Annotated in this window: 213 protein-coding genes, 9 tRNA genes, 1 pseudogene and 1 riboswitch (2 of these 224 only partly in view); of the genes and pseudogenes, 104 read left to right on the plus strand and 119 right to left on the minus strand. The window is 68.4% G+C overall.

Annotation, left to right across the window (positions count from 1 at the left end; all coding sequences use genetic code 11):
* Positions 1-470 carry the 3' portion of a bile acid:sodium symporter family protein gene (locus ACGFIF_RS20015; protein WP_393156257.1) on the plus strand. Its footprint begins 415 nt before the window's first position, so the window shows 470 of its 885 coding nt (coding positions 416-885); the start codon falls outside the window, past its left edge; it ends in the stop codon at positions 468-470.
* Here ACGFIF_RS20015 and ACGFIF_RS20020 read toward each other — a convergent pair.
* A complete protein-coding gene (locus ACGFIF_RS20020) occupies positions 446-1,291 on the minus strand; it encodes a helix-turn-helix transcriptional regulator (protein ID WP_393156259.1) in 846 nt (281 codons plus the stop codon). The genes ACGFIF_RS20015 and ACGFIF_RS20020 overlap by 25 nt on opposite strands.
* Positions 1,292-1,390: 99 nt before the next feature.
* Between ACGFIF_RS20020 and ACGFIF_RS20025 the strand changes: the two genes are divergently transcribed.
* On the plus strand, positions 1,391-2,134 hold the full coding sequence (locus ACGFIF_RS20025; protein ID WP_393156261.1) for an SDR family oxidoreductase: 744 nt from the start codon (positions 1,391-1,393) through the stop codon (positions 2,132-2,134).
* On the opposite strand, the gene ACGFIF_RS20030 is transcribed toward ACGFIF_RS20025, so the two are convergent.
* Genes ACGFIF_RS20030 through ACGFIF_RS20040 form a run of 3 tightly spaced genes read right to left on the minus strand, consistent with a single transcriptional unit; the run spans position 2,131 to position 4,639 of the window.
* Positions 2,131-2,430, minus strand: a complete 300-nt coding sequence (locus ACGFIF_RS20030; protein WP_393156262.1) for an MTH1187 family thiamine-binding protein — start codon at positions 2,428-2,430, stop codon at positions 2,131-2,133. The two genes, ACGFIF_RS20025 and ACGFIF_RS20030, sit on opposite strands and share 4 nt — an antisense overlap.
* Positions 2,427-4,022 carry an MFS transporter gene (locus tag ACGFIF_RS20035; protein WP_393156264.1) on the minus strand — a complete coding sequence of 532 codons (1,596 nt, stop codon included), beginning with the start codon at positions 4,020-4,022 and terminating at the stop codon, positions 2,427-2,429. Before ACGFIF_RS20035 ends, ACGFIF_RS20030 begins: the two co-directional genes overlap by 4 nt.
* Positions 4,019-4,639 (minus strand): TetR family transcriptional regulator, encoded by a 621-nt coding sequence (locus ACGFIF_RS20040; RefSeq protein WP_393156265.1) that lies wholly within the window; start codon positions 4,637-4,639, stop codon positions 4,019-4,021. The genes ACGFIF_RS20035 and ACGFIF_RS20040 overlap by 4 nt, the downstream gene beginning before the upstream one ends.
* A 150-nt stretch (positions 4,640-4,789) precedes the next feature.
* On the opposite strand from ACGFIF_RS20040, the gene ACGFIF_RS20045 reads away from it, so the two are divergent.
* Positions 4,790-5,335, plus strand: a complete 546-nt coding sequence (locus ACGFIF_RS20045) for a hypothetical protein (protein ID WP_393156266.1) — start codon at positions 4,790-4,792, stop codon at positions 5,333-5,335.
* Here the strand turns inward: ACGFIF_RS20045 and ACGFIF_RS20050 are convergent.
* Together ACGFIF_RS20050 and ACGFIF_RS20055 are read right to left on the minus strand one after the other, a co-directional pair.
* Positions 5,325-5,786: a methyltransferase family protein gene (locus ACGFIF_RS20050; RefSeq protein WP_393156268.1), complete on the minus strand. Its 462-nt coding sequence runs from the start codon at positions 5,784-5,786 to the stop codon at positions 5,325-5,327. The two genes, ACGFIF_RS20045 and ACGFIF_RS20050, sit on opposite strands and share 11 nt — an antisense overlap.
* Entirely contained in the window at positions 5,779-6,258 is a 480-nt protein-coding gene (locus ACGFIF_RS20055; RefSeq protein WP_393156269.1) for a MarR family winged helix-turn-helix transcriptional regulator, read from the minus strand. Before ACGFIF_RS20055 ends, ACGFIF_RS20050 begins: the two co-directional genes overlap by 8 nt.
* A gap of 41 nt (positions 6,259-6,299) precedes the next feature.
* Between ACGFIF_RS20055 and ACGFIF_RS20060 the strand changes: the two genes are divergently transcribed.
* The 6 genes from ACGFIF_RS20060 to ACGFIF_RS20085 all read left to right on the plus strand — a co-directional run bounded on the left by ACGFIF_RS20060 (position 6,300) and on the right by ACGFIF_RS20085 (position 11,032).
* Positions 6,300-7,547 carry a nucleotide disphospho-sugar-binding domain-containing protein gene (locus ACGFIF_RS20060; protein WP_393156270.1) on the plus strand — a complete coding sequence of 416 codons (1,248 nt, stop codon included), beginning with the start codon at positions 6,300-6,302 and terminating at the stop codon, positions 7,545-7,547.
* Positions 7,548-7,618: 71 nt separating this feature from the next.
* Positions 7,619-8,239 (plus strand): DUF998 domain-containing protein, encoded by a 621-nt coding sequence (locus tag ACGFIF_RS20065; RefSeq protein ID WP_393156273.1) that lies wholly within the window; start codon positions 7,619-7,621, stop codon positions 8,237-8,239.
* A gap of 24 nt (positions 8,240-8,263) precedes the next feature.
* Complete coding sequence (locus ACGFIF_RS20070; protein ID WP_393156274.1) at positions 8,264-8,710, plus strand: MarR family winged helix-turn-helix transcriptional regulator; 447 nt, start codon at positions 8,264-8,266, stop codon at positions 8,708-8,710.
* Positions 8,707-9,918, plus strand: coding sequence for an MFS transporter (locus ACGFIF_RS20075; protein ID WP_393156276.1), 1,212 nt, complete (start codon positions 8,707-8,709; stop codon positions 9,916-9,918). Before ACGFIF_RS20070 ends, ACGFIF_RS20075 begins: the two co-directional genes overlap by 4 nt.
* 46 nt (positions 9,919-9,964) lie before the next feature.
* Positions 9,965-10,516 carry a TetR/AcrR family transcriptional regulator gene (locus ACGFIF_RS20080; RefSeq protein ID WP_393156278.1) on the plus strand — a complete coding sequence of 184 codons (552 nt, stop codon included), beginning with the start codon at positions 9,965-9,967 and terminating at the stop codon, positions 10,514-10,516.
* A 9-nt stretch (positions 10,517-10,525) separates the two neighbouring features.
* Positions 10,526-11,032 (plus strand): DUF2867 domain-containing protein, encoded by a 507-nt coding sequence (locus tag ACGFIF_RS20085; RefSeq protein WP_393156279.1) that lies wholly within the window; start codon positions 10,526-10,528, stop codon positions 11,030-11,032.
* On the opposite strand, the gene ACGFIF_RS20090 is transcribed toward ACGFIF_RS20085, so the two are convergent.
* Together ACGFIF_RS20090 and ACGFIF_RS20095 are read right to left on the minus strand one after the other, a co-directional pair.
* On the minus strand, positions 11,015-12,775 hold the full coding sequence (locus ACGFIF_RS20090; protein ID WP_393156280.1) for an FtsX-like permease family protein: 1,761 nt from the start codon (positions 12,773-12,775) through the stop codon (positions 11,015-11,017). The genes ACGFIF_RS20085 and ACGFIF_RS20090 overlap by 18 nt on opposite strands.
* 199 nt (positions 12,776-12,974) lie before the next feature.
* A complete protein-coding gene (locus tag ACGFIF_RS20095; RefSeq protein WP_393156281.1) occupies positions 12,975-13,529 on the minus strand; it encodes a TetR/AcrR family transcriptional regulator in 555 nt (184 codons plus the stop codon).
* Between the two features lie 91 nt (positions 13,530-13,620).
* On the opposite strand from ACGFIF_RS20095, the gene ACGFIF_RS20100 reads away from it, so the two are divergent.
* On the plus strand, positions 13,621-16,176 hold the full coding sequence (locus tag ACGFIF_RS20100; RefSeq protein WP_393156283.1) for a bifunctional FO biosynthesis protein CofGH: 2,556 nt from the start codon (positions 13,621-13,623) through the stop codon (positions 16,174-16,176).
* A gap of 709 nt (positions 16,177-16,885) precedes the next feature.
* Here the strand turns inward: ACGFIF_RS20100 and ACGFIF_RS20105 are convergent.
* On the minus strand, positions 16,886-17,512 hold the full coding sequence (locus ACGFIF_RS20105) for a hypothetical protein (RefSeq protein WP_393156284.1): 627 nt from the start codon (positions 17,510-17,512) through the stop codon (positions 16,886-16,888).
* Positions 17,505-19,427, minus strand: a complete 1,923-nt coding sequence (locus ACGFIF_RS20110; RefSeq protein WP_393156286.1) for an acyl-CoA dehydrogenase — start codon at positions 19,425-19,427, stop codon at positions 17,505-17,507. Before ACGFIF_RS20110 ends, ACGFIF_RS20105 begins: the two co-directional genes overlap by 8 nt.
* Positions 19,428-19,476: 49 nt before the next feature.
* Here ACGFIF_RS20110 and ACGFIF_RS20115 point away from each other — a divergent pair, with 49 nt between their 5' ends.
* Genes ACGFIF_RS20115 through ACGFIF_RS20130 form a run of 4 tightly spaced genes read left to right on the plus strand, consistent with a single transcriptional unit; the run spans position 19,477 to position 22,560 of the window.
* Positions 19,477-19,923 (plus strand): molybdopterin-binding protein, encoded by a 447-nt coding sequence (locus ACGFIF_RS20115; RefSeq protein WP_393156808.1) that lies wholly within the window; start codon positions 19,477-19,479, stop codon positions 19,921-19,923.
* Positions 19,923-20,699: a molybdate ABC transporter substrate-binding protein gene (gene modA, locus ACGFIF_RS20120; protein WP_393156287.1), complete on the plus strand. Its 777-nt coding sequence runs from the start codon at positions 19,923-19,925 to the stop codon at positions 20,697-20,699. Before ACGFIF_RS20115 ends, modA begins: the two co-directional genes overlap by 1 nt.
* Positions 20,696-21,502 (plus strand): molybdate ABC transporter permease subunit, encoded by an 807-nt coding sequence (gene modB / locus ACGFIF_RS20125; RefSeq protein WP_393156289.1) that lies wholly within the window; start codon positions 20,696-20,698, stop codon positions 21,500-21,502. The genes modA and modB overlap by 4 nt, the downstream gene beginning before the upstream one ends.
* Positions 21,499-22,560, plus strand: a complete 1,062-nt coding sequence (locus ACGFIF_RS20130; protein ID WP_393156290.1) for an ABC transporter ATP-binding protein — start codon at positions 21,499-21,501, stop codon at positions 22,558-22,560. Before modB ends, ACGFIF_RS20130 begins: the two co-directional genes overlap by 4 nt.
* Before the next feature lie 45 nt (positions 22,561-22,605).
* Here the strand turns inward: ACGFIF_RS20130 and ACGFIF_RS20135 are convergent, their stop codons facing one another.
* Positions 22,606-23,778 carry an epoxide hydrolase family protein gene (locus tag ACGFIF_RS20135; protein ID WP_393156293.1) on the minus strand — a complete coding sequence of 391 codons (1,173 nt, stop codon included), beginning with the start codon at positions 23,776-23,778 and terminating at the stop codon, positions 22,606-22,608.
* A 103-nt stretch (positions 23,779-23,881) separates the two neighbouring features.
* On the opposite strand from ACGFIF_RS20135, the gene ACGFIF_RS20140 reads away from it, so the two are divergent.
* Positions 23,882-24,457, plus strand: a complete 576-nt coding sequence (locus tag ACGFIF_RS20140; RefSeq protein ID WP_393156294.1) for a CGNR zinc finger domain-containing protein — start codon at positions 23,882-23,884, stop codon at positions 24,455-24,457.
* A 257-nt stretch (positions 24,458-24,714) separates the two neighbouring features.
* Here the strand turns inward: ACGFIF_RS20140 and ACGFIF_RS20145 are convergent, their stop codons facing one another.
* Together ACGFIF_RS20145 and ACGFIF_RS20150 are read right to left on the minus strand one after the other, a co-directional pair.
* Positions 24,715-25,584, minus strand: coding sequence for a hypothetical protein (locus ACGFIF_RS20145; RefSeq protein WP_393156296.1), 870 nt, complete (start codon positions 25,582-25,584; stop codon positions 24,715-24,717).
* A gap of 154 nt (positions 25,585-25,738) precedes the next feature.
* Positions 25,739-26,269 (minus strand): NUDIX hydrolase, encoded by a 531-nt coding sequence (locus ACGFIF_RS20150; RefSeq protein WP_393156298.1) that lies wholly within the window; start codon positions 26,267-26,269, stop codon positions 25,739-25,741.
* 251 nt (positions 26,270-26,520) lie between these two features.
* Between ACGFIF_RS20150 and lanKC the strand changes: the two genes are divergently transcribed.
* From lanKC to ACGFIF_RS20175, 5 genes are all read left to right on the plus strand, one after another.
* Positions 26,521-29,100: a class III lanthionine synthetase LanKC gene (lanKC, locus tag ACGFIF_RS20155; RefSeq protein ID WP_393156299.1), complete on the plus strand. Its 2,580-nt coding sequence runs from the start codon at positions 26,521-26,523 to the stop codon at positions 29,098-29,100.
* Positions 29,101-29,105: 5 nt separating this feature from the next.
* A complete protein-coding gene (locus ACGFIF_RS20160) occupies positions 29,106-29,240 on the plus strand; it encodes a SapB/AmfS family lanthipeptide (protein WP_132210032.1) in 135 nt (44 codons plus the stop codon).
* 191 nt (positions 29,241-29,431) lie between these two features.
* Positions 29,432-31,360, plus strand: a complete 1,929-nt coding sequence (locus tag ACGFIF_RS20165; protein WP_393156300.1) for a prolyl oligopeptidase family protein — start codon at positions 29,432-29,434, stop codon at positions 31,358-31,360.
* A complete protein-coding gene (locus tag ACGFIF_RS20170) occupies positions 31,357-33,009 on the plus strand; it encodes an ABC transporter ATP-binding protein (RefSeq protein WP_393156302.1) in 1,653 nt (550 codons plus the stop codon). The genes ACGFIF_RS20165 and ACGFIF_RS20170 overlap by 4 nt, the downstream gene beginning before the upstream one ends.
* Positions 33,006-34,703 carry an ABC transporter ATP-binding protein gene (locus ACGFIF_RS20175; RefSeq protein WP_393156303.1) on the plus strand — a complete coding sequence of 566 codons (1,698 nt, stop codon included), beginning with the start codon at positions 33,006-33,008 and terminating at the stop codon, positions 34,701-34,703. Before ACGFIF_RS20170 ends, ACGFIF_RS20175 begins: the two co-directional genes overlap by 4 nt.
* On the opposite strand, the gene ACGFIF_RS20180 is transcribed toward ACGFIF_RS20175, so the two are convergent.
* Entirely contained in the window at positions 34,682-35,287 is a 606-nt protein-coding gene (locus tag ACGFIF_RS20180) for a DNA-binding response regulator (protein WP_393156305.1), read from the minus strand. The genes ACGFIF_RS20175 and ACGFIF_RS20180 overlap by 22 nt on opposite strands.
* Here ACGFIF_RS20180 and ACGFIF_RS20185 point away from each other — a divergent pair.
* Complete coding sequence (locus ACGFIF_RS20185) at positions 35,286-35,549, plus strand: hypothetical protein (RefSeq protein ID WP_393156306.1); 264 nt, start codon at positions 35,286-35,288, stop codon at positions 35,547-35,549. The two genes, ACGFIF_RS20180 and ACGFIF_RS20185, sit on opposite strands and share 2 nt — an antisense overlap.
* Positions 35,550-35,715: 166 nt before the next feature.
* Complete coding sequence (locus ACGFIF_RS20190) at positions 35,716-36,330, plus strand: transglycosylase family protein (protein WP_393156307.1); 615 nt, start codon at positions 35,716-35,718, stop codon at positions 36,328-36,330.
* 184 nt (positions 36,331-36,514) lie between these two features.
* Here the strand turns inward: ACGFIF_RS20190 and ACGFIF_RS20195 are convergent, their stop codons facing one another.
* Genes ACGFIF_RS20195 through ACGFIF_RS20205 form a run of 3 tightly spaced genes read right to left on the minus strand, consistent with a single transcriptional unit; the run spans position 36,515 to position 38,401 of the window.
* Positions 36,515-37,165 carry a hypothetical protein gene (locus ACGFIF_RS20195; RefSeq protein WP_393156309.1) on the minus strand — a complete coding sequence of 217 codons (651 nt, stop codon included), beginning with the start codon at positions 37,163-37,165 and terminating at the stop codon, positions 36,515-36,517.
* Between the two features lie 5 nt (positions 37,166-37,170).
* Complete coding sequence (locus tag ACGFIF_RS20200) at positions 37,171-37,812, minus strand: Pr6Pr family membrane protein (RefSeq protein ID WP_393156310.1); 642 nt, start codon at positions 37,810-37,812, stop codon at positions 37,171-37,173.
* A 40-nt stretch (positions 37,813-37,852) separates the two neighbouring features.
* Positions 37,853-38,401: a 2TM domain-containing protein gene (locus ACGFIF_RS20205; RefSeq protein ID WP_393156312.1), complete on the minus strand. Its 549-nt coding sequence runs from the start codon at positions 38,399-38,401 to the stop codon at positions 37,853-37,855.
* A gap of 78 nt (positions 38,402-38,479) precedes the next feature.
* On the opposite strand from ACGFIF_RS20205, the gene ACGFIF_RS20210 reads away from it, so the two are divergent.
* From ACGFIF_RS20210 to ACGFIF_RS20220, 3 genes are all read left to right on the plus strand, one after another.
* The gene (locus ACGFIF_RS20210) at positions 38,480-39,079 is read left to right on the plus strand and encodes a TetR/AcrR family transcriptional regulator (RefSeq protein ID WP_393156314.1); all 600 of its coding nucleotides are present in this window, start codon (positions 38,480-38,482) and stop codon (positions 39,077-39,079) included.
* Between the two features lie 92 nt (positions 39,080-39,171).
* Positions 39,172-39,684 (plus strand): AAA family ATPase, encoded by a 513-nt coding sequence (locus tag ACGFIF_RS20215; RefSeq protein ID WP_393156315.1) that lies wholly within the window; start codon positions 39,172-39,174, stop codon positions 39,682-39,684.
* Between the two features lie 35 nt (positions 39,685-39,719).
* On the plus strand, positions 39,720-41,813 hold the full coding sequence (locus ACGFIF_RS20220; protein WP_393156317.1) for a molybdopterin-dependent oxidoreductase: 2,094 nt from the start codon (positions 39,720-39,722) through the stop codon (positions 41,811-41,813).
* Here the strand turns inward: ACGFIF_RS20220 and ACGFIF_RS20225 are convergent.
* Positions 41,810-42,823, minus strand: a complete 1,014-nt coding sequence (locus ACGFIF_RS20225) for a LacI family DNA-binding transcriptional regulator (RefSeq protein ID WP_393156319.1) — start codon at positions 42,821-42,823, stop codon at positions 41,810-41,812. The genes ACGFIF_RS20220 and ACGFIF_RS20225 overlap by 4 nt on opposite strands.
* Before the next feature lie 272 nt (positions 42,824-43,095).
* On the opposite strand from ACGFIF_RS20225, the gene ACGFIF_RS20230 reads away from it, so the two are divergent.
* The 7 genes from ACGFIF_RS20230 to ACGFIF_RS20260 all read left to right on the plus strand — a co-directional run bounded on the left by ACGFIF_RS20230 (position 43,096) and on the right by ACGFIF_RS20260 (position 51,096).
* Positions 43,096-43,845, plus strand: a complete 750-nt coding sequence (locus ACGFIF_RS20230) for a sugar phosphate isomerase/epimerase family protein (RefSeq protein WP_393156320.1) — start codon at positions 43,096-43,098, stop codon at positions 43,843-43,845.
* Positions 43,842-44,939, plus strand: a complete 1,098-nt coding sequence (locus ACGFIF_RS20235) for a Gfo/Idh/MocA family protein (protein WP_393156321.1) — start codon at positions 43,842-43,844, stop codon at positions 44,937-44,939. Before ACGFIF_RS20230 ends, ACGFIF_RS20235 begins: the two co-directional genes overlap by 4 nt.
* A 10-nt stretch (positions 44,940-44,949) precedes the next feature.
* Entirely contained in the window at positions 44,950-45,558 is a 609-nt protein-coding gene (locus ACGFIF_RS20240) for an SGNH/GDSL hydrolase family protein (RefSeq protein WP_393156323.1), read from the plus strand.
* Between the two features lie 74 nt (positions 45,559-45,632).
* Complete coding sequence (locus ACGFIF_RS20245) at positions 45,633-48,050, plus strand: glycoside hydrolase family 2 protein (RefSeq protein ID WP_393156324.1); 2,418 nt, start codon at positions 45,633-45,635, stop codon at positions 48,048-48,050.
* A gap of 66 nt (positions 48,051-48,116) precedes the next feature.
* Positions 48,117-49,475, plus strand: a complete 1,359-nt coding sequence (locus tag ACGFIF_RS20250; protein WP_393156325.1) for an APC family permease — start codon at positions 48,117-48,119, stop codon at positions 49,473-49,475.
* Entirely contained in the window at positions 49,472-49,870 is a 399-nt protein-coding gene (locus tag ACGFIF_RS20255; protein ID WP_393156326.1) for a hypothetical protein, read from the plus strand. The genes ACGFIF_RS20250 and ACGFIF_RS20255 overlap by 4 nt, the downstream gene beginning before the upstream one ends.
* Entirely contained in the window at positions 49,870-51,096 is a 1,227-nt protein-coding gene (locus ACGFIF_RS20260; protein WP_393156328.1) for a glutathionylspermidine synthase family protein, read from the plus strand. The genes ACGFIF_RS20255 and ACGFIF_RS20260 overlap by 1 nt, the downstream gene beginning before the upstream one ends.
* Here ACGFIF_RS20260 and ACGFIF_RS20265 read toward each other — a convergent pair whose 3' ends face one another.
* Entirely contained in the window at positions 51,097-52,551 is a 1,455-nt protein-coding gene (locus ACGFIF_RS20265; protein WP_393156330.1) for an NAD-dependent succinate-semialdehyde dehydrogenase, read from the minus strand.
* 49 nt (positions 52,552-52,600) lie between these two features.
* Complete coding sequence (locus tag ACGFIF_RS20270; protein WP_393156331.1) at positions 52,601-53,710, minus strand: MsnO8 family LLM class oxidoreductase; 1,110 nt, start codon at positions 53,708-53,710, stop codon at positions 52,601-52,603.
* A gap of 377 nt (positions 53,711-54,087) precedes the next feature.
* Between ACGFIF_RS20270 and ACGFIF_RS20275 the strand changes: the two genes are divergently transcribed.
* The 4 genes from ACGFIF_RS20275 to ACGFIF_RS20290 all read left to right on the plus strand — a co-directional run bounded on the left by ACGFIF_RS20275 (position 54,088) and on the right by ACGFIF_RS20290 (position 61,704).
* Positions 54,088-57,033 carry a type 2 lanthipeptide synthetase LanM family protein gene (locus ACGFIF_RS20275; protein WP_393156333.1) on the plus strand — a complete coding sequence of 982 codons (2,946 nt, stop codon included), beginning with the start codon at positions 54,088-54,090 and terminating at the stop codon, positions 57,031-57,033.
* A 27-nt stretch (positions 57,034-57,060) separates the two neighbouring features.
* Positions 57,061-57,264: a hypothetical protein gene (locus ACGFIF_RS20280; protein WP_393156335.1), complete on the plus strand. Its 204-nt coding sequence runs from the start codon at positions 57,061-57,063 to the stop codon at positions 57,262-57,264.
* A gap of 103 nt (positions 57,265-57,367) precedes the next feature.
* Positions 57,368-60,292 (plus strand): ATP-binding protein, encoded by a 2,925-nt coding sequence (locus ACGFIF_RS20285; protein WP_393156336.1) that lies wholly within the window; start codon positions 57,368-57,370, stop codon positions 60,290-60,292.
* A gap of 182 nt (positions 60,293-60,474) precedes the next feature.
* Entirely contained in the window at positions 60,475-61,704 is a 1,230-nt protein-coding gene (locus tag ACGFIF_RS20290; protein ID WP_393156338.1) for an ROK family protein, read from the plus strand.
* 21 nt (positions 61,705-61,725) lie between these two features.
* On the opposite strand, the gene ACGFIF_RS20295 is transcribed toward ACGFIF_RS20290, so the two are convergent.
* Positions 61,726-62,475, minus strand: coding sequence for an alpha/beta fold hydrolase (locus ACGFIF_RS20295; protein ID WP_393156339.1), 750 nt, complete (start codon positions 62,473-62,475; stop codon positions 61,726-61,728).
* The gene (locus ACGFIF_RS20300; protein WP_393156340.1) at positions 62,472-63,146 is read right to left on the minus strand and encodes a DUF998 domain-containing protein; all 675 of its coding nucleotides are present in this window, start codon (positions 63,144-63,146) and stop codon (positions 62,472-62,474) included. The genes ACGFIF_RS20295 and ACGFIF_RS20300 overlap by 4 nt, the downstream gene beginning before the upstream one ends.
* Positions 63,147-63,256: 110 nt before the next feature.
* On the opposite strand from ACGFIF_RS20300, the gene lysX reads away from it, so the two are divergent.
* The gene (gene lysX, locus ACGFIF_RS20305; RefSeq protein WP_393156341.1) at positions 63,257-66,616 is read left to right on the plus strand and encodes a bifunctional lysylphosphatidylglycerol synthetase/lysine--tRNA ligase LysX; all 3,360 of its coding nucleotides are present in this window, start codon (positions 63,257-63,259) and stop codon (positions 66,614-66,616) included.
* On the opposite strand, the gene ACGFIF_RS20310 is transcribed toward lysX, so the two are convergent.
* Genes ACGFIF_RS20310 through ACGFIF_RS20325 form a run of 4 tightly spaced genes read right to left on the minus strand, consistent with a single transcriptional unit; the run spans position 66,613 to position 73,131 of the window.
* On the minus strand, positions 66,613-68,247 hold the full coding sequence (locus tag ACGFIF_RS20310) for a (2,3-dihydroxybenzoyl)adenylate synthase (RefSeq protein WP_393156343.1): 1,635 nt from the start codon (positions 68,245-68,247) through the stop codon (positions 66,613-66,615). The two genes, lysX and ACGFIF_RS20310, sit on opposite strands and share 4 nt — an antisense overlap.
* Positions 68,247-70,253, minus strand: a complete 2,007-nt coding sequence (locus tag ACGFIF_RS20315; RefSeq protein WP_393156345.1) for an acetate--CoA ligase family protein — start codon at positions 70,251-70,253, stop codon at positions 68,247-68,249. The genes ACGFIF_RS20310 and ACGFIF_RS20315 overlap by 1 nt, the downstream gene beginning before the upstream one ends.
* The gene (locus tag ACGFIF_RS20320) at positions 70,250-71,794 is read right to left on the minus strand and encodes an FAD-dependent monooxygenase (protein ID WP_393156347.1); all 1,545 of its coding nucleotides are present in this window, start codon (positions 71,792-71,794) and stop codon (positions 70,250-70,252) included. Before ACGFIF_RS20320 ends, ACGFIF_RS20315 begins: the two co-directional genes overlap by 4 nt.
* An 11-nt stretch (positions 71,795-71,805) precedes the next feature.
* The gene (locus ACGFIF_RS20325) at positions 71,806-73,131 is read right to left on the minus strand and encodes an MFS transporter (RefSeq protein WP_393156348.1); all 1,326 of its coding nucleotides are present in this window, start codon (positions 73,129-73,131) and stop codon (positions 71,806-71,808) included.
* 148 nt (positions 73,132-73,279) lie between these two features.
* Between ACGFIF_RS20325 and ACGFIF_RS20330 the strand changes: the two genes are divergently transcribed.
* The 3 genes from ACGFIF_RS20330 (at position 73,280) to ACGFIF_RS20340 (ending at position 77,554) form a co-directional block, all read left to right on the plus strand.
* Entirely contained in the window at positions 73,280-74,089 is an 810-nt protein-coding gene (locus ACGFIF_RS20330) for a PaaX family transcriptional regulator C-terminal domain-containing protein (protein WP_393156350.1), read from the plus strand.
* 161 nt (positions 74,090-74,250) lie between these two features.
* Complete coding sequence (locus ACGFIF_RS20335; protein ID WP_393156351.1) at positions 74,251-76,548, plus strand: hypothetical protein; 2,298 nt, start codon at positions 74,251-74,253, stop codon at positions 76,546-76,548.
* Positions 76,549-76,621: 73 nt separating this feature from the next.
* The gene (locus ACGFIF_RS20340) at positions 76,622-77,554 is read left to right on the plus strand and encodes a hypothetical protein (protein ID WP_393156352.1); all 933 of its coding nucleotides are present in this window, start codon (positions 76,622-76,624) and stop codon (positions 77,552-77,554) included.
* A 68-nt stretch (positions 77,555-77,622) separates the two neighbouring features.
* Here the strand turns inward: ACGFIF_RS20340 and ACGFIF_RS20345 are convergent, their stop codons facing one another.
* Genes ACGFIF_RS20345 through ACGFIF_RS20355 form a run of 3 tightly spaced genes read right to left on the minus strand, consistent with a single transcriptional unit; the run spans position 77,623 to position 78,982 of the window.
* Positions 77,623-78,057: a type II toxin-antitoxin system VapC family toxin gene (locus tag ACGFIF_RS20345; protein WP_393156354.1), complete on the minus strand. Its 435-nt coding sequence runs from the start codon at positions 78,055-78,057 to the stop codon at positions 77,623-77,625.
* Positions 78,054-78,290, minus strand: coding sequence for a CopG family transcriptional regulator (locus tag ACGFIF_RS20350; protein WP_393156355.1), 237 nt, complete (start codon positions 78,288-78,290; stop codon positions 78,054-78,056). Before ACGFIF_RS20350 ends, ACGFIF_RS20345 begins: the two co-directional genes overlap by 4 nt.
* A 44-nt stretch (positions 78,291-78,334) precedes the next feature.
* Positions 78,335-78,982, minus strand: a complete 648-nt coding sequence (locus ACGFIF_RS20355; RefSeq protein WP_393156357.1) for a hypothetical protein — start codon at positions 78,980-78,982, stop codon at positions 78,335-78,337.
* A 179-nt stretch (positions 78,983-79,161) separates the two neighbouring features.
* On the opposite strand from ACGFIF_RS20355, the gene ACGFIF_RS20360 reads away from it, so the two are divergent.
* Positions 79,162-79,836 carry an alpha/beta fold hydrolase gene (locus ACGFIF_RS20360; RefSeq protein WP_393156359.1) on the plus strand — a complete coding sequence of 225 codons (675 nt, stop codon included), beginning with the start codon at positions 79,162-79,164 and terminating at the stop codon, positions 79,834-79,836.
* Here ACGFIF_RS20360 and ACGFIF_RS20365 read toward each other — a convergent pair.
* The gene (locus tag ACGFIF_RS20365) at positions 79,823-81,196 is read right to left on the minus strand and encodes an L-serine ammonia-lyase (protein ID WP_393156361.1); all 1,374 of its coding nucleotides are present in this window, start codon (positions 81,194-81,196) and stop codon (positions 79,823-79,825) included. The two genes, ACGFIF_RS20360 and ACGFIF_RS20365, sit on opposite strands and share 14 nt — an antisense overlap.
* Before the next feature lie 79 nt (positions 81,197-81,275).
* Positions 81,276-81,368: riboswitch (glycine riboswitch) on the minus strand.
* On the minus strand, positions 81,366-81,719 hold the full coding sequence (locus ACGFIF_RS20370; RefSeq protein ID WP_393156363.1) for a DUF3817 domain-containing protein: 354 nt from the start codon (positions 81,717-81,719) through the stop codon (positions 81,366-81,368). (Overlaps the previous riboswitch by 3 nt.)
* 123 nt (positions 81,720-81,842) lie before the next feature.
* Here ACGFIF_RS20370 and ACGFIF_RS20375 point away from each other — a divergent pair, with 123 nt between their 5' ends.
* A complete protein-coding gene (locus ACGFIF_RS20375; protein WP_393156365.1) occupies positions 81,843-83,321 on the plus strand; it encodes an alpha/beta fold hydrolase in 1,479 nt (492 codons plus the stop codon).
* Between the two features lie 60 nt (positions 83,322-83,381).
* On the opposite strand, the gene ACGFIF_RS20380 is transcribed toward ACGFIF_RS20375, so the two are convergent.
* The 3 genes from ACGFIF_RS20380 to ACGFIF_RS20390 form a co-directional block, all read right to left on the minus strand.
* Entirely contained in the window at positions 83,382-83,609 is a 228-nt protein-coding gene (locus ACGFIF_RS20380; protein WP_393156366.1) for a hypothetical protein, read from the minus strand.
* A 193-nt stretch (positions 83,610-83,802) separates the two neighbouring features.
* The gene (locus ACGFIF_RS20385; protein WP_393156368.1) at positions 83,803-85,230 is read right to left on the minus strand and encodes an aminopeptidase P family protein; all 1,428 of its coding nucleotides are present in this window, start codon (positions 85,228-85,230) and stop codon (positions 83,803-83,805) included.
* An 88-nt stretch (positions 85,231-85,318) separates the two neighbouring features.
* Complete coding sequence (locus tag ACGFIF_RS20390) at positions 85,319-86,041, minus strand: GntR family transcriptional regulator (RefSeq protein ID WP_393156369.1); 723 nt, start codon at positions 86,039-86,041, stop codon at positions 85,319-85,321.
* A gap of 157 nt (positions 86,042-86,198) precedes the next feature.
* On the opposite strand from ACGFIF_RS20390, the gene ACGFIF_RS20395 reads away from it, so the two are divergent.
* From ACGFIF_RS20395 to ACGFIF_RS20410, 4 genes are read left to right on the plus strand one after another with little or no spacing between them, the layout of a single operon-like run.
* Positions 86,199-87,497 carry an NRAMP family divalent metal transporter gene (locus ACGFIF_RS20395; protein WP_393156370.1) on the plus strand — a complete coding sequence of 433 codons (1,299 nt, stop codon included), beginning with the start codon at positions 86,199-86,201 and terminating at the stop codon, positions 87,495-87,497.
* A gap of 15 nt (positions 87,498-87,512) precedes the next feature.
* Positions 87,513-88,265, plus strand: a complete 753-nt coding sequence (locus ACGFIF_RS20400) for a LamB/YcsF family protein (RefSeq protein WP_393156372.1) — start codon at positions 87,513-87,515, stop codon at positions 88,263-88,265.
* On the plus strand, positions 88,265-88,870 hold the full coding sequence (locus tag ACGFIF_RS20405; protein ID WP_393156373.1) for an allophanate hydrolase subunit 1: 606 nt from the start codon (positions 88,265-88,267) through the stop codon (positions 88,868-88,870). Before ACGFIF_RS20400 ends, ACGFIF_RS20405 begins: the two co-directional genes overlap by 1 nt.
* Positions 88,867-89,703: a biotin-dependent carboxyltransferase family protein gene (locus tag ACGFIF_RS20410; RefSeq protein WP_393156375.1), complete on the plus strand. Its 837-nt coding sequence runs from the start codon at positions 88,867-88,869 to the stop codon at positions 89,701-89,703. The genes ACGFIF_RS20405 and ACGFIF_RS20410 overlap by 4 nt, the downstream gene beginning before the upstream one ends.
* 109 nt (positions 89,704-89,812) lie before the next feature.
* Here ACGFIF_RS20410 and ACGFIF_RS20415 read toward each other — a convergent pair whose 3' ends face one another.
* Positions 89,813-90,205, minus strand: a complete 393-nt coding sequence (locus tag ACGFIF_RS20415; protein WP_393156376.1) for a hypothetical protein — start codon at positions 90,203-90,205, stop codon at positions 89,813-89,815.
* A 177-nt stretch (positions 90,206-90,382) separates the two neighbouring features.
* On the opposite strand from ACGFIF_RS20415, the gene ACGFIF_RS20420 reads away from it, so the two are divergent.
* Positions 90,383-93,370, plus strand: a complete 2,988-nt coding sequence (locus ACGFIF_RS20420) for an AAA family ATPase (protein ID WP_393156377.1) — start codon at positions 90,383-90,385, stop codon at positions 93,368-93,370.
* Between the two features lie 9 nt (positions 93,371-93,379).
* On the opposite strand, the gene ACGFIF_RS20425 is transcribed toward ACGFIF_RS20420, so the two are convergent.
* Positions 93,380-94,357 carry a GlxA family transcriptional regulator gene (locus ACGFIF_RS20425; RefSeq protein ID WP_393156379.1) on the minus strand — a complete coding sequence of 326 codons (978 nt, stop codon included), beginning with the start codon at positions 94,355-94,357 and terminating at the stop codon, positions 93,380-93,382.
* Positions 94,358-94,415: 58 nt separating this feature from the next.
* Here ACGFIF_RS20425 and ACGFIF_RS20430 point away from each other — a divergent pair, with 58 nt between their 5' ends.
* Together ACGFIF_RS20430 and ACGFIF_RS20435 are read left to right on the plus strand one after the other, a co-directional pair.
* On the plus strand, positions 94,416-95,054 hold the full coding sequence (locus ACGFIF_RS20430) for an HD domain-containing protein (RefSeq protein ID WP_393156381.1): 639 nt from the start codon (positions 94,416-94,418) through the stop codon (positions 95,052-95,054).
* Between the two features lie 333 nt (positions 95,055-95,387).
* The gene (locus tag ACGFIF_RS20435) at positions 95,388-95,732 is read left to right on the plus strand and encodes a UBP-type zinc finger domain-containing protein (protein ID WP_393156382.1); all 345 of its coding nucleotides are present in this window, start codon (positions 95,388-95,390) and stop codon (positions 95,730-95,732) included.
* Here ACGFIF_RS20435 and ACGFIF_RS20440 read toward each other — a convergent pair whose 3' ends face one another.
* The 6 genes from ACGFIF_RS20440 to ACGFIF_RS20465 all read right to left on the minus strand — a co-directional run bounded on the left by ACGFIF_RS20440 (position 95,733) and on the right by ACGFIF_RS20465 (position 102,346).
* Positions 95,733-96,734: a proline racemase family protein gene (locus tag ACGFIF_RS20440; RefSeq protein WP_393156383.1), complete on the minus strand. Its 1,002-nt coding sequence runs from the start codon at positions 96,732-96,734 to the stop codon at positions 95,733-95,735.
* The gene (locus tag ACGFIF_RS20445; RefSeq protein WP_393156385.1) at positions 96,731-97,633 is read right to left on the minus strand and encodes a dihydrodipicolinate synthase family protein; all 903 of its coding nucleotides are present in this window, start codon (positions 97,631-97,633) and stop codon (positions 96,731-96,733) included. The genes ACGFIF_RS20440 and ACGFIF_RS20445 overlap by 4 nt, the downstream gene beginning before the upstream one ends.
* A complete protein-coding gene (locus ACGFIF_RS20450; RefSeq protein ID WP_393156386.1) occupies positions 97,630-99,318 on the minus strand; it encodes an FAD-dependent oxidoreductase in 1,689 nt (562 codons plus the stop codon). The genes ACGFIF_RS20445 and ACGFIF_RS20450 overlap by 4 nt, the downstream gene beginning before the upstream one ends.
* Positions 99,315-100,475, minus strand: coding sequence for an NAD(P)/FAD-dependent oxidoreductase (locus tag ACGFIF_RS20455; protein WP_393156387.1), 1,161 nt, complete (start codon positions 100,473-100,475; stop codon positions 99,315-99,317). The genes ACGFIF_RS20450 and ACGFIF_RS20455 overlap by 4 nt, the downstream gene beginning before the upstream one ends.
* Before the next feature lie 75 nt (positions 100,476-100,550).
* Positions 100,551-101,153, minus strand: a complete 603-nt coding sequence (locus ACGFIF_RS20460) for a helix-turn-helix domain-containing protein (RefSeq protein ID WP_393156389.1) — start codon at positions 101,151-101,153, stop codon at positions 100,551-100,553.
* 140 nt (positions 101,154-101,293) lie between these two features.
* Positions 101,294-102,346 (minus strand): SDR family oxidoreductase, encoded by a 1,053-nt coding sequence (locus tag ACGFIF_RS20465; protein ID WP_393156390.1) that lies wholly within the window; start codon positions 102,344-102,346, stop codon positions 101,294-101,296.
* Between the two features lie 70 nt (positions 102,347-102,416).
* Between ACGFIF_RS20465 and ACGFIF_RS20470 the strand changes: the two genes are divergently transcribed.
* On the plus strand, positions 102,417-103,277 hold the full coding sequence (locus ACGFIF_RS20470) for a LysR family transcriptional regulator (RefSeq protein ID WP_393156391.1): 861 nt from the start codon (positions 102,417-102,419) through the stop codon (positions 103,275-103,277).
* On the opposite strand, the gene ACGFIF_RS20475 is transcribed toward ACGFIF_RS20470, so the two are convergent.
* The gene (locus ACGFIF_RS20475) at positions 103,268-103,450 is read right to left on the minus strand and encodes a DUF3099 domain-containing protein (protein ID WP_132210089.1); all 183 of its coding nucleotides are present in this window, start codon (positions 103,448-103,450) and stop codon (positions 103,268-103,270) included. The genes ACGFIF_RS20470 and ACGFIF_RS20475 overlap by 10 nt on opposite strands.
* 1 nt (position 103,451) lies before the next feature.
* Positions 103,452-103,901 carry a MarR family winged helix-turn-helix transcriptional regulator gene (locus tag ACGFIF_RS20480; protein WP_393156392.1) on the minus strand — a complete coding sequence of 150 codons (450 nt, stop codon included), beginning with the start codon at positions 103,899-103,901 and terminating at the stop codon, positions 103,452-103,454.
* Between the two features lie 123 nt (positions 103,902-104,024).
* On the opposite strand from ACGFIF_RS20480, the gene ACGFIF_RS20485 reads away from it, so the two are divergent.
* Positions 104,025-105,221, plus strand: coding sequence for an MFS transporter (locus ACGFIF_RS20485; protein WP_393156393.1), 1,197 nt, complete (start codon positions 104,025-104,027; stop codon positions 105,219-105,221).
* Positions 105,222-105,258: 37 nt separating this feature from the next.
* Here ACGFIF_RS20485 and ACGFIF_RS20490 read toward each other — a convergent pair whose 3' ends face one another.
* Together ACGFIF_RS20490 and ACGFIF_RS20495 are read right to left on the minus strand one after the other, a co-directional pair.
* Positions 105,259-106,011 (minus strand): class F sortase, encoded by a 753-nt coding sequence (locus ACGFIF_RS20490; RefSeq protein ID WP_393156394.1) that lies wholly within the window; start codon positions 106,009-106,011, stop codon positions 105,259-105,261.
* Position 106,012: 1 nt separating this feature from the next.
* A complete protein-coding gene (locus tag ACGFIF_RS20495) occupies positions 106,013-106,963 on the minus strand; it encodes a hypothetical protein (RefSeq protein WP_393156396.1) in 951 nt (316 codons plus the stop codon).
* Between the two features lie 363 nt (positions 106,964-107,326).
* Between ACGFIF_RS20495 and ACGFIF_RS20500 the strand changes: the two genes are divergently transcribed.
* Entirely contained in the window at positions 107,327-108,034 is a 708-nt protein-coding gene (locus ACGFIF_RS20500; RefSeq protein WP_393156397.1) for a TetR/AcrR family transcriptional regulator, read from the plus strand.
* A gap of 11 nt (positions 108,035-108,045) precedes the next feature.
* Here ACGFIF_RS20500 and ACGFIF_RS20505 read toward each other — a convergent pair whose 3' ends face one another.
* From ACGFIF_RS20505 to ACGFIF_RS20515, 3 genes are read right to left on the minus strand one after another with little or no spacing between them, the layout of a single operon-like run.
* On the minus strand, positions 108,046-109,314 hold the full coding sequence (locus tag ACGFIF_RS20505; RefSeq protein WP_393156398.1) for a dihydrolipoamide acetyltransferase family protein: 1,269 nt from the start codon (positions 109,312-109,314) through the stop codon (positions 108,046-108,048).
* Positions 109,311-110,297, minus strand: a complete 987-nt coding sequence (locus tag ACGFIF_RS20510; protein ID WP_393156400.1) for an alpha-ketoacid dehydrogenase subunit beta — start codon at positions 110,295-110,297, stop codon at positions 109,311-109,313. Before ACGFIF_RS20510 ends, ACGFIF_RS20505 begins: the two co-directional genes overlap by 4 nt.
* A 3-nt stretch (positions 110,298-110,300) precedes the next feature.
* Positions 110,301-111,389 (minus strand): thiamine pyrophosphate-dependent dehydrogenase E1 component subunit alpha, encoded by a 1,089-nt coding sequence (locus ACGFIF_RS20515; RefSeq protein WP_393156401.1) that lies wholly within the window; start codon positions 111,387-111,389, stop codon positions 110,301-110,303.
* Positions 111,390-111,507: 118 nt separating this feature from the next.
* Between ACGFIF_RS20515 and ACGFIF_RS20520 the strand changes: the two genes are divergently transcribed.
* The gene (locus tag ACGFIF_RS20520; protein WP_393156403.1) at positions 111,508-111,996 is read left to right on the plus strand and encodes an Lrp/AsnC family transcriptional regulator; all 489 of its coding nucleotides are present in this window, start codon (positions 111,508-111,510) and stop codon (positions 111,994-111,996) included.
* Here the strand turns inward: ACGFIF_RS20520 and ACGFIF_RS20525 are convergent.
* Positions 111,993-112,967 carry a LacI family DNA-binding transcriptional regulator gene (locus ACGFIF_RS20525; RefSeq protein ID WP_393156404.1) on the minus strand — a complete coding sequence of 325 codons (975 nt, stop codon included), beginning with the start codon at positions 112,965-112,967 and terminating at the stop codon, positions 111,993-111,995. The genes ACGFIF_RS20520 and ACGFIF_RS20525 overlap by 4 nt on opposite strands.
* Positions 112,968-113,046: 79 nt before the next feature.
* Between ACGFIF_RS20525 and ACGFIF_RS20530 the strand changes: the two genes are divergently transcribed.
* Positions 113,047-114,360 (plus strand): Gfo/Idh/MocA family protein, encoded by a 1,314-nt coding sequence (locus tag ACGFIF_RS20530; protein ID WP_393156405.1) that lies wholly within the window; start codon positions 113,047-113,049, stop codon positions 114,358-114,360.
* Here ACGFIF_RS20530 and ACGFIF_RS20535 read toward each other — a convergent pair.
* From ACGFIF_RS20535 to ACGFIF_RS20550, 4 genes are read right to left on the minus strand one after another with little or no spacing between them, the layout of a single operon-like run.
* A complete protein-coding gene (locus tag ACGFIF_RS20535) occupies positions 114,310-114,852 on the minus strand; it encodes an AAA family ATPase (protein WP_393156407.1) in 543 nt (180 codons plus the stop codon). The genes ACGFIF_RS20530 and ACGFIF_RS20535 overlap by 51 nt on opposite strands.
* Positions 114,853-114,877: 25 nt before the next feature.
* Positions 114,878-115,321, minus strand: a complete 444-nt coding sequence (locus tag ACGFIF_RS20540; protein WP_393156408.1) for a VOC family protein — start codon at positions 115,319-115,321, stop codon at positions 114,878-114,880.
* Between the two features lie 25 nt (positions 115,322-115,346).
* Entirely contained in the window at positions 115,347-115,775 is a 429-nt protein-coding gene (locus ACGFIF_RS20545; protein WP_393156409.1) for a hypothetical protein, read from the minus strand.
* A gap of 23 nt (positions 115,776-115,798) precedes the next feature.
* Positions 115,799-116,830: a magnesium and cobalt transport protein CorA gene (locus ACGFIF_RS20550; protein WP_393156410.1), complete on the minus strand. Its 1,032-nt coding sequence runs from the start codon at positions 116,828-116,830 to the stop codon at positions 115,799-115,801.
* 227 nt (positions 116,831-117,057) lie between these two features.
* Here ACGFIF_RS20550 and ACGFIF_RS20555 point away from each other — a divergent pair, with 227 nt between their 5' ends.
* The gene (locus ACGFIF_RS20555) at positions 117,058-118,029 is read left to right on the plus strand and encodes a 2-hydroxyacid dehydrogenase (RefSeq protein ID WP_393156412.1); all 972 of its coding nucleotides are present in this window, start codon (positions 117,058-117,060) and stop codon (positions 118,027-118,029) included.
* A 90-nt stretch (positions 118,030-118,119) separates the two neighbouring features.
* Here the strand turns inward: ACGFIF_RS20555 and ACGFIF_RS20560 are convergent, their stop codons facing one another.
* The 5 genes from ACGFIF_RS20560 to ACGFIF_RS20580 all read right to left on the minus strand — a co-directional run bounded on the left by ACGFIF_RS20560 (position 118,120) and on the right by ACGFIF_RS20580 (position 120,406).
* Positions 118,120-118,446, minus strand: a complete 327-nt coding sequence (locus tag ACGFIF_RS20560) for a DUF1048 domain-containing protein (protein ID WP_393156413.1) — start codon at positions 118,444-118,446, stop codon at positions 118,120-118,122.
* A gap of 1 nt (position 118,447) precedes the next feature.
* Positions 118,448-118,804 carry a DUF1048 domain-containing protein gene (locus ACGFIF_RS20565; protein WP_393156415.1) on the minus strand — a complete coding sequence of 119 codons (357 nt, stop codon included), beginning with the start codon at positions 118,802-118,804 and terminating at the stop codon, positions 118,448-118,450.
* Complete coding sequence (locus tag ACGFIF_RS20570) at positions 118,801-119,127, minus strand: PadR family transcriptional regulator (protein ID WP_393156416.1); 327 nt, start codon at positions 119,125-119,127, stop codon at positions 118,801-118,803. Before ACGFIF_RS20570 ends, ACGFIF_RS20565 begins: the two co-directional genes overlap by 4 nt.
* 208 nt (positions 119,128-119,335) lie before the next feature.
* Positions 119,336-119,860: a DinB family protein gene (locus tag ACGFIF_RS20575; protein WP_393156417.1), complete on the minus strand. Its 525-nt coding sequence runs from the start codon at positions 119,858-119,860 to the stop codon at positions 119,336-119,338.
* A gap of 135 nt (positions 119,861-119,995) precedes the next feature.
* Positions 119,996-120,406: a VOC family protein gene (locus ACGFIF_RS20580; RefSeq protein ID WP_393156418.1), complete on the minus strand. Its 411-nt coding sequence runs from the start codon at positions 120,404-120,406 to the stop codon at positions 119,996-119,998.
* A gap of 152 nt (positions 120,407-120,558) precedes the next feature.
* Here ACGFIF_RS20580 and ACGFIF_RS20585 point away from each other — a divergent pair, with 152 nt between their 5' ends.
* The gene (locus tag ACGFIF_RS20585) at positions 120,559-120,933 is read left to right on the plus strand and encodes a VOC family protein (protein ID WP_393156419.1); all 375 of its coding nucleotides are present in this window, start codon (positions 120,559-120,561) and stop codon (positions 120,931-120,933) included.
* 64 nt (positions 120,934-120,997) lie between these two features.
* Here ACGFIF_RS20585 and ACGFIF_RS20590 read toward each other — a convergent pair whose 3' ends face one another.
* Positions 120,998-121,135, minus strand: a complete 138-nt coding sequence (locus tag ACGFIF_RS20590; protein WP_393156420.1) for a hypothetical protein — start codon at positions 121,133-121,135, stop codon at positions 120,998-121,000.
* A 2-nt stretch (positions 121,136-121,137) separates the two neighbouring features.
* Positions 121,138-121,512 carry a nuclear transport factor 2 family protein gene (locus ACGFIF_RS20595; protein WP_393156421.1) on the minus strand — a complete coding sequence of 125 codons (375 nt, stop codon included), beginning with the start codon at positions 121,510-121,512 and terminating at the stop codon, positions 121,138-121,140.
* Positions 121,513-121,718: 206 nt separating this feature from the next.
* Here ACGFIF_RS20595 and ACGFIF_RS20600 point away from each other — a divergent pair, with 206 nt between their 5' ends.
* The 4 genes from ACGFIF_RS20600 to ACGFIF_RS20615 all read left to right on the plus strand — a co-directional run bounded on the left by ACGFIF_RS20600 (position 121,719) and on the right by ACGFIF_RS20615 (position 127,645).
* Positions 121,719-123,656, plus strand: coding sequence for a heparinase II/III family protein (locus ACGFIF_RS20600; protein ID WP_393156422.1), 1,938 nt, complete (start codon positions 121,719-121,721; stop codon positions 123,654-123,656).
* Between the two features lie 119 nt (positions 123,657-123,775).
* Positions 123,776-124,582 carry a hypothetical protein gene (locus ACGFIF_RS20605; protein ID WP_393156423.1) on the plus strand — a complete coding sequence of 269 codons (807 nt, stop codon included), beginning with the start codon at positions 123,776-123,778 and terminating at the stop codon, positions 124,580-124,582.
* 39 nt (positions 124,583-124,621) lie between these two features.
* Positions 124,622-125,398 carry a hypothetical protein gene (locus ACGFIF_RS20610; RefSeq protein WP_393156425.1) on the plus strand — a complete coding sequence of 259 codons (777 nt, stop codon included), beginning with the start codon at positions 124,622-124,624 and terminating at the stop codon, positions 125,396-125,398.
* Positions 125,399-125,746: 348 nt separating this feature from the next.
* On the plus strand, positions 125,747-127,645 hold the full coding sequence (locus ACGFIF_RS20615; RefSeq protein WP_393156426.1) for a heparinase II/III family protein: 1,899 nt from the start codon (positions 125,747-125,749) through the stop codon (positions 127,643-127,645).
* 74 nt (positions 127,646-127,719) lie between these two features.
* Here ACGFIF_RS20615 and ACGFIF_RS20620 read toward each other — a convergent pair whose 3' ends face one another.
* Positions 127,720-128,286 (minus strand): DUF664 domain-containing protein, encoded by a 567-nt coding sequence (locus tag ACGFIF_RS20620; RefSeq protein WP_393156428.1) that lies wholly within the window; start codon positions 128,284-128,286, stop codon positions 127,720-127,722.
* Between the two features lie 76 nt (positions 128,287-128,362).
* Here ACGFIF_RS20620 and ACGFIF_RS20625 point away from each other — a divergent pair, with 76 nt between their 5' ends.
* Positions 128,363-128,845 (plus strand): NUDIX hydrolase, encoded by a 483-nt coding sequence (locus ACGFIF_RS20625; RefSeq protein ID WP_393156429.1) that lies wholly within the window; start codon positions 128,363-128,365, stop codon positions 128,843-128,845.
* A 10-nt stretch (positions 128,846-128,855) separates the two neighbouring features.
* On the opposite strand, the gene ACGFIF_RS20630 is transcribed toward ACGFIF_RS20625, so the two are convergent.
* The 5 genes from ACGFIF_RS20630 to ACGFIF_RS20650 all read right to left on the minus strand — a co-directional run bounded on the left by ACGFIF_RS20630 (position 128,856) and on the right by ACGFIF_RS20650 (position 132,813).
* Complete coding sequence (locus ACGFIF_RS20630; RefSeq protein WP_393156431.1) at positions 128,856-129,860, minus strand: methyltransferase; 1,005 nt, start codon at positions 129,858-129,860, stop codon at positions 128,856-128,858.
* A 51-nt stretch (positions 129,861-129,911) separates the two neighbouring features.
* Positions 129,912-130,604, minus strand: a complete 693-nt coding sequence (locus ACGFIF_RS20635; RefSeq protein WP_393156433.1) for a hypothetical protein — start codon at positions 130,602-130,604, stop codon at positions 129,912-129,914.
* Positions 130,604-130,996, minus strand: a complete 393-nt coding sequence (locus tag ACGFIF_RS20640) for a hypothetical protein (protein ID WP_393156434.1) — start codon at positions 130,994-130,996, stop codon at positions 130,604-130,606. Before ACGFIF_RS20640 ends, ACGFIF_RS20635 begins: the two co-directional genes overlap by 1 nt.
* A 129-nt stretch (positions 130,997-131,125) precedes the next feature.
* Entirely contained in the window at positions 131,126-131,719 is a 594-nt protein-coding gene (locus ACGFIF_RS20645) for a GNAT family N-acetyltransferase (protein ID WP_393156435.1), read from the minus strand.
* Between the two features lie 296 nt (positions 131,720-132,015).
* Entirely contained in the window at positions 132,016-132,813 is a 798-nt protein-coding gene (locus ACGFIF_RS20650; RefSeq protein ID WP_393156436.1) for an alpha/beta fold hydrolase, read from the minus strand.
* 255 nt (positions 132,814-133,068) lie between these two features.
* Here ACGFIF_RS20650 and ACGFIF_RS20655 point away from each other — a divergent pair, with 255 nt between their 5' ends.
* From ACGFIF_RS20655 to ACGFIF_RS20675, 5 genes are all read left to right on the plus strand, one after another.
* Positions 133,069-133,542: a DUF6325 family protein gene (locus ACGFIF_RS20655; RefSeq protein ID WP_393156437.1), complete on the plus strand. Its 474-nt coding sequence runs from the start codon at positions 133,069-133,071 to the stop codon at positions 133,540-133,542.
* Positions 133,543-134,306: 764 nt separating this feature from the next.
* A complete protein-coding gene (locus ACGFIF_RS20660) occupies positions 134,307-136,493 on the plus strand; it encodes a carbon starvation CstA family protein (protein ID WP_393156439.1) in 2,187 nt (728 codons plus the stop codon).
* Positions 136,490-136,678 (plus strand): YbdD/YjiX family protein, encoded by a 189-nt coding sequence (locus tag ACGFIF_RS20665; protein ID WP_393156441.1) that lies wholly within the window; start codon positions 136,490-136,492, stop codon positions 136,676-136,678. The genes ACGFIF_RS20660 and ACGFIF_RS20665 overlap by 4 nt, the downstream gene beginning before the upstream one ends.
* A gap of 310 nt (positions 136,679-136,988) precedes the next feature.
* Positions 136,989-138,494, plus strand: a complete 1,506-nt coding sequence (locus ACGFIF_RS20670) for a CHAD domain-containing protein (RefSeq protein WP_393156443.1) — start codon at positions 136,989-136,991, stop codon at positions 138,492-138,494.
* Complete coding sequence (locus ACGFIF_RS20675; RefSeq protein ID WP_393156444.1) at positions 138,491-139,234, plus strand: ParA family protein; 744 nt, start codon at positions 138,491-138,493, stop codon at positions 139,232-139,234. The genes ACGFIF_RS20670 and ACGFIF_RS20675 overlap by 4 nt, the downstream gene beginning before the upstream one ends.
* Positions 139,235-139,346: 112 nt before the next feature.
* On the opposite strand, the gene ACGFIF_RS20680 is transcribed toward ACGFIF_RS20675, so the two are convergent.
* The 3 genes from ACGFIF_RS20680 to ACGFIF_RS20690 all read right to left on the minus strand — a co-directional run bounded on the left by ACGFIF_RS20680 (position 139,347) and on the right by ACGFIF_RS20690 (position 141,779).
* Positions 139,347-140,282 (minus strand): cyclase family protein, encoded by a 936-nt coding sequence (locus ACGFIF_RS20680; protein WP_393156446.1) that lies wholly within the window; start codon positions 140,280-140,282, stop codon positions 139,347-139,349.
* Between the two features lie 480 nt (positions 140,283-140,762).
* Positions 140,763-140,838: transfer RNA gene (locus tag ACGFIF_RS20685), tRNA-Thr, on the minus strand.
* Between the two features lie 122 nt (positions 140,839-140,960).
* On the minus strand, positions 140,961-141,779 hold the full coding sequence (locus ACGFIF_RS20690) for an NAD(P)H-binding protein (RefSeq protein ID WP_393156447.1): 819 nt from the start codon (positions 141,777-141,779) through the stop codon (positions 140,961-140,963).
* Between the two features lie 422 nt (positions 141,780-142,201).
* Between ACGFIF_RS20690 and ACGFIF_RS20695 the strand changes: the two genes are divergently transcribed.
* From ACGFIF_RS20695 to ACGFIF_RS20740, 10 genes are all read left to right on the plus strand, one after another.
* Positions 142,202-142,270 (plus strand) — tRNA-Trp (locus ACGFIF_RS20695).
* 179 nt (positions 142,271-142,449) lie between these two features.
* Positions 142,450-142,525, plus strand: a tRNA-Pro gene (locus ACGFIF_RS20700).
* A 92-nt stretch (positions 142,526-142,617) separates the two neighbouring features.
* A tRNA-Arg gene (locus ACGFIF_RS20705) sits at positions 142,618-142,691 on the plus strand.
* A gap of 161 nt (positions 142,692-142,852) precedes the next feature.
* Positions 142,853-143,299 carry an HNH endonuclease gene (locus tag ACGFIF_RS20710; RefSeq protein WP_393156449.1) on the plus strand — a complete coding sequence of 149 codons (447 nt, stop codon included), beginning with the start codon at positions 142,853-142,855 and terminating at the stop codon, positions 143,297-143,299.
* Positions 143,300-143,331: 32 nt separating this feature from the next.
* Positions 143,332-143,404: transfer RNA gene (locus ACGFIF_RS20715), tRNA-Gln, on the plus strand.
* Positions 143,405-143,410: 6 nt separating this feature from the next.
* A tRNA-Ser gene (locus ACGFIF_RS20720) sits at positions 143,411-143,502 on the plus strand.
* A gap of 28 nt (positions 143,503-143,530) precedes the next feature.
* Positions 143,531-144,724, plus strand: coding sequence for an RtcB family protein (locus ACGFIF_RS20725; RefSeq protein ID WP_393156810.1), 1,194 nt, complete (start codon positions 143,531-143,533; stop codon positions 144,722-144,724).
* A 48-nt stretch (positions 144,725-144,772) separates the two neighbouring features.
* Positions 144,773-144,859 (plus strand) — tRNA-Ser (locus ACGFIF_RS20730).
* Positions 144,860-144,862: 3 nt separating this feature from the next.
* A tRNA-Glu gene (locus tag ACGFIF_RS20735) sits at positions 144,863-144,936 on the plus strand.
* An 84-nt stretch (positions 144,937-145,020) separates the two neighbouring features.
* Positions 145,021-145,848, plus strand: coding sequence for an alpha/beta fold hydrolase (locus tag ACGFIF_RS20740; RefSeq protein ID WP_393156450.1), 828 nt, complete (start codon positions 145,021-145,023; stop codon positions 145,846-145,848).
* On the opposite strand, the gene ACGFIF_RS20745 is transcribed toward ACGFIF_RS20740, so the two are convergent.
* On the minus strand, positions 145,829-145,981 hold the full coding sequence (locus tag ACGFIF_RS20745) for a hypothetical protein (RefSeq protein ID WP_393156452.1): 153 nt from the start codon (positions 145,979-145,981) through the stop codon (positions 145,829-145,831). The genes ACGFIF_RS20740 and ACGFIF_RS20745 overlap by 20 nt on opposite strands.
* 10 nt (positions 145,982-145,991) lie before the next feature.
* Between ACGFIF_RS20745 and ACGFIF_RS20750 the strand changes: the two genes are divergently transcribed.
* The 3 genes from ACGFIF_RS20750 (at position 145,992) to ACGFIF_RS20760 (ending at position 146,602) form a co-directional block, all read left to right on the plus strand.
* Positions 145,992-146,270: a methyltransferase family protein gene (locus ACGFIF_RS20750; protein WP_393156453.1), complete on the plus strand. Its 279-nt coding sequence runs from the start codon at positions 145,992-145,994 to the stop codon at positions 146,268-146,270.
* A tRNA-Tyr gene (locus ACGFIF_RS20755) sits at positions 146,271-146,353 on the plus strand. It begins immediately after the preceding gene.
* A 108-nt stretch (positions 146,354-146,461) separates the two neighbouring features.
* The gene (locus ACGFIF_RS20760) at positions 146,462-146,602 is read left to right on the plus strand and encodes a hypothetical protein (protein WP_393156454.1); all 141 of its coding nucleotides are present in this window, start codon (positions 146,462-146,464) and stop codon (positions 146,600-146,602) included.
* 112 nt (positions 146,603-146,714) lie between these two features.
* On the opposite strand, the gene ACGFIF_RS20765 is transcribed toward ACGFIF_RS20760, so the two are convergent.
* From ACGFIF_RS20765 to ACGFIF_RS20795, 7 genes are read right to left on the minus strand one after another with little or no spacing between them, the layout of a single operon-like run.
* Entirely contained in the window at positions 146,715-148,094 is a 1,380-nt protein-coding gene (locus ACGFIF_RS20765) for an FAD-binding oxidoreductase (RefSeq protein ID WP_393156455.1), read from the minus strand.
* Positions 148,091-148,957 (minus strand): U32 family peptidase, encoded by an 867-nt coding sequence (locus tag ACGFIF_RS20770; protein WP_393156456.1) that lies wholly within the window; start codon positions 148,955-148,957, stop codon positions 148,091-148,093. Before ACGFIF_RS20770 ends, ACGFIF_RS20765 begins: the two co-directional genes overlap by 4 nt.
* Positions 148,954-150,309 (minus strand): DUF2088 domain-containing protein, encoded by a 1,356-nt coding sequence (locus tag ACGFIF_RS20775; protein ID WP_393156457.1) that lies wholly within the window; start codon positions 150,307-150,309, stop codon positions 148,954-148,956. Before ACGFIF_RS20775 ends, ACGFIF_RS20770 begins: the two co-directional genes overlap by 4 nt.
* On the minus strand, positions 150,309-152,147 hold the full coding sequence (locus tag ACGFIF_RS20780) for an IlvD/Edd family dehydratase (protein WP_393156458.1): 1,839 nt from the start codon (positions 152,145-152,147) through the stop codon (positions 150,309-150,311). The genes ACGFIF_RS20775 and ACGFIF_RS20780 overlap by 1 nt, the downstream gene beginning before the upstream one ends.
* A complete protein-coding gene (locus tag ACGFIF_RS20785; RefSeq protein ID WP_393156459.1) occupies positions 152,144-153,595 on the minus strand; it encodes an aldehyde dehydrogenase (NADP(+)) in 1,452 nt (483 codons plus the stop codon). The genes ACGFIF_RS20780 and ACGFIF_RS20785 overlap by 4 nt, the downstream gene beginning before the upstream one ends.
* Positions 153,592-154,482, minus strand: coding sequence for a fumarylacetoacetate hydrolase family protein (locus ACGFIF_RS20790; RefSeq protein ID WP_393156460.1), 891 nt, complete (start codon positions 154,480-154,482; stop codon positions 153,592-153,594). The genes ACGFIF_RS20785 and ACGFIF_RS20790 overlap by 4 nt, the downstream gene beginning before the upstream one ends.
* Before the next feature lie 11 nt (positions 154,483-154,493).
* On the minus strand, positions 154,494-157,208 hold the full coding sequence (locus tag ACGFIF_RS20795; protein ID WP_393156461.1) for a UxaA family hydrolase: 2,715 nt from the start codon (positions 157,206-157,208) through the stop codon (positions 154,494-154,496).
* 161 nt (positions 157,209-157,369) lie between these two features.
* Here ACGFIF_RS20795 and ACGFIF_RS20800 point away from each other — a divergent pair, with 161 nt between their 5' ends.
* The 3 genes from ACGFIF_RS20800 (at position 157,370) to ACGFIF_RS20810 (ending at position 159,518) form a co-directional block, all read left to right on the plus strand.
* Positions 157,370-158,050 (plus strand): GntR family transcriptional regulator, encoded by a 681-nt coding sequence (locus ACGFIF_RS20800; RefSeq protein WP_393156463.1) that lies wholly within the window; start codon positions 157,370-157,372, stop codon positions 158,048-158,050.
* Positions 158,051-158,087: 37 nt separating this feature from the next.
* Positions 158,088-158,735: a DAPG hydrolase family protein gene (locus tag ACGFIF_RS20805; protein ID WP_393156464.1), complete on the plus strand. Its 648-nt coding sequence runs from the start codon at positions 158,088-158,090 to the stop codon at positions 158,733-158,735.
* A gap of 408 nt (positions 158,736-159,143) precedes the next feature.
* Positions 159,144-159,518 carry an alpha-isopropylmalate synthase regulatory domain-containing protein gene (locus ACGFIF_RS20810; protein ID WP_393156465.1) on the plus strand — a complete coding sequence of 125 codons (375 nt, stop codon included), beginning with the start codon at positions 159,144-159,146 and terminating at the stop codon, positions 159,516-159,518.
* 210 nt (positions 159,519-159,728) lie between these two features.
* Here the strand turns inward: ACGFIF_RS20810 and ACGFIF_RS20815 are convergent, their stop codons facing one another.
* Entirely contained in the window at positions 159,729-160,451 is a 723-nt protein-coding gene (locus tag ACGFIF_RS20815; protein WP_393156466.1) for a VOC family protein, read from the minus strand.
* A 96-nt stretch (positions 160,452-160,547) separates the two neighbouring features.
* On the opposite strand from ACGFIF_RS20815, the gene ACGFIF_RS20820 reads away from it, so the two are divergent.
* Both ACGFIF_RS20820 and ACGFIF_RS20825 read left to right on the plus strand, forming a co-directional pair.
* Positions 160,548-161,246 (plus strand): class I SAM-dependent methyltransferase, encoded by a 699-nt coding sequence (locus ACGFIF_RS20820; RefSeq protein ID WP_393156468.1) that lies wholly within the window; start codon positions 160,548-160,550, stop codon positions 161,244-161,246.
* A gap of 805 nt (positions 161,247-162,051) precedes the next feature.
* Entirely contained in the window at positions 162,052-162,615 is a 564-nt protein-coding gene (locus tag ACGFIF_RS20825) for a dihydrofolate reductase family protein (RefSeq protein WP_132196421.1), read from the plus strand.
* 381 nt (positions 162,616-162,996) lie between these two features.
* Here ACGFIF_RS20825 and ACGFIF_RS20830 read toward each other — a convergent pair whose 3' ends face one another.
* The gene (locus ACGFIF_RS20830; protein WP_393156470.1) at positions 162,997-163,875 is read right to left on the minus strand and encodes a M48 family metalloprotease; all 879 of its coding nucleotides are present in this window, start codon (positions 163,873-163,875) and stop codon (positions 162,997-162,999) included.
* Positions 163,876-163,971: 96 nt separating this feature from the next.
* On the opposite strand from ACGFIF_RS20830, the gene ACGFIF_RS20835 reads away from it, so the two are divergent.
* Positions 163,972-164,316 carry a VOC family protein gene (locus ACGFIF_RS20835; RefSeq protein WP_393156471.1) on the plus strand — a complete coding sequence of 115 codons (345 nt, stop codon included), beginning with the start codon at positions 163,972-163,974 and terminating at the stop codon, positions 164,314-164,316.
* Positions 164,317-164,630: 314 nt separating this feature from the next.
* On the opposite strand, the gene ACGFIF_RS20840 is transcribed toward ACGFIF_RS20835, so the two are convergent.
* The 10 genes from ACGFIF_RS20840 to ACGFIF_RS20885 all read right to left on the minus strand — a co-directional run bounded on the left by ACGFIF_RS20840 (position 164,631) and on the right by ACGFIF_RS20885 (position 174,605).
* A complete protein-coding gene (locus ACGFIF_RS20840; RefSeq protein WP_393156473.1) occupies positions 164,631-165,827 on the minus strand; it encodes a Gfo/Idh/MocA family protein in 1,197 nt (398 codons plus the stop codon).
* A gap of 210 nt (positions 165,828-166,037) precedes the next feature.
* Complete coding sequence (locus ACGFIF_RS20845) at positions 166,038-166,934, minus strand: RNA polymerase sigma-70 factor (protein ID WP_393156475.1); 897 nt, start codon at positions 166,932-166,934, stop codon at positions 166,038-166,040.
* 14 nt (positions 166,935-166,948) lie between these two features.
* Positions 166,949-168,148 carry an NAD(P)/FAD-dependent oxidoreductase gene (locus ACGFIF_RS20850; protein WP_393156477.1) on the minus strand — a complete coding sequence of 400 codons (1,200 nt, stop codon included), beginning with the start codon at positions 168,146-168,148 and terminating at the stop codon, positions 166,949-166,951.
* 93 nt (positions 168,149-168,241) lie between these two features.
* Positions 168,242-168,922: a glycerophosphodiester phosphodiesterase gene (locus tag ACGFIF_RS20855; protein WP_393156478.1), complete on the minus strand. Its 681-nt coding sequence runs from the start codon at positions 168,920-168,922 to the stop codon at positions 168,242-168,244.
* Positions 168,919-170,244 carry an ABC transporter substrate-binding protein gene (locus tag ACGFIF_RS20860; protein ID WP_393156479.1) on the minus strand — a complete coding sequence of 442 codons (1,326 nt, stop codon included), beginning with the start codon at positions 170,242-170,244 and terminating at the stop codon, positions 168,919-168,921. Before ACGFIF_RS20860 ends, ACGFIF_RS20855 begins: the two co-directional genes overlap by 4 nt.
* Complete coding sequence (locus ACGFIF_RS20865; RefSeq protein WP_393156480.1) at positions 170,241-171,053, minus strand: carbohydrate ABC transporter permease; 813 nt, start codon at positions 171,051-171,053, stop codon at positions 170,241-170,243. Before ACGFIF_RS20865 ends, ACGFIF_RS20860 begins: the two co-directional genes overlap by 4 nt.
* A complete protein-coding gene (locus ACGFIF_RS20870; RefSeq protein ID WP_393156481.1) occupies positions 171,050-172,003 on the minus strand; it encodes a carbohydrate ABC transporter permease in 954 nt (317 codons plus the stop codon). Before ACGFIF_RS20870 ends, ACGFIF_RS20865 begins: the two co-directional genes overlap by 4 nt.
* Complete coding sequence (locus ACGFIF_RS20875) at positions 172,000-172,806, minus strand: inositol monophosphatase family protein (protein WP_393156483.1); 807 nt, start codon at positions 172,804-172,806, stop codon at positions 172,000-172,002. The genes ACGFIF_RS20870 and ACGFIF_RS20875 overlap by 4 nt, the downstream gene beginning before the upstream one ends.
* An 81-nt stretch (positions 172,807-172,887) precedes the next feature.
* The gene (locus ACGFIF_RS20880; RefSeq protein ID WP_393156484.1) at positions 172,888-173,583 is read right to left on the minus strand and encodes an MgtC/SapB family protein; all 696 of its coding nucleotides are present in this window, start codon (positions 173,581-173,583) and stop codon (positions 172,888-172,890) included.
* A 2-nt stretch (positions 173,584-173,585) separates the two neighbouring features.
* Positions 173,586-174,605 carry a 2-hydroxyacid dehydrogenase gene (locus ACGFIF_RS20885; RefSeq protein ID WP_393156485.1) on the minus strand — a complete coding sequence of 340 codons (1,020 nt, stop codon included), beginning with the start codon at positions 174,603-174,605 and terminating at the stop codon, positions 173,586-173,588.
* Between the two features lie 104 nt (positions 174,606-174,709).
* Between ACGFIF_RS20885 and ACGFIF_RS20890 the strand changes: the two genes are divergently transcribed.
* Positions 174,710-175,906, plus strand: a complete 1,197-nt coding sequence (locus tag ACGFIF_RS20890) for an RNA-guided endonuclease InsQ/TnpB family protein (RefSeq protein WP_393156487.1) — start codon at positions 174,710-174,712, stop codon at positions 175,904-175,906.
* Between the two features lie 36 nt (positions 175,907-175,942).
* Here ACGFIF_RS20890 and ACGFIF_RS20895 read toward each other — a convergent pair whose 3' ends face one another.
* From ACGFIF_RS20895 to ACGFIF_RS20925, 7 genes are all read right to left on the minus strand, one after another.
* The gene (locus ACGFIF_RS20895) at positions 175,943-177,406 is read right to left on the minus strand and encodes an FGGY family carbohydrate kinase (RefSeq protein WP_393156489.1); all 1,464 of its coding nucleotides are present in this window, start codon (positions 177,404-177,406) and stop codon (positions 175,943-175,945) included.
* A gap of 12 nt (positions 177,407-177,418) precedes the next feature.
* The gene (locus ACGFIF_RS20900) at positions 177,419-178,219 is read right to left on the minus strand and encodes a DeoR/GlpR family DNA-binding transcription regulator (protein WP_393156490.1); all 801 of its coding nucleotides are present in this window, start codon (positions 178,217-178,219) and stop codon (positions 177,419-177,421) included.
* The gene (locus tag ACGFIF_RS20905) at positions 178,216-178,833 is read right to left on the minus strand and encodes a histidine phosphatase family protein (RefSeq protein ID WP_393156491.1); all 618 of its coding nucleotides are present in this window, start codon (positions 178,831-178,833) and stop codon (positions 178,216-178,218) included. Before ACGFIF_RS20905 ends, ACGFIF_RS20900 begins: the two co-directional genes overlap by 4 nt.
* Positions 178,830-180,167 carry an FGGY-family carbohydrate kinase gene (locus tag ACGFIF_RS20910; protein ID WP_393156493.1) on the minus strand — a complete coding sequence of 446 codons (1,338 nt, stop codon included), beginning with the start codon at positions 180,165-180,167 and terminating at the stop codon, positions 178,830-178,832. Before ACGFIF_RS20910 ends, ACGFIF_RS20905 begins: the two co-directional genes overlap by 4 nt.
* 179 nt (positions 180,168-180,346) lie before the next feature.
* Positions 180,347-180,580: a hypothetical protein gene (locus tag ACGFIF_RS20915; RefSeq protein ID WP_199238228.1), complete on the minus strand. Its 234-nt coding sequence runs from the start codon at positions 180,578-180,580 to the stop codon at positions 180,347-180,349.
* A 304-nt stretch (positions 180,581-180,884) separates the two neighbouring features.
* On the minus strand, positions 180,885-183,542 hold the full coding sequence (locus ACGFIF_RS20920; RefSeq protein ID WP_393156495.1) for a hypothetical protein: 2,658 nt from the start codon (positions 183,540-183,542) through the stop codon (positions 180,885-180,887).
* Between the two features lie 25 nt (positions 183,543-183,567).
* Entirely contained in the window at positions 183,568-183,792 is a 225-nt protein-coding gene (locus ACGFIF_RS20925) for a hypothetical protein (protein WP_393156496.1), read from the minus strand.
* A 131-nt stretch (positions 183,793-183,923) separates the two neighbouring features.
* Between ACGFIF_RS20925 and ACGFIF_RS20930 the strand changes: the two genes are divergently transcribed.
* Positions 183,924-185,357, plus strand: coding sequence for a family 43 glycosylhydrolase (locus tag ACGFIF_RS20930; RefSeq protein WP_393156498.1), 1,434 nt, complete (start codon positions 183,924-183,926; stop codon positions 185,355-185,357).
* Here ACGFIF_RS20930 and ACGFIF_RS20935 read toward each other — a convergent pair.
* From ACGFIF_RS20935 to ACGFIF_RS20950, 4 genes are read right to left on the minus strand one after another with little or no spacing between them, the layout of a single operon-like run.
* Positions 185,354-189,091 carry a hypothetical protein gene (locus ACGFIF_RS20935; protein WP_393156500.1) on the minus strand — a complete coding sequence of 1,246 codons (3,738 nt, stop codon included), beginning with the start codon at positions 189,089-189,091 and terminating at the stop codon, positions 185,354-185,356. The two genes, ACGFIF_RS20930 and ACGFIF_RS20935, sit on opposite strands and share 4 nt — an antisense overlap.
* 2 nt (positions 189,092-189,093) lie before the next feature.
* Entirely contained in the window at positions 189,094-189,921 is an 828-nt protein-coding gene (locus ACGFIF_RS20940; protein WP_393156501.1) for a carbohydrate ABC transporter permease, read from the minus strand.
* On the minus strand, positions 189,918-190,850 hold the full coding sequence (locus tag ACGFIF_RS20945; RefSeq protein ID WP_393156503.1) for a carbohydrate ABC transporter permease: 933 nt from the start codon (positions 190,848-190,850) through the stop codon (positions 189,918-189,920). Before ACGFIF_RS20945 ends, ACGFIF_RS20940 begins: the two co-directional genes overlap by 4 nt.
* Positions 190,847-192,133: an ABC transporter substrate-binding protein gene (locus ACGFIF_RS20950; protein WP_393156505.1), complete on the minus strand. Its 1,287-nt coding sequence runs from the start codon at positions 192,131-192,133 to the stop codon at positions 190,847-190,849. Before ACGFIF_RS20950 ends, ACGFIF_RS20945 begins: the two co-directional genes overlap by 4 nt.
* Positions 192,134-192,449: 316 nt before the next feature.
* Here ACGFIF_RS20950 and ACGFIF_RS20955 point away from each other — a divergent pair, with 316 nt between their 5' ends.
* A complete protein-coding gene (locus tag ACGFIF_RS20955) occupies positions 192,450-193,151 on the plus strand; it encodes a hypothetical protein (RefSeq protein ID WP_393156507.1) in 702 nt (233 codons plus the stop codon).
* 160 nt (positions 193,152-193,311) lie between these two features.
* Positions 193,312-194,007 carry a hypothetical protein gene (locus ACGFIF_RS20960; protein WP_393156509.1) on the plus strand — a complete coding sequence of 232 codons (696 nt, stop codon included), beginning with the start codon at positions 193,312-193,314 and terminating at the stop codon, positions 194,005-194,007.
* 154 nt (positions 194,008-194,161) lie between these two features.
* On the opposite strand, the gene ACGFIF_RS20965 is transcribed toward ACGFIF_RS20960, so the two are convergent.
* Positions 194,162-195,724 (minus strand): serine/threonine-protein kinase, encoded by a 1,563-nt coding sequence (locus ACGFIF_RS20965; RefSeq protein ID WP_393156510.1) that lies wholly within the window; start codon positions 195,722-195,724, stop codon positions 194,162-194,164.
* 52 nt (positions 195,725-195,776) lie between these two features.
* Here ACGFIF_RS20965 and ACGFIF_RS20970 point away from each other — a divergent pair, with 52 nt between their 5' ends.
* The 5 genes and pseudogenes from ACGFIF_RS20970 to ACGFIF_RS20990 all read left to right on the plus strand — a co-directional run bounded on the left by ACGFIF_RS20970 (position 195,777) and on the right by ACGFIF_RS20990 (position 200,363).
* On the plus strand, positions 195,777-196,337 hold the full coding sequence (locus ACGFIF_RS20970) for an RNA polymerase sigma factor (RefSeq protein WP_393156511.1): 561 nt from the start codon (positions 195,777-195,779) through the stop codon (positions 196,335-196,337).
* Between the two features lie 71 nt (positions 196,338-196,408).
* Positions 196,409-197,413: a dihydroxyacetone kinase subunit DhaK gene (gene dhaK / locus ACGFIF_RS20975; RefSeq protein ID WP_393156512.1), complete on the plus strand. Its 1,005-nt coding sequence runs from the start codon at positions 196,409-196,411 to the stop codon at positions 197,411-197,413.
* On the plus strand, positions 197,401-198,039 hold the full coding sequence (gene dhaL, locus ACGFIF_RS20980) for a dihydroxyacetone kinase subunit DhaL (RefSeq protein WP_393156811.1): 639 nt from the start codon (positions 197,401-197,403) through the stop codon (positions 198,037-198,039). The genes dhaK and dhaL overlap by 13 nt, the downstream gene beginning before the upstream one ends.
* A pseudogene (dhaM, locus tag ACGFIF_RS20985) lies at positions 198,036-198,446 on the plus strand (dihydroxyacetone kinase phosphoryl donor subunit DhaM); the annotation flags it as partial. The gene dhaL and the pseudogene dhaM, both read left to right, overlap by 4 nt.
* Positions 198,447-198,452: 6 nt before the next feature.
* Positions 198,453-200,363: an HPr family phosphocarrier protein gene (locus ACGFIF_RS20990; RefSeq protein ID WP_393156813.1), complete on the plus strand. Its 1,911-nt coding sequence runs from the start codon at positions 198,453-198,455 to the stop codon at positions 200,361-200,363.
* Here the strand turns inward: ACGFIF_RS20990 and ACGFIF_RS20995 are convergent.
* Complete coding sequence (locus ACGFIF_RS20995; RefSeq protein WP_393156514.1) at positions 200,345-200,998, minus strand: hypothetical protein; 654 nt, start codon at positions 200,996-200,998, stop codon at positions 200,345-200,347. The two genes, ACGFIF_RS20990 and ACGFIF_RS20995, sit on opposite strands and share 19 nt — an antisense overlap.
* A 76-nt stretch (positions 200,999-201,074) precedes the next feature.
* Positions 201,075-201,632, minus strand: a complete 558-nt coding sequence (locus ACGFIF_RS21000) for a GNAT family N-acetyltransferase (protein ID WP_393156515.1) — start codon at positions 201,630-201,632, stop codon at positions 201,075-201,077.
* A gap of 37 nt (positions 201,633-201,669) precedes the next feature.
* On the opposite strand from ACGFIF_RS21000, the gene ACGFIF_RS21005 reads away from it, so the two are divergent.
* Positions 201,670-202,302: an RNA polymerase sigma factor gene (locus ACGFIF_RS21005; RefSeq protein ID WP_393156516.1), complete on the plus strand. Its 633-nt coding sequence runs from the start codon at positions 201,670-201,672 to the stop codon at positions 202,300-202,302.
* On the plus strand, positions 202,299-203,135 hold the full coding sequence (locus tag ACGFIF_RS21010) for a hypothetical protein (RefSeq protein ID WP_393156517.1): 837 nt from the start codon (positions 202,299-202,301) through the stop codon (positions 203,133-203,135). Before ACGFIF_RS21005 ends, ACGFIF_RS21010 begins: the two co-directional genes overlap by 4 nt.
* Before the next feature lie 22 nt (positions 203,136-203,157).
* Here ACGFIF_RS21010 and ACGFIF_RS21015 read toward each other — a convergent pair whose 3' ends face one another.
* From ACGFIF_RS21015 to purS, 5 genes are read right to left on the minus strand one after another with little or no spacing between them, the layout of a single operon-like run.
* Positions 203,158-203,649 (minus strand): DUF1707 domain-containing protein, encoded by a 492-nt coding sequence (locus ACGFIF_RS21015; protein ID WP_393156518.1) that lies wholly within the window; start codon positions 203,647-203,649, stop codon positions 203,158-203,160.
* 54 nt (positions 203,650-203,703) lie between these two features.
* Positions 203,704-205,965, minus strand: a complete 2,262-nt coding sequence (gene purL / locus ACGFIF_RS21020; protein WP_393156520.1) for a phosphoribosylformylglycinamidine synthase subunit PurL — start codon at positions 205,963-205,965, stop codon at positions 203,704-203,706.
* Position 205,966: 1 nt separating this feature from the next.
* Positions 205,967-208,057, minus strand: a complete 2,091-nt coding sequence (locus ACGFIF_RS21025) for a hypothetical protein (RefSeq protein WP_393156522.1) — start codon at positions 208,055-208,057, stop codon at positions 205,967-205,969.
* Positions 208,057-208,728 carry a phosphoribosylformylglycinamidine synthase subunit PurQ gene (purQ, locus tag ACGFIF_RS21030; RefSeq protein WP_393156523.1) on the minus strand — a complete coding sequence of 224 codons (672 nt, stop codon included), beginning with the start codon at positions 208,726-208,728 and terminating at the stop codon, positions 208,057-208,059. The genes ACGFIF_RS21025 and purQ overlap by 1 nt, the downstream gene beginning before the upstream one ends.
* Positions 208,725-208,976 carry a phosphoribosylformylglycinamidine synthase subunit PurS gene (purS, locus tag ACGFIF_RS21035; protein WP_141855837.1) on the minus strand — a complete coding sequence of 84 codons (252 nt, stop codon included), beginning with the start codon at positions 208,974-208,976 and terminating at the stop codon, positions 208,725-208,727. Before purS ends, purQ begins: the two co-directional genes overlap by 4 nt.
* A 124-nt stretch (positions 208,977-209,100) precedes the next feature.
* Here purS and ACGFIF_RS21040 point away from each other — a divergent pair, with 124 nt between their 5' ends.
* The 5 genes from ACGFIF_RS21040 (at position 209,101) to ACGFIF_RS21060 (ending at position 213,092) form a co-directional block, all read left to right on the plus strand.
* On the plus strand, positions 209,101-209,622 hold the full coding sequence (locus ACGFIF_RS21040) for a helix-turn-helix transcriptional regulator (protein ID WP_393156524.1): 522 nt from the start codon (positions 209,101-209,103) through the stop codon (positions 209,620-209,622).
* Entirely contained in the window at positions 209,619-210,299 is a 681-nt protein-coding gene (locus ACGFIF_RS21045; protein ID WP_393156525.1) for an ABC transporter ATP-binding protein, read from the plus strand. Before ACGFIF_RS21040 ends, ACGFIF_RS21045 begins: the two co-directional genes overlap by 4 nt.
* Positions 210,299-211,624, plus strand: a complete 1,326-nt coding sequence (locus ACGFIF_RS21050; protein WP_393156527.1) for a hypothetical protein — start codon at positions 210,299-210,301, stop codon at positions 211,622-211,624. The genes ACGFIF_RS21045 and ACGFIF_RS21050 overlap by 1 nt, the downstream gene beginning before the upstream one ends.
* A 240-nt stretch (positions 211,625-211,864) precedes the next feature.
* Positions 211,865-212,494: a CDP-alcohol phosphatidyltransferase family protein gene (locus ACGFIF_RS21055; RefSeq protein WP_393156528.1), complete on the plus strand. Its 630-nt coding sequence runs from the start codon at positions 211,865-211,867 to the stop codon at positions 212,492-212,494.
* Positions 212,495-212,603: 109 nt separating this feature from the next.
* Positions 212,604-213,092, plus strand: a complete 489-nt coding sequence (locus ACGFIF_RS21060) for a hypothetical protein (protein WP_393156530.1) — start codon at positions 212,604-212,606, stop codon at positions 213,090-213,092.
* Here the strand turns inward: ACGFIF_RS21060 and ACGFIF_RS21065 are convergent.
* A complete protein-coding gene (locus ACGFIF_RS21065) occupies positions 213,089-213,955 on the minus strand; it encodes a phosphoribosylaminoimidazolesuccinocarboxamide synthase (RefSeq protein ID WP_393156531.1) in 867 nt (288 codons plus the stop codon). The two genes, ACGFIF_RS21060 and ACGFIF_RS21065, sit on opposite strands and share 4 nt — an antisense overlap.
* Positions 213,956-213,986: 31 nt before the next feature.
* Positions 213,987-215,066, minus strand: coding sequence for an FAD-dependent monooxygenase (locus ACGFIF_RS21070; protein ID WP_393156532.1), 1,080 nt, complete (start codon positions 215,064-215,066; stop codon positions 213,987-213,989).
* A 53-nt stretch (positions 215,067-215,119) separates the two neighbouring features.
* Here ACGFIF_RS21070 and ACGFIF_RS21075 point away from each other — a divergent pair, with 53 nt between their 5' ends.
* Positions 215,120-215,701 carry a TetR/AcrR family transcriptional regulator gene (locus ACGFIF_RS21075; RefSeq protein ID WP_393156534.1) on the plus strand — a complete coding sequence of 194 codons (582 nt, stop codon included), beginning with the start codon at positions 215,120-215,122 and terminating at the stop codon, positions 215,699-215,701.
* Here ACGFIF_RS21075 and ACGFIF_RS21080 read toward each other — a convergent pair.
* The 8 genes from ACGFIF_RS21080 to purD all read right to left on the minus strand — a co-directional run bounded on the left by ACGFIF_RS21080 (position 215,685) and on the right by purD (position 223,821).
* Positions 215,685-216,107 (minus strand): hypothetical protein, encoded by a 423-nt coding sequence (locus ACGFIF_RS21080; RefSeq protein ID WP_393156536.1) that lies wholly within the window; start codon positions 216,105-216,107, stop codon positions 215,685-215,687. The genes ACGFIF_RS21075 and ACGFIF_RS21080 overlap by 17 nt on opposite strands.
* 238 nt (positions 216,108-216,345) lie before the next feature.
* Positions 216,346-216,750 carry a hypothetical protein gene (locus ACGFIF_RS21085; RefSeq protein WP_393156537.1) on the minus strand — a complete coding sequence of 135 codons (405 nt, stop codon included), beginning with the start codon at positions 216,748-216,750 and terminating at the stop codon, positions 216,346-216,348.
* 19 nt (positions 216,751-216,769) lie between these two features.
* Positions 216,770-218,869, minus strand: coding sequence for an ArnT family glycosyltransferase (locus tag ACGFIF_RS21090; protein ID WP_393156539.1), 2,100 nt, complete (start codon positions 218,867-218,869; stop codon positions 216,770-216,772).
* 1 nt (position 218,870) lies between these two features.
* Positions 218,871-220,103 (minus strand): glycosyltransferase, encoded by a 1,233-nt coding sequence (locus ACGFIF_RS21095; RefSeq protein WP_393156541.1) that lies wholly within the window; start codon positions 220,101-220,103, stop codon positions 218,871-218,873.
* A 69-nt stretch (positions 220,104-220,172) separates the two neighbouring features.
* Positions 220,173-220,565, minus strand: a complete 393-nt coding sequence (locus ACGFIF_RS21100) for a hypothetical protein (protein WP_393156543.1) — start codon at positions 220,563-220,565, stop codon at positions 220,173-220,175.
* A 1-nt stretch (position 220,566) separates the two neighbouring features.
* Complete coding sequence (locus ACGFIF_RS21105) at positions 220,567-220,923, minus strand: hypothetical protein (protein ID WP_393156544.1); 357 nt, start codon at positions 220,921-220,923, stop codon at positions 220,567-220,569.
* A gap of 3 nt (positions 220,924-220,926) precedes the next feature.
* Positions 220,927-222,372, minus strand: coding sequence for an adenylosuccinate lyase (purB, locus tag ACGFIF_RS21110; protein WP_393156545.1), 1,446 nt, complete (start codon positions 222,370-222,372; stop codon positions 220,927-220,929).
* A 171-nt stretch (positions 222,373-222,543) separates the two neighbouring features.
* Entirely contained in the window at positions 222,544-223,821 is a 1,278-nt protein-coding gene (gene purD / locus ACGFIF_RS21115; RefSeq protein WP_393156547.1) for a phosphoribosylamine--glycine ligase, read from the minus strand.
* 182 nt (positions 223,822-224,003) lie between these two features.
* Between purD and ACGFIF_RS21120 the strand changes: the two genes are divergently transcribed.
* Positions 224,004-224,579, plus strand: coding sequence for an HD family hydrolase (locus ACGFIF_RS21120; protein ID WP_393156548.1), 576 nt, complete (start codon positions 224,004-224,006; stop codon positions 224,577-224,579).
* 60 nt (positions 224,580-224,639) lie between these two features.
* A protein-coding gene (locus tag ACGFIF_RS21125) for an SMP-30/gluconolactonase/LRE family protein (protein ID WP_393156550.1) crosses the window boundary here: on the plus strand, positions 224,640-225,418 show its 5' portion. It continues 73 nt past the right edge of the window; only the first 779 of its 852 coding nucleotides appear in the window; its start codon is at positions 224,640-224,642; the stop codon falls past the right edge of the window.

Raw genomic sequence — 225,418 nt, forward strand, 5'->3', positions numbered from 1 at the left:
TGCAGGTGTTCGCGATCGTCCTGGTCCCGGTCGCCATCGGCATGCTGGTGCGGAACAAGCTGCCGGCGTTCGCGGAGCGGATGACGCGACCGGTGAAGCTCGGCTCGATCGTCGTGCTGGTGCTGGTGATCTTCGCCGCGATCTACACCGAGCGCGACAACGTCCTCGACTACATCGCGGCCGTCGGCGTGGTCGCCCTCCTGCTGAACGTCCTCAGCCTCGCTCTCGGGTACGCCGTACCGCGGCTGGCCAAGCTGGGTGAGCGGCAGTCGATCGCCTGCTCGATGGAGATCGGCATCCACAACGCGACGCTCGCCCTCACGATCGCACTCAGCCCGTCCCTGCTCGACAACAGCGAGATGTCCATCCCGGTGGCCGTCTACGGCATCATCATGTTCTTCCCGACCGGCCTCTTCGCCTACTACCTCAGCCGCCGGACGACGGCTCAGCGGGCCGGATCGAGTGTCTGACTGCCGAGCACCGACAGCAGTTGCAGCTTCTCCGCGCTCTCGCTCCCCGGGGTCGCCGTGAAGACCACGAGGACCTGCTGCTGATCGCGGTTGTCGATCACCTCGCAGTACAGCTCCAACTCGCCGACCACCGGATGATCGAACCGCTTGGTCTTGCTGTGATAGACCCCGACCTCGTGCGCATCCCAGATCTCGTCGAACTCCGGGCTCAGCTTCTGCAGGGTGCGGACCAGCGAGGCGGCGTACGACGTAGGTCCGTCGGCCGTGGCGACCGAGCGCAGCCACGAGACCAGCATCCGGCTGTGCGTCGACCGCTCCGGCTCGCGATACAGAGTGCGCGAGGCCGGGTCGGCGAACCAGCGGTAGAACTCGCTGCGCGCCATGCCGTCGAGGTTGGTCTGCTCGCCGGCGAACGCGATGTGGGCCGACGTCTGCGCCAGCGTCTCGCCGCATCGGTTGAGCAGCAGCGCGGGTGTGTCCTGCAGCCGGTCGAGGATCCGCAGCATCCCCGGGTCGACGTGACAGGCCCGCGTCGTCCGCGGCGGCGTACCGTGGCCGGCGAGCACGAACAGGTGGTCGCGCTCCTCCGTCGTCAGCCGGAGCGCACGGGCGATCGAGCCGAGCATGTCGACCGACGGCTGCGGACCACGGCCGCCCTCGAGCCGGCTGTAGTAGTCCGTCGACATCGACGCCAGTACGGCGACCTCCTCGCGCCGGAGACCGGGTGTGCGCCGGCGACGGCCGCGTGGCATCCCGACGTCCTCGGGTTGCAGGGCCTCGCGTCGTTTGCGCAGAAAATCGGACAGGTCGCCGTACTCCATGAGACCAGTCTCCCGGACGCGTCGGCGTTATCCAGGGCTTGCCGAACCGTGGATAAGCCGAGCCTGGTTACGCCGGCCCGGCCCGCGAAACCTGGAGACATGAAAACGACTGGCAACACGATCTTCATGACCGGCGGCACCTCCGGGATCGGCCTCGGCCTGGCCCGGAAGTTCCGCGACCTCGGCAACACCGTGATCATCAGCGGCCGCCGCAAGGACCTGCTCGACCGGATCGCCGCCGAGGACGGCATCGAGGGGATCGTCCTCGACGTCGCCGACCCGGAGTCCATCACCGTCGCCGTCGAGACCGTCACCACGACGCACCCCGACCTCAACGTGGTCGTCACGATGGCCGGCATCATGCGCGTCGAGGACCTGCACGACCCCGCGCACCTGGCGACGAGCGAGGAGATCATCGCCATCAACCTGCTCGACACGATCCGCACCATCACCGCGTTCACGCCGTACCTGCTGAAGCAGCCGGACCCCGCCATCCTCACGGTCTCGTCCGGACTGGCGTTCGTGCCGCTGGTGATCACCCCGACGTACAACGCCACCAAGGCCGCGGTGCACAGCTACACGCAGAGCCTGCGCCGACAGCTCGCGGACACCCCGCTCCAGGTGATCGAGGTGGTCCCGCCCGCCGTGCGGACCGCGTTGCTGAACCAGGAGAACGACGAGCGGGCGATGCCGCTGGACGACTACCTGACCGAGACGGTCGCCCTGCTCCAGCAGCAGCCGGACGCCGAGGAGATCCTGGTCGACCGGGTCCGCTTCCTGCGCGACGCGGAGCGGGAGAACCGGTACGACCAGGTGATCCAGGTGCTGAACTCAGCGCACTAGTCGCCGAGCGCTTCCTCGATCCGCTCGACCTTGGCGGTGAGCTGACCGGTGTACCCGGGCCGGATGTCCGCCTTCAGCACCAGGCCGACCCGAGGCGACACGGCAGCCACCACCTCGACAGCCTGCTTCACCACCGCCATCACCTCGTCCCACTCCCCTTCGATGTTGGTGAACATCGCGTTCGTCTCGTTCGGCAGCCCGGAGGCGCGCACCACGCGAACGGCCTCGGCCACCGCCTGGCTCACGCCTCCGGTCTCGTCCCCACCGGAAGGGCTGATGCTGAATGCAACGATCATGCGTCCAGCTTGCCAGCCTCTTCCTCTTCCGCCGCACGGCGCTCGGAGGCGGACGTGGTCAGCAAGGACTTCTCCTTGATGAAGACGATCGCGACCAGCGCCAGCACAGCGATCGGCACCGAGATCAGGAACAGGTCGGCGGTCGCGTTCCCGTACGCCTCCTGGACCGCGACCTTCACCTCCTCCGGCAAGGTGTTGATATCCGGTACGGCGCCGCCGCCCGGCGATCCGTCCATCCCGAGCGAGGTCGCGACCTTGTTCGCGAGGACGGCGCCCAGCGCGCTGACGCCGATCGTGCCGCCCATGCTGCGGAAGAAGCTCACCACCGAGGTCGCCGCACCGAGCTCCCGCGCCGGTACGTCGTTCTGCGCGGCGAGCACCAGGTTCTGCATCACCAGGCCGACACCGACACCGAGCACCACCATGAACACCGACATCCGGAACGTCCCGGTGTGCGCGTCGATCGTGCCGAGCAGCGCGAGCCCGATCGGCAGCAGCACACCACCGGTGACCAGGTAGATCTTCCACTTGCCGTACTTCGTGATCAGCCCACCGGCGATGGTCGACGACACGAGCATCCCGAGGATCATCGGCAGGCTCATCAGGCCGGCCGACGTCGGCGAGTGCCCCTGGGCGATCTGGAAGTACTGCGACAGGAACACCGAACCACCGAACAACGCCAGGCCGACCAGCATGCTGGCGACCACGGACAGCGCGACGGTGCGGTTGCGGAACAGGTCCAGCGGGATGATCGGCTCCGGGTGCCGCGCCTCGACCACGCCGGCGATCGCGAGCGCGACCACGGCGACGCCGACCAGCGCGAGGCTCCAGCCGGAGACCCAGTCGAACTTGTTACCGGCGAACGTCGACCAGACCAGGATGATGCTCACGCCGCTGGTGATCAGCAGGGCGCCCCACCAGTCGATCTTCACGTCCCGGCGGATCGTCGGCAGCTTCAAGGTCCGCTGCAGCAGGAAGATGGCGACCAGGCAGAACGGCACCCCGACCAGGAAGCAGGCCCGCCAGCCGAGCGGCGAGTCGACCAGGAAGCCGCCGAGCAGCGGCCCGCCGACGGTCGCGGAGGCGAAGATCGCCCCGAAGATGCCGGAGTACCGGCCGAGCTCGCGCGGCGGGATGATCGCCGCCATCACGATCTGCACCAGCGCGGTCAGACCGCCGGCGCCGATGCCCTGCACGACCCGGCTGGTCAGCAGCAGTTCGACGTTCGGGGTGAAGCCGGCCACCAGCGAGCCGACCACGAAGAACGCGAGCGACAGCTGAACCAGCAGCTTGTTGTTGTAGAGGTCGGCGAGCTTGCCCCACAACGGCACGGTGGCCGTCATCGCGAGCAGCTCGACGGTGACCACCCAGGTGTAGACGGACTGGCTGGCCTCCAGGTCCGCGATGATCCGCGGCAGCGCGGTCGACACGACGGTGCCGGCCAGGACGGCGACCAGCATGCCCATCATCAGGCCGGAGATGGCCTGGGTGGTCTGCCGCGGGGTGAGTGTCGTGGTGGTTGCGGTGACCTCACCCGCGGCGCCGTCGGAGAGGTTCTCCGGCGACGGGGAGGGTGACGAGGTCGTTGTCATGAGTCGCCTTTCCGTTGTGTGTCGAAGCCCGGATCGATGCCCTCGGCAAGTAGTTGGAAGCCTTCCTGGACGAGCTCGCGGACGGACCGGTCCGGAGCGGCCTTGTGCAGCTCCATCGCGACCCGGCAGGCGGCGCCGGCGGCACTGACGACGAGGGCCGGGCGCACCGAGGTGGCCGGCTCGCCCATCCGCTCGGCGAGTGCGGCGGTGAGCTGCCGTTCGTCGTCGAAGCTGGCCATCATCAGCTGGTAGACCAGGTTCGGCGAACTCATGATCAGCTCGCCGCGGCGGGACAACTCGCCCTCGCTCTCCAGCTCCGCCAGCACCTCGCGGACGATGTGCCACATCGTGGTCAGCGGCGACTCCTCGGCGGGCGCGGTCCGCATCCGCTCCAGGGCACGCTCCATGTGCTCGGGGTTGCGCCCGAGGATCGCGTGCTCCTTGTGCGGGAAGTAGTTGAAGAAGGTGCGCACCGACACGTCGGCCGCCTCGGCGATCTCCTCGACCGTGACGTTGTCCGGCCCCTTCTCCAGCGCCAGCCGCAACGCGGCCTCGGCCAGCGCCGCCCGCGTCTCCCGCTTCTTCCGCTCCCGCAACCCGCCCTCTGCCTGCTTCACCCGACCAGGCTAGGAACAAACTTGCACTCACTGCAAACTATTAACCCTGAAACTTTGCAGCCGCGCACGAATGCGCCGGCCGGCCCCCTCCGGCTGATAGAATGAAGACGGCGCCTCCGGTGCGGGTTCCCGCGTTCGGAGGCTTTTTGTATGCCGACATACCTGTACCGAGCCGCCATCCGCGACCTTCGCGGGACCGACATCCTGCCGCTGAACGAACTCCGGGAACGCCACCCCGACCTCTACGAACGTGAGGCCGCGAAGTACTCCTACCGGCCGCAGACGATGGACAACCCGGTCCACCCGCTTGCCTGCCGCTGGAGCGATGTGGTCTTCCTGTCCCCGGTCCATCCTGCGCCGATCTTCGACGCGCTCCGCGAGGCGGGCCGGGTCGGACCGGCCACCCTCGCCTACTGGACCATCGAGGCCGAGCTACTCGACCCCGACCGCACCTGCATCCTGCTCAAGCGCCACGATCCACAGTTCCGCCCACAACCCGCCTCCGACTACCTCCCCTACAGCGCGGAGACCGTCGCCACCCTGTCCACCCCATCGACCAAGGCGCTCGACCGGCTGCGGAACCTCAACGCCACCGAGCCACTGCTCCCCTGGGCCGACATCCCGCACATCCTCCATCGCGGCCCGCTCGCGGTGAACCTCTTCCGCGACGCCGACGGCCGACCCGTCAGCCCTTGAGTCGCGGCAGCCAGGCCGGGACCGTCCTGCGGTAGTCGTCGTACTTCGCGCCGTACTGCCGAAGCAGGGCGGGCTCCTCGTACCACCGGACGAAGGACGCCATCACGGCCCAGGCGAGGATGCCGTACCCGAGGATCCAGAGGTCGAGGAAGGTGAGGGCCTGGCCGAGGATCGCGGTGACGACTCCGACGTACATGGGATTGCGGACGTAGCGGTAGTCGCCGCCGACCACGAGCTCCTCGGTCGGCGCGACGGGCGCCGGCGTACCGCGTCCTTCCCGGACGAACCGCACGAAGGCACGCAGTACGACGTATGCCCCGGCGGCCACCAGCACGAGTCCTGGCCAGAAGCGCGGGCTGGCCCAGCCACTGATCCACCAGGGGATCACGCCACCCACCACGCACGGCGCGGCGAAGAAGAACACCGTGCTGCCCAGTACGGCCTTAAGCATCGTCGAGCCTCGCGATCACGCGATCCGACAGCTCACAGAAGGTCTCCAGCTCGGCCGGACTCAGGCCGCCGAACCAGTCGGCCAGCGCGGCGAAGTCACCGGCGTCACGCTCCCGCCAGTACGCCGCACTGTGATTCGTTGCCGATAGCAACTTGCGGCGCCGGTCGGCGGGATCGGGCTCGACCTGCAACAACTCCTTGCGGACCAGGGCCGCGACGATCTGCGCGACGTTCTGATGCGTGCTCCCCAAGGCCGCGGCCGCCTCGGCCAGCGACGGCTTGCCCATCGCCGTCACCGCCGTGATCAAGGCTGCCTGCTGCGTGGTCAGCCCATCGGTGCGCAGCCGCTCGTCCATCGCATAGCGAAGCTTCTGGGCCAGCATCAGCGTCGTCCGGAAGGCCCGGACCGACGGCGCCAGCTCCGAGCCCGCACCGATCCCGAACAACTCCTCGGTCTTGTTCCGTGGCGACATAGGCAATATATTACCTATCACAGTCGAAGGGGGCAACCACCGTGATCTGCCTGCTACCGCATTGCGCCTACCTGTCCGAGACGTCCCGGATGCTCGAGCTGCACCGCGCCCTCACCGAGCTCGGCCTCGAGGTCCGCGTCGCCACCCACGGCGGCCCGCACGAGCGCCTGCTGGCCGAGGCCGGCATCCGGTACGACGTCCTCGGGCCGGGCATGACGCCGGCCAGAGCGGCCCGCTTCGTCGGCTCGGCGGTCGGGCTCGGCGATCCCACGCAGAGCATGTACGACGACGCCGAGATCCAGACCTATGTCGCGGCGGAGGCGGAGTACTTCCGTGCCCACGGGATCACCGTCGCGGTCACCGGGTTCACCGTGACCACGTTGCTGTCCTCGCGACTGGCCGGCGTACGACTGATCACCGAACACGCGGGCAGCTTCGTGCCGCCCGTCTTCGAACACCGCCTGCTACCGGCCCCGACCCGGCCGGTGGATCCACGACTGAAGAACGCACCCGACTGGTTCACCCGATTCCTCATCAACAGGACCTGCAACCGGACCACGGCGTACACCGGCGGCTTCAACTGCGTGGCCGCATCGCTCGGTGTAGAAGGAATTCCGAGCCTGGCCGCGCTGCTGCTCGGCGATCTCTCGTTGGTCCCGGAGATCCCCGAGGTACTCGGAATCTCCTCCACCGAGATCGCCGCCTGGAGACCCGGCAAGGGCTACCGCGACAGCTCTCGGCTGACGACGGTCGGACCGCTGTACGCCCATCTGGACCTCCCGGTGCCCGCTGAGGTGCAGAGGTTTCTCGACCGGCCGGGCCCGACGATCTACCTCGCGATGACGTCGACCCCGCCCGCCCAGGTCCGTACGGCGATCGCCGAGCTCAGCCGGCTCGACGTACGGATCCTGGTCGCCGGCACGATCCACGATCTCGGCGACTTGTCCACCGACCAGATCATGATCGAGGGCGTACTGCCCAGCCATCTGGTCATGCCGCAGGTCGAGCTCGCGGTCACCACCGGCGGGCAGGGCAGTGTGCAGACGGCCATGGCCTGCGGTACGCCGCTCCTCGGCATCCCACTGCACATCGAGCAGGACCTCAACGTCGCCCTGGTCGAACGCCTCGGCGCAGCCCGTCGCCTCGGCCGCACCGACAACCTCGCCGACCTCGCCACCCGCATGCTCGACAATCCCACCCACCTGGAAGCCGCCGAGCGCATCCAGAAGCTGTACGCCGCCGTCGACGGACCGGCCGCGGCAGCCGCAGTCATCGCACAACAGGCCTGACCGCCGTGTCCGGTGCGGCCGGGATCCTTCGACGTCTCTGCTGAAGCTCCCCAGCAGAGAGGACAAGGATCATGGACGTCACCAAGCACCAGGGGCGCGCCTGCGGTATCGCCGCCGGACCCGTCTTTCTGACCGTCTGGGCCGCGCAGGCCTTCACCCGGGACGGATTCGACCCGGGCCGGCATCCGCTCAGCCTGCTCGCCCTCGGCAGCGCCGGATGGATCCAGATCGCGAACTTCGTCATCACCGGCGCATTGGTCGTCGCCGCGGCGGCGGGACTCCGGGACCAGGGCCGATGGCTGCCCCGCTACGTCGGAGCCCTCGGGATCGGCCTGATCCTGGCCGGCGTCTTCGTCACCGATCCGGGCGCCGGCTTCCCCGCGGGAGCACCCGAGGGTCGGGGAGACCTGAGTTGGCACGGCCTCCTGCATGAGGTCGGCTTCGGCGTCGTACAACTCGCGTGGATCGCGGCAGCCGTCACAGTGGCGAAGCGTGCGGCTGGCCTACCCCGGTGGTCGACCATCGCGACGATCGTGCTGGCCCTGGCCGTCGCGGGTTGGCCGGACCCCGACACCCTCAGCGTGCGCTTGGTGATCGCGACAGCCATCCAGTTCGCCTTCCTGGCCGTGCTCTGCGCCCAGCCGCAGACGTCCGTGACTCGGGTCACCACGGCGGCCAGTGGAGATGCATAGCATTCCTATGTATATTGGTTGAACGTGATCGGAACTGAGCTGACCCAGCTGGGTGTGGACCTGGTGGTCGCCTCCGCGCGGGTGACGCGGATGGCGAGCCGGGACGTGAGTGCCCTGCCGCACGCGGCGATGCGACTGCTCGGGCGGCTCGACGAGCTCGGCCCGACCCGGATCAGCGAGCTCGCCAAGGCCGACCGCTGTTCCCAGCCGACGATGTCGAACCTGGTGCAACGCCAGGAAGAGCAGGGCTGGGTACGCCGCGAGGCCGATCCGGCCGACTCGCGCGCCAGCCTGATCAGCCTCACCGACGCCGGGTACGCCGAACTGCAGCGCGCCCGCCAGGAAGCCGGCGCCGCGATCGCCACCCGGCTCCGCCAGCTCCCCGCGACCGACCTCACCACCCTCGAGGCCGCGGTCGCCGTCATGCACAAGATCCTCACCCTCGATGTTGTGGAGGACACGCCCCGGTGAGCAACTCGTTCCTGAAACAACCCAAGTCCGTCTGGGCGGTCGCGTTCGCCTGTGTGATCGCGTTCATGGGCATCGGCCTGGTCGACCCGATCCTGAAGCCGATCGCCGAGCAACTGGACGCCAGCCCGTCGCAGGTGTCGCTGCTGTTCACCAGCTACATGGCGGTGATCGGCGTCGCGATGCTGATCACCGGCGCGGTCTCCAGCCGGATCGGCGCCAAGCGCACCCTGCTCATCGGTCTGGCCATCATCGTCGTGTTCAGCGCCCTGGCCGGCCTGTCGAACTCCATCGGCGCGATCGTCGCCTTCCGCGCCGGCTGGGGTCTCGGCAACGCGCTGTTCATCGCGACCGCACTGGCCACCATCGTCAACTCCGCCAGCGGTTCGGTCGCCGAAGCGATCATCCTGTACGAGGCCGCGCTCGGCGTCGGCATCGCGGCCGGCCCGCTGGTCGGCGGTGAGCTCGGCACGATCTCGTGGCGCGGTCCGTTCTTCGGCGTCGCCGTACTGATGACGATCGCGCTCGCGGCGACGGCCTTCCTGCTTCCCGCGTCGCCACCGGCGGCACGTCGTACGTCGATCATCGAACCGCTGAAGGCGTTGCGGCACCGCTCGCTGGCGACCGTGGCGATCACGGCGTTGCTGTACAACTTCGGGTTCTTCACGCTGCTCGCGTTCACGCCGTTCCCGCTGGCGATGTCGGCGCGGCAGATCGGGCTGATCTTCTTCGGCTGGGGGATCGGGCTGGCGATCACGTCGGTATTCGTGGCGCCGCGGCTGCAGCGGTGGTTCGGCACGCTGCCGGTGGTGATGACGTCACTGCTGCTGTTCGGCGCGGACCTCGCGGTGATGGGTGTGTACGCACATCACAAGGAGGTCCTCGCGATCGGAGTGATCGTGGCCGGACTGTTCCTCGGCATCAACAACACCCTGATCACCGAGGCCGTGATGGCCGCCGCTCCGGTCGAGCGCGGTACGGCGTCGGCGGCGTACTCCTTCGTCCGATTCTCCGGCGGCGCGGTCGCACCGTGGCTGGCCGGCAAACTCGGCGAGGAGATCAACGTCCAGATCCCGTTCTACGTCGGCGCCTTCGCAGTACTCCTCGCGGTCGGCGTCCTTGCCACCGGCTGGAAGCCTCTGTCCCACCTGCGCACCCCAACCGCCCACTCCAAGGTCGAAGCCGAAGCCCTCACCGCCGCCGACGCCTGAGTCCCCGAAGCCGGGACCATACCAAACGGTTTGGTATGGTCCTGGCATGGTGACGCGCACCGAGTGGCTGGAGGCGGGGCTCGAGCTGCTGGCGGACGAGGGAGCGCCGGCTGTCACGATCGAGCGACTGACCGGGAAACTCGGGGTCACCAAAGGGTCGTACTACCACCACTTCAAGGGCGCCGCGGGTTTCCGTACGGCGCTCTTGGAGTCCTTCGAGGCGCAGTTCACCACACGTCTGATCGACACGGTCGAGCGTGAGCCGGATGCGGAGCCGGCGGCCAAGTTGCAGCGGCTGCTGCAGCTGGTGCTGTCCGATCCCGACAGCGCTCAGCTGGAGATCGCCGTGCGGGCGTGGGCTTTGCAGGATGCCGAAGTACGGGCTGCGCAGGAGCGGGTGGATCGCGCCCGGACGGCGTACCTTCGCGAGCTCTGCCGCGGAATGAAGGCCGACGCCGACCCGGACCGCTTCGCTCAACTCCTGTACCTGATCCTCATCGGCGCCGAGCAAGTGCTGCCCTCGGTGCCGAAGAGCGACCTGCGCGAGATCTACGCGATGACACTGCGTCTCGCGACCGGAGAGACGTTGATCGACTAGGAGGCCGCCATGCCGACCCGTACCGATCTGCCCGAGATCGACGACCTGCTCCCTGTGGTCGACGTCGTCGATGTGAAGACCGTGCGCGGTGCGGTGTCGCTGCGCGAGTTCACCGCGGGTGCTCTTGGCTATTCGCCGCTGTGGATCAAGGGATTGTTCGCTGTCCGGATGGCGGTGGCGCAGGTGCTCCGCCTCGAGACGACCGGGATCCCGGAGTCGCGACGGCTTCGGCCGGAGACCGTGAGCTTCACGCCAGGCGACCTGGCGTCGTTCTTCACCGTCGAACGTGGCGCGGAAGACCACTACCTGCTGCTCAAGGTCACCGACAACCACCTGATCGCGTACCTGGCGATCATCACTGACAACGCGCAACCTGTCAGTGAATTCAAGGTCGTCACACTGGTGCGGTACCTCCGATCCGCGGGACGGTTCTACTACAAACTGATCGAGCCGTTCCATCACCTCGTGGTGCGCAGCATGGCCAATGCCGGCGTCAGGTCATTCGCGTCCCGCTAGCAGGGAGATCGGTTGCGGGCTGGTCGCTCGATGCGCGGTGAACGCGGCCGCGGCACCGACGACGACCATGGCCGCGGCGAAGATCAGCCCCAGCAGTCGCCACGGAATCGCCAAAGCGGCAAGGCCGTAAGGGCCGGCAGCGATACCAGCCAGCGCAGCCGCGGCGACCAGGGCACCGAGCAGTACGCCGATGATCACGACAACGGTCGATTCGACCAGGGCGACCGCGACGACCTGGATTCTCGTCAGACCCGCCATCCGGGCCAGCGCGAACTCGCGGCGGCGGTCGGCCGTGGACATCACCACAGCGTTGACGACGGCAACAGCGGTGAAGATTCCGGCGAGTCCCATGAGCGCGGCGAAGAGGCCGGAATTGCTGCGCTGCTGGGCTTCACCTCTTGCTTCCGCCCACTCCTTGACGGTCTTTCCTGCTGGTGGACTGTTGCCTGGCGCAACTTTGATGAGCGTTTCGGTTCGGCCGCCGGCCGGGAGCAACGTGCGCGGGATGAAGAAGTTCTCGCTGACGTCGAGAGTTTCCGGCATGATCGCGACCACCTTGACCGGGATCTTCCTGTTGCCGAGCGCAATGGTGAGGGTCGATCCGAGTTTGTAGCCCTCGGCGGCCATTCCGGGGCCGATGGCAATCGTCCGGCCGGTCAGCCGGTCCAGTGATCCCTTGCGCGGGCGGAGCTTGTGCGTTTGCTGATAGGCCGCCGGGTCTATTCCGATCGCCTCGGAATACACGGTTCGCTTTCCACGGGTGATTGCGACAGGTACGGCGGTCTGCGGTGCGGCGACCGCGATCCCCGGGCCTTTGGGCACCTCGTCGCCGGTCACCACCAGGTCGGCGGTGATCAGCCTCTCCTGTTCGACGCCGACCGCTTTGGCGAGTGATCCGAACGTGCCCCACAACCCGACCACGAGTCCCACCAGCACGATCAACGGCGCCGCGGTGGCAGCACTTCGCCGTACTGCATGAAGAACGCCGGCTCGGGCGAGGTCGGCGATGAGGTTGCCGCGAAGCACCGCCGCGGGAAGGCGACCGGCCAGTGGTACGACGATCGGGCTGAGCTGGCTGAGCGCGATCGAACCGCTGATCATCACGATCAGGCCGATCATCAGACCGGCAACGAGATCGCGAGCTGCCTGTGCGGCGGTCACGAGCAATACCGTGCACGCGGCGGCCGAGAGTCCCCAGAACCAACGCCATGCGGTCATCACGCACATCGCCTTGGGCGACTCTGTGAGTGCTTCGAGTGCACTGACCCGGGATGCTCGCCAGGCTGCCGTGAGTACGCCGACCAAGGCGGTGCTCACCCCGACGATCATCGCGGCCCACATCGCAGCTTGATCCCAGGGCGCGTCGAACCACGAGGGCAACATGCCGAGCTTGATCAGCAACACCGACTGAGCCCAGGTGCCGAGTAGTCCGACCGGTACGCCGATCGCCGTACCCAAGACCCCGAGTAGGCCGGCCTCGCACAGCAGCATCAAGCAGACGTATCCCCGTTGCGCCCCCACCAACCGGAGTAGCCCGAGCTCACGCCGGCGCTGCGCGACCGTGAACCCAAAGGTCGTGCTGACGATGAACACGGTCAGAAACACCGCCAGCATCACCGACATCCCCAGCAACGTCGCAGCCCCGACATACCCCTCGCGACCCCTGGCCCGGTCGTAGGCGGACAGACCGGCCGGCAACACCGGCCGATCCGTCGCCGCCAGCACCTGCAGCCCCGACTGCACGAGCCCAACCCCGAGCGCGACAGCAACAACCGCCCCCGCGAACAGCTGCCACCGACTGCGCAAAGCCCCCACCGACAACCTCAACATCCTCCAACCCAACCGCGGCGAGGACGTGACGACCCGGGCCCACAAACCCCACCCGAGGTATCCCCCGCGCTACCCCACCGCCGGTTCTTTTCAGCCCAGCGCCGTACGCCCGCTACCTCAGGACCTCCAGAAGTGCGGCGAAGTCTTGGGTGTCTATTTCCCGGGCGCCGATCAGGGCCTGCATGAGCAGGCCGTCCAAGGCGGCGACCAGGAGGCCCGCCTTCTGGGGGTCGGCGGTGAACGCTCGGGCGATCTCGGTGAGGGGCTCGAGCCAGGCTCCGGCGACCGGGCGGAGGTCCGGGCGGCGGGCGGCGTACAGGTAGAGCTCGTAGAGGGCGAGCGTCCGGCCGCGTCGGCGGACCAGGCTGTGCTCGATCAGCCGGGCCAGCTCATCCGCCGGTCGCGCACCCAGCTCGCTCCCCCGCCCGTGGAGCTCGGCCGCGAGATCCTCCGCCGCCCAGGTCAGCGCCGCGACCAGCAGATCGTCCAGCGTCGGGAAGTGGTACGTGATCGAGGCGACCGACACATCCGCCGCCGTGGCCACCGCGCGATGGCTCACACCTGCGACTCCGTCGCGCTCGATCACCGTCAGCGTCGCCCGCAGCAGCTCGCTCCGCCGCTGCTCACCGCGCATCCGGCGCCCGTCGACACCCCGCCTGACCTGCACGAACAGCAAACTATCAGGACAGCTGTACGGATTGTTTTTCGTCCCGGAAATCGCGGGAACGACCGGTTTCCGGCGCCTAGGCTCGGATTCCGTGGCCACCAACGACATCAGTACGGCGATGCGTCGCGCCCTCAAGCGCGCCGACGACGGAAAGACACTCGACCCGGTCGAGGCGGAGGTTCTGCTCACCGCCACCGGTGATGCGCTGACCGCCTTGATGGCGACCGCGGCGCGGGTCCGCGACCAGGGTCTGGCGGACGCCGGCCGGGCCGGGATCGTCACCTTCTCGAAGAAGGTGTTCATCCCGCTGACCCGGTTGTGCCGCGATCGCTGCCACTACTGCACGTTCGCGACCACGCCCGGTCGCGTGCACGCGCCGTACCTTTCGCCCGACGAGGTGCTGGAGATCGCCCGGCAGGGTGCAGCGCTCGGCTGCAAGGAGGCGCTCTTCACGCTCGGCGACGCGCCCGAGGAGCGGTGGGACGCCGCGCGCACCTGGCTCGAAGAAGCCGGATACGACAGCACGCTCGACTACGTGCGGGCGATGTCGATCCGGGTGCTCGAGGAGACCGGGCTGCTGCCGCACCTGAACCCGGGCGTGATGAAGTGGCAGGACCTGCAGCGGTTGAAGCCCGTCGCGCCGAGCATGGGCATGATGCTGGAGACCACCTCACGGCGGCTGTTCGAGGAGAAGGGCCAACCGCACTTCGGCTCGCCCGACAAGGACCCGGCCGTCCGGCTGCGGGTGCTCGAGGACGCCGGCCGGTCGAACGTGCCGTTCACCACCGGCCTGCTGATCGGCATCGGCGAGACGCTGGCCGAGCGGGCCGACTCGATCTTCGCGCTGCGCAAGATCGCGCGGCAGTACAACGGGATCCAGGAAGTCATCATCCAGGGGTTCCGGGTGAAGCCCGACACGGCGATGCGCAACGACGACGACGTAGCGCTGGAGGAATGGCTGGCCGCGATCGCGGTCACCCGGATCGTCCTCGGGCCGCGGATGCGCGTGCAGGCGCCGCCGAACCTGGTCGACCTGACCGAGTGCCGCGCGCTGCTCGACGCCGGTATCGACGACTTCGGCGGAGTCTCGCCGCTGACGCCGGACCATGTGAACCCGGAGCGTCCGTGGCCGCAGATCGACGACCTGGCCAAGGTGACCGCGGACGCCGGATTCACCTTGCGGGAAAGGCTGACCGCGCATCCGGAGTACCTGCGTGAGCCGTGGCTCGACCCGCGACTGATCTCACACGTCGAGGCGCTGGTCGATCCCGCCACCGGGCTGGCCAACGAGGACGCGATGCCGGTCGGCCTGCCCTGGCAGGAGCCGGACGGCGGCTGGGACAGCGTGGGGCGGACCGATCTGCACACCGCGATCGACACCGAGGGACGGCGTACCGAGACTCGCTCGGACTTCGACGCGGCGTACGGCGACTGGGACGTACTGCGCGAGGACGTGGCCGCGCGTCGCGCCGCCGACTCGAGCGCCGCCGAGCAGGCACTCGACCGCACCGGCGCACCGGAGCGGATCGAGGCCGAGACGAAGGCCGCCCTCGCCGCGGCCGAGCGCGATCCGGCCGGCCTGTCCGACGCCCAGGCGCTGACGTTGATGACGGCAACAGGTCCGGCACTCGACGCGCTGGCGTCGTTGGCGGATGACTTGCGCAAGGCAACGGTCGGCGACGACGTGACGTACGTCGTCAACCGCAACATCAACTTCACCAACGTCTGCTACACCGGCTGCCGGTTCTGCGCCTTCGCCCAGCGGCGGACCGATGCGGATGCGTACTCGCTGTCGATGGACGAGGTCGGCCAACGCGCCGAGGAAGCCTGGGTGATCGGCGCCACCGAGGTCTGCATGCAGGGCGGCATCCACCCCGACCTTCCCGGTACGGCGTACGCCGACCTGGTCCGGGCGGTTAAGGACCGGGTGCCGGACATGCACGTCCACGCGTACTCGCCGATGGAGATCGTCAACGGCTCGGTCCGCACCGGGCTGTCGATCGAGGACTTCCTGATCTCGGTGAAGGAGGCCGGGCTGGACAGCATCCCCGGGACCGCGGCCGAGATCCTCGACGACGACGTCCGCTGGATCCTCACCAAGGGGAAGTTGCCGACGGCAACGTGGATCGAGGTGATCAGCACCGCGCACAAGGTCGGACTGCCGTCCAGCTCGACGATGATGTACGGCCACGTCGACGCGCCGCACCACTGGGTCCAGCACCTGCGCACGATCGCCGCCGTCCAGGACCAGACCGGTGGGTTCACCGAGTTCGTGCTGCTGCCGTTCATCCACCAGAACTCGCCGATCTACCTGGCCGGCGTGGCACGACCGGGTCCGACGTACGACGAGAACCGCGCGGTGCACGCGATGGCGCGGATCATGCTGCACGGCCGGATCGACAACATCCAGTGCTCGTGGGTGAAACTCGGTGTCGACGGCTGCGTCGCGGTCCTCAACGGCGGCGTCAACGACATCGGCGGCACCCTGATGGAGGAGACGATCAGCCGGATGGCCGGCTCGAAGCACGGCTCCCGCAAGTCGATCGCCGAACTCACCGCGATGGCCACGGCCGCCGGTCGCCCGGCCCGCCAACGCACCACGACGTACGGCGATGTCCCGTCGCGGCCGTCGGTCGAACTCGCCTGAGACGCTCGCCGGTTGGTGTCTGGTCCCCAGCAGCACCAGACACCAACCAGGCGGCATTCCCTTGCACTACAGGGAAACGCCGACCGCGCCTGATGTCGGTCGCCACCTCACTGGCGACCGGCACCGCTGTCGGCGCGGCCGGCGTCCTGCTGTTGCCCCGAGAGGGCAGTCGGCCCGAAGGAGGGTGGGCCCGGCAGCTCATTCCGTGACCGGCAGGGGAGGTACAGTCCGGTCGCGGACGGGAGCACATCGGAAACACCTGGAGCCTGTGTCAGCGACCCGTCCGTCGCCGACAGCAGAACGTTGTCACGCGGCCACAGTCGCGGACCATCCCCCGGATCAAACATTTGCATTGCCTTTGAACAAGACAACACTCTGTAGATAGATCCTCACTTTCCGTGCAGATGTTGCCTTCCGCAACAACAGAACCGCTGATCCGACAACCGCCCACCCGCAGCGAGCCCGATGAACCGTGCCCGAAAAGTGATCTACAGAGACAGAGCACTGCCAGCGCTCGCGACCAATCCGGCCTAGACCTCTCGACCACTCGAACCCACCACAGACCGCTGCCGAGCTGTTCCGCTGGACCTGCACCGAGCTGACCCGCTGAGCCGGAGTACCGAGCTGTTCCGCTGGGCCGGCACGTGGGACGCAAATGCAGCAGCGGCCTGCCTCCGAGCGTGCTCGGGGCGGGCCGCTGGGTTTCGGGCTAGTACGGGTAGGTGTCGTCGCGGCGGGTGGGGTCGAGGTCCCAGAGGGAGAACTCGACGACCTTGTGCGACTCTTCGCCGCCGGCCGGGGTGAGGCCGGCGTTGTCGTAGTCCTTGGAGCCGAGGCCGTCGAGGTAGCAGAGCAGCTCGAACGCCGACTGCGCGTCCTCGATGTCGTCGATCACCTCGTCGTTCTGCGCCTCGTCCGCCCGGCTCCGGACGTACTGCACGAACGCTTCCGGATCAGTCACCACGAAGTCGTACCGGGCCTGGTAGCTGAGCCGCACGCCGTTCTCCGGCAGCAGCGGCTCCTCCAGTTCGTCGAGCTCGTCCAGGCTGCTGCCCTCGACCATCTCCCGGTAGTCCTCGGGGTCGTCGAAGTCGTCCGGCCCGAGCGGCAGGTCGTCCAGCTCGTCGGGGTCGTAGGAGTCGATCCCGAGGAAGATGTCACCCCAGCCTCGTTCGTGGACGGCGTCCGCGAGCGCCCGGGCCTGGACCCGGACGTTCTCGATCGCGCCGGTGGCCCGCAGGTCGTGCAGGTCCAGAGCGTCGGCCTGCTCCAGCAGCACCCGGGCGAGTTCGCGGGCGGCCTCGGCGGCCGACGCGGGTTCGATCGGCTCACTCATGCTGCGACGGTACAACCATCGGCACATCGACCGCCGCGCCCGGTACGCCGAACGCGTCGACGAGGTCCACCGCGACCGGCCGGACCGCGGCACACAGCTCGTTCACCAGCGCCGTGATCCCCTTCGACCGCCCCGGCGACAACCGCCCGTGCTCGAGGTACCAGGCTCGCTCCGCCTCGATCGTCGCCAGCGCGTGCAGGTCGTAGACGTCCTTCAACTGTTCGCGAATCTCCTCCGGAGCATTCTGCACAGCGGTCTGGAACGCCTCGAGCACGATCCGGTCCACATGCGCCCGCCCGGCCGCGATGACGTGGTCCTGGCACCGGTTGAACACCTCGAACGGCTCGTCACCCGCATCGATCCCGCCCTTCAACCGCCGCGCGACCCCGGACAGCATGTGCTCCTCCCGGAACCGCAGCAGCCCCGAGTGGTACGCGTCGTCCCGCAACCCGGCATCAGGGTCGGCCGCATCGTTCCGATTCGGTACGACGTCCCGCAGCCGCTCGATCAACGGTCGCAGCGCCGCCTTCTCGACCGCGATCTCCACCGCTTGGGCCGCGATGAAGCGAGCCGTCCCGAGCGGGTCGAGCTTCCCGAACGACTCCCGATAGTCCGTCAGCAGACCCTTCGCGACCAGCTGCAGCAGGACGGTGTTGTCCCCCTCGAAGGTGGTGAACACCTCCGTGTCCGCCTTCAGCGTCGCCAGCCGGTTCTCCGCCAGATAGCCGGCCCCACCGCACGCCTCGCGACACGTCTGGATCGTCTCGGTCGCATGCCACGTCCCGAGCGCTTTCGTCCCGGCGGCCTGCGCCTCCAACGCGCGCCGGTCATGCTCGTTGCTGCTGTCATCGAAAATCCGCACGAACTCGTCCACCAACTCCGCCTGAGCGAAGTGCAGCGCGTAGGTCCGGGCGAGCAACGGCAGCAACCGCCGTTGATGCATCCGATAGTCGAGCAGCAACGCCTCGTCAGCACTCCCCGGAGCACCGAACTGCCGTCGCTGAGCGCCGTACCGGATCGCGATCGTGAGTGCGACCTTGCTCGCGTTGATCGCGGCCCCACCGACCGACACTCGGCCCTGCACCAATGTGCCGAGCATGGTGAAGAACCGGCGGTCCGGATTCTCGATCTCACTCGCGTAATTGCCCTCAGCATCAACCTGGGCATACCGGTCGAGCAGCGCCTCCCGTGGCACCCGGACCTGATCGAACACGATCCGCCCGTTGTCCACTCCGTTCAGCCCGAGCTTCGGTCCGCAGTCGGACAACGTGACGCCGGGCATCGGCGTACCGTCCTCCGATCGGATCGGAACCAGCAGACAGTGCACGCCGTGTGTCTCACCGCCGACCACGAGCTGCGCGAACACCGCCGCCATCCGCCCGTGCCGCGCCGCGTTGCCGATGTAGTCCTTGCGCGCGGCCGGGGTCGGTGTGTGGACGACGAACTCCCCGGTCGCGGCGTCGTACGTCGCTGTCGTGTCGAGAGCCTGGACGTTCGAGCCGTGCCCGGTCTCGGTCATCGCGAAGCACCCCAGCAGCCGGCCGCCGATCGCGTCCGCCAGGTATTGCTCGTGATGCCGCTCGGTCCCCAGGTGCAGGATCGCCCCGGCGAACAGGCCGAACTGCACCCCGGCCTTCACCATCAGCGAGAGATCCCCGAAGGCCATCGTCTCGAACCCGGCGATGAACCCGCCGAGGTCGCCCTCACCGCCGAACTCCTTCGGGAAGCCGCGGGCCGGATGGCCCTGCGCGGTGGCTCGCTGCAGCAACTCGAGCACCTTGTCGCGGTACTCGTCCCGCGGCAGCCTGACGGCCAGGTCGTACAGCTCCGTGTCGGCGGCCAGCTCTGCGCGCACGACGTCCCGCGCCGCCTTGTGCGGCCCGTCCAGGTAGTCCCGCAACCCCGATGTCCTCATACCCCTAACTTATGCGTCGCGGTGACCACTTTCCGTCACCATCGTGTGACTGTGGACAACTCGCGTCACGACCCGCATCTGCGGCATTAGAATGACGATCGTGCCGAATTTGCGGATCAGTGAGGCGGCCGCGCTGCTCGGGGTCAGTGACGACACCGTGCGACGCTGGGTCGAGCAGGGCCGGCTGCCGTCGGTCCACGACGGTGGACGGATGGCGATCGACGGGCGTGCGCTCGCCTCGTTCGCCCAGCAGCTCGCGGAGTCACCCGAGCCGGGCACCACGACCGCGGCCTCGGCCCGCAACCGGATGCGGGGGATCGTCACCCGCGTCCTCAAGGACGGTGTGATGGCTCAGGTCGAGATGCAGGCCGGGCCGTTCCGCGTCGTGTCGCTGATGAGTCGCGAGGCCGCCGACGAGCTCGGTCTGGAGCCAGGTGTGGTGGCCGTCGCCTCGATCAAGTCCACCCATGTCGTGGTCGAAATCCCGGAGGCCTGATGTTCCGTCGTACCGCGCTCGTCGCGCTGACCGCCGTCGCGGCGCTGACCCTGGCCGCCTGTGGTGACGACAGCCCGGCCGCCTCGTCGAGTGGCTCCAGTACGACGAACCTGTCGGGCACGGTCACTGTGTTCGCGGCGGCCTCGCTGACCGGGTCGTTCACTCAGCTGGGCAAGGACTTCGAGAAGGCCAATCCGGGTGTGAAGGTGGTCTTCAACTTCGCCGGCAGCTCGGCCCTGGCTCAGCAGATCAACCAGGGCGCGCCGGCCGACGTGTTCGCCTCGGCGGCACCGAAGAACATGGACCAGGTGACCGACAAGAACACCCCGACAACGTTCGTGCAGAACACGCTGGAGATCGCTGTACCGAAGGGGAATCCGGCCAAGATCACCGGGCTGAAGGACTTCGCGGACAAGAACAAGAAGATCGCGCTGTGCGCCGCGCAGGTCCCGTGCGGGGCCGCGGCGGACAAGGTGTTCAAGGCGGTCGGGATCACGCCGGAGCCGGACAGCCTGGAGCAGGACGTCAAGGCCGCGCTGACGAAGGTCAGCCTCGGTGAGGTCGACGCGGCGCTGGTTTACAAGACCGACGTACTCGCCGCCAAGGACAAGGTGGAGGGCATCGAGTTCCCCGAGGCCGACAAGGCGATCAACGAGTACCCGATCGCCACGCTGACCAAGGCCCCGAACGCGGCCGGCGCCAAGGCGTTCGTCGACTATGTCCTCTCCGACCAGGGCAAGGCCGTCCTCACCGCCGCTGGGTTCGACGCACCGTGAGTCGTAGGCGCAGGAGCACGAGCGGGCGACTGCCCCTCGTTCTCCTGCTGCCTGCGCTGCTCGGTCTGGCGTTCCTACTGATCCCACTGATCGGACTGCTGGCCAAAGCGCCTTGGTCAACGCTGCCGGGCCGGTTGTTCAGCGCTGACGTCTGGCAGGCGCTGCGGCTGTCTCTCGTGTGCGCAACGCTCGCGACTCTCATCTGCCTTGTGTTGGGCATTCCACTGGCGTGGCTGCTCGCTAGAGGGTCGGTGCCGGGCCGCGGGCTCATCCGGGCGCTTGTCACAGTCCCGTTGGTGCTGCCGCCGGTCGTGGGCGGTGTTGCCTTGCTCTTGGTGCTGGGACGGCGCGGACTGATCGGTGAACGCCTGGATCTCTGGTTTGGCTTCTCCCTGCCCTTCACAACAGCCGGAGTGGTCGTTGCAGAAGCGTTCGTCGCTATGCCGTTCCTGGTGATCTCGGTAGAGGGCGCACTACGTGCAGCCGATCCCCGGTACGAGGAGGCGGCCGCAACACTCGGTGCGGGCCGCTGGCTGACGTTCCGCCGCGTCACCCTGCCGTCTATCGCTCCAGGTGTCGTGGCGGGCGCCGTACTGTGCTGGGCTCGTGCACTTGGGGAGTTCGGCGCCACCATCACCTTTGCGGGCAATCTGCCCGGCCGTACGACGACGATGCCGCTAGCGGTGTATCTGGCGTTGGAGACCGACCCGGACGTGGCCGTCGTACTGAGTCTGGTGCTGCTGCTCGTGTCGGTCGTCGTACTGGCGTGTCTGCGCGAGCGCTGGATCAGTGGGTTGCGATGACTCTGTACGCCGATGTGCGAGTGAGCCGTGGAGCCTTTGAGCTCTCACTGGACCTGGTGGTCGAGCCTGGCGAGGTTGTCGCGTTGCTGGGACCTAACGGCGCCGGCAAGACCACAGCGCTCCGCGCGATCGCCGGTCTGCTGCCTGTTGGTGCTGGCCGCATCGCACTGGAAAACGAGGTGTGGGACGAGCCGCCGAGGGCCTTCCGTACGCCGGACCGGCGGCCGATCGGCGTGGTGTTCCAGGACTACCTACTCTTCAATCACCTGACCTGCTTGGAGAACGTTGCTTTCGGGCTGCGGGCTCGCGGTGTCGACAAGCACGCGGCCCGTGCGGAGGCGTTGCGATGGTTGGAGGCTGTTGGGCTCGCGGCGTTCGCCCGCACCCGGCCCCGCACGCTGTCCGGTGGCCAAGCGCAGCGGGTGGCGCTCGTGCGGGCGTTGGCGACCAGCCCGGAGGTGCTGCTTCTGGATGAGCCGCTGGCCGCGTTGGACGCCAGCACGACGCTTCATGTCCGGGCTGAACTTGGTCAGCACCTTCAACGGTTTCCCGGACGGACTCTGCTCGTCACGCACGACCCACTCGACGCCATGGTGCTCGCGGATCGTCTGGTGATCGTCGAGGACGGCCGGGTCGTCCAGGAGGGGCGTCCGACCGACATAGCCCGCCGGCCCCGCACCGACTACGTTGCCCAACTGGTGGGTCTGAACCTGTACCGCGGCACCGCCTCCGGCACCACAGTCCACCTCACCGACGGCGGCACCATCACCCTCGCCGAACCTGCGGACGGTCCGGTCCATGTTGCCTTCCCGCCCACTGCGGTCAGCTTGTACGTCGACCCGCCATCAGGCAGTCCCCGTAACACCTGGCCCGCCGTGGTCACCGGCATCGAACAACACGCCCACACCGTCCGAGTCCGACTGTCCGCCACCCCCACCGGACCCGACACCCTCCTGGCCGACATCACCCCAGCGGCGGTAGCTGACCTGCACCTCTCTCCCGGCCAACCCCTCCACGCCACCCTCAAAGCCACCGAGATCCACACCTACCCCAACTGACCCACCCACGCGTGCTACGCACCCGCTCCTGCGTCGCAGTCGCGTTCACCGGTTGGCGGCCAGGACTGCGGCGAGGCCCTCTTGTAGGTCTTTGACGAAATACTCGGGGACCTCCAGCGACGGGAAATGTCCCCCGCTTTCGGGTGACCTCCATCGGACGATCTGTCGGTACCGCTCTTGTGCCCAGGCGCGCGGATACTTCTCGATGTCGCCGGGATACATGGTGATTGCTGACGGGACGTCGACCCGAAGTTCGGGGTCCAGCGAGTTGTGGCTCTCGTAGTAGATGCGGGCCGCCGATGCGCCGGTCCGCGTCAGCCAATACAAGGTGACGTCGTCAAGAACGCGGTCTCTGGAAATCGTCTCGAACGGGCTGTCTTCGGTGTCTGACCACTCGGCGAACTTGTCGAGGATCCACGCAAGAAGCCCGACCGGTGAGTCGACGAGCGAGTAGCCGATGGTCTGCGGCCGGGTCGCCTGCTGCTTCGCGTACGCCGCGCGGTGGCGCCAGAAATCGTGGGTTTCCTCGGTCCACTCGCGCTCGACCGCCGTCAGCCCGTCCGTTGTCAACCCGGGCGGTCCCGCCGCGAACGTTGTGTGGATGCCGAGAACGTGCGCCGGGAACCTGCCGCCGAGAACCGTGGTGATATTGCCTCCCCAGTCGCCGCCGTGGGCTGCGAACTTGCTGTAGCCGAGCCTTCCCATCAGCTCCACCCATGCGGCCGCGATCTTTTCCGTTCCCCACCCGGTGGTGGCCGGCTTGTCGCTGTAACCAAAGCCCGGCAGCGACGGGACCACGACGTGGAACGCCGGCGCGTCCGCATCTTTCGGATCTGCCAGCTCGTCGACAACATCGATGAACTCGGCAATGCTGCCTGGCCAGCCGTGCGTCAAGATCAGAGGAGTGGCATCAGCGCGCGCGGATCGGCGGTGCAGGAAGTGGATTCCCAGATCATCGATGGTCGTGCGGAACTGGCCGATCCGGTCAAGGCGATCTTCGAACGACCGCCAGTTGTACCCGGTGCGCCAGTAGTTCACGACATCGACGAGGTCGGCGAGCGGAACGCCCTGTTCCCATCGGCGAGGGTCGGGCGCGGCGCGATAGACCGTCTCGGCCTCCGGTAGCCGCGCCGCGGCCAATCGCGCGCGCAGATCGTCGAGGTCGGCGTCAGTTGCGTGGGCTTCAAATGCTTGCACGTCGCTGGTTGGGCGGGGCATGGGACCTCCTGGCCATCGCGGAACCGGCTGCGAACCATTGCGAACCGTCTAAGACGGTTCTACCAGGTCTTCACGTCAGCGCGCAACCAGCTAAGGTGGTTCCATGCGTACTGAATTCCCTGACTTTCGCCTCGGTAGCGTGCTGGCGACCAGCTTCACGGGGACTCTGTCGGAGCGTCAGGGCGACGCTGTGGAGCGCATTCCCACACCGCAGCGACTCGTCGACTGGCTGGCAGTGAGCGGCCTCGCCGTGGACTCCTGCACCACCGCCCAGCTCGAACTCGCCCGGGACCTCAGGGAGTCGATTCACGCCGCCGCGACAGCGGCCGCGCTCCAGGACGCTCTCCCCGCATCTGCTGTCCAAGTCATCAATGACTGCAGCGCTCAGGGTCGGGCCGCGGCTGTTCTGACGCCCGAGGGTAAGCGGCGATGGCAGCTCAGCTCGGCTTCCTGCGTGGAGGATGCCCTCAGCGTGATCGCCGCCGACGCGATCAGCATCATCGCCGGCGAACGAGACGGAAAATTGGCCTTGTGCGCATCACCGACCTGCCAAGCCGCCTTCTTCGACACCAGCCAAAGTCGCACCCGCAGATGGTGTGACATGAACACGTGCGGGAATCGTCAGAAGAAGGCGCGCTTCAGGGCCAACCAGCGCAAGAACTCCACATCAGCGGAGTGATCGCGGATGCGGCGGGGGCCAGTGGGCAGCGTGTCAGGACGATGTGGTGAGTGAGGGGCGTGCGGCGTAGCGATTGGTGCTATGGGCAACTCACGTCGGCTGCTGTCGAGGAATGCGAGCTAATTGGTCTCGTCGACGAGTACGCCTGGGCTTGCGAGCGGCGCTTGACGAGCAATGCGTATCGCCAACCGCCCGGGGGTTGGGACGAGGATGAAGTCTGGCCGTTTCAGGACGTGGGACTCTGAAGCGGAGACTGGTCAGCCCAGTTGGTGGTCCCAGGCCAGCTGGAGGAGGGCGGCGCCGGCGGCTTGCATCGGTTCGTGGCGGGTGTAGGTGTTGATGAATTCGGCGGTGAACGGCTTGGGCGTCAGGAGTTGGCCCTCCTCGTTGCTTTTGGCAACCTTGGGGAAGAGAGTGTCGAAGAGCTCTGCGTCTATGGAGAGCACTGTCAGGAGGTCGGTGGCGAAGGTCAGGGGGTCTACGCCTAGGCCTACGCAGTACGCGCGGATGCTGCCGTTGGCCAACGCGTCTGTCAGGTCGGCGGCAAAGGGCCAGGTTTTGTAGTTGATGGAGTGGGTGTACGTCTCTGGTAGGCCTAGTAGTTCTTCGGAGAGTTCGCGGATGAGGTTTCGCCAGAGGGAGAAGTCGGTGTTTTCGTCTGCGGTTGGTTGGAAGATGCCGGACGGAACTACCTGGTAGAGGCCGCCGGCGTGGCCGACTTTGGCGGGGTCGCGCCAGTGGAGGTAGAAGGTTGAGCCGGCTGACGTGTCGCTGCGGATGGTCAGGGTGCTGATGGCGACGTTGACCGGGCGGCGGGTCGGGTCGCAGGGGTCGCCGATGGTACGGCGGAGTTCGTGGCGGTCGGCGGCGTACTCGTGGGCGGCGGCTTCGCCGGTGTTGATGCTGTCGAAGTATGTGCCGCGGCCGAAGCGCAGTACGGGACGCGCCGCGGCCAGGTCGGCGGTTAGTAGGCGGTAGGTGGGGCGGTTCTCGAAGACTGCTGGTCGCGCTAGGTCGGCGATGGTTTCGGCATACGACGCGTAGCGGGTGCCGTCGGGGCGGAGCGGAAGGGACGTCTCAAGGCCAGGTCCGTCAAAGGTCGCGTCGGGGTCGAACTCCAGGTGCACCGAGGTGAGGGGCAACGGGGCCGAAGGGATCCAGTGGGCCGGAGCTAGGAGCGGGGTCCCCGCGACCCGGCGATCGGCGGGATAGTCAGCAGCGGCCTCCACGCCTAGGCGGTAGCGGCTCTCGACCAAGTGGCGGCGCTCCGCCAGCCAGAGGTCAGAAGGCAAGAACATGAAGCAGTCCCACCAGCGAGGCCGCGCCAACTATCTCGCCGGCGGCTATCCGGTCACTGATGGAGTCGAGGCGGATCCACTCGACACGCGCTGCTTCGTTGATGTCGGTCGGCGGGCCGATGTGCTCGGCGCCGTGCGAGACGAAGAGCAGGTTCTCGGCGTCCGTCGTACCGACCGAAGGCTGGAGAGAGACCAGCGGCTCCACGTTCCTCGGCCGCCAGCCGGTCTCCTCCTCGACTTCACGAGCCGCAGTGATCGCCGGATCCTCGTCGGGGTCGACGTAGCCGCCGGGTAGTTCCCACACCCAGCGATCGATGATGAAGCGGTGCCGCCACATCATCAGGACGTGTTCGCGACTGTCGTCGAGCACGACCATCATCGCGGCCTTCGGCATCCGCAGGATGTATTGCTCGAAGCGTGCGCCGTCGGGTAGTTCGACGGAGGCGATGCTCAGGCGGAGCCGGCGGGTGTTGTCGACTACTCGCTCGCTGTGGATGGTCCACGTCGTTGTCACACGGCGACACTAGTCGGCCGGGCACGAGCGACAGATTCGGAAGTTACGGGTTGTGATGGCGTTGGGACGGATTGACATGTTGTCACGGGGGGATTTGCGCTCAGACGGCGCATCCGGGTTACGAAGAGTGTTTAGTTACTCACTCGTAGTGTGTGGGTTCTTCACACGAGAGTGATGACATCGTGCACTACGACGACCCCCGTCGGGGTGCCCAAGATGTGCGGGGCACCACGAAGGGGGGTCGGACAGTTATGCGTGACGGAGCGCAGGAGAGTTACGAGTTCTATTGCCTGGCGGATCGGACGTTCTACGAGACGCCGGCCAATCGTGGTGCCCAGCATCCTGACTTCGCGTTGTGTGCGCGGGAGGTGCCGGACGGCTGGCAGCATGCGCCCGGCGAAACGTGGATGCACTACGCGCCCAGCGACCTGAAGCTCCCGCAGCAGGGCTGGAAGATCCACATCTCGGCACGGCTCGCCGATGTCGAGCAGACGCTCGAGGCGGTCTGGGAGTACTGCGTCCCGCGCGGGATCGCGTTCAAGTTCCTCCGCAACGAGCCCGTACTGGTGATGGTCAACTCGAAGTCCGCGCCGCGTGGTTCGAGCGGCAAGCTGGTGACGATCTACCCGGCGGACGAGGCGCAACTGCACACCACCCTGACCGAGCTCGACGAGATCCTCCAGGGCGTCGAAGGCCCTTATATTCTGAGCGATCTTCGCTATTCCGAAGGCCCGCTCTTCGTGCGGTACGGCGCCTTCGTGAGCAGGTTCTGTCTGTCGCCCACCGGCGAGCGGGTGCTCGCCGTCGAGGACGACCAGGGCCGGCTCGTCCCGGACCACCGCAGTCCGACGTTCTCGGTGCCGCCGTGGGTCACGCTGCCTGCGTTCCTGCAGCCGCATCTCGACGCCCGCAACGCGGTCACCACGAACGAGCTCGCGTACACGATCGACGGCGTCATCCAGTTCTCCAACGGCGGCGGGGTGTACCTCGGCCACCACACCGAGACCGGCGAACGCGTAGTCCTCAAGGAGGGCCGCCCGCACGCCGGTCTCGACATGGCCGGGCGTGATGCGGTCGCCCGGGTCAGCCACGAACGCGACATCCTCGAGCAGCTCGACGGCCTGGACGTCGTACCGCGGACGCATGACTATCTGCAGCTCGGTGAGCACCACTTCCTCGTGCAGGAGCACATCGATTCGGTGTCCTTGCAGCGAGAGCTGGTACGGCGCTATCCCCTGACCCATCCGGATGCGACCGAAGCCGAGAAGGCCGAGTACGCCGCCTGGGCCACCGAGATGGTCAGCAAGGTCGAGGACGCGGTCGGGCAACTGCACGGTCGCGGAGTCGTGTTCTGCGACCTGCACCCGGACAACGTCCTGCTCGACGGCAACGGCCGGCTGACGCTGATCGACTTCGAGGTCGCGACCCGGGCCGAGGACAAGGCACGGTCGACGCTCGCCCACCCGGGCTACGCGGCACCGCCGGATCGCCAGGGCGTCGACGTGGACCGCTACGCACTCGCCTGCGTCGCGCTCGGTGTCTTCGCCCCGCAGGCCACAATCCTGCTCAATCTCAGTCCAGGCAAGGCGTTCCAGCTCGCCGACATGATCACCGAGACCTTCCCGGTGCCCAGGGCAACGATTGACGCCGCGGTCAGGACCATCTGTCCGCAGCAGACGGACGACTTCAAGAACGTCGCCCTTCCCGGCAAGGCCGAGTGGTCCGACGTACGCGACGCACTCACGAGAGCTATCGTCGCCAGCGCGACGCCGGAGCGGACCGACCGACTGTTCCCCGGTGACATCGCCCAGTTCCGAGACGGCGGCGGCATCGACATCGCTACCGGCGCCGCGGGCGTCCTGTACGCACTCGCGAAGACCGGTGCCGGCCGGTTCCCGGAGTACGACGACTGGCTGCGCAAGCGGACTCTGGACACCGAGACCGGCCCCGGCCTGTACGACGGCCTCGCCGGCGTAGCGCATGTCCTCGACGAGCTCGGCTACCGCCAGGACGCACTGGACCTGGTCGACCGTACCCTCGCCGACGACTGGAGCTCTCGCGAGCTGGGACTGCATTCCGGACTCGCCGGCATCGGCTTGAACCTCCTGCACTTCGACACCGAGCCGAACCTTCGGGCCAAGGCAGTGCGGGTGCTCGATCTGGTCGCCGACCGGCTCGGCGACGTCACCGACGTAACGGAGATCAGTGGCGGCCAGCACGCGCGAGCCGGGTTGATGTACGGCTCGTCGGGACCGGCGCTGCTGTTCCTGGCAGCGTTCGAGCAACTGGGCGACACCGGCCTGCTGGATCTGGCGGAGATCGCCATCAGGCAGGACCTCAAGAGATGCACGACAACGCCCGACGGCATGCTTCAGGTGAACCAGGGCTGGCGAACGCTGCCTTACCTCGAAGAAGGTTCGGCCGGGGTCGCGCTCGTCCTCGAGCGGTACCTGCGCCACCGTCCGTCCGAAGAGCTCGCGACCATCCTCGGTGAGCTGCAGCGAGTGACGCACTGCTCCTACTACGTCCAGCCCGGCCTGTTCATGGGTCGCGCCGGTCTGCTCCTGACCGCCGCCGCACTCGGCGAGGAGCAGGCAACGGTCGACGACCTGCTGTACGGGCTCGGTTGGCACGCGATGCCGTTCGAAGGCGGCCTCGCGTTCCCCGGCAACCAGTTGCTCCGTCTCTCGATGGACCTGGCGACCGGATCGGCCGGCGTCCTGCTGGCCCTGGGAGCCGCGCTGCACGACGCTCCGGTGTCCCTCCCGTTCCTCGGACCTCCCCAGTGGTCCGAGTCTCTGTCCCGACGATCTGCACCAAAGGGGGTGTAAAGAACATGGCACTTCTCGACCTTCAGGGTCTGGAGACCCCGGGCTACGGCGGCGGCCACCACCACGGTGGTTCCACGCTGACCGTGCTGGGCTGCGCTTCGCAGCGCCCGAGCAACCTGAGCCTTCTGCTCTGCCACTGATCGGTCCCTGGGCAACCAGGTTCTGAAGGCCCTGGGTGGGCGGCAATACCCACCCAGGGCCGAACCTGCATTCCGCCCCGGTTCACCGAACAGCTGAGCAGTCGGGCAACGGGCCGCAGCGCTCGCCCGCTCGGCCCGTGCGCGCCCCCAGCAACGGCTCGTGTTCTTCTCAGTCGGAAGGAGCACCGCACTTGTCCAACCCCGTGCAGTCCTATCCATGCGCCGAGCGGCTCCCGCTCGTGGAGCAGGTGCACGGCCACCCCGTCGCGGACCCGTACCGCTGGCTCGAGGACGCGACGTCCGCCGACACCCAGCAGTGGCAGGCGAGCCAGGACGAGCTCTGGCTGCACCACGCCGCCACACTGTCCGGCCGGTTCCGGTTCCGCACCCGGGTGAAGATCCTTTCGAACGTCGGCACCGTCTCGTCCCCGACCTGGCGCGGCAGCCGCTGCTTCACCGTCCGCCGCGACCCGGGGCAACAACATCCCGTCCTGTACGTCGACGAAACGATCCTCGTCGACCCGATTCAGCTCGACCCGTCCGGGCTCACCACCCTGGACAGCTGGCAACCGTCGCCCGACGGCGATCTCGTGGCGTTCCAGGTCTCCCGAGGTGGCGACGAGCAGTCCGTCCTCCACGTCCTCGACGTGACCACCGGCGACGTCGTGGACGGCCCGATTGACGGCTGCCGATACTCCCCCATCGCCTGGCTCCCGGACGGAAAATCCTTCTATTACGTACGTTTCCGCCAGGTACGACGCCATACGCTCGGCGAGCCGGACACCACGGTCCTCGCCGACGAAGCGTCGTACGGGCTGGAGATCAGCAACGACGGGCGCTGGCTCACGATCTCAGCCGTCCGCGGTACGGCGAACGACCTCTGGCTGGCCGACCTCAGCATCGACGAGCCGCCCACTCCGATCCAGCAAGGCGTCGACGCACTCACCGTGATGTCGGTCGGCCCGGACGGTCGCCTGTACGTCGTCACGACGAAGGACGCCCCGACCGGCCGGATCTGCATCGGGGATCCCGCCAGCCCACGTGTCTGGCACGAGTTCATCAGCCCCGGCGCACCACTGACCGGCCTCGCGGTCCTCGACGACGTACTGCTCGTCAGCACGACCAGCGAGATCGCCGTCCACGACCGCGCCACCGGCAACCGGATCGGCGACGTCGAACTACCCGGCGTCGGCTCGATCGGATCCTTGACCACCCGCCCGGACGGCGGACACCAAGCCTGGTTCAGCTACACCGACAGCGTCACGCCATCAGCCGTCTACTGCTACGACGACACAACCGGCCGTACGGCGCTGTGGTCCCAAGCGCCAGGCGCAACAGCAGAAGCCGTGTCACACCGAATCACCTGCACCGCCCCGGACGGCACCGAGCTCGAACTGCGGGCGATCGCCAAGCCGGGCCATCACGGTCCGCGGCCCACGATCCTCTACGGGTACGGCGGTTTCGGCCGGTCGCTCACTCCGACGTACTCGGCCTTCACCGTCGCGTGGGTCGAAGCCGGCGGTGTCTTCGTGACGGCCAACGTCCGGGGCGACGCAGCGTCCCACCGGGCCGGCATCCTCGACCAGAAGCAGCAGGTCTTCGACGACTTCATCGCCGCAGCCGAGCACCTGATCGCGGAGGGGTGGACCACTGCGGACCAGCTCGCGCTGTGCGGTGAGTCGAACGGCGGTCTCCTGGTCGCTGCCGCGCTGACCCAACGCCCGGAGTTGTTCGCCGCCGCCGTCTGCTCAGCGCCGTTGACGGACATGGTCCGCTACGAACTGTCCGGACTGGGCGAGCGCTGGGTGCCGGAGTTCGGATCCGCAACGGATCCCCAGCAGTTCGCGAACCTGCTGTCGTACTCGCCATACCACCGGGTGACAGACAGCGTGAGGTATCCGGCCGTTCTGTTCACTGTGTTCGGCAACGACACCCGCGTAGATCCCTTGCACGCGAGGAAACTCGCCGCCGCGCTGCAGCACGCCACTGCCAGTCAGCGGCCAGTCCTCCTCAGACTCGACCCAGACGCAGGTCACGCGACCGGAGCGGCCGGCAAGGGCATCAGCTTGGCGGCCGACATGCTGGCGTTCGTCGCCGAGCAGACCGGGCTGGACACATGATCACCTTCGGATCGGTGGTCAAGCACGGCCGGGGCTGGTTGCCGCTCATCGGGTTGAACGCGCTGATCGGCAGCAGCGTGACCCTGGCGCTGCCCACGATCCTCGGCCGTTCGGTCGACTCGATCGTCGCCGGCACCGGCTACACGCAATGGCTGATGGCAGCGGCAGGCTTCATCGCACTCGGGATCGCGGCCAGCCTGATCGACGCGTTCGCCGGCGCCGCCTGTGTCGCCGAGACCACTGCCTGGTTGCGGCACCGCCTGGTCAAGCAGATCGTCCACGGCGGCCCGGAAGGCACTCGCGACTTCGAGACCGGCGATCTCGTCACCCGCGTCTCCGCGAACGCCACCGACGCCGCTCAGGCCGGCCCGGCGGCCGTCACCGCGATCGCCGCCATCGCACCGCCCGCCGGAAGTCTCGTCCTGTTGGCCGTGATCGATCCTTGGCTGGCCGCGGCCTTCTTCGGCGGCGTGCTGCTGGTGATCGCGGTCCTCTGGACCTTCGCCCGACGGACAGCCGACGTCAGCCTCGCCTACCAGGAGACCCAGGGCCGGATCGCCTCACTCCTGTCCGAGTCGCTCACCGGCATCCGCACGATTGCAGCCGCCGGTACGACGGCCCGTGAGGAGCGACGCATCCTCAGTCGCCTCCCCGAGCTCCACAAGCACGGCGTCGTCACCTGGCGCATCCTGGCCCGCTCCGGCGCGCAGGCCGCGGTCGTCGGTCCGCTCGTGCTGGTCGCCGTACTGGCGGTCGGCGGTCTCCAACTCGTGGCCGGTCAGATCACCGCCGGCGAACTGTTCGCCGCGTCCCAGTACGCCGTCCTCGGCGCCGGCCTGGGCAACCTGACCGGCGTGATCGGGGAGATCGCCCGAGCGCGCGCCGGTGTGCACCGGACAGCCGAGGTGTTGTCGACGGAGACCATCGGGTACGGGACGTTGCCGATCCCGACCGGGCCCGGACAATTGACGTTCGACAGCGTCAGCGTGGTGGCGGGCGGGAATGTCCTGCTGGACAACGTGACGCTCGACCTGCCCGGTGGTGCGACCGTGGCCGTCGTCGGTCCGAGCGGAGCCGGGAAGTCGATCCTCGCCGCGGTTGCCGCGCGGCTGCGCGATCCGTCGAATGGTCAGGTGTCGCTGGACGGCGTACCGCTGCAAGCAGTCAGCCGGCGGGCGCTGCGCAGTGCGGTCGGGTGCGCGTTCGAGCGCCCGCAACTGGTCGGTCGCACCATCGGTGACGCGATCGAGCCGAGAGCCGTCAGCCCGGTCCGGACCCTGGCGGCCGCCCGCGCGACGCATGCGCACGACTTCGTCAGCCGCCTGCCGGACGGGTACTTCACGTCGTTGCGCAAGGCACCGATGTCCGGCGGTGAGCGGCAACGACTCGGGCTGGCGCGGGCCTGGTCGGCGAACCGGCTGCTGGTGCTCGACGACGCCACCTCGAGCCTCGACACCGCGACCGAGCTGCAGATCAGCCGCACCCTCACCGAGGACCGGCACCACCGCACCCGGCTCATCATCACCCACCGTCCCGCGACCGCGGCCCGCGCCGACCTCGTCGTCTGGCTCGACCACGGCCAGGTCCGCGCCGTCGCCCCGCACGCCGACCTCTGGCAGAACTCCTCGTACCGCGAGGTCTTCGGTTGAGACGAGAGCTCTCGTACGGCGCCCGCGCACTCCGGAACCGCTCGGCCCTGAAACTGGTCGCGTGGTCGGTCCCGGAGATCCTGCCGACCGCGGTGTACGGCATCGCGGTCGCGCGGGCGACGGACAACTTCCTCGCCGGGCACGCCTGGCAAGGGATCGCCTGGCTCGGCGGACTGATCGTGGCCGCGGGCCTGGGCTCGGCCGGCGCGAAGCAGGTCTACGGCCGGCTCGGCGATCTGGTCGAGCCGGTTCGGGACGATCTGGTCCGACGGGTGGTCGCCGGCGCACTGCGCACGGGTGACGACAGTGCCGTGGCCCGGCTGAACCGGCAGGTCGAGATCGTCCGGGACACGTTCGCCGGTCTCGTTCTGGTGATCCGCAGTTTCGCGGTCACGTTGTTCGGCGTACTGGCCGGCCTGTTGTCGTTGGCGCCGGTGGTCGCGGCGTTCGTCGTACCGCCGTTCCTGCTCGGGTTCGCGTTGTCCCTGGCGGTGCTGGGGATGGCGGCGGATCGGGTCCGGGCGTCGTTGAAGGCCGATGAGGATCTGGCCGCCTCGGCCGGGATGGTATTCGGCGGCGTACGGGACATCACGGCGAGCGGGACCGAGGAGTACGCCGAGCAACTGGTCGGCGAACCGATCGAGGCGCACGCGACAGCAGAGCGCGCCTTGGCCAAGGTGGCCGCGCTCCGCACCCTGTGTTTCGCGGTCGGTGGCTGGTTGCCGCTGCTGATCCTGCTGGCGATCGGGCCGTGGCTGGTCGGGCGCGGCGTGAGCACCGGCACGCTGCTCGGTGGGCTGACGTATGTACTGATCGGTTTGCAGCCCGCGCTCAACACGGTGCTGAGTGCGTTGGGCGACAGCGGGCTGCGGTACGTGATCACGCTCGGGCGGATCCTGGACTCGGCGGCGCCGGTCGAGCGGCCGCGGCGGGTCGACGTGGTGCAGGGGTATCAGGTGCGGATGCGTGGGTTGACCTTCGCGTACGGGCCCAACGCCGAGCCGGTGCTCGACCAGCTCGAGCTGACGGTGGCCGAGGGCGAGCATCTCGCGGTGGTCGGGCCGAGCGGGATCGGTAAGTCGACGTTGGCCGGGCTCGTCTGCGGGATGCTCAAACCGACCCGCGGCCGGTTGCTGCTGGGCGACGTACTGCCCGTTGAGCTCACGACGGAGGCGCTGGCGGCGACGCGGGTGCTGATCCCGCAGGAGGCGTACGTGTTCAGCGGGTCGGTGCTGGACAACCTGGTCTACTTGTTGCCTGATGCAACGGTGCCGGAAGTCGAGGAAGCCGTCGCGGCGATCGGGGCCGGCGCGCTGATCGAGCGGATCGGCGGGTTGGCCGCTGAGGTGAAGCCGGGTGAGCTGTCGGCCGGCGAGCGGCAGTTGATCGCACTCGTCCGTGCGTACCTGTCGCCGGCGCCTCTCGTCGTGCTCGATGAGGCGACCTGCTTCCTGGACCCGGAGGCCGAGCGGCGGGCCGAGGAAGCCTTCGCCCAGCGGGGCGGCACGCTGATCGTGATCGCGCACCGGATCAGCTCGGCCCTGCGCGCGCGACGCATCCTGGTCCTGGACGGCAACAAGGCGACCATCGGCACGCACGCCACGCTCATGCGCACGTCCCGCCAGTACCGCGAGCTCCACGGCCACTGGGCCCCGACGACCACCCAGCGGCGTCAGATCCAGCCGGCGTCCTGAGCCTTCCGGATCGCCTCGATACGACTGCGCGCTCCCGTCTTGGCGAGGATGCGGGACAGATAGTTGCGCACCGTGCCCGCGCTCAGGCTGAGGGTGCGGGCGATCTCCTGCGCGGTGGCACCGGTGGTGACCTGGCGCAGCACCTCGCACTCGCGATCGGTGAGCGGATTGTCGCCCGCCTTCAACGCGGCGACAGCAAGGCGTACGTCGACCACCGGCAAGCCCTTCGCCACATCGCGAACCGCCTGCACCAGTTGATCCGTCGTCGCATCCGTCGCGATCAGACCGATTCGCGGCGCCTGCTTCACCAGGGCCAGGCTGGTCGCGGCGATCGCCTCGTGATCGATCAGCACGAGTACGCCGGGGCCGGTGAGCTTCCGGCACAGGTCCTCGATCCGGATCCGCCCTGGGAGCTGTGGATCGAGCAGTACGACGTGCGGCCGTCGGCCGGCCACGTGCAGGACGTCCTCCGACCGGTCCAGCTCGGCCACCACGTCCAGATCGTTCTCCCTTGCCAGCATCGCGGCCAGTGCACCACGCACCAATGTGCCGCGATGGCCGAGAGCTACTCGGATCACCGCCATGCCCCCATCACGTCCGTCGCCTCATCCGCCGGCCGCCGCCCACGAATCCGACATCCGGACGGCGGTGCCCGTGTTTCATCAACGACTCAACCGCCGCGATGACACGCGCAACTGCGGGAAACCGATCGGTCCGCGGCGGAAACCGGGCTGTTTCGAGCGCTTGGATACCACCGAACGTCAACGCTCAAACACGGAGGAAACCGTTCTGTTGTTGGGATTTCGCTTCATCAAGGGCAAGAAAAAACCGGGGCAGATTCGGTGAATGGTCTTGCGCTCCCGGCCCAGGTCGCACAGGATGACTCAGGTCGCGTCGTTACCGTGGCGTGACCATTCGGACGCTGTCCTGTGACCTGCCCGGATGCCCCCTCCCCTGCACGGGGGGCCTGGTGAGTTCCACCATGCCCAAGCTCACGAGGAGCGCACTTCTGATGGCCAAAGCACGACATGCGCGCCCCCGGCGAAGTACCCGCCGGGTGGCCCGGACCCTCTCCATTGCCGGCCTCGGGGCCGGTATCACAGCCGCCGGCGCGGGCGCGGCGTTCGCGACCGACTACACGGTCAAGCCTGGCGACACCCTCTCCGAGATCGCTCAGGCCAACGGTGCCGACTGGAGGCAGCTGGCCGAGCTCAACAACCTGAAGGACCCCGATCTGATCCTGATCGGGCAGACCCTGTCGCTGGACGGTGTGAAGAAGGCCACCGCGCCGCGCAAGGTCACCACGAAGAAGGTCGAGACCAAGAAGGTCCGCAAGACCGAACGCAGGGTGCGCACCAGCCGCTCCGAGGACCGTCCCTCGAAGAGCGTCAGCATGAGTGCCGCCTGGCGGAAGGTCGCGGAATGTGAGTCCGGTGGCAACCCGCGCGCGGTGAACCCGGCCGGTTACTACGGGCTGTTCCAGTTCGACCTGCAGACCTGGCGCAGCGTCGGCGGCTCCGGCAACCCGGCGAAGGCGTCGGCGGCCGAGCAGCTGATGCGCGCGAAGAAGCTGTACTCCCAGCGCGGCGCCCAGCCGTGGCCGGTGTGCGGCCGCTATCTCCGCTGACACTCTCCATCCGGTCGGTGCGGCGGTAGACCGTCCTCCCGTCGTACCGACCGGTCTCAGCACACACAGCCACCGCGGTAGCCGCGGCGGCGCGTAGTCAGCTTGCGTTTGGCGCCTCCCACCCCTCGTGGCGGGTTAGTGCGCAACTCATCCGTGATCGCGAACGGGTGGGGGGCACCAGACGTCAGCTGCGGGTCAGCACCAACATCTCGTTGGCACCCACCTGGAACTCGTACGGCACCTTGCGGATCTCCCAGGTGACGCCGTCCAGCGCCTGCAGCAGGTCCGGGAGATACGGCACCGGATCACCGGCACCCTGCATCACCAACGGGAAGATGCGGACCTCGCGGTTGCTGACCCGGATCAGCTCGCGCAGCGACGCGAGATGCCAGTCCCGGTCGTACTTGTCGGCCCAGGTGAACAACAGGTGCGAGCAAAGCACCAGCTCGAAGCGCCTGTCCCCGAAGGGCAGTTCCGGCAGCCCGGCCGCGACATAACGCTCGGGCGCTACCGCCACGTCCTGCAGGAAGGCGTCGGCCGCCTCGATCCTGTACTGGTCCTTCCGCTCCGGCGACCCGTACCAGTGCCAGACGAAGCTCCCCGAGTGCTCGTCGACGATCCCGGCGGTCGCGGGCAGGCTCCGCCGGACCGTGTCCACGAGTTCGGCGGGCTCGAGCTCGTACGCCGGATCGGCGGCGATCGCGTCGACACCGCGGGCGGCGGCCTCGGCGGTGAAGCCCGCACCACCCGCACAGCAGTCGAGGATCGAGTCGGGGAGTTCGGTCAGGTCGAACATCGCTTCGTACTCGGCGTACGAGCGAGAGGTCACCAGCACGGGTCTTACCTTTCGACGGTTGTCTTCCGGTGCAACCGGCGATCGAGGGAGGTGGCCCCCGCCGCCAGAGCCAGGAACAGTACCGCGACCAGCAGACAGTTCAGCAGCACCCGCGGATAACCGTGCTCGGCGACGTCGACGAACGGGTACGGGTAGAACCCGACGAACTCGCCGCGGACCAGCGTGAACACCAGCCACAGCAGCGGGAACACGAGGGACCAGGCAACGATGCGCGGATCGGTCCGCCCGCGCGGTCCGAACAGCAGCCAGCCCAGTACGCCGACCACCGGCGCGGCCGTGTGCAGCAGGAAGTTCGCGACCGCGGCCCACCCGGACAGGTCGTCCAGCCCCGCGAGCGCCACGTGGTAGACGATCCCGGTCACTGCGATGCACAGGACGCCGTTCAGCCGCAGTGTCTTGAACAACGTGCTCTGCGGCCGGTCCGGCTGCAGCGCGAGCATCAGCGCCGTCCCACCGAGCAACAGGTTCGACTGGATCGTGAAGTACGCGAACACGTTGAACACCCGGTCCGGATTGTCCGGGAAGAACCCCTCGGTCCCGTTCGCCGTCACGATCAGCTGCACCACGATCCCGGCCGCCACGATCAGCGCGGTCAGCCCCGCCCAGCTACGCCCCGTCGTCGTCATGAACGCAATGTACGACGACGGGACGCCGGACTCCGGGACCTCAGACGGACTGCTTCTCCTTCTCGCGAGGCTCGGCGCCGTCGAAGCTATAGCTGAAGGAGACGATGGCGTCGATGACCAGGACGATCGTCCAGGTCCACGCCGGGCCGAGCAGGGCGTCGTACCCCTGGCCGGAGAGGACGCCGAGGCCGAGCATGATGCCGGAGCCGACGACGTACGCGAGCAGGTGACGGAACCAGCCGGCGCGCTCGCGGCGGGCCCGTTCCGCGCCACCCTTCGGCGGCTTCACCGGACGCGGCGCACCAGCCAGGTAGTGCGCGGCCCATCGGTCCGCCCACTTCAGCGTCTGATGCCCGAATCCGACGCTGACGCCGATGAAGATCGCGGCCAGTGAGTGCTTGAACGACGGCTCACCACCGCGCTGGATGTCGATCACGCCGGCGACCAGCATCACGACGTCGACCAGCGGTACGCCGGCCAGCAGCACCATCCCCGCCTTCGGCAGCCGGAGCAGGTACCGCGTCGCCAGGCCGGCAGCAAGCAGGACCCAGAAGCCGATCTCACACGCGGCGATCACAGCGATCAGCACAGCGGTTCACCCTCCCGAGATTTATTCAGTACGACCGTGTTACAACCGACTCTAACACGTTCGTGCTAAAAAGGGCGCATGCCGAAGATCGTCGACCACGAGGCCCGCCGCGAGGAGATCGCCGAAGCGCTCTGGCGGGTGGTCCGCCAGGACGGCATCCGGGCCGCCTCGGTCCGGACCATCGCCGCCGAGGCCGGCTGGTCCGCGGGCGCCGTCCGCTACTACTTCCCGGACCAGGCCGGTCTGCTCAGCTTCGCGATGGATCTGGTCTCCCGCCGGGTGACCGAGCGGATCAGCGCACTGCAGCCGACAGGCGACGCGCCCACCGCCGTACTGCGCTATCTCGAGGAGGTGATCCCGCTCGACGCCGAGCGGCGGGCCGAGTTCGATATCTGGATGTCGTTCATGGCTCAGGCCCAGGCCGAATCCGGCGCCGGCGACCTGCGCGAGCACGTCGACAAGGTGCACGACGACCTGCGCGGACTGTGCGAGATGTTGCTCGAGGCGCTGGCCAAGGACGGCGTGCTCCGCGACGGGACGGATCTGCGCCGCGAGGTCGAACGTTTGCATGCCCTGATCGACGGACTGGCACTGCATGCCTCGTTCCAGCCCGGCCGCACCACCCCGGCCCGGGTCCGGCAGATCCTGCGCCATCACCTCGACGGCCTGCTGGCCTGAAACCCCTTACAAACGGAGCTTTTCTGTCCGAGGACAGACAAGAATCGCCGGGACCGGACCAAAACCTTGTCCCGCGTGGCACGATCACCTCCATGGAGTCCGAGGGGGTGATCGTCGTCAGTGGAATCAGGGCGGCCGGGAAGTCGACGGTCTCGCAGTTACTGGCCGAAAGATTCCAGTACGGCGTCCATCTCCGCGGCGATGTGTTCCGCCGGATGATCGTCAGCGGGCAGGCCTCGATGGCCGACGACAGCGCCGCGGCCCAGCGGCAACTTCAGCTGCGCTACCGGCTCGCCTGTCAGGCCGCCGACGGGTACGCCGATGCAGGTTTCACCGTGGTTCTGCAGGACGTCGTGATCGGTGAGTTACTGCGTGAGTTCCTGGACGGAATCCGGACCAGACCGCGCTACCTCGTCGTACTGACGCCGCGGCCCGAGGTCATCTCGAGCCGGCTCGGTGGGGCACATCACCTGGTCGACGAACTCGACTACGAGCTGCACGCCTTCACCCCACGCCGCGGCCTCTGGCTCGACAACTCCGACCTGTCCGCCGGGGAAACCGTCGACGCGATCCTGGGCCGGCTCGACGAGGCGCGCTTCGAGTGATGACCGGACAGGCTACTCAGGGGTAGTTTGGCTGGATGGCGACCACGGTACGGCGGACCTCGTGCAATCTGTGTGAAGCGATCTGCGGTGTGCTCGTGACGGTCGAGGACGGCCGGGTGACCGACATCCGCGGCGACGAGTCGGATCCCCTCTCCCGCGGCCACATCTGCCCGAAGGCGGTGGCGCTCCGCGACCTCCAGGACGACCCGGACCGGTTGACCACGCCGGTCCGACGGACCGCGGACGGCTGGCAGGAGATCGGCTGGGACGCGGCGTACGACCTGGTCGTCGGCCGGTTGACCGAGGTCCAGCGCGACCACGGCAAGAACGCGGTCGGTGTCTATCTCGGCAACCCGAACGTGCACAGCCTCGGCGCACTGACCCACATGCCGACGATGGTGCGGCAGCTCAAGACGAGGAACCGGTTCAGCGCGACGTCGATCGACCAGCTTCCGCACATGCTCGCGTCGTACCTGTTGTACGGGCATCAGCTGATGATCGCGGTCCCGGACATCGACCGGACGTCGTACCTGTTGATGCTCGGCGCCAACCCGCTCGCCTCGAACGGCAGCATGATGACCGCGCCCGGTTTCGGCCGGCGCCTCAAGGAGCTCCAGAAGCGCGGCGGCAAGGTCGTCGTCATCGATCCCCGCCGGACCGAGACCGCCGCGATCGCCGACGAGCACCACTTCGTCCGGCCCGGCACCGACGCGACCTTCCTGCTCGCGCTCATCCACCAGGTGATCGCCAACGGTCACGCCAAGGCGGCGTCGTACGTCGACGGCCTCGAGGCGGTCGAGCAGGCAGTCGAGCCGTGGACCCCCGAACGGGCGGCCGGGATCACTGGGATCGACGCGGAGGTGATCCGGCGGATCGCGGACGAGTTCGTGGCGGCCGGCCGGGCCGCCTGTTACGGACGCGTCGGGGTGTCGACACAGCAGTTCGGCGCGGTCTGCCAGTGGGCGATCCAGGTGCTCAACATCATCACCGGCAACCTCGACCGGCCGGGCGGGACGATGTTCCCGCGGCCGGCACTGAACCCGCTGCTCGGTCTCGGCCGCGGGCATGTGGGCGTGTGGAAGAGCCGGGTCCGCGGGCTGCCCGAGTTCGGCGGAGAGCTGCCGGTGTCGACGATGGCCGAGGAGATCCTGACGCCGGGTGACGGCCGGATCCGGGCGATGGTGACGATCGCCGGCAACCCGGTCCTGTCCACGCCGAACGGCCGCAGACTCGACGAGGCTCTGGACACGCTCGACTTCATGGTCGCGGTCGACCCCTACATCAACGAGACCACCCGGCACGCCGACGTGATCCTGCCGCCCGCGCCGCCGCTCGAACGCGACCACTACGACGTGATCTTCCACCAGCTCGCCGTCCGCAACACAGCCCGCTGGAACGACGCCGTCCTGCCGAAACCCGAACAGGCACGGCACGACTGGGAGATCTTCCGCGATCTCGCCGTACGCCTGCTGAGTCGTACGCCGATGAGCCGCCGGAAGGTGATGGCCTCGGCGCGGCTGCGGATGTCGCCGCGGCGGATCGTCGACCTCGGACTGCGGATCGGGCCGTACCGGCTCTCGCTGCGCAAACTGCGGAACTCGCCGGGCGGAATCGACCTCGGACCGCTGCAACCCGCGCTCCCGGGGGCGCTGCACCACAAGACCAAGCGGATCGACCTCGCCCAGCGGATGATCCTGGACGACCTGCCCCGGCTGGAAGCGCTGGCGACCGGGAACGACGGCGAGCTGCTGCTGATCGGCCGCCGGCACCTGCGCAACAACAACTCGTGGATGCACAACTCGGCCCGGCTGGTGAAGGGCAAGCCGCGGCACCAGCTGCTGATGAACCCGGACGACCTGGCCAAACGCGACCTGGCGGACGGCCAGCTGGTCAACGTCAGCTCGGCGGCCGGCACCGTGGCGGTGGAGGTTGCCGCGAGCAACGACATGATGCCGGGTGTGGTCAGCCTGCCGCACGGTTTCGGTCATGGCCGGCCGGGCGCCCGGTTGTCGGTCGCGAACCAGGTCGCCGGGCCGAGCGCCAACGACGTCACCGACGCCGAGTTCACCGACACCGTGGCCGGCACCTCCGCGGTCAACGGCGTACCGGTCACGGTCACTGCCTGCTAGCCGGGCGGCGGACCGGAGCTGCCGCGGATGATCAGGAGCGGTGTCGAGTAGAGGTGGGCCTGCGGTCGCGCGCCGTCGAGGAGATCGAGTAGCCGGCAGGTGACCTCGGCGCCGTACCCGACAATGTTGTGGCTCATCGCGGTCAGGGTCGGATGCGTGTGCCGGCACAGGGTCGAGTCGTCCCAGGCGACCAGCGTGACGTCATCCGGCGACCGCAGTTCCAGCTCCTGGACGACGGCCAGACCGGCCACCGCCATCAGGTCGTTGTCGTAGATGATCGCGGTCGGCCGGGCGTCGGCGGTCATCAGCGCACGCGTCGCGGCGGCGCCTTCCTCGGCGGAGAAGTCGGTGTGCACCACCCGGACCTGGAGGCCGAGTCGCCGGCTCGCCGCCGTGAACGCCTGGTCCCGGATCCACACGTGGCCGTGCTCCGACGTACCGGCGACGCGGGCGATCGCGCGATGCCCGAGGGACGCGACATGCTCGACCGCGGCGTTCATCGCCGATGCCCCGTCGGTCCAGACGCAGGTCATACCGTCGGCCAGCGACGGGTCGCCGACCAGTACGGCCGGTACGCCGAGCCGGCGCAGCAACGGGATCCGCGGGTCGTCGACCCGCAGGTCCACCACGATCACGCCGTCGACCCGGCGCTCCGCGGCCCACTTCCGGTACGTCGCCAGCTCCGCGGGCAGATCGGCCACGACCTGGAGGGCGAGCGCGTACGACTTCTCGGCCAGCACCGACTCCACGCCACCGACGAAGCCCATGTAGAACGGCTCCTCACTCAGGGTCTTCGCGGTCCTGGCGAGGACGAGCCCGAACGTCTCGCTGCGTGCCGCGGACAACTGGCGGGCGGCCCGGTTCGGCACCCACTCCAGCTCCTCGGCGACCTTCAGGACCCGCGCCCGGGTGGCCTCGGAAACCCCCGGCTGATTGTTCAGTGCATACGACACCGCGCCTTTGGAGACGCCGGCCCGCCGGGCGATCTCCTTGATCGTGACTCGGGGCACGACGGCCTCCTTCGTAACGGGCGGCCGGACCGCTGACGGTCAGTCCGGAATCCTCCAGTGTGCGCCCGTTTCTACGCCGTGTCATCATGCAAGCGCGGAGAGTAATAGTTTGATCAAATCCACGGCCCGAGGTGACCGCCCAGTGGTTGGGCGGAGGGTGGTGTGGAGCGGCGCGATTGGGATACGGTTGCCGTCGTTACTTAACCGGTTCGGCAATCAAGCCGGCGTGGAACCCAGGGCAGCGGGCGAGGCGTCGGCGACGAGGAGAAACCATGGTCGCAGTGGACAACCTGTCCCTTCAGTTGTACACGGTCCGAGGCAAGCTCGAGGAGGACTTCGACGCCACCCTGGCACGGATCGCGGAGATCGGCTACACCAAGGTCGAGCCCTTCGGTGTCACCGCCTTCGCGGACCGCCTGGCCGAGGCGCTGCCCAAGTACGGCCTCTCGGCGCCCACCACGCACGCCGGCCTGCTCCGCGAGGACAGCGCCCCGATCTACGCCGCGGCGAAGCGGCTCGGCATCACCACCGTCATCGACCCGTTCGTCGACCCGGCCCGCTGGCAGGCCGCCGACGACATCAAGGCCACCGCCGAGGCACTGAACAAGGCCGCGATCGAGGCGGCCGACCACGGCATCACGGTCGGGTACCACAACCACCACTTCGAGCTCGAGTCCAAGGTCGACGGCGTGCACGCGCTCGAGATCCTGGTCGACAACCTGTCCGACGAGGTGATCCTCGAGGTGGACACCTACTGGGCCGCCGTCGGCGGTGCCGACGTACCGGCGCTGCTGGCCAAGTTCGGCGACCGGGTGACGGCGATCCACGTCAAGGACGGCGACGGGACGCTGGACAACAAGGCCCAGGTGGCGGTCGGCGACGGCACCATCGCGGTCGCGGACATCCTGGCCGCGGTCCCGAACGCGCTGCGGGTGGTCGAGCTGGACGACTTCAGCGGCGAGATCTTCGACGCCGTCGAGGGCAGCTACACGTTCCTGACCGGAGAGGGCGCACCTGCATGAGCGCAGTCGGCGTAGGTGTCATCGGCGCCGGGGTGATCTCGGACGCCTACATCAAGAGCATGCAGAGCTTCCCGGATCTGGCCGTTATCGCGATCGGCGACCTGCGGCCGGAGGCGGCGAAGGAGAAGGCGGAGCAGTACGGCATCGAGACCCACGGGGGTCCCGACGCGGTGCTGAACCACCCCGACGTCGAGATCGTGGTCAACCTGACCATTCCGATCGCCCACGTCGAGGTGGCGCTGGCTGCCGTTGCCGCAGGCAAGCATGTGTGGAGTGAGAAGCCGTTCTCACTCGACCAGGAGAGCGGCCTCAAGCTGCTGTCCACCGCTCAGGACGCCGGTCTGCGGCTCGGTTGCGCACCGGACACCATCCTGGGTCCGGGTCTGCAGGAGTCGCGCCGGATCATCGAGCGCGGTGAGATCGGTCAGCCGCTGACCGCGCTGACCCTGATGCAGTCCCCCGGCCCGGAGTCCTGGCACCCGAACCCGGCGTTCCTGTTCCAGGAGGGCGCGGGCCCGCTGTGGGACATCGGTCCGTACTACCTGACCACGCTGGTCCAGCTGTTCGGGCCGGTCGCGGCGGTGGCCGGGCTCGGTTCGAAGTCACGGGACAAGCGCACGATCGGATCGGGTCCGCTCGCGGGCACCGACTTCGACGTGACCGTGCCGACCCACGTCAGCGCGATCGCGCGGTTCGAGTCGGGGCAGTCGTCGCAGAGCATCTTCAGCTTCGACTCGCCGCTGTCCCGGGGCGGGTTCGTCGAGATCACCGGCTCCGAGGCGACGCTGGCCGTACCGGACCCGAACGGTTTCGACGGTGAGATCAAGATCCGCCGTCGTGGCGCCGACGAGTGGGAGACCGTCGCCGAGACCAAGGCAGTGGCTCAGCGTGGCACCGGCGTACTGGAGATGGCGCGGGCGATCCGGGCCGACCGGCCGCACCGGGCCTCCGGCGCGCTGGCGTTCCACATCGTCGACGTGATGGCCTCCATCACCGAGTCGATCGACACCGGCGCGTTCGTCGATGTGACCAGTACGGTCGAGGTCGCGGCGATCCTGCCGGACGACTGGGACGTCACCGCGGCCACGCTCTGAAATCGGCACCGTGACCTCACTACTGCTGGATCCCCGGCGAACCGTCGTGTTCGCCGGGGATTCCGTCACCGACTGCGGTCGCCGGACCGACCCCGACGCCCTCGGCACTGGGTACGTCCGGAACCTGTACGACGATCTCGGCGCGCGCCGGCCGCGGATCGTCAACGCCGGCATCAGCGGCAACCGGGCCGTCGACCTGGTCGGCCGCTGGTCCACCGACGTACTCGCGTACGAGCCGTCGCTGGTGTCGGTCCTGATCGGCATCAACGACACCTGGCGCCGGTACGACGAGGACGACCCGACCACGGCCGAGTCGTTCGAGGAGTCGTACCGGGCGTTGCTGGATCCGCTCACGTGTCCCGTCGTACTGGTCGAGCCGTTCCTGCTTCCGGTGAAGGACGGGCAGGAGACCTGGCGGGAGGACCTCGATCCGAAGCTCGATGTGGTCCGCAAACTCGCCGTCGAGTACGGCGCCATCCTGGTACCGGCCGATGTCGAGCTGAACCGGCAGGCGTCGCACCTCGGGGCAGCGACGCTGGCCGGCGACGGGGTGCACCCGACCGCCGCCGGGCATCGGGCGATCGCCGACCTGTGGCGACAGGTCGTCCTGGAAGACTGAAGGCACCGCTCCCGGCCCAGGGAGCGGTGTGCGCCAACTAAACCGGTTCACTCTGGAGAGCTCCTGTGACATCCGTGAAGACAGTCCCGCTGACCACCGAGGGCGGCGCCGCCTGGACCGTGCGTGCGCTCGACGGGCAGTTCGGCAAGACGATCCCCGCCACCGTTCCCGGTGAGGTCCACACCGACCTGCTCGCGGCCGGGGAGATCCCGGATCCGTTCGACGGGGACAACGAGTCCGCGCTGGCCTGGATCGGCCGGACCAGCTGGAGCTACCAGACGTCGTTCGACTGGACCGCCGATGGCAACGACGTCCAGGAACTGGTTGCCGAGGGGCTCGACACGGTCGCGACCATCACCCTGAACGGCCGGGAACTGGGCCGGACCGCGAACCAGCACCGGTCGTACCGGTTCGATGTCACCGGCCTGCTGGTGGCCGAGGGCAACGAGTTGGTGATCGAGTTCGCCGGGCCGGTGACGGCGGCCGAGGAAGTATCGGCTGGGTACGGGACGTGGCCGCACACGAATCTCCATCCGTACAACGCGTTGCGGAAGATGGCCAGCAACTACGGCTGGGACTGGGGACCGGATGTGGCGACCGTCGGGATCTGGCGGCCGATCCGGATCGAGTCGTGGTCCGGCGTCCGGATCGACTCGGTCCGTCCGCTCGCCGGTCTCGACGGCACCAACGGCGTACTGAACACCGAACTCACGCTGGCGTGGGCGGACGGGTTCAGCGAGGACGTGACCGTCACGGTCGAGGTCGGTGGGACGACCGCCGAGCTGACTGTTGCAGCTGGCACCGAGACGGCTTCGCTCACGTCGACCGTCGACGCGGTCGACGTCTGGTGGCCGCGCGGACACGGCGAACAGCCTTTGTACGACGTCACAGTCGCGGTGCACGAGGACCGTTGGCAGGGCCGGGTCGGGTTCCGGACCGTGTCGCTGAACGTCGACCCGGACGACAACGGCACCCAGTTCGTGCTGTCAGTCAACGACAAGCCGATCTACGTGCGCGGGGCGAACTGGATCCCGGACGACGCGTTCGTGACCCGGCTGAACCGGGCGACGTACGAGACCAGCATCCAGGACGCGGTCGACGCGGGGATGAACCTGCTGCGGGTCTGGGGTGGCGGGATCTACGAGAGCGAAGACTTCTACGACCTCTGCGACGAGCAGGGAATCCTTGTCTGGCAGGACTTCCTGTTCGCGTGTGCGGCGTACTCGGAGGACGAGGCGCTGGCCGGCGAGGTGGAGGCCGAGGCACGCGAGGCGGTCACCCGGCTCAGCCGGCACGCCAGTCTGACGGTGTGGAACGGCAACAACGAGAACATCTGGGGCTACGTCGAGTGGGGCTGGCGGGTGCCGCTGGCCGGCCGGCCGTGGGGTGCCGGGTACTACTTCGACCTGCTCCCCAAGATCGTGGCCGAGCTCGACCCGCGGACGCCGTACTCGCAGGGCAGCCCGTACTCGTTCGACCAGTTCATCCACCCGAACGACGAGCGCCACGGCACCATGCACATCTGGGACGTCTGGAACCAGGTGGACTACACGACGTACCGGAAGTACAAGCCGCGGTTCGTGTCGGAGTTCGGGTTCCAGGGGCCGCCGGCCTGGTCGACGCTGACCTCGGTCGTGCACGACGAGCCGCTGGACCCGTACGGCGAGCAGATGCTCGTGCACCAGAAGGCGTTCGAGGGCAACCTCAAGCTCGAGCGTGGACTGGGCAATCACCTGCCGAAGTGGAAGGACATCGACGACTGGCACTGGACGACCCAGCTGAACCAGGCGCGGGCGATTGCCTTCGGCATCGAACACTTCCGGAGTCTGTACCCGCTGAACACGGGCGCGGTCGTCTGGCAGCTGAACGACAACTGGCCGGTGGTCTCCTGGGCCGCAGTCGACGGTCACGGGATCCGGAAGCCACTGTGGTTCACGTTGAAGCGCGTGTACGCCGAACGCCTGCTGACTGTCCAGCCGCGGGAGAACGAGCTGGTGGTTGCCGCGCACAACGACACGGACACGACCTGGTCGACCGAGGTCACCGTCACCCGCCGGTCCACCGGCTCCGAGAGCTTTGCCAGGGAGACCTTCGCCCTGGAGGTCGAGCCGCGATCGGCGACGCTGAGCTCGCTGCCCGAGTCCATCACCAAGCCGTCCGACCCGACGCGTGAGTACCTCGAGGTCCGGGGCGCCGACGGCACAACGACGTACTGGTACTTCGTCGAGGACACTGCCCTGCGCCTGAGCGGAGACGCCTACGCCGCCTCGGTCACCGCGACGGCCGACGGGTACGACGTCACCGTCACGGCGACGGCCTTGGCCAAGGACCTCGCGTTGTTCCCGGACCGGCTGGACCCGGCGGCCCGGGTCGACTCCGGCCTCGTCACCCTCTCCGCCGGCGAGTCCCACACCTTCCACGTCACCGGTGCCGCTGCCCCCAGCATCGTCGGCGTACCCGTCCTGCGATCGGCCAACGACCTGGTGAGCTGAGGGGCTGCGCGGTCCGAGACCCCGGGGAGGTGGCAGGCTGGGGGGACGACCGAGCGGATGGATGGTATGACGACTACTGGTTCGCGGTCGCGGGGGCGGAGATTGCGGCGCGATGCGCTGGGTTTGAGCTCGTCGACCGCGATCGGGATCGCCTCGACGGCACCGGCGTACTCACTGGCTGTCTCGGTGGGACTACTCGCCGGGTACACCGGCGCGGCGGCTCCGCTGGTGCTGGCGGTGAGTGCGGTCCCGGTGATCCTGGTCGCGCTGTGCTTCCGTGAGCTGAACCGAGCGGAGCCGGACTGCGGGACGACGTTCCCGTGGACGGAGAAGGCGTTCGGTATCGGCACCGGCCGGATGGTCGGCTGGACCACGGTGATGGCGTGTGTCCTGGTGATGAGCAACCTCGCCCAGGTCGCCGCCGTCTACACCTACGTCCTGTTCGGCCTGGACAGTGCCGCCGACTCCCGGCTCGCGCAGGCCGGGCTCGGCACGGCGTTCATCCTGGTGATGGCCCTGCTCGCCTATCGCGGTATCCGGGTCGCCGCGACCACGCAGTTCGTGCTGCTGACCGTCGAGGTCGTCGCGCTGTTGTGGTTCGCGATCAACGCGTTCCGCGAGGCCGGGTCGCTGAGCATCCCCGCGTTCACGGAGACCGGTGACAGTGCGTGGGCGGCCGGCGTACTGGTCGCGGTGTTCCTCTACTGGGGCTGGGACTCGTCCTTCAGCGTCAACGAGGAGACCCGCAACCCGAGCCGGACACCGGCGATCGCCGCGCTGGTCGCGAACGGCTTCCTGGTCATCCTCTACGTCGTGGTCGCGTGGGCCGCGGTCGCGTACACCGGGGTGGTTCCGCTCGCGGACATCGCCGACGACGACTTCTTCGCCGTCCTGTCGAGCGACCTGCTCGGCACGACCGGCGGGCAACTCCTGGTCGTCGCGGTGCTGGTGTCGGCGCTGGCCTCGACGCAGACCACGATTCTGCCGACGGCCCGGACGATGCTGTCGATGGCCCGGCGGGATGCGTTCCCCGGGCAGTTCGCGCGGATCTCCGCCCGCTACCAGACGCCGACCGTGTCCACCTGGGCGTTCGCGGGTGTGAGTGTGCTCGTGTACGTCGTACTCGTGCTGACCTCGGACGCCGTACTGGCCGACTCGGTCGCGGCTGTGTCGGTGCTGGTGTCGCTGTACTACCTGGCCACGGCGGCCGCCGTACCGGTCTACTTCAGAGGCGCGGTACGGGAGCGGCTCGTGCAGCGACTGGTAGTGCCGGTGCTGGCGAGCTTGTCGTTCGCGGTGGTGCTCGTGCTCGCGGTGGTGGATGTGGGCGCGGCGCCGCTGGTTGTGGTGGGTGTAACCATGGTGGTCGGGGCGGCGATCATGTTCTCGATGAAGCCGCCCGCCGAGGGGGAGGGTAGGCGATGAGACGCAAGCGGATGCGCAGTGCCAAGGTCACGCTCGGGCTGACGGCACTGATGGCTGCGTCGCTGACCGGGTGCGCCAGTGAGAAACAGCCGGACTATGCCGCGATCTGCGTCGACCCGCAGACCCAGACCCGCGCGGATGACGAGAACTGCACCGACGAGCGCGAGTACCACGGCTCCGGTGCCGGGTTCTTCTGGTTCTACATGGCCACCCGGGGCGGCGGGTTCGTGCCACCGATCGGCGGCAGCTACAACGCCGGCGCCGGCACCTACACGGTCCCGCGGACCGGGTCGCCGACCGTCAAGCGGGGCGGCCTGGACAAGGGTGGCGGCGATATCGGCACCATCACTCGGGGCGGGTTCGGCAAGGCGGGCAAGGGGAGCTCTGGCGGCTGATGTGGCGGCACGCGATCAAGCCCCGGCCGCGCTGGAAGGACACCGTCGTCGAGCAGGGCCTGGTCTTCCCGATGACCGATCTGCCGGACGGCTCCGAGACGCCGTACTGGAACGAGAGCGCCTGGTACGAGGTGACGATGGACGAGGTACTGCACCTCGAGCGCGTCACCGAGGAGCTGTACGAGATGTGCCGGCACGCGGCGTCGGTGATGGCGTCGGGTGACCGGTTCTCCGACACCCAGCTCGGCCTCGCCCCCGGCACACTGCCGTTGGTGCGCGAGTCGTTGAAGCGCGACGACCTGTCCGTCTACGCGCGGTTCGACCTGGCCTGGAGCGGCGTCGAGCCGAAGATGCTGGAGATCAACGGCGACACCCCGACCGGACTGGTCGAGTCCGCGGTGATCCAGTGGAACTGGCTGGAGGACGTGTTCCCGGACGCGGACCAGTGGAACTCGGTGCACGACCGCCTGGTCAAGTGGTGGGCCGAGCACCTCGCGGCCGGCCACTTCCCGGGCAACGAGGCACATTTCTTCAACTCCGGTGCGGAGACGTCCGGCGAGGAGGCGATGACGGTCGCCTACCTGCGCGACACCGCCGCGATGGCCGGACTGGCGACGTACGGGCACGAGCTCGAGGACGTCGGCTGGGACTCGGCGCGACGAGCCTTCGTGGACTGGGGCGGGCGACCGATCCGGACCGCGTTCAAGCTCTACCCGTGGGAGGACATGCTGGACGACGAGTTCGGCCGGTACGTGCTGGCCGGGCTGGAGCCCGAACCGGTCAGGTGGATCGAGCCGATCTGGAAGACGATGCTGTCCACCAAGGCGATCCTGCCGGTGCTGTGGGAGCTGTACCCGGACCATCCGAACCTGCTGCCGGCGTACTTCGGTGATCCTGGCGACCTGCTCGAGTGGGTGGCGAAACCGCTGCACGGCCGGGAAGGCAGCAACATCCGGATCCACACCGTCGCCGGCGCCGACGACCAGATCCACGACGGTCCGTACGACACCGCGACGATGGTCTACCAGGAGTACCTGCCGCTGCCGTCGTACGAGGGGAACCGCGCCGTCATCGGCAGCTGGATCGTCGACGGCGTCGCGGCCGGGATGATGGTCCGCGAGTCCGACGGGCCGATCACCGACTACTACGCGCGGTTCGTCCCGCACGCGATCGGGACCAGCCCCCGGCCGGACCAGGAGACGATCCAGCAGTGGCTGGCGGAGTGATCAGTCCACGTTGATGGCGACGTACTTGATCTCCAGGTACTCGTCGATGCCGGTGCTGCCGCCCTCGCGGCCGAGGCCGGACTGTTTGACGCCGCCGAAGGGTGCCGCCGGGTTGGAGACGATGCCCTGGTTGAGGCCGATCATGCCGGTTTCCAGGCGTTCGGAGACGCGGAGCGCACGGGTCAGGTCGTTGGTGAACAGGTAGGAGACCAGGCCGTACTCGGTGTCGTTCGCCATCCGGACCGCTTCCTCCTCGGTCTCGAAGGCGGTCAGCGGGGCGACCGGGCCGAAGATCTCCTCCTTCTGCAACCGCGCACTCGTCGGTACGTCGGCCAGCACCGTCGGCGGGTAGAAATATCCGTTGCCTTCAGCAACCGATGCGCCGGTCAGCACCCGGGCGCCCTGGGCGACCGCGTCATCGACGAGGTCCTTCACCTTGTCCCGCTGGGTGGCGTCGATCAGGGGGCCGACGTCGACCCCCGCCTCGGTCCCGCGGCCGACCGTCAGCGCGGCCATCCGCTCGGCGAGTCTGGTCGCGAACTCGTCCATCACCGGTGTCTGCACGTAGATCCGGTTGGCCGCCGTACAGGCCTCGCCGCCGTTGCGCATCTTGGCCAGCATCGCGCCGTCGACGGCCTTGTCCAGGTCGGCGTCGGCGAACACCAGCAGCGGTGCGTTCCCGCCCAGCTCCATGCTGGTCCGCAGCACCTGCTCGGCGGCCTGCTCGATCAGCTTGCGGCCGACCTGGGTCGAGCCGGTGAAGGACAGCTTGCGGGCGCGTCCGTCCCGGATCAGCGGCTCCATCACCCCGCCGGAGTCGCTGGTCGTGACCACGTTCAGCACACCGGCGGGCAATCCGGCCTCGGTCATCAGCTCGGCCAGTTTGAGCATCGACAACGGGGTCTGGGCGGCCGGCTTCATCACCATCGTGCAGCCGGCCGCGACGGCCGGGCCGATCTTGCGGGCCCCCATCGCGGCTGGGAAGTTCCACGGCGTGATCAGCAGGCACGGGCCGACCGGCTGCCGCATCACCAGGAAGCGGCCCTTGCCGTTCGGTGCGACCTGGTAGCCGCCGTCGATCCGGACCGCCTCCTCGGCGAACCAGCGGAAGAACTCGGCCGCGTAGGCGATCTCGCCCTTGGACTCGGCGACCGGCTTGCCCATCTCCAGCGTCATCAGCAGCGCCAGGTCGTCGGCCCGCTCGGTCATCAGCTCATAGGTACGGCGGAGGATCTCGCCGCGCTCGCGTGGAGGCGTCGCGGCCCACTCCGCCTGCGCCGCGACGGCAGCGTCCAGGGCGGCCACGCCGTCGGCAGGACTCGCATCAGCTACTTCGCACAGCGTCGTACCGGTGGCCGGGTCCTCGACGGCCAGGGTCTTACCACCTGTGGCCGCCTGCCACTTGCCGCCGATGAACAGCTCGTTCGGACATGCCTCAACGACTTCCCGCTCCATGAGCCTGCCTTTCTGTTGCGTCCGGCAGTACCCACGATAGGTACCCCGTTCAGGCTGTGGCGATGAGCGGTGGTGCGTGCCGCGGGACGGTGCGGATCGTGCGGGTGAGACCGGCCGCGATGGTGCGGAGGATGGCGGACCTGACCAGGCCGTCGAAGGCCAGTGGGACCAGCATGATCTCGTCGGCGGCGGTGCTGGCCACCAGTGAGCCCAGTCCGGACACCACTGTGGTCCGTGAGCCGACGATGTGGCCGGGGTCGTCGAGTAGCCGCTCCGCCCGGCCGCGCTCGCGGCCGGTCAGTGGCGGCTCCAGCAACTCCATCAACTCGGCCGGAGTGGCCCGTGGCGACGCAGTCGCGAGACGCGTCTTCACGCGCACGTACTCCGCGAACCGGATGATTGCCTCCTCCTCGGAGTCCGCCGCGACCACACCGACCGTCACCCCCAGGTACGGCTTCACCGTGGGCCCGCTCGCCTCGAAGTGATCCTGGTACGCCGCCACAGCCGCAGGCGTCGTGGCAGCGGCACAGTGATGCGCCAGGAAGACAGGCAACCCTCGTACGGCGGCAGTCGCCGCAGCACCGGGGTGATCGGCCAGAACGAAGACAGGTGGTGGCAAGCCGGCCAGTGACAGCCGTACGTCACCCACTGGCGCCCGCCCAGGTAGTCCGTCGCGCAGGAACCCACACAGCTCGTCCAGCCGCTGCGGGAACGTCTCGTGGGCAGCCCCGCCGAGTGCGGCCGCCGTACTGGGCACCAGACCGTTCTGCTGACCCACACCGAGATCGATCCGACTCGGGTACGCCGCTGCCAGCGCGGCGAACTGCTCCGCGATGACGAGGGGCTGGTGGGTCGTCAGCAGCGCGCCGCCCGAGCCCAGGCGGATCCGATCGGTCCGCGCGGCCAGGACAGCCGCGAGCACGGCCGGCGTCGCGCTACCGACGCCTCGGACGCCGTGCTGCTCCCCCAACCAGAATCGGCGATATCCGAGGTCGTCGGCAGCTCGTGCCACCTCCGCGGTCTCCCGGAGTGCGGCCGCAGCCGACTGACCGGGCAGCTGCGGTACGACGTCGAGCACCGAATGCGCTGAGACGGGCAGTCCGGGAGTCACGGGGGCGAGCACCTGCTCACCGTGGCAGTGTCCGAGCGGTTCGCGCATGGGTGTTCGGCACCCATGTTCCGGCCCGCGAACACCCACCCTCCGACCGGAGCGCCGAGTCTCGAAAATGGGGGTGCGCAGGTCTTGCCGGACCGCTGATCGGTCGGGCAGTGTTCCCGGCGTTCCTTCCAGATTTCGCGGACAGAGGAGGCCGACGACGAGTGCAGACACAGAGCTGGGAGCCGTAGCGCTCCCTTCCTGAGCCGGGCCGGCCTTCCACCAGAGGCCGCTCCGGCCGGGCGCTGCTGCCGCGGGGTGGTCAACCCCCAGTCGTCACCCCGCGGCAGGTGTCGCCATGTGCTCTTTCCGGCCTTTCCGCGAAATATGGGGGCTCGATACCCATGTCTGGGGCGGGTCCACGATGGCAGCCTGTCCGCGTGCTCAACTCAGCGACCGCCGGGCCGGCCCGGACCGACCACCGCAACGCCTGGTGGTCCGCCGGGATGCGCCCGCACGAGTTGACGACGTCGGCGCCGGCCTGGGCCGAGTACGTCGAGCGAAGCACCAACCTGACCGCGCCTGCCGCCGGTCGCAGCCCCGCAGGGACCGATGCCGTCGGTGGCCACACATCAGGTGGGGCTGACGAGGCTTCGGGTGGGCACAGCGACTGGCGGCAGGCGCTTATGCGCTGCCTCGACCCGCTGCTCTCCTCCGCTCGGCGCGACCTCGCGGCCGCCGGTCACAGCGGCGTACTGGCGGAGCACTTGCTGCAACGGCTCGGACTGCGAATGGTGAAGCTGGCGTCGCGGACGCTGGTGCTGGAGCTCGCCCGCGCACGTGACCGCGGCGAACTGGCCGGTGCCACCCCGGCCGCACGTTTTCTGGACTTCACCCACCGGCTCGTCGGAGGGAGCGAGCTGGCGGAGTTCCTGGCCACCTACCCGGTGCTGGCCCGGGTCCTGGGCGAGTCGTGCCGGCAAGGCGTCGAGGGTCACCTCGAACTGCTGGCACGGCTCGCCGAAGACCGTGAGTCGCTCGTCACCGGACTGCTCGACGGCCGTGATCCCGGCGCGCTGACCGCCATCGACCCCGCGGGCGATCCCCATCGGGGCGGCCGGTCCACGGCAACCCTGACCTTCGCGGACGGGCGGCGGCTGGTCTACAAACCGCGATCGCTCGACCTGCACAGCCACTTCAACGACTTGGTCGGCTGGCTGAACGACAAGACCGGACTCGACATCCGCACAGTCGGCCTCCTCCCCCGCGACGGGTACGGCTGGTCGGAGTACGTCGTACATCAGCCTTGCGACGACCTGGCCGAGGTGCGTCGCTTCTACCACCGGCAAGGCGCTCTGCTGGCACTGCTGTACGTGCTGGACGGCACGGACATGCACTACGAGAACCTGATCGCCGTCGGCGAGCAGCCTGTCCTCGTCGACGTCGAGACACTGTTCCACCCGAGTCACGCACCAGCAGGTGCACTCAGCCGTGACCCGGCCTACCGCGCGCTGCTGAGCTCGGTCTATCGCACTGCGCTGCTACCACTGCTGGTCAGCGGCGAGCACGGTGTGGCAGACATGTCCGGACTAGGCGGCGACGCCGATGCGACAGCACCTACAAGCGTGGTCGATTGGGCTGACGCCGGTCTGGACTCGATGCATCTCGTCCGGCGCCCCGGGAAGACCCACGGCGCCAAGAATCGACCACAACTCGACGGTGCTGACATCGAACCGCGGGACCATGAGATCGCCATGATCACGGGGTTCCGGGCCGCGTACGAGGCGATTGCCTGGCACCGCGAGGAGCTGATCGGCGCGGACGGCATGCTGGCCCGTTGCGCGACGGATCAGATCCGCTTCGTGCCGAGGAGCACCAGCCTCTACACAGGTCTCTTGGACGAGTCGACGCATCCGGACGCACTCCGGGACGCAGCCGGCCGCAGCCAACTGCTCGACCTGTTGTGGGACGCCGACGAGGCCCTGCACGGCGTGGTGCCGTTCGAGCTCGCGGACCTGTGGGCGGGCGACGTACCGCTCTTCACGACTCGACCGGACAGCCGTGACGTCTGGGCCTCCGACGGCACTCGCATCCCGAACGTGCTGGCCACCGAAGGCCTCAGTGCGGTCGAGGCGAAGATCGCAGGTCTCAGCGACATCGACGAGGATCGGCAGAAGTGGCTGATCTCCGCGACGCTCGCCACCAGGCCGGAGCCGATCGTGCACTCCAGCACCGCCGGCAGGCCGGGTCTCGGTGCCACCGAGGCCGACCCCGATCACCTGCTTGCCGCCGCCACGGACATCGCCGACGAGATCATGGCGCAGGTCCAGAGCGAACGCGGCGGTGCGGCGAACTGGCTGGGTCTCGAGCTCATCGACGACCACCACTGGGCCGTCAGGCCAATGGGAGCAGGGCTTTCCAACGGCTACACGGGCACCGCGCTCTTCCTCGCGCAGGTCGGTGTGCTGACCGGAGCCCAGAAGTACTGCGAGCTGGCGCGTGATGCGATCCGCCCGATCCCTGCCCTGCTGGAGAACCTGGCCGCGGACCCGGAGTCCGCACAGCTCGTCGGTCCGGGCCTGCACGGACTGGGCGGCATCAGCTATGGCCTAGACCGCCTTCGCACCCTCCTCGACGACTCCGACCTCGCCAACTGGCTGACCGCCTCACTCGAACTCTCCGAGCAGCTCAAGCCCGACGAGTTCCTCACGTACGCCGAAGGCGCAGCCGGCGGGCTCACCGCCATGCGTGCGATCCAAGGCAATGCGATCGCCACCCGGCTCGCCGAGCGGTACGCGGACGAGCTGGTCAACACAGTGGAGCTCGGGCTCCGCCGTGGCCGAGTAGCAGCGGACCACGGCTTCGCCCGGGGCTATCAGGGAATCGCCTGGGCTCTCGGCCGGTACGGCGTACCTGGTGACAGGTACATGGACGCCGCACGCGCGGCGGCCGACCTGGACCGGCCAGAGCGCCCTGGTAGCCATGGTTGGTGCTCTGGTGACGCCGGGACCGCGTTGGCCCGGCTGAGTGCCGGAGTGCCCGCGGACCTCGAGGCGTACCTGAGGACCGCAGCAGAACGTCCGGTGCTCGCCGACTTGAGTCTGTGTCACGGCGAGCTCGGCGCGGTGGAGCCACTGGTGTGGCTCGCCGAACGCGATCACTCAGCTGTTGAGGCGGTCCGGCGACGCCGGGCCGGGCTGGTGCTCGCGGCAGTACAGCAGTACGGACCACAGTGCGGGACACCGCGAGCGGTTCCGTCACCAGGCTTGCTGACCGGCCTGGCGGGAATCGGCTACGGCCTGCTCCGGCTGGCGTTCTCCGAACGCGTTCCGTCCGTCCTGCTGCTCGAACCATCCGCCGGGCCGAAGCGCTCACCACAGCACTGACGCCCACCTATCGATTGGGGAGACAGCATGACCGCCCAGCACAAGGAAGAGCAGCCCGACGTCCAGCAGGCACCGGAGGGCACCGACCCGCTCGGTCCGATCACGTTGCCGGCGCGCTCCAAGATCGGTGCCCGGGCGATGGCCCTGGTCGGCACCGTCGGCCTGAGCGCGTTCGCCGCCGCGGTCGCGGCCAGCGATCTCGGCAGCACGTGGCCGACCATCGAGGCCTGAGCAAGCGTTTGAAGGCAATGGGTCGACCGGTTCGCTGGGGGGTGGCCGGTCGGCCTTGCTCATTCGCTGCGGCGGCAGCGATACGTCGTTAGAGTTGGCAAGCATGCAGACCCGTGCGCCCAGAGTGGTCGGCAGAGACCGGGAGATCGATCAGCTCCACCGCCTGCTGGCCGCGGCCCGAGGCGGTCATGGGGGTGCGGTCTTCCTCGTCGGCGAGCCCGGAATCGGCAAGAGCCGGCTGGCCGGGGTCGGCACCACAGGGGCGCTCGACAACGACATGGCGACGTTGCGCGGCCGGGTCGGGGCCATCGGCACGATGGTTGCGTTCCGCCCGTTCACCGAGGCGCTGCTGTCACTGATCCGCCGCGGCGAGATGCCCGCGGCCGACGGGCTCGGTCCGTATCGGCAGGTGCTCGGTCGTCTGGTCCCGGAGTGGGACGACGGTACGGCGCACAACACCGCCACGTCGGCCGTCGTACTCGGTGAAGCCGTGCTGCGGTTGCTCGCATTGGTCGGCAAGGACCGTGGTTGTCTGCTGGTGCTGGAAGACCTGCACGGGTCGGACCCCGAGACACTGGCAGTGATCGAGTACCTACTCGACAACCTGGAGGACCAGCCGATCGCACTGGTCGCCACACTGCGCTCGGAGACCTGTGCGGCGCTCGAGCTCGCCAGGCTGTCCGCACAACGCGGCTCGGCCGCTCTGGTCGAGTTGCAGCCGTTGGACCGGGCCGAGGTGGGTGAGCTGGCTTCCGGCTGTCTCGAGGTCCCGCCGGACGGCGTACCCGATGCACTGGTCGACCGACTGTGGCGGGACAGTGCTGGAATCCCTTTTATCGTTGAGGAACTGCTGCAGGAGGCGAGCCGGTCCGGGCAGCTGCTGTCGAAGGCTGACGGCAGTGTGCAGGTAGTGGACGGCCTGCAAACAAACGTTCCGGCAGCCGTTGTCAGGAGCATCAGTAGCCGGACCGATCAGCTCGGGCCACAGTCACGTGACCTGTTGGTGCTGGCTGCGGTGATCGGCCACCGCTTCCCGTTGAGCGTCGTACGCAAGGCGACTGGGACTGACGAGCGGTTGCTGCTCGCCACGTTGCGTGCTGGGCTTGCCGCGCAGTTGGTAGGTCCGGACGAGCCAGTGCCGGACTGGTACGCGTTCCGGCATCCGCTGACCGCAGATGCGTTGCTGGCCGGGCTGACGCCGACTGAACGGTCCACACTCGCCAGACGGTGTGCGGACGCGATCGAGGAGCTGCACCCCGGACTGCCGGGTGAGTGGTGCCAGATGGTGGCCGAGCTCGCGGAGACCGGTGGAGACATGGCACGAGCCGGCCGGCTGTTCGCGACGGCCGGCCGACGGTCCTTCGACGAGGGGTCGATGGCATCGGCGGTGAAGCTGCTGGAGCGCGCGACCGCCTTACTGGCAAGCGATTCCGACACCAGCTACCGGGCCGAGGTGCTCGGGTCGTTGCTCATCGCATTGAGTGAGACCGGCCAGTTCGAGAACAGCACGGTCCACGCCGCCACCATCGAGGAGATGGCCGACCGCAACCTGGACAGCCGCAAGGTCGCCGCACTGCACGTTCAGCTGGCGAATCTCGAGCACATGGCCGGCCGCTGGTCAGCGGCACTGACCCAGGTCGCGACGGCCCGGACGCTGCTCGGTGTCGACGCCGGTGACGCGGACCTCGCACCGGTCGACGCCATCGCCGCGCATCTCGAGCTGGCCCGGCCGAGTCCCGGCCGGCTCAAGGCCGCGACCGAGCTGGCCACCCGTGCGGCCGAAGCCGCCGAACGCGCCAAGCTGCCCGCGGTCGCCTGCGACGCACTGCAACTGCTCGGCATCCTGTCGCGTGAGCACGACCTGGACCGGTCGATCGACTTCTTCCACCGGGCCCGACTGGTGGCCGAAGAGCACAACATGACCTTCCAGCGGGTCTGCTCGCACATCTTCCAGGCCGGCACGATCTGCCTGGCCAACGGCAGCATCGTCGAGCTCGAACGGGCCCGGCAGCAGGCGCTGCGGATCGGCGCCATCCCGCTGGCCTACGAGGTGGACGGGATCCTCGGCCAGCAGGCGATCCTGCGGTCCGAGTACGACAAGGCCGCGGTCATCATCGACGAGTGCCTGGAGATCACCCGGCGGCTCCGGCTCGGCCGCTCGGCGACGTACTTCCTCTCCACCAAGGCGATCCTCGAGGCACATCGCGGACGTCGGTCGGCGATGGAGGAGACGCTGGCCGAGGCCGCCAACTGGGGCGGCGAGCGGGCGTCGTACGAGCTGCCGTACTCCTACGGGCTCGCGCGGACGTTCTGCGCGCTGCTGGAGGAGAACCGCGAGCTCGCCGACTCCGAGATGGCCCAGGCTCTCGCGTACGACGCTCAGAACCCGACCACCCTGCACACGTCGGGGAAGTACGGGCTGGGGCTGCTTCTCGGCGTACTGTCCGGCCGCAACAGCTGGGCACACTTCGAGGCGATCACGGCAGCCGCGGCCAGTGGAATGCGGTGGAACAAACAGTTCGTTCAACTGGCGCACGCCGTACTGCTCGGCCGGGACGGTCAGATAGGTGCGGCCAACGCCAAGATGGCGGAGGCACTGGAGACCGCGTCGCTCTACCCGATGGCGCGTCACCTGGGTCTGCGGATGGTTGCCGAGCCTGCGCACGCCGACGGCTGGGGTGAGCCGGTCGCGTGGCTGCGGCAGGCCGAGGACTACTTCCACAATGCGGAGATCCCGGTGGTGGCCAGTTCGTGCCGTAGTCTGCTGCGTCAGCTCGGCGCGACCGTCTCCCAGCGCCGGAGCGGGATCGAGCAGGTGCCGGCGCATCTGCGGCAGCTCGGGATCACCAGCCGCGAGTACGAGGTCTGCCGGCTGCTGGTGGACCGGATCGGGAACAAGTCGATCGCGTCCCGGCTGCACATCTCGCCACGGACCGTGGAGAAGCACGTGGCCAGCCTGATGACCAAGACACAGCAACCGGATCGGGAGGCACTGAGCAGTTTCGCCCGGACCGTTGTCCAGGACTGACGGTCCCGACCAATAGGCGGTCCGATTCCGGCACTGATGCGTGTGCTGGAACGCGGGACGGCCGGAGGGTGATAGTTGTCGACTCACGCATTCGGCGACCGCCCGTCGACGCGGTACGAAACGGTAATTTATGAACGCTCGCTTTCTATTAGGATGGGCGAGTGGCAGGCAAGGGGTCGGACATGAGCAAGGGAACGGTCGGCGGCGGCGGTACGACGATGCTGCGGCGGATCAACGTCGCCGCGGTGCTGGACGCGGTGCGCCGCTCCGCGCCCGCGCCGCTACGCGTCGCCGAACTGGTCGAACGGACCGGTCTGGCCAGACCGACCGTGGCCCAGGCCGTGGACGAGCTGCTGGACGCCGGCTGGCTGCAGCAGCACGGGCCTGATTCGGCGGACCGCTCACTCGGCCGCCCGGCGATCCGTGTCTCGCTGCGCGGCCGTGCGGCGCCGGTGCTCGGCCTGGACGTCGGCCCACACCGGGTGACCGTGGGCGTCTCCGACCTGGCCGGCCGCAAGCTCTCCCTGGTACGACGCTCTGGCCCCGGCTGGACCGCTCAGGAGCTACTCGGAGTCATCAGCGAGGTGATCACCGAGGCGCTGGCGGAGGCCGAAGTACCGGCCGAGGACATCGCGGCCGCGGTTGCCGCCAGCCCTGGGATCGTCGATGAGCACACCGGCCGGGTCCAGCTGGTCCCGAGTGTGCCGGGCTGGTCCGCGATCGACCTGACCAAGCATGTCCGCAGCCTGCTCGACTGCCCGGTGATGCTAGACAACGACGCCAACCTGGCCGCGCTGGCCATTGCTGCGGCTCGTGGCGGCACTGGCACGCTGCTGGCTGTGCAGTGGGGTGAGCGCCTCGGTGCCGGCATCGTGATCGACGGACGGCTGCACCGGGGCACCGGTGCGGCTGGTGAGATCGGCTTCATCGCCACAGATCCGGACGACGTCATCAACCCTGAGGACAGTCGCGGACCGCTGGAGCGCGCGGTCGGCTCTGAGGCCATCGCAGCGCTCGGCCGCCAGGCAGCACTCGACAACCCCAACTCCCGGCTGGCTGAGCTGGGTGGCGAGCAGCTGGACACGGCCGATGTGTTCGCGGCTGCGGCAGAGCGTGACCCGGTCGCTCAGGCCGTCGTGCAGCAGGTCGCCCGCGACTTCGCCCGGGCGTTGGCCCCGTCGGTGCTCGTGCTGGACCCGACTGCCGTGGTGATCGGTGGCGGTGTCGCCCGCGCGGGCGCCGTACTGCTCGACGCCATCTCCGACCAGCTGCGACTGCTCACACTGAACCACCCGAAGCTGGAGCTGTCCGCCCTGGCCGAGGACGCAGTCGTCACCGGCGCGATGCGCATGGCCCTGGACGAGGTCTGGCAGCGCAAACTCCCAACCCCAGCCCTCACCAGCACAACCTAGGCCGTCTCTCCGGGATCGGGTTCAGCGGCCGACGGCGGTGGCGATGGCGTCGGGGCGGTCGAGGTGTACGAGGTGGGCGGAATCGGGGAGCACCTCGACTGTGCCGTCCAGTAGGTCGGCCAGGCGACGCTGACCCGCCAGCCAGCGGTCGGCGGTGAAGCGTGAGCTGCCGCCGGTGGCGACCAGCAGGGTCGTCGGCGGGACCTCTCCGACCGGGCCGGCAACCAGTTTGCCGACCTCGGCGGCCAGTTCCCAACTGCTTGCCAGTTCACCCCAGAACAGCAGCCAGGACAACGCGGCGCCGTACCGCTTCCGTGCGGTTGCCTTGGACAACAGATCCCGGTTGGAGGTGCTGCCGATCCGGACGATCAGCCGTCGTACCGCGGGGCCGAGCAGCTGCGGTACGCCGATCCGCCCGAGCAACCGCAGGAACGCGCGCACCGCCCGATCACCGCGCGTGCCCGGATAGAGCCAGCGCCAGCCGGTCTCGGACGTCAGGCTGGTGTCGACGAGCACGACCCGGCTCACCTCCAGCGGCCGGGTCAGAGCCCAGCGCAGTACGGCGAGACCGCCGATCGAGTGCCCGATCAGCCCGATCTCCGCCTCCGCTGGTACGCCGGCCGCCCGGCGCAACTCGTCGACGCCCGACGTGATCGGCGTGCACCACGGATCGACCACCCGGAGATCAAGCCCCGGCAACAACTCGACGACCCGGCCGAACTCCTCCGGAGTCTCAGCCAGGCCGGGCAGAACGACCCAGGTTGTTGTCATCGAAGGAAAGCCTGCCTCAGGCCTGGTAGCAATGTCGCCAACATCAAGCAGACCAGCAGGACCGAGACGCGTTGCAGGATACCGGGTGGATGCAGGTCGCTGCCCGTCAGCACCTCGAGGCCGGTCTCGATGCCGAGCCAGGCTTGGGTGACCACGACGCCCGCGGCCAGTACGGCGACCAGGCGGCCCCACACACCGCCCCAGCCGGAGCGGCGCAGGACCAGGACGGCGAAGATGCCCATGGCAACGCTGCCGATGCCGGCCATCGTCGAAGTGATCTCGTGCAGGAGCAGCGCCGTACCGGCCTGACCGCTCGCCTCGGCCGCCCGGCAGGCCTCGCTCAGCGATGGTGCGCAGTCCATCGGCGAGAAGGAGTCGAACAGCGTCCCGGCGCCGAAAACCGCGGCGCTGATCAGCAGGCCGGCCATGTCGCGGTTCAGCCGGGCCGCGGGCCGGCCGAGGATGGCGGCGATCAGCAGCAGGACACCCGCACCGAGGTCCAGGGCGCGGGCGTAGGGGCTTGTCGGCTGGTCGCGGGCACCGAGCTCGCTGAGGAAGGACTCGTGGATGTCGAGCGGGAAGCCGGCCACCGCCTCGAGCAGCAGGCTGCAGTAGAGCACACCGGCGGCGATCATCACGTTACGCATCAGGCGATACGGGACGGCCACCATGCCCGCCAGCCTCGCACACCGACCAAGCTGTTGACTGTCGCCTCAACTACACCACCGAGGGTAGAGCCAGCGCCACCGACGCGTCTCTGAACTAATGGCATGATCGCTGGGTGCGGTCGGAACAGGCAGAGGCGGTGGTCCCGCAGTGGCAGCATCGTGCTGCCGTCTGGGTGGGCCGTGTCGTGGTCGCCGCCTCGGTCTGGTCGTTCATCGCGATCCCGCTGCACCTGTTCGCCCCGGCGTACGTGAAACGCGTTGACCAAGCCTTCGATTTCTTCGGCATCCCGGCCGGGCACACCTTCTTCTCCGCGGTCTACCTGGCCGTTGTCGGCAGCGCCCTGCTGCGCGGCAAGCGGGCCGCGCTGCTCTGGGTGCTGTGGGTCTTCCAGGCCCTCTGGCTGATCGCGCAGACCGCGGCCGTTGCCTTCACCAGCGTCCGGCTGGCCAATCCGAACGATGCCCAACTCCTCTCCGAGTTCGGTCCCGCGACCGTCAAGGACCTCGAGCTCGGCATCCTCCAGGTCATCGTGGTGGCCGCGAACATCGCGCTGCTGTGGACGATCCGCGGCGCGTTCCCGGCCCGGCTGGCCCCCGGCACCCGGCGGCAGGCGGTCAGCGCCCTGCTGCTCGGCCTGCTGATCTCGGCCGCGGTGAGCATCACGCTGACCCAGATCTTCCCGAAGACGCTGACCGGTCAACGGGAGAAGATCGGCTGGGCGATCATCGCGACCCTCGGCCAGTCCCGCGGCCGGATGGGCGACCACGAGGGGCACGGCTGGATCGGTCTGACCGTCGGCGCGATCTCGGCCGCCTCGCTGGTGATCGCGTTCGCCATCTTCCTGCGCTCGGTCCGCCGGGTCCGCTACCTGACCCAGCCCGAGGAGCTCGACGTACGACGCCTGCTCCTGCTGCACGGTGAGCGGGACTCGCTCGGGTACTTCGCCACCCGCCGGGACAAGGCGGTCATCTTCTCCCCGGCCAAGGACGCGGCGATCGCATATCGCGTGGTCAACGGGGTCAGCCTGGCCAGCGGCGACCCACTGGGTGATCCGGCTGCGTGGCCCGGTGCGATCAAGGCTTGGCTGGCCGAGGCACGCACGTACGGCTGGTCCCCCGCTGTACTGTCGGCCAGCGAAGAGGCCGCACACGCGTACGTCGATGCCGGCCTGCGCGCCCTGTCGATGGGCGACGAGGCGATCATCGACGTCGCCGACTTCACTCTCGAGGGCCGGACGATGCGACCGGTCCGGCAGGCGGTGACCCGGGTCCAGCGGGCCGGGTACCACGCGGAGGTGGTCCGGCACGGCGACCTGTCACCCGAGACCCTGTCGGAGTACGTGCATCTGGCCGAGCAGTGGCGTGGTGGACACACCGAGCGTGGGTTCTCGATGGCGCTCGGGCGGTTGGGTGATCCTGCCGACGCGCGGTGCGTGATGGTGATCGCGCGCGATGCCGAGGGTGCTGTGCGTGGGTTGCTGTCGTTCGCGCCGTGGGGTGTGCGGGGTGTCTCGCTGGACCTGATGCGGCGGGATCCCGAGTCCGTGAACGGGCTGATGGAGTTCATGGTCACGTCGCTGGTGGATGCGTGCGGGGACCTCGGGCTGCACCGGATCTCGCTGAACTTCGCGATGTTCCGGGAGATCTTCAGCGATGCCGAGCGCGTCGGGGCCGGACCGGTGCTGCGGTTGACCAATGCCCTGCTGACCGCGGCCTCGCGGTTCTGGCAGTTGGAGAGTCTGTATCAATCGAACGAGAAGTACCTGCCGCGCTGGTCGCCGCGGTTGATCTGCTACTCGCGGGGTGCGTCGCTGGCCCAGGTCCTGCTGGCGGCCGGGACCGCGGAAGGGTTCCTGCCGGCGCCGCGGCCGTGGACCCGGGTCGACAGTGTGGAAACGGCCGAGCGGCACGCGATCATGGCGGCGGACGGTGGGGCGTTCGCGACCGCCGTACGGGCGCAGGAAGAAGAGCTGCTGCGGCCGGCGTTGCCGGATCGGAAGCTGACCGAGCAGGAGCAGATCCGGCGGGCCAAACTCGTCCAACTCGTCGCTGCTGGCATCGATCCGTATCCCGTCAGCGTGCCGCGGACGGAGACGTTGGAGCGGGTCCGCTCGCTGTACTCGAACCTGCCGGCCGACCACCGCACCGGCGTGACCGTATCCGTGTGTGGGCGCGTGATGCGGATGCGGGACCATGGCGGACTGTCCTTTGCCCAACTGCAGGACGAGCTGTCACAGCTGCAGGTGATGCTGACGGCGGACGCGTGTGGCTCCGGCCCGCTCGACCATTGGCGGCGCCTGGTCGACATCGGTGATCACGTCAGCGTCACCGGCGAGGTTGTCACGAGTCGTCGCGGTGAGCTGTCGATCGCGGTGACGAGTTGGCTGATGGCGGCGAAGTGCCTGCATCCGTTGCCGGACAAGCGGAAGGGGTTCACCGATCCGGAGGCGCGGGTCCGGCAGCGGCACCTCGACCTGGTGATGAACCCGGACTCGCTGCGGATGATGCAGCACCGCAGTACCGCCGTACGGGCCCTGCGCAACGGGTTCGAGGCACGCGGGTTCATCGAGGTGGAGACGCCGATGCTGCAGGCGGTCCACGGCGGGGCGAACGCGCGGCCGTTCGCGACCCACATCAACGCCTACGACACCGAGCTGTTTCTGCGGATCGCGCCGGAGCTGTTCCTGAAGCGGCTCAGCGTCGGCGGGCTCGGCAAGGTGTTCGAGCTGAACCGGAACTTCCGCAACGAGGGCGCGGACGCGACGCACAACCCGGAGTTCACCTCGGTCGAGGCGTACCAGCCGTACGCCGACTACCACGTGATGCGCGAACTCACCCGGGAACTGCTGATCGAGGCCGCGACCGCGGTCTTCGGCAAGCCGGTGGTGCAGCGCCCGGACAGCGAGATCGACATCTCCGGCGACTGGCCCGTCATCACCGTCCACGAAGCGGTCAGCCGCGCAACCGGTACGCCGATCTCCGCGGACACCCCGGCCGAGCAACTCCGTGCACTGTGCGCGACGTACGGCGTCCACACGACCTTCGAACTCACCGCCGGCGAACTCGTCCTCGAGCTGTACGACGAACTGGTCGAACCAACCACGACGCTGCCGACCTTCTACACCGACTTCCCGCTCGAAACCTCACCCCTGACCCGCTCCCACCGCACCGAACCCCGCCTCGCCGAACGCTGGGACCTGGTCGCCTTCGGTGCCGAAATCGGCACCGCCTACTCCGAACTCGTCGACCCGGTCGAGCAACGCCGCCGCCTCACCGAGCAGTCGTTGAAAGCCGCGGCCGGCGACCCCGAAGCCATGTCCCTCGACGAGGACTTCCTCAGTGCCCTGGAATACGCCATGCCACCCACCGGCGGCCTGGGCATCGGCGTCGACCGCGTGATGATGATGCTCACCGGCGAGAACATCCGAGCCACATTGGCCTTCCCGTTCGTCCGGCCGGCACCCCGCGACTAGACCTCGGCCGCCATCCGCGTCGCGATGTCTGCCCGCAACGCCACCTTGTCGATCTTGCCGACCTTCGTGGTGGGGAGTTCCTCGCAGAGGACCAGGTGCTCGGGGAGTTTGTAGGCTGCGACGCCCAGTTGTTCCATCGACTGGCGGACGTCGGTGAGGGTGAGGTGGGTGCCGGGGCGGGGGACCACATAGACGCAGACTCGCTCGCCCAGGCGGGGGTCGGGCATGGCGACGGCGGCGACCTGCTGGACCTGGTCGAGGGTGTAGGTGAGGTTCTCCACCTCCTCGGCGGAGATCTTCTCGCCGCCGCGGTTGATCATGTCCTTGTCGCGGCCCTCGACGATCAGGTTGCCACCGGCAACGATGCGGCAGATGTCGCCGCTGCGGTACCAGCCGTCGGGCGTGAAGGCTCGCGCGTTCTGCTGTTCGGCCTTGTAGTAGCCGCGGGGTGTGTAGGGGCCTCGGGTGAGGAGCGAGCCGGGCTCGCCGGGTGGGACCGGGCGGTCGAGTGGGTCTACCACCCGGACCTCGTCGTCGGGGCACATCGGGCGGCCTTGGGTGGTGCAGATGACGTCTTCCGGGTCGTCCAGCCGGGTGTAGTTGAGCAGGCCCTCTGCCATGCCGAACACCTGCTGCAACGTGCAGCCGAGCACAGGTTTGATCCTGCGGGCCACCTCGTCGGCCAACCGCGCTCCCCCGACCTGCAACACCCGGAGCGACGACAGGTCCTCGCCCTTGTACTCCTCCAGCCAGCGCTGCGCGACCGCCGGTACCACGGCTGTGTGCGTGACACCCTCGGCTGCGATCGCGGCAAAGACTCGTCGGGGTTCAGGGCTCGGCAGCATCACCACAGTCCCGCCGACGAGCAGTGCGCCGAGCAGGCCCGGGCAAGCGAGTGGGAAGTTGTGTCCGGCCGGCAGTGCGACCAGGTAGACCGTGGAGGCGTCCATGCCGGAGACCTCACCGCTGCGCTTGGCGTTGTACGTGTAGTCGTCGTGCGTACGAGCGATCAACTTCGGCAGACCCGTCGTACCTCCGGACAAGAGGAACACCGCCACACTCCGACTGTCCGGCTCAGGACCGTCCCACACTCCAGCACCCGAGCACAGCTCACGCAGGTCCACGCTGCCCGGGTGCAGGTCGTCACCAGCGACCAGCACGTGCTGCAGCGAGTCCACCTCGTCCACGAGCCGGTGACCGAGCTCCTGGTGGTCGAAGTCCCGCAGTACATCCGGTACGGCGATCGCCGCGGCCTCAGCGTGCGCGGCCAGGTACGACAGCTCGTGATACCGGTGCCCGGGCAGAGCCATCACAGGTACGACGCCCGCCCGCAGACAGGCGAGGGTGAGTACGACGAACTCCCACCCATTCGGAAGCTGTACGACGATCCGGTCGTCAGCGCGCAGCCCTAGCTCCATCAGTCGGGTAGCGGCAGCGTCGGCACGGCCGGTCAGCTCGGCGTACGTGAGCCGGACGGCGCCGTCGACCAGTGCGACCCGGTCCGGCGTACGTTCCGCCTGCTGCCAGATGTGGAACGGCAGACTGCGCCCCTCCCAGTACCCGGCTGCCACATAGCGGGCGACGTCCTCGGCAGGCCACGGCACAACACCGTCGGCGATCGGACTGACCATTACTGCTCCTTGCCGGTGATCACGGCATCGAGCGCGACCAGGCCGTCGCTCGTCAGCCGGAGGGGATTGATCTCGATCTCGTCGACGTTCGGGGCCGCTAGCAACACTGCACCGAGCGCACGCACCACTCGCGCAAGCTCCAACCGATCCAGCACCGGCCCACCACGCCAGCCGTCCAGCAGCGCGCGACCGAGCAGTTCGTCGGGCATCGACTCAGCCTCTGTGATGGACAGCGGCGCAGCACGTACGGCGACATCGGCGAAGGCTTCCGCGGTCGTGCCGCCGAGGCCCACGAGGACAACAGGTCCGAAGACCGGGTCACGCCGCGCACCAACGATCAGGTCGACGCCGGCCGGCGCCATCGCCTCGACCAGCACTCGACAGTCACCGAGCTTCTCCAGGGCTTCGGTCAGCTCTGCGCGGGTGCGGATGCCGAGGTGCACTCCACCGATCTCGGTCTTGTGCAGCACGGCAGCATCCAGGATCTTCACCGCCACCGGACCACCCAACCGGTCCAGAGCGGCGTACGCCTCCTCCGCGGAGTCACAGGCGACGCGAGCAGGTGTGCGGATACCCAGCGCCTCCAGCACCGACTTCGCCTGGTCCTCGTCCCACGGCCCACCAGGCACATCAACAGAAGGCACCGGCACATCAGCCACACCACGCCGATGCGCCAGAACCGCATCGTCCACCAGAGCCCGGACCGCATGAGCCAGCGCGCCCGGACTCGTGCCGACCGCGTACCCGCGCTCGTGCAGCCCCGACCGGACCACACCGACGTCCACGCTGGAACCGCCCACGCCGACCACAGTAGGACTGCCACGGTCCAGCCGGGAGAGCTCGGATACCAGATCCAGACTGTCCGGCTCCGACAACGCGTAGACCGCCACCAGATCAACCGCCGGGTCCGCACCGACCACGGAGACGACCTCACCGAACCCCGGACCAGGCCGACCGGTGTCGACCGGGTTCGCCTGGTAGGTCATCGGCGGCAACAACTCCCCCAACCGCTGCTGAGTCGCCGCACTCAGCACAGGCACCCGCACCTTAGAGCCGCGCAGGCGATCCAGCAACAGCAGTCCAGGACCCGCCTGAGCAGTCACCACGCCCACACCAGGGTCCGCAGCAGGAGCCAACCGGGTCAGCGACAACGCACCGATCGCGTCCACGAGCTGCCGTTCGTCGTCGACCAGCACCGCACCGGCCTGCCGGAGTACGCCCCGTGTCGTACGCCAGGAGGTGGCCAGCGCACCAGTGTGCGACTGCGCGAACTCACCGACATCGTTGCGCCCGACAACCAAGGCGACCACCGGCTTGACCGCCGACAGCCGCGCCACCGCGTGCGCGAGCCGTGAACCGTCCGCCACCGATTCGATGTGCAGAGCAACAGCCGTCGTACGACGGTCGTCCAGCAGGTACTCGAGTACGTCGGTCGCGTCGATGTCGACCGCGTTGCCCAACCCCACAGCGACGCTGATGCCGTAGCCGGCCTCTGCCAGCAGGAACGACAGAGCGTGGTTCACACCACCGCTCGCCGCGACGACAGCAACCCCACCGGAAGGCACTGAAGCAGCGCTCGGCACAAAGCTGGCAGTCAGCTTCAGCGACGGCACCAGGAAGCCGGAGGTGTTGGGACCGAGCAGCCGGATGCCGTAGCGGTCGACCACCTCCGCCAGTGCCTCTTGGTATGACGGGTGCCCGGCTTCGGCGAAACCACCCGCACACACCAGTGCGGCCGTTGCACCGGCCTTAGCGGCTTCGGCTACCGCATCGGCACTGGCCGGCGCCGGGACGCACACCACAGCCAGGTCAATCGGTGCACCAAGCGAATCGACCGCCTCCGCAACCGAGCCGTGCAAAGCAGAGTCCCGCGAGTTCACCAGTGCGAGTGGTCCGTCGTACGTGGAGAGGGAGCGCGCCATCACCGCGCCGAGCTTGGCCGGGTTGCGCGAGGCGCCGATCACTGCGACCCCGCGAGGGGTGAACAACCCGTCCAGCCCGCTCACGCGCTCCCTCCCGTACTGCGGCTGACCCCGGCGACACGGTCCCGGGCGGGACCGCTGGTCCGGCCCACCAGGTCGGCACGCCCGGAGAGGAGGAGGGTCTCCGCGTCGTCCGGGGTCAGCTCGTCATCGACCACCAGCGCAGGGGTCCCGGCCACGAGCCGCGACTCCTCCGCCAGCAACGTCCGCGTCAACCGCGAACCACCGTGCACAGCCACCACCGCAGGTCCCGCCAGTACGCCGGAATGCAGCGATGCCAGGGCAGCCGGCAGTTCCTGCTCATCCGATGGAGCCTCGATCCACAAGGCCTGGTCGCGCACATCCGCGACATCCACCCACCGACCGGGCAAGGACAATCCGCGCGAGCGGAACGGGGTCTGCAGGGGCGCCGGGCCGTGCTGCGCATGCCACGACGTGCGGGTCGCGGCGACGAACGCCGGATCGCGGCGCGCCAGCTTCCCGCCGCTGATGCTGCGGGTGAGGAAGTGGAAGGCGAACTGCCATGGCTCCAGCGTGTCGTGGTAGCGCCCGAAGTGTTCCCACCAGGACAGGCTCGGCCGCGCCGACCCCTGGATCTTCTCAACCGACGGCCGCGCCGCTTCCTCGTACGCCACCAGCGCCGCCGGAAGCTCGTCATGTGAGGCGAGCGCCGCCGCCAGCGCGACCGCGTCCTCCATCGCCATCTTCGTCCCCGAGCCGACCGAGAAGTGTGCGGTGTGCGCCGCATCGCCGAGCAGTACGACGTTCCCGTGCTGCCAGCGCCCCGTCCGCCGGGTCCGGAAGCTGCCCCAGCGCGAGTTGTTCACCAGCAGCAGATGACCGTCGATCTGCTCGGCGAAGAGCTTCTCCAGGTACACCTTGGTCTTCAGATCGCTCGGCCCCGGCGGCTGGGACACGTCGAACTCGTCCAGCCCGGCCCGCAGCCACGACTCCCGATCGGTCTCGACGATGAACGTGCTCACGTCCGGGCTGATCGGGTACCCGTGCACCGCGAACACCCCGTCGTCGCCCCGCTCGTGGACGAAGGTGAGTCCGTCGAAGGCGTACGTCGTACCGAACCAGATGAACTTGGCCGCCGCCGTCTCCACCATCGGTTCGAGAACGCCCGCCAGCCGCTCCCGGATCCGTGAGTTGGCGCCGTCCGCGGCGACCACCAGGTCGAAGCCGGACAGGTCGTCGAGCTCCACCTCGGTCTCGAACCGCAGCGTCACGCCGACTTCGACCGCGCGCTGCTGCAGTACGGCGAGCAACGTCTTCCGGGCGATCGCGGCCATACCCATTCCGCCGCAGCGGAACCGCTCGCCCTTCAGCCGGACCTCGATCGCGTCCCAGTGCACGCCGTACTGCGTGAGTGCGTCGCGGATCACCGGGTCGGCGGCGTGAATGGCGGCGAGCGTTGCGTCGGAGAACACCACCCCGAAGCCGAACGTGTCGTCCGCGCGGTTGCGCTCGAACACGGTCACCTCGACCGTCGGGTCGTTCGCCTTCACCAAGGTGGCCAGGAACAGCCCGCCGGGCCCACCACCGACAACTGCGATCCGCATTGCGAGTCCTCTCAGGCCTGGGTCGTCTGGGGAGTCGTGCTGAGCGCGGTTTCAGGCTGCCGCTCCCGGCCGGTCCGCGGTACGGCGGCGATCACCAGCGCACCGAGGACAGCGGGTACGGCGAAACCGTAGAAGTTCCAATCGAGGCTAAGCCCGGAATCGAGCACCCAGCCACCGAACAACGGGCCGACGATCGCGCCGAGCCGGCCGACTCCGAGGGACCAGCCGAGCGCGGTCGCCCGGCTGCCGGCCGGGTAGTGGGTGGCGACGTACCCGTTGACCAGGATCTGCGTGCCGACCGTCCCCAGGCCGGCGATCGCGATCAGCAGGTAGAGCGCGACGGAGGACGGGTTGACGCTGAGGGTGTAGATCGAGAACGCGGCGAGCGCGAACGCGACCGTGGTCACGACTTTCGAGCCGAGCCGGTCGGCGAGCGTCGACGCCACCAGAGCACCGACGATCGCACCGAGGTTCATCACCAGGAGGAACCGCAGCGACGAGCCGAGCGGATAGCCGGCCTGCCGCATGATCTGCGGGAGCCAGGTGTTCAGGCCGTAGACGAGCAGCAGACCGAAGAAGCTGGCCAGTCCGAACAGGATGGTCGCGGCGAGATACCGACGTCCGAAGAGTACGGCGAGCGCGCTCCCCTTGCTGCTGGTCTCGGCCGCCGCCGGTTCGGGTTGTACGCCGTACTTGGCCGCAAGAGCTGCTGCTTCGTCGTGACGACCTCGTGCCTGCAGGAAGCTGACCGACTCGGGCAAGTACTTCCAGGCCAGCGGCAGCACCAGGACGAGCGGCGCCATGCCGATCAAGAACATGATCCGGAAGCCCTGGGTGGGCACGAGGTTGATCGCGAGCACCGCCGCCAGCACGCCGCCGAGGGAGAAGCCCGAGAACATCAAGGCGTTGTTGAAGTTCCGGCGGTGCGGTGGCGCGTATTCGACGGTCAGCGCGATCGCCGTCGGCACCACGCCGCCGAGGCCGAGGCCGGTGACGAAACGCAGGATGCCGAACACCTCGGGGCTGGGCGCCAGGGCGGTCGCCCCCATCGCGAGGGAGAACCAGATGATGCTGGCGAACATGATCCGGCGCCGGCCGACGATATCGGTCAGCGCGCCCACGCACAGCGTCCCGATCACCATCCCGGTCAGGGCGTAGCTGCCGATCGCACCGGCCTGACCCGCGGTCAGTTGCCAGTCGGGATTCTTCAGCAGGGACGGTACGACGGCGCCGTACACGATCAGGTCGTAACCGTCGAAGACGATCGTGACGAAGCAGATGGCGACCACCCAGAGACCGGCGCGGGACCGGGTGGTGGTGGCGGTGGGACTGGTCATTGACGGCCCTCGATTCGTACCGGGCTGACAGGGGATGTCACGAAAGTAGGACTAATCACAGACGACCGTCAAGACTTTGACACACATTAACTGGCATCATGAGAGGATGAGCGCAGCGAACCACCCTGATCGGCTCCGAGGAGACGCGATGAAGCCACGGTCGATCGTCTTCGACCTCTTCGGCGACTACATCCGCTACCACGGCGGCGACGTGCGGCTGCGCACGCTGACCGCGCTGCTGGAGTGTTTCGACGTCGGCGAGAGCACGGTGCGCGTGGTGATGGCGCGACTGCGGCGCGAAGGCTGGTTCGACACCCGGCGGGACGGTCGCGAGACGGTCTACGCGCTGAACGACAAGAGCTGGCGACTGCTCGACGAGGGCCGCACGCGGATCTTCGAGAGGTCCCGGGATCCCTGGGATCGGCAGTGGTCGATGGTCATCTACTCGGTGCCGGAGAGCGACCGCGGCCTGCGGGAAGAGCTGCGCAAAGAGCTCGCCTGGCTCGGATTCGGGCCGCTGGCGTCGTCGACCTGGGTGAGTCCGCACAACCGGCTCACCGAGGTCCAGGAACACTTCGCGGACCAGCCGGCGGTGCGGCTCGACCTCCTGCAGTGCACGTCGTCGGGACTGTCGCGCGATCGCGAGATGGCCGCGCGCTGCTGGGATCTGGACGCCCTCGACGCGGACTACGCCGAACTGCTGCGCACCTACCGGCCGCGGATGAAGGCGTACCGCGGCGGCTCCGTGCCACCCCGCCAGGCGCTCGTCGAGCGGATGGAACTCATCCACGACTACCGGATGTTCCCCTTCCGCGACCCCGACCTGCCCGAGGAGCTCCTCCCGGCCGGCTGGCACGGTCGCGAGGCGCACGAGCTCTTCCTCCAGGCCCACGAGGCGCTCGAGGAACCGGCCACCCGCTTCTTCCTGGACCTCTCGGCCACCGACCGGGTCGCCTGACCCGTCAGCGAAACACCCCTCCAGACCGCCGCACAACGTTGTCATGTGTCAGATTCTTGACGGACGGTGTGCATATGTACTTCAATCCGGAGCACTCAAGCGGATCGCCGGCCCCGGTCCAGCCCGTCCCACAGTTCTTGTGTGCTCTGGAGGCACAGCCGATGAGACCGATCCGTTCGACCCTTGCCGTCCTCGCGGCCGGTGGGTTACTCGCCTGGTGGGCGTACCCCTCAGCCGCCGACCAGACCACCGCGGCCGCCGCTCCGGTTGCCCCGGGCCCCGCCGTACTCAACGCGCCACCGCCGACCGCTCCACAGCTGGAGAACACCGGCATCTGGCAGGCGAAGCCCACGATGATCTGCCACACCAGCGCCTACCGTGCCGGTGAGTTCCTCAACCAGGGCTGCGTGTACGACGACCAGGGCGCCCAACTGGTGACCACCAACTGGCCCGAACACTCCCTCACCTTCGCCTACACATACCCGACCGACCCGGCGTACCGCGGGAACGCCGCCGACCTGGTCGAGGTCCGGGTCAAGCCGCTCGCCGACGCGACCGCGTTCCGGATCACCTTCAACACGATGACCGATCCCGAGCTCGTCGGTACGACGATTGCCCTCGGCAACTCGTTGCTCCCGCGCGAGGCGCCGTACGGCGCGAACACCCGGATGCCGGCGGAGAAGTTCGTCACCGTGCACGGCCGGACCGGTGACATCATCGACGCGGCCACCGGCAAGAAGGCACCCGTCACCGTGGCGGTCGATCTCGAGCGCGGCCAGGTCGAGGTCCGCGTCCCGCACACGGCGTACGACCCCGGCACTCGCAGCGTCCGGATCGCCGCGGCCGCCGGTCTGTGGGACCGCGCGGCGAACAAGTTCCTGCTGCCACAGGCCGTTGCCGACGCCACTCACCCCGGTGGCGCGCTCACGTCCGGGCTGCTGCAGAAGTCGGCGTACTTCGATGTCGCCTTCCGGCAGGAGCCGTTCAACTCGCCGTGGCGCAACGACGCCCAGAAGACCACCTTGGCGACCGGCAACATCAGCAAGTTCTTCGCGACCGTCGACTTCGGCAAGCTGCAGCAGCAGGTGACCGACGACAGCGCCGTCCCGACCTCCGGCTACATGAACCGGCTGTACGCGACGAAGAGCGAGGTCCGGCAGGGTCGCCGACTGCCCGGCGATCCCGGGATGCCGCCGCTCGGGTCCTTCACCCAGCAGAACGGAGCCACGATCAACGGCGAAGGGACGCCGAGTGTCCAGTTCGGCTGGATCTGCCGGGACGACTGTGTGTCGGACCTGCCCGGCCGGCTGCAGCGTTACCTCGCCTACGTTCCCGACCTGCCCAAGCCGGCCAACGGCTACGCGAGCATGGTCTGGACCCCCGGCTACGCGCAGAGTGCGAACGACCAGGTCGGCGACCCCGGCATGCTCGAGCTCCTGCCCGCCGGTGACCGGGACCTGTTCCACCAGGTCGCGAACCGACCGTCTGCTCCGACCGTCGTGATCTCGGTCGACGGCCGCGGCAACGACAACTGGTACTACGGCCGGTCCGGTACGTCGGTGTTCGAGGCGCTCGCGGATGCGCGGCGGGCGTTCGGGCTCGACCCCACCCGGACCGTGATGAGCGGCTTCTCGAGTGGCGCGTACGGCGCGAACAAGCTGTCACTGCAGTTCCCCGACGTGTTCAGCAAGGCCTTCATCTGCGACGGCCTGAACATGGCACCGTCCTTTCCCGGCATCAACGGGATCGCCGACACCCTGCCGGTCGACACCGCGACCCAGCACGAGCCGGGCTCGACACTGACGCCGTTGCTGCCGTCCCGCCGCAACCAACCGGTGCTCGAGTGGGCCGGCCTGCCCGACAACTACATCCCGTACAACATCCCGCGCGAACGGGCCAACGCGTACCTCGCGGGCGGCCAGTACGACTTCAAGTTCGACAGCTGGCTCGGTGCGTCGTCCGACCACGTGGTGATGTGTGCCAACGCGACCTGGGGTGTGCTGACCGATTGGCTCGGCGACATGCGCGGCGTGAAGGATCCGTTCTACGTCACGTACGTGCGCAACCCGGCGATGGACGACCCAGAGTCCGGGCTGGTCGGCGACCACGCCTACTGGCTGAGTGACATCCAGAGCCGGTCCGGCCAGCTCGGCACCATCGACGTACAGTCGCACGGCTTCGGCCTGAAGGACGCGCCGGCCGCTCCGGTCGTCACCGGTGCGGGTGTGGAGACCGGCTCAACGGTTCCGGTCAACGCCTACACGACCGAGCACCGGACCAAGCCGGCACCGGTCAGCGCACCGGTCGCGAACCGGCTCGACATCACCGCGACGAACGTCCGCACCGTGACGATCGACCCGCAACAGGCCAAGGTCACCTGCGCCGCGGACCTGAACGTGACGACGGACGGACCGCTCACCGTTCGCCTGATCGGTTGCCCGGATCACAACTTCGATTGACCCCTCGCCCAGAACCCCTGTGCCGCATACCCTTTGCGGCACAGGGGTTGTGGGGCTACCTGGGGGGAAGTACATGAGGACGTTTGCTGTGCTCTGCGCGGGATTCGTGACGCTGGCTCTCACGGCGGGTTGTGGGGAATCAACCGTGCCATCCAGCAGTACGCCGCCAACCGGTACGACGCCTGTGTCCGCACCCGCTCAGGTGGAGCCGGTGACACCACCCGGGCCACTTGGCTCGGCGGCGTACCAGACGGAGCTGACGAAGATCGAGCAGAGTCTGGCGGGTGATCTGCGCGCACTGACGCGGGTGCGAACCGCCGAGGGTCTGATCGAGGCGATGGACGGTCTTGCGTCAGCGCTGAACACGGCGTCGTCGCAGCTGGCCGACTCCACGGTGACGAGCCGGCTGACCGGCGTACACCAGGTGCTGCAGGACCGGCTGCGAGTTGCCGCGACGTCGATGTCCGGATCGAAGTCGGACAGCACCGAGTTGAATGCGCGCTGCGGCGGAGTCGCCTACACCTCACAGAAGGTCCAGCGTCAACTGCTCGCGGATCTGAACAGTGCGATCGTTGCGCTGCGCAAACTCAAGTTCCGCTTCGGCAGCACGTTGCCCGACCCCGGTCCGGAGCCGGAGGACGCGCGCCCGTCGAACGGCGACATCCTGATCCGCAGCGGCACCTCGGGCATCGGCCGGCTCCGGGTCACCAACGGTACGTCGAAGGACGTCGCGGTCTCGGTCGTCAACACCGGGCAGCCGCCCAGCAAGCCGCACGTGATGGTGTACATCCAGGCGCGGAAGACCACCACCATCAGCCGGGTCGGCGGCGCCTACAGCATCTACTTCAAGAGCGGCTCGGACTGGAACGCGAAGCGGCGGCAGTTCAGCGCCGACTGCTCGTTCCAGAAGTTCGACAAGTCGTTCGGCCGGAACGAGGGCTGGCAGGTCGACCTCAAGCCGACCATCGCCGGCAACGCCAGCACCAGCGAGGTCGAAGCGTACTGAATACCTTCCCCGTCCACCCGGTGCTGGCCCTGGTGGCAAGCACGATCCTCGACACTGCTGGCGGACGTTCAGAGGTCGTCAGGCAGCAGGCGGAAAGCCCCATGCGGCGTGAGCGGACGAACCGCTCGGAAGTCGCGCCGGTCCAAGGTGAGCACGGCGTCTGTTCGGTAGTCCGCCGCGAGTGCGACGCTGACCGCGTCGGCCAGATCCAGGTCCAGATCGGTGTACCTGCTGATCACGGCTACCGCGGTTGCCAGCGTCTCGGCTCCGATGTCCGGGACCTGAAAGCGCATTCGCCGAACCTGTGTCAACATCAGCTCGAGGATTGTGGTTCGGGCGGCGCCACCCAACCGGGCCCGGGCCAGGTGATCCACCTCGGCGAGCACCAACGGCGACAGAATCACCGTCCCGGCTTCTTGAAGCAGTCTGCGGCAGGTAGGCCCCTCGGGCGCGTTGCGGTCGAACGCCGCGATGATGCCCGAGGTGTCGGCGACGACGATCACTGGCCAGTACGCCGCACGACCTCGGACCGGATCTCGTCCTTGGTCACCGGCTCACCGCTTCCCTCGAAGGTCGGCCAGTCGAGCGGCTCATCCCAAACCCGGTTCGCCATCGCGGCCAGGTGAATACCCTCGCGAATGATCTCGGCCTCCGGGATCCCGCGCCGTCGCGCCGCGTCCTTGATCAGCGCCAGATCCTCGGGATCGGCGTAGACATTCGTGCGCTTCATCGACATGTACCAACCCTAACACATACACCAGAACCCGATCGGCGATGGAGCTAGAGGCCGATGGTGTCGAGGATGGTGTCCAGGAGGCCGCCGACCAGGCCCGGCTGATCCGGGTCCTCGGGCTCGTCCGGGGGCGGCGGCGGGTTGGTGGTAGGCGGTGGGTCGGTGGTCGGCGGCGGGTTGGTCGTCGACGGGGGCTTGGTCGGCTGGCTGGTCGGGTCCGATGCCGTGGCAGTGGGCTTCGGCGGGACCTTGGTGGCCGGCGGAACAGTCGGGTCTTGGTGGTCGACCAGTAGTGGGGCCGACGTGGTGGTCGGGCACGGGGTGGACGGACGGCCGTCGACGGGCTGACCGGTCACCGGCGCGATGGTTGTTGCTGGAGGCAACGTTGTGGTGTGACCCGGGGTCGGCGGCACCGTCGGCACCGGGGTCTCGGACCCGCGCGGGATCGTCGGGACGCTGGTCGGGAGCCGCGTGCTGGGCTCGAGGCCGGCGACCGGGTTGGCCGGGTCCGGGCCGCCACCGGGCAGCGGCAGGAAGGAGGCACCGATCCGGGGACCGCCGAGCAGGGCGATCATGACCAGGACGGCGTACAGACCGAGTAGCGCACCGGCCGCGAGGGCAGCCTGGCGCAGCCGCTGACGGTTCGGCCAGGGCGGGCGGCGGGCTGCCGACGATGAGGCGGAGATCGGCTTCACAAGGCCCGCAGAGTATCGGCAATACCAGCGCTTGAAACAGCCCTTGGAAGAAATTCCACGCTAGATCGCAATCTTTTGGCAATTCCGTTCCGGTACGCGTCCGTAGAATTGCGGTGAGTTAGCTGATGGCGCGCCAATCGACCGGGCAGCACGCCAATTCCTGTGTCAGCCTTGCTCTCATGTCTTCACTGGTGCTGCTGCACGGACTCGGTGCCAACGGCCGGGTCTGGGACGCCTGGCCGCAACCGCGGTTCGCCCCCGACCTCGCCGGACACGGCTCGGCCGCCGCACTTCCGGCGTACACCTTCGGCTCGATGGCGGCCGCCGTCGCCGAGACCCTCCCGGTACGACGTGACGTCGTGGTCGTCGGCCATTCACTCGGTGGCGTGGTCGCGCTCGAACTGGCCAGTGGTCGCTACGGCATCGAGGTCGACCGGGTGGTCGCACTCGGCGTGAAGGTGACCTGGTCCGAGGACGACCTGGGCCGGGCCGGCGCATTGGCGCAGAAGCCGGTCGCGTGGTTCGACACTCGGGAGGACGCGGCCGCGCGGTTCCTCAAGGTGTCCGGGCTGCAAGGACTCGTCGACCCGAGCAGTCCGGTGGTCGACCACGGTCTGACCGAGGTGGACGGTCGCTGGCGACTGGCCATGGACCCCGGCACCTTTGGCGTCGGCGCACCCGATATGGCCAAGCTCATCGCGGCCAGCAAGGCCGAGGTGATCCTCGCCCGCGGCGAACGGGACCCGATGAACACCGACGACGAACTGCACGCCCTGCACGATCAGGTCGTGACGCTGCCCGGTCTCGGCCACAACGCCCACGTCGAGGACCCTGGCGCGCTCAGCATTCGATGACGTTGACGGCCAGGCCGCCGCGGGACGTCTCCTTGTACTTGATCTTCATGTCGGCGCCGGTCTCGCGCATCGTCTTGATCACCTTGTCGAGGGTGACGACGTGGACGCCGTCACCGTGCATCGCCATCCGGGCCGCGTTGATCGCCTTCACCGACGCCATCGCGTTGCGTTCGATACACGGGATCTGGACCAGCCCGCCGACCGGGTCGCAGGTCAGGCCGAGGTTGTGCTCCATCGCGATCTCGGCCGCGTTCTCGACCTGGAGCGGCGTACCGCCGAGGACCTCGCACAGGCCGGCCGCGGCCATCGAGCAGGCCGAACCGACCTCGCCCTGACAGCCGACCTCGGCGCCGGAGATCGACGCGTTCTCCTTGTAGAGCACGCCGATCGCGCCAGCGGTCAGCAGGAATCGGACCGCGCCGTCGTCCGTCGCCCCCGGGACGAACCGCCGGTAGTAGTGCAGGACAGCGGGAATGATGCCCGCGGCACCGTTCGTCGGCGCGGTGACGATCCGGCCGCCGGACGCGTTCTGCTCGTTCACCGCGAGGGCGAACAGGTTGACCCAGTCCATCACCTTCAGCGGGTCGACCGACCACGGATCAGCGCTGAGCCGACGGTGCAGCGCGTGCGCCCGCCGCGGCACCTTCAGCCCGCCGGGCAGGATCCCCTCGGTCTCGCAGCCCTCGTGCACACAGTCCTGCATGACCTGCCAGATCCGCAGCAGCCCGTCGCGGATCTCGTCCTCGTCCCGCCAGGCCAGCTCGTTCGCGAGCATCACCTCGCTGATCGGCAGCTGCGACTCCCGGCACCGGTCCAGCAGCTCCGCACCGGTCGTGAACGGGTACTTCAACGGCGTCGTGTCCGGCACGATCCGGTCGCCGGCCGCCGCGGTCTCGTCGACCACGAACCCGCCGCCGACCGAGTAGTACGTGCGCTCCCGCAGTACCTCGCCGTCGGCCGTGCGGGCCGCGAACGTCATCCCGTTCGGGTGGTACGGCAACGCCTTGCGCCGGTGCATCACCAGGTCGGAGTTCTCGTCGAAGGCGATCTCGTGGGTGCCGGCCAGCAACAGCCGGCCGCGCTCCCGGATCGTCTCGACCCGCGCGTCGACGGAGTGGGTGACGACGGTCTCGGGGTCCTCACCCTCGAGCCCGAGCAGCACCGCCTTGTTGCTGCCGTGCCCGTGACCGGTCGCGCCGAGCGAGCCGAAGAGTTGCGCCTCGACCGTTGCCGTCCGGCCGAGCAGGCCGTCGGCGGCGAGGCCGAGGGCGAAGGTGCGGGCGGCACGCATCGGTCCCACCGTGTGGGAGCTCGAGGGGCCGATCCCGATACTGAACAGGTCGAAGACACTGATCGCCATCGTGTGGAGGTTCCTTCCGGTCGTCGTTGACCGTTTGGTGTCCTCCCCGCTCTGTCAGACGGACGTCTTCCAGAGGTGCCTCGCCCGCGCGGTGAAGGTGCCTGAGAGATTCTTGGGGAGAGTTGCTCCTACGGCGCCCGGGTCGTGCCCGGGACTCTCCCGCACGGGTTCATGCGGCTGTTGAGTTGACTGACGTCCGTGACGGTACGGCGGTGTCCCGGCCGCCGTCAATCCGGCCCGTCCGCACCGCCCAGATCTCGAAGAACCAGGTGAACAGCGGCGGAACACTCGCCGCCAGCGCGGCCAGCGTGACCGGCCAGGACCAGCGCAGCGGCCCACGCACCACCAGCACGGTGAGCACGTAGGCGATGAAGATGCCGCCGTGGATCGGGCCGAAGATCTTGACCCCGATCTCGTTGTCGGACAGCACGTACTTGAACAACATGCCGATCAGCAATCCGGTCCAGGAGATCGCCTCGGCGATCGCCACCCACCGGAACCACACCGCGTGCTTGGTAGTCATCAGCGACCGACCCTAACAAGTCCCCCAAGGACTGCCCGGGGTCGGCCGGGGGCTCGTCCCCGATGTGGCCGAGCAAACGGTTGCCGAGGATCGAGGGAGTTCCTCAGACAGGAGATCTTCCGTATGGAGTTCAGACAACGCGCTCTCGCTTGCGGTGTGGCGCTGGGCGTCGCGACCGCCGGACTCGCGACCCTCCCGGTGTCGGCGGCCGCGACCACTGCCCAGGTGCAGTGGACCGACTGCAAACCGGAGGGCAAGGACGACCCGAACGTCGTCAAGGGTTCGCAGTGCGCGACGCTGCAGGTACCGGTCGACTGGCGGAACCCGAACGGCCCCAGCTTCGGCCTCGCCATCGCCCGTCGTACGGCGAAGGTCCCGGGCGACCGCGTCGGTGTGCTGATGTGGGGCCCGGGTGGTCCTGGTGACTCCGGTGTCGACCGGGTCAAGACCGGGATGAGCCGGTTCAGCCAGAACCTGCAGAACCGGTTCGACGTCGTCAGTTTCGACCCGCGCGGGATCGCCCGCAGCAGCCCGGTGAAGTGCTCGGCCGCGCTGCTGGCCAGGCAGCCGTCGCCGGTCCCGAAGAGTCAGGCCGACTTCACCGCGACCATCCGCTACAACCGCGAACTGGCCGCGGACTGCCGCAAGAACACCGGCCCGGTGTACGACCACCTCGACACCTGGCAGACCGTGCGGGATGTGGACGCGATCCGGGCCGCGCTCGGGGAGTCGACGATCACGTTCCACGGCAGCTCGTACGGAACGCTGCTCGGCGGTCAGTACGCCGAGACCTACCCGAGCCGGATCCGCGCGATGGTGCTGGAGAGCGTGGTCGACCACAGCGCGCCATCGGCGAAGTCGTTCCTCGATGCCCAGGCATCCGCGGCCCAGGACTCGTTCGACGAGTTCGTGAAATGGTGCGACGCGGCAACGACCTGCTCACTGCACGGCCGCGAAATCCACGCTCTGTGGGCCGGCCTGCTCGCCCGGGCGGACCGCGGCGAGGTGCCCGATCCGCAGAAGCCGGACCTGCCGATCACGCCGTACTGGCTGAGCTTCAACGTCTTCCGCGCGCTCTACGGACCGCAGTGGCCGGCGTTGGCGGACACCTTGAAGAAGCTCGATGCGAGCGCCCCGCCGACCGGGCAGCCGCCGGTCCCGACCGGCCTGGCCTCGAACACTCTCGCGGTGTTCTGCCAGGACTGGAACCTTCCGGTCCGGAACTACCAGGAGTACGCCGGCCTGCTCAGCCGACTGGCCCGGAACAACCCGGACATGCGCTATCCCGGTCAGCTGATCGCCGTCTCGATGTGCCTCGGCATGCCGCCGGCGGACAACCCGCAGCACCGGCTGAAGGTGCACGGTCTGGACGAGGCGATCCTGCTGGCCAACGCGATCCACGACCCGGCCACCGGCTACAACTGGGCGCAGAGTGTGGAACGCCAACTCGGCCGGCACGGCGTCCTGCTGACGTACGAAGGCTGGGGTCACGGCAGCTACGACGGTGGACCGTGTATGGAGAACACGATCGACGCCTACCTCGTCTCGCTCGATGTACCCGACCGCGGCACGGCCTGTCCCGCCGTACCACCGGTGAGCTGAGAACAGCCCCGGGCAGACGCCTCCCAACCAGGCGCCTGCCCGGGCTCTTCTGCCGCGCACTCAGACCGGTACGCCGGTCACCTCGAGGACGCGGTTGAGTTGGTCGCCGCGGACCATCCGGCCGGCCAGCAGGCGAAGTTCGGCGCAGGCGGTCTCGAGCGCTTGCAGCTGGGATCGGCAGTTGTCGACGTACCAGAAAGGATCGTCGGGCTGCGGATCGTCCGCGTCGTCGATGTCGGCGTACCAGTGCTGGTCACCGCAGTGCATCACTCGCACCCGCAGGTTCATGATGACTACTCCCCGTGCCCGGGGATCCCTGGGTCCCCCCCGGGCCCCAGTCGGGGCCGCCTCGGCCGGGCGCGTGGTCGCGGCCCCCCACTGCCACGCGCCGAGCCGAGTTCGACCCTCCCCCGCTCCGTTCATCGTTGCCGAGGGCCTCGGTGTTACAGCTTGTGACGACTAATTTTGGGTAGTCACCCGACTACCGTGCAGTGAGGTGCGACTGGGTCCACTGCTCCAGGCCGGCAGCCGTGATCGGCAGGTCCTCGGTGAGGATCTCGAGCCGGTCGGAGTGCACCACCACGTTGTCCTCGATCCGGATGCCGATCCCGCGCAGCTCCGGCGGAACGGTCTCGTCGTTCGGGTGGAAGTACAGCCCCGGCTCGACGGCCAGCGCCATCCCGGCCTCGATCTCACCGGCGAAGTACGCCTCCGGCCGGGACGCGTCACAGTCGTGCACGTCCAGGCCGATGTAGTGCCCGGTGCCGCAGACGATGTACCGGCGGTGCTGCTGCCCGTCCGGGCCGAGCAACTCGTCGAGCGACACGTCGAGCAGGCCCCAGTCCCGTAGCCCTTCGGCCAGCGTGCGCAGCGCGGCGTACTGGAAGGCCCGGTACGGCGCACCGACCTTGACCGCGTCGAGTGACGCCAGCTGTGCCTTGTGGACCAGGTCGTACACCTGCCGCTGCGCGTCGGTGAACTCACCCGTGGCCGGGAAGGTCCGGGTCACGTCGGCGGTGTAGAGCGTCCGCGTCTCGACACCCGCGTCGAGCAGGATGACGTCGCCCTCGTTCACCGGTCCGTCGTTGCGAACCCAGTGCAGCACCGGCGCGTGCTTGCCAGCGGCAACGATCGAGGCGTACCCGACGCCGTTGCCCGCGGTCCGCGCCCGCCGGTCGAAGGTGCCCTGCAGCCACCGCTCACCGCCGCCGCGAATGGCCTCCGGCAGCTCGCGCGCGACGTCACCGAACGCGAGCACACTGGCCGCGACGGCCTCGCGGAGCTGGTCCAGCTCCCAGTCGTCCTTGATCCGGCGCAGCTCGGCCAGCGTCTGCCGCAGCGAGTTCCCGTCCGTCGGCGAGGTCCGGACCAGCGCGTCCAGCATCGGCTCGACCCCCGGTGTGGACAGCATGAACGGTACGGCGCCGCGCACCGCGGCCGGCAGTTCCTCGATCGGTCGGCAGGCGATCTGCAACGCGTCCGACCAGTCCTTCAGCCCCGGCACCGGTCCGACCCACAGCTCACCGTCCCGCGCGTTGGCGAAGAAGTCGGCCTCTTCCGGCCCGGCCGTCTCGCGCAGGTACAGCGTCGCGTCGCCGTCGGCCGACAGCACCAGTACGGCGCCTTCCGCCTGGCACCCGGTGAGCCAGACGAAGTCGCTGTCGGCGCGGAACTGGTAGTCGGTGTCGTTCGACCTGACCGGCGCCCGGCCGGCCGCGACCGCGATCCGTCGTCCCGGCAAGGCCGCGGACAGCTTCCGCCGGTGCTCGGCGGCCGCCTCCGCCAGCCCGTCGGGCACTGTCACCGACCGGTCCACCGCTCCCCAGCCACGCGAGATGAACTCCCGGAAACCCTTGGCGTCGATCGGGCGGTAGGACTTCGGCGTCTCTTCGGTCCGGTCATCGGTCATGTGCTGAGCTCCCCTTTGCAGCTGACGGTTAGCACTCATCAACTCAGGTGGGAGGAGGACCGCGCAAGCCCTTATCGAAACTCGTGGATCACCGGGCGCGGAACGCCTCGAGGAGGCCCTGCTCGGAGTCGAGTAGGTACTGATGCAGGTCGGCCGCGGCCTGCTCGTACTTGCGGGCCTCGAGCAGCTCGACCAGGCCCCGGTTGCGCGCGATGTACGGCTCGTGCAGCTCCCGCGGGGTCGCGATCACGTGGAAGAGAAGCCGCAACTCCGCCAGCAGCCGGCCGGTGATCGCGTCCATCCGGGCGCTGTCGGCCAGACCGATGAGGTGCTGGTGGAAGCGCATGTTCGCCGTACCGACAGCCGGCCAGCGATCCGCGAGCGCGGCCGCCTCGGCCGCCTCGACATCGTCCTGCAGCGGCTCGATCCGGCCGGCCGGCAACTCCGGGTCACGATCGGCCAGGCCGCGTACGACGTCCACCTCGAGCACTCGGCGGAGCCGATACAGGTCCACCACGTCGTGCTCGTCCAGCTCGGGGACGAACACCCCGCGGTGCAGTTTGTAGACGAGCAGGCCCTCGTGGGTGAGCAGCCGGAACGCCTCACGCAACGTGTTCCGGCTGACCTCCAGCACCTCGGTCAGCTCGATCTCGGAGAGCTGGGCACCCGGCGGCAGCGCACCCTCGGTGATGCTGCGGCGCAGGATGTCGGCGGCCCGCTCGGCCGAGCTGCTCCGGTCCAGCCGGGCGACATCGGCGGCGACAGTGCGCAACCACGTCTGCCGGCCCTCGTCGACCTCACCCGTGCTCATCCCCGCATCATCGCCCACCCGAGGCGTTCAGGGAAAGTTTAGTGGAACAAGACTCTTGCAGGATTGTTGAACAATCTCTACGCTCGTGTCACCGGACGCGTCCAGTCATCCACTCACAGCTATGGAGACCAGCCCGACAGACTCAGGAGCCGCCGCCATGTCCAAGCCCCCGACGAAGCCCCTGTCGAAACCGATCACCCGCCGTACGACGACGACGCGCAGCCGTCAGCTCAGCACCGCCGCCGGTCACAAGACGCCCGACAACGCGATGAAGGCCGGCACCCGGTCCACTCTCCTCGGCGCCATGTTCCTGATGGCCACCTCTGCGATCGGCCCCGGGTTCATCACCCAGACGACGCTGTTCACCGTCTCCCTCGGCGCGGCCTTCGCCTTCGCCATCGCCGCCTCGATCCTGGTCGACATCGCGCTGCAGCTCAACGTCTGGCGGGTGATCGGCGTCTCCGGACGCCGGGCCCAGGAGCTCGGCAACCTGGTGGCGCCACACCTCGGCACCGGGATGGCCGCGCTACTGTTCGCCGGCGGCCTGGTGTTCAACATCGGCAACGTGTCCGGCACCGGGCTGGGCATCGACGCGATGATCGGGCTGGACCCGAAGCTGGGCGGCGCACTCTCCGCAGTGATTGCCATCGGCATCTTCTTGTCCAAGCGGGCCGGGCTGGCGATGGACCGGGTGGTCCTGATCCTCGGCGCGGTGATGATCCTGCTGACCACCTACATGGCGATCACCTCCCGGCCACCGGTCGGCCAGGCGCTGAAGAACGTCGTACTGCCCGAGCAGGTCGACTTCCTCGTCATCACCACCCTGATCGGCGGCACGATCGGCGGTTACATCGTGTACGCCGGGGCGCACCGGCTGCTCGACTCCGGCCTGTGCGGGCCGCAGCACGTCCGCGAGATCAGCCGGGGATCGGTCACCGGCATCCTGATCACCGGTCTGATGCGGATCCTCCTCTTTCTCGCCATCCTCGGTGTCGTCGCGGGTGGCGCGGCACTCGCCCCGGAGAACCCGACGGCCTCGGCGTTCCAGCACGCGGCCGGTGAGTTCGGATTGCGCGCCTTTGGTGTGGTGTTGTGGGCCGCCGCGATCACCTCGGTGATCGGAGCGTCGTACACGACGGTCTCCTTCGTCACCTCGCGGACAAAGACGACCGACCGGACCAGGACCGTCCTGGTGGTGCTGTTCATCGCGGTCAGCACGGTGATCTACCTGTCCGTCGGCACGGCACCCGCGACCCTGCTCGTGTTCGCCGGGGCCTTCAACGGACTGCTGCTCCCGATCGGAATCGGCGTCCTGCTCTGGGTCGCCTGGCAGCGTCCTGACCTGCTGCGCGGGTACCGGTATCCACGGCCACTGCTCGTCGTGGGCGGCTCGGCCTGGCTGCTGACCGTCTATCTGGCCGTCCGTTCGGTCAAGCCTGTGTTGGAATTGTTCTAGGTTGTAGGAGTGTTCATGGACCTCAACGCGGATCTGGGCGAGGGTTTCGGATCCTGGCCGATGGGTGACGACAGCGCGCTGCTGAATGTCGTCACCAGTGCCAACGTGGCCTGCGGTTTCCACGCCGGCGACCCGTCGATCATGCGCCGGGTGACCGGCGAGGCGGTCGAGCGCGGGGTGGCGATCGGGGCACACGTCGGCTACGCCGACAAGGCCGGCTTCGGCCGCCGGTTCGTCGACATCGAGCCGGCCGCCCTCCGCGACGAGGTCGTCTACCAGATCGGTGCACTGGACGCGTTCGCCCGGGTCGCGGGCGATCGGGTCCGGTACGTGAAGCCGCATGGCGCGCTGTACAACACGATCGGGCACCACGAGGAGCAGGCCGCGGCCGTCGTCGGCGCGGTCGTGGACTACGACCGTTCGCTTCCGGTGCTGGGTCTGCCGGGGTCGGCTTGGCTGCGACTCGCTTCAGAGGCCGGTCTGACCGTCGTACACGAGGCCTTTGCCGACCGGGCGTACACGGTTGACGGCACGCTGGTGTCGCGCCGGCAGGAAGGGTCGGTCCTGCACGACGCGGACGAGATCGCCGCCCGGTGTACGGCGATGGCGACCGGGCAGCCGATCCAGGACATCGCGGGCGGATCGCTGAAGCTCGAGCCGGCGTCGATCTGCGTGCACGGGGACACACCCGGAGCGGTCGACATCGCGCGACGGGTCCGGTCCGCGCTGGAGGGGGCGGGCGTGACACTGAGCCCGTTCAGCGTGTGATGCGGATCCTGCCCTCCGGCGACCACGCGCTGCTGGTCGAACTGGACGACCTCGACCAGGTCCTCGGCTACTACACTGCGTTGAGCGCCTCGCCACCTGCTGACGTCATCGACATCGTCCCGGCCGCGCGGACTGTTCTGGTTTCCACTGCGGGTGGCTTGGACGTGTTGGCGCGGCATCTGCGGGCGGTCGAGCCGTCTTCTGGAAGCCATGCGGTCCGCGATCTGATCGAGATCCCCGTGACTTATGACGGCGAGGACCTGGCGGACGTCGCCGGCCTTCTCGACTGCACCGTCCCCGAGTTGATCGAACGACACACTCGTGACGACTGGACTGTCGCCTTCTGCGGCTTCGCCCCCGGCTTCGGCTACCTCACCGGCACCGGATCCTGGGACATCCCCCGACGGAAGTCCCCCAGGACGAAGGTGCCTACCGGCGCGGTCGCACTGGCCGGTGAGTTCAGCGGCGTCTACCCCCGCGAATCTCCCGGCGGCTGGCAGTTGATCGGGCGGACCGACGTACAGATCTTCGACCAGGAGCGGGAACCGGCCGCCCTGTTCCACCCGGGTCGCCGGGTCCGGTTCGTCGACGCGGGTCGTGGATGAGCAGCCTCACCATCCTCGAATCGGGGCCCTTGGCAACAATCCAGGACGGCGGCAGGATCGGCCAGGCCTCCCTCGGCATCCCCACGTCCGGCGCCTGCGACCGTACGTCGTACGCGCTGGCGAACCGCCTCGTCGGCAACAATCCCGGCGCCGCGGCGATCGAGGTGACCTTCGGCGGCCTGGTCCTGCACGCCGACACCGACCTCGTCATCGCCATCACCGGCGCACCCTGCGCCGGCGTCCCGCTCAACGCACCAAGTGTTGTGAAGGCCGGTCACGTACTCCGCTTCGGCCCGCCACGCACCGGCCTCCGCACGTACGTCGCCATCCGCGGCGGCCTCGCCGTACCGCCGGTGCTCGGATCCCGCTCGACCGACCTGTTGTCCGGCCTCGGCCCGTTGGCGCTGGGCCCCGGCCAGACATTGCCCGTCGGCTGCGACTACGGTCCGATGCCCGGCGTCGACCTCGCCCCCGTCGCCGACCCACCCGGTTCCGAGGTCGTCGTCCACGTGACTCCCGGCCCGCGGCAGGACTGGTTCACCGACGCCGGCTGGGCATCGTTCACCTCCCAGTCGTACATCGTGAGCAGCAACAGCAACCGAGTCGGCGTCCGCCTGGAAGGCGAACCCCTCGAACGCGCCCGCGAGGGCGAACTGGCCAGCGAAGGCATGGCCCTGGGCGCCATCCAAATCCCGCCCTCCGGCCTCCCCGTCATCTTCCTCGCCGACCACCCGGTCACCGGCGGCTACCCCGTCATCGCCTACCTGGCCGGCAAACACGTCGACACCTGCGCCCAACTCCGCCCAGGGCAACCCCTCCGCTTCACCGGGTAGTTGCCCCCGCGCGGGCAACCCCTCACGAGTTCGAACCTCTGATCCCCCGGAGTTGAGAAGCCACGGGCAGAGCGTGGTTTCAGTGCTCCGGGGGACGAACAGAAGGTGGCTAGGTGGCTGGCACCTGGCGGCGCCGGTACAGCCACATCGCACCGAACGCGATGGCCGCGCCGCCGAGCGCGGACGCGCCGGCCTGCAGAACCTCAACACCGTTGTCGTCTGATGCCCTGCTGACCGTCGGAGCCTGGACAGGAGGCACCTCGTACCGAGGGTCGTACTTCGGGTAGTTCGGCGGCGTCGGGTCCTGCGGCATGACCGTCGCAGCCTGGACCTCGTACTTGGGGTCGTAGTTCGGGTAGTTCGGCGGCTGCGGGTCCTGCGGCATGACCGTGGTGTTCCGCGGCACGTCGTCGGAAACCTGGGCCGGTGCTTCGGTCGCGGTCAACCCGATGGCGCCCAGCGCGAGCGCCGATACGGCCAGAGTTGTGCGCGTGCGGTTCATGACTCCCCCAATGGGTCGTAGCGGCGGGATTGCCGCTCTGACTTCAGATTCGGCTCTGTGCCACCACACCCACATCGGGAACGAGTCCTTAGAAGCGGCGCGCGAACCCTTAGATTCGCGGCACGGCCGGCCCCCGGTGGTGCAGACATCTGATTCGTTTCGGCAGAGACTGCTGAAATGGGTGGGTTTGCAGGCCCGCCGCTGCCGGGGATCGCAGGCCGTGTCGAGGAGGGGAAGGTTCTCGCGGGCGCGATCAGCGCTGCCGTCGGGCGACGACCGTGTGCGGTGTTCGTGCACGGGGAGGCGGGCGTGGGCAAGACGCGGCTGGTACGCGCTGTCTGTGACAACGCGGCGGCGGGTGGCGCAGCGGTCTTATGGGGTCGTGGCGTTCGATTCGGTGCGGTGGACGCGCCGTACGTAGCGCTGATCGCTGCGTTGGAAGGCTGGCTGGAGTCGGCGGAGCCAGCGGAGCGGGCCAGTGCGCTGGCGACAGTTCCGGCCGCCGCTGAGCTTCTGCCCTCGTTGGGCGGGCAGCCGATGCGAAGCACGCTCCGGCTGCTTCCAGTGATCGACGGACTACTGCAGGCGCTGGTTTCGCAACGGCCGGCGGTGCTGGTCGTCGATGACGTCCAGTGGGCCGACCTGGCCTCGCGGGACGCGATCACCTATCTGGTGGCCGGGTTCCGCAGCCAGCGGCTGGCCGTGCTGACGACATACCGCGACGAGGAAATCGCGGCCGGGGATCCGCTGAATGTCTGGCTGGCCGACCTGAACCGGCTGCCCTCGGTGTCGTCATTGCGTCTGGCCAGAATGAGCCGCGACGAGACCGAGCAGCAGCTGTCGCTGTTGCTCGGCGGTCAGGCCGATCCGGACCTCGTGTCCGCGGTGGTACGGCGCTCCGACGGCAACCCCTATTTCACGGAGCTGCTGGTCCACGGGCTGACGGCCGCGGACCAGAACCTGCCTGCCGAGCTGCCCGCGGAACTGACCGGCGCGCTGCTGGCCGCTTGGCACCGATTGGATGACCCGTCTCGCGAGGTGGTGAGACTACTGGCGGTCTGCGGTCGTCCGGCCTCGGTGGACGATCTGGTCGAGGTGGCCGCGGCACGCGGCATCGATGCCGAGAAGGTGACCGTTGCACTGGTCGAAGCAACGAAGAACGGGATCTGCGTGGCGCATGGTGCTGAGCTGTGCTGGTTCCGCCACCCGCTGCTCGCCGAGGTCCTGAACGCCACGTTCGTGCCGGGCGAGGCGGTGCCCATCCATGCCGCCTGGGCCGGGGCGCTGGAGAGCCGAACCGGCACGTCCATCGCCGAACTGCGCCGGGTCGGCGAGCTCGCGAGTCACTACGAGGGCGCCCACGATCGAGCAGCGAGCCTGGGGGCGTCGCTGCGCGCTGCGGACCTCGCCAGACAGCTGAGAGCCCTGCCCGAGGAGGCGGTTCATCTGCGCCGGGCAGCGCGCCTGTGGCCAACCGTCCAGGCAGCAGCTGCGCAACCGCCGGATGACGAGCTCGATCTGCTCGAGCGCCTGGCCTCCGTGTCGGATCTGGTCGGAGACGGCGAGGAGACGCTGGCTGCCTGGCGTCGCTCGCTGGAGCTCGTCGACGAGCACCGAGATCCGCTGCGGGCCAGCCGGATCGTGCGGGAAGCGGCCTTCTCGGAGTTCTGGACGGGCCGGCGCAGCAGCACACCGTTCGAGGTCCTCGAGCATGCCGTCAGACTTTCTGAGCCGTTCCCGGACAGCGCGGAGTATGCCGCCGCGCTGGCTCGGCTCAGCATTGCCCTCAACTGGACTGAGGCGTTCGAGGCTGCGCAGCGGTGCGCCGACGAAGCCGCCCGGGCGGCTCATCGCTCCGGATCGCAGGAGGCGTTGTCCTTGGCCTACTGGGCTCTGTCCGAAGCGTACGATCGGGACGAGCGCGCGGAGGCCTACTCCGTCGAAGCCCTTCGCCACGCTCGGCTCACGGGCAACCCAGGCCGCATGCTGAACGCCCGGTGGGCAGTCACGGCCTACCTCGCACCCCGACGCCGCCTTGCCGACATCGTGCAGGTAGATGTCGACGGGCTGCGCGAGACGCTCGACGAAGGGGTCACGAACGTGGCCGGCTTCCACGCCGGCAACCTCGCCCGCCATCTCCTCATGCTTGGACGCAATGCAGAGGCCGACCAAGCCATCCGCGAAGGACTGACTCTCGCCAGGGTTGCGACCATGCGTGCTGTCGTCCGGCTGGCCGCGACGTTGCTGGCCGTGCGCCGAGGTGACCTCGACCAGGCCCGCTTGCACATCAGGCGTCTGCATGAGCTGATCCCGGACCTCGAGCACCGCCCGGGCTTGTGGGCGCCCCCGACCCTCGCGGAACACCTGCTCGCCGAGAACCGGCCGGATCAAGCCCTCGAGCTGCTGGCGGAGACGATGCGCGTCCAGATCGCCCGCCCACCAGTTGCCGACGAGATGCTCATGTTGAGCGCACGCGCGGCCGCCGACCTCGCCACCCACGCGCGCGACCGTCGAGACCGCGACGGCGTCGCCCGCGCCCGACGGTCGCTGGACGACATCGTCGAGCGCCGCCAGGAGCTCCAACCGTCCCCGTTCACCCGTGTCACGAACGATGATCTGATCACTCCGGCCGTCGAGGCGCTAAACGCCGCGGAGACCGCACGATGCCTGGCAAAGTCAGAGACCTCGGCTCTTTGGGCGGAGGCGGCACAGCGCTGTGCCACCGCCGGGCTGCGCTGGGACGAGGCCGTCGCCTCCCGCCGTTGGGCACAAGCCCTGGTGGCTGAAGGCGCCAGCAAATCCGCCGTCGCAGTACCACTGCGATCGGCGTACCGCCTAGCCAGCGAGATGTCTGCCGGCCCGCTCCGACACGAGGTGGAGCAGCTGGCGAAGGTTGCCAGAATCTCCCTCGCCGAGCCGCACCCCCCGTCGGCCGACACGCTCGACGATGCCCCGGACGCCTTCGGCTCCCTGACTCGACGGGAGCGCGAGGTCCTCGCCCAACTGGTTGCCGGCCGGACGTACGCCGAGACCGCAGCTGCCTTGTTCATCAGCGAGAAGACCGTCAGCACACACGTCTCGAACCTGCTTCGTAAAACCGGTACGTCGTCCAGAAGTGATGTGGCCGCACTGGCGAGCAGGCTCGGCTACCCGTCATCGCACTGAGGCGTGGGATCAGCCCGTGGCACGGAAGCGGCGGAGGTAGTTGGTGGGGGTGGTGTTGAGGTGGCGGGCGAAGGCTCGGCGGAGGGTTTCGTCGCTGCCCAGGCCGCTGAGGCGGGCGGCTGTGGTGATGCTGTGGCCGTCGAGGAGGAGTTGCTGGGCGCGATCGAGGCGTACTCGTTCGACCCAGCGGCCGGGCGTGGTGTGGAGCTCGCTCTGGAAGAGGCGGGTGAGATGCCGTGGGCTGAGGGCCGCGTACGCCGCGAGCGCGGACAGGCTGTGGTCAGCGGCCGGGTCGGCGACGACGGTCGCGGTCACGGCGCGGAGTGGATCGGTGCGGACCGGCGGCGTCGCCATCGCCGTGGAGAACTGCGACTGACCACCCGGCCGCTGCATGAACACGACCAGCTCACGGGCGATCTCCCGCGCCACGTCAGCTCCGTGGTCAGTCTCGACCAGCGCCAGCGTCAGGTCGATGCCCGCGCTGATACCGGCCGAGGTCACGTACTTGCCGTCCTTGATGTGCAACGCATCAGGCTCGACCTCCACCGCCGGATAACGCCGCGCGAGGGCCTGCGCGTGCCGCCAATGCGTTGTTGCCCGCCGACCATCGAGTACGCCGAGAGTCGCAAGAACGAACGCGCCCGTACAGACCGAAGCCACCCGCTCAGCCCGATCCGCAAGACCCCCGACCGCCGCCAGCAACTCGTCCGGCACCCGCTCGACCAAGTGATCAGCCCCCGCGACCAGCACGGTGTCGAACGGGCCGGCGTCGGCCGCGGCGACCGTACCGGCCAACGTCGGGCCTGAGGATGTCGTGACCTCGCCGCCGTGCGGTGAGACGAGGACCGGCGCATAGAGCCGACCGTCCCGGTTGGCCTGGTGCAGCACCTCGAGTGGACCGCTGACGTCGAGCAGCGTCACGTCGTCGTACACCACGAGGGCGACCCGGTGTGTCCGGATCTGTGGTTCATGTGTCGTGATGGACATGGTGCCAGCGTAGCCGCCCCAGCGAGGCTGGAGCTCACCACAGAGAAAGGCATGACACATGAACGAGGAAATCGCCGGGGTGAAGATCCCGGACAGCGCGCTGGCCCGGGAAGCCACCGAACTGGTCCGCGAGGCAGCCTCCCCCCTGCTCTTCGACCACTCGCGCCGGGTGTTCCTGTTCGGCTCGCTGCGCGGTCAGTACCAGGGCCTCGACTTCGATCCCGAACTGCTCTACGTGGGCGCGATGTTCCACGACCTCGGTCTGACCGAGCCGTTCCGCCGTACCGACCAACGGTTCGAGATCGACGGCGCCGACGAGGCCCGCCGCTTCCTGCACGCACACGGCGTCACCGGGTTGCTCGCGGACCGGGTCTGGACCGCGATCGCGTTGCACACGACCCCGGAGATCCCACTGCACCTGGCGCCCGAGATCGCGCTCGTCACCCGCGGGGTGGAGCTCGACGTGCTTGGCATCGGATACGACGCGATCACCGACGAGCAGCGCGCGGAGATCGTCGCGGCCCACCCCCGACCGGACTTCAAGAACCGGATCCTGGCCGCCTTCACCGAAGGCATCAAGAACCGCCCGGAGACGACGTTCGGCAACGTCAAGGCCGACGTCCTGGAGCACTTCGTCCCCGGATTCGAGCGCGGCGACTTCGTCGAGGTGATCAAGAACTCCAGCTGGCCGGAGTAGGTTCCTCGCGTCGGCGCGCGGCGGGTTCACAGGTGGGCCCGGGCACCGCTTCGCGGCGACCCACGATGTTGCGACAGCACGTGTCCAACCGGCGGCACGTGAAACAGGCGATAGCGAGCCGCGTGCACGCGACGTAGGAGCGGGCTAAGCGGCGGCGCCGTGGCGACCACAGCTGCCCCCGACCAGCACGCAGTCGACCAAGCGGCGGCAGCCGCGCAGACGAGGGCGGGTGGGAGCGGCCGGCGAGCACGCGACGAAGGTGCGCGCGTAGCGGACGCGTGGGTCTTCACACGGTGCTTGTCCAGGGGTGGCAGGCAGGCGAGGATGGCGGGCATGACGGAGATACCGGGGATCGACAGCAGTGTTCCGCCGAGTGGGACCGGGTGTGGGGATTGTCTGGAGGTCGGTGGGTGGTGGTTCCACCTTCGGCGGTGTGCGCAGTGCGGGCACGTCGGGTGTTGTGACTCGTCTCCGGCGCAGCACGCGTCGGCCCATTCAGCTGCGACCGGTCACCCGATCGTGCAGAGCTTCGAGCCAGGCGAGGATTGGTTCTGGCATTACGGCGAGGCGCAGTACTACGACGGCCCGGCCCTCGCGCCGCCGGACTCGCGCCCCGAGGATCAGCCGGTGCCAGGCGGGAACGTCCCCGCGGACTGGAAGTCGAAACTCAACCGCTGATCACAGCACGAAACCGGCTGGGAATGGGTCGTCGGGGTCGAGCAAGTACTGGCCCATGCCGGTGATCCAAGCCCGCCCACGCACAGTCGGTACGACGCCCGGCCGGTCGCCGACTGTGGTTTCCTCGAGCAGCCGGCCGGTGAACGAAGTACCGATGAAGGACTCGTTCACGAAGTCGACCCCGAGCGCCAGCTCACCACGGGCGTGCAGCTGAGCCATCCGCGCACACGTCCCGGTGCCGCACGGGGAGCGGTCGAACCAGCCGGGGTGGATCGCCATCGCGTTGCGCGAGTGGCTGCCGTTCTGACCCGGTGCGGTGAACTGGACGTGCTTGCAGCTGTGGATCCCCGGGTCCAGCGGATGCACCGGCCGGTCGGTGGCGTTGATCGCGGCCATGATGTCCAGGCCGGCCTTGAGGATCCGGTCCTTCTCGGCCCGGTCGAACGGCATGCCGAGCTGCTCCAGCGGCAGGATCGCGTAGAAGTTGCCGCCGTACGCCATGTCATACGTGACCGTCCCGAGTCCCGGCACGTCCACGGTCGCGTCGAGGGCGTGACTGTACGCCGGGACGTTCTGCAGCGTGACGTGTTCGGCACGACCGTTGTTCACGGCAACGTCCACGACGACCAGACCGGCCGGGGTGTCCAGCCGGACCTTCGTGATCGGCTCGGTCACCTCGACCATGCCCGACTCGACCAGCACCGTGGCCACGCCGATGGTGCCGTGACCGCACATCGGCAGGCAGCCGGACACCTCGACGTACAGCACACCCCAGTCGGCGTCGGACCGGGTCGGCGGCTGCAGGATCGCGCCGCTCATCGCGGAGTGACCGCGCGGCTCGTTCATCAGGAACAGCCGCAGGTCGTCCAGGTGCTTGACGAAGTACTCGCGCCGCTCGGCCATCGTCGTACCGGGGATGACGCCGACACCGCCGGTGACGACACGGGTCGGCATCCCCTCGGTGTGCGAGTCGATCGCGGTGATCGTCCGGACGGACCTCATCGCAAGCTCTCCACTGCTTTCTTCATGTCCTGCTCCAACTGGGCGACGTGCTCGGGGACCAGCGGTCCACGCGGCGGGCGGCACGGGCCGCCGTACCGGCCGACGTAGTCCATGCCGTACTTGATCGCCTGGACGAATTCGACCCGCGAGTCCCACCGGAACGCGGCGACGAGCGGCTCGTAGAGTGCCCGCGCCTCTTCCAGCTTGCCCTGTACGGCGAGGCCGTACAAACGGACCGACTCCTTCGGGAACACGTTCGGGAACCCGGCGAACCAGCCGGTCGCCCCCATCAGCAGCGCCTCCAGGGTGAGGTCGTCCGCGCCGGCGATGACAGCCAGGTCCGGGGCGAGCTCGCGGATCTCCAGGATCCGGCGGACGTCACCGGAGAACTCCTTCACCGCGACGATGTTCTCGATCTGTGCGATCTCGGCGAGCAGATCCGGGGTCAGGTCGACCTTGGTGTCGATCGGGTTGTTGTAGACCATCACCGGCAGACCGGCCTTGGCGACCTCGCTGAAGTGGTGGAGCACCTCACCGCGATTCGCCCGGTACATGGTCGGCGGCAGGCACAGCACTCCGTCGGCACCGTCCTCGGCCGCCTTCTCGGCCCACGCGCGAGCCTGGTGTGCGCCGACTCCATGGACTCCGACGACCACGACACCGTCGTCGCCGACGGCCTCGATCGCGGTCCGGGCGACGGCTCGGCGCTCGTCGTCGGTCAACGACGAGTACTCCCCCAGCGAGCCGTTCGGTCCGACCCCGCGGCAGCCGTTGTCGACCAGCCAGCGGCAGTGCTCGGCGAACTTGTCCAGATCGGGCCGCAACCCGGCCGGCGCGGTCGCATCCTCGGCGTACGGCAGTGCGGTGGCGACGATAACGCCGTCCAACTTCTCGCTCACAGCTCCTCCTGAGCCTCGGCCAGATCGCGCAGCCGGATGGGCACGGCGATCGGTCGTTTCATTGATGGTTCGGGTACGTCGTTCTGTTCGGCCAGGTCGGCCACGGTCCGGGCGCAGACCCGGCCCTGGCAGAGTCCGAGACCGGCGCGGCTGGTGAGTTTCAGCGCCCGCCCGTCGGCCACACCTCGCTCGACGACAGCACCTTCGATGTCGCCCCGCGTCACTTCCTCACACCGGCACACCACGGTCTCCGGGCCGCTCCAGCTCCGCCACCCGTCCCGCACCGGATACGCCTTCGCCAGCGCGGCCGCGAACCGCCGGCCCTTCTTCACTGTCTCTCGCTCACGACTCGTGAGGGCCTGTCCGGCGGCCGCGGCACCGGCCGCCCGCCCCTCGGCGGCAGCGAGGTCCGCACCGCCGATCCCGGTGAGCTCACCGGCCGCGAACACACCTGGGGTGGTGGTCTGCTGGTTCGCGTCGACGACAACCGCCGGGCCACCGTCCGGTCCGATGGTCAGCTCGCATCGGGCCGACACCGCCAACTCCAGTTGGGCCGTGAACCCGAAGCCCAGGCAGACGGCGTCGACCTCGACGCGGCGTTCGGATCCCTTGATCGGACGCCAGGTCTCGTCGAGGCGTGCGACGGTGACAGCCTCGACGTTCTCATCGCCGTGCGCGGCGATCACCGTCCACCCGTGCTTGAGCGAAATCCGGTGCCTCGCGAGCAGAGCGCCGTACCCGAGACCCTCCCGAATCTTGCCGGAAGCAACCAACGGATCCGTCGCCCAGCCCTTGCGGACGGTCTTCAGCGAGTTCGCCTCGAGCAGTCCGACAACCTTCGCGCCGACCCCGACCAACGACTCCGCGACAGGCAACAAGAACGGCCCAGTGCCGGCGACCAGCACCCGCTTCCCCACCGCAACCCGCTGCCCCTTGGCCAGCGCCTGTGCGGCACCCGCGCTGTAGACCCCCGGCAAATCCCAACCAGGGAAGGGAAGCACGCGATCGTAAGCCCCGGTCGCGAGCACGACCGCCGTCGCGTCCACCGCGAAGACCTCGCGCCCGACGCCATCAGCCGGCCCTCGCTGCACCCACAACCGATTGCCCTGCTCGAACGCCCACACAGACGTCTCCGCCAGATGGGTGATCCGCTCATGCGCCGCCAGCCGATCCCGCTTGCCGACAAAAGCCTTCCACCCATGCTGGAAACGCTGCGGTCGCCGCAGGTTGAACTCCTCCGGGGCTTGCCGGTTGAACTGCCCACCAACAGCCCGCGCACTGTCAATCAACAGCACGGTCGCCCCGGCATCCCCCGCCGCCAACGCCGCCGCAATCCCAGCAGGACCCGCCCCCACCACAACAACATCAGCCACCATCGGCGGCAGAGCTGAGGTTCCCTCCGCCTCCTCCGCCTCCTCCGGCCCGGAGGGCCGGGGTAGCACGGCGCCTTGTTGGGTGGTAATTGCGTCACCTTCGGCGATGGTGCGTTGGCAGGCTCGGATGTCTGGGATGCCGTTGACAACGACCAGGCAGTCGTAGCACGCGCCGATGCCGCAGAAGACCCCGCGGGGACGACCCTCGACGCGTGTGGTGCGCCAGGAGGATCGGCCGTTGGTCAGCAGTGCGGCGGCGACAGTCTGGCCGGGTGCTGCCTCGACCGGCTCTCCGTTCACGGTGATCTTCATGCGGCCAGCACCGCCGGGCGGTCGACGCGGAAGGGGTCCGGGGCGATGTGGGGCGTGAGGCCGAGGAAGAGTTCGGTGATGAGGCGGCCGGTGGAGGGGGCCAGGCCGATACCGGCGCCTTCGTGGCCGGTTGCGTGCCAGAGTCCTGCGATGCGCGGGTCCGGGCCGATGACCGGCAGGTGATCCGGTGCATACGGCCGGAACCCGCCGTACGCGCGCATCACCGGCACGTCTCCCAGGAACGGGAACAACCCGACCGCCTTCCGCGCGAGCTCCCGCATGACCTTCACCCGGATCGAGTCGTCGAACCCGATCCGCTCGCGGCTCGATCCGATCAGTACGGTCCCGGCCCGCGTCGACTCCACCACCGTCGATGTCTGCAGGTCCGCGTCCCCGCTCCCGACCGCGCCGACGTAGTCCGCGTCGTACACCTTGTGCCGTACGCATTCCGGCAGCGGCGCGGTGACGAGGATCATCCCGCGCCGCGGCAGCACCTGGATCGGCGCACCCGCGGCCGCCCCGAACGCCCCGGCCCACGGCCCGCACGCGTTCAGCACCGCACCACACGCGATCCCGCCGGCTGACGTCTCGAGACCAACCACTCGGCCAGCGACAGTCCGGACCGACAACGCATCCACACCCGGCCGCACCGAACCCCCGCGATCCCGTACGGCAGTCAGCAGAGCAGTCGCCGCAAGCACCGGCTGCACCTGCGCGTCATCGGGATAATGCACCCCGATCGTCACGTTGCGCGTGAGCAGCGGCTCGAGCTCGAACGCCTCCGCCGGCGTGATCACCCGCGCGTCGATACCGGCCGCCTGCTGCTTGGCCGCAAACGCCTTCAGCGGCCCCGGATCGGTCGTCGCCACGACGACTCCCCCCTTGGACTCCCACTCCACATCCGCGACGCGCTCCGGCAGTCGACCCAGTACGGCGCCCCACTCGGCGCGCGACGCGATCGCCAGCTCGAGCTCGGGCCCGGGCTCCTTGTCGGAGACCAGCACGTTGCCCTCACCGGAGGCCGTCGTACCCGAGGCCGCGGCTCCACGATCGACCACGACGACCTTCACGCCGGCCGCGGTCAGCGCCTCCGCGCAGGCCGCCCCGACGATGCCGGCGCCCACGACAACCACGTCGGCCGTCGCAGCTCCAGGCATCGCAGTCTCTCCTCGCCGTTCACTAAAATGAACGATATCGAGCGTACGGCGAGATCCCGGCTCAGGTCAACGCAGTCAGCCGGGCAGATGTGGGCTGCCGGGGGTGATCGGGTGCGCGTCCGGCGGGTACTCGAGCAGCAGGACCGACCGGACCGGGCCGTCCAGCGCCTCGTACTCGTGCGGTCCGCCGGCTCGGAACGCGAGGTAGTCGCCCTCGCCCAACTCCTCGGTCCGCCCCCGCGAGGTCACCCGCAAGCGCCCGCTCAGGACGATGTGATGCTCGGTACCGGGATGCCCGTCCGAATGCTGAACGGCACCGGGCCGGACCTCCTGGTTGTAGATCTCGAACAGCCCACCCGGGTGCTCCAGCCGCCGCAGCATCCGCAGATCGATCGCCTCACCGGACAGGATGTCGATGTCCGCGGACCGCACCAGGACCACATCAGCGCTCGGTGCCTCGCTCAGCAGCGCCGACACCGGTACGCCGAGAGCGTTCGACAGACTGAACACCGTCTCGATCGTCGGGTTGCCCGCCCCGGACTCCAGTTGTGACAGCGTGCCCTTCGCGATCCCGGACCGCCGGGCCAGCTCGGACAACGAGATCCCCTGCTCGTCCCGCCGCGCCCGCAGATTCGCACCGAGCAACTTACCCGCACCCATCGCCACAGCCCGGAGCATGCCATATTGATGGCCGCGCCTCCGGCACGGCGTGGTCACGGGGCCTTGGCTCCCGGCCTTCCCTCGTCACTCCAGTCGCTTCGCTCCCTCCGCTCTTCAGTCCAGGCCGGGAGGCCCCGTGACCGGCGTGGACCTCCTCCTCAGGGGATGACCCGGCGCCGCCGCAGCTCCGCGAAGATGCCGAAGAACATCTCGTCGGTGGCGACGTACTCGTGGAATCCGGCCCGCCGGGCCTTGGAGGAGTCGGCGAAGAAGTCGTAGTCCCAGCCGAAGACGAAATCGGCGAACGGCCAGGACGAGACCTCCGCGTACGAGGTGTCCGCCAGGCCGTACCTCGCCTGCAACTCCTTCCACAGCGGCGCCTTGTCGGCCATCACGTCCGACAACGACATCTGCAACGGCGGCGCGACCTCGAGGCCGAACCAGCCGGCCAGCTTCGGCCACAGCTCGTTCCAGCGGAACAGGTCGCCGTTCGTGATGTTGAACGCCTGGTTCGCCGCGGCCGGCGCGGTCGCCGCCCAGACCGTTGCCTTGGCCAACAACCCGGCGTCGGTCAGCTCGAGCAGGGCGTCGTACGCGCCGGGCTTGCCGGGGAAGCGCAGCGGTACGCCGAGTTCCTTCGACATGGACGCGTAGACGGCGACCGCCACCGCGAGGTTCATCGGGTTACCCAGGGCGACGCCGCCGACGACGGACGGGCGGAGCGCCGACCAGGTCCACGACTTGCCTTGTTGGCGGTGCTCCAGGAACTGCTGCTGGTCGACGTTGAACTCCGGCGGCAGGTGCGGCGGGTCGTCCTCACGGGCCGGCGTCTTGAACGGCCCGAGGTGCGCGCCGTACACCTTGTAGCCCTGCATCAGGCTGACGTGCCGCAACCCGCGCGCGACCGGCTCGATCGCGTCGACCACGTTGACCAGCATGGCGAGGTTCGGCGGCACCAGCTCGGCCCAGGTCGGGCGATCCTGGTACGCGACGTAGAACACGTGCGTCACGTCGGTAAGGCCGGACGACTTCGCCCGCGTGTCGTCCGGATCGAGCAGGTCGACAGCGACGTGCTGGACCCGGCCTGGTACGTCGACACCGCCGCGACGGGACAGCCCGATCACTCGCCAATCACCCAGCGACGCCAGATGCTCGACCAGATTCGTCCCGATCACACCGCGCGCACCGACCACCAAAGCAACTTTGTCCATGTCTACAGCCTCGCTGACCTGCGCGGATAAGACCAAGGCATAGTTTTCACCGAAGTCATAAACTCAGATCATGACGACGTTGAGGCAGCTCGAGTACCTGGTGACCGTGGTCGACCACGGGTCGTTCACGAAGGCGGCCGAGCTGCTGCACGTGACGCAGCCGGCGCTGTCCCATCAGATCCGCGCGCTGGAGCGATCCGCTGGTGGACCGCTGCTCGAGCGACTGCCGCGCAACGTCCGGCTGACCCCGACCGGCCGCGCGATGATGCCGCACGCCCGGGCCGCCCTCGCCGATGCCGAACGCGCCCGCTGCGCCGCCCGCCAAGCTGCGGGCCTGGAGGTCGGCGAGCTCCAGATCGCCACCCTCTACTCGATCACCTTGGGAGTGCTTCCGGCGGCGCTGCGCAAGTGGCGGCAGGCCTATCCGAACGTCGGCATCCGGTTGTTCGAGCACCGCCACACCGACGAGCTGATCGAGGCGATGAACGCGGGCCAGGCGGATCTGGCCGTCGGCCCGGAGCCGGCGGGCTGGCAGGGCAAGACCTACACACTCGGCACCGAGGAGTTGGTAGTCGTGGTGGCCGCCGACGACCCAGCCGCGATTGGAGACACCATCTCCTTGAAGGATCTCGCCGATCGCTCGTGGGTGCACTACACCCCTGGTCACGGGCTAGCCGACGTACTCGATCGCGCTTGTGCACAAGCAGGTTTCGAGCCACGCGTCGCCGTGCGCACCGAGCAAACCGCTGCGGCTCCGGCCCTAGCCACCGCTGGACTCGGACCGGCACTGGTCCCCGACAACATCCTGCCCAAAGGCTTCGAGGGACACGTCCTGCGCCCCGATCCCCCGGTCTGCCGGACGCTGACGGCGTACACCCGCGGTGAGCCCGACCCACTCGCCGCAGCCTTTATCGACGTCCTTCAGTCCTGACCCCAGTTGGCCACGATGACCGCGATCGGGGGCAGCACCGCCGCGACCGCGCTCATTCCGATCGCGACCGGCACGGAGAACAGCCGTACGACGAACCACGCCAGGCCGATCAGGACCAGGCAGCTCCCCATCAGCCAGTAATAGAGCTTGCGGTTGTCGTACCGCCGGGCCATCTCAGACCTTCAGCGACAGCTTGCCCAGGGCATCGACCAGCGGAGCCAGCTCGGGCAGGTCGGCGGCCTTGTCCAGGGCCGACGTCAGTACTGCGTCGTGCGTTGGCTGGGCCTGGTCGAGCAGGTCGCGGCCGGCCTCGGTGACCTCGGTGTAGATGCCGCGACGGTCCGTCGGGCACAGGTACCGCTGCAGCAGCTTGCGATCCTCCAGCCGGTTCACCAGCCGGGTCGTCGCGGACTGACTCAGCACGACCGCGTTCGACAGCTGGTTCATCCGCAGGTGGTAGTCGTCCTGCCGGGCGAGTACGTCGAGCACGCTGTACTCACTCACCGAGAGCGCGTGCTGTTTCTGCAGCGCACGCTCCAGCTCGTCCTCGATCCGGGCATGCAGGGCCGCCAGCGTCCGCCACCCCTGCGCCCGCGCCTCCGCGGCGTCATCAGGTAGTCCCACGGCACCTCCAGTTGAACTTTACGAATGCATGAGCCATCATAGCGCTTGTGCAATAGCCCGCGTCTGCAACTATCGCGGACGCCGGTAACAGTCATCAGACTACATACGAGGAGACCGTCAGTCATGCCCGCAGCCCTGCTGGCCCTCGCGATCGGTGCGTTCGGGATCGGAACCACCGAGTTCGTCATCATGGGTCTGCTGCCCGAGGTCGCGACCGACTTCGGCGTCAGCATCCCGTCCGCCGGTCTGCTCATCTCCGGCTACGCGCTCGGCGTCGTGGTCGGCGCCCCACTGCTCACCGCGATCGGGTCCAAGGTGTCCCGCAAGACCGTGCTGGTCGCGCTGATGGGTGTGTTCATCGCCGGCAACCTGCTGTCCGCGATCGCTCCGTCGTACGGCGTCCTGATGACCGGGCGGATCGTGGCCGCGCTGTCCCACGGCGCGTTCTTCGGGGTCGGCTCGGTGGTCGCCGCGTCCCTGGTTCCGAAAGCGAAGCAGGCGAGCGCGATCGCGTTGATGTTCACCGGCCTGACCGTGGCCAACGTGTTCGGCGTCCCGGGCGGTACGGCGCTCGGCCAGCAGTTCGGCTGGCGATCGACCTTCTGGGCCGTCACCGCACTCGGCGTCGTCGGCTTGCTCGGCATCGTCTTTCTCGTGCCGCGACAGAGCACCGCCGAAGGCCCCGGCCTGCGCAGTGAGTTGGCCGTCTTCAAGAACCTGCAGGTGTGGCTCGCGCTGGCGATGACCGCGCTCGGGTTCGCCGGGGTGTTCGCGTCGTTCACCTACATCGCGCCGATGATGACCGAGGTCGCCGGCTTCTCGTCCGGTGCGGTGACCTGGCTGCTGGTGCTGTTCGGCGGCGGGCTCGTAGTAGGCAATCTGCTCGGCGGCAAGGCGGCCGACCGGTCGCTGATGCCGAGCCTGTACGTGATCCTCGCGCTGCTGGCCGTCGTACTGGCGGCGTTCGTGTTCACCGCGCAGGGGCACGTGTCGTCAGCGGTGACGATCGCGGTCTTCGGTGCGGCCGGGTTCGCCACCGTGGCGCCGCTGCAGAAGCGGGTGATGGACAAGGCGAAGGGCGCGCCGGCGCTGGCCTCCGCGGCCAACATCGCCGCCTTCAACCTGGGGAACGCGGTCGGCGCGTACCTCGGTGGGCTGACCATCGAGCACGGCCTCGGCTACACCGCACCCAACTGGGTCGGCGCCGCCTTGGCTGCCTCCGGCCTGGCCGTCGCCCTGATCTCCGGCCTGCTGGACCGCCGGCGCACCGCACTGGTCGACCAGCCCGTCTCGGCTCTGACCGCCCAGATCAACAGCTGAGCTGCTGACGAGTGGCCGGCCCACGGGGGCCGGCCACTTACGTCTTCTTCGGTACGGCGACCACGACAGCGTTGCTGAGGTACGCCGTACCGTCCCAGTCCTCGCAGGTGACCAGAACGAGGCGTCCCGGGACGCTCTGGTTGAAGAGCTGCGCAGCCTGATTGGCCAGCGCCTTCTTCCGATAGGTCGTCACCGACGAGACCACGTAGTTGATCGTGCCGCGGCCGGTGGTCACCGTGACCGCGTCACCGGCAGCCAGTTCGTCGAGATCGTCGAACGCGCCGCCGCCGTCGTGCACGGTGTGGCCGGTGATGATGGCCGAGCCCGTGGCCGCGCCGGGCTGAGCTCCATCGGACCACCAGCCGACCAAGCGCGGGTTGGACGGCGGGATGAGAGTGCCGCCGCGAGCGTGGATGCCGAGCACCCGGGCGGAGATGCCCAGGCTGGGCACCGTCACCTTGACCGGATTCCCCGGCCGGGCCGGCGCGGTACTCACCACCTCAGGCGGGAACGTGGTGCTCGGTGTCGTGGTGGCCTTCGACGACGGCTGCGTCGTCGGCCGTGTCGACTGTGTCGACTGTGTCGGTACGACGGACGTCGTGGGCGGAGCCACGGAACTGGAGGCCGACGAGGGGCCGGCAGCGGTGGTCTGCTGCCGGCCCTCTTCAGCGTCGCTCGTCCTGAACTCGAGGTAGCCCCCGGTCAGGAGAAGTGCTGCGCCGGCCGCCAGGGCCCCGATCGTCCACCACGATGAACGAGCGCGGCCCGGGCGGCGACGCTTCGCAGACATGTCAGGCAGCGTGCTGACCGCGCGTCTGCCGGGACTTCAGGATGCCGGCGAACACCAGCACACCACCGAGCATGAGCAGGGCGATCCCCCACAGGCTCTGGCTGCTGGACATGGCCTTGAGTCCGCCGGACTGACCCGCATCGATCTCGGTCGGAACCGCGATCGGGCTGCTCGGCGAGCTGGTCGGGCTCTCCGACGGCGTGGCCGACGGAGACTCGGACGGGGACTCGCTCGGCGACTCACTCGGAGTCTCAGAGGGGGTCTCCGACGGGGTTTCGCTCGGCGTCTCGGAAGGCGTCTCGCTCGGGGTCTCCGACGGGGTCTCGCTCGGCGTCTCGGAAGGCGTCTCGCTCGGGGTCTCCGACGGGGTCTCGCTCGGCGTCTCCGAAGGCGTCTCCGACGGGGTCTCGGACGGAGTCTCAGTCGGCGTCGGGGTCGGCGTCGGCGTGGTGGTCACCTTCTTGACGCAGAAGGTGACGTGACTGATGCCGTAGTACTTGTCGTTGTTCTCGTTCACCGGCGTGTGCAGACCGGCGTCCGCGGTCTTCCCGGCCGGCTGGTAGTTGTAGTAGTTGGCCGCCGGACCACCCTTCATCAGCACGGCGAGCACGACGCCACCCGTGGCGGTGAAGCTGACCTGCTGGCCGCCGGTCTGGTCACCGGCGTGATCCGGGTCGTCACCCTGCAGGACGCTCACGCTCCAGGTCACCGTCACGCCGTCCGCGGTGTCCGAACCAGGCGTCGGCGGGTCGAACTTGATCTCGGTCGAGCCCGGGATCACGTTCTCGCAGTTCGGGTTGCCGGTGATGATCTCGCCACTTGCGGAGGCGGACGGAGCCATCGCGAGGGTGACGCCGCCCAGCACGAGCGCCAGTGCGCCGGCGCTGCTGAGGAGCGCGACCGCGCGGGAGCGCTTCGGCCGCATGCCCGCGTTCACCGATGTGTCGTTCACAAGTCTTCCCACCCATGGTTGTGGCCGGTCGAACAACCGGCAGAGTCTTCGGTGGCCCCCCGGGATCCATCCCCCGGACGGACCAGGCGGTTCAAGCCTTCCGTCGGTACCGGCCTGAGCCGGTGTGCGCCGGATCCCCAGACCAGGCACGTCTTTCGTGTGCTCCGGCCCACCCCGCGGGAACCTCGGCCCTCGGCATTCTGGGGCCCAGGAGTCGCCCCATGCAAGTAATCGAGGCCCGACTCGCCGTGTTCCTTACGTTTTGCAACCGAACCGTTTCCAGCCCCGACAGAGAGTAGTTGCCTTTCGCCACTAAAACAGTGTTTTAGCTTGCAAAACACCGTATTCGCTATGCTCTGCCGGGTGGCGCGCGAAGCGAACGACAAGACGGTGCTCGGATCGGTGTGGTTGCGGGCCGATCCGACCGCGACGCGGGCCCCGCTGAGCCGCGACGACATCGTCCGTACTGCGATCAAAGTGCTGGATCGCGACGGGCTGGACACGTTCTCGATGCGGCGGATGGCGGCCGAGCTCGGCACCGCCGCGACCTCCGCGCTGTACTGGCGGGTTGCGAACAAGAACGACCTGCTCGAGCTCGCCGTCGACGAGGTTCTGGGCGAGGCACTCGTACCGACCGGGACCGGCGACTGGCGCGACCAGGTGACGGTCCTGGCGACAGCGGCGTACGAGGCTCTGTGGGCGCATCCATGGGCGACGCAGTTGCTGGCGTCGCATGCCGGGCTAGGCCCGAACTACCAGGGTCTGGCCGAGCGGATCCTGAACGTGCTGAGCTCTGCCGGGTTCAAAGGCGTGCATCTGGATGCTGCCGTGTCGGCCGTCTTCCACTATCTGATCGGCGCGGCCGTGACGGATGCGGCGTGGACGGCGACGGTACGGCGAAGTGGTCTGACCGAACACGAATGGGCCACCGCGGCCGGCGATCAGCTCGGTGTCGGTGCGGCCAGCCTGGCGGCGTACCTGAGCCGGGAGAACTTGGCCGGCCCGGAAGCCCGCTTCACCAGCGGGCTCCGAGCCGTCCTGATCGGGCTGCGACCGCGACAGCTGTCCTGACGACCGGCCTTCTACAGGTCGGCGAAGACCGAGGCCGGGTTCTCGAAGGCGTCAGCAACGAAGCGGAGGAAGGCGGCCGCTGTGCCGCCGTCGCAGACGCGGTGATCGAAGACGAGCGACAGCTGGGTCAGCTTGCGGATCGCGATCTGGCCGTCGACCACCCAAGGGCGGTCGATGATCCGGCCGACACCGAGGATCGCGACCTGCGGATGGTTGATGATCGCCGCACTGCCGTCCACACCGAAGCTGCCGTAGTTGTTCAGCGTGAACGTCCCACAGCCCAGCTCGTACGGCGTCAGTCGCCCGGCCCGCGCGGATTCGGTCAATCGCTTGATCTCGGCGTCCAGGGCGCGCGTGGTCAGCCGGTGCGCGTTCGGCACCGCCGGTACGACGAGACCGCGGTCGGTCTGCGCCGCGAGGCCGAGGTTGATCCCGTCGTACTGGACGAGTTCTTCCCGCTCGGTGTCGACGAACCCGTTCAGCTCCGGGTACTTCTGCAGCCCGGCCACCACGAACCGCGCCATCAACGCGAGCAGCCCCGGCCCGGAGTCCTTTGCCGACCGCAACGACTCGCGCAACTCCACCAGCGCGGTCGCGTCCACGTCCACCCACGTCGTCGCCTCCGGAATCTCCGCGCGGCTCCGGCTCAACGTCGCCGCCACCGCCTTCCGGAACCCACTCATCGGTGTCCGCCGCAACTCGCCCAACCCGGTCCGAGAGTCCTGCTCGGTCGGCGTCGCAGGCGCCGCGGGCGTCGGCTCGAGTCGACGCGCGATCGCCAGCTCCACATCCCGCCGCACGATCAACCCATCCGGCCCCGACCCGGCCAGACTCTTCAGATCCACCTCAGCATCCCGAGCCATCCGCCGCACGAGCGGCGAGATCACCAACGGCACCTTCGAAGCCGTGGTTGTCGGCTCTGTTCTGTGCACCTCGGTCCGCGGTTTACGACGCCGACCCGAAGTCGCGCCTTCACCCGTCCCATAGCCGATCAGAACGTTGCCCGATCCCGCCTTCTCCTCCTCGCGGTACGCCGTCCCAGCATCGGCTTCCGCGATGGTGATCAGCGGCTTGCCGACCGGGATCACCGTGCCGGGCTCGCCGTGGAGTTCTTCGACCACGCCGGCGTACGGCGACGGCAGCTCGACCACGGACTTGGCGGTCTCGACCTCGGCGACCGGGGCGTCGACGGTGATGATGTCGCCGACCTTCACCAGCCAGCGGACGATCTCCCCCTCGGTCAGCCCCTCACCGAGGTCCGGCAGCAGGAATGTGTTCACGAGTCCTCCCACTGCAGGTCGTCGATCGCGTCGAGGATCCGGTCCACACCGGGCAGCTGGTACTTCTCCAGCTTCGGCGGCGGGTACGGGATGTCGAACCCGGTCACCCGCCGGATCGGCGCGGCCAGCGAGTGGAAGCACCGTTCGGTGACCCGGGCAACGATCTCCGACGACACACTGGCGAACCCGCTCGCCTCCGCGACCACGACAGCCCGCCCGGTACGACGTACCGCCGCACTCACCGTCTCGTCGTCGAACGGCACGATCGACCGCAGATCCACCACGGTCAGCTGCCGGCCCTCGGCAGCCGCGACCTCGGCCGCTTCGAGCGCGACCGGCACCGTCGGCCCGTACGCGATCAACGTCGCGTCCGCGCCCTCCCGCCGTACGACGGCCGTGCCGATGCCGGGCTGGTCCTCGGTGAGATCGACTTCCTCCTTGGCCCAGTAGAGCTTCTTCGGCTCCATGAACACCACCGGGTCCGGGAACTCGATTGCCTTGCGCAACAAGGTGTACGCGTCCGCGACGGTGGCCGGCGCGACCACGGTGAGCCCCGGGGTGTGCGCGTAGTAGCTCTCGGACGAGTCGCAGTGGTGCTCGACGCCGCCGATCCCACCGGCGCACGGCATCCGGATCACCATCGGCAGCGTGACCCGGCCGCGGGTCCGGTTACGCATCTTGGCGACGTGCGAGACGATCTGCTCGAACGCCGGGTACCCGAACGCGTCGAACTGCATCTCGACCACCGGCCGCATCCCGTTCATCGCCAGCCCGACCGCCATCCCGACGATGCCGGACTCGGCCAGCGGCGTGTCGAAGCACCGGTCCTCGCCGAACTCCGCGGTCAGCCCGTCGGTGATCCGGAAAACCCCGCCCAAGGCACCGACGTCCTCACCGAACATCAGCACGGTGTCGTCGGCCTTCATCGCGTCCCGCAGCGCCTGGTTGAGCGCCTGCGCCATGGTGATCTTCACGTGCGTCATGGCTCAGGCCTCCTCTCGCGCGAGCTCGTCCCGCAGGAACGCGGCCTGCTCCTTCAACTGCTGCGTCTGCTCGGTGTAGAGGTGCGCGAACAGGTCCGCCGGATTCACCGTCGGCTCGGGCATCAGGCCGTCTCTGAGCTCTGCGGCGATCTCCTGAGCTGCAGTCTCCGCCTGCTGCCTGACCGTGTCGTCGAGCAACCCCTCACCCATCAGGTAGGTCTCCAACCGCTTGATCGGGTCGCGCTCCAGCCACGGCGTGACCTCGTCGTCGTTGCGGTACCGGGTCGCGTCGTCGGCGTTGGTGTGCGCCTGCACGCGGTACGTGTGCGCCTCGACGAGCTGTGGACCCTCACCGGCTCGCGCCTTGTCCACGGCCTGCCCGAGGACGGCGAGCAGCCCGGCCAGATCGTTGCCATCGGCCCGTTCTCCGGGAACGCCGTACCCGATGCCCTTGTGGGCCAGGGACGGCGCGACGCTCTGCCGGGCGAGCGGCACGGAGATCGCGTACTCGTTGTTCTGGATGAAGAAGACGACCGGCGCGTGGAAGACGGCGGCGAAGTTCAGCGCCTCGTGGAAGTCGCCCTCGCTGGTGCCGCCGTCACCACACAGCGCCATCACCACGGTGTCCTCACCCTTCAGCCGCGCGGCGTGCGCGACGCCGACCGCGTGCGTGAGCTGGGTGGCGAGCGGCGTGGACTGCGGCGCGACCTTGCGGGCGTACGGGTCGTAGCCGGAGTGCCAGTCACCGCGGAGCAGGGTGAGCGTCTCGATCGGGTCGACGCCGCGGCTGACGATCGAGACCGTGTCGCGGTACGTCGGGAACAACCAGTCGCCCTCGCGGAGCACCATCGTGGCGGCGACCTGGCACGCCTCCTGCCCGTGCGACGACGGGTAGACGGCGAGCCGGCCCTGCCGGACGAGCGCGCTGGCCTGGTTGTTGATCCGGCGCCCCTTGATCAACTGAATGTAACCGTCGACCAGGGCTTCCTTGGTGGGAAGCCGGTACGACGGATGGTCGTGCGGTACGCCGTCCTGGTCGATCAACCGGACGGGTTCCGCGGAGGGGAGCAAACGCTCCTCGACGGTGGTCATGGACCCTCCTGCGCAGGAGACGGACGGTGGCCTCATCGTCATACTTCTGGCCAATCGAGGCCAGACCTGGGAAAATCACGAGACGTTTGGTCCATCGGCTGGAACCTCGAGGAGCAAGATGTCCGACGACCTGATGATCAGCCCCGCCCCACCTAGACAGATGGTCGTCGCCCCGGCACTCGACGAGGTCGACCGGCAGATCGTCGAGGCGCTCGGCCGCGACGGACGGCTCTCGATCCGGGCGCTGGCCGACCAGATCCACATCTCCCGCGCCAACGCCTACGCGCGGGTCGAGCGCCTCACCACGACCGGCGTGATCACCGGTTTCACCGCCACCGTCGACCCGCTGAAACTCGGCCTGGCCACGTCGGCATACGTCACTCTCAGTCTCCGCCAAAGCTCCTGGCGAACGCTGCGCGAACAGCTGCAAGCAATCCCCGAGGTCAAACACATGGCCCTGGTCGGCGGCGACTTCGACGCCATCCTCCTCGTCCGCGCACCCGACAACGAAGGCCTCCGCCGAGTGGTCCTCGAGAAACTCCAAGCCATCCCCGAAGTCCTAGCCACCCGCACCGCCCTGATCTTCGAAGACCTCGGCACCCTCTAACAGCCGCAGGAACGTCTGAGGATCAACTCCGTCGGGCAGGTCACTGCCTCTACTGCGTCCCGGCCGTCGATCAGGCGGGTGACGGCGGCCTGGGCTAGTTGTTCCAGGGGTTGACGTACGACGGTCAGCGGGGGCCAGCTGTACTCGGTTTCCGGGGTGCCGTCGAACGCGACCACCGCGACGTCCTCGGGCACCCGGAGACCGGCCTCGTGGATCGCGCGGAGGACGCCGACCGCTTGAAGGTCCGAGCTGGCGAAGATCGCGGTCGGCCGGTTTGTTGCTGCGAGCAACTCGCGGCCGGCGTCGTACCCGCCGCGGCGGCTGAAGGTGGTGCGTGCGATCGGCCCGGCCCCGAGCCCGGCGTGCTCGAGCGCATCCCGCCAGCCGAGCTCACGCTCCGGCGGGCGGCCGTCGCGGCTGCGGCCAATCACCAGGCCGACGGTGCGATGACCGTGCCCGATGAGGTGCTCGACACCTTGGCGAGCACCTTCGCGGTACTGCGATCTGACCGACGAAGCCTTGTGGAGAACGCGGTTGATCGCAACCACCGGAACATCGACGTCACTGAGATCCGGATCCTCGGTCGGCGCGACCAGGACCAGGCCGCTGACCTGGCGGGTGAGCAGTTCCGCGATCTTCGCGTGCTCGGTGTCCGGATCCCCGTCCGCGCTGGTCTGCAGGACGACGTACCCGCGGGCTGCGGCTTCCTTGTCGATCGCCTTGGCGAGCTCGGCGAACAGCGGGTTCCCGCCGTCCGGGGTGATCAGACCGAACGTGCGGGTGGTGCCCATCCGCAGCGCGCGGGCGGTCGCGTTCGGCCGGTAGCCGAGCACGCGGATCGCCTCCAGCACCCGCTCCCGCGTCTCCGGCGACACCCGCCGCGGGCCCTCGTTCACCACGTAACTGACCACGGCCGTGCTGACCCCGGCGTACTCCGCGACGTCGTTCCGGGTGACAGGGGCCTTCGTCATGTGCCGATGATACGGGCGTTGACCACTCCGGAAAGCGATTGCTAGCGTGATCAGCTACACGAGTAGAAAGGGGCCCGTCGTGCCCAGACGCTATGCAGTGGCAGGTACCGGTTCGCGAGCGCAGGCGTACATCCGCGCAATCCTCCAGGAGCACCCCGAAGAGGCCGAACTGGTCGCGTTGCTCGACCCGAACCCGGGCCGGCTCGCGTTCCACGACCGGCGGGTGAAGGAACTCGGCGGTCCGGAGCTGCCGCAGTACGGCGCCGACGACCTCGAGCGGATGATCAAGGAGCAGTCCGTCGACCGGGCGGTCGTGACGAGCCCGGACTACACCCACGCCTCCGTCGTCTCCCGGATCCTGCGCGCCGGCGCCGACGTGATCGTCGAGAAGCCGCTGACCATCGACGCCGACGGCACCCGGCAGATCGTCGACGCGATGAACGAGTCCGGCAAGTCGGTCGTCGTCACCTTCAACTACCGCTACTCCCCGCGCAACAGCGCGCTGCGGCAACTGATCGCCGACGGCGAGATCGGCACCGTCACCAGCGTCGAGTTCCAGTGGGTGCTCGACACCCGGCACGGCGCGGACTACTTCCGCCGCTGGCACCGGGAGAAGCAGTTCTCCGGCGGCCTGCTGGTCCACAAGGCGTCCCACCACTTCGACCTGGTGAACTGGTGGATCGCCTCCACCCCAGTGCGCGTGTTCGCCTCGGGTGGGTTGTCCTTCTACGGCGACGGCAACGCGGCCACTCGTGGCCTTGGGCAACGACCTGCGCGCGGTACGGTCGATGGTTCGGCCGAGGATCCGTGGCTGCTCGACCTCCGCAGCGACGACACCAACCGGCAGCTGTACCTGGAGAGCGAGCAGTACGACGGGTACATCCGCGACCAGGACGTGTTCGGTCCGGGGATCACGATCGAGGACAACATGGCCGTAATCGCGGAGTACGCGAACGGCGCCCGGCTGAGCTACTCGCTGAACGCGCACTCGCCGTGGGAGGGCTACCGGGTCTGCGTCAACGGCACCGAGGGTCGCGCCGAGCTCGAGGTCGTCGAGCGGGCCGCGGTGATCGACGACCGGATCGACCCGAGCTACCCGGCCGAGCGCGTCGTGGCGGGCGAGGTGCGGTCGGACGGCGAGCGACTGGTGCTGCAGAAGCACTGGGCGCCCGCGGTCGAGGTCGAGATCCCGCGCGGAGTCGGCGGTCATGGCGGCGGTGACCGGCTGATCTACGCCGACCTCTTCCAGGGCCCCGGCAACGATCCGCTCGGCCGCGCGGCCGACGTCCACGACGGCGTCCGGGCGGTTGCCGTCGGCATCGCCGCCAACCAGTCGCTGGTGTCAGGCCAGCCTGTCGTGATCGCCGACTTGGAGCTCGGCGGCTGGGTCTAAGCCCGTCTCGGTGAGGATGCGCTTGACGGTCATCTCCAGGGAGCTGGTCTGGTCGATGACCGTCTCGCGCGGCTCGTCGAGCAGGTCGGTGGCGTAATACCAGGTGGCCATCTCCTCGGCCGTGAACGCGGTCGCCTTCGGTCGCGTCGCGTGCCGCCGGACGGTCTCCTCCAGCGGGATGTCCAGGTAGTAGAAGTACGACGGGCCGGCGTGGTGGTTGGACAGTTGCGCGAGCATCTCGCCGTACCGGATCTTCGGCATGATGCCCTCGACCACGGCGTGGTAGCCGCGGTCGAGGGCATGCTGCGCGAGCTGCCGGATGGCCTGGATGTTGGCGCCGTCGGGCTGGTCCAGCTCCTGGAAGATGATCCGGCGGACGTGGTCCTGCTCGATCCAGGCGACGCCGCGGCCGTGCGCCTGCCGGATGCCTTCGACGATGGAAGTCTTACCTGACCCGGAGTTTCCTCGAACGACGATCAGTGTTGGCTCCACCGGTCGACAGTACCGCCGTGGCGGTCTACCAGGACGCGGGTTGGCCGGGGCGGTGGGTGCCGAAGGTCCACTCGTAGCCTTCGGGGTCCGCGACGCGGCAGCGGTAGTTGCCCCACGCGGTGTCGGCCGGCTCCCAGACCGACTCGGCCCCGGCCGCGACCGCGGTCTGGTGGATGGCGTCGACCTCGGCCTGGCTGTCGAACGCGATGTAGCTGCCGTGACCGACGGTCTCACCCTTGCGGATCGGCTTGTCGTAGCCTTCCTCGTCGGTGAAGAGGGTGAAGGCCACACCGCCGTACCGCATCTCGGCGTGCATGATGCCGCCCTTGTCGTCCGGCACCTCCATCGTGATCTCGAACCCGAACGCCTTCTCCAGCCAGCGCAGGGCGCCGACCGCGTCGCGGTAGCCGAAGTACGCGTGGAAGGTGGCGGTGTTGGTGTCAGGGCTCGTGCTGCTGTTCTCGGTCATGTATCCAGGATCTTCGAGGTAGCGGTCAGGTTCTGACCGCTACCTCGATGGATTGTGTTACTTGCGGCTCGAACCGGTCGTTCAGCTTCACCACCTGGGTGTTGTAGGTCTGGCCGTACGGCTCGGTCATCCCGTCCTGGATCTCGTCGTAGTTGGCGAATCCGGCCCACCATGCGCCGTCGTGCCGGTCCAGCCAGGTGAGCGAGCCGCGGTAGATGCCGAACGAGTAGGTGTCGACGTGGCGCATCGTCCGGGTGTCGAAGACCTCGATCGAGCTCTCCATCGGCCATTCCGGGTAGTTCGAGTGGACGGCGTACAACTTGCTGCCGACGACGACTCCGCTGTCCAGGTGCTTGAACGGGCCGTCGGTGTCGCCGGCCTGGTTGGCGTCGACTGCGGCGTACGACGTGAGCGGGGTCGCCGGGTACGACGGTGGTTCGGCGGCCGTCGTCATACCGACCGTGGGAACCTGGCGCGTCAGCTAGGTTGCCGAGCCGCGGCTTGCCTCACCGCGGCCTGCCGCGCCGCTCGCTGCCGGCGGAACCAGACCAGCAGGGCAACGCACGGGATGAGCAGGCCGCCGATACCGAAGACCAGGAAGTCCCACTCGGCGCTGATGTGGTCGACCAGCCAGCCGAAGTTCTGGCCGAAGAACCCGGTCACGAAGGTCAGCGGCAGGAACACCGTGGCCAGGATGGTGAGCTGCTCGATCGTCGCGTTCTGCTGGACGCTGACCTTGGTCTGCTCGACCGAGATCACCGCCATGTTCGCTTCGAGCACGGTCGCGAGCAGATCGCGTTGCGCCGCCACCTCCTCGTTCACCAGCACCACGTGGTCGTGCACGTCCCGGAAGTACGGCAGCAGGTCGGTGCTGCGTGCACCGCGCTCGATCGTCGTCAGTACGGCGAGCAGCGGGTGAACGGCCCGGTAGAAGTCGGTCACCTCGCGGCGCAGGAAGTAGATCCGCTCGGTCGGCGCGACCGAACCCGCGAAGACGGTGTGCTCGACCTGCTCGATATCGCGTTCGAGCTCGGCGACGACCGGCCCGTAGCCGTCCACGACCTGGTCGAAGATCGCCCACAGCACCGAGTTCGTGCCGGCCTTCAGCAGTTCGGGGCGCTGCTCGAGCCGGATCCGGGCGCCGTGCAGGTCGCTGGCGACACCCTGCCGGACGGTGATCACGAACGCCGGCCCGACGAACACGCTCACCTCGCCGAAGTCCACCTCCTCCCGCTCCTCGTCGTACCGGGCGGTGCGCAGGATGACGAGGCGGATGTCACCCTCGTACGGCTCCACCTTGGGGCGCAGGTGGAAGGTCTGCGCGTCTTCGACCGCGAGTTCGTGCAGGCCGAAGCTCTCGCTGACCTGGATGAGTTCGTCGACGGTGGGCTCGAACATCCCGAGCCAGACGAAACCGCCCTCCTTGCACCGGGCGGCGGCGTCCTCGATCGACATCGGACCGACGTGCTGGCGGTGCCCGTCCCGGTAGTAAGCGCAGTCGATGATCATGGTGGCCTCCTCCCCCGATCGTCGGCCCTATCGGCGACAGGAAATAGGGTTGGCTGCGAAGGCACGGTGAACTTCGGTGCCTTGCGTGTGCCTTCTCGGTGCTTCTCGGTGCCTTCTCGGTGCCTTCTCGGTGCCTTGTCGGTGTCTTGTCGGTGCCTGGAGAGTGCGGGTTGGGTTCCTGGTGCGGTCGGTGTGGTTCGGTGAGGATGTTGGGCGAGGAGGAACTTATGGGACTGCCAGTGGTGCTGATGCCGGGACGGATGAACCCGGTGGTCGCGGAAGGTCTGGACGGGAAGGTCGAGCTGATCCGACTCTGGGAAGAGGCGGATCCTGATGCGGTGCTCGCCAAGCGGCGGGACGAGATCGTTGCCGTCGCTGCCGGCGGGACGCGGATCGACGGTGCGTTCCTTGACCGGTTGCCCAACGTGCGGATCGTGGCGAGCTTCGGGGTCGGCTACGACCAGATCGACGCGACGGCCGCTGCCGAGCGCGGTGTCGTGGTGACGAACACACCCGGCGTACTGGACGACGAGGTGGCCGACACAGCCCTCGGTCTGCTGCTGATGACGGTCCGCGAGCTGCCCCAGGCCGAGCGGTACCTGCGCGCCGGCAAGTGGCAGGACGGCCCGTATCCGTTGACCAAGGCAACATTGCACGGCCGCCGGATGGGCATCCTCGGCCTGGGCCGGATCGGCCAGGCGATCGCCGACCGGGTCACCCCGTTCGGCGTGTCCGTTGCCTACCACAACCGGCGCCGCAAGGACGTCGACTACCGCTACTACCCGTCCCTGGTCGAGATGGCCCGCGACGTGGACATCCTGATGATCGTCATCCCCGGCGGCGACAACACCCGACACCTGGTCAACGCCGAGGTCCTTGAGGCGCTAGGCCCCGACGGCATCCTCATCAACGTGGCCCGCGGCACCGTGGTCGACGAGGCAGCCCTGGTCGACGCGCTCCGCAGCGGCACCATCCTCAGCGCCGGCCTGGACGTCTTCGAGGCCGAGCCAACCGTCCACCCCGGCCTCCTCGACCTCCCCAACGCCGTCCTTCTCCCCCACGTAGGCTCCGCCACCATCCCCACCCGCAACGCCATGGGCAACCTGGTAGTCGAAAACCTCCTCAACTGGCTCACCTACGGCACCCCGATCACCCCAGTCCCCGAATCAGCCGAGCTCGTGAAACGCACCGACGGCTGAGCGCGCCTGTCACCACCCCAGTCAGCATCCCGTCGCCCACCCCCGGGCGCGCCTCACACCAGCGCACCTCCGACGCGTGCCCGCGCTGACTTACTTCTCGGCCGTGCCAGGTTTGCCGCTGATGGACTCCTGATAGATGTCCGCGTAGGTGCGCGAGTCCTTGATCAGGTCGTCGCAGAAGGCAGCCACGTCGTTACCGATGAGCTCCAGGACTCCCTTGCCGGCCGCGACGCCCTCCCCGAAGAAATCGACAATCCCTGAGAGCAGGGTCCCGTCAGACAAATCGACCGGTCCGACCTTGAAGAAGTACTTCTGAATCTCCTTGTAGACGATCTGATAATCCGGCGGGAGCGCTTTGACCCGCGCCCTGTGCGCTCGCCACTGCTTCTTGCCTTCGATGATGTCTTGGATGCCCACGTCAGCCTCCTAGCCGGCCCAATTTCCTTGCGACGTTCCGGTTCAACTGCTCGCGCCACCGGTCGCGATAGCTCCGAGCCTCTTCTCCGCCGGCCAGCGCCGCGCTGAAGCCCTCGATGTCGTCACCCACTACCTGATAGATGCTTTGTCCATCGGCCGCTGTCTCTTCGAGCAGCCCCAGAGCGCCGTCGAGGATTGGCATCAGGTTTCGACCGGTGAAGTCCGAGTAGGGAGAAAGATGACCCTTGATCTCGTCCCACGCCGCCCGGTAGTCGTTCGGCAATGCCTCGGCCCGGGCTTCGAACGCCTTCCATTCCCTGGTGAGGTCGCTGCCGGTAATGGTCTCCCAGAACGTCATCTCCCGCCCTCCTTGAGCTTGTCGATTCGTGATGAGAGGTACTCCCATTTCGCCCAGAACCTCCCGAGTTCCGCGCGCCCCGCGTTGTTGAGCGCATAGAACTTGCGCGGCGGTCCCATCCCGGATGGTCGTTTCGTCACCTGAACGAGCCCGTTCTTCTCCAGTCGCACCAAGATGGTGTAGACCGTCCCCTCGACGACGTCGTCGAAGCCGAGTTCATTCAACTGACGCGTGATGGCGTACCCGTAGGTCTCCTCGCTGCCGATGATTTCAAGCACGCAGCCCTCGAGCGTGCCCTTCAACATCTCCGTCAGGTCGTCCATCGCGGGTCTCCTCGCCGAACCTCCCAGTACTGCGTACTACCGAGTACCACTATACAGTATCACGGAGTAGCCCGGCGAGCGGCGGAGCTCCGGGGGGACTGGTCACGGCTCAACAGGCTCGTCCGACGCGCAACCAGCCTGTACCGCTGGGATGCGCGGGCCGCCACTCGCCGCCCGCCTCCCGCCGCCTTCCAGTTGGCGGCCGGTCTCAGCTGGTGGGGCGTTCGGAGTCGGGGAGGTCCCAGATGCGGTTGTGGGTCCAGGCGTATTCCCAGGCCTGGATGTCGGGGGGCTCGATGCCGAAGCCGGTGAGGACGGCGCAGACCTGTTCGCGGTGGTGGTTGGCGTGGTTGATCGCCTGGGCGATGAAGATGCCGACCCGGGTGCCGCGGGTGTTGTTGTCGACGATCAGCACACGTTCGACGTCGATCGGCTTGGCCAGGAACTCCTCCCAGAGTGCACCCGCCTCGTCGTTCCAGCGTTCGAGCGTGTCGAAGTCGGTCGTCTGCTCGCTGTCCACCCAGTCGAGCGGGCTGTCCGCGATCCGGCGCAGGTAGCCGCCGTCGCACCGGACGATGTGGTCGAGGGTGGCGAGGATCCCGCCGTACGTGCCGACGCCGGTCACTTCCAGCTGTTCGGCCGTGAGCTTCTGATCACGACAGAACTTGATCAAGCTCTTCGTCGCCCAGTTGTTGTGCCGGATCGGGTCGTACAGCAGGTCGTTGAGTCCCATGCTGTTCACGGTAGACCTGCCGCCACCGGCCGCCGTACCCAATTTCCAGCCGGCACGCCATCGGTCGCACCGCTGTGCCGGTACTGCGCCCGCCGTCCGTCCGGCAGGCGCAACAACCCCATCGTCAGCTCGTGATCAGCTCTGGCCGGAGATGTTCACCATCCAGTTGATCCCGAACTTGTCGGTGACCATGCCGAACTCGTCACCCCACATCTGCTTCTCCAGCGGGACCGTCGCCTTCCCGCCGTCGGACAGCCTCTCGTAGTACCCACGCAGTTCGTCGCCGTCGCCACTCAGGCTGATCGCGATGTTGTCGCCCGGGTTGTACGTCATGCCCTGCGGCGTGTCCGAAGCCATCAAGGTGAAGCCGCCCGGCGTCTCGAGCTGGCTGTGCATCAGCTTGTTCTCGTCGTCCGGGCCGCTGCTGGCGCCGAACTCGGCGAACGTGTTGGTGGCCAGGTCCCCGCCGAAGATGCCCTGGTAGAACTCCATCGCCTCCCGTGCGTTGCCGTCGAACTGGATGTACGGATTGAGCCGAGACGCCATCTGACTGCCCTTCCCCCTCAGTGGAAAACACTCTTGCCCCGCACAGTAGACCCGGCCGCCGACAGTCCGCGAGACCCTGCATTCCCGACCCCGAGCGGTCACCGGCCGTACGCCGATCGTTCGCGCACCACCCAGCCGGTTAGGGTCTCGGCATGATCCCGCGACACATCACGATCGACGCCGGCAACCCGTACGAGCTCGCCAAGTTCTGGAGCACGGCCACCGGCTGGCCGATCGCGGACGGCGACGAGCCCGGCGACGACGAGGTGCTCGTGGTCGCGCCGGCACCGGTCCCCGGCTTGCTGTTCATCGCCGTACCCGAGTCCAAGTCGGTCAAGAACCGTGTCCACCTCGACTGGGTCCCGGACCAGCGGACCCGGGACGAAGAGGTCGAGCGTCTGCTCACCGCCGGCGCCACCATCCACGAGGACCACCGCCGGCCCGACGGCCGCGGCTGGGTCACCATGCACGACCCCGAGCACAACGAGTTCTGCATCGAACGCAGCGAGGCAGAACGCTCTACCTGACCCACAGCAGGCCCGCCTGCGGACCCACAGCACGCCACCTGATCCTCAGCACGCCGCCCGACCATCAGTTGGCCGGCTGTCGATCACCGTCGGCCGGATCGCCGAAGCCTTCTGAACAACCTGCGGTCCGGCCCTGCGGTGCGGAGGCCGAACCGACGACCCCGGTGACCAGGCTGACGACCGCGGCTACGGACTCAGGCATCGTCACATGATCGCCGTTGCTTGGGACCAGCGGATCTGCCAGCCATTCGTCGTACGGCGGTAGCAGTCGAGATGCCAGGCCTCCAGTTCGTCGGGTTCGCGACCGCCGACGGCGATCTCGATCGTGGACTTGTAGCGCAGTACGGCGACATCCCCGTCGAGCATCACGTCGATCGCAGACACCGGCTCGAACCGCCGGTAGTCGATCTCACCCGACGCGATCCCACCCAGATACTCGGCCTTCGACCACGAGTGCCCGCTCGGCGTGACGATCACGAAGTCGTCCGCATGTACTGCGTCCGCGTCGGCAACCCTCCCCTCCACCAGGCACCTCAGCCGCTCCTGCTCGATCTGCCGCAACCCCTCAGCATCCGCCATGCCAAGAAACCTACCGCCCACCAAGCAACAAGGTGGCGGCTACCGAGAGTCATGGCGCGGGCACGCTCTGAGCGTTACTGGTGCCTTGGGCAAGGAAACGCAACTTTTCTCAGCTGGTGACCATCGTGCCGGGTGTAGGGGTTTCTGACCGCCGCCTGGGGCGCGGGTGAGTGGGGTGGGGGAAGGTCATGATCAGGTGGGTTTTGGTGACTGGGCTGGTGGTGGCGGGGGTCGCCAGCAGCGGCGGCGTGGCCACGGCGCAGGTCGCGGCGGACAATCCGGGGATCGTGGTCGCGGAGGATCTGCCGGAGCTGCCGGGGGCTCAGTTCGTGCCAGGGGCAACGAATGTGATCCCGGCGACCGAGGCGCCGGCGAACGACATCAAGGCGGGGAGCGCCAAGGCGATGGCGGAGGAGGAGGCGGCGGCTGCCGGGACGTACACGTGTCCTGGGTTCAGCTCGGTCGACGACGCGACGCCGTTGTCCTACCTCATGCAGGACTACTACGCCTGGGGCGGCTTCAAGGCGTACAAGGTCGGCAACGGCAGCGGCAACATCAACTGGAAGCTCAACCCGTACAACAATCCCAGCTGGTACATGTGGTTCCACTCCCTTCGGTGGCTGGGGCAAGGAATCATCGCGGCCAGTCAGGGTGACGCGAACGCTATCGCGCGCGTGACCACGATCGTGAGCGACTGGGTGATCGACAATCCCTATTCCTGGAAGGGAAATGTCGGCGCCTGGGAGTCGACGATGCACCGCACCAACGTGATCATCTGCACCCGGCAGGCGGTCCTGGCCGGCTTGAAGGTCACCACACTCCCACCGCGGTACCTCTGGCTCGACAAGGCCCTGCTCGACCACGCCGCCTTCCTGACCTACAACTGGAGCGGCGCCTGGAACCACGGAACCGACGAGAGCATCGCGCTGTTCGGCGTCGGCTGCACGCTCAACCGCCAGGACTACAAGAACCTGGCGCAGCAGCGCCTCGCCGCCGGCATCACGACCGCGATCGACTCGCAGGGTTCGACCAACGAGCAGTCGACGGCGTACGCCCAGTTCAACTACTCCCTCTGGGGCCGTGCCGCCGACGTACTGCGTGCCTGCGGCGCCGACCCCGGTACGACGATCACCGCGAGACGTGCCCTGATGGCGAAGTGGCTGGCCCTGGCCACGAACTCGCTGGGCGATCTCCACCAGATCGGCGACTCCGAGGTCGTGCGTACGGCGCCCGTCGCCGGCACCCCACTCGAGTACGCCGGAAGCGGCGGGACGGCTGGAGTCACGCCGCCCTGGCGGGTCGGGTTGTACTCAGCCGGCTACGTCTTCGGTCGCTCCGGTTGGGGCACGAGCGCCACATTCGCGGACCAGGCGTCATACAGCATCAGGTACGGACCGGCGCGCAGGTTGCACGGGCACAGCGACCACATGTCGCTCACGTACGCCGCCCGCGGCCGGGACATCGTGATCGACGGCGGGCACGCCGGCTACCAGAACGACGCCTGGCGGACCTGGGCGAAGAGCCCGTTCGCGCACAGCTCCATGACGACGCCGCTGTCGGCCGACCGGCTGCCGGCCACCAAGCTGACCCGGTACGCGCTCAACTCGACGTCCGACTTCTACGAGTTCTCCGACGCACCCGGGACCGGGATCAGCCGCGTCCGCGCCACACTGGTGGTCAGGAATCCGGATCTGGTCGTCACACTCGATCGTGGGTCGGCCAAGACCTCACAGCAGTTCCAGACGCTGTGGCATCTGCCGTCGGATCAGCAGGCGACGGTGTACTCGCGGACGACCGCAATCGCGATGCGGGCAGGTGACGACACTCGGACGATCCTGTTCCAGGTGCCGTACCGGCAGGCGCTCCCACGCGGGGCGATCCTGCTCAAGCAGGCGCAGACCCGCCCAATCCAGGGCTGGCACTACCCGAAGATCACCACCCGGCGTTCGGCGCCCACGCTGATGTTCGCGCGGGCCGGCAGCACGGCGTCGATCCTGTCCTTCATCGCACCGGTACGGGCGACCGGCTCGGTCACGTACCGCACCCGCTGGTCCGGTACGACGTACGTGGTCGACCTGACCGTGGCCGGCGTACGGACATCCATCGGAATTACCGCTGGCGGGTCACTTGTCCGCCTTGCTTGAATCGGTGCTGCTCGGAGGGCCCGCCACGCGGTGGGCCCTCCGTCATGCAACGGATGGAACCGCTGATCGCGTCGAGACATGTAGAGAGGTATGACTTGTACCTGGGGGGTGTTGGGCTCTTGAGACATCGACGCAGCTTCCGCGAGCACATCGGAGGCCCGCTCGTCGCCATCGGGGTGACGCTGGTCATCCTGACGCTGCTGGGTGGTGTGCTGGTGTTGCTCGAGCCAGGCAAGCCGCACGTCTCAGTGCCGGTCAGCAGCGTGTCCGGCGGAGCGCGGTCGGTGAGCCCGGGGGCGTTCGGCTCGGGGACGCTGGGTCCGTGGCAGGATCTGGTCAAGCGCATCTCGTCCGACGACGACATCCGGGACGCGCTGATGTTCAACGGGGTGTTCATGTTCGGCGACTCGATCGCCGTCCAGGACGGCGCGGCCCTGGAAGAGCTGCTCAGGAACCGGACCGGTGACTCCATCGCCGTCCACGACTGGTCGGGTCAGCCGACCTCGGCGGCGGTCGACGCGTTGGAGGACTGGGAACGACGGTTCGGGCTGCCCAGCCGGATCGTGATGGCAGTCGGCTCGAACGACATCTTCGACCCGCCGGCGTTCGCCGCGCAGGTCGAGCGGGCGATGCACATCGCCGGGCCGTCGCGGACGGTCTACTGGGTGAACGTGCACGTCAGCCGGGTCCGGCAGCCGGCCGCCGTCCGGGCGGCCGATCTGGCCAACAGCGCCTGGATCAACCAGCAGCTCGGGCAGGCCGCCGTACGGCACCCGAATCTGCGGATCATCGACTGGGCCGAGTATCTCGCGACGCAACCGGGTGGGGCGGCGAAGTACCTGCGGGACGGCATCCACACCTCTGAGCCGGTCGGCCAGAACGCCCGCAACGACCTGATCGTCGGTGCGCTCACGAGTTCCCGCTGAGCTTGGCAACCTCCTCACCGCTTCCCGCGTCATCAAGGTGTGCCTCGTCATCCTGCGCTCGCCGCCCGCGGCACGGTGACATCCGCGGTCATCATCACGGTGCTGCTCGTCACTCTGCTGACGCTGATCCATCTGGAGGCGCCGAGCGCGCACGCGAAGAACAGTGCTCCGGCAACGACAAACACAGGACGTTATGGGTCGGGCACGCTCGGTCCGTGGCAGGCGCACGCCAAGGTGATCTCGAGCGCGGCGCACATCCGGCATGTGGTGGCGACCAACGGGGTGGTGCTGTTCGGCGACAGCATCGCCGTACAGGACGGGGATGCACTCGGACGCCTCCTTGCCCGGCGGGCTGGTACGACGTTCGCCGAGCACAGCTGGTCCGGTGAGCCGACGTCGGCCGCGGTCGACGCGATGGCGATCTGGGCGGAACAGTTCGGGCTGCCGGACCGGATCGTGATGGCGGTCGGGTCGAACGACATCTTCGATCCGCCGGCCTTCACCGCCCAGGTCGACCGGGCGATGCGGATCGCGGGACCACACCGGACGGTGTACTGGGTCAACGTGCAGGTCCGGCGGACGGACGAACCGGCCGCGATCCAGCTCGCCGATCAGCGCAACAGCGAGTGGATCAACCTGCAGTTGGCGCAGGCGCAGCGGCGCTACCCGAACCTGCGGATCGTGCACTGGGCCGAGTACCTGGCGGCGCGCCCCGGAAGGTTGCGAACGGATCTCCGGGACGGACGGCACACCACCGTGCCCGCCGGGCAGACCGCGCGGAACGGCCTGATCCTGCAGGAGATTCTGGACCACTGACCCTGCCCGGAAGGGCAACGAGGGAACCGGAGTAAGGGGTCCGGACAACTTTGTTGTGTGTGGGGACATCAATACATGCAGAGGAAAGCATTCGACTCTGGGGGGACCGATGACGGCGAGCACCATGCTGGAGTGACCAGCGGTACGACGCCTTGGCCGCGGCGATGCAACGTCGGAGCGGTCGACGAGCGTTTGTAGAGCAGCACCTGTTGGAGCAACAGCCCTGAGCGCCGCCACCTCGGGCATCGCGAGAAACCACCTGACCAGTCCTAGGGCCCCGTCCGGCCCGAATTCAGGTCTAGGCCAGAATGAGCACGCCCTTGGGGGGCTTGCAGTGAGGAACCAACCATGCCCGCGAAACGCCTTCGCAAGGCCGGAACGACCCTGCGACTGAGCCTCGCCCTGCTGCTGAGCGCGATCGTCGTCGTGACATCCCTGGTGATCCCGTGGGGTAGCTCGACGCCCGAGGCCGCACCGGATCCGACCGTTGCCCGGACACCCGAACCGCCCACGCCGACCGCCACTCAGGCGCCGAAGCAGAACGTCTACACCTGCCCGGCGTACAGCGGGATCGATCGGACCAACCCGCTGGCCAACCTCTACCGCGACACCTTCACCTGGGGGACGTCGGCGCCGTACCAGGTCGGCAACGGCAAGGGTGATGTCGACTGGAGCCTGAACCCGTACGAGAACCCGAGCTGGTACATGTGGTTCCACTCGCTGCGCTGGCTGGGAAAGGGCATCACCGCCGCCGGCAAGGGCGACAAGCAGGCACTGGCCCGGGTGAGCGCGATCGCCCGCGACTGGGTGAAGGACAATCCGTACACGTGGAAGTCGAACATCGGCGCGTACGAGTCGACCATGCACCGCACGAACGTGCTGATCTGCTTGCGGCAGGCAACGTTGACCGCACTGAAGACGACAAAGCTTCCGCTCTCGTACACCTGGCTGGACAAGGCGCTGCAGGAGCACGCGTGGTTCCTGCAGAAGAACTACAGCGGCGACTGGAACCACGGCACCGACGAGAGCGTGGCCCTGTTCGGCATCGGCTGCACGCTCAACCGGCCCGACCTGAAGAAGATCGCCGCCGATCGACTGTCCAGTGCGATCAAGACGTCGATCGACACCCAGGGCTCCACCAACGAGCAGTCGACCGCTTACGCGCAGTTCAACTACTCGCTCTGGGGACGCGCGATCGACGTACTGCAGAAGTGCGGTGTCGACCCGGGTACGACGATCAAGGCGCGCCGGCGCGAACTCGCCAAGTGGCTCGCGCTCGCGACCAACTCGCTCGGCAACCTGCACCAGATCGGCGACTCCGAGGTGGTGAAGACGGCGCCGGTCGAGGGCACGGTCCTCGAGTACGCCGGTACGCTCGGCCGGCGCGGGATCCGGCCGAGCCAGCGGATCGGGATCTTCGACGCCGGATACATCTTCGGCCGGACCGGGTGGGGTGAGACCCGGCCGTTCACGCAGGAGTCGACGTACAGCATCAGGTTCGGGCCGGCGCGGAAGCTGCACGGGCACGAGGACCACACCTCGGTCACCTACACCTCGCACGGTCGCGACATCCTGATCGACGGCGGTCACTCCGGATACAAGTGGGACGACTGGCGGAGCTGGGCGAAGAGCCAGTTCTCGCACAACCAGATGACGGTGTTGTCCACGGCAACGGAACACCCGGTCACCAAGCTGAACCGGTCCTTGATCAGCGCGACCTCGGAGTTCTACGAGTTGAGCGACTCGCTGGGCAAGGGGATCAATCGGACGCGTGGGGTGCTGGTGCTGAAGGATCCTGATCTGATGGTCGTGCTGGATCGCGGGACGTCGGTGTCGGACGAGGAGTACCAGACGCTGTGGCATCTGCCGTCGGATCAGAAGGTGACTGTCCAAGGTAGTGGTTCCGCCGTGGCTGCGCGGCCGGGCGACAAGGTGAAGACGGTGTTGCTGCAGGTGCCGTTCCAGCAGGAGACCACGCCGATCCAGGTGGCGACGGGGGCGACCGACCCGATCCAGGGCTGGCACTACGAGACCATCAACACCCGCAAGCCGTCGCCGGTCGTCATGTTCACCCGGTCCGGCCGGTCGGCGTCGATCCTGTCGGTGATCGTCCCGGTCCGGACGAACGCCGCCGTCAGCTACACGACCACCGAGCAGGGCGGTCGACTTCTGATCAATCTGATTGTCGACAAGGTCAAGACGACGATCGCGGTCGCGCCGGACGGCACCCTGCAGCGCGTGAAGTAGCTGTTGGCTGCACGCGGCCGGTGTACCAACCTGCGGGTTGGTACGCCGGCTTCGGTGAGTTGTTGGGTGAGCCGTCAGACGCGGGCACCGACGGGCTGCCAGCCGGCGGGTGGGTCTTCGCCTACTCGGCCGTCGATGGCTTCGCGGAGGAGGTCGGCGTGGCCGGTGTGGCGGCCGTACTCCTCGATGAGATCGCAGACCAGGCGGCGGAGGCTGGGATGGCGTCCGTCGGGCCAGGAGATGTGGGCGAGCTGGTCGAGTCCACCGTCCGCGATGGCGGCGGCCAAGCGGGCGCGGGACCGCTCGACGGCGCCGTCCCAGAGTGCATAAAGCTCTTCGGGCTTGTCGTCGGCCGCGGAGCTGAACTCCCAGTCGTTGTCGTCCTCCCACCCGTTGTCGACCCACGGCCCACCGATCGGCTCACCACGAAGCTTCACGTTGAACATGTAGTCCTCGTTCGCCGCCAGGTGTTTGAGCAATCCACCAATCGTCAACGAAGACGCCCCGACCCGAGCCTGCAACCCGGCCGCATCCAGCCCGTCAGCCTTCCACCGGAACGTCATCCGCAACCTCTCCAACGCCCCAACCAGGTGCTCAACCTCAGTCCCAGCCAGCGGAGGTTCCCACGGAGTCTCAGTCATACCGCCACGCTATTCCCAATTCCGGACAATCCCCTTCCGGAACCAAACGCGGGAAGTGAGCCTCTATGCTCGGCGGATGCAGCGGTATGCCGGGGTGATTGCGCAGTACGACCGGAAGGTCGCCCTGGTGCGCGATCGCTACGAAGCGTGGGACGAGGCGTACTGGAACTTGCCGAGTGGCGGGGTCGAACCAGGCGAGTCACCTACGGCCGGCGCCATCCGCGAACTGCGGGAAGAGGCCGGCCTTCACGCCACGGACGAAGCGCTCCGCCTCGTCTGGACCACCACAGTCACCAGGGCCGGCGAGACCCTGTCGCAGTCCTGGAACTACGTGGCCGCGGTGGAGGACCCGACGCTCCGGGTCGACGATCCCGACGGCACTGTGACTGACGCAGCCTGGTTCACACCGCAGGACGCCGTACGACTCCTGCACCAGATGCCCTATCCACCCATCGCGGTCCCTGCCCTCGCCTACCTGCACACAGCGGCCCACGCGATCTGGACGTTCACCCTCGCCGGTACGACGGACTGGACCTGGCAGTCAGATCCGCTCCGTTAGATGTACCCAGCTACTGAGCAGGCACCGCCTCGATCACGAAGAAGTCGCTGGCGGTCGCAACCGTGCGGGTGAGGTCGAATCCGGCAGCCGAAAGCAGCGAACGGTACTCGTCCGTCGTCCGTTCCTGGCCACCCGCAACCACGAGCATGGTGAGGTCGGAGAACGCCGTACGCACCGGATCTGGACACAGGTCGAGCAGTTGCTCTACCAACAGCAGGCGACTGGTCGCCGGCATGGCGCGGCGGCAGGTGCGCAGGATCTCGACCGACTCCGCGTCCGCCCAGTCGTGGATCACGGACTTGAGGACGTAGGCGTCGCCGTCGGCCGGAACAGATTCGAAGAAGCTGCCCCCGACGACCCTGCAGCGCTCCGCCACCCCGGCCGCCGCCAGCAACTGCTGCGCGCCGGCCGTGACGTCAGGGCGGTCGAACAACACCCCTCCGACCGACGGGTACCGCGACAGAACCGCCGACAGCAGCAGCCCACGACCGCCGCCGACGTCCACGACCGTGCCGTATTGACCGAAGTCGTACGCCTCGACAACGGCCTCGGCCACCACTCCGGACAACGCCGTCATCGCGCCGGCGAAGAAGTTCTGCTCCTCGGGATGCTCGGCCAGGTACTCCCAGACCGGCTTCCCGTGCACCGCCTCGAACCCGGTCTCACCGGTGCGCACGCTGTACTCCAGCGAGGCATACGCCTGCCAGTGGTACGGCCGGCCGACGAAGCGCGCCCAGCCGGCCACTGACCGTGGCACATCGTTCCGGAAGGCGTCACCGAGCTCGGTGTTCGCGAACCTGTCGTCGCCGCTGTCGACGTACAGTCCGACCGCGACCAGCCCCCGCATCAGGCGGCGCAACGACCGTGCGTCCGTACCCGTCGCCTCGGCGAGCTCAACCACGCTCCTCGGGCCGTCAGCGAGCAGATCACTCAATCCCAGCGTCGCGGCGACATGCACCGCCTGCGAGACCTGATATCCGGTGACCAGGCGGTGCAACTGTCGGGAAGCATCCATGAGGCATTGTGCTGCCGGACGTCGCCGTATTCGAGGGGGCGCGGCCGATTGCTAGGCCAGGAGCTCGAGGTACTCCGTCAGACGGGGATCTTCCGGGACGCGCGCGAGTCGTGGTTGAGCGTATTCGAGGATCCAGCGCTTGATGTCCGTCGTGAGGTCGATCGTGTTGGACCATCCGACCGTCAGCTCGCCGCCGAGCAGTTCGCCCGCCCACCACAAGCAGAGGTCCACAGCGTGCAGATCCGCGGGACCTGGCGGCTGGGCGTTCCACACGTCGAGCCACTGCCCGAACGGTACGGGCGTCGTCGCGAGGAAGCTGAGTACGACGCGGGCCTCCGGCCGACGTGGGTACGACGAGAGCGTCGCCTCCCACCAACGGTTGCACACGGCAAGCATCGCCGTACGCTCGTCCTCGGCCCACGTACTCCAGCAACCGGCCGTGACCAGCCGCTCCGCGATCAACTCCTCGTCGACGTGGAACTCGTCACGGACCAACGGCGCCATGATCCTCGGCGTGAGCTTCCGGTACAGGTTGGCGAAGTCATCCCAGTGATCCGGGCCCTCGAACGCGGCTCTGGAGACCAGGTCCGACGGGATCGCACCGACCGGTCCCGAGAGCGCCACCGCGTCCTGCTCGGCGTAGCAGGAGCCGCAGTAGTCACTGGCGTCTGCCTCGACATCCGCGAGTACGTCAGCCAACCGAAGTAGAGCCGCGTCCAGAGCGGCTTCAGGTCCCCCGAGCATCAGCTCTCGGGTTCCTGGGCGAGCGCCAGGGCTTCTCGGTGCTCGGCCTGCGCCGTGCGCAGTGTCCAGAGGAAGCTGCCCAGCACGAAGAGGATGCCGAAGACAGCGACGACTCGAAGCGGCCACTCGGGCCTGATCGCCGCCACCCACACCAGGCAGCCGATCACCCCCGCGCCGGCGACCCCGATAACCACCGCGGTGGCGACGGCACGCTGCTTCGTCCACGGCCTCGGCGCCGGCGGATTCCGCACGTACCGAAAGAGCAGGACACCGAGCACGACCGCCCCGAACGCCGGCGAAAGCGCCGCCCGCAGCCCATCCGTCACCACAGCCCCCACCGTCGCAACAACAAGCATCCCAAACGCGACCCCAAGCCCCACCCGCTTACTCACTCCCGAATGCTAGGCGCCGGCCAACTCCACCACCAGCATCATCAACTCCGGCTGCTCACCGTCATCGCCCGCACCGACTTCAGACGCCCAGGACTCGGAAGCCGTACTTCAGCTCGCAGGCGCGGAGGGTCAGGGGGCGGGAAGCGGCACGGATGATGGCTGCCACTCTCGCTTGATCAGGCCGTAGACCCACGAGTCCGAGACTTCGCCGTTCACGATGCAGTCCTCACGCAAGGTGCCTTCTCGCTTGAATCCGAGCTTCCCGAGGACGCGGGCGGATGCTGCGTTGCGCGTGTCGGCCTCGGCCTGGACTCGGTTCAGGTCCAGCGTGTCGAATGCCCACTGCAGCACGGCGCGCGCGGACTCCGTCGCGTAGCCGTGGCCCCATGCTGCCTCGTTGAAGCAGTAGCCCATCGACGCGCTGCGGTAGTCCGGGTTCCACCCGGTCAGACTGCACCAGCCGATGAACGTGCCGTCGGAAAGCCGGTCCACGGCCAGCCGCGCCCCGGTGCCTTCCTCTGCCATCTGCCGGCAAGCCGTTATGAACCGCTCGGCGCGCGCATGCTCGCTCCAGGGCGGCGAATCCCAGTAGCGCAGTACGTAGGCACTGCTGTGCAGCGCGAAGAGAGCGTCCGCGTCAGCGTCGCTGAACGGACGCAGCCGCAGGCGAGCGGTGCGCAGCGTAGGGGTAGGCAGGGACATGCCCTCGCCGTCTACTGCCATGTTCTGTCACCTCCATCCAAGCCACCCGCAGAAGTTCTACCAGCCATGCGCGGCGCACACACACTCAATTTGGCAGGGCTGTGCGTCGTTGGTCTTGTCAGTCGCGGCAGGCAGGGAAGTCACGCAAGGCGCGAATCGACGCGGCCAGCGGGAGCGTGCGGGTGATGTCGATTCCGCGTCAAGTTACTGCGACGGTCATCGAAGTTGCGACTGGTTCTCGGGGCTTCGAGGTGTCGGTCCCAGGACGGGCCGCCTGCGTTCAGTCAGCAGGTGAACGGTTCGAATCCATACCTCCGTCAGCCGGCGAGGAAGAACCCCAAGCTCAAGCCGGCTGCGTGCTTGGAGCTCGCCGGGTACATGTGGCCCTTGCCGGGGAAGAGCACCGCCCGCCCGTTTGGCACGCCAGCGGCGGTCCTCCTGAAGAGGTCCTCGGAATAGAAGGGATCTGTCGTCCCACCCAGCACGAGCGTGGCGGCCTGGACACGATGGAGGCCCGGCTCCGCGTCAAAGGAATCCTCGGCCGCCACCGTGATCAACATGTCGGCCGGATCATCAACGGCAAGACTCCGCCCCGCGAGCCAGCCCAATCCCCACAAGGGAGGCCTGAGTAATCCTGGCGCCACCATCCCGGTCAGGTTTGCCCATGCCCGACGGACATCGCCTTCGGTCGTCAGGCGCGCAAACTCCGCCTGCGTACGCCGTCCTGCCGGTGACAGCCGGCATGCGGCTGAAGCAACCACCAACCTCTTCACCAGCTCGGGCCGGTCAATCGCCAGCTGCAGCGCCACAGATCCGCCCGTCGATGTTCCATGCACCATGACAGGCTCGCCGATGTCGTTCTCGATCGCCACGGCGTAGTCCGCGGCGATGTCCGTCATGGACGATCCGGGCGCCAGACCGGGTCGACGGTTGGCCAGGAATACCGTGAAATGCTCGGCGTACGGGGCTGCTCCAGACAGGTATATGCGGCGCCACAGACCGGTCGGGTTGGCGTGCTCAGCACTGAGACCAGGCATCATGACCAGCGGAGGTCCTTGCCCCAGCCGCAGGTAGGGCAGACCGGACGAAAGTGTGCCCTCGGCTACGGCCACCATGGCGTCCACACTACGCCGAGGAGCGACGGTTCCAGGGCAGCCCGGGTAGCGGCAGCAGCAGGCGTGGCGGACGCCGCCGCGCGGTTTACGACGCCAATCGTCCCGCAGGGGTGATGCGGTGACCCGAGTTCTGCCGGATCGTCGGTTGAGTACCCGGATTGCAGGTCGTCGGGACTCCGGCTCGTGCGTCGAGCGGCGCCATCCGGACGTCACGGATCGAAGCCATCCAACAACTCTGACCGCTGGAGGTCGAGCATGACTGTCAACATCGATGAGCTGGGGCCGGTCGACTGGGTCGTCGTCGAATTCCCGGGTACCAAGCTGACCGGCGAGATCGCACCGATCCTCGCCGAGTACGTCGACCGGGGCCTGATCCGGATCCTCGACCTGCTGTTCCTCACGAAGAACGCGGACGGCAGCTTCGAGGCGTTCGAGTCGACTGACCTGGAGGACAGCGAGATCGGGCAGTTGCGGGCGTTCGAGACCGGGATCGCGATGCTGCTCAGTGAGCAGGATGTCGAGGACCTCGCCGAGACCATCGAGCCCGGCAGCTCGGCCGCGGTACTCGTCTGGGAGAACCTGTGGGCCGCGCCGTTCGGTGCGGCGGTGCGGCACGCCGGCGGCCAGCTGGCCGCAAGCGGACGCATCCCGATCCAAGCGGTGTTCGCCGCGATCGAGGCCGACGCCGCAGAGGCCGAAGCGACCAACAAGACCGAGGAAGGTGTCTGAGATGCCACTTGCAGCCCGACGCAGGCGCAGGACCGCAGCAGCCGTAGGAGGTGCCGTGGTCGTCGCACATGGCATCAACCGCCGCCGCGACCGGCGGGACGACCGGCGGGACGACCGGCGTGACGACCGGGGTGACCGCCGCGAGGACCGCCGCGACTGACACAACCGTCAAAAGATCTCCGGGGCCGTCTCTCCTTGCCCACCCAGGGGATCAGAACCCGTTCGCACCACGACCCGCACCACGAGGCGCTGTGAACGAAGAAACCCCGGGCGCAGAGTGGCCTCTGACCTGGGGTTTTTGGGTGGAGCCTGTGTCTACCGGGCCGAGATGAACGATGCCCAAAGCAACCGTCACACCTGGGGCCCCGAGACCAATGGGAGGCCCTGCATGGGGATTGTAAGGTGCGGATCCTGTTGTTGCTCTCGGCAATTATCGGGTCGGACTTGAGCGGGATCACTGGCATGGCGTCGACCGCCCGGCCGATCGTCTACCCACTCGGCGCGACGGCGCTGCCGCTGTGTGGTTCGCGTAGCCGATCGACCTGATCGGCAACCGGTCCAATCTGTTCGACACGGTCAGCTGGTGGGATGACGCCCTTCGGTCGAACTGCGGACGGCGTACACCGACACCCTCGGCGCACTCCTCGCCGGCCAGATGCCAGATGCCAAGTCTGTTGGACGCGGAAGTTCCGTGCCAGATTGGTAAGTACATCAGTGCGGGCCCCTTTTCGGCCGACGCGAAGCGCGTTCGACGAGGAGTATCCATGTCTACCAACACCGAAGAACGTCACGGGCCGACCGGCGGATCTGAGCGGATGTCGCTGAGGTCGCTGCTGATCTGGGGTGCGATTGCGGTGGTCGGCGCCGTCTGCTGGGCGGTACTGGCGTTGGTCCGCGGCGAGCAGATCTCTGCGCTGTGGATCCTGTTCGCGGCGCTGTCGTCGTACTTCATCGCCTACCGGTTCTACGCCCGCTTCATCGCGTACCGAGTGCTCCAGGTCGACGACACCAGGGCGACACCGGCCGAGCGGCTCGAGAACGGAGTGGACTTCGACGTCACGGACCGGCGCGTGCTGTTCGGTCACCACTTCGCCGCCATCGCCGGAGCCGGTCCGCTCGTCGGGCCGGTGCTCGCCGCGCAGATGGGGTACCTCCCCGGCACCGCCTGGATCATCGTCGGGGTGATCCTGGCCGGCGCCGTCCAGGACCTGATGGTGATGTTCTTCTCCATGCGCCGCGACGGCAAGAGCCTGGGCCAGATGGTGCGCGAGGAGATCGGTGTCGTCGGCGGCACCGCGGCACTGATCGCGGTGTTCGCGATCATGATCATCATTCTGGCGGTGCTGGCGCTGGTGGTTGTCAACGCGCTGGCGGAGTCGCCTTGGGGCGTCTTCTCGATCGCGCTCACCATCCCGATCGCCCTGTTCATGGGCTTCTACCTTCGCTTCATCCGGCCGGGCCGAGTCATGGAGGTCACGGCGATCGGGGTCGCGCTGTTGCTCCTCGCGATCATCGGCGGTGGGTTCGTCGATGATTGGGGGCTCGCGAGCACATTCACGCTCTCCAAGGAGACGCTGACGCTCTGCTTGGTCCTGTACGGCTTCTTCGCCTCGATCCTCCCCGTCTGGATGCTGCTCACCCCGCGTGACTACCTGTCCACGTTCATGAAGATCGGCGTGATCGTGCTGCTCGCGGTCGGCCTGGTCCTGGCCAACCCGCTGCTCGAGAACGAGGCAGTCACCGAGTTCGGGCGCGAAGGCACCGGTCCCGTGTTCGCCGGAAAGCTGTTCCCGTTCGTGTTCATCACGATCGCCTGTGGCGCCCTGTCCGGATTCCATTCGCTCATCGCCTCCGGCACGACTCCGAAGATGATCTCCAAGGAAAGCCACGTCCGCATGATCGGTTACGGCAGCATGCTGATGGAGTCGTTCGTCGCGATCAGCGCCCTGATCGCGGCGTCGGTGATCGACCAGGGACTGTACTTCGCCATCAACAGTCCTGCCGGTGCCACCGGCGGGACTCCCGAGGCGGCGGCGGAGTTCGTGCGCACACTGGGCTTCACGATCAGCCCCGCCGATCTCACCAACGCGGCGCAGTCGATCGAGGAGCAGTCGCTGATCTCGCGCACCGGCGGTGCGCCGACCCTGGCGTTCGGTATCTCACTGATCTTCACCGAAGCGTTCGGTGGCGGGCTTGCCGCGTTCTGGTACCACTTCGCGATCATGTTCGAGGCGCTGTTCATCCTCACCGCCGTCGACGCCGGGACCCGCGTAGGCCGGTTCATGTTGCAGGACACGATCGGGAACCTGTGGCGGAAGTACGACGACATTTCCTGGAAGCCGGCCTCCTGGTCCGCCAGTGCGATCGTCGTCGCGCTGTGGGGCTACATGCTGTACGTCGGTGTCACAGACCCACTCGGCGGCATCAACCAACTGTTCCCGTTGTTCGGAATCTCCAACCAGCTGCTCGCCGCCATCGCCCTCACACTGTGCGTGACGCTGCTGATCAAGCACGGCAAGGCGAAATGGGCCTGGGTTCCGGGGATAGGTCTCGTCTGGGACCTGATCGTCACCATGACCGCGAGCTGGCAGAAGGTCTTCTCCGACAACCCGAGCATCGGGTACTTCAAGCAGCGCTCGGTGTACCAGGAGTCCATCGACAACGGCGCGCTTCGCGCGCCTGCAAAGGACATGGACCAGATGCAACAGATCGTCACCAACTCCACTGTCAACGGCGTGCTGCAGTTGATCTTCGCGCTGCTGGTGATCGTCGTCGTTGTCAACGCGTTCGTCATCTGGTTCAAGGCCGTGAGGGCGGGCGGACTGCCGACGACCGAGGTGCCGCACCAGCCGTCGCGCCTCGTCGCGCCCTCCTCGTTCTTCGCCACCAAGGAGGAGAAGGAAGCCGTGCGCCGGAACGAGGAGCTCACCCGGGCGGGAGACGAGCGATGAGGTCCGCTGTCATCCGGGCGGGTCGCGGGATCCTCTGGTACCTCCGCGAGGCGACCGGCGAGGCGAAATGGCACGAGTATGCCGACCGGTGCCGGCGCCAAGGCGTCGTACCCATGTCTCGTCGGGAGTTCGAGCGTCACCGGGCCGACCACAACGAGCACAACCCACAGTCCCGCTGCTGCTGACTGCGGAACTACTGGCAGGACTTCGGCGTCGCGTCTGCGCTACCAGCGTTTTGGTAACACGGCCGTCCGCAGCTCGAGTACGCAGCCGATCTGACCATCGGCGCGTGAGCCGTGCGCTAAGCGGCGGCAGGCGGAGTGATGATGCGATGCACGACCAGGACTCTAGTCACGCCGGGATGGTCCTGCCGACTGAATATCGGCGGACCGGTAGTGCGCGCGCCCGCATCGCGACAGGGGCATGCCGTAGTTCACTGGAGTGAGACATACCTGCGTTCATTCATCGTTCACGTCGCGTTTCCGGGAGTCGAGGGTGGCGGCTGAATTCGTGGTCGACGAGGCGGTCGGACCGTCGTGCATCGAAGTGCTGACCGACGCGTTGCCGGTGCGCGTCGACGTCCACCACACCGAGCGCAGAGTCTGGTTCGACACGCATGACTGGCGGCTGTTCCGGGCAGGGCTGCAGCTCGAGCACCACGTGCGGAAGCGCGAGTCGTGGCTCGTGCTGAGCGACCTCGAAGGGCAGCGGATCTCCCGACAGCCGACCGGCCGTGCAGCGGTCACCGCGCACTCCCTTCCGGACGGTGTGACGCGAGACCGCGTCCTCGAACTGATCGGTGTGCGGGCGCTGCTGTCGCGCGTAGTCGCGAGCGGTCCTGTTCAGGTGCTCTCGGTGCTCGGCCCCGAGCAGAAGACCGTCGCCCGGATCGTCGTCGAAGGTCCCACAACAGTCCGGGACGGCGCGCCCGTCGGCCTGCGGGCCAGGATCGAGTCTCTCCGCGGCTACGACAAGGACGCGGCCAAGGTGTGCCGGACGCTGGACGCCATCCCCGGGTTCGGGCCGGCCAAGGAGCCGCTCTTCGAGTCGGCGCTCCGGGCCGCCGGTCTCCATCCGCGCAGCTTCCGGTCGAAGCCCGACCTGGAGTTCATCCCGCGGATCCCGGCCACCCAGGCGTTCGCCGGCACGCTCACGCAGCTGCGAGAGATCGTCCTCGACAACGTCGAGGGCACGCTTCGCCAACTGGACACCGAGTTCCTCCACAATCTGCGTGTCACGGTGCGCCGTACCCGAGCCGTGCTGAAGTTCGCGCACGGAACGATCGACGAGGACATCCGGGCGAGGTACGCCGTCGAGCTCAAGTGGCTCGCCGATCAGACCTCGTTGAGCCGTGATCTCGACGTGTACCTGCTCGGCTTCGACGACCTGGTCAGCCACGTGTCCGCATCGAGCGAGCTCGAACCGTTCCGCGAGCAGCTCACGCGGCACTGCACCAGGGCGCACGCCGTACTCAACCGCGCACTGCGGTCCGAACGATTCGCCGCGCTGCTCGACGGGTGGCAACGTGAGCTGACGGTCCCGGAGCCTGTCGAGCGCCCGGTGATCGAGGTCGCCGACGAGTTGCTGAGCCGCGCCTGGACGCGAGTCGCCAAGCGCGGCGACGCCATCACTGACGCCTCTCCGGCGGAAGCCGTGCACGACCTGCGCAAGCGCTGCAAGGAGCTGCGCTACCTGCTCGAGTTCTTCGGCAGCTTGTACGGCGCCGACGCCCGAAGCGAGGCCGTGAGTGAGCTCAAGCTCCTGCAGGACATCCTCGGCGAGTTCCAGGACGCCGAGGCCCAACGCATCAGCGTCCACCAGTACGCCGTCGAACTCGCCAAGGCCGGGACGCCCCCGGCGACGCTGATGGCGATGGGTCGCATCGAACACCACCTGCAGCTTGGTCAGGACGCCGCTCGTGCCGAGGTGGCGGACCGCTGGCATCGGTTCAACCGGAAACACAACCAGCGTCTCTACGCAAGGATGGTGACCAGCCGATGAGGATCCTCGCGTCGTACAGCATCAAGGGCGGTGTCGGGAAGACGACCGCGGCGGCGAACGTGGCCTGGCTGGCCGCCGAGAGCGGACACCGGGTCCTGTTGTGGGACCTGGATCCGCAGGGCGGTGCGACGTACTTGTTCCGGATCCGCCCCAAGGTCAAGGGCGGCGGCGAGGCGCTCGTCTCCGGGAAGCGTGACCTCCGCGACGCCGTCAAAGCGAGTGACTTCGACAACCTCGACCTGCTGCCGTCCGACTTCTCCTACCGCAACCTCGACCTGCTGCTGGACGCGCAGAAGAAGCCGACCCGCCGCCTCGGCCGGCTCCTCGACAGCATGGCCGACGAGTACGACGTCGTCGTACTCGACTGTGCGCCGAGCGTGTCGCTCGTGTCCGAGGGCATCGTGCGCGCCGCGGACCTGGTCCTCGCTCCGCTGGTGCCCGCTCCCCTGTCGGTGCGCACGCTCGACCAGCTGCGGTCGTTCATCGCCGAGGCCAAGGGGCCCGCGCCAGACCTGCTCGCGTTCCTGTCCATGGTCGACCGCCGTCGCCGGCTGCACCGCGACCTGTCCGAGCAACTCCCGAAGGAACAAGACGTCGCGGGCACCGCGATCCCGATGGCCTCGGTCGTCGAGCAGATGGGCGTACGCCGCGCCCCGGTGGTGGCCTGGGCCCGCACCTCCCCGGCGTCGGTCGCCTACCGCAGCCTGTGGGACGAAGCCAGGCTACATGTGAAGATATGAGCCCTCGCGCAGCCGCATCTCCCATGAACGAATGAATGCCTGTCTGTTGGCGATGCCTCTGCCGTCACCAGACGGTGCAGGGTGCCGACACCGTCGGGCGCGAGTCCCGCGGTCAGAATGTGGCGATCGGGTTGACCGGGCTGCCGGACGTACCGGCGAGGCGGACCGGCGCGACTGCGAGGTGGAAGTCCCATTGGCCGAGCTCGGCAGCTGTCGTCGCGCACACCTCAAGGTCGCAGTTGTCGAGCAGCCACAGACCCATCGCGACGAGGCTCACGGCGTGAACCGGCATCAACACGTCTTCGTACCCCGACGGCTGAACGTCCTGTGGGGTGTCAGCGCCGATCAGCGCGACCTCCCGTTCATGCAGCCACGGCAGGCAGGACGCGTGCCAGCCGGCCTGCGTGAAACCGCCGGCCGCACCGGCCTCGTGCCGAACGCGGCCATAGCCGGTCCGCAGGAATACCGCATCGCCGGATCGCACCCGCACACCCTGGCGACGCTCGGCCTCCTCGAGGTCCTCGGGAAACACGCCCTGCCCCGGTTCCAGCCACGGCACATCGCGGACCCTCGCAACGTCCAGCAGGACACCCCGTGTGATGATCCCGTTCGCCGCCGCCGTCACGGCCGCCCACGCTGACCCCGTCGCGGCGTCGACCAACGAGTGCGACCGCCCGTTGTACATCTTGCCGTCCCAGAAGAGGTGGCACGGCGAGTCGACGTGGGTGATCGTGTTGCCGTGGAAGAAGATGCCGAGCCGCTCGTTCGAGAAGCCCCAGCGCCGGTCGTTGTGGAAGGCGTCCGGCATGTTCTCGGCACCCGGCATGTCGGCGGCGCACGGACACGACGTCGTCGACCGCTCCATTTCTTCCGGTACGGCGACCTCCCACGCGCACGACACGCTCCTGCCGTGGCGCACGGCCCCCGCCGCCGCCAGCCGGACGTCGTCGGTGATGTGGTTCAGAGTGCCGAGCTCGTCGTCGTCACCCCACCGTCCCCAGTTCGACAGCGTGTTGAAGTACCCGAGCACGTCGTCCTGTGTGGGCATCGGTCGCCCTGCCGTCATCCCAGCATCGACTCCTCCGGTCACGCGGCTCGAGGCACCGCGGGCAGGGTGTCCCCCGCCCTCCCCTTTGACATGCCAAGGCCCGCTGAACTGCCATGACACTACATCGGTGGGCCATCAGCCTCAGTGCAGAGAAGGTCCTAGCTGAGGCTGAGGTTGGTCGCGTGAGCGCGTCGTGGTGGTGATCTGCTTGTTTCTCAAACCGCTCGCCCCAGGCGTGGGCCGACTGATCGCGAGAAAGCTGGTAGACGGCACCGTCGAGCCGGCGTTGACGGGCTGCCGCCTCGACCGCTTCTAGTGTCCCGGACTGCTCCACCAGTCAGTGCAGAGAAGGAGCTGGCTCTCGATCACCCTTAGCCATGCCGCACATGGTGGGCACTTTCGTGCCACGAACCACGCCACGCGACCAGGAACGAAGAAACCCCCGGGCGAGGAAACCGACCTCTGACCTGGGGGTTCGGGTGGAGCCGCCTGTCGGAATCGAACCGACGACCTTCTCATTACGAGTGAGACGCTCTGCCGACTGAGCTAAGGCGGCGGGTGGCCCGGGGGCCGAGGCAAGAGTGTAGCGGGCGGGTGGGGGTGTTTCCGAATCGGAGAGGTGAACAGGCGGGGTCGAGGGGGTCCCGCGTGCTGATGGAGCGGGGTGAGAGGGCGTCGTCAGAGGGTGGTCTCGGGTGCTGACGTGCGGTCAGGGGTGGGCCAGCTGGCTGTGCGGGCGTAGGTGGGGAAGGGGATGGGCGGGCGGCCGGTGATGGCTTCGACGGTGCGGGTTGGGTGGGAGTCGCCCAGGGACTGTTGGGTGGCGAAGTAGGCGATCTCCGCTTCGACCTGCTCGGGTGGTGCGGTGGATGCCTGACGGTAGTCGTCCGGCGTCCCTCTGTAGTGGATCGGGCGCCCCGTGGCTTCGGAGATGTGGGCGACCGCCTCGGCGAAGGTGAGGGCTTCGGGGCCGGTGACCTCGTAGATCTGGCCGATGTGACCGGTGCCGGTGAGGGCTTCGACGGCGACCGCGGCGATGTCCTCGGCGTCGACGAAGGAGTGGCGGATGTCGCCGAGCGGGAGGACGAGCTCGCCGGCCTGGATCGCCGGGCGGAAGAACCCCTCGTCGAAGTTCTGGTTGAACCAGTTGGCGCGGACCACCGTCCACTCGACTCCCGATTCACGGACCAGCTCTTCGGCCGCGAACAGGCGGTCGTCGATCTCCTCGGCATGCAGGGTGGACAGCAGGACAAGGCGTCGTACGCCGGTCTCGACGGCCTGCTCGATGAAATCCGGCTCGACCGGTACGCCGTCCGGCGCCATCACGTAGATCCCGGTCACGCCTTCCAGCGCCAGGCCCCAGGTCTGTGGGTCGGTCCAGTCGAACACCAGCTCTCCATGTCTGGAGGCGGCACGTACGGCGACCTCCTGCTCGCGCAGGAGTCGCGTGACCCGTCGGCCGGTCGAACCTGTCGCGCCGAGCACAAGAAGAGTCATGAACCCATCACAGCAGATCCCGCCGACAACGGAACCCCTGGCCGCCGGATCGCGTCAGAGCAGGCGAGAAATAGCAGCGGGAACAATTGATCGAGCAAATGCGTTGACTTCTTCGCAGGGATCGGGTGAGACTAATCCCCGCAAGGAACTACAGACCGAGGAGATCACCGTGTACGGGAAAACGAACGCGAGGCAGGCGTGGCAAGCAGCCACCGCCATGTCGGCGTACCCCCGACCGGTGCGTGACGACCGACCCGTCTGCGATGAAGCCTTCTATCACCAGCTCGGCAGCGAGCTGGGCCCGAGTCCGGGCGGCCGACCTGTGTGATCTCCAGCGGGAGATCGTCCCAGGAGCCGTCTGAGCCGGGTATCCGGCACCAGGCGGCTCTTTTCTTTTGCCGCCGGCCCGCACTTCTGACCACGTCGGTGAGCAATGGTTGCTGACCGGATTCCAAACCCGCGTCGCGAGGGTTCGATTCCTTCCACCGATGCATTGTTCGGCATTTACGAATGCCGACTCGAACAATTGACAACTGGACATTCATCGCATTTTCCGCCGGGCCGCCGAGGCCGCGGCGGACCTTCCCTGCGGCGCCGAGCGTGTGCCGGGGAAGACGCCCGGGCGCGTCCCGGGCAACCGTCCCCGGGACCGCACGTCCCGGGGACGCGACCAGCTGTGGGCCAGTGGCAAGGCCGCCTCATTTGGGTTGAGGACGACGGGGGTTCGAGTCCCTCCAGCTGGACCAGGCGCCCGCAGGATGCTCTGCTACCGGCCGAGCGGGCGCCACGAACGTGCCCTGCGCCGGAAATCCGCACCACATCCGGCGCAGGGCGCTCCACGCCCGTGGCTCAACAGGAGAGAGCACCGGTCTACGAAGCCGGGGGGTGCAGGTTCGAGTCCTGCCGGGCGTGCTGTGTCCCGAGGATATAGGCGATGCGCCGTGGCCCCGGAGGAAGCGGTTTCGAGTCCCGCCGGACACCCCAGTACGACGACCGACCACAACACCGACCGACACCGATTTCACCGACCTGGCGGCGCGCTGTCGGGCACACTGGATGGGAGGAGGAACCACATGAGCGGTGTGATCGTGCTCAACGCCTCGTATGAGCAACTGCATGTCGTGTCGATCCAGCACGCCATCCGGATGCTCGTCCGGGAGGTCGCCGTCGTCGAGGAAGCGCATGACGGCGCGAGCATCGGACCGTTCCCTCTCCCCCGCGTGCTGCGACTGGTGCGGTACGTCGTGACCAAGTGGCGGTACGCCTCCGGACGGCTGCAGTACACGCGGGCCGGCGTACTGCGCCGCGACAAGCACACCTGTGCGTACTGCGGTAAGCCGGGCGCGACCACCATGGACCACGTGGTGCCGCGATCCCGTGGTGGACGTGGCGAGTGGCTGAACGCTGTCGCCGCGCACGCGTCCTGCAACGAGAAGAAGGGCTCTCGCACGCCCGAGGAGGCCGGTATGCCACTGCTGTGGCAGCCGTGGATCCCCTCGCGTGCCGAGCTGGCGATCTGACGCGGTACCCACCCGGTGCCGCGTCAGCGCGATGCCAGGTGGGCGACGGTGTCCCACCCTCGGTTCTGACCCGAGGTCCCGCAGGTTCGAGCCCTGCCCTGGCAGCTCCACGGTGGAATAAGCCGAGCGTTGGCCTACCGGCAGCCGTCTCGAAAACGGTCGATCCTTCACCGGATGTGTGGGTTCGAGTCCCACTTCCACCGCATGCACACGAACGAGGAGAGTGGGGAGATGAACGTGGAGTTCCCGATCGAGCTCAGTGGGGCCAAGAGCTCCACGCTCATGTGGGCGCAGGAGCACGAGGTGGGCGCGCAGGCGCTGCAGCAGCTGCGGAACATCGCGGCGCTGCCGTGGGTGTACGGGGTCCGGGTGATGCCGGACGTCCACCTCGGCAAGGGTGCGACCGTCGGGTCGGTGATCGCGATGAAGCAGGCGGTGTCGCCGGCCGCGGTCGGCGTCGACATCGGGTGTGGGATGGAAGGCGTCCTGACCTCGCTGACGGCCGCTGACCTGCCGGACGACCTGTCGGGGATCCGGTCGCGGATCGAGGCCGCCGTACCGGTCGGGTTCAGGGCGCACGAGGACCCGGTCAGCGTGCGCAAGCTCGGGCTGGACCGTGGGTGGGACCGGTTCTGGGGTTCGTTCTCGAGCCTGCACGACGGGGTGCAGGACCGGGAGAAGAAGGCGCAGCAGCAGATGGGTTCGCTGGGTGGTGGCAACCACTTCATCGAGGTCTGCCTCGACGACGAGGACCGCGTCTGGCTGATGCTGCATTCGGGCAGCCGCAACATCGGCAAGGAACTCGCCGAGCGGCACATGCGGATCGCGCGGACCCTGCCGCACAACGCGGACCTGCCCGACCGTGACCTGGCGGTGTTCCTGTCCGGTACGGCGGAGATGGACGCATACCGGCGCGACCTCACCTGGGCGCAGGAGTACGCGTCGCGCAACCGTGCGGTCATGCTGGCGCTGGTGATGCAGGCGGTGCGGGGGTCGTTCGCGCAGGAGGTCCGCTTCGAGCAGCCGATCTCGTGCCACCACAACTACGTGGCCGAGGAGCACATCGACGGGCTCGACCTGCTGGTCACCCGCAAGGGCGCGATCCGGGCGGGGCGTGGGGACCTCGGCCTGATCCCAGGGTCGATGGGCACGGGGTCGTACGTCGTCCGCGGCCTCGGCTCGGAGCGGTCCTTCTACTCGGCCTCGCACGGGGCAGGCCGGCGGATGAGCCGCAACGAGGCGAAGCGCCGGTTCACGGTCGACGACCTGATCGCCCAGACCGCCGGGGTCGAGTCCCGCAAGGACGCCGGTGTGGTCGACGAGATTCCCGCCGCGTACAAGGACATCGAGTCGGTCATCGCCGCTCAGTCGGACCTGGTCGAGGTCGTAGCCCACCTCAAGCAGGTCATCTGTGTGAAGGGATAGCAGTACGGCGGCCGCCGTCGTCAGGGGAGACGGCGGCCGCCGGGTCGGGGTGAGGTCCGCCTGTAGGCAGGGGCAGCGGTTTGCTAAACCGTCGGCCGATTGACCGGTCCGCGAGTTCGAATCTCGCTCTCACCGCAGGCCCCGTTGGTCTAGTTGGTCAGGACGTCCGGTTCTCATCCGGAAGACCACCGGTTCGAATCCGGTACGGGGTACGAGGTTCTGTGTAGCTGCGGAGCTGTCGGGATGCGCGTTTCTTCGGAAGCGGACAAGACGGCGACGGACCTAGCTTCGTTGCTATGGAGGACAGGGCGCGGCTACTGCGAGGCCTCGCGGTCGAGGAACGGCGGATCGAGGTCGCCGGGATCGGCACGACCGTGCTCGAGGGCCGAGACGGCCCGCCGCTCGTGCTGCTCCACGGCGGAATCGAGTGCGGCGGAGCCTACTGGGCGCCGGTTGTCCCACGGCTTGCCGCAGAGCACCGGCTCATCGTTCCCGACGTACCGGGGCTTGGGGAGTCCGATCCGGTTGATCAGTTGGATGACATGACGTTCGCCGACTGGTTGACGGACCTGCTGAGGTTGACGTGCGAGGAGCCTCCGACGCTCGTCGCGCACTCGTTGCTCGGGACGTTGGCCGCACGGTTTGCGGTGAGTCATGGCGAGTCGCTGAGCCGGTTGGTGCTCTACGGTGTGCCAGGAGTCGGGCCGTACCGGATGCCGCTCGGCCTTCGGGTCGTGGCGATCCGGTTCGCGCTGTGGCCGTCCGAGGGGAACATGGAGCGGTTCGAGCGGTTTGCCTTCGCTGATCGCGACCGGGTGCGGAGGCGGGACCCAGACTGGCTGGACGCCTTCACCGCCTACACCCGAAGCCGCGCACAAGTGCCGCACGTCAAGCGGACGATGCGCTACCTGATCGGAACCGGCACCAAACAGGTCCACGGCCGCATCGACGTGCCGACGACCCTGCTGTGGGGAGCGAAGGACCGATTCGTGCCGCTCACTCTTGCCGAGGAGGCGAGCGCGACGCTTGGCTGGTCTTTGCAGGTGATCGACGATGCCGGGCACGTCCCGCACATCGAACAGCCGGACGCCTTCCTCGAGGAAGTCACACGAACGCGAAGCTGACGAACGTACCGATTCCCGAGGCCAGCCTGGCCGGGATCGCGGCCGGGTTCGCGCTCGAGCAGCTCAGCCCGTGGAGGCTGAAGCGCCGGCGGTCCGCCGGGTGGTCGATCGTCGCGGCGGGAAGCCTCATCATCGCTCGATCGTTGCAGGCGGCGGGATCCACCGAGCTGAGCCAGCCGCAAAGTCTCGTGACGAGCGGGCCGTACGCCGTCAGCCGCAACCCCATGTATGTCGGATGGGCGCTGCTCCAACTGGGGATCGGGATGGCCGCCGGGTCCGGGTGGGTCTTGGCGACGTTGCCGTTCGTCGGCGCGATCGTGCACCGCGAAGTGCTGAGCGAGGAGCGGCAACTCAGCGAGCAGTTCGGGGACGAGTACCGGCAGTACTGCGCGACCACCGGTCGCTACCTCCCCACGCGATGAGCAGGAGCGCCACCGTAGGAGAGGTGGGGCGGGCTGTAAACCCGTTGTCGCGTACTGAGCAGGTTCGAATCCTGTCTCCTGCACCGAGGCAATGGTGCCTCAAGCAACAAACAATCCGGAAGAGAGGAGGACCGGCCATGGCCGACCTCAGGAACAGAAAGCGAGTGCCCGGCGGTAGGACCGGTGCTCCAGTGAAGCAGGGTCACGCGATGCGCCGGGTGCAGCTCGCCTGTGGGCACGTTCAGCGTGATCGGATCGCCCACGCCGGCGATCACGTCTGGTGTGAAGCCGACTGCTCCGACTGGGTCCGCGTCGTCTCGGTCGAGGAGTAAGCACGCGCAGGTACGCCGACTGGCACCCGGCGTACCACCAACCCTCTGGTGACGGATGCACGCCTGGCTCTCCGAAGGCCGGGTCCCTGGTTCGACTCCAGGCAGGGGGACGTCAGAGGAAGAGTTTGTCGGGGTTCAGGAGGTTGTCGGGGTCGAAGACTGCCTTGATCTCCCGTTGCAGTCGCAGGCCGACCGGGCCGAGCTCCTGAGCCAGCCACTGGCGCTTCAACTTCCCGATGCCGTGTTCGCCGGTGATGGTGCCGCCCAGCGCCAGGCCGAGTTCCATCACCGCGCCGAACGCTTCCAGGGCGCGGGCTTCGGCGGCGGGATCGTCACGGTCGAAGACGACGGTCGGGTGCATGTTGCCGTCGCCTACGTGCCCTGGGCAACAGATCAGTACGTCGTACTTCGTGCTGATCTCGCCGACACCACGCAGCAACGCGACCAGCTTCGACCGCGGTACGGCGACATCGTCGACCAACGTGACACCCAACGGCTCCAACGCGGGGTTCACCAGGCGGCGGGCCTCGAGCAGCATCCGCGACTCTTCGGCATCCGACGCCTCCGCGACCTCGACCGCGCCGTGCTCGGAACAGATCGCGGCGATCCGCGCGACGTCCTCAGCCGCCCGCGGTCCGCGATCCGACTGCGCGATCAGCAGCGAACCGACATCGCCCGGCAATCCCATGTCCCGGTAGTCCTGGATCGCCCGAGCGGTCGGCCCGTCCAGGAACTCCAGCAACGACGGTCGCAGCCCGGAAGCCATCACCGCGGCAGCAGCAGCGATCCCGTCCTCGATGGACAGGAAGGTGGCCGCCGCGGTCAACGCGGCCTCGGGCGCAGGTCGCAGCGCCAGCGTCGCCTCCGTGACGACACCGAGCGTCCCCTCGGATCCGACGATCAACCGCGTCAGGTCGTACCCCGCGACGCCCTTCGCCGACCGGCGGCCGGTCCGGACGACCTCACCCGACGCCAGCACCACCTCCAGTCCACGCACGAAGTCCGACGTCACGCCGTACTTCACACAACACAATCCGCCGGCGTTGGTCGCGATGTTGCCACCCACCGTGGACATTTCCCACGACGACGGATCGGGCGGGTAGAACAGCCCTTGATCCAGCACAGCTCGGGACAGCGAGGCGTTCACCACACCGGGTTGTACCACCGCGACCTGATCCTCGACCGAGACCTCCAGGATCTCGGTCATCCGCGACGTCGACAGCAACAAGCAGCCGTCGATCGCGTTCGCCGCCCCCGACAACCCGGTCCGCGCTCCCTGAGTGACCACCGGCACGCCGAAGGCACCGGCAGCCTTCACCACCTCGACCACCTCAGCCGTCGACGACGGCCGCACCAGCACCCGAGGTACGCCCGCCGTGCAGAAGGTCGCGTGGTCGTTGCGATGAGTGTCCAGTACGTCGGGATCGTCCAGAACAGCCTTGTCCCCCAGCGCCGAACGAAGCCGGGCGACAAGTGGATCGGAAGAGCTCATTCCTCATCCTGTTCGGCCAGCAACCGCAGGATCAACTCGGCGCGACGGACGCGCTCGCGGCCGAGGGCTTCCGCCGTACCGGACAGGTGGGCACCGACCGGATAGATGTTCGGCGCGTTCCGCAGGCCCATCTTCAGATACACAGGTGCCGCGACGCGCACGATCTCCGGTACGTCGTAGAACCGCACGTGCCCGCCCTGGTCGTCCGGGACCTCGATGTACATGTCGATCGGGACCGACGTCCCCGACCGGATCTCCGCCAGCACCGGAATCGGCAGGTCGGTCGACACGTTCAGGCTGGTCGCACCCAACCGCTCGTACAACCGCGCCGTCGGAGCATTCGCCAACGGCATCAGCACCGAAGTCTTCAAGACCAGATCCGAAGGCAACGACCCGTCAATCTTCAACTCACCAAGGATCTCCAGTACGCCGAGATCCCCGACGAGCAGGCTGCGTACACCGAGCTCAACCGCCCGGAACGCATCACACAGCGACGCGGCAACCATCTCATTGCCGCGGGCAACGCCACCGACCGCAGCCGACACCTTGGCTTGACCGCCGATGTCCCAGGCACCGCGCGGCCCGAGGAACAGGCAGACCTCGACCCCGGCGGACGCACCGAGCGAGAGCATCTCCTCGATCTCGCCGTCGGTCAGCATCATCACGCCGCTGCCCTGCGACACCCGGTGGATGGTCACCCCACGGGTCTTGGCCTCCTCCAGAACAGCCGCCATCACCCGCGGCCCTTCACAGGAAGGGATTTCCACCTTGTACGGCGATCCGTCACCGAAGGTGGCCGCGGACGTCTCGCCCGGGCGGAATCCACGATCGGCCAGCAGCGCGTGTGCCTCGCGAAGGTTCATGCGTCACTCCAGGGTCCGAGCCGGCCGGCCGACGTCAGGTTCCGGGCCGTCCCGGTGATCTCCAGGTCGAATCGGTCACCCGCCTCGGTCAGCAGTGCCGGCGTCACCATCAACTCGTTCGGGGAAAGGGTGTCCTTGATCCGGGCCAGCCGGAGCTCGGACCAGTCACGCCGGCCGCACATCGTCGCGGCGGCGAGGACGGCGGCCTCGTCGTCCTCCATCACCATCGGCAACCGGGACCGGCGGGCTCCGCCGGCACCGGACGTCAACGCGTTCACATAACTCGCGTGCAGGTCGATCTGCTCCAGCATCCGGGCCGGGATCACGTCGGCCAGGCCGAGGCCGGACGCGTTCCCGTGCGACGCCGCCGAGAGCGAGTGCACGCTGATCGTCGCGATCGACGGCGACTCGAACTCGGGAATCCCGTGCACCCAGCAGCGGCCGATCACGTTCGTGTCCATCCCGGCCCCGGACTTGTCCTTGCCCATCTCGTCCACGACCAGGACGTCGAGTTCGTCGAACGGCAGCCGCCCGAGCAGACTGCCCGCCCGTTGCAGCAACGCGGTCTCGGCCGGCCCGGCGATCCCGTCGGCCTCGACGAACTCCACCGCGGCCGTCCGCTCCTGCGCGTTCTCGAGGATCCCGAGACCGCCGAGAATCTTGCCTTGGGCAATGACGATCCGGGCCGCGGCCTCGATCGCACCGCCCAGCGAGGGAATCCCTCCGGCGTGCAGGGAAGCCGCGCCGGAGTGATTGCCCAGGCCGATCGCCAGGACCTTCGCCAGCCCGCTCTCGATCGGGCCGCGGAAGTCCGTGTGCGGTTTGATGCGGTTCACCAGCAGTACGCCGTCCGCCTTGGCCGCGATCGCGTCGTGGTGCACCGGCGTACCGTCGTCCAGCGTGCCGACGACGACGGTCTCCATCGTCGCCTCGACCGGGCAACCCACCGACTCCGGAGTGATCCCGAGACCAGCCAGCATCTCCCGCTGTCCGTCGGCCGTCGCATCGCCGTGCGATCCCATCGCCGGTACGACGAACGGCGCCGCGCCGACCGACGACAGCCAGTCCACCGCCGCCTTCACCACCGGCACGAGATCGTGGATCCCGCGGCTGCCCGCGGTCACGGCGATCCGGGCGCCGGGCAGGATCCGCTCGCGCAGTGGCTCGAGTGCCGCCTGAGCGTCGGCGTACGGATCAGACGAGCTGGGGAGGTCCGGGAGCAGCCGGCGGATCGGCGTGACCTGCGGGATCACGCCGGACGGCCGCAGCCCCCGGACCGCCTCGAAAGGTCCCCAAGCACGTGAGGAGGAGGCCTCGCTCGGCGGAGGTGAAGCCGGGTGTGGGGTGTTCATCAGTGACTCTGTCGGGCCACGGCCGAGCCGGTTCGGCCGACCAGGAAGTCCAGGTCGCAGCCCTGGTTCGCCTGGGTGACGTGGTCGACGTACAACCGCGCCCAGCCGCGATCGCTCGGCGCCGTCGGCGGCTGCCAGTCGGCTCGCCGCTTCTCCAGCTCCTCCTCCGGTACGTCGAGGTGCAGCCGCCGCGCCGCCACGTCCAGCTCGATCCAGTCACCGGTCCGTACCAGTGCCAACGGACCACCGACGGCCGCTTCCGGCGTGACATGCAGTACGACGGTGCCGTACGCCGTACCGCTCATCCGCGCGTCCGAGATCCGCACCATGTCGTCGATACCCTGCTCGGCGAGCTTGCGCGGGATCGTCATGTTGCCGACCTCCGGCATGCCCGGATACCCACGCGGGCCGGCGTTCTGGAGCACCAGCACTGTGTCCGCGTCGACGTCGAGATCCGGATCGTCGACGGCCTTGTCGTAGTCCTCGATGGCCGTGAACACCAGCGCCTTGCCGCGGTGCCGCAGCAACCGCTCCGACGCCGCCGACTGCTTGATGACGGCACCATCCGGCGCCAGGTTGCCCTTCAGTACGGCGGTCCCGGCACCGCTGCCCAACGGGTTGCCGACGGCCCGGATCACGTCGGTGTCGACGGTCCGCTCCGCGTTCGCGACGTTCTCGCCGATGGTCTTGCCGGTCACCGTGATCGCGTCGGTCTTGAGCAGCGGGAGGATCTCCTTCATCACCGCGGGCAACCCGCCGGCGTAGTAGAAGTCCTCCATCAGGTACTTGCCCGACGGCTGCAGGTCCACCAGCCACGGGACCCCGCGGGCCCACTCGTCGATGTCGTCCAGCGTCACGTTGACGCCGACCCGGCCGGCGATCGCGAGCAGGTGGATGACGAAGTTCGTCGAACCGCCGATCGCCGCGTTCGCCCGGACCGCGTTCGCGAAGGCGTCCCGGGTCAGGATGTCACTCGGCTTGAGGTCCTCGTGCACCATCTGGACGATCCGCTGACCGGTCTGCTGGGCGATCGAGTAGCGCCGCGAGTCGACCGCGGGAATGGCCGCTCCACCGGTCATCTGCAGGCCGAGCGCCTCGGCCATACAGGCCATCGTCGACGCCGTACCCATGGTCATGCAGTGCCCGTTGCTGCGGGACATGCCGGACTCGGCCGCCGCGTAGTCCTCCTCGGACATCCGTCCGGCGTTGCGGTCCTGGGTGAACCGCCAGACCGCCGTACCGGAGCCGATGTCGCAGCCGCGGAACTTGCCGTTCAGCATCGGGCCGCCGGTCACCACCATCGTGGGCAGGTCGACGCTGGCGGCGCCCATGATCGAGCCGGGCGTGGTCTTGTCGCAGCCGGTCAGCAGCACGGCCCCGTCGATCGGGTTGCCGCGCAGCGACTCCTCGACGTCCATGCTGAGCAGGTTGCGGAACAGCATCGCGGTCGGCCGGAGCATCGTCTCGCCGAGCGACATCACCGGGAACTCCAGCGGGAACCCGCCGGCCTGCCAGACGCCGCGCTTCACCGAGTCGGCGAGCCGGCGCAGGTGCGCGTTGCACGGGGTCAGCTCGGACCAGGTGTTGCAGATGCCGATGACCGGGCGTCCGTCGAACACCTCGTCGGAGAAGCCCTGCGCGCGCATCCAGGACCGGTGGATGAACCCGTTGCGGTCCTTCTCGCCGAACCAGTGGTCGAAGCTGCGCCGGCCGATCGGCGCGTCCGGCCGCTCACCGCCGACGCCACCCGTCTTCTCGGGGGTCGGCTGACCGGGTACGTCGCCCGGGAGGCCGGGATCGGCGTCGACCGGGTCGTTGGTCGGGGGAAGATCGCTCATCGAGACACCTCACCTGTTGTCACGGTCCCGTTCACCCGGCGGCTGATCCCGGCCGGGTTCGAGTCCTTCAGTACGGCGGGCAGCACCGCATCGGGTGCGTCCTGGTACGCCACCGGCCGCTGGAACCGGCGGGCCGCGGTCACACCGACGCTGGTGTGGATCGAGCCGACGGTCGACGGGAACGGACCGCCGTGGTGCTGTGCCCAGGACACGGCCACACCGGTCGGCCAGCCGTTCCAGAGCACGCGTCCGGCCCTTGCCGTCAGCAACGGAAGCAGCTCACCGGCCAGCTCGGTGTCGGACGGCTCGGCGTGCAGAGTCGCGGTCAGGTTGCCCTCGAAGACCTCGACCGCGGACCGCAGCTCGTCGGGACCGTCGTACTCGACCACGATCGAGACCGGCCCGAAGCACTCTTCGAGGATCTCGTCGCGGCGGGCCAGCAGTTCACCAACCGTTGTCTGCAGCAACGTTGCGCCGCCGGACGCCCAGACGCGAACTCCCTCGACCTTCTGCAGGCGATCCAGGCCGGAGGAGAATCCGTCCTTGATCCGGTCGTTCAGCATCGGCGCCTCGGCCACTCCACCCGCGGCCTCGGTCAGCTGCTCCTGCAGGCCGTGGCCCGCGGGCAGGAACAGCAGGCCGGGCTTGGTGCAGAACTGGCCGACGCCGAGTGTGAACGAGCCGACGTACCCGGTCGCGATGTCCTTGCCGCGGGCATCGACCGCGGCCTGGGTGACGAAGACCGGGTTCAGGCTGCCGAGCTCGCCGTAGAACGGGATCGGCTCGGGGCGGGTGACCGCGATCTCGTGCAGCGCCTTGCCGGCCGGGACCGACCCGGTGAAGCCGGCCGCGGTGATCCGCGGGTCCTTCAGCGCGGTGACGCCGACGTCGAAGCCTTGGATCAGGCCCAGCGCGCCGGCCGGCGCACCGGCGGTCCGGAGCGCCTCGATCATCACCTCGGCGGTGCGCACCGACAGCTCAGGGTGGCCGGGGTGTGCTTTAACGATCACCGGGCAACCGGCCGCCAGCGCGGATGCGGTGTCGCCGCCGCACACGCTGAACGCGAACGGGAAGTTGCTGGCCGCGAACACCAGTACCGGCCCGAGCGGGACCAGGACCCGACGCAGATCCGGCCGCGGCACCGGCTTGGCATTGGGATCGGCCGTGTCGATGACGACCTCCAGCAGCGAACCCTCTTCGAGCACCTCCGCGAACATCCGCAGCTGACCGCTGCTCCGCGCGACCTCACCACGCAGCCGCGGCTCGGGCAGCGACGACTCCCGCATCGCGATCGGTACGAGCTCGTCGGCGGCCGCGTCCAGCGCATCCGCCACGGCGCGGATCCATCCGGCCCGGACCGCGGGCTCCGAGGCGCCGAGTGCCGGTGCGGCCGCCGCCGCGTCGGCCAGGGCCTGCTCGAGCTCGGCGGGCGTGGTGTCCGGGGTCATCGCTTCTCCTCCAGGTTCTCGGTTGCCAGGAACGCGAACGGCTCCCGGCCTACTGCCACCGTATTCGTCAGCGTTCCGAGCTCGGAGATGGTGATCGTGATGACGTCACCCTCGGCCAGCGCGAAGTCCAGCTCGGGCACGATCCCGGTGCCGGTCGCCAGGATCACGCCGTCCGGGAAGTCGTTGGGCAGGAACAGTGTGTCGATCAGGTCCTGCAGCTCGCGGACCAGCTTCGAGGTGGACGTCGTACCGGTGAAGACCTCGTCCTCGCCGCGGCGGATCACCAGGTCGATGGTCAGATCCTTCGGGTTCGCCACCTCCCAGGCGGGGCGGATCCCGGCGGCCAGCGCGCAACCGCCGGCGAACAGCTTGGCCTGCGGGACGTAGAGCGGGTTCACGCCTTCGATCGAGCGCGAGCTCATGTCGTTGCACACGGTGAAGCCCACGATCTCGCCGTGACTGTTGGCGACGACGGCGAGCTCCGGCTCGGGTACGTCGTGACCGGAGTCCACCCGGATTCCCACCGGCTCACCGTCCGCGACCACTCGCCAGGCCGGCGCCTTCTGGAACAGCTCGGGCCGGTCGGCCGTGTAGACCTTGTCGTACACGGACTGCTCGGCGCTCTCCTCCATCCGCGCACCACGCGACCGCTCGTAGGTGACACCCGCGCACCAGACCTCGCCGCGCCCGTCGAGCGGCGGCAGGAACCGGACGCCGTCGGCCGGCACGGACTCACCGACCTTCGCGACCGCGGTCTGCAGCTCGTCGACGGTCAGCCGGAGCAGTTCGGCGAAACTGCCGACGCCTTCGACCGGAGCCACGGTGTCGTCGGTGCGCACACCGACGACGGGCCGCCCGTCAGCGGACTGGTAACGGACCAAGTGCATGTGTTCGCCTTTCACATCGAAGTACCGAGCAAGCCCCGGGTGATCTGGAATCCGACGTTGCCGGAAGCAACCGCTTTGGGAACCATCCGCCGGCTCGCTACTGCCGCGATCGTGTCCAGCCCGGCCCGGGCCTGGTCCGCCGCGTCGCCGGTGGCCACCGCATCGAGGTCGTCGCCGTACTTCGCGACCGTCTCCGGGTCGTTGCTGAACTCGACGACCGGGACGAACCGCTGCGCGGACAAGGTGCCGCCGGCAACATGCGCGAGGATCTGCTGGACCCCGCCGGCCCCGAACCCGGTCGCGGTCTCCATCCAGTCGGTGCCGGGCATCCGCATCACGTGCCAGCCCGGCTCGGCGAACCGCTGCCCGTGCGCGATGGTTGACTCCACCTGGGCTGCCGATCCGAACGCGGCCGTGCGGAAGACGTCGTGTGCGAGCAAGGCACCGCGCGAGGACAGTACGACGGAACCGCCCGAGCCCACGATCTCCCGGCCGACCAGGGCCAGTGCCTCGGCCGACTCGTCGGACAGCGGCCCACGGGCCTCGAGTCCGATGGTGAGGTCACCGAGCGTCCCGTCGTACTCGACCGGTGCCGAGAGGTCGAAGCTGTTGAACCAGTCCTTGACCCTGGTGCCGACCGCCTCGAGCCCGCCGTCGGCCTGGATGCTGGCCCAGCCGAACCGGGACGGATCCGCGCCGGCCTCGACCAGGCGGGACCGGAAGTAGTCGTTGTGGGTCTTCTCGCAGCCGTGCTCGAGGAGCAGCGCCATCCGCGTGTTCGGATGCAGCAGGTAGCCGAGCATGGTGCGTGCGAACGTCTCCTCGGAGGCGCCGCCGCTGCTGCCGCAGCCCTCGGTGTGCGGCAGCGCGACCATCCGCGTGACCGCGTCGCCGGCCCATCTCTCCAGCTCCGCCTGGGCTGCGAGCCGCAGCGCGATCTGTCCCGAACACAGGCTGGTCGGCAGGATCAGGCCGACCGACTCGGGCACCAGCCGGTCGTCGACCTTCAACAGTCGTACGGCGGTGCGCGCGTTCGTACCGAGGCCCGTGAGCGGGAGTCCGTCGAGCGGGGCGTCGCGGTCCTCGGCGGGGAGGTCGGTGAGTTTGCGGCTCATCCGGCCGTCGGTGGTGATCGAGATGCCCTCGCGCGGTCCGCTCTGCCGCCAGTTCCGCCAGATCGACACCTGGCTGTGGCCGGCCCGCTCCCCCGCACTCGGCTCGCCCGACGCGACGCGGACGGTGAGGTCGAAGGTCTCCGCGGTCAGCTCGGCCATCGGCGTACCGGTGAGGTACTGCCCCGCGTCCACGTCCATCTCGGCGTGCAGACGCTCGTACCTGGTCGAGGTCGTGACGAACTTCAGCGTCGGGACGAACGGGAAGTTGGTGATCGAGCCGTTCCCGGTGGTGAAGAAGATCAGGTTGCAGCCACTGCCGATCTGGCCGGCCACGGACTCGAGGTCGTTGCCGGGGCTGTCCATGAAGATGTAGCCGTTGCCCGGCAGCGGTTCGCCGTAGTCGATCACGTGGTCGAGCCGGACCTCACGCGGCAGTTTGCGGGCGGCGCCGATCGACTTCAGCACGATGTTGTAGAGACCGCGGTACACGTTGCCGCCGGACGGGTTGCCCTCGGCGGTGTGCCCGTGCCAGCCGACCCGCTCCTTGAACGACCGGACGGTCGCCAGGAAGCGCTTCGCCGTTGCCAGGTCACGGACGTTCTTCAGCACGTAGCCCTCGGCACCGATCAGCTCGTCGGTTTCCGCGAGTACGGCGGCGCCACCGTGCTTGATCACCTCGGCACCGACCAGACCGGCGAGTGGGTTGGCCGAGATCCCGGAGAACGCGTCGGATCCGCCGCACTGCAAGGCGATCTTCAGATCGGAGAGCGGGACCTCCATCCGCTGCTGAGCATCCACGACCGGCAGCCAGGGCTCGATCAACGCACCAGCCGCGGTCAGGTCATGCTCGAAGCCGGCCTGGCGGGTGAAGTACGCGTGCGGCACCTTGATCGACGGGTAGCCGTGCTCCGCCATGAAGTCCTTGATCGCCTGGCCGGACACGACATCGTCCTCGGTGTCGACGATCAGGACGGCGCCGACGTTCGGGTTCAGGGTGAAACCGGCCAGGGTGGCGAGCAGGAAGTGCAGGCTGTTCGGGACCTCGTCCTCGCCGCCCTCGGTGTGAGCCACCGGTACGACGCCGTCCCCGGCGGACGCGCCGTCGAAGCGCCGGGCGAGCTCGGTGACGAACCCGCTGCTGCGCGAGCTGGTCGCCATGATCACCACGTGGTTGCGGGTGCCGGCCGCGCCCTGCTCGCGCGGGTAGCCGAGGAACGTGCCGGGCTGCTCGACACTCGTCACCTGGGCGCCGAAGTTCAGCGCGGACTCGTCCAGCTGGTACGGGTCGAGCGGCTCGTTGGTGGCCGACGGCTCGGCCGGGAGGCCTTCGACCCCGCGCGCGGTGACCGCGGCGAGGCTGGTCGGCGTACACACGTAGTCGCCGACCTCGAGGTCACGGGAGGCGCGGGCGAACGGGGTGTTCCACGACGTGATCGCCTCGCCGGTACGGACCGGCCGGATGATGAATCGATGGCCTTCGAGGATCGTGTGCGGCAGCGTCACCACGGTCCCGTCGAGGTCGATCGGCGTACCGGCGTCGAGCCGGCGGGAACAGATCGCCGCGTTGTCCTCGGGTTCGGGTAGTACGCCGACCTCGTCGAACCTCAGCATGTGTCGCCTCTCTGGATCAACACCACGTGCGATCGCCTCGTCACCGGTTGTGTGACTCTCTGGCTCTCGGACCTCAAATCATGCATGATGCATGATTACAGTGCCACCCTGCCGAAGACGACCGGCCGGGTCAAGGCCGCGACCAGGATCCGGAGAGGGCGATGACGGAGATCGTGGAGCCGCACAATCGACGGCTGCTCCGGCGGCAGATGCTCGCCGACGACGTGTACGAGGCGATCAAGACGATGCTGATGGACCACGTCATCCGGCCCGGTGCGCGGATCTCGATCGACGGGCTGGCGCGCGAGTTCCAGGTGTCGTCGACCCCGGTCCGCGAGGCCCTGGCGCGGCTGGAGTCGGAGGGCCTGGCGCTCAAGGAGCCGCTGAAGGGGTACCGCGCGACACCGCTGCTCTCACTGGAAGAGTTCGACGACCTGTACCGCTTCCGCCGCCTGCTCGAGCCGTGGGCGGCCCGCCGGGCGGCCGAACTGATCGACGACGACGGCCGGGCCCGGCTGAAGGCCGAGTTGGCGACCGCGGTCGAGCCGACCTCGGAGGACTACGCCGGCTACAAGTCGCTGACGGTGCACGACAGCCGGTTCCACCTGCTGATCGCGTCGCTCTCCGGCAGCGAGCAGGTCCGGCTCGCGTTCGAACGGACCCACTGCCACCTGCACATCTTCCGGCTCCACTACGACCGCGACATCGGCCCCGAGGTCCTCACCGAACACCGCACCCTGGTCGACGCGATCAGCTCAGGCGACCCCGCCGCCGCCGAAGCCGCGATGAACCAGCACATCGACAACTCGATGTCGCTGCGCTTGCGCAAGATCTACGAGTAGTCCGTTTCGGACTTCCTCTCGCGGGCACGCGCAGAGGATGAAGGCACCGCACCTGCCGGCGCCGCGCCCGGTTCTCTGGCCGCTTCGTCCGCTCGACTCTGCCGCGGTCTGGACCGCCTCCAACGACGGACGGACCGTGGTCACCATCCGCCACGCGCTGCTCTCCGACGTCACACCGGAGATGCTCTCGTGGTGGTACGGCCACGTCTCCGGAACCATGAAGTACGCCGGTGAGATCCGGCCCCGCTACCTGGTCTGGCATCCGTTGGACCACATCGCGTACGACGTGACCAGCCCGGCAACCGACGGCGCCGTCGGACCAGGTGCCCGCCTCCACATCACCGAAGCACCCGGCCGCGACCTCGATCAGTTGATCGATATCAAGGTCGGCGTGGAGCAGGTCGACAGCCAGGCGGCGATCATCTCGTCCCGCATCCTGGGTACGTCGCTCGTCCGGTTGGAGAACGAGTTCACCGCAGCCCGCGGGGGGACCCGGTACGTGACCCGGATGACCATCGGCGACAGGACCGCGGCCGGCCGACTCGGTCTGAACCACCTCGCCCACACGCGCGCGTTTCCACCGGCCAAGCTCGCCGCCTGGATCCGCCACCACATCGAGGAGATCGGCAACCTAGAGAACTTCCTCCCCGACCTCTTCCGCTACCGCTCCGATCACGAACCGTGAGTGTCTTGCCCACGCGGGCTTTCGCGGTCCCCCTGGGATGTCTGCGTCGCGGCCGCTACGCGCGCCCCCACCCGCCCCCGGGCTAGCGCCGGTGCACTTCTTTGCCGGCTGCCGCCGGCGGTTTGCGGGCTGCCGCCCGCGGGGTGAGTGCGTGCTGTGGTGGGTGGGACGGACTGTGAGGGTGGGGATTGTGAGGAGTCGACGCCACCTGGACAGGCCGCCTGAAAGCGGAAGGTCGGCGGTTAGCGACCGCCCCTGACCGCCCCTCTTGAGCGTGAATCGGGGCTATTCGGCCCGACCGCCAGTCCCTCCGACTCCCGCTCGGAGACCATCCGTAGTTGCGCCAGGCGCAATATGCTTTCGAGGAAAGTACCGACCCTGGCTTTGCTGGACATCAAGGGGGATCGCATGACGGAGCCATCCACCAGCTGGCAGCTCGACGCCATCACGTACTCCGGGGGCACGCAGGACGGGCCGCGCGCCAACGTGAAGCTCTCCCGGGCTGGGGAACAGATGCACGCCGAGGGTTCTGGCACCGGGCTCATCGACGCGGTGTGCTATTCGATCTCGCAGGCGACGGGCGTGGAGGCGCGGGTAGTCGCGTTCCGGGCCTATTCGGTCGGCCCGGGCAGCGAGGCTGTCGGAGAGGTCGAGCTCGAGGTAGAACTGCCGGGCCGCAGGGTTGCGGTCCGGGCGTCGTCCACGGATGTCGTGGAGGCCGCCGGGCTTGCCCTCGTCGCGGCCCTCAACCAGTACAACGCGAAGCGGCCGGCACGAGGCTGAGTCCAGTGAGATGACCGTGGCCGATGAGCACGAGCGCCACCGGCCACGGGTTCCATCGCGCGCTGCGGCGGGTGGGTCCCAGGACTGGGTCGATCGGGACCGGCGGAATGCGGCAGATCCGGGCGTGCCGGATTACTTGTTGGCATGTCGGCTAGGGTGCGTCGCAAATCCGGGCTCGTGGCCGTAGTGGGCGGATGAAGAGGGTTGGGTTCAGCCTGGGGCGAGGAGGCAGAACTCGTTGCCTTCCGGGTCGGCGAGGACCGTCCACGGGACATCTAGGTCGATGGCGGTGGCGCCGAGAGTCCGCAGTCTGGCCGCCTCTGCCTCTGGGTCGTCACCTGGGTATGGGCGGAGGTCGAGATGGACTCGGTTCCACACGGTCTTCACGTCGGGTGTGCGGAGGAACTGCAGATATGGGCCGACGCCCTTCGCGGAGCGCAGTACCGCGTTGTGGTCGGTCACCTTGTGCAGGGTCCAGTCCATGGCCTTGCCCCAGAAGCGGGCCATGGCTCGCGGATCCGCGCAGTCGACCACTACCGTGGCGATCGGTCCGGTGTCTCGGTAGAGCGAGTCCAACACGCAGAACTCGTTGCCCTCTGGGTCGGCCATGACCGTCCAAGGGACGTCGCCCTGGCCTACGTCGGCGAGTGTTGCGCCGAGATCCTTCAGGCGAGTGACCAGCTCCGCCTGATGGGCCGCTGAGGTAGTGGCGAGGTCCACGTGCACGCGGTTCTTCACCGTCTTGGGTTCCGGGGAGGCGATGAGGTCGACGCAGACGGCGACGGGGTCGGGGTAGACGAAGCCCTCGGGTTCGAGGTTGGTCACGCCGGGTCCCTCGCTGGAGACTGTCCAGCCGAGCGCCTCCGCCCAGAAGTTGCCCAGCGCGGAGTCGTCCCGAGCCTTCATGTTGATTTGAACAAGCCGCGTTGCCATGCCGATGATGCTAACGGCAGGCTGGCACGTCACTGATCTCGGCAGTTCCACGCGCTCGGTAAAAGCTGGACATGCCCTCATGGAGACGAGTTCACGGTGACAGCAACCGACTACGACAATTTCGCGAACGCCTACTCGGCGGAGAACGAGTCGAACCTCTTCAACGCGTATTACGAGCGGCCGGCGATGCTTGGCCTCGCCGGTGAGGTCTCAGGCCGTCGGATCCTTGACGCGGGGTGCGGTTCCGGGCCGTTGTCGGCAGCGATGCGCGCCCGGGGCGCCACGGTCACCGGTATCGACGCGAGTGCAGCGATGATCGATCTGGCCCGCCAGAGGCTGGGTGAAGACGCCGACTTGCACGTGGCGGATCTCGCTGCGCCATTGCCGTTCGCTGACGCCGAGTTCGATGACGTCGTCGCATCCCTCGTCCTGCACTACCTGGAGGACTGGACCGGCCCACTCTCGGAGTTGCGTCGGGTGCTGAAGCCAGGCGGTCGCCTGATGGTCTCGGTGAACCACCCCAGCGCCTACGCGATCGTGTATCCCGAGGCCGACTACTTCGCGGTGACCAAGTACTCCGAGGACTACACGTTCGGCGGAGAGGTGACGTGGCTGACCTTCTGGCACCGACCACTGCACGCCATGACGGATGCCTTTACTGCCGCAGGGTTCCGGATCGCTACCGTCAGCGAGCCACCTCCGGCGCCGGACACTCCTCCGGAGATGCTTCCCCCCGGCTTGGACGAAGGCAAGTCGTTCATGTGCTTCCTCTTCTTCGTCCTCGAGGCCGTCTGAGACCGAACTCCGGCCGGACCCAGGGGGTCAGGTGAGATCACTTGGTCGTAGGCCGAGTAGCCCGCTCATCTGCATGTGCGCGGCTCGACCGGTTCCACCCCTTGAGTGACCGTCCGAGCCCATCGGCACGCATCGGCTGGGGCATGCGGAGGGCACGACCCTTCTGATCCGTAGGAGCGAGCAACAGACGGTTAGCTCCTGGGCGCAGGGTGAAGCATGGGCTCCGAGGTTGTCCCGATGGCGGTTCGTGTGGACCTGTTGGGGTCAGACTGGGGTCAGCCGGCAAGCTGCCGCATAACCGGCTTGGAAACATTGAGCGAGGACCAGAAGCCGGCCCGCGCGAGCACGATCGGTGGTCTGTCTCGGCCCGCCGAGTAACCGCCGTTGACCTCATCTAATTGCACGTTATTTGCACGGCATCTACCGGGCTGAGCAGTCTGTTCGCGTGTGGAGTGGGTGCGCTGCTTGCTGTGCGCGGGCGGGGTTGAGATTGGGCGGGTTGCCCTGGTCGGCCGAGTGGGCGACGCTGCGCGCACCGAGCACGAATGACTACCGCCGAACTCAGATCCCACATTGATCAGTTTCCTGCGCCGAGCCGATCTAGACTCCCGAGACCGGCCCATACCCGGAGTCCAAGGAGATCATCGGCGCGGGCCCCAGCAAGTGCCACCGCCGTACAGGCGCCGACGGAGAAGCCTCGTGAGAATTTCTGCCAATGACCTGTCGGATCCGGAGTGAGGCGTTCGTAGTAGGGGTGACGGGCGGCCGGAGAAAGGCCTCCGGACTGACAGAAAGGCATGGCGCCATGCGGAAACTGATCTACGGCATGAACCTGACCCTGGACGGCTACATCGCCGCGCCCGGCGACGACATCGGCTGGGGCGGGCCGAGCGACGAGCTGTTTCAGTGGTGGCTCGACCAGGAGTTGGCGATCGGGCTGTTGATGTACGGGCGCAAGCTGTGGGAGGCGATGAGTTCCCACTGGCCGACCGGCGACCAGCAGCCCGACGCCACCCCGGCGCAGATCGAGTTCGCGCGGAACTGGCGGGACACGCCGAAGGTGGTGTTCTCCTCGACGATCGACAAGGTCGACTGGAACACCCGCCTGGTCACCGGCGACGCTGTAGCGGAGATCACCCGACTCAAGGCCGACGACGGCGAGCCGATGAGGGTCGGTGGCGCCACGCTCGCCGGGGCGGCCATGCGGGCCGGGCTGGTCGACGAGTACGAGATCGTCACCCATCCGGTGCTGGTGGGCGGCGGTACACCGTTCTTCACCGCGCTGGACAGCTGGGTGAACCTGAACCTGGTGGAGACGCGGACGTTTCCCGGCGGCGTGGTCCTGACCAGGTACGAGACGAGGCGTTGAGCGCGATTCCTGTGCTGCTTGTCTGAGGGAGTGGCAGCATGCCCCGGAGCAAGGTCGAGCTGTTCGCTGCGACACGCCAGGGCTCGCCATTCCTCGCCCTCACCCGATAGATGCCGACACCAGTCGAGACCGCGGCGGGGTCCGGGGATCAGCGGCACGATATTTTCGGCTCTCAGGATCAGGCAGCTAGCGAGTGGCCGCGCCGTCCGAGGACGGCGCCCCGCGCCGCCCGCAAGGACGTGCGCGGCGCTCGCGCCGCGCCTTGATCCTGAGAGCCAAACTCGATCCATAAGAGCCAAACTCGCAGAGAGAAAGCGTTAGTGGTTCGGCTAAACAAGGGCTGGGCCTCAAAGAAGCTGAGCGCCCTTGTCACTTGTCTGGTCAGGCGGCGGCGAGTTCGCGGGCCTTCTGGTGGAGGCGGTGGATGCGGGCCTCCATCGGGGGGTGGGTGGAGAACAGGGCCGAGACGCCGCGTCCACTCAACGGGTTCGCGATCATCAGGTGGCTCTGTGTCGCCACTCCCGACTCGGTCGGCAGCGGCATGGCCGCCGTACCGCGGCTGATCTTGGCCAGCGCGCTCGCCAGGGCCAGCGGGTCACCCGTCAGTTCGGCGCCGGCGTCGTCCGCCGCGTACTCGCGCCGGCGGCTGACCGCCAACTGGATCAGGCCGGCCGCGAACGGGGCGAGCAGCACGGTGAGCAGTGTGACCAGCGGGTTCGGGGCGTCCTCGTCGTCGGACGATCCGATCGGCAGGAAGATCGCCAGGTTGGCGAGCGCGGTGACGATCCCGGCCAGGCCGGCCGCGATGCTGGAGGTCAGGATGTCCCGGTTGTAGACGTGGGCCAGTTCGTGACCGAGTACGGCGCGCAGCTCGCGCCGGTTCAGGGTCCGCAGGATCCCTTCGGTCACCGCGACGGCCGCGTGGTCCGGGTTCCGCCCGGTGGCGAACACGTTCGGCTGGGCGACCGGGCTCACGTAGATCCGCGGCATCGGCTGACCCGCGCGCTGGGCGAGCTCGGCGACCACGGCGTACAGCTCGGGCGCCTGCTGCGGGCTGACCGGGCGGGCCGCCATCGACCGCAGGGCGAGCTTGTCAGAGTTGAAGTAGAGGTAGGCGTTGAGACCCAGCGAGAACACGGTCGCGATCAGCACACCCGTCGTACCGGCGAGGTACCCGCCGACGACGATGACGAGGGCGGTCAGCAGGGCCAGCAGGGCAGCAGTCCTGACCGCGTTACCCGCGCGCCGAAGACCGGTCATGGTTCATCACTCTCCATCGAGAAAAGCCTTTATGGAAAGCAACGTCACCGGTTCAGATGGTATTCCCGGTGGTCTGCAGGGTTCGTAGGATGCGGTATGGCGCTTGATCTCTTTGCGGAGTTGTCCGTCAGCGACTACCCGGCTGCACTGGCCTGGTACGAACAGTTGCTCGGCGGGCCACCGGTGATGTACCCGAACGACATCGAGGCGGTCTGGGAGCTGGCCGAGCACCAGTACCTCGTCGTCGAGCACCGACCGGATCACGCCGGCCACGGCCAGGTGACGATCTTCTCGGAGGACTTCGACGAGCGGATCGAGGCGATCACCGGGCGCGGGGTCGAGCCTGCTCTGCGGGAGACCTACGAGAACGGCGTCCGCAAGGTCGTGTACCGCGACCTGGACGGTAACGAGATCGGCTTCGGCGGAGGTCCGGCGGAGTAGGTCCGGACGCTTCGGCTGGGGTTGTCGCTAGACGTCTGGCACAGAGGGTTCGCGCGGGTGGGCTCAGATCAGCACCCGTCGGTTCGCGTGGGCTCGCAGCACACTCCCGCCCCCGCAGTCCGTCTCACTCACCACAGCACGCACTCCCCCGGGGCGACAGCCCGCACTCACCCGCGGGCGCCAGCCCGCAAATCGCCGGCGGCAGCCGGCGAAGAAATGCATCGGCGCTAAGCCGGGGGTGGGAGCGCGCGTAGCGGGCGCGACGCAGGAGCGACCGCGAAAGCACGCGTGGGGCTCCACCCACCCCCGTCGACTCAGGCGGGAGCGTCCCCGTGGTCCGGGATCTCCAGCTGCACGCCACCCTGCAGCGCGGACTGGTGCGCGTAGATACCCGGGAGGGTGTACCGGGCAGCGACCCACGCGTTGACCGGCGGGAGGGTCTTGTCGGCGACCGCGCGGACGAAGTCGTCGGCGAGGAAGTGGTGCGAACCCTCGTGCCCGTTGTGCATTCCGGCGAACTCGGCGGGGAGCCGGCTGCGGTCGTGCACCGGGGAGAGCCCGGAGCGGAACGCGTCCCGCAGGGCCGGGTCGACCTTCGCGAGGTCGGCGTCGTCGAGAGAGCTGCTGGGCTTGGTCTCCATCAGCTGGCTGATGTCCTCCACGCCTTCCTTGGTCTGCCAGACCGTGGTCGTGGCCAGCTGCTCGAAGCTGCCCTCGGTCCCGAACACGCGCAGCCGGGACTCACGGATGTGCGACGGGTAGCCGACGCGGCGCATCTCGTTCGTCCGCATCACGCCGCCGTCGGCGAGCTTGAACAGCGCGGTCGCGTTGCTGAAGTCGTTGTCGAACTGGCTGATCTCCTTGTCGAAGACGCCGTCGCCGCGGTCGTCCGTCACGCCGATGCAGGACACGTGCGTGGCGTGCTGGCCGGTCACCGAGAGAACGTTGCCGACGGCATGCGTCGGGTACAGCATGGGCGGGAACGAGGCGGTCTTCTTCCAGTCGTCGCCGCCGCTGTACTGGTACGCCGCGTAGAACCCGAGATCCATGTCGTGGACGTAGTCGCCCTCGGCGTAGAAGACACGGCCGAACTCGCCGTTCGCCAGCTTCTGCCGGCAGTACACCGACGACGGGTAGTAGTGGCTGGTCTCGCCCATCATGTAGGTCAGGCCGGTCTCCTTGACCAGCTCGATGATCCGGGCGATCTGGTCCGCCTCGATCGCCATCGGGACGGTCGAGTAGACGTGCTTGCCGGCCTCCAGCGCGCGGATCGCCATCTCACCGTGCAGCCAGCGCTGGGTGAAGATCGCGACCGCGTCCACGTCGGACGCGAGCATCTCCTCGAACGACTGGTACGTGAGGGTGATCCCCTGCTTGGCCGCCATCTCCGCGGTCCGTTCCGGTACGACGTCCGTCAGCCGCACGTCGGACACGTCCGGGTGAGCGGACCACAACCGCAGGAAGGACGGGGCGAACTGACCCGCGCCGACTACACCGATGCTGATTCCCATGGAGCTAGGCAATCACACATTTATGTTCCATGGAAGAACAAATTCAGACGTTGGAACGTGTGACCCGGCCCACTGCGGGAGACGAAGGGGAGGTGAGGTCACACGGTGGAGTGCTTGAGCCAGAGCACAGGCCGGCGCACCATCTGAGCGATCGCGGCAGGCCGAGAGGCTGTGCTGCGGCGGGCCGGCGGGCTCACGGACTGTTTCGGCTCAGTGCAGGGTGAGCGACGTTTCGCTCTCGAGGCGGGACAGCTTCTCCGGGTTGCGGACGTAGTAGATGCCGGTGACGTGGTTGTCCTCGATCCGGAGCGCGACAACGCCGTCGAGCTCTCCGTCGAAGCTGAACAGCAGCGCCGGGCTTCCGTTGATCACCGTCGGTTCGGTGGTGAGCGTGCCGCCGATCTTCTGCATGCTGCCGACGAACATGCGGATCACCTTCTCCACGCCGAAAATCGGCTGCAGCGCGGTGAGTTTGAGTCCGCCGCCGTCGCTGACCGCGACCACGTCGGGCGCGAGCACGTCCATCAGGGCCTGCAGATCGCTGGCCTCGACCGCGCGCTGGAAGGCCTCCAGCACCGCCCGCCCTTCGCTCCGGGAGACCACCTGGCGGGGGCGGCGGGCATCGACGTGCTGCCGGGCGCGGTGCGCGATCTGGCGCACCGCAGCCGGACTCTTGTCGACGGCCGCCGCGATCTCGTCATAGCCGACCTCGAACGCCTCGCGCAGCACGAAGACGGCGCGCTCGGTCGGCGAGAGCGTCTCGAGGACGAGCATCATCGCCATCGACACACTCTCGGCCAGCTCGAGGTCCTCGGCCGCGTCCGGTGCGGTGAGCAGGGGCTCGGGCAGCCAGGGACCGACATACGCCTCCTTGCGCCGCTGCAGGGTGCGCAGGCGGTTGAGCGACTGGCGGGTGGTGATCCGGATCAGGTAGGCGCGCTGGTCGCGCACCTGGTCCAGATCGACCTTGACCCACCGCAACCAGGTCTCCTGCAGCACGTCCTCAGCGTCGGCCGCCGATCCGAGGATCTCGTAGGCGACGGTGAAGAGCAGGTTCCGGTGGGCAACGAAGGCCTCGGTCGCCGGGTCCGCGGGCTGGTCGCTCATCTCGCCGATCCTCGTCAGGACGACCGGCCGGCGTCCGCCGGCGCCTTGCCGGCCTTGGCCAACACCTGCTGGCGGCGCCGATCTTTGAACCAGAGATCGAGTTGGCCGGGGTGGCGCGCCTCCTGCTTCATCTGCCAGACGGTGCTCCAGCAGACACCCTCCTTGAGCATCGCCATGGATCGGCCGCCCTCGTAGTACACCCTCGACACGGTGTCGTCCTTCCGGGCGACCTGGACGACTCCGGCGCGACGTCCCAGGCTGATGCACTCGCCGAAGAACCCGACGCTGAAGTTCTTCGGCTGCTTGCCGGCGATCCGGCTCAGCACGGTCTCGCCGGCCTGGGGGCCCAGCTGCATCGCGGACTGGCAACTCATCCGCACCGGCAGGTTCGATGGCGCCACCGAGTCCCCGGTCGCGATGATGCGTGCGTCGTCGACGCTCGTGAGCGTTTCGTCGGTGAGCAGCCGGCCCAGGGCATCTGTGGTCAGCCCGCTCCGGGCGGCCAGGTCCGGTACGCCGAATCCGGCGGTCCAGATGGTCACGTCGCTGCGGAACTCGCGGCCGTCGGCGAGCTGGACCGCATCACCTGTCACGCTCGTCACCGTCGCGCCGGGGCCTTCGATCACGGTCACTCCGAGCTTGGCGAACCGCTTGGCCACCGCGCGCCGAGCCCGCGGATGCAGGTAGGGCCCGAGGACGTCTCCGCACACCAGCGTCACCTTCCGGCCCTGCTCCGCCAGTTCGGAGGCGGTCTCGAGGCCGGTCGGCCCGGCTCCCACCACTGTCAGCGCGGCCGACGCGTCCGCGGCGTCGATGACCGGCTGCAGCCGTTGAGCTTGTTCCAAGGTGGAGATCCGGTAGGCGTGCTCCGCCGCGCCGGGCACGTCGGGGACGGAGCTGCCGCTGCCGACGGCGTAGATCAGGTAGTCGTAGTCGAGGCTGCCACCGCTCGCCAAGGTCACGCGACGCCCGGCCGCGTCGATCCGGGTCACGGTGTCGACCACCAGCTCGACGCCGCCGGCCAGAATCTTCTGGTAGTCCACCACCGCGTCGTCCGACCCGGTGACGAGCTGGTGCAGGCGGATCCGCTCGACAAAGTCCGGACGAGGGTTGATCAGGGTCACGTGCACGCCGTCCCGCCGGGTCAGGCGGTTGGCCGCCATCACGCCGGCGTATCCGCCGCCGACCACGATGACATCGGTGTTCTCAGTCATGGCTACTCCTTCGGTCCAAGGTGCAGCCTTAAAGACACCGGCCATTCGGCGGTTGTGACAGCTCTGCTCCCGGAGCCGGCAACTCCGGGGACGTCAGACGTTGGAACGCGTCAGAAGATGGGGGTTGTCGGTGGTGATCCCGTCGACGCCCAGCTCGACCGCGCGTTCCAGGGTCGCCGGGTCCGGGACCGGCCACGCGGTGACGTCCAGTCCGGCCGTCTGCAACTCCTTCACACCCTCCGGCGTCAGGCCGGCGATGCCGCAGAGCGCCGTACAGGCCTCGGCGGCCCGGGTCAGCGACAGTACGTCGGCGATCGCGGGCGTCCGGCCGAAGATCAGGCCGGTGTTCGCGGACGGCATGGCCCGCCGTACGGCGAGGAGGATGTCGGCGTGGGACGAGGTGACCATCGTCCGGCCGGCCAGCGCCGGATCGGCCTGGAGGGACTCGACCAGCAGCGGTACGGCGCGCGCCGCCTTCACCTCGGCCTGGAAGCGGACGTCGATCGCCGCCACCGTCTCGGCCCAGGTCGGGACGAACTCGCCGAGCCCGGCGTCGAGCGACCGGAGCTCGTCGAACGTCAGCGACGCGACCTCCCCCGAGCCGGACGTGGTCCGGTCGACGGTCGCGTCGTGCAGCACGACGAGTTCGTCGTCGGCGGTGACGCGGAGATCGAGCTCGATCTCGTCGCAGCCGTCGGCGACCGCGCGGCGGAACGACCGCAGCGTGTTCTCCGGTTCGGTCCCGAGCGCACCTCGGTGGCCGGTGATGATCACAGCACTTTCTCCTCGTAGAGTCGTCGGACTTCGTCGCCGATCACCTCGAGCCGGCGCGCTACCGAGCCGAACACCTGCTTCGGGGCCGCGTTGTCGGCGTAGATCTGCTGCAGGCCGGTGTAGATGTTGACGTTCGCGTTCCGGCCGTAGAGCCGGATCGGGTCCTGCTGCCGCGCGTTGGCGAGCTGGGCGATCGCGACACCGTAGTTCGGCTGGTCCGCGATCAGCTTCTTCAGCGCGGGATCGTCGCGGGCCGCGTTCACCACCGGCAGGTAGCCGGTCTCGGTCGTCCACCAGGCCGAGTTCTCCGGCCGGGCGAGGAAGGCGAGGAACGTGGCCGCGGCCTGCTTGCGTTCGGTGGAGATGTTGCGCAGCATCCCGATGCCGCCGCCACCGGTGGCGATCCCGGCCGCGACCTCCGACGGGATGTACCCGGCGCCGACCTCGAACTTCGCCTTGCCGGTGATGCTCTTCAGGCCGCCGGTCGACTCCTGGACAACCGCGACCAGTCCGTTGGCGAAGTCGGTACTCGGGCTGCTGGCCATGTAGGCCTGCCCTTCCTGATGCACCATCTGCCGCTGCCACTCACCCGCGGCGACCGCGCCGTCCTGGTCGATGGTGACGTCCAGGCCCTTGGAGTACGCGCCGCCGAACTGCCACACGTTCCCCTGGAACTGCCAGTCGCCGTCGATCTTCGCGAACGCGATCGTCCGCAGCGACCGTCCACCCGACTGCACCTTGGCGAGCTCCGGCCCCCATGACCGCAGTTCGCTCCAGGTCCGCGGCGCCCGATCCGGCAGGCCGGCCTTCGCGAACGCGTCCCGGTTGTAGTAGAGGATCGGCGTACTCCGGGCGAACGGAACACACCAGCTCTGGCCCTTCACGACGTACTCACCGAAGAGCTTCGGCTGGAAGACGGCCGGGCCGAATCCGTCGGTGAAGTAGCCGTTCAGCGGTTCGAGCGCGTCGTTGAGGAAGAACCGTTCCCAGGTGACGTCGGACAGGATGGTGAGGTCCGGCGCCTGCTTGGCGACGAGTGCGGCCGCGACCTTCTGGGCCACGTCGTCGTAGCTGCCCTGGAACTGCACCTCGACGTACACGTCCTGCTGGGAATCGTTGAACTTGGCAACGAGTTTGTCGACGGCCTTGCCGTTCACGCCGCCGTACGACGACCAGAACACCACCCGGACGCGGTTCGCATACTCCTTCGGCACGGACCCGGCCGGCTGCGAGTACTCCGCATCGACCGAGCGATAGCCGCAACCAGCGAGCGTGGCGCCGGCCGCGAGTCCGAGGAACATCCTGCGGTTGAGCTTGCTCATCCCTTCAACGCTCCTTGAGTGATTCCGCCGACGATGTAGCGCTGGGCGATCAGGAAGATCAGCAGCATCGGCGCGAGCACGAGCAGCGTGCCGGCCATGATGGTGCCCCAGTTCGCCAGCCCCTCCTCGTCCTTGAGGATCAGCAGGCCGACCGGCAGCGTCCGCATCGACGCGGTGTTCGTCACGATCAGCGGCCAGACGAAGTTGTTCCACTCCTCCACCGCGGTGATCACCACAACCGTGATCAGCATCGGCCGCGACATCGGCAGCACGACCCGCCACAGCGTGCGCAGATGTCCGGCGCCGTCGACCGCGGCCGCATCCGTCACCTCGGACGGCAGCGTCAGGAAGTGCTGCCGCATCAGGAAGGTCGCGAACGCCGAGCCGATGCCCGGGATGATCAGACCCGCGTAGGTGTTGATCCAGCCGAGTGTTGCCACGGTCAAGTAGTTCGGCAGCAGCGTCACGTGGCCGGGCACCATCATCGCGCCGAGCACCAGGAAGAACAGCACCTTCTTGAACGGGAACCGCAGATAGGCGAACGCGTACGCCGTCAGCACCGCGTTGATCACCTTCAGCAGCGTCCCGGCCACGGTGATGACGGTGGAGTTCAGGAAGAACCGGTCGAACGGCGCCGCCTTCCAGGCCAGGCTGAAGTTCTCCCAGGTCAGGTCCGGCCACCACGCCGGCGGCCACTGGTAGATCTGGGCCGGATCTTTGAATGCCGTCGACAGCAGCCAGTACAGCGGGCCGAGAAAGACGGCCGCCACACCGGTCAGTACGACGTACTGGATCGCACGCACCTTCATCGGTAGTGCACCCGCCTCTCCATCACGCGGGCCTGCACCGTGGTGACGACCAGCAGGATGACGAACATGATGATCGACAAGGTCGCCGCCCGGCCCGCGTTGAACGCCTGGAAGCCCTCGTTGTAGATCGACCAGCTCAGCGTGGTGGTGGCATCACCAGGGCCACCACCGGTCATCACCGCGATCACGTCGAAGGCCTGGAACGTTCCGATCACCGTGGTGATCAGCAGGAAGAAGGTGATCGGTGCGAGCAAGGGCAGCTTGATGGCCCGGAAGCGGGTCCAGGTCGAAGCGCCGTCGATCGCGGCCGCCTCGTCGAGATCCTTCGGCAGCCCTTGCAGACCGGCCAGGTAGATCAGTGCGGCGAAGCCGATGTTCTTCCACAGGTAGACGATGATCAGGCCGGGCAGCGCCCAGTCCGAGTTGTTCATCCAGTCCGGCGGTTCGGCGCCGAACGGATCGATCAGCGCTCGCATCAGGCCATAGCCGGGGTCGAAGATGAACAGCCAGATGGTGGCGACCGCGGCTCCGGACAGGATGTGCGGTGCGAACGCGATCGTCCGGACCACACCGCGGCCCTTCAGCGGCAGGTTGAACAGGAACGCGAGCGCCAGCCCGATGACCAGGCTGCCGGCCACGATGAAGCCGGTGAACACGACGGTGATCCACAGGGTCTTGTGGAACGCCGGGTCGGTCAGCGTCCGGCCGTAGTTGGCCAGGCCGACGAACGTCGGCCGGGCCGCGATCATGTTCCAGTCGGTCAGGCTGAGGAAGGCGTTGTAGATGATCGGCCAGTACGCGAAGACGGCGATCACCAGCAGGTTCGGCGCCACCAGCAGGGCGAACAGCCCGTACTCACGGCGTCGCCGACGGCGTAACTGGTTGCCGCCTTCCTCGGCCTGGCGGCGTTCGTCCGGATGGATCCGGACCGGCAGGTCCAGTGCGGTCACACCGACCTCCTCGGGGTTGATGGGGCGAGTAGTTCGACAAGAGCGGCGGCCAGGGACGGCGCGCCCGCCAGAACGCCGTGTGGGAAGAGGGGTTCGCTGACGGTCTCCGCGCCCGCCTCACGGGCGATCAGGGCTCCGGCGGCGATGTCCCACGGCTGGATCACGTGCTCGTAGTACGCGTCCGACGTACCGTCGGCGACCGAGCAGAGGTCGAGGGCGGCCGAGCCGCCGCGACGCAGATCCCGTACGGCGGGCAGCACGCGGCGCAGGTGGTCCGCCTGTTCGGCGCGACGCTCGGGCAGGTAGGAGAAGCCGGTGCTCACCAAGGCGTCGGCGAGCTCCACCTCACGCGGAAGGCTGAGCACGACATCGTCTCGCCAAGCGCCTTCACCGCGGATCGCCGACCAGGTGATCCCGGTGCGAGGCTGGTGAACCACGCCGACCAGTGCACCAGCTTGGTCCTCGACCACGATGGAGACACACCAGTCGAGCCGCCCGTAGAGGTAGTTCACCGTCCCGTCGAGCGGGTCGATCACCCAGGTGAGACCGCTGGTCGACGGCCGGGCGGCGCCTTCCTCGCCGAGCAGACCGTCACCGGGACGGGCCTCGGTGAGACCATCGGCGATCAGCTTCTCCGACGCCCGGTCGGCAGCGCTGACCGGGTCACTGGACGAGGTCTTGGTCTCGACATCGGCGGCGTCGATGGATAGACCTGGTTGGCGTGCCAGCAACTCCTCGCCGGCCGCAACGGCCAGCCGGAGGGCCAGGTCGCGCAGCTCAGCCAGGGGCGGAATGTTAAGCACGGCGTGAAATTATCACCGTTTCATGGTGACGTATAGAGAATGTATGTGATTTTCTCACTGACTTCACAACGATCCGGTCACTCAGTCGTCCTCGTCGTTGCGCAACCGGACTCCGGTGACGCCGTCCAGCTCGTCGAGGGCGAGGACCAGGTTCTGCAGTGGCGGGCGGCCGCGGAACCGCATCGACGCCCGGACCTGGGGGCGGCCGCCGTCGCGATGCACCTCCGTCCCGAGCACCGACGCCTCGAACCCCATCGACGTCGCGGTCGCCAGGATCGAGCGCAGGACACCGGAACCGTCGTGGTACCGCACGGTCAGGATCCGCCGCCGGTCCGGCGACGGCAGGAACCGGGCCAGCCGGCCGAAGGGGCCGACAGCAAGCAAGTGCAGCACGGTCGCGGCCGCGGCGAGCAGCGGCATCCCTGCTCCACAGGCCATCCCGATCGCCGCCGTCATCCAGATCGTCGCCGCGGTGGTCAGGCCGCGGACCACGTCGCGGCGCATGAAGATCACGCCGGCGCCGAGGAAGCCGACACCGGAGACGATCTGGGCCGCGATCCTGGACGGGTCGAGGTTGACGTCCGTCCCCAGGACGGCGTTGAAGCCGAACCCAGACACCAGGGTGAAGAGGGCAGCACCGGTCCCGACCAGGGTGTGGGTGCGCATCCCCGCGCTCTTCTGCTGCAACTGCCGTTCGATGCCGATGATCATCGACAGCACGAACGCGGTCAGGAGCAGCAGGAGCTCGGTCCAGGTGCTGGGAGTCAGAAGTTGCATGGTCAGGCGGAGACCAGTCCCACCGGGTCCTTCCCGGCCAGGTAGGCGGCCACCGCCTCGGCGGCGATCGAGCCGGCCCGGTGCGCGGTCTGCCGGGTCGCTCCGGCCAGGTGCGGCGTCATCACGACATTAGGGGCCGTCAGCAACCGCGCCCCGGCCGGCACCGGCTCGGACGGGAACACATCGAAGGCAGCGGCACCGAGCTGTCCGGACTCGAGTGCGTCCACGGTCGCGTCGTAGTCGAGCAGACCGCCGCGGGCGGTGTTCACCAGTACGGCGCCTCGTGGCATCAGCGCAAGCTGGTCGGCGCCGATCATGCCGCGGGTCTGGTCGGTGAGCCGGGCGTGCAGGCTGACCACGTTCGACCGCCGCAGCAAGTCGTCCAGCTCGACCAGTTCGATGCCTTCAGGAGCTATGTCGATGAAGGGGTCGGCGACCAATACCTGGGCGCCGAAGGCGAGCATCACGCGCGCGACACGTTGCCCGATCGCGCCGTACCCGACCAGGCCGACGGTCGACCCGTCGAGTTCCACACCGCATTCGTCGTACGCGTAGAGGTCGCTCCGCCACTCGCCATGCTCCAGCGTGCGTTGCAGGCGGGGAAGGTTGCGGAGGGCACCCATCATCAAGGCGACCGCATGCTCGGCCGCGGCGACCGCGTTCCGTCCGGGGGTGGAGGCGACGATGATGCCGCGGTTGATGGCCGCCGGCACGTTCACGTTGACCGGACCACCGCGACAGACGACCAGGAACCGCAGGTCCGGTGCGGCCGCGAGGACGCGTTCGGTGAACGGGCCCATCTGGGTGACCGCGATCTCGACCCCGGCCAGCGCCTCGATCAGCTGGTCCTCGGCGTCGCTCGCCTCGTCCACCTCGGCCACCCGCCCGTACGGCGTCAGCGGCCACGGCAGCGTGACTTCGCGGAAGTCGAAGCTGACCTCGTCGAGGGAGGACAAGGCGCTGGCGAGCAGTTCGTTCCTGACGAAGTGGTCGCCGGCGAGCAATGTCTTGACGGTTCTCATCGGTTAGGTCGCAGGGGAACTCCGTCGTTCACGGCGGAGAGCAACCGCGACCACCTCCCTTCGGGGATTGGGGATTGTCGGTGGTGACTGATGGAGTAGCTTCCATGTCCCGGTTCCGGTTGTACCCGACTCCTGCGCAGCAGGTTGCGTTGCTGGAGCAGTGCAGGCATGCCCGGTACGTGTGGAACTTGGCTCTTGAGCAATGGTCGTTCTGGACCCGCGACAGGGGACCGACACCTGCGTACGTCGAGCAGGCACGGCAACTGACCGAAGCTCGGGCCGCGTTCGACTGGCTGCGCGCCGGCTCGCAGACCGTGCAGCAACAGGCGCTGCGGGACTTCGACCAGGCCGTCAGGAACCTCCACGGCGGCAGCCACCGGCGACCGACCTGGCGTAAAGCCGGGCTGCACGAAGGGTTTCGTATCGTCGGTTCTCAGGCATCCCGGATCACCATGCTGAGCCGGAGATGGGCCGCGGTCAACGTGCCCAAGGTCGGCTGGGTACGGTTTCGGCGGTCCCGATCTGTTCCGGAGGCGAAGTCGTACCGCATCACTTGTGACCGGACAGGCCGCTGGCACCTCGCGTTCGCCGTCATCCCGCCGCCGATCCCCGCACCCGGCACGGGAGGGGTCGTCGGCGTCGACCGCGGCGTCACCGTCTCGGCCGCCCTGTCCACCGGCGAACTCCTGACCTGCCCCAGCCTGTCCGACCGTGAGCAGGAACGGCTCAAGCAGTTGCAACGTCGCCTGGCCCGGTGCCGTCGTAGCTCGAACCGACGCCGGCGAGTGAGAGCCGCGATCGCCAAGCTGCACGCCCGCACTCGCGACCGCCGCAAAGACTGGGTCGAGAAGACCAGCACCGACCTCGCCCGCCGATTCGACCTCATCCGCGTCGAGGACTTGCGCATCGCCCAGATGACCAGGCGACCGAAGCCCAAGCCCAACCCCGAAGAACCAGGCACGTATCTGCCGAACCGTCGCCGCGCCAAAGCGGGGCTGAACCGCGGCATCCTGTCCAACGGCTGGGGACTGCTCGTCCAACGCCTGGAACACAAGGCTGGGGGACGAGTCGAGAAAGTCGATCCTGCGTACACGTCGCAGACCTGCAGCGTCTGCGGGCACTGCGCACCGGACAACCGCGAGATCCAAGCGGTCTTCCGGTGCACAGCCTGCGGACATCAGGCGCACGCGGACGTGAACGCGGCAGTCAACATCGCGGCCGGACGCGCCGTCAGCGCACGCCGAGAGACGCCCAGACGGGTCTCGCCGAAGCGTGAACCTCAACACGCTACCTCCGCGTAGTAGTTGGAATCCCCGTCCCTGAGGGCGGGGAGGACGTCAACGAACTCCTGAAGTGAAGGTAGGTGCTGGGTCGGACCAGCGTGGGCGGGCCGACTCGATCCGGCGCAGGTAGTGGGCGTAGCCCTCGGCGTAGAAGGCGGCGCGGGCCGGATCGGGATCGACCTGCCGGGTCTCCGCGATCCACTCGGGCCCGGCGCTGTCCGGATCGACCGCGCGCCGCGCGCAGATCACGGCACCGCGCGCGGCGACCTGCTCCGCCTCGGCCGTGTGCAGCGGCGCGTTCAGCACATCCGCCAGGATCTGGGTCCACTCGGTACTGCGAGCACCACCGCCGCAGACCGTCACGCGTCCGCTCCAGCCCGCCGCCTCGAGGCAGTGGCGAGCGGCGTACGCGATGCCTTCACACGTCGCGCGGACCAGGTCGGCGGTGGTGGTGGACAGCGAGATCCCGTCGATCGTTCCGCGGGCCCGGGTGTCGACGAACGGGGCTCGCTCGCCGGCTTCCGACAGATAGGGAAGCACCGTCACGCCCTGAGCTCCTACCGGGCTTTCGGCCAGCAACTCCGGCAGTTTGTCCGTTCCGACGCCGACCAACGCCAGCACCCGATCGAGCGCAGCAGTGCCGACCATCGCAGGCATGGCCCGCAGCCAGACGCCCGGTGTCCACGTGCCGAGGAACAGCCCGGCCGGCTCGCCGTCCACGGGCAACTCGCGTGTCACCACTTGGCAGGCGAGCGTCGTTCCGACTGTGAGTAGGGCGTCGCCGGGCTCCACCACGCCGGCCCCTGCGGCTGCGGCTGGAAGGTCGTACGGTCCGGCGGAAACCCTGGTACCGCGGGCCATTCCGGTCGAGTCGTCGCGCAGTTCACCGACCGGTCCGGCGGACTCCACCGGTGCCAGGAGGTGCTTCAGCTCCGAGAGACCGGTCGCCTTCAGCGCCTCGTCGTCGTACTGATTCGTGCGCGGATCGAGGAACGGCGCCGACGCATCCGACACGTCCGTCGCGCGGACGCCGGTGAGCTGCTGCATCACCACGTCCTTGCAGTACGCCGCGGTCCCCGCGCGCGCGATGACGTCCGGCTCCTCCGCGAGTACGGCGGCCAGCAGCGGACCGGACGCACCGGGGAACATCCGGTTCCCGGAGCGGCGGAAGACCCGCTCGGCGACACCGTCGGTCGTCCACCGCTCGAGGATCGCGCTACTACGGGCATCCAGCCAGGAGATCGCCGGGCGGACCGCCGTACCGTCCGGGTCGACCAGCCAGAGGCCGTCCCCTTGGGCGGTGATCGCCAGGACGCCGGGCCGGTCCCCCACCGTGCCGGCCAGTTCACCGACCACCTCGTTGACCGAGGCAACGATCTCGGCGGTCTCGTGCTCGAACCGGCCGATGCCGGGCCGGACCAGTCTGGTCGGCCGGGACGCCTCGGCCACCGGCCGGCCGGCGTCGTCGAACGCGACGGCCTTGGTGACGGTGGTGCCGACGTCGACTCCGACGTCCATAAGCTCCCCCTTCTAGAGTTTTGCGACCTCCACGGTCGCGCCGTGGTCGCGGAGCGGCTGGATCAGGTCCTTCGGGGTCTTCTCGTCCACCACGACCACGTCGAAATCGGTCAGCGGGGCGAGCCTGTGCAGAGCGGTGCGCTGCAACTTGGCGTGGTCGACCAGCAGCACCTTGGTCCTCGCGGACCGCAGCATCGCCCGCTTCACCAGCACGATCTCCTCCTCCTGGTGGAAAGCGTGCGTCGGCGACACCGCGGAGACCGAGCAGAACAGCAGGTCGGTGTGCAGCGCCTCGACCGCCTCCGCGCATGGCATCCCGCCGAACGAGTCGTGCGTCGCGGAGTAGATCCCGCCGAGGGCAAGCAGGGTGATGTCGCGCAGCGCGGTCAGCTTGGTGATCGCGGGCAGGAAGTTCGTTGCCACCGTCAAGGGCGTGATGTCCTCGAACAGGTCGACCAGGGCCAGCGCGCTGGTCGAGTCGTCGAGCATCACCGACATACCGGGCTCGATCATCGCGCGGGCGTGCCGGGCCAGCGCGGCCTTCTCGGTCTGCGCGGTGTTCAGCCGGTACGCGACGTTGCTCTCGAAGACACTGGTCGGCTGGGCGCTGACCCCGCCGCGGTACTTGCGCACCACGCCCTGCCGCTCGAGCTCGTCCAGGTCGCGGTGCACCGTCATCACGCTCACCCCGAACGCCTCGACCAGATCGTTGGCCGAGACCGACCCGTGCTCGACCACGTAGGCCGCGATCTCGGCCTGCCGGCGGGCGGGACGACTCAGTTCGGTGGTGTCACCGTCGACGTCGGATGTCATGCCAGGGTCTCCATTCGGACTGCGGGAACGTTGTACGCCTCGAGACCCACTGTGCCGTCCTGCCAGCGGAAACGCACCAACGCCGCGGGACCGAGAGCAGGTAGCAGTCTCCTGTAGTCGTTCAGCCGCAGTCCGAGCACCCGGCAGGTCAGCAGCCGGATGAGGGTGTTGTGAGCGACGACGAGCACCTTCTGCCCCTGGTGCGCGCGCCCGATCTCCTGAAAGACCTCGTGCACGCGATCGGCCGCCGCGGCCGGATCCTCACCGCCCGGGAAGTGGTCGCGCACCGGGTCCAACTGGAAGGCCTTGGCCACCGCCGGCGGGAGTTCGCTGAGCATCTTCCCCTCGGCCGAGCCGAAGTCGACCTCGCGCAGCCTGGCATCGAGGGTCGGCGTCAGGCCGAGTGCTTCGGCGGTCGGGGTGATGGTCTGGCGGGCCCGCAGCATCGGTGACGCCCACAGCGCGTCCGGTGCGTAGTCGGTGGCCCACAGCTTGAGCTGCTGTGCCTGTCGTACGCCGACCTCGTCGATCGGGAGGTCGGTCGAACCGGTGTAGCGGTTGCCGTGGTGCCATTCGGTCCGGCCGTGCCGGGCCAACACGATCGTGGTCCTCATCCGAGGTACCCCCGGCGATCCAGTTCGGCGACGAACTCGCCGTACAGCTCATCGAGCCGTCGCGGCCCTGGTTCGAGGATGCGGGCTGTCTTGACCATCCGGCGTGCCGTCTCGGTGAGCGAGCCTCCGGACGACGCCGCCAGGATGGCCATTCCGTACGCCGGGTCCGGGGTGGCCGGGAGTTCGACGGGTACGCCGAGGACGTCGGCGCGGAGCTGGTTCCAATAGCCGCCGCGCACCGCACCGCCGGTGAGGGAGACGGATCGGAGCGGGTCGGCGCCGAGGCCGACCAGATGCTCGAAGGCGAGTCGCTCGATGAAGGCCACACCTTGTAGTACCGCGACGTACGTCGCCACGTCACCGGCCGGGTTGCCGAGGGTGAAACGCTCGGCTTGTGGAGCGACGAAGGGGAATCGTTCGCCGGTCTTGGTGAGCGGGTAGATGACGGCGTCGATCGGGCTGGCTGCCTTGTCCAGTGCGTCGAGGTCCGCGTCCGGCAGCAGCTCGGTGAGTACGCCGGCACCAGTGCTGGATGCGCCTCCGGGGAGCCAGCCGCCGTCAGGGTGACGGTGGCTGTAGACGGCGCCGGTGGGGTCGTAGAGAAGGTCCTTGCTGACACCCTTGAGGACGAGCGTCGTACCGAGGACGGAGTTCCAGGAGCCCGGGGCGAGGGCGCCGGCGGCGATCTGGGCGGCGCAGCCGTCGGTCATACCGGCGTAGACGGGGACCCCGGCCGGGGTGCGGCCGAGCTCGGTGCCGGGCAGGACGACGTCGGGGAAGATGCTTGCCGGAAGGTCGAGCTTGTCGAAGGCTGCCTGCGGCCAGGCGTCGGCGACGAGGTCATAGCCCGATTTGAGGGCATGGCTGGTGTCGGTGGCCACGGGATGGCCGACGAGGTGGGCCGCGACGAAGTCGGCGCTGTGGACGATCCGGTGACTTTCCGTTGCTTTCAGCCAGAGGAGCTTCGGGAGGGCCCAGGTGGGTTGCATCGCGGTCGCCCAGCGATCCGGGTCGGCGTCCACGATGCGGGCACGCTGGCCGGCTGCACGGGCGTCGTCGTACATGAGTGCGGGGGTGATCGGGCGGCCCTGCGCGTCGGTCAGCAGGAAGGTGCCGGAGGTGGAGCAGATCGCGATGCCGTCGAGCTCGGGGCCGGCGACCTCGGCCAGGACGGCATCGACGGCGTCGAGCCAACTCTGCGGGTCCTGCTCGTGGCGCGCAGAGTCGCGGTGGCTGACGAGCGGACGGGCCGCGCGAGCCAGGACACTGCCGTCGCCATCGGCGAGGACGGCGCGCACACTTTGCGTGCCGAGGTCAACGCCGATCCAGCCCACGCCACGCCTCCCGATCCAGTGTTATCTATGCTGATAACATAACATCAGAAGACGATAAGAACACGCCAGTCCGCGTCCGAACCCGGACACAACACGGCTCCCACAGCTGGGAAGCCTGCGGGAGCCGGGCGGTCCGGCCGGCTGCGCCTGTGCCGGCGGGACGGTCAAGAGTTTGCTGGTCAGGAGTGCATGAGAACCAAGGACGGGTCGATGGCGGCGAACTCGACGCGGCCCGCGTCGACGGCTCCGTAGGCACCGATAGGCCCCAGGGCCGGGCGGCCGCTGCGGTTGACCCAGAAACCCCAGCCCGCCGGTGCGTCCGGCCAGTCGGGGTCGGGCTCCCAGCCCGGCGGCGGACGCCAGGTGTCGCTGGGCGGCTCGGGCCAGTCAGGTGGCGAATTGAATCGATGCACGGGCGGTCCTTCCCAGATTCCCCAGCAGAATCTGCCCCAGCAATCCGCGGTCCGCGAACTGTCTGACAGATCAACGACCTAGCGCGCCGAAGGTCACGGCAAAGTTTGCGTAAAGTTTTTCCGGCGCACGGTCACCAATCACACCATCGCGCCGGGGAGTAGGCAACCATCCGCTCACCAGGCGGACTGCACGTGCATCCGCACCTTCATCTGGGTGCTTTTTGGTTGCCCGAGCCCCCGCAGTTGGTTGCCTGAGCACTCCACCCCGTCACCGTTTTTGTTGCCCGCGGCGCCTGACGGAGGGTTACAAGTCCTCCAGCCGGTCCCGGACCCGGTGGTGCTCGGTGAGCGATTCGGCCAGCGCGTATCCGAGCGAGCGGTAGGCCTCGAAGTCCCACTCGTCGTAGAACTGGTCACCGGTGGTCCGCCGCGGGAAGTCCGGGTGACCGGCGGCGTACTGCTCGATGTCCCAGCCGAGGTGACCGGCCAGCACCGCCTTCACGAAGAAGATCTCGGTCTTGTACTGCTTCGCCTCGCCGTCCTTCAGCGGGTGGGTGGCGATGCCGTAGGCCCAGGCCCGGTCGGCGCGCGGCTTGGACCCGCGGATCATCGGCGACGGGTCGATGTCGATCTGGATTCCGTGGTCCATCCGGGCCGTCGCGATCGCCTCGGCCAGCGCGCTGAACCGGTCCTCGGGATCGTTCGACGCGTCGATCACGATCACCTGGGCCGGCTCCCGGCGGAGCGCCTCGACCAGACCGAGGTTGTCGTAGTGACCGCCGTCGGTGACGTAGATCCGGCGGTCGTACATCGACGGCTGACCGATTCCCTCCAGCAGCAGCCGGTACGGCCCGGGCTTGTCGATCACGCTGCCGACGTACCGCCGTACCTTCGCGAAGCTTCCGCGGACCTCCGGGAACGCGGGTTCGGGCCGATTGTTCCAGTACGGGTTCGGCAGCCACACCCCGAGCCGCGCGTTCAGTACGGCGAGCAGCAGCCGAACCGGCCTGGTCCGCGCGTTCACCCGGCCGGTAAGCGGGCTGAACGCGGCGCCGCTGATCGCCATCGCGGCCGGCACGGTCACCTCGCGCTTGAGCATGTCGGCCTCGCGCTCGTAGTCGTCGGTCGTCCGCCGCCCGCCATCCGGCAGCGAGCGGTCACCGACGATCCCGATCTGCTGGGCGTCGAAGACGAACGGCACACAGTCGCGCTGGCTCGGCACGAAGTCCGCGTCGGACACGTTCGCGACGCCCGCGATGACCAGTTGCGGTCCGCCGTCGACCGGCTTCGCCCACTCGGAGTACCGCAGCCGCAGGTGGTAGTCGAGCGAGACCGCGGCGCCGTTGTCCTTGCGCGTCACCAGGAACGCACGCGACAGCCGCTCGCGGTAGAACGAGTGCAGTGACGTCCGGTTCGCGTCGGTGAGCACCTTGATCGCGACCGCGATCGCGGCCAGCACCAGGGCGACGTTCCAGTCCTCCTGGTACGCACGGTCGGTCGCGTAACCGCCGGTCCAGCGCAGCAACGCGATGACCGCCGCGACCACGATGATCGCGGTGCCGGCCCACGGCGCCAGCTTGGTCCGGGCGAACGCGAGCAACCGGGCCCGCATCCCGGCCGCCTCCTTGCCCTCGACCGCGAGCCCGTTCCACACCGACTTGCCGAGTCCGATCAGGACGACGACCAGCGCGCCGAACGATGCGAGACCCTGTTTCGTGGGGTCGACCAACGCCAGCAAGGCCGATGGGAGACTCGGTTGATCGGCCGACTCGCCAGGCAGTTGTCCCAGCAGATAAAGGCCTCCCGGTACGCCGAGCAACAAGACGGCGACCGGTACGCCGAACCGGAGCGACACGTTGCCGATCGTCGTCAGCAGCATCCGGACCACATCGGGCATCCGGGCCCAGCGGTCCCACACCTTCTCCAGCACGAACATCGCCGCGCTGAGGGCGAGCGGGAGCAACGCCAGGCCGAGGAACAACCACGAGCCGTCCGGCCGCAGGTCGACGTGGATCTCGCTACCCGCCTGCACGATCACGTTCTGGTCGGCCAGGAACCAGCCGAGCACCCAGGCGATCGCGCGCAACGTGATCCCGATCAGCAACAGGTTGACGACCAGCCCGAACAGCACCGACATCGCGGCCCGGAACATCGCCCGGCCGCCCTGGAGCAGGTAGCGGGTCTGCCGTCGCAACCGGGCGAGCTCGGGTGAGCCCGGCGAGAACGGATCGGCGCAGGTCCGCCGGAGTACATGGAACGCTGCGGCCATGTAGCCGCCGCCGCTGACGCCGATCACGGTCGACGCCTTGTCGTAGAAACCCTTCTCCCGCAGGAGTTGCAGCGCACCGAGGCAGAACGAGGCCGACCGGATGCCGCCACCGGAACAGGTGATCACCAGCCGGCCGTCGTCCTTGCCGTCGTCCTTGCTCCGCCGGAACGTCGCCGGCGGAACCAGCCGGACGCCGTACAACTTCCGTTGCCCGAAGCGACTGGACGCGAAGCAGGCGACCGCGAGGACGAGTGCGCCGACGAGGCCGACGCCGCGCATCACCCAGGTGAACCAGCCCGTCGACAGATCGGCGCAGGCACCGGTCGACGCGCCGAACTCGGTCCACAGCCGGACGTCCTCGACGACATCGAGCACCGCCGCGACGAAGACCAGCCAGGAACCGAGTGCCGCGATCTGCTTCCACGACTGGCGATTCAGGAACTTGAGGTACTTGTAGGCCCGGAACGCCGCGTAGACGTAGGCCATGATGAACGTCGCGTCGAGCAGCAGCGACAACCGGCCGGGCACCTCGCAGTCGAATGCCGAGGCGGACGCGTCGTGGACGGCGGCACGCATCGGCCACTGGACCACGGCGAGGACGACAGCGAGTTGAAGGGTTTTGGTGAGCGTCCGACGCCGGCCGATCTGCTCGATCGTGGCGTCGCCTTTGGTGCCGTCCGATTCCCCGAGCATCGCCCTATGATGCCGGTCGCGCGGTTCAGGCAGCGACTCGTGACTCGCTGATCCGCAACAGCGGGCGGTCGGTCTGCTCCAGGACGGCGAGCTGGGTGCAGGCGAGGGTGATCGCCTCGGCCTGGGAGCGGCAGCCGTCGGCGTACCAGTACGGATCGTCGGGCTGACGATCGTCGGCGTCATCGATGTCGGCGTACCAGCAGTCACGCCCGTGACAGCCGTAGTGCACGACCCGAACCTTGAGCTTCATGCGCGATAGGACGCCGGTCCCGGATCCCCGGTTCCAGCCCTACGATCCTGGTGCGAAGGGTTTACAACGATGGCAAAGTCGCAGTACAAACAACGAGACCGGTCCGCCCCTCCGGCTCGAGAGGTTCTGCCATGAGGTTCTTCCGCCCCGTCCTCGGCGTCACCGTCGCGCTACTGCTCACCGGCGTACTGGCAGGTCCCGCGCCGGCTGCCGATAGACCTGAACAGGAGAACGCGGTGCAGTCGCAGAACTTCCGGAACCCGGTGAACCCGTCGGCCGACCCGTCGCTGATGTTCGACAACGGCCGGTACTACGTCGCGACCACCCGCGGCGACCGGATCGGGATCTGGTCGTCGCCGAGTCTGGCGACACTGCTGGTCCAGCCCGAGCAGGTGGTGTGGCGGGACTCGGATCCGAGCCGCAACACGCAGATGTGGGCGCCGGCGTTCCGCAAGGTGGACGGCCGCTGGTACATCTACTACACCGCCTCCGACGGCGTGGACGCGAACCACCGGATGTACGTGATCGAGTCCGAGGGTTCCGATCCGCTCGGGCCGTACCACTTCAAGGCGAAGATCGCGGACTTCGGCGAGTACGCGATCGACGGCGAGCCGATCACGGTGAACGGGCAGCAGTACTTCGTCTGGACCGGACCCGGCCGTGGTCAGGGCGGGCCGGCCCAGCTGTACATCGCGCGGATGAGCAACCCGTGGACCGTCACCGGCGGCCGGGTCGCCATCCCGGCGGACGGCGGGTGCAGCGAGGTCCGCGAGGGACCGACCCCGATCTACGGCAACGGGCGGGTGTTCCTGACCTACTCCTCCTGCGACACCGGCAAGCCGGACTATCAGTTGTGGATGAAGAGCATCGCGAACGGCGCCGACCCGATGGTCGCGTCGAACTGGGTGCAGCACCCGGGTCCGATCTTCTCCCGCAACGACGCGACGGGCGTCTGGGGACCGGGGCACCACTCGTTCTTCAAGTCCCCCGACGGCACCGAGGACTGGATCGCGTACCACGGCAAGAACACCAGCACCTACACGTATTCCTTCCGCACCAGCCGCGTGCAGAAGATCAGCTGGAACGCGGACGGCACACCCAACCTGGGCAGGCCGTTGGCCGCCGGTGCGACCCAGACGCTACCGTCCGGCGACCCCGGCTCGGCGAACTACTGGATCAACGACTTCGACACCGGCACCGGCCTCAACCAGGTCGAGTACGCCGGCACCTGGAGCTCCGGCTCCGGCTGCGGCAACCAGTGCTTCTGGGGCAACGACCACTGGAGCGGCCAGACCAACGCGTCGGCCACGATCCGCTTCAACGGCACCAAGGTCGCCCTGCTCAGCGTCCTCGACACCGGCAACGGCATCGCCGCCATCTCCATCGACGGCGGCCCCGAACAACGCATCGACTACTACAGCTCGATCCGGGTCGGCGAACAGCTCATCTACGTCAGCCCCACCCTCCCCGCCGGCCCACACACCCTGAAGGTCCGCGTCACCGGCGACAAGAACCCCGCCTCCGGCAGCACCATCATCAGCCTCGACCGCATCGAGGTCTACTAGCGCGCACTGAGGGTTACCGGACCGAAGAGGCCAGTGGTCTTCTGGCCCGGGAAGACGAAGTGGGTCGGGCTGACGGCGTCGAGGTAGGGGGCCGCGGTGCCGAAGACTTCGATGGTGAGGGTGTGTTCTCCGGCCGCGATGCCGGTCAGGTCGAAGGTGTACGGCGAGCAGAAGCGGGAGCCGATGCTGACACCGTCGATCATGACTTCGGCGGTTCCGCGGACTCGGCCGAGATCCAGGGTTGCGGCGTCCGGGAGGACGAGTCGGCGGGTGTAGCGGACGCCGCCGCTGTACTCGGAGAGGCCGTGGGTATCCCAGTCGCCCAAGGGCATTCGGCCGCGGCCTACGGTTGCTCGGATGGGTCCGGTCAGAGCGGCACCGGACTCATGACCGGGGGTGGTCATCAGCGTGAGCCAGCCGGTCTTGCCGCCTGCCAGCACGTCGGCGACAACCCTGCCGGTGCCGGTGGCGAGTTGCTCGCCGTCGACAGTGAGGACGCCCTCGCCGACCAGGTTGACCTCGAGGCGGGTTGTGCCTGGCGGCAGGTCGAAGCGCAGGTGTTCGATCCGGTCGGGCGACGGCCTGGGTACGGCGAACGTGATCGGCTCGACCACGGTGGTGTCCGTACCGTCGAGCCAGGCCGCGGCCGGGAGCGGATGCGGTCGACGGGTGAGATGCAGGTCGGCCAGCGCGCGATGCCAGGGGCGCCGTCGCACCGTCGGTACGGTCGATCCGTCGACCGTCGCCTTCCAGTCGTGGTCGGAGATCACCAGGCCGTCGACCAGGATCGGCGTCGGCCGGGTCACCTCCACCACGATCGTGTTCTCGACACCTGGTCGCAGTACGGCGGCCGCGTCGTACCGCCGTACCCGCGGAGTCGGCCGCTCGTACGGCATGAAGCCGCCCTGGCGACCCACTTCGACATCGTTCACGAACAGCCGTGCCGATCCCCACGCAGTCAACGTGAGCTCAGTGCACTCACCGGGTACGACGGACGTGCGGTAGCGGATCGCCGTGTCAGCGCCCGGCGAGTCCACCGCGATCCATTCGGGCCGACGGTACGACGCCAGGTCGCGGACGAAAGCCACATTCGCCCGCAGGTCCAGCCGCTCGGACGGTGTCAACCGCAACTCGAGCTGATGGGTGCCGGCCTCGAGAGCCACCGGCACCGAGCCGAAGTATCCGCCGTCGTCGGAGATCGGCAGCGGCTGACCGTCGATCAGCAACTCCTTGGCCGCCGGAGCCCCGACGACCACGACGGAATCCAAAGTGTCGGTCAGCGAGAAGGCGGCGGCGAACGTGACCGTCTGGCCGGCGTCGACGGAGCCGAAGTCCAGGAAGTCCTCCGGGACATGACCCTTCGGGCCGAGCGCGTGGTGATGGATGTGGTCCTTGCGGATCCCCAGCGACTCGGAGTACTCCACCGGCTCGCCGTTGAGGAGACCGTGCGGCCCGAAGGTCGCGTGCGCCGGCCGCCAGTCGTCTGAGCCCTCGACGCGATGCTCCAGCGCCCAGCGCTCGACCACGACGTCCTCCGAGGGAGCCTTGGCCGGCCAGGCGAAATCGCCCCACGTGTTGTCCAGGGTCGGAATCAGCTCGACGTCCCAGTCACCTTCGAGCGCCGACTCCGTCCGCACGCCCGGCTCCTCAGCCACCACCGATGGGTTGCCATCGGCAAACACCACCAGCGCGGCAGGACCGTGATCGAACGGAACGACAACCTCACCGTCCTTGCAGGCCAGAGGTTTCGAGGAACCGTCGAACGGATTCACCAGCTGCGGCGGACCCGGCAGGTCGCGGACCCGCAGCCTCACCTCGTCCAGATAGCGCGAAGGATCGAAGGTGTAGCCCACACTGGCCCACTCGTGACTGATCCCCCGCCCGACACGCTCGCCGTCGATCTGCGTCGCACTCCACTCGGTCGGCGTGACGAACACGACCAACGCGTCGTCGACCTCCCGGGTCAGCACCGGCACCTCGGCCTCAACCCGCCGCGGCAACCGCGCCAACGCCGAGGGCACATCTGCGGCCTCGGCAACCGCTACAACCTCGCCCGGCAACCCGTCGGGAACGGCGCCCACGGCAACTACCAACCCGCCGGCGGCGACGAACTCCGCCAGCCGCTCCACCACCGCCTCCTCGAGCACAGTTGCCGCAGGCAACACAATGGCCGAGTACCGCTCGTCCGCGACGGACAGCTGCGCCCCATCCACGACCCCGGCCCCGATCATCACCTCGGCGCCGGCCAGCGACTCGTCGTCGATGACATCCGCGTCGATCCGGGCCCGATCCAGCACCCCGAGCACCGGCGCGAACCAGGTCGCATCGCCGATCAGCTCCCGATACACCTCCTGAGCACGCAACGCGTCCGGACCCGGCCCGTCCATCGTCAGATCGGCCTGAGCTGTCGCATTCGGGAACAGTACGGCGACCTCGCACACGTGCCGTCCCAACGACAACGCCGCGCACAGCCTCGCCACCGCATCCGCGAACGACTTGTGATGCCGCCAGTACGGCTGTCGCCAGTCCGTCGACGGCGGCGCCCACTCCCACCACCCGGCTCGCGTCGTGTAGTAGACGGCATGTGGGTTGTACAACGTCGCCCCGGTCCGCAACCACGGCAGCAACCAGTCGAACGTCTCCTCCAGCGTCCCGCCCCACCCGGTGGAGTGGAACGCCTCGATCCACGTCCGCGGTCGCTCGTACAGATGAGCCAACGACGAGTGGATCCGCGCATCCCCATGGTGGTCCGACCCGGGCGCACTGAACCACCGATGCGTCCGCGCGTAGTCGGCGTACAGCTCGACACCCTCGACGGGCAGCCCGGCTCGCGCCGGATCCTGCTGGTCGCAGCCCACCACGAGCCCGTGCTTCTCGTGCCACTCATGCAACGGCCGGAAGAACGCCTCCTCCGCCAACGACGCCCGCAGCGCGTGGTAGTCGCGCCGTACCCGATCCCCCTCCGGTACGGCGGAATCCCACAGTGCACCGAGCCGGTCGCGGAGGTCGTACCCATAACGCGCCACGAAACGCTCGGCGAAGTCAGCGGACCACGTTGGCACCGAGGGCAGCTCGTCCTGGAACGACCCGACCACGACCCGACCGAGCCGATCCCCCAGCCGCCGCTCGAACTCACCGTGCACCTGGTCCAGTAACGCCGTACAGGCGGAGGGACTCAGGTAGTCGAACCCATGGTCCGTCTCGTAGAACAACGACAACTCGGACTCAACCGACACCTGACAGGAAGCGCCAGAGGGATCAAGATCCACCCCAGAAGTCGGCTCCACCGCTGCCGAGATCACCCGACCGCCGGCGGGACACCGCAGCTCCAGCCGACCCGTCCCACTGACGGTCAGCCGTTGCAGCCGTCGACCGGCGTACACCGGCTGCCGAGCCACCAATCGGGCCTGGATGTCCGCCCCGGAGAACCCGAGCTGGTCGTAGAACCACAGCGAGACACCCAGCTCGGCAGCGTCGTCACAGACCCCGAGGAAGATCTCCCACCACCGCTCCGAGAAGAACGGCGGATCGTCCGCGTCGCAGCCGTGATCCGACCCGGCCGGAGCCAGATTCAGGATGACGAGCTGGTACACCCCACCCTCGACGAACCGCTCGAGCTGCCAGCGCAGCCGGGCCGGGTCGAGCGGTTCGCCGCTCCACCACCAGATGGGCGCGGGTGAGTAGGCCCTGGGCGGATCGGTCAGGACCGACGCCAAGCGAGGGGGAAGTGCCACGGTTATCCCTTCAGGCCGCTGGAGAAGCCGCGAATCACGTACCGCTGGAGGACCAGGAAAACCAGCAGAATGGGCAGCGCGGCCAGCACCAGGCCGGCTGCGACGAGTCCGTAGTCCGAGGTGTATTCGTTGACGAAGGCAAACACCCGGACCGGGACGGTCTCCCGGCCGGAGCCGCCGAGGTAGAGCAGCGGCGTGAAGAAGTCGTTCCAGATGTGCACCGCGTTGAGGATCAGCACGGTGCCGGTGATCGGCCGCAGCAGCGGGAAGATCACGTACCCGAACGCCTGCAGGTGCGAGGCGCCGTCGATCAGCGCCGCGTTGGTGTAGTCGGCCGGCAGCGAGCGGATGAACCCGGTGTAGAGGAACACCGTGAACGGCAGCTGGATCCCGGTGTAGAACAGGATCATCCCCTGGTACGTGCCGAGCAGGCCCATGTCGCTGACCAGCTGGTACAGCGGGATCATGCCGAGCTGGAACGGCAGGATGATGCCGACCAGGAACAAGATGTAGAGGCTGTAGCTGAGCCGGGACGCCGTACGGGCCAGGAAGTACGCCGCCAGCGACCCGAGCACGATCAGGATCACCACACTCGACACCGTGATCAGCGTGCTGTTCAGCAACGCCGACCCGAGTGACGCCGATTGCCACGCCTCGCCGAAGCTGCCGACCGATGGCGGATTCGGCAGCGACAGCGGCCGGTTGGCGATCTGTGATGGGTCCTTGAAGGCCAGCGTCACCAGGGCATAGACCGGGAACAGGAACATGATCGCGACCGCGATCATGACGAGCTCGCGGACCAGGGTGCGCGGGCGGTAGTTGGTCCTCATGCCGTCGTCTCCCTCGAACGCAGATAGCCGATCTGGATGAAGGAGACCGCCGCGACGAAGATCGCCAGCACCAGTGCGACCGCGGTGCTGTAGCCGAACTTCCCGAACACGAAGGCCTGCTTGTAGAGCACCGTCGACAGTGTGTCCGTCGCGTAACCCGGACCGCCGTTCGTCATCGCGATGATCTGGGTGAACAGTGTCAGCCCGCCCACCGTCGACAGCATCACGTTGATCGTCGTCGCCGGCGCGAGCAACGGCCAGGTGATGTGCCGGAACCGCGCGAACAGGCCGGCGCCGTCCACCATCGCGGACTCGTGCAACTCCTGCGGTACGCCTTCCAGCCCGGCCAGGAAGATCACCATCGAGTAGCCCGCGCACTGCCAGATCACCGTGAACGCGACCGACCAGATCGCCAACGACGGATTACCGAGCCAGTCCTGTCGCAGCGCGCCGAGACCGATCGCGTTCAGCGCGGCGTTGAGCCCCGCGTCCGGCGCCGGGTTGTAGACGTACTTCCACAGGAACGACACCATCACCGGGCTGACCACGACCGGCGCGAAGAAGATCACCCGCAACGCCATCCGGCTCTTGATCCCCGTGTGGACGCCGAGCGCCAGCAGCAACCCGATCCCGTTCTGTACGACGACGATCGCGATCGTCAGCAGCAACGTGTTGCGCAAGGCCCCCAGCGCCTGGTCGTCATGCACCAGCTGCTTGAAGTTCTCCAGCCCCACGAACGACCGCTGCTCTCCGACACCGGACCAGTCGGTGAAGGCCGAGCCCGCGCCGACGATGCTCGGGTAGAGCATCACCAGCGCGTACACGAGCAGGGCCGGCGCCGCGAAGAACCACGGCGGCGCGATGCCGCCCCCGCGACGCCGCGGTGCCTTCGCGGCGTCCCGCCGTACCGCTGTGGTGATAGCCGTCATGCGCTCTTCCGGTAGGCCTCGTCCATCTTCTTCAGAGCACCCGGGACCGTGGTCTTGCCGCCGAGGAGTTCCTGGACGACGGCGAAGTGGGTGGGCTGGACCTCGGCGTTCGGCCAGCGTTGGTCCATGAAGGGGACGGCCTTGTTGTCCTTCAGGTAGGGCAGGAAGGGCTTCAGGACCGGGTCCACCTTCGCGTCACCGTCGGAGTACAGCGGGACGCAGGCGACCGCCTCGGCCCAGGCGTTCACGACCTCCGGCTGGCCGCAGTACTCGATGAACTTCTTCGCCTGGTCGGCCTTCTTGCTCTTCGCGCTGACCGCGATGCCGACCACGACGCCGCCGGGGATCCAGTTGTCCGCCTCGACGTCGGTGGCCGGGAACGGGAACATGCCCAGGTCGTCCGGTGACGGCGCCGCCTCGCGGAAGGCCTGCAGGACCGCGGACACCTGCACGGCCATCGCGGCCTTGCCGGTGCCGACCATCGAGGTGGCCTGCTCGTACGTCGTCCCGTTCGGGTTGTCGTTGAAGAAGCCCTTCTTCTGCAGCTCCAGGTACTTGTCCATCGCATCGGCCCAGCCGGAGTCGGCGAACGACGCGTTGCCGGCGGTCATCTTGTCGTCGAAGTCGGGCGTCTTGGCGTAGACCGTGCCGGGCACCAGCGCGTAGTCGATCAGCTGGGTCACCCACGGGGTCTGCGCACCGAGGGCGATCGGGACGATGCCCTTCTTCTTCAGCTTGTCGCAGACCGACAGCAGCTCCGACCAGGTCTTCGGCGGCTCGACACCGGCGCTGGCGAACGCCTTCTTGTTGTAGATCGCGCCGAGCACGCTGGTCCCGGGCGAGAAGATGAAGGTCTTGCCGTCGTTCTGGAACGCGCCCTTGAAACCGGTCGGGATCTTCTGCGTCCAGGCCTGGTCGCTGAGGTCGGCGAGCAGGTTCGCCTTGCTCAGCTGGACCATCGACATCGCGCTGCCGTTCCCCGGGTAGACCGCGTGCAGGTCTGGTGCGTTACCGGCCGCGAGCTGGGCGCGCAGCGCGGTCTGCAGCTGGTCGGCCGGGGAGAACGACAGGTTGAAGTCGAAGTCGGAGTGCGCCTTCTTGTAGTCGTCCAGCGCCTTGCGCAGACCGGCCTCCTGACTGCCGGCGCCGATCACCTTCACCTGTCCGCCGGACGACGACGAGCCGCCGCCGTTGCCGCCACAGGCCGCCAGCGTGCCGACGGCGGCGGCGCCACCCATCAGCTGCAGGAGACGCCTCCGACTGACGGACTGATCGAGTGCCATGGTTCCTCCTGAGCGCGGGGCGAGAGCCGCCCCTGAATTACCGCCGAGTGATGTGAAGTAACCGCGATGTCGTGTTACATTCTTCACGCGGGACGCTACGGACGGCCCGAGGGGGTGTCAAGACCTCGTTGAAAGGATTCAGTCCGGTCCGGCGCTCCAATACTGTTTGGGTCGCTGCCCGGGTCGCCTGAGAAGATGTCGCCGTGCCCGCGACCGCCTGCGCCCTGCCAGCCAGCACGCCGTACGACGTGCTGCGCCCCGTCATGCCGTCCGACGGGATCGGCCGGGGCCGCATGACGCCCGGGCCGGTGCACGCGTGAAACGTCCGATTCTGGTCAGCGCCATCGTCCTGATCACCGTCCTCGGCGCCGCCGCCGGCTACTACACCGGCGACCGCACCGAACACCCCGCCCCCACCGCCGCCGGCGCCGCCGTCCCCCTCGGCGAGGCCTCCCCGAGTCAGCCGGAGCTGAGCCGGAAGACCCCGGAGCCGAACAACCTCGCGGCCCTGCAGCCGGGCGAGCTGGACTTCCGGACCCAGAAGTTCACGGTCCAGCAGGATTCGCAGCCGCCGGTGCGCCTGTCGGTGCGGGTGCCGGACGGCTGGCAGAAGACGATCAACAAGGAGACGCCCGGCGAGGTGAAGTTCCTCGACTCGCTGCGGGAGCGCGGCGCCCGGATCGAGGCCGGGTTCCAGCCCGGCCTGACCCCGACACAGATGCGGGACAAGCTGATCCAGGGCCTCGAGTCGAGCCAGCCGTACGAGAACAACCTCCAGATCGTCGCCAAGACCGACGACACGATCACCGGCACCGACGGCCGGCCGCGGATGACGTCCACCGTCGCCTACACCTTCATCCCGGGCAAGACCGTCCGGTACGTCCTGGTCCGCTGGGTGGCGACCGCCGGCGACTCCCTGGCGACGGTCGAGATGTCGATCACCGGACTCCCGCAGGACATGAAGGCGCTGAACCTCATCGCCGACCAGGCGGCCAAGTCGGCGACACCGGAGGACTGACGTATTCGGCGGTGCCCGGAGGGCGGGTTTCACGGAATTGTTACGCGGCTGCCGCAACCTGGTGGCGGGCTACGGTGTCTTTGGGAGTAGGGGAAACTGGGGAGGTGAGGCAGGCGTGGCTCGTCGGGGGACTGTAGGCGCTCTGCTGGGTTCTGGACTGGTGGCGATCACCGCACTCGGCGGGGCGGGTGGATACGGAGTCGGCCTGCTGACCGCGGTCGATCGATCGGTCGCGGCCACCGGTACGGCGGCTCCGCTGGGAACCGTCCGGCCGTCGACGCCCTCGGCCACCCCTTCGCCGACCTCCCCACCGCGCGAGATCCAGCCCGACAACTCACCCCCGCTCGATACCGACGAGCTGCGCTACAAGACCCGCTCGTTCGAGGTGGAGTACGTCTACAAGTCGCAGGTCTCGGCCCGCGTGCCCTCCAACTGGGGCATGACCCGGCCGGACCCGCCGCGCACCGCCCGGTTCACCGACCCGACCGGCAAGCGCTGGATCCGGATCGAGGCCGGCTTCACCATCCAGCGCGCGCCGGCCGCGTCGATGCAGGCGCGGATCGCAGACCTCAACCGGCTGCCGAAGGACCAGATGGTGAAGTACATCTCGCAGACGGTCGAGGGCAACTACGCCACCCTGGTCTACACCTACGTCCCGCCCGCGTCGCTGGCGCCGGTGGCAACGCTCCGCTACGTGATCGTCCGCTGGGTCGCGGACGACAGCGGCCTCTGCGCCGTCGAGATGAGCTCCACCGGCCTGCCCCAGGACAAGGAAGCCCTGATGGCAGTCCTCGACAAGGCCGCCGCGAGCGTCGTCCGGCGGGACAGCCCGCTCAACTCACACCAGCCCAACTAGCCCCCCGGCGACCGGAGTCGGTGAGGGGTTCAGTCGATCGGCCAGATGGTGCGGAAGATGGTGGATCGCAGGCGATAGAAGCGGCGGCGGGCCGAGTGGATGAAGGCAGGCGAGGGCCGGAGCCGTTCGCTCGGAAAACGCATGAGGGACTTCCTCAACCGGAGTACTTCACCGAATCGGCCATCTCGACTGCGCGGAGAAGGTCCGACTGCGGCACCATGACCTGGACGAGCAGCGAGCCGGCGTCCCCCCGCTCCACGACTCGCTGGAGGAGCACCATACCGGCATCCCCGCAGCCCCTGGAGAGCCGGCCCGTCGTGGTCTGGCCGTCGGGGTTCTGCCCGCTCGGCTGGTCCTCGTCCTGGCTGCACCCGAACTGGCCGCTGTCCGGGAGCGTGAGCTTCGCATCGGCCAGTCCGACGAAGATGCCGGGAGTGCCGGTCGACGCCCAGTCGGCATCCTGACTCACCCGGAGCGCCGGATACGACCCGGAGCCACCAGGCGGTTGCCAGTCGGACTGCGCCACGGACTTCGCCCAGCCGCGCGGAAGGTCCACCGAGAACCCGCCCTGCGAGACCGTGATGGACTCACGGTCGGCCAGGTACCGCTGCCCGACGAACCCGGCTCCCACGCCGACGATCAGGGCGAGGACAGCGGCGACCACCCAGCGACCTCGCCGGCGCTTCGGCGCCTGGACCTCGACCTGGGCCGGCTCCGCGGCGGCCGGCGGCTCGGTGGGAGCGGCCACGGCCTCTGCCGGCGCGGGCGTTCTCACGATCGTCGGCTTGTTGGCGTCGCTCAACGCGGTGTTCTCGCCGACGTCGGACGTGGCGGTGGCGGCCGAGACGACGACGGTCTCGCGGGCGGAGACGGTCGACGGGATGAAGTCGTGGGTGGTCTCGTCGAGCGCGCCGACGAGTTCGCGGGTGAACGACTGGACGTCCGGCCAGCGCTTCTCCCGGTCCGGGTCGAGGGCGCGGACGATCGCCATGTCGACCTGCTCCGGCAGCAGGAACCCGAGGGTGCTCGGCGGTGGCGCCGCGGTCACCCGGGAGGCCGCGCCCAGCCCGTCGACCTGATGTGGTGAGCGCCCGGTCAGAGCGGCGTACGCGACCGCTCCCAGGGAGTACTGATCGGCGCGCTGATCCAGCCGCTCACCCATCGCCTGTTCGGGGGCGACGTACGACGGGGTGCCGCCGGGCATTGTGATTCGCGACACTTCGTCGAGCGACTTGCCCAGGCCGAGGTCGGACAGCACGGCCCGCTCACCCTCGTCCGTACTGCGGAACAGAACGTTCGCCGGTTTCACGTCCCGGTGCAGCAGACCGCGCCGGTGCAGGGCCTGGAGGCCGCGACCGACCTGGACGACGACGTCGACCGCCTCCGCGAGCGGCAGCGGTTCCTTCTTCAGCCGATCGGCCAGTGTGCCGCGATCGGCGTACGTGAGCACGAGAAACGGGCGGCCGTCCTCGAGTTCGCCGACGTCGTGGACCTGGACGACGTGCTCGGACTCGACCCGGCGCAGGAACCGGCCCTCCTCGAGGAACCGGCGGCGGACCGTGTCGTCGTGCCCCCAGTTGTCCGCGAGGACCTTGATCGCCACCTCGGCATCCAGTTGCTCATCGTGAGCAAGCCACACCGTAGCGAAACCGCCCGAGCCCAGGCGTCGTCGCACGACGTAACGACCTAGTCTGCTTGGGACCCCCATACAGGGCATTATGGATCACTGGGAGTCCCATGCCGGGGGCCTGATGACAGCAAAGGCACAGATGAGCGAGAGCAGCAGCCCGACCGACGACCTCGGGGCCCTGGCGGAGCGCGCCCAGGGTGGGGACAAACACGCGATGGACGACCTGCTACGGCTGGTCCATCCGCGGGTACTGCGGATCTGCCGCAGCGTGCTGCCGTACTCCGCCGACGCCGAGGACGCGGCCCAGGAAGCCCTGCTGAACATCGCCACCAAGATCAATTCGTACTCCGGCCGCAGCAGCTTCTCCACCTGGGTCCACTCGGTCGCGGCCAACTCGGCCCGGTCGACGTACCGCAAGCTCAAGCGCAGCGCCCAGGCCGCGCACAACCCGGAGACGATGGAGCGGCCGGATCCGCGCACCACCAGCGTCATCGCCGGCACCCGCCTGGACCTCCTCGAGGCCCTCGAGACCCTCGAGCGCGACCGTCCCCAGATGGTCACGCCCCTCGTCCTCCGAGATGTCTACGGCCTGTCCTACGAGGAGATCGCCGCCGTCGTCGGCGCCCCGCTCGGCACCGTGAAGTCCCGCATCCACGACGCCCGCGAGGTCGTTCGTCCTCTCCTCCGTCCGAAGGACTGACGAACCCCTCGCTTCGCCCGGGGGTGGTGGGGGCCTCCCGCTGACGTCCGGGTTGTGCTCAGATGGGGAGCATGAAGAAGCTCATCAACGAACCTGGTGATGTTGTGAGTGAGGCGCTGCGGGGGATGGCGGCAGCGCATCCGGATCGGTTGCGGGTGGATCACGAGAACCGGATCGTGTACCGCGCGGACGCACCGAGGCCGGGCAAGGTGGGGCTGATCTCCGGTGGCGGGTCGGGGCACGAGCCGATGCACGGCGGATTCGTCGGGCTGGGGATGCTCGACGCCGCGTGTGCGGGCGAGGTGTTCACCTCGCCGGTGCCGGACCAGATGATGGCGGCGACCAAGGAGGTCGACGCCGGGGCCGGCGTGCTGCACATCGTGAAGAACTACACCGGCGACGTGATGAACTTCGAGATGGCCGCCGAACTGGCCGCCGCCGACGCCGGGACCGAGGTGCTGTCGGTGGTGACGAACGACGACGTCGCCGTCCAGGACAGCCTGTACACGGCCGGTCGCCGCGGTGTCGGCGTGACCGTGCTGCTGGAGAAGATCGTCGGCGCCGCGGCCGAGGAGGGCCGCTCGCTGCAGGAGGTCGCCGACCTGGCCAAGAAGGTCAACGACAACGGCCGCAGCATGGGCATGGCGCTCACCTCGTGCACCGTGCCGGCGGCGGGCAAGCCCACCTTCGAGCTGGCCGAGAACGAGATGGAGGTCGGGATCGGCATCCACGGCGAGCCCGGCCGGCAGCGGTTGCCGCTGGCACCGGCCAAGGACGTCGCCGCGATGCTGGTCGATCCGGTCGTCGGCGACCTGCCCTACCAGCAGGGCGACTCGGTGATCGCGTTCGTGAACGGGATGGGCGGTACGCCGCTGATCGAGTTGTACCTGATGTACAACGAGGTCGCCCAGCTGCTCGACCGGGCCGGTATCACCGTCGCCCGCTCACTGGTCGGCAACTACATCACCTCGCTGGAGATGGCCGGCTGCTCGGTCACGCTGCTCAAGGTGGACGACGAACTGGTACGCCTCTGGGACGCACCGGTCAACACCCCAGGCCTACGCTGGGGCGCGTGAGCATGGAGTTGCAGAACCTCGAGAACTGGCTACGTGACGCCGCCACCGTGTTGCACGACAACGCGGCGTACCTGACCGAGCTGGACTCGGCGATCGGGGACGCGGATCACGGCGCCAACATGGACCGTGGTTTTCAGGCGATCGTCGCGGTGCTGGACGAGTCCACCTTCGGATCGGCCGACGAGCTGATGAAGAAGGCCGGGATGACGCTGGTCAGCAAGGTCGGCGGGGCGAGCGGGCCGCTGTACGGGACGTTCTTCCTGCGCTTCGGGACCGCGCTGGCCGGCGCTTCGCCGATCACCCCGGAGGTGATCGGCGAGGCGTTCAAGGCCGGCGTCGGCGGCATTCTCCAGCGTGGGAAGGCGGAGCTCGGCGACAAGACCATGTACGACGCCTGGGCGCCGGCACTTGACGCGTACGACGCTGCCGTCGCGGGCGGATCGGATCTCGGCGGTGCGCTGAACGCGGCGGCGGAGGCGGCCGCGAAGGGCCGGGACGCGACCATCCCGCTGGTCGCCCGGAAGGGACGCGCCAGCTACCTCGGTGACCGCAGCGCCGGCCACCAGGATCCCGGCGCGACGAGCACCACCCTGCTGCTGGAGTCGGCCGCGCGCACCCTCGCATGATCGGGATCGTGGTGGTGTCGCACAGCCATGCGCTGGCGACCGCCGCGGTCGGGCTCGCCGCCGAGATGGTTGCCGAGGACAATCGCCCGGTGATCGCGGTGGCGGCCGGGCTGGACGAGAAGACCTTCGGCACCGACGCGATGGCGGTCTCCAAGGCGATCACAGCGGTCGACAGCCCGGACGGCGTACTCGTCCTGCTCGATCTGGGCAGTGCGGTCCTGAGCGCGGAGCTGGCGCTGGAGTTCGTCGATCCCGAGGTCGCCGAGCGGGTGAAGCTGTCGAGCGCTCCGTTGATCGAAGGGCTGGTCGCGGCCGTGGTCACCGCGTCGACCGGCGCCTCCCTCGACGCGGTCATCGCCGAGGCCGAGCGCGGACTGGTCGCCAAACAGGATCATCTCGGCGATGCGACCCCTGTGCAGCAAGCAGAGCTGTCGGCGGCCGACCAGACCATTGAAGTTGCACTGAGCAACGAGCACGGACTGCACGCCCGCCCGGCCGCGCAACTCGTTGCCTTGGTCAACTCGTTCGACGCCGCCGTCACGCTGACCGATCTGGACACCGGTCGTGGGCCGGTCGATGCCGCGAGCCTCAGCATGGTCGCCACCCTCAATGCGTTGCAGGGCCATCGCCTCCAGGTCGGCGCCAGCGGCCCGCAGGCAGCCGAGGCGCTGGCCGCGATCACCGACCTGGCCGCGCAGAACTTCGGCGACGTGCCTGCGGTGGAAGCACCAACGGCGGCCAGCGGTTCAGGACTCGATGTCGCCATCGGACCGGCGGTCGTCGTCGACACCGAGGTGGACCTGAGCGGATACATCCCCGGGGACGAGGAACGACGCCGACTCGACGAGGCCGTGTCGTCGGCGGCCGCTGAGCTCGAACACCTCCGGGACAACAGCCCGGACCACGGCAGCTTCTTCGACGCGCACCTCGCCCTGCTGACGGACCACACCCCGCTCAACGCGATCCACAGTGCGATCTCCGCGGGTTCGGCCGCCCCGGACGCGTGGAAGCAGACGTACGACGAACTCGCGGCGACGTTCGAAGGATTGGACGACGCCTACCAGCGGGAGCGCGCCCAGGACGTCCGCAGCGTGCGCGACCGTGTCCTGCGCGCCCTCACCGGCACCACGACCAGCGACGAGACACCGGCCGGCGGCATCCTCGTCGTACCCGAGCTGGATGCGGCCACCGCCACGACCCTCGACGCCGGGCAGATCGGCGGCATCGCGATCCGCGCGGCCGGGACCACCGGCCACGGCGTGATCGTCGCCCGCTCCCGTGGGATCCCGCTGATCACCGGCATCGGCGACGTCGTCGTACCAGCCGGTGCGACCGTGGCCTTCGACGCCCGCACCGGCTCCTTCGAGGTCTCGCCGGATGAAGCAGCGTTCCGTACGACGATCACGGATCGGCTCGCGCAGCGAGAGCAGGCCGTGGCCGAGGCGGACCAGCCCGCCACGACCCTCGATGGGCGCACGGTCGAGGTGCTCGTCAACGTCGGCTCCGTGCAGGATGCGGTCGATGCGCGCGGAGCGGACGGCTCGGGCCTGGTCCGGACCGAAGTGCTCTTCGGCGACCGGCGTACCGCGCCGACTGTGGCCGAGCAGGTCGAGCAGTTCCGGGCGGTCGCGGCCGCGCTCGGCGGGAAGCCGATCACCATCCGCACCTGGGACATCGGCGGCGACAAGCCACTGCCGTTCCTGCCGCAGGACCGCGAGGCGAATCCGTTCCTGGGCGAGCGCGGTATCCGCGTCTTCCGCCGGCGACCCGAACTGCTGCGCGATCAGCTCCAGGCCATCCGGCAGGTGGCGGAAGAGACCCCGGTGCACGTCATGTTCCCGATGGTGACGACCGCCGACGAGGTGGCGTGGGCGCTCGACGAGCTCGGGCCGCGGCCGGACGGGCTGGAGGTCGGCATCATGGTCGAGGTCCCGGCCGCCGCACTCCGGATCGAGATCCTTGCCGCCGGCCTCGACTTCGTCAGCATCGGCACCAACGACCTCACCCAGTACACAACTGCCGCCGACCGCACCAACTCCGCGGTCGCCTCACTGGCCGACGGCCTGGACCCCGCCGTACTGCAACTGATCGACCACGTCGTCCGGAACGCCGGGGTGCGGGTCGCCGTCTGTGGCGACCTGGCCAGCGACCCGCAGAGCGCCGTACTGCTGGCTGCCCTTGGTGTGCAGGAGCTCAGCGCCGTCGGCCCGCAGGTACCAGTGGTCAAGGCACTACTCCGGCAGACGGACCTCACCCAGGTGCCAACAGCTGCCGTGCTTGCAGCCCGCGATGCGGCCGAGGTGCGTCAGCTGGTACGGCGGTAGTACAGCAGCTCGACGAGGTTGAAGCCGGACTTGCGGGTGGGCTTGGCAGGGAGGGCGTAGCTCTCGCCAGGCTCCAGGTACGTCACGTCCGGGCTGTCCAGGTCGAGGTCGACCACCAGCGCCGGGTACGCACCGGTGTGCCACGTGTAGGACTCCCCCGCGTCCGGTGTGACGTGCTGAACGCGTACGTCGTCCTCGTCGACGACCACCTTGGCCGGGACCTCACCGACCTGCTCGAACCCGGCGTCGGCCGGCACCCCCTCGATCACGAAGTACGGGTCGCCGGACGCCTCCTCACCGAGGTCGAGCACCTCGATCAGCCGGTTGAGGTACAGCGCATCGCCGTCGTTGGTGAGCATGTGCACCGGCGACACCGGCCGGTAGACCGAACCGCCCACGGTCTCGTTGAGGTGCCGGGCCGGGCTGCCGTCCAGCCAGTCCATGTGACACGGAGAGGTGGACAGGCACAGCACGACGTACGGGTTGTGGTGCAGGTGCCAGCCCTGCGCCTCACCGGGAGCGAGCGAGACCTCCCAGACTCGGACCCGTGAGTTCTTCAGCAGGACGCGCGTACCGATCTCGCCGAGGACGACCTCGGTGCCGTCCGGCGCAGCGGCGGTGGTGCCTGAGCTCATCGTCGTCCTCGCTTCGCTCCGGGCGCCGATGAGGCGCGAGACGGACTGTGCTGGATGATGACCTCGCTCCGCTCGGTCATAGGGTCTTCTCCTTGTCGGGAGGGTCGACTGGACGTTCCATTGCTACCCCATCGAGCAGGACGCCGTCCGGCATCGGCAGCTCGACGGACTCGATCTCGGTGAATCCGAAGGCCTTGTAGAGCGGTACGCCGGGCAGTGTCGCCATCAGCGCGAGTTGGGTGAAGCCCTCGGCCCTGGCCGCTTCGACACAGGCAGTCAGGATCGCCTTGCCGAGTCCACGCCGGGTCCAGTCGCTGCGCACGAACATCGCCCGGATCCGGGCCGGCTCGGTCGCCGGGTCCAGCAGTCGGCCGTCGGCGCCCGCCGTACTGGCGTTGAACAGCTTGTTGCGCCGGCTCCAGCCGCCGCAGGCGACGACCTCCCCACCCGCCTCGTGCACGTAGTACGTGCCGTCGTCGATGAGGGTCTGGTCCAGCGTGGTGATGTTCTCCGCGGCACTCGCCGTCTGCGCGGCGTCGTAGTACGCCGGGAACAGCTCCCGCACCGAGGCACGCGCCAACTCGGCAATCGCCGGCCCGTCCGCGGGCACAGCGAGTCGCAACACAGCCTCCACGCCCCACAGGCTAGTTCCGCAACACCCGCGGGGTGAAATGGACAGACCCGATGCCGGACATCTCTCGGGTATGGCGCAGACACCGATCAAGGCCTGGGCTGGGCCGGTGAGTGAGGAAGCCGTGCACCCACCACCGGACCCACACCGGGAGCGGTTCGAGGAGGTCTTCGGCGCACACAGGGAGGCCGTCCTCGGCTACCTACGCCGCCGGACCGACAGCGGCCACGATGCCGCCGACCTGCTCGCAGACACGTTCCTGGTGGCGTGGCGGCGGCTGGACGACGTGCCACCCGGCAACCAGACCAGACCATGGCTGTACGGCGTGGCGCGCCGAGTGCTGGCCAATCACCGCCGAGGTGAGGGCCGTCGGCACGCACTGGCCACGAAGCTCCGCCAGGAACTCACCGAGCTGGACACGGCGGACACTGCGCTACCGGACGACACCCCGGCGGCCCGAGCGTTCCGCGCCTTGCCGGAGCAGGACAGAGAACTGCTGTCCCTGGTGGCCTGGGAGGAGCTCGACACCGCGCAGATCGCGACTGTGCTCGGCATCTCCAGCAACGCCGTACGAATCAGGCTGCACCGCGCCCGGAAGCGGTTCGCCAAGTTGCCTCACCGCCCCGCTGGCGAACCGGAACCTGGTCGCCCTCAGAGAAGAGACCTCACATGAAGACGCATGACATCGACGCCGCCGTCCGCGGCCTCGCCCTCACCCGCACCGAGGACCGGATCACCGACGCGGCGTGGACCCAGGTGGCCGAGAACGTCACCAGCGAACACGCCCCGGCCGTCAGCCTCGAACCCCGCCGGCGCCCGGCCCGCCCCCGCCTGCTCCTGGCGGCCGCGGCCAGCCTGCTGATCGTCGGTGTCGTCGCCGCCACCCTGGTGAACCGGCCCGGCCAGAACCAGCCGCAGGCGCTGTCGTTCACCGAGCAGGGCGACAAGCTGATTGTCCGCATCGTCGATCCGACCGCGGATCCGAAGCGGTACAACGCCGAGTTCGAGAAAATGGGCCTGGACATCACGGTCAAGACCATCGCGGTCAGCCCGCCGATGGTCGGGATGATCGCCGGCATCACTGGACGGACAGAGAGCGACTTCAAACCACTGCACCGGCTCGCTCCCGGTGAGAAATGCAACGGCACGCTGAACGCCGCCGATCCCGGCTGCCAGGAGGGCCTGGAGCTGCCGAAGAACTACGACGGCGAGGCGCTGATCGAGTTCGGCCGGGAGGCCAAGCCCGGCGAGATGTACCTGCACACCTCCGGATCCGCGACGGCGAAGGGCGAGATGCTGGCCGGTCTGGTGATCCACAACAAGCCGGTCGCGCAGGTCCTCCCCCAGATCGCGGCGCGCGGCGTCAAGGTGGTCAGCTACCTGAGCGGCAACGCCCCGGACCTCGACAGCAGTCAGACGGCCCCCGGCAACTGGTACGTGCACGGTGCCATGTCGCACGCCCCTGGCGAGGTCATCCTCTTCGTCGGCGCCAAGCCGGAGAAGTAGGTCTGCCCCGCTCCCGTCGGCCTCAAGGCCGGCGGGAGCGTTTGGTCTTGCCGGCCGCCCAGCGGTACGCGACGAACGTCCACGCCAGGGCGGGTAGACCGAAGATCGCGGCGGCGACCTCACGACCGAAGACCAGGAGCACCAGCCCGGTTAGGAAGAACGGCGCGGCCAGCCAGACCGCACCGGCGAACGCGGCCCACCGCCATCGACCGGGCTTGCTCGGCGCCGGCTTGTACAGCGACGGCGCCGGCAGCCCGGCGAAGATCGGCTGCAGGTCCGCATGCGTGACGGCTTCGTTCAGCCGGTCGACCCGGGCATGCAACTCGTCCTCGTCCAGCCGCCCGACGGCGAACTGCTCAGCCAGGTCGTCGGTGCAGATCCGGCGCTCCTCGTCGGTCAGCCGAATCCCCGCCGCCCGCCGCCGAGCCGCCGCGACCCGAGCCTCCTGCCCGGCAGCGGCCGCAAGCCCCATCAGCTCACCAACCGCCGGCTTACCCGTACGCCGCTCCGCCATAGCCTCACCTCACTCGTCCCTTCGAGTGTGTCAGACCGGCGGAGCGGCATCAGATCAACTCAGGGCGGCCGGGAGGGTTGCGGTCCACGCAGTACGGAGCTCGGTCAGCGGCAGCTCGAACTGGTCCTGGACGTCCAGGGTGTCGCCGGTGATGACACCGATCTTGGCGTGCGGGAAGCGGCGCGCGGTGCACATGTCGGTGAACCGGACCTCTTCGGTACGCGGTACGGCGACCACGGCACGGCCGGCCGACTCCGCGAACAGGAACAGGAACGGGTCCAGCCCGTCCGGCGCCCAGACGCGGGCACCGACTCCGCCCCGCAGAGCCGACTCGACCAGGGTCTGCGCGACCCCGCCGTCGCTGACGTCGTGCGCGGCGTCGATCAGGCCGTCCCGGGACGCGTTGATCAGGATGTCGGCCAGCTGCTGCTCGGCGGCCAGGTCGACCGCCGGCGGGCGGCCACCCAGGTGACCGTGGACGACGTGCGCCCACTCCGAGCCGGACAGCTCCTCCTCGGTCTCACCGAGCAGGTACAGCTGGTGACCCTCCATCTCGGCGGTGAAGCCGATCGGCGTCCGGCGGGTGACGTCGTCGATGACCCCGAGGACGCCGACCACCGGCGTCGGCAGGATCGGGGTGTCGCCGGTCTGGTTGTAGAACGACACGTTTCCACCGGTGACCGGGATGCCTAGCTCGATGCAGCCGTCGACCAGCCCGCGGATCGCCTCCGCGAACTGCCACATCACCGCCGGGTCCTCGGGCGAGCCGAAGTTCAGGCAGTCCGTCACCGCGGCCGGCCGGGCACCCGTGGTCGCCACGTTCCGGTACGACTCGGCCAGCGCCAGCTTGGCGCCGGTGTACGGGTCCAGCTTGGCGAACCGCCCGTTGCAGTCGGTCGACACCGCGACTCCGAGACCGCTGGTCTCGTCGACCCGGATCATCCCGCTGTCCTCGGGCTGCGCGAGCACCGAGTTGCCCAGCACGTACCGGTCGTACTGATCCGTCACCCAGGACTTGTCACAGAGGTTGGGCGAGGCAACCAACCGCAGCAGGGTGTCCCGCAGCTCCGCACCCGTGGTTGCCCGTGGCAACTTCTCGGCGCCGTCCGCCTGCAGCTCGTCCTGCCAGGCCGGGCGCTCGTACGGACGCTCGTACACCGGGCCCTCGTGCGCCACGGTCCGCGGCGGTACGTCGACCACTCGCTCACCGTGCCAGTCGATCTCCAGCCGGCCGGTGCCGGTGACCTCGCCGATCACGTCGGCCTGGACGTCCCACCTGGCGCAGATCTTCAGGAAGGCCTCGACGTTGTCCGGCGTGACGACCGCCATCATCCGTTCCTGCGACTCGCTCATCAGGATCTCTTCCGGCGCTAGCGACGCGTCCCGCAGCGGCACCTTGTCGAGCGAGACGTACATCCCGCCCTCACCCGCGCTGGCCAGCTCCGACGTCGCACAGGACAGGCCGGCGCCGCCGAGGTCCTGGATCCCCTCGACCACGTTCGCGGCGAACAGCTCCAGGGTGCACTCGATCAGCAGCTTCTCCATGAACGGGTCGCCGACCTGGACCGCCGGCCGCTTGGTCGGACCGCCTTCCGCGAAGGTCTCGCTGGCCAGCACCGACACCCCGCCGATCCCGTCGCCGCCGGTCTTGGCGCCGTACAGGATGATCTGGTTGCCGATACCGGTCGCGTTCGCCAGGTGCAGGTCCTCGTGCCGCATCACGCCGACGCAGAGCGCGTTGACCAGCGGGTTGCCCAGGTACGTCGAGTCGAAGACGACCTCACCGCCGACGTTGGGCAGGCCGAGGCTGTTGCCGTAGCCGCCGATCCCGGACACGATCCCGGGCAGCACGCGCTTGGTGTCCGGAGCGTCCAGCGGGCCGAACCGCAGCGGGTCCATCACCGCGACCGGGCGCGCACCCATCGCCAGGATGTCGCGGACGATGCCGCCGACCCCGGTCGCCGCGCCCTGGTAGGGCTCGACGTACGACGGGTGGTTGTGCGACTCCACCTTGAACGTGACCGCGTAGCCCTCGCCGATGTCGATCACCCCGGCGTTCTCACCGATACCGGCCAGCATCTTCCCGGCCGGCGTCTCCTGCGGGATCTCGCCGAACCTGCGCAGATGCACCTTCGACGACTTGTACGAGCAGTGCTCGCTCCACATCACGGAGTACATCGCCAGCTCGCAGCTGGTCGGCCGCCGGCCCAGGATGTCGCGGATCCGCTGGTACTCGTCCGGCTTCAGGCCCAGCTCGGCCCACGGCTGCTCGACGTCAGGGGTGGTACTGGCGTTGCTAACGGTGTCGGTCGACACTTCAGGACTCCTGCAGTAGGTGGGACTCAGGTGAAACGGTAGCGGGCTGCTCGGAGGCCACGAGGTGGGCCACCAGCAGAGGAAGGGCGAAGCCGGTCATGATCGCGGACAGTACGACGCCGGAGTCGTTCAGCAGCATGCCGACCAGAGCACAGATCGACAGCGCGAGCAGAGTCGGCCGGACCATCGGCAGACTCGTGTAGAAGGCCTGGTACGCCGGGGACGGCACCCGGTCCGGCAGCACAGTGGCGAGCATCGCCAGCACCACACCGACCAGCATCGCCCAGCCGGCCGGGCCGGCGAAGTACTGCACAGCCATCTCGAGCTTGCGGATCAGTACGTCGCTCACGTCACCGTCCAGCAGCCTGGCCACGAACGTGCCGAAGTGGCTCCGCTCGTCCTCCGGCCGCAGGTAGTCGAGGAAGGCGACCGCCGACACCGCGAGCACGCCTGCCGCGCCCACACCGAGGAGTGCGCGCCAGGAGATGCTTCCACGCCAGGTCAGCCAAGCCATCAGCAGCACAGCCGGGGTCAGGGCGAGAATGCCGCCGAAGTCAGTCCCCCAGCCGGGTCTGCCGTCGACCACGATGGCCGCTCCGCCGATCGCGAGCACCGCGAGTGCTGCCTGCTTCCGGCTCTTGTCGATCAGCCGCTGCGCTGCCCAGCCCGCCGTGACGAGCGCGGCGACCGCCAGCGTGGCGAACGTGGAGTTGCCGAAGCCGTAGAACCGCCCACCGACCACCGGCCCGTCGGTGAACATGCTGCCGAACTGCAGAGGTGTCCCCAGCACGCCGTCCACGAGCAGGAGCACGTACGCCGCCACGGCGATCCCGAGGAACGCATAGCGTTTCAAGGCGAGTTGCGCCGCGGCCGCGATCGCCGCGCTGATGCCGAGGACCACGCAGTACAAGGAGAAACCGGGCGCCGGCCAGCGCCACCACACGGTCGCCGTGGACAGGAAGACGGCGATGAAGAACCCGCCCTGCGTCAGCAACGTGAAGACGAAGGTACGACGGGACCGTGGGCTGCGCGTGATCAGGAACCAGGCGAGCGCGATCAGCTCCGCGGCCAGGATCGTCATCGACACCGCGACCAGCATCGGCCGCGGCTGCTCGAACCGCTCGTTGGTGTCGAGCCGGTTCTCGATCACCGCGTCCGCATCGGTGAGGCGGGGCCCGGTGAAGTGGATCTCGTTGCCGTCCAGCGGACCGGCCTTCTCGGCACCGGCCGGGTCGACCTCGGCGACGTCCCGTTCCTTGAGGATGGTCGCGGTGACATCGGTCAGCTGGATCAGTCCGGGGCGGCGGGTGCTGTCACTGGTCAGCCAGCGCGGCCCGTTGTCCGGCGGCAACTGCATGGCGACCAGGGGCTCCTGGTGCGCGTCGGCCGTCTCCTGGCTGACGCCGACGAGCAACACCCAGCCGTCGGCCGCTCTGGCCTGTGCGACGAGGTCTGCGACCCTCTTGCGGGCCTCGTCACGGCCTTCCCCCAGCGGAAGTGCGCCTGCGTCGACGATCGCGTCACCACAGTCCGGGCTGGTCAGCCGTGATGCGGAGAACTCCGGCAGCCAGTTGTTCACCGTGCCGTCAGTGCGGGCCAAGGCGACCGCTGCACCCGGGCCGAAGCCGCAGATGGGGTAGCCGGTCTGGCCGAGGCGCCCGATGGGTGCGCCGGTGTGGTGCTCTGCCTGGCGGTCGACGTACGTCTGCCAGCCGGCGATCTTGCCGTCGGTCACAGCGGGCAGGTCACCGCAGGGTTGGTCGGGGACGCTGCCCCACGCCCGGGTGCCGGCGCTGACGGTGAGCCAGCCGTCGACCGGGCAGGTGTGCGGGCCGGCCGTCTTCACGGTGATCGAGCCGACGTGGGACTGGTTCACCAATGCGGTGAGCTCGGGTGACGCCTTGACGTCGTTCCAGGTCAGACCGGGCACGCCGATCACCACGACCTTGGCCAGCAGACTCTGGTCCGTCACCGGCTGCGCACTCGCCGTACCAGCCGATCCCACCACTGCCGCCGCGGCCGCGACGGCGATCGCCACGGTCCGAAGAAGCACGGAGAAGTGTCCCCAGTTCTTCGGACCCAACAGCTTCATCAGGAGGCGACGACGGCCTTCAGCACCGAGGTGAAAAAGCCCAGACCGTCGGTGCTCGGGCCGGTCAGGGTCTCGACGCAGTGCTCCGGGTGCGGCATCAGGCCGACCACGTTGCCGCGTTCGTTGGTGATACCGGCGATGTCGCGGTAGGAACCGTTCGGGTTCTCGCCCAGGTAGCGGGCGACGACCCGGCCCTCGCCCTCCAGCCGGTCCAGGGTGGCCTCGTCGGCGACGAACGAGCCGTCCTGGTTCTTGACCACGATGGTGAGCTCGTGGTTGGCGTCGTAGTCGGACGTCCACGCGGTGCGGTTGTTCTCGATCCGCAGCGGCTGATCCTTGCAGAGGAACTTGCGGTGGTGGTTCTTGATCAGGGCGCCGGGCAGCAGGTGCGACTCGCAGAGCACCTGGAAGCCGTTGCAGATACCCAGCACCGGCAACCCCTGACCGGCCTTGGTGATGATGGTCTCCATCACCGGCGCGAACCGGGAGATGGCACCGGCGCGGAGGTAGTCGCCGTACGAGAAACCGCCCGGCAGGACGACCGCGTCCACACCGTGCAGGTCGGCGTCGGCGTGCCAGAGGGCGACCGGCTCGGCGCCGGCCACCGCGGCCGCGCGCCGGGCGTCCGCGTCGTCCAGCGAGCCCGGGAAGGTGACGACGCCGATCTTCACTGGTCGTTCTCCACGTGGAGGGCGTAGTCCTCGATCACGGGGTTGGCCAGCAGCGTGTCGGCGGCCTTGCGGATCTCGGCGACCCGCTCCTCGGTCGCCTCGCCGTCCAGGGTGATCTCGAACCGCTTGCCCTGGCGGACATCGGCCACGCCGTCGAAGCCGAGCCGGCCGAACGCACCGTGCACCGCCTTGCCCTGCGGGTCGAGGATCTCGGGCTTGAGCATGACATCGACGACAACGCGAGCCACTGACTACTCCAGGTCTCGTTCCGGGGTGACGCCCTGAATCCTACCGACCGATCCCAGGTTCCCCCGCATCGGCCGGAATACCGGACTATTCACTCAGTACATACACTCAGTGTATAGTCGGGTCATGGCCACTGCGGAACTGGTGCTGGGACTGCTGTCAGGCGGCCCTGCCCACGGGTACGACGTGAAGCGGGGCCACGACGCCTGGTTCCCGGACAGCCGGCCATTGGCGTTCGGGCAGGTGTACACGACGCTCGGACGACTGGAGCGGGACGGACTCGTCGAGGTGGTGGACAAGACCTCCGGCGGCGGTCCGGACCGGACGGTCTACGCACTGACCGACAAAGGCTGGGAGCATCTCGCGGACTGGCTGAACGATCCGGTGCCACCTGCCTGGGGCAGCGCGGACGAGGTATTGCGGAAGCTGGTCGCGGCGATCCGGACCGGCGGTGACGCGGCCGCCTTCCTGGCCCGGCAGCGCGCGAGCCACCTGCGCCGGATCCGGGAGTTGCGCGAGACACCGGCCGAGGACGACCCGACGTCTCCACTGGTCCGCGAGTACATCGTGGCCCACCTCGACGCCGACCTCCGCTGGCTGGACACCGCCCTGGAACACATCTCCGAACAGAAGGAGGCTCACCAATGAGCTCATCGCCCGCGCTGGAGCTGAGTGGTGTCGAGTACTCCTACCGCCGGAACGCGGCGCTCAGGGGTGTGACGCTTCAGGTCAAGCCCGGCGAGGTGGTCGCGGTCACCGGGGCCAGCGGCTGCGGCAAGTCGACTCTGCTGCACTGCGCCGGCGGCATCCTCAGTCCGGACGTCGGCACGGTCCGAGTGGCTGGACAGGACCTGGCGACGTTGCCGGAGGACCAGCGCGCTCGTCTGCGTCGTACGAAGGTCGGCATCGTGTTGCAGTTCGGTCAGCTCGTGCCGGACCTCCCACTCATCGACAACGTCGCGTTGCCACTCCTGCTCGACGGTCATGAGCGAGGACAGGCGCATGAGTCCGCGCTGGACTGGCTCAAGCAGGTAGGCGTCGCCGACGAGGCCGACGCCGTACCGGCCGAGCTCTCCGGCGGTCAGACCCAGCGGGCAGCCGTGGCCCGTGCTCTCATCACCGGACCGTCCGTCGTACTGGCTGACGAGCCGACAGGCAGCCTGGACAGCAGGGCCGGGCAGGAGCTGCTCGAGCTGTTGCTGAAGGCCTCCCGGTACCGCGGTTCGGCGCTGGTGATGGTGACGCACGACAACCTCATCGCGGCCTCGGCGGACCGGGAGATCAGGCTGCGCGACGGCGTGATCCAGCACGAGGTCGCGCTCTGATGACGCTCGAGACGCTGGTCCAGCTCGCTCGATCCCGCACGCCCGCAGACCGCAGCCGCATCCAGCTGGCCACAGCGGCACTAGGGCTCGGCGGAGCGCTGCTGCTCGGCGCACTGCGGATCGCCCGGCTGGGCAAAGGCGAGCTGGGTGCCGACGTCTACAGCAACTACGTCGCTGAGAGCGGACTCCGCTCCGGTTTGGTGGCGATCCTCATCATCCTTGCCCTACTCACCGCAGGCCTCGCCGTTCAGGCCCTGAGACTTGGTACGGCGGCACGCGAACGGCGACTGGTCGCACTGCGACTGGCCGGAGCCTCCCGCAAGCAAGTGCGGCAGTTGTCCGTGACAGACGCGGCCCTGGCGGGGTTGGCCGGCGGATTGCTCGCCGGGCCGATCTATCTGGTGCTCAGCCTGCTGCTGGGCGTCCTGCCGCGGATGGCCCAGGTCCTCCCGGGCGCTGAGTTGCTGGACCTGCTCATCTGGGTCCCGGTGGTCGTAATGACGACCGCGGGCGGTGCGCTGATCGGAGGTCTACTGCACCGCGATCAGTTGCTGCCGGGCGTGGAGAGGCCGGAGCAGGTCCGCACCGGCATCATCGTGGGACCGGTCATGCTCGTCCTCGGGGTGGCCACGGTCCGCTGGTTCGGGTACGTCGCCTCGACCGTCTTCGTGGTCGGGCTGGCGCTGTTCTTCCTGAGCCTCGCACCACTGTGGATCAAGACCATCGCCCGCCGGTTCCAGCGGTCCGGCGACCCGGCCAATCTGCTGACCGGCATCCGTCTCGTCGCCGACGCACGACCCGCCAGCCGGATGGCGACCTTGCTCGCGTCCTGCGGCTTCCTGGTCGGCACCCTGGCCGACGGCACGATCAGCGCCGCGACCGAGCCCGAAGACCTGATCGATCGGACCGGCTTCTACGTAACGGGTTACGTGCTCGCATCGGTCGGCGTACTGCTGATCGTGCTGACCGGCATCGCCGCACTCGTCGTCGGCGTGGCCGATCAACTGGTGGATCAGCGCCGCCAAATCGCCTGCCTCACCGCACTGGGTGTCGACGCACGCTTCCTCCGCCGCGTCATCCGCCGGCAGCTGACCACGGTCGCCGCACCGGCGCTCGCTGGGGGTCTGTTCCTGGGAGCGTTGCTCGGACTCGGCCGGATCACCGGCGGGGACGCCGACTCCTTCGCGCCGAGCAAGTTGCTCACCGCCGCCGGGTTGATGGCCGCCGGCTGGCTGCTCGGCCTGCTCGCCGGTGTCGCCGCCGGTTTCTTCCTACGCAACCAACTCCGGGACGCACTAGACCCCGAGAATCTGAGGGCAGCTTGATGACAGTGCTTTTGGCCGGGCCTTCGGCGCCGGCAGGGTCATGGGGCTTTGACTCCCGGCCTTCCCTCGTTGCTCCAGTCGCTGTGTTGGATGCCACGCCTCCGGCGCGGCGGGCATGGGGCTGTTGCTCCCGGCCTTCCCTCGTCGCTCCAGTCGCTGCGCTCCCTCCGCTCCTCAGTCCAGGCCGGGAGGCCCCATGACCAGGCTCCCTCCGCTCCTCAGTCCAGGCCGGGAGGCCCCATGACCACGACCCCATCGATCCCAATGGTCGTCCGCCCAGCGCTCCTGCTGGGTGTCCCGAATCGCATCACGCTGGTCCGGACGGTTGTCGCGATGGTGATCGCGGCGGTCGCGTTCCGCACCGGGGCGCTGAGCTGGCTGGTCATCGGGTATGCCGCCTACTGGGTCGGCGACATGGCCGACGGGGCCGTCGCCCGGTACCGGAACGAGGAGTCGGTGGCCGGTGCGGTGTTCGACATCGTCTGCGACCGGGCCTGCTCGTTCCTGCTGGCGGCCGCGTTCATGGCGACGTTCCCGGCGACGATCGGGCCGTTGGCGATCTTCCTGGTCCAGTTCGGCGTACTGGACACGATGCTTTCGCTCGCGTTCCTGCTCTGGCCGGGCACGCTCAGCCCCAACTACTTCTACAAGGTCGACCGGCCGATCTGGCTCTGGAACTGGTCGAAGCCCGCCAAAGCCGTCAACACAGCCGCCGTGGTGATCTCGCTGATCGTCGCGCACCAGACCGGCGCCCACTGGCTTCCGTACGGCGTTGCGATCGGTGCACTGGTCGTGAAAGTCGCGTCCACCTACCGCCTGCTGACCATCCTCCGGGGCCGTCGGCCCGCCGTACCCGCTCTGACGGCTTGAGGGGTGCTGTCAAGGGTGGGAGGTAGTGGATGGGGTGGGGCCCTGGTTCTGCCCCGGAGTGGAGGTGCCCCGCGTGGCAACCGCGCTGGTAGCGCATAGCCTCGAAGTCATGTGGGTGTGGCAACTGGTGCTGGCGGTGGGCTTCGGGATCGGGTCCGCCGTGATACCGGTGATGAACGCCGAGGCGTACGTGCTCGGTGCCGGCGTCTCCGGCGCACTGGACCCGGTGGTGGCGGCGATCGGGGTGTCGGTCGGGCAGACGATCGGCAAGGTCGCCATGTTCCTCGCCGTCCGATACCGCCCGGGGTACGCCGCTCGCAAGACCAAGGAACCGAAGGCGGTCGACCTCACCACCCGCTGGGGCCGCTTCGTCCAGTGGAACCGCGACGTCAGCAAGCGACTGCTGGACGCGATGAGCGACCGCCGCTGGGGCATCCCGGTCACCCTGCTGAGCGCGTCGGTCGGCATCCCACCCCTGTACGGCGTCGCCCTCATCGGCGGCGCCTCCCGGATGGGCGTCATCACCTTCACGCTCTCGGTCCTGGCCGGCCGAACCGCCCGCTTCGTCCTCCTGGCCCTGGGCGTCAGCCTGTTCTAGGCAGTGAACGTGCGGCCGGTCAGCTGCTCGTACGCGTTGATGTAGGCAGCGCGGGTGCGCTCGACCACCTCGTCGGACAACGGCGGCGGCGCCTCACCCGACTTCCGGTCCCAGCCAGACTCGAACTGCAGCCAGTCGCGGATGATCTGCTTGTCCAACGACGGCTGCGGCTTCCCCGGCTCCCACTGCTCAGCCGGCCAGAACCGGCTCGAGTCCGGCGTCAGCACCTCGTCGGCCAGCACGATCGTCCCGTCCGCCCGCGCCCCGAACTCGAACTTCGTGTCGGCCAGAATGATCCCGCGGTCTGCCGCCATCCCGTGTGCCCGCGTGTAGATGTCCAGCGTCGTGTCCCGCAGTGCCGCCGCCGTCTCCGCACCGACCGTCGCGACCACGGCGTCGTACGAGACGTTCTCGTCGTGCTCGCCGAACTCGGCCTTGCTCGCCGGGGTGAAGATCGGCTCGTCCAGCCGGGAGCCCTCCACCAGTCCGGGCTTCAGCGGGATCCCGCAGACACTGCCGGTGGCGCTGTAGTCGAGCAGACCGGAGCCGCTCAGGTAGCCGCGGGCGACGCACTCGACCGGGAACATCGCGAGCTTCTCGCAGACCACCGCGCGGCCGGCCACCTCGACCGGTACGTCGGTGGACAGGATGTGGTTCGGCACGTCCAGCACCTCGAACCACCACAGGCTCATCGCGGTGAGCACCTTGCCCTTGTCCGGGATCGGCGTCTCCAGGACCCAGTCGAACGCGCTCTGCCGGTCGCTGGCGACCATCAGCAGCTCGCCGGACTCCAGTTCGTACAGGTCCCGGACCTTGCCGGAGTGGAGGTGCTTGGCGCCAGGGATCTCAGGAGCTGTGGTCACACCGCGATTCTTCCATCCGCCGCCGGGACCGCTACTTCCGCCTCCGCAGCGACACCAGCTTGCCGCCGAGCCCGAGCAGTCCGTCCCGGATCGCACACACCACCCGGTTCTCCACCTGACCGACCCGGCCGACCCCACGCGACCGCTTGACCAGCTTGGTGGTCAAGGGGCGGCGCTCCCTGTCGTACGCCGCCAGCGCCGTACCCAACTCGGCGCCGCCGGCCAGGTGTCTGGCGAGAGCGCCGGCGTCCTCGATCGCCGAGCAGGCGCCGCGGCCGAGGTTCGGTGTCATCGCGTGAGCGGCGTCGCCGAGCAGCAGCACGCGGCCCAGGACGAACGGGACCAGCGGCACCGACAGGTCGTGGATGTCGTTCTGCAGAACGGCCTCCGGCGGCGTGCCCGCGAGGATCGTCGGGATCGGCTCGTGCCAGTCGCCGAAGTCGCTGGTCACCGTGGCGTGATCGCCACTCTGCCCGGCCGGCTGGTTGGCGGTCGCGTACCAATAGATCCGCCCGTCGATCAGCCGTGCGAACCCGAACCGTTGCCCACGGCCCCAAGTCTCGCCACCACCGTCGTCGATCTGTACGTCGGCAATCCCCCGGTACGCCGTGTAACCGGAGTACCGCGTGCCCTTGTATTCCGGGTAGAGCGTCTGCCGGATCACACTGCGGATGCCGTCGGCCGCGACCACCAGGTCGGCCCGCAGGTCGTCATTGATCGTCACCCCGGAGTCGTCCTGGACGACCTTCGTGACGGTGTAGCCGGTCCGGACCGTGATCCCCGGGCCGAACTGGTCCGTGATCAGGTCGTGCAGTTGCGCCCGGTGGATCATCACCGGGAGCTCGACCCCGAGGTCGGCCGCCTCCACCACCCAGCGGCCGTCGGGCTTGTGCATCCCGGCCGGCGCGGAGAGCGCGGCCGCCTTCTCGACGCCCTTCACCCCGAGCTCCTCCAGGACGGCGACCGCGGCCGGCCAGACCGAGATCCCGGCACCCACCTCACCCAACTCCGGCGCCCGTTCCAGCACCGTGACCTGCCAGCCGCACCGCTGCAGTGCGACGGCCGCCGTGACCCCGCCGATTCCCGCTCCCACCACGATCGCCGTACTCATGCGCCAGACTCTACATCTGTAGAGTCAATCTGAACAGTGGGAGACTGACGGCCGTGACGAAGCAGGTTCCGCTGGGTGCGGATCGCCGGGATGCCATTGCCGATGCCGCGATCCATCTGGTCGCGACCCGCGGTCTGCGTGGGCTGACGCACCGCGCGGTCGACGCGGAAGCCGGTCTGCCGCCGGGCTCGACGTCGTACTACCTGCGGACCCGGAGCGCGCTGCTCACCGCCTGCGTGAACCGGATGCTCGCCCGCGATCTGAGCGCCTCGCCGCCGATGAACGCGGGATCACCGCTGGACCTGCTGATCGAGATGGCGGTCAGCTTGGCAACGGACCGGCCGGACGATCTGGTGGCGCGCTACGAGTTGTCACTGGAAGCCAGTCGGCAGCCGGAACTCCGGGCCGCGATCGACGAAGGTTCGCGCCAACTGCGAGCCATGCTCGCTCAACTCCTGGGTGGCCTCGGGGTCCCGAGTCCGTCGGAGACGGCCTGGCCGGTGGCCGCGATGCTGGACGGGCTGATGTACGACCGCGTCGCCGGGGTCGGGGCCACGCTCTCCCAGGACGAGTTCGAGACCGGCGTACGGCGTTCGGTCACCGCACTCCTGGACGGGCTCAGAACCGATCGGTGATGGTGACGAAGGTGAAGTAGCTGACGCCGACCAGCATGCCGACGTGGCCGAGAACGGACAGGCCGGCGCCGGAACCCCAGGCGTCGGTCTTCACGTCCTCCGAGTGTTTGGCGTGGCTGGGCAGCCAACGGGCCAGGAGCAACAATCCGACGAGGGTCAGCAGCCACCACCCGACCAGCATGATCAGGGCGATCTCACGACGACCGGTGACCAGGGCAACGACCCAGCCGATCAGTGTGATCACTCCGACGACGGTGTGCAGGCGTAGCAGGACGGCGGAGTACCCATGCCGACCGGCGCCATGACCGGTGCCGTCGACAACGGTCCCACCGAGCCGGACGCGCGTCAGCAGTACGACGACCGCACCGAGGGCGGTCAGGAACCAGGTGACGTTCGACCATTCCACCCCCCGATCCTTACCCCTCCACGCACCTCCCCGAACCGTCCCCGCGTGTCGCAACCCACTGTGACCGCAACCACGAAAGCCCGGCCCAACCGGAAGTACATCCCAGTTGGGCCGGGCTGCCACCCCACGAACCACCCCAACAGGTGGTCTACCCGGCGCCCTGCGAAGGCCCGAGCGGGTGGCCCGCGCCCGGCGGGCTGGGTTGTCCGCCCTCAAGCCCACCGGACTGCTTGTTGGGTCAGCTGGTTTGGGTTTGGCCGGTGCCGGTGCTGGGCTGGTTGCCTTGGCCTGGGACAGTGCCTTGACCCTGACCTTGGCCGTTCGTGCCCTGGCCTGGGACCTGGCCCTGTTGGCCTTGCTGGCCAGGGAACTGGCGGCCTCCGCCGCCGCCCGGGCCGCCGAACTGGTTCTGCTGGGTGCTGGAGCCATCCCAGGCGTGACCAACCGCAGTCCCACCCAGGAACGCCAGCACCGCCAGCAGAGACCCGGCTCCGGCCAGCACCAGGTTGCTCGGCCGCCCGTCGCCCTTCCCCTTCCCCTCCTCCGCCTGGTGCCCTGCGGCGGGTGCAGGCTCGTCCGGGGTGCCCGCTCGCGCGGCCTGCCACTGGGCCTCGTTGGCCGGCGGATTGGTGTTCTGAGTCATAGCGTTGTACTCCGGTTTCTCAACTGGTGGTGAGGTCGTAGACGGTGGTGCTGCCGACGGTCTGGGCCTGGAAGTTCTCCGCGACCCAGGTCGCGATCTCGCTCGAGGTGCCGCTCCGGCCGCCCATTCCACCGCCACCACTACCGATGAAGTAGTGGATCTTGCCCTGGGCAACCAGTTCCTGGAACTCGGCCAGCGAGGGCGCCGGGTCGGTGCCGTTGAAGCCGCCGATCGCCATGATCGGTTCGCCGGACGCGATCTGCAGCGGCGCGGCCCCGTTCGCGGTGACTGCGGCGGCCGCCCAGGTGTAGCCCTTGGAGCCGTTCTGCAGCAGCGTGATCAGCTCACTCGACACGCCGCTGATCCCGCCCCCACCAAGGAACCCACCGACCCCGCCACCACCGCCACGACCGGTCCCGGTGGTCCCGTTCCCGGTAGTGCCATTGCCAGTGGTCCCATTGCCGGTCGTCCCCGGCACACCGTTCGTACCGTCGCCGGTCGCCGGGCCACCCGTCGTACCGTTGCCGTTCCCGGCCTGCCCGGGCGGCGTGCCCATCCGGCCCATCCCGCCACCGCCAGGGCCACCGCCCATTCCACCGGCACCCGAAGGCCCGGCCGACGGCAGTGCACCGGCGTGTGCCGTGCTGATCGTCGCGACCGAGTACGCCGCCGGTCCGGTCAGCGCACTCACCGCGAGCAGCACCCCGGCGAACACACCGGCCCGACGAGCCGCCGTACGGTTCAGCTTCAGCTCCGGCAGGATCATCACGGCCCCGGCGCCGAGTACGCCGGTCAGCAGCACGACCCACCGCAGCCTCGGGTGCCAGTCAGGCGTCCCGTTCAGCAGCGCGAATGCCCAGCCGCCGGTCAGCAGCGCCCCACCGGCCAGGGTTGCCCGCGGCAACCACTCGGTCCGGCGCCGCCACAGCACCGACATCGCCGCACCGATCAGCGCACCGATCGCCGGCGCCAACGCCACCATGTAGTAGCTGTGGATGATGCCCTGCATGTAGCTGAACGTCAGCCCGGTGCCGACCAGCCAGCCACCCCACAGCACCGCGAACGCCCGCGTCTTGTCCGTACGCGAGGCCTTGCCCGCAGCAACGACCAGGACGATCGTCGCCAGCAACGCGGCCGGCAGCAGCCACGCGATCTGGCTGCCGAACTCACCGCCGAACAGACGCTGCAGGCCGGTCGCACCGCCCCAGCCGGCGCCACCGCCACCACCGCCGCCGACCGAGCCGGTCTCGTTGCCGTTCAACCGGCCGAGGCCGTTGTAGCCGAGGGTCAGCTCGAGAATGCTGTTGTTCTGCGAACCGCCGATGTACGGCCGCCCCGAGGCCGGCATCAGCTCCACGATCGCGATCCACCACCCTGCGCTCACGATCAGCGACACCAGCGCCAGCACACTGTGGACGATCCGCTTCCCGAGCGCTGGCTTCCCGGCGATCAGGTACGCCAGCCCGAAGGCCGGCAGGATCAGGAACGCCTGCAGCATCTTGGTGAGGAACCCGAAGCCGACGAAGGCTCCGGCCAGCATCATCCACCGGGCAGCATGCTTGTCCGAGTCGGTCGCTCGGGTCACCGCCCACGCACCGGCACACAGCAGCATGACCAGCAGCGCGTCCGGGTTGTTGAACCGGAACATCAGTACGGCGACCGGCGTCAGCGCGAGGATCGCCCCGGCCAGCAGACCGGCGTTCGCAGAGAACCACCGGCGGACCGACACGTAGACGAAGCCGACGCTCGCGACGCCCATCAGCGCCTCCGGTACCAGCATGCTCCAGGCGTTGAAGCCGAAGATCCGTCCCGACAGTCCCATCACCCACAGCGCGGCCGGGGGCTTGTCCACGGTGATGAAGCTGGACGCGTCGAAGGAGCCGAAGAACCAGGCCTTCCAGCTCGTCGACCCGGCCTGCACCGCGGCCGCGTAGTACTCGTTGGCGTAGCCGTTCTTGGACAGGCCCCACAGGTACGCGATCGCGGTCAGGGCCAGCAGGCCGCCGTACAGGACTTTGTCGCGGCCGATCGTGTACGAGGTGGCGACTGTCCGTGGCCCGACCCGGCCGGGCCTCGCCTCGACGGGGTCGGCCTTGACCGGATTGCTCAGCGTGGCCATATCAGTTGCTCCGGGTCTGGTCGAGAACCGCCTGGGGTTCGAAGGTGGGCAAGGTGGGTGCGTCGTCGTCGAAGACCCACGCCTGGAAGAGGCTGACCCGGACCACGGTCGCGGCCAGGTTCGCGAGGGTGAGAACAGTGATCTCCACGGCCTGGTGCGGCACCGCCACCGCGGTGTGCAGCAGCCACAGGGACGAGGCGGTCAGGCTCCAGCCGATGCCGAAGGCGACGAGTCCGCGCAACTGGTGCTTCCAGCGGTTCTCGATGCCGCGGACCCCGAAGGTGATCCGCCGGTTGAGAGCCGTGTTGCCGACCGCTGTGATGAGCAGGGCGAGCACATTCGCCACCTGCGCGGGCATGCCCTGCCGCAGGACGAGATAGAGCAGCGCGTACGCCGCTGTGCTCAGCACCCCGATCGCGCAGAACCGCAGCACCCGCGCGGCCAGTGCGGTCCGTGGATCGAGGATCCGGGGCCGGCCGAAGGCCTGGCGCACCGGCTCGAGGTCGATCTGACCGCGGCCGAGATTGCGGGTGAGCCGGGCGATCCCACGCAGATCCTCGCCGACCGTCTTGGCGATCGCGACCCGCGAGTCGAGGTCGTCGACCCAGTCCACCGGCACCTCGTGGATCCGCAGCCCGGCCTTCTCGGCCAGAACCAGCAGCTCGGTGTCGAAGAACCAGCTGGTGTCCTCGACCAGCGGCAGCAGTTGGTGCGCGACGTCGGCGCGGATCGCCTTGAACCCGCACTGGGCGTCGGAGAAGTGCGCGCTCAAGGTGGCCCGCAGCAACAGGTTGTACGAGCGCGAGATGAACTCCCGCTTCGGCCGCCGGACCACCCGCGACCCGTTCGACAACCGGGTGCCGATGGCAACGTCACTATGGCCGGCGAACAGCGGCGCCACCAGCGGCAGCAACGCGTTCAGGTTGGTGGACAGGTCGACGTCCATGTAGGCGAGCACGTCGGCGGTGCTCTCGGACCAGACCTTCTTCAGCGCCCGGCCGCGGCCGGACTGCTCGAGCCGGACGACCCGGACCCCGGGCAGCTCGATGGCCAGCAGGGCACCGATCTCATAGGTCGCGTCCGTACTTCCGTTGTCCGCGATGCAGACCTCGGCCGGAAACGGGAAGGCGGTGTCCAGGAACTCACGCAGCCGCCTGATATTCGGACCGAGGTCGTGTTCCTCGTTCTTGACGGGTACGACGATCTCGACCCGAGGATGACCTGGAATCTGCATGCCACCGATGCTGGCCGGTGAACCTGAGCCATCCCCTGCGCGCGGCTGGCAGTTTCCTGGGAGTCCGGATCAGCTGGTCCGGCGCAGCCAGAGCAACCCGAGAACCGGTAACACCAGCGGCACGAACCCGTAACCCTGACCGAAGTGCGACCACACGGTGGCGTCCGGAAAGTCTTCGGGTACGGCGTAACTGAACGCGCCGATGGCGATGACCCCGACCAACTCGACCGCGATCGCGACGGTGGCCACGCGACGCGCGACTTTGGTTGCCCTGGCCAACGCGAAGGTCGCCGCGATGTAGATGACCGCGGCAACGGCCGACAGGACGTAGGCGATCGGCGCCTGGTCGAACTGGGTCGCGATCTGGACGCCGGCCCGGGCGGTCGCGGCCAGCGCGAAGACGCCGTACACGAGAATCAGGATCCGGCCAGGGCCGTGTCTGGTCGCCGCCGGGTCGGTCATCTCAGGTGGTCCAGATCACGTGCAGGCGCTGCTCGACGACCGGGATCACCAGACAGGCGAACGCCAGCGCACCGGCGCCCCACCGGCTGCTCTCGGCGAGGGCCCACAGCGCACCGAGGGGCAGCACGATCAGCCCGCCGATCAGGTAGCCGACGAAGAACACTCCGGAGACGTCCCGGTCGGTGCCGGCCAACTGGACGATGCCCACGACGAGCTGAGCCAGCAGCCCGACCTCGACCACGGCGAGGATCGCCAGCAGGGTCCAGTTGATCCGCTTGTCCAGCACGGCCAGCACGATGGCGAACACCATCGCGACCAGCGAGAGGGCGACCAGCGCCCAGGTGAGCGGTTCGAACACGGACTAGAGGATGTCACCCGGGCTGTAGGCGGCGGCTTCGGGGTGGCGCTTGGCGAGCTCGTCGATCCTGGCGACGACGGTGTTCACCTGGTCGACGGCCGCGCCGGTGAAGGACAGCGGCTCGCCCACGATGCCGACGATCTGCTCCTCGGTGAGGCCGAGGCGGCCGTCGGCGCCGAGGCGATGGAACAGATCGTTCTCTGCCAGCCCCTTGCGCAGGTCGAGGGCGGTCGCGACCGCGTGCTCCTTGATCACCTCGTGCGCGGTCTCCCGGCCGACGCCGTTCTTCACCGCGGCCATCAGCACCTTGGTGGTGGTCAGGAACGGCAGGTACCGCTCCAGCTCCCGGCCGACCACGGCCGGGTACACCCCGAACTCGTCCAGCACGGTCAGGAAGGTCTCGAACAACCCGTCCAGCGCGAAGAACGCGTCCGGCAGCGCCACCCGCCGTACGACAGAACAGAAGACGTCGCCCTCGTTCCACTGGTTGCCGGCCAGCTCGCCGGTCATCGAGGCGTACCCGCGCAGGATCACCGCCAGACCGTTCACCCGCTCGCAGGACCGGGTGTTCATCTTGTGCGGCATCGCCGAGGACCCGACCTGGCCCTCCTTGAACCCCTCGGTGACGAGCTCGTGCCCGGCCATCAGCCGGATCGTGGTCGCGAGGCTCGACGGCCCGGCGGACAGCTGGACCAGCGCCGAGACGACGTCGTAGTCGAGCGACCGCGGATAGACCTGGCCGACACTCGTCAGCGTCCGGCTGAACCCGAGGTGCTCGGCGATCCCGGACTCCAGCTGCGCCAGCTTGGCCGGGTCGCCACCGAACAGGTCCAGCATGTCCTGCGACGTACCGACCGGGCCCTTGATCCCGCGCAGCGGGTACCGCTCGATCAGCTCCTCGATCCGCGCGATCGCCACCAGCAGCTCATCCGCGGCCGACGCGAACCGCTTGCCCAGCGTGGTCGCCTGCGCGGCGACGTTGTGCGAGCGCCCGGTCAGCACCAGCGCCGCGTGGTCGGCCGCCTTCTGCCCGAGCCGTACGGCGGTCGCCACGGCGCGATCGCGGACGAGCTCGAGCCCGGCCCGGATCTGCAGCTGCTCGACGTTCTCGGTCAGGTCCCGGCTCGTCATGCCCTTGTGAATGTGCTCGTGCCCGGCGAGTGCGCTGAACTCCTCGATCCGCGCCTTCACGTCGTGCCGGGTGACCCGCTCCCGGGCCGCGATCGACTCCAGGTCGACCTGCTTCAGCACCCGCTCGTAGTCCTCCACCACGCCGTCCGGCACCGCGACGCCGAGCTCCTTCTGCGCCGTCAGCACCGCCACCCACAGCCGCCGCTCGAGCACGATCTTGTGCTCCGGCGACCACAGCTGAGCCATCGACAGACTGGCGTAACGCGAGGCGAGAACGTTGGGAATCCGGGGCTTACTCGAGCTGGGCACGAACCCCATTCTCCCAGACCGTCACCGCCTGACCGTCAGCTGTCCGCAGCCCACCACTATGGCGTGTACAGAGGCTCCTTCCGGGACAGGTGCGGAAGGACAGGAGGTATCCGTCAGAACGGGCGCCGACATCCGACCGCCGAGGTGCGCGGCATCGGACACCTCCTGTCCTTCGGTCCGTCAGACGGCGATCTCGCCACGCGCTGCCTTGAGCGCGATGTCGGTGCGGTGCTGGGAGCCCTTGATCCGGATCTGGCCGACGGCGGCGTACGCCCGCTGGCGGGCCTCGTCGAGGTCCTTGCCGGTCGCACTGACCGCGAGGACCCGGCCGCCCGACGTGACGAGTTCGTCGTCCTCGAGCGCCGTACCGGCGTGGAAGACGCGGACGTCGTCCACCTCGGCCTGGTCGACACCGGTGATCACGTCACCCTTGCGCGGGTTGGCCGGGTACTTCTTGGCCGCGAGCACCACCGTCACCGCGGCCGCGCTCTTCCAGCTCAGCGGCTCGTGGTCGGCCAGCTTGCCGGTCGCGGCGGCGTACAGGAGACCGCCCAGCGGGGTCTTCAGCAGCGGCAGCAGCACCTGCGTCTCCGGATCACCGAAGCGGCAGTTGAACTCGATCACCCGGACGCCGCGTGACGTCAGCGCCAGACCGGCGTACAGCAGGCCGCTGAACGGCGTACCGCGGTGGCGCAGTTCGTCCACGGTCGGCTGGAGCACCTTCTCGGTGATCTCCTCGACCAGCTTCTCCGGTGCCCAGGGCAACGGTGTGTAGGCGCCCATGCCACCGGTGTTCGGGCCTTCGTCGTTGTCCGCAAGGCGTTTGAAGTCCTGCGCGGGCTGCATCGGCAGCACCGTCGTACCGTCGGTGATCGCGAACAGCGACACCTCCGGGCCGTCCAGGTACTCCTCGATCAGCACCTGCTCACACCCGGCCGCGTGCGCCAGCGCCTCGTCCCGGTCCGAGGTGACGACGACACCCTTGCCGGCGGCCAGACCGTCGTCCTTGACCACGTACGGCGGCCCGAACGCGTCGATCGCCTCGGCGGCCTCCTCGGGCGTCGTACACACGTAGGCCCGGCCGGTCGGCACACTCGCCGCGGCCATTACGTCCTTGGCGAACGCCTTCGACCCCTCGATCTGGGCGGAGTCCTTGGACGGACCGAAGACGGCGATCCCGGCCTCGCGCAGCGGGTCGGCCAGCCCGGCCACCAGCGGCGCCTCGGGACCGACCACGACCAGGTCGGCGCCGCACTCGGTCGCCAGCGCGACGACCGCATCGTGGTCGGAGATGTCCACCGATCGGCAAACGATCGTTTGCCCGTCGTACCCCGGCCGCAACACGGCGATGCCAGGGTTACCCGGGGCCGCCACGATGTCCCGGACCTCAGGGTCCTGGGCCAGCGCCCAGACCAATGCGTGTTCGCGGCCACCCGAGCCGATCACCAAGACCTTCACGGGCCATCAGCCTAGTGCACCTAACGCACACTCCGGACGGTGCGGCCCACGCGATGGTATGACTGCGGTTCGACCGCGCGGGACGGTCGACCCCCCGCGCCCGCTACGCCCGCTCCCCCGTCGCGTGCTACGCCGGCCTGGCCATGACGCGGCAACCACCCGATGACAGAAAGGCAACCGCCGTGCCGGATGACACCATCGACCATGATGCAACCGGAGTTGTCACCTTCGCCTACGAGATGGGGGTCCTCAAGCGACTCCGCCGAGCCGGCTGGTGGCACGTCGGCGTACGCGACCCGGAATCGGTCGCAGAGCACAGCCTCCGAGTCGCCCAGCTTGCGGCGTTGATCGCCAGCGAGGAAGGCGGAGACCCCGCTCGCGCCGCCTACCTAGGTATGTGGCATGACTCCCAGGAGACGCGCATCGGAGACATCCCGCACAGCGCCAAGCCGTACCTGGACGTCGTCGGCAACGAGCGGATCACCGAGGACCAGGTCGCGGTTCTCCCCGATGCCGCAGCCAAGAGCATCCGCGAGGCGGTCCACGAGTACGAGGCCGCGGAAACGATCGAGGCTCGGTGCGCCAAGGATGCCGATCGTCTCGAGTGCCTCATGCAGGCCGTCGAGTACGGCGAATCCGGCTACAAGCGGGTTGACGGCTGGATCGAGTCATCCCGTTCCCGGATCCAGACCCCCTTCGGCTGGCGCCTGGCTGAAGCTGCCCTTCGGACCTCACCCCTCGCCTGGCGGGAGCGCTGACGACACCTGTCGATCTGCTCCTCCGCCATTCGTGTAGTAGGAAAGACGAGAGGAGTTGTCATGACGGAGGTACTGCTTGAAGGGCTTGTGATTGGGGAGTCGGCGCGGTGGCATGACGGACGGTTCTGGTGCTCCAACTGGGGTGCACAGGAGGTCCTCGCCGTCGACGCGTCCGGTAAGCGGGAGGTGATGGCCCGCGTGCCGACGACTCTCCCGTTCTCGATCGACTGGCTGCCGGACGGCCGTCTGCTGGTGGTCTCCGGGCCGGAGGGGCTGCTGCTGCGGCAGGAGCCCTCTGGTGACCTGGTCACGCATGCGGACATGACGTCGTACGGCGGTCTGAACGAGATCGTGGTCGACGGCCGCGGCAACATCTACGTCAACGGCGGCTGCGACTTCCAGCCGGCTTCCGGTGAACGCCCGGGCTTCATCCTGCTCGTCACTCCAGACGGTTCAGTACGACAGGTGGCCGACGAACTCGCGTTTCCCAACGGCATGGTCATCACCCCGGACAACTCGACCCTGATCATCGTCGAGTCGTTCGCCGCTCAGCTGACCGCCTACGACATCTCCCCCGATGGCACCCTCTTCAACCGCCGCGTCTGGGCCCCACGCACCGGCGACGGCATCAGCATGGACGCCGATGGCGCCATCTGGGCTCCGAGCTGGTCAGACGACCAGCCGGCCTGCCAACGCGTCGCCGAAGGCGGCGAAATCCTCGAAACCATCCTCCTCGAGCACGCGTGTTTCGCCTGCGCCCTGGGCGGCGACGACGGCCGAACCCTCTACATGCTCACCGCCGACTGGCACATGCAAGAACCCTTCGACGCGAACCTCGA

The organism is Kribbella sp. NPDC049174, assembly GCF_043197365.1.
Lineage (GTDB): Bacteria > Actinomycetota > Actinomycetes > Propionibacteriales > Kribbellaceae > Kribbella.

Bases quoted from the DNA above. Each gene is read 5' to 3' on its own strand.
- ACGFIF_RS20020 (WP_393156259.1), bottom strand. From the start codon at position 1,291: ATGGAGTACGGCGACCTGTCCGATTTTCTGCGCAAACGACGCGAGGCC.
- ACGFIF_RS20025 (WP_393156261.1), top strand. From the start codon at position 1,391: ATGAAAACGACTGGCAACACGATCTTCATGACCGGCGGCACCTCCGGG.
- ACGFIF_RS20030 (WP_393156262.1), bottom strand. From the start codon at position 2,430: ATGATCGTTGCATTCAGCATCAGCCCTTCCGGTGGGGACGAGACCGGA.
- ACGFIF_RS20035 (WP_393156264.1), bottom strand. From the start codon at position 4,022: ATGACAACGACCTCGTCACCCTCCCCGTCGCCGGAGAACCTCTCCGAC.
- ACGFIF_RS20045 (WP_393156266.1), top strand. From the start codon at position 4,790: ATGCCGACATACCTGTACCGAGCCGCCATCCGCGACCTTCGCGGGACC.
- ACGFIF_RS20050 (WP_393156268.1), bottom strand. From the start codon at position 5,786: ATGCTTAAGGCCGTACTGGGCAGCACGGTGTTCTTCTTCGCCGCGCCG.
- ACGFIF_RS20055 (WP_393156269.1), bottom strand. From the start codon at position 6,258: ATGTCGCCACGGAACAAGACCGAGGAGTTGTTCGGGATCGGTGCGGGC.
- ACGFIF_RS20065 (WP_393156273.1), top strand. From the start codon at position 7,619: ATGGACGTCACCAAGCACCAGGGGCGCGCCTGCGGTATCGCCGCCGGA.
- ACGFIF_RS20080 (WP_393156278.1), top strand. From the start codon at position 9,965: ATGGTGACGCGCACCGAGTGGCTGGAGGCGGGGCTCGAGCTGCTGGCG.
- ACGFIF_RS20085 (WP_393156279.1), top strand. From the start codon at position 10,526: ATGCCGACCCGTACCGATCTGCCCGAGATCGACGACCTGCTCCCTGTG.
- ACGFIF_RS20105 (WP_393156284.1), bottom strand. From the start codon at position 17,512: ATGAGTGAGCCGATCGAACCCGCGTCGGCCGCCGAGGCCGCCCGCGAA.
- ACGFIF_RS20110 (WP_393156286.1), bottom strand. From the start codon at position 19,427: ATGAGGACATCGGGGTTGCGGGACTACCTGGACGGGCCGCACAAGGCG.
- modA (WP_393156287.1), top strand. From the start codon at position 19,923: ATGTTCCGTCGTACCGCGCTCGTCGCGCTGACCGCCGTCGCGGCGCTG.
- ACGFIF_RS20130 (WP_393156290.1), top strand. From the start codon at position 21,499: ATGACTCTGTACGCCGATGTGCGAGTGAGCCGTGGAGCCTTTGAGCTC.
- ACGFIF_RS20135 (WP_393156293.1), bottom strand. From the start codon at position 23,778: ATGCCCCGCCCAACCAGCGACGTGCAAGCATTTGAAGCCCACGCAACT.
- ACGFIF_RS20140 (WP_393156294.1), top strand. From the start codon at position 23,882: ATGCGTACTGAATTCCCTGACTTTCGCCTCGGTAGCGTGCTGGCGACC.
- lanKC (WP_393156299.1), top strand. From the start codon at position 26,521: ATGCGTGACGGAGCGCAGGAGAGTTACGAGTTCTATTGCCTGGCGGAT.
- ACGFIF_RS20160 (WP_132210032.1), top strand. From the start codon at position 29,106: ATGGCACTTCTCGACCTTCAGGGTCTGGAGACCCCGGGCTACGGCGGC.
- ACGFIF_RS20170 (WP_393156302.1), top strand. From the start codon at position 31,357: ATGATCACCTTCGGATCGGTGGTCAAGCACGGCCGGGGCTGGTTGCCG.
- ACGFIF_RS20185 (WP_393156306.1), top strand. From the start codon at position 35,286: ATGCCCCCATCACGTCCGTCGCCTCATCCGCCGGCCGCCGCCCACGAA.
- ACGFIF_RS20180 (WP_393156305.1), bottom strand. From the start codon at position 35,287: ATGGCGGTGATCCGAGTAGCTCTCGGCCATCGCGGCACATTGGTGCGT.
- ACGFIF_RS20190 (WP_393156307.1), top strand. From the start codon at position 35,716: ATGGCCAAAGCACGACATGCGCGCCCCCGGCGAAGTACCCGCCGGGTG.
- ACGFIF_RS20200 (WP_393156310.1), bottom strand. From the start codon at position 37,812: ATGACGACGACGGGGCGTAGCTGGGCGGGGCTGACCGCGCTGATCGTG.
- ACGFIF_RS20210 (WP_393156314.1), top strand. From the start codon at position 38,480: ATGCCGAAGATCGTCGACCACGAGGCCCGCCGCGAGGAGATCGCCGAA.
- ACGFIF_RS20215 (WP_393156315.1), top strand. From the start codon at position 39,172: ATGGAGTCCGAGGGGGTGATCGTCGTCAGTGGAATCAGGGCGGCCGGG.
- ACGFIF_RS20220 (WP_393156317.1), top strand. From the start codon at position 39,720: ATGGCGACCACGGTACGGCGGACCTCGTGCAATCTGTGTGAAGCGATC.
- ACGFIF_RS20230 (WP_393156320.1), top strand. From the start codon at position 43,096: ATGGTCGCAGTGGACAACCTGTCCCTTCAGTTGTACACGGTCCGAGGC.
- ACGFIF_RS20235 (WP_393156321.1), top strand. From the start codon at position 43,842: ATGAGCGCAGTCGGCGTAGGTGTCATCGGCGCCGGGGTGATCTCGGAC.
- ACGFIF_RS20250 (WP_393156325.1), top strand. From the start codon at position 48,117: ATGACGACTACTGGTTCGCGGTCGCGGGGGCGGAGATTGCGGCGCGAT.
- ACGFIF_RS20255 (WP_393156326.1), top strand. From the start codon at position 49,472: ATGAGACGCAAGCGGATGCGCAGTGCCAAGGTCACGCTCGGGCTGACG.
- ACGFIF_RS20260 (WP_393156328.1), top strand. From the start codon at position 49,870: ATGTGGCGGCACGCGATCAAGCCCCGGCCGCGCTGGAAGGACACCGTC.
- ACGFIF_RS20265 (WP_393156330.1), bottom strand. From the start codon at position 52,551: ATGGAGCGGGAAGTCGTTGAGGCATGTCCGAACGAGCTGTTCATCGGC.
- ACGFIF_RS20270 (WP_393156331.1), bottom strand. From the start codon at position 53,710: ATGCGCGAACCGCTCGGACACTGCCACGGTGAGCAGGTGCTCGCCCCC.
- ACGFIF_RS20280 (WP_393156335.1), top strand. From the start codon at position 57,061: ATGACCGCCCAGCACAAGGAAGAGCAGCCCGACGTCCAGCAGGCACCG.
- ACGFIF_RS20285 (WP_393156336.1), top strand. From the start codon at position 57,368: ATGCAGACCCGTGCGCCCAGAGTGGTCGGCAGAGACCGGGAGATCGAT.
- ACGFIF_RS20290 (WP_393156338.1), top strand. From the start codon at position 60,475: ATGAGCAAGGGAACGGTCGGCGGCGGCGGTACGACGATGCTGCGGCGG.
- ACGFIF_RS20295 (WP_393156339.1), bottom strand. From the start codon at position 62,475: ATGACAACAACCTGGGTCGTTCTGCCCGGCCTGGCTGAGACTCCGGAG.
- ACGFIF_RS20300 (WP_393156340.1), bottom strand. From the start codon at position 63,146: ATGGTGGCCGTCCCGTATCGCCTGATGCGTAACGTGATGATCGCCGCC.
- ACGFIF_RS20310 (WP_393156343.1), bottom strand. From the start codon at position 68,247: ATGGTCAGTCCGATCGCCGACGGTGTTGTGCCGTGGCCTGCCGAGGAC.
- ACGFIF_RS20320 (WP_393156347.1), bottom strand. From the start codon at position 71,794: ATGCGGATCGCAGTTGTCGGTGGTGGGCCCGGCGGGCTGTTCCTGGCC.
- ACGFIF_RS20325 (WP_393156348.1), bottom strand. From the start codon at position 73,131: ATGACCAGTCCCACCGCCACCACCACCCGGTCCCGCGCCGGTCTCTGG.
- ACGFIF_RS20330 (WP_393156350.1), top strand. From the start codon at position 73,280: ATGAAGCCACGGTCGATCGTCTTCGACCTCTTCGGCGACTACATCCGC.
- ACGFIF_RS20335 (WP_393156351.1), top strand. From the start codon at position 74,251: ATGAGACCGATCCGTTCGACCCTTGCCGTCCTCGCGGCCGGTGGGTTA.
- ACGFIF_RS20340 (WP_393156352.1), top strand. From the start codon at position 76,622: ATGAGGACGTTTGCTGTGCTCTGCGCGGGATTCGTGACGCTGGCTCTC.
- ACGFIF_RS20350 (WP_393156355.1), bottom strand. From the start codon at position 78,290: ATGTCGATGAAGCGCACGAATGTCTACGCCGATCCCGAGGATCTGGCG.
- ACGFIF_RS20360 (WP_393156359.1), top strand. From the start codon at position 79,162: ATGTCTTCACTGGTGCTGCTGCACGGACTCGGTGCCAACGGCCGGGTC.
- ACGFIF_RS20365 (WP_393156361.1), bottom strand. From the start codon at position 81,196: ATGGCGATCAGTGTCTTCGACCTGTTCAGTATCGGGATCGGCCCCTCG.
- ACGFIF_RS20370 (WP_393156363.1), bottom strand. From the start codon at position 81,719: ATGACTACCAAGCACGCGGTGTGGTTCCGGTGGGTGGCGATCGCCGAG.
- ACGFIF_RS20375 (WP_393156365.1), top strand. From the start codon at position 81,843: ATGGAGTTCAGACAACGCGCTCTCGCTTGCGGTGTGGCGCTGGGCGTC.
- ACGFIF_RS20380 (WP_393156366.1), bottom strand. From the start codon at position 83,609: ATGAACCTGCGGGTGCGAGTGATGCACTGCGGTGACCAGCACTGGTAC.
- ACGFIF_RS20385 (WP_393156368.1), bottom strand. From the start codon at position 85,230: ATGACCGATGACCGGACCGAAGAGACGCCGAAGTCCTACCGCCCGATC.
- ACGFIF_RS20390 (WP_393156369.1), bottom strand. From the start codon at position 86,041: ATGAGCACGGGTGAGGTCGACGAGGGCCGGCAGACGTGGTTGCGCACT.
- ACGFIF_RS20395 (WP_393156370.1), top strand. From the start codon at position 86,199: ATGTCCAAGCCCCCGACGAAGCCCCTGTCGAAACCGATCACCCGCCGT.
- ACGFIF_RS20400 (WP_393156372.1), top strand. From the start codon at position 87,513: ATGGACCTCAACGCGGATCTGGGCGAGGGTTTCGGATCCTGGCCGATG.
- ACGFIF_RS20405 (WP_393156373.1), top strand. From the start codon at position 88,265: ATGCGGATCCTGCCCTCCGGCGACCACGCGCTGCTGGTCGAACTGGAC.
- ACGFIF_RS20410 (WP_393156375.1), top strand. From the start codon at position 88,867: ATGAGCAGCCTCACCATCCTCGAATCGGGGCCCTTGGCAACAATCCAG.
- ACGFIF_RS20415 (WP_393156376.1), bottom strand. From the start codon at position 90,205: ATGAACCGCACGCGCACAACTCTGGCCGTATCGGCGCTCGCGCTGGGC.
- ACGFIF_RS20420 (WP_393156377.1), top strand. From the start codon at position 90,383: ATGGGTGGGTTTGCAGGCCCGCCGCTGCCGGGGATCGCAGGCCGTGTC.
- ACGFIF_RS20425 (WP_393156379.1), bottom strand. From the start codon at position 94,357: ATGTCCATCACGACACATGAACCACAGATCCGGACACACCGGGTCGCC.
- ACGFIF_RS20430 (WP_393156381.1), top strand. From the start codon at position 94,416: ATGAACGAGGAAATCGCCGGGGTGAAGATCCCGGACAGCGCGCTGGCC.
- ACGFIF_RS20435 (WP_393156382.1), top strand. From the start codon at position 95,388: ATGACGGAGATACCGGGGATCGACAGCAGTGTTCCGCCGAGTGGGACC.
- ACGFIF_RS20440 (WP_393156383.1), bottom strand. From the start codon at position 96,734: ATGAGGTCCGTCCGGACGATCACCGCGATCGACTCGCACACCGAGGGG.
- ACGFIF_RS20450 (WP_393156386.1), bottom strand. From the start codon at position 99,318: ATGAAGATCACCGTGAACGGAGAGCCGGTCGAGGCAGCACCCGGCCAG.
- ACGFIF_RS20455 (WP_393156387.1), bottom strand. From the start codon at position 100,475: ATGCCTGGAGCTGCGACGGCCGACGTGGTTGTCGTGGGCGCCGGCATC.
- ACGFIF_RS20460 (WP_393156389.1), bottom strand. From the start codon at position 101,153: ATGCTCCGGGCTGTGGCGATGGGTGCGGGTAAGTTGCTCGGTGCGAAT.
- ACGFIF_RS20465 (WP_393156390.1), bottom strand. From the start codon at position 102,346: ATGGACAAAGTTGCTTTGGTGGTCGGTGCGCGCGGTGTGATCGGGACG.
- ACGFIF_RS20470 (WP_393156391.1), top strand. From the start codon at position 102,417: ATGACGACGTTGAGGCAGCTCGAGTACCTGGTGACCGTGGTCGACCAC.
- ACGFIF_RS20475 (WP_132210089.1), bottom strand. From the start codon at position 103,450: ATGGCCCGGCGGTACGACAACCGCAAGCTCTATTACTGGCTGATGGGG.
- ACGFIF_RS20485 (WP_393156393.1), top strand. From the start codon at position 104,025: ATGCCCGCAGCCCTGCTGGCCCTCGCGATCGGTGCGTTCGGGATCGGA.
- ACGFIF_RS20490 (WP_393156394.1), bottom strand. From the start codon at position 106,011: ATGTCTGCGAAGCGTCGCCGCCCGGGCCGCGCTCGTTCATCGTGGTGG.
- ACGFIF_RS20510 (WP_393156400.1), bottom strand. From the start codon at position 110,297: ATGACGCACGTGAAGATCACCATGGCGCAGGCGCTCAACCAGGCGCTG.
- ACGFIF_RS20515 (WP_393156401.1), bottom strand. From the start codon at position 111,389: ATGACCACCGTCGAGGAGCGTTTGCTCCCCTCCGCGGAACCCGTCCGG.
- ACGFIF_RS20520 (WP_393156403.1), top strand. From the start codon at position 111,508: ATGTCCGACGACCTGATGATCAGCCCCGCCCCACCTAGACAGATGGTC.
- ACGFIF_RS20525 (WP_393156404.1), bottom strand. From the start codon at position 112,967: ATGACGAAGGCCCCTGTCACCCGGAACGACGTCGCGGAGTACGCCGGG.
- ACGFIF_RS20540 (WP_393156408.1), bottom strand. From the start codon at position 115,321: ATGACCGAGAACAGCAGCACGAGCCCTGACACCAACACCGCCACCTTC.
- ACGFIF_RS20545 (WP_393156409.1), bottom strand. From the start codon at position 115,775: ATGACGACGGCCGCCGAACCACCGTCGTACCCGGCGACCCCGCTCACG.
- ACGFIF_RS20550 (WP_393156410.1), bottom strand. From the start codon at position 116,830: ATGATCATCGACTGCGCTTACTACCGGGACGGGCACCGCCAGCACGTC.
- ACGFIF_RS20555 (WP_393156412.1), top strand. From the start codon at position 117,058: ATGGGACTGCCAGTGGTGCTGATGCCGGGACGGATGAACCCGGTGGTC.
- ACGFIF_RS20565 (WP_393156415.1), bottom strand. From the start codon at position 118,804: ATGACGTTCTGGGAGACCATTACCGGCAGCGACCTCACCAGGGAATGG.
- ACGFIF_RS20570 (WP_393156416.1), bottom strand. From the start codon at position 119,127: ATGGACGACCTGACGGAGATGTTGAAGGGCACGCTCGAGGGCTGCGTG.
- ACGFIF_RS20575 (WP_393156417.1), bottom strand. From the start codon at position 119,860: ATGGGACTCAACGACCTGCTGTACGACCCGATCCGGCACAACAACTGG.
- ACGFIF_RS20580 (WP_393156418.1), bottom strand. From the start codon at position 120,406: ATGGCGTCTCGGCTCAATCCGTACATCCAGTTCGACGGCAACGCACGG.
- ACGFIF_RS20585 (WP_393156419.1), top strand. From the start codon at position 120,559: ATGATCCCGCGACACATCACGATCGACGCCGGCAACCCGTACGAGCTC.
- ACGFIF_RS20590 (WP_393156420.1), bottom strand. From the start codon at position 121,135: ATGCCTGAGTCCGTAGCCGCGGTCGTCAGCCTGGTCACCGGGGTCGTC.
- ACGFIF_RS20595 (WP_393156421.1), bottom strand. From the start codon at position 121,512: ATGGCGGATGCTGAGGGGTTGCGGCAGATCGAGCAGGAGCGGCTGAGG.
- ACGFIF_RS20615 (WP_393156426.1), top strand. From the start codon at position 125,747: ATGCCCGCGAAACGCCTTCGCAAGGCCGGAACGACCCTGCGACTGAGC.
- ACGFIF_RS20620 (WP_393156428.1), bottom strand. From the start codon at position 128,286: ATGACTGAGACTCCGTGGGAACCTCCGCTGGCTGGGACTGAGGTTGAG.
- ACGFIF_RS20625 (WP_393156429.1), top strand. From the start codon at position 128,363: ATGCAGCGGTATGCCGGGGTGATTGCGCAGTACGACCGGAAGGTCGCC.
- ACGFIF_RS20630 (WP_393156431.1), bottom strand. From the start codon at position 129,860: ATGGATGCTTCCCGACAGTTGCACCGCCTGGTCACCGGATATCAGGTC.
- ACGFIF_RS20635 (WP_393156433.1), bottom strand. From the start codon at position 130,604: ATGCTCGGGGGACCTGAAGCCGCTCTGGACGCGGCTCTACTTCGGTTG.
- ACGFIF_RS20645 (WP_393156435.1), bottom strand. From the start codon at position 131,719: ATGGCAGTAGACGGCGAGGGCATGTCCCTGCCTACCCCTACGCTGCGC.
- ACGFIF_RS20650 (WP_393156436.1), bottom strand. From the start codon at position 132,813: ATGGTGGCCGTAGCCGAGGGCACACTTTCGTCCGGTCTGCCCTACCTG.
- ACGFIF_RS20655 (WP_393156437.1), top strand. From the start codon at position 133,069: ATGACTGTCAACATCGATGAGCTGGGGCCGGTCGACTGGGTCGTCGTC.
- ACGFIF_RS20660 (WP_393156439.1), top strand. From the start codon at position 134,307: ATGTCTACCAACACCGAAGAACGTCACGGGCCGACCGGCGGATCTGAG.
- ACGFIF_RS20665 (WP_393156441.1), top strand. From the start codon at position 136,490: ATGAGGTCCGCTGTCATCCGGGCGGGTCGCGGGATCCTCTGGTACCTC.
- ACGFIF_RS20675 (WP_393156444.1), top strand. From the start codon at position 138,491: ATGAGGATCCTCGCGTCGTACAGCATCAAGGGCGGTGTCGGGAAGACG.
- ACGFIF_RS20680 (WP_393156446.1), bottom strand. From the start codon at position 140,282: ATGCCCACACAGGACGACGTGCTCGGGTACTTCAACACGCTGTCGAAC.
- ACGFIF_RS20690 (WP_393156447.1), bottom strand. From the start codon at position 141,779: ATGACTCTTCTTGTGCTCGGCGCGACAGGTTCGACCGGCCGACGGGTC.
- ACGFIF_RS20710 (WP_393156449.1), top strand. From the start codon at position 142,853: ATGAGCGGTGTGATCGTGCTCAACGCCTCGTATGAGCAACTGCATGTC.
- ACGFIF_RS20725 (WP_393156810.1), top strand. From the start codon at position 143,531: ATGAACGTGGAGTTCCCGATCGAGCTCAGTGGGGCCAAGAGCTCCACG.
- ACGFIF_RS20740 (WP_393156450.1), top strand. From the start codon at position 145,021: ATGGAGGACAGGGCGCGGCTACTGCGAGGCCTCGCGGTCGAGGAACGG.
- ACGFIF_RS20745 (WP_393156452.1), bottom strand. From the start codon at position 145,981: ATGATGAGGCTTCCCGCCGCGACGATCGACCACCCGGCGGACCGCCGG.
- ACGFIF_RS20765 (WP_393156455.1), bottom strand. From the start codon at position 148,094: ATGAGCTCTTCCGATCCACTTGTCGCCCGGCTTCGTTCGGCGCTGGGG.
- ACGFIF_RS20770 (WP_393156456.1), bottom strand. From the start codon at position 148,957: ATGAACCTTCGCGAGGCACACGCGCTGCTGGCCGATCGTGGATTCCGC.
- ACGFIF_RS20775 (WP_393156457.1), bottom strand. From the start codon at position 150,309: ATGAACACCCCACACCCGGCTTCACCTCCGCCGAGCGAGGCCTCCTCC.
- ACGFIF_RS20780 (WP_393156458.1), bottom strand. From the start codon at position 152,147: ATGAGCGATCTTCCCCCGACCAACGACCCGGTCGACGCCGATCCCGGC.
- ACGFIF_RS20785 (WP_393156459.1), bottom strand. From the start codon at position 153,595: ATGACCCCGGACACCACGCCCGCCGAGCTCGAGCAGGCCCTGGCCGAC.
- ACGFIF_RS20790 (WP_393156460.1), bottom strand. From the start codon at position 154,482: ATGCACTTGGTCCGTTACCAGTCCGCTGACGGGCGGCCCGTCGTCGGT.
- ACGFIF_RS20795 (WP_393156461.1), bottom strand. From the start codon at position 157,208: ATGCTGAGGTTCGACGAGGTCGGCGTACTACCCGAACCCGAGGACAAC.
- ACGFIF_RS20800 (WP_393156463.1), top strand. From the start codon at position 157,370: ATGACGGAGATCGTGGAGCCGCACAATCGACGGCTGCTCCGGCGGCAG.
- ACGFIF_RS20805 (WP_393156464.1), top strand. From the start codon at position 158,088: ATGAAGGCACCGCACCTGCCGGCGCCGCGCCCGGTTCTCTGGCCGCTT.
- ACGFIF_RS20810 (WP_393156465.1), top strand. From the start codon at position 159,144: ATGACGGAGCCATCCACCAGCTGGCAGCTCGACGCCATCACGTACTCC.
- ACGFIF_RS20815 (WP_393156466.1), bottom strand. From the start codon at position 160,451: ATGGCAACGCGGCTTGTTCAAATCAACATGAAGGCTCGGGACGACTCC.
- ACGFIF_RS20825 (WP_132196421.1), top strand. From the start codon at position 162,052: ATGCGGAAACTGATCTACGGCATGAACCTGACCCTGGACGGCTACATC.
- ACGFIF_RS20830 (WP_393156470.1), bottom strand. From the start codon at position 163,875: ATGACCGGTCTTCGGCGCGCGGGTAACGCGGTCAGGACTGCTGCCCTG.
- ACGFIF_RS20835 (WP_393156471.1), top strand. From the start codon at position 163,972: ATGGCGCTTGATCTCTTTGCGGAGTTGTCCGTCAGCGACTACCCGGCT.
- ACGFIF_RS20840 (WP_393156473.1), bottom strand. From the start codon at position 165,827: ATGGGAATCAGCATCGGTGTAGTCGGCGCGGGTCAGTTCGCCCCGTCC.
- ACGFIF_RS20845 (WP_393156475.1), bottom strand. From the start codon at position 166,934: ATGAGCGACCAGCCCGCGGACCCGGCGACCGAGGCCTTCGTTGCCCAC.
- ACGFIF_RS20850 (WP_393156477.1), bottom strand. From the start codon at position 168,148: ATGACTGAGAACACCGATGTCATCGTGGTCGGCGGCGGATACGCCGGC.
- ACGFIF_RS20860 (WP_393156479.1), bottom strand. From the start codon at position 170,244: ATGAGCAAGCTCAACCGCAGGATGTTCCTCGGACTCGCGGCCGGCGCC.
- ACGFIF_RS20865 (WP_393156480.1), bottom strand. From the start codon at position 171,053: ATGAAGGTGCGTGCGATCCAGTACGTCGTACTGACCGGTGTGGCGGCC.
- ACGFIF_RS20880 (WP_393156484.1), bottom strand. From the start codon at position 173,583: ATGCAACTTCTGACTCCCAGCACCTGGACCGAGCTCCTGCTGCTCCTG.
- ACGFIF_RS20885 (WP_393156485.1), bottom strand. From the start codon at position 174,605: ATGAGAACCGTCAAGACATTGCTCGCCGGCGACCACTTCGTCAGGAAC.
- ACGFIF_RS20890 (WP_393156487.1), top strand. From the start codon at position 174,710: ATGTCCCGGTTCCGGTTGTACCCGACTCCTGCGCAGCAGGTTGCGTTG.
- ACGFIF_RS20895 (WP_393156489.1), bottom strand. From the start codon at position 177,406: ATGGACGTCGGAGTCGACGTCGGCACCACCGTCACCAAGGCCGTCGCG.
- ACGFIF_RS20900 (WP_393156490.1), bottom strand. From the start codon at position 178,219: ATGACATCCGACGTCGACGGTGACACCACCGAACTGAGTCGTCCCGCC.
- ACGFIF_RS20905 (WP_393156491.1), bottom strand. From the start codon at position 178,833: ATGAGGACCACGATCGTGTTGGCCCGGCACGGCCGGACCGAATGGCAC.
- ACGFIF_RS20920 (WP_393156495.1), bottom strand. From the start codon at position 183,542: ATGCTCGGGGAATCGGACGGCACCAAAGGCGACGCCACGATCGAGCAG.
- ACGFIF_RS20925 (WP_393156496.1), bottom strand. From the start codon at position 183,792: ATGAAGCTCAAGGTTCGGGTCGTGCACTACGGCTGTCACGGGCGTGAC.
- ACGFIF_RS20930 (WP_393156498.1), top strand. From the start codon at position 183,924: ATGAGGTTCTTCCGCCCCGTCCTCGGCGTCACCGTCGCGCTACTGCTC.
- ACGFIF_RS20940 (WP_393156501.1), bottom strand. From the start codon at position 189,921: ATGAGGACCAACTACCGCCCGCGCACCCTGGTCCGCGAGCTCGTCATG.
- ACGFIF_RS20945 (WP_393156503.1), bottom strand. From the start codon at position 190,850: ATGACGGCTATCACCACAGCGGTACGGCGGGACGCCGCGAAGGCACCG.
- ACGFIF_RS20950 (WP_393156505.1), bottom strand. From the start codon at position 192,133: ATGGCACTCGATCAGTCCGTCAGTCGGAGGCGTCTCCTGCAGCTGATG.
- ACGFIF_RS20965 (WP_393156510.1), bottom strand. From the start codon at position 195,724: ATGCCCTGTATGGGGGTCCCAAGCAGACTAGGTCGTTACGTCGTGCGA.
- ACGFIF_RS20970 (WP_393156511.1), top strand. From the start codon at position 195,777: ATGAGCGAGAGCAGCAGCCCGACCGACGACCTCGGGGCCCTGGCGGAG.
- dhaK (WP_393156512.1), top strand. From the start codon at position 196,409: ATGAAGAAGCTCATCAACGAACCTGGTGATGTTGTGAGTGAGGCGCTG.
- ACGFIF_RS20995 (WP_393156514.1), bottom strand. From the start codon at position 200,998: ATGAGCTCAGGCACCACCGCCGCTGCGCCGGACGGCACCGAGGTCGTC.
- ACGFIF_RS21005 (WP_393156516.1), top strand. From the start codon at position 201,670: ATGGACAGACCCGATGCCGGACATCTCTCGGGTATGGCGCAGACACCG.
- ACGFIF_RS21010 (WP_393156517.1), top strand. From the start codon at position 202,299: ATGAAGACGCATGACATCGACGCCGCCGTCCGCGGCCTCGCCCTCACC.
- ACGFIF_RS21015 (WP_393156518.1), bottom strand. From the start codon at position 203,649: ATGGCGGAGCGGCGTACGGGTAAGCCGGCGGTTGGTGAGCTGATGGGG.
- ACGFIF_RS21025 (WP_393156522.1), bottom strand. From the start codon at position 208,057: ATGAAGCTGTTGGGTCCGAAGAACTGGGGACACTTCTCCGTGCTTCTT.
- ACGFIF_RS21040 (WP_393156524.1), top strand. From the start codon at position 209,101: ATGGCCACTGCGGAACTGGTGCTGGGACTGCTGTCAGGCGGCCCTGCC.
- ACGFIF_RS21045 (WP_393156525.1), top strand. From the start codon at position 209,619: ATGAGCTCATCGCCCGCGCTGGAGCTGAGTGGTGTCGAGTACTCCTAC.
- ACGFIF_RS21050 (WP_393156527.1), top strand. From the start codon at position 210,299: ATGACGCTCGAGACGCTGGTCCAGCTCGCTCGATCCCGCACGCCCGCA.
- ACGFIF_RS21055 (WP_393156528.1), top strand. From the start codon at position 211,865: ATGACCACGACCCCATCGATCCCAATGGTCGTCCGCCCAGCGCTCCTG.
- ACGFIF_RS21060 (WP_393156530.1), top strand. From the start codon at position 212,604: ATGTGGGTGTGGCAACTGGTGCTGGCGGTGGGCTTCGGGATCGGGTCC.
- ACGFIF_RS21070 (WP_393156532.1), bottom strand. From the start codon at position 215,066: ATGAGTACGGCGATCGTGGTGGGAGCGGGAATCGGCGGGGTCACGGCG.
- ACGFIF_RS21085 (WP_393156537.1), bottom strand. From the start codon at position 216,750: ATGACTCAGAACACCAATCCGCCGGCCAACGAGGCCCAGTGGCAGGCC.
- ACGFIF_RS21090 (WP_393156539.1), bottom strand. From the start codon at position 218,869: ATGGCCACGCTGAGCAATCCGGTCAAGGCCGACCCCGTCGAGGCGAGG.
- ACGFIF_RS21095 (WP_393156541.1), bottom strand. From the start codon at position 220,103: ATGCAGATTCCAGGTCATCCTCGGGTCGAGATCGTCGTACCCGTCAAG.
- ACGFIF_RS21100 (WP_393156543.1), bottom strand. From the start codon at position 220,565: ATGACCGACCCGGCGGCGACCAGACACGGCCCTGGCCGGATCCTGATT.
- purB (WP_393156545.1), bottom strand. From the start codon at position 222,372: ATGGGGTTCGTGCCCAGCTCGAGTAAGCCCCGGATTCCCAACGTTCTC.